We start from the raw sequence: 230,686 nt of genomic DNA on the forward strand, positions 1-230,686 counted from the left end.
GCCTGCTGCAGCCTTGAGCAAATAGAAATGAGATTAAAAAAATCCTTTTTATGGCAATCAAGAGCGACTTTATGAACAGATTAAGCCTTATACAGATAGGCTGGGTATTATGATAACACCTCCTGAGTGAACCTATATAAACCGAACTAAAGAATTATATGATAAAGAGGGAGAGTAACGAAGGAGAGGTTTGGAACTGTAGGAGCGATAGCGACCGCCTTTGTCTCCGGATTTCAGCCGCGAAGAGCGGTACAATTGAAGAAATTCTTACGACAACAGCGGCCGAAAGTCCAAACATTCTCCGTAGTTACGAACGACCCCTAAGTAAAATCTTTAGTTCATCTTATATAGTATAAAGTTCCGAACCTAAAACACTGGAAGTGGTTGAGAGACCCTTTTCAGTGTTTTTTGGCATTCTATAATTGAAAGTTTTTACAATTGTCACGAATCCACTTTTAATTTCTAAATATAGTTTGAAATAATTGACCGATGGAATAATTCACCATATTATTATGAAAAAGACAACCGATTTGGAATAAAGCGGCGAAAGGTGGGTTTGACAAATGAAGCAGACGACCATTCGTGCAGAGCTGGAAGACTTTCTTAAAAGGAAAGTTACAACAATTAACCAGTTTGCAGAAGCGTCCGGAGTGAATTCGGGAACGATCAGTAATATTATTAACGGGAACCGTCCAATTGCCATGCAGCAGCTGGATCGTATCACAGAAGGCATGGGACTTGTCCCGGGCTTCTTTTATGAATTATATGCGGATGAGTGCTTCATAGGATCTACACCTAACTGGCGGCGTCTTCGCCCGTTTTTATATCGCTGCGCGGAGCTGGACAAGCTGGACAATATCCGTTGGGTGGTATCGATGATGATGGATAACCTATCCTATGCCTCCGTATTATTTGAGACGGCGGAGACCTTTTTTAAAGAAGGAAAGCATAAGGCTGCAGTGCTGCTGTATGAAAACGTGGCTGAAGGTGAGAAGTATCAACATTCGGAACGGTTGGCTCTTTGCCGGTACCGTTTGTTTACCGCCGCTCTGGGCAACGATCAGGACGTGAATTTGCGGGCAGCTGTGCACTTTGAAAGCTTTGTCGACCGCTTGGATGAAGTGGATCAGCTCGATGCGCTGAAGGATTTGGCGAATACATATAGTTCCTTGCACCGATGGGATAAGGTAGAGGAGCTGGCAAAGAGAATGGGGTGCAAAGCTTCAATTCAATACGCAAACAGACATGTGGAAGCAAGAAGAGATGGATTTCAAAAAGAACCTGCCATGCCTTTATTCTCATATATTTTGTATTCTTATGTTTTATGTTCAGTGGTTTATGGAGAGCTTGGAGATTATGATAGGGCATTACATTACGTTTCACTTTACTCGGATATGAGCTGGATCCAAGAGAATAATGAGGAAGTACTGCAGCTCATGAATCAATGCATGGGTTGGGCTAAAGCCAATACCTCTCTTTTTAAACTCTTGAAGGGGGAGAGCAGGGTGCTTCCGGAATACGTTAGTTATATCGAGCAGCGGAAAGATGAAATTCTACCGGCTCTATTTAAAATACTCCAAGCTGCCAATCAGCATCATTTCAACGTGGATGATATACTGCTGCGGTTTGAACAAGAAATTTCTTCGTATAGAAATCAACAGGGAACCATAGGAACTTACAATGAACAAGTTATTGCGGATGGCTATTGTCACTTTATGGCCGAACTGGCCTCCTACTATTTCAATCAAGGAAAATATGGAAATGGTGTTAAATGTATCATAGATAGTTTGGGAGTTTCTGTTAAAATTAACAATGAAGCTTGTATTATCAGGTGTGTCGGTCTATTTGAGCAATTCCGGTATGCCGCAACCCCTGAGGCTCAAAAGCAATATCAAAATTTAATAAGTGAGGTGCAGAGAAGAAATGAAAAGAAAACTGGCTTTGTTGTTGGCGTTATTTAGTGTTTTATTAGTAGTGGCCCTTCCCGCGTATGCTTCTGAATTAGTTTCAGTTGAGGATGTGGTAGTCACACCTCAGATCCATGGAAACGGCGGATGGTAATTTAAAATCACAGTAAGCAGAAGGGCGTTCCTGGGGTGACTCGGGAGCGCCCTTCTCCTGCTATGGGTACTGCATTAATGATAGAAACCTATATTTTGACATATACCTCTAAAATATTACATAAGGAGGTATTGTCCATGAAAAAGACGGAAGTGATCCAGAAGAAAATAGAATGCGCGAGGGTAGAACTTTATCGGATGGAGAGGAACCACGGCGGGTTGCTGCATCCGAATGTCATAAAACAGTCTATGAAATTAGATGAACTAATAAATAAATATTATTGCGCTGTCTATAGAATTGAAAAGTAATTATAGGAAGCAGGAAATTTTAGAATTCTTGTTCAAGCTCCCGCTTGTCATGCCCGTCTGCATATTGCGGTGGGGTCCCTCATAGACATGTACTAATCAAGGCATTCAAAACAGGTTAAGGGGATGATGTCATGCGCCGGATAACATGGGTACTCGCAATCATTATGAGCGTTGCCCTGGTGTTGACGGGTTGCGGGAAGAAGGATTCCGCTTCCGTGGTCAAGGATTTAAATGCTGTGGCCGACAAGTTGGAGAGCAAGCAGGGAGCCTATCAAGGTTCGGGCACGATGACTCTGTATACCGGCGAGCAGCCAAAGGAGTATAAGGTGGAGGTATGGTATAAGAACCCTTCTTATTACCGGATCAGCTTGTCGGATGTTCAGAGGAGCATTACCCAAATTGTACTTCGCAATGATGACGGAGTGTTCGTGCTCACGCCAAGCCTGAACAAAAGCTTCCGCTTCCAAAGTGACTGGCCGGACAAACAAGGTCAGGTCTATCTGTACCAGACGCTGGTTGGGGGCATTGTTTCCGATAACAACCGCCAGTTTGTAGACGATAAGGACAGCTACATATTTGAGGTGGCCGCTAATTATCAGAGCCCTGCTCTTGTGCGCCAGAAGATTTGGCTGAACAAAAAGACCTATGAACCAAAGCAGGTACAGGTGTCCGATTCCGAAGCTAAAGTAGTCGTGGATGTGAAGTTTGACAGCTTTACCTTTGATGCGAAGTTTCCTGAGGGTTCTTTTGATATGCAAAAGAATATGACCTCACAGACTCCTTCGCAAAGCACCGTAGCAGAGGTCGACGAGAACGGCAATCCGGTAGCACCATCCGGGGAAGAGGCTTCGCAGTTGCCGGTCACTGCTGATCTGGGTAATTTCGGAATTATCGAGCCGGATTATACTCCTGTCGGAGTAGAATTCAAAGACTCCCATAAAATGGAGGGCAGCGAAGATCACGCCGTGCTTATTCGTTATGACGGGATATATCAATATACGATTATGGAAGCCCGCCCTCTGGACCGTGCGGTATCGCTGGCACCGGGGTCGGTAGTTGATTTAGGCTTTACTGTCGGCTTGCTGAGCGGGGACGAACAGCAGACATTAACGTGGACAACCGAAGGTATAGAGTACCGGATTATCAGCTCCAATCTGCCGGTTCCGGAAATGATGCAAATTGCCGCTTCTATGCAGGAACAATCGGGTAAATAAAAAATAGTAGGCGGATACTGCGCTTTGTGGGAGTTATTCCTCTACAACGTAGTATTCGCTTTTTTTCTTTTTTTCCGCCGGTATGGGGGAATATTCCTGTAAGGAAGATAGTGCTGCTTTCATTGACAGCCCCCTTCTTTTAGCATTACCATTACCATTAAGGGCAGTGGTCAATGCGATTGCTGCAGATGACGTATTCTACTAAGAAGGTGACTTTGAAGTGCAAGCAAGCTATCGACCGACAGTAGCCGAGATTAATCTGGATGATTTGCGTGCGAATTACGAAGCCTTTCGCCGGTATTTGCCGGCTGAGACGAAGTTCATGGCATGTGTCAAAGGAAATGCGTACGGCCATGGAGCAGTGGAAGTGACGCGGGAGTTGGAAGCCTTAGGTGCAGACTATGTTAGTGTGGCTTTTTTGGATGAAGCATTAGAGCTGCGTCAGGCGGGAATACTACTTCCTATCCTGGTGCTGGGCTACACTTCTCCGGAAGGAATCGCCGTCGCCTGGGAGAATAACGTAACCGTAACACTGTTCACTCCGGAGGTATTGGAAGCGATCAGACGTCTTCCCGTAGACCCGGACCACAGGCTGAAGGTGCACATCAAGATCGACAGCGGGATGGGGCGGCTGGGACTTTTGCCAGCAGACGCGCCGGCTTTCATCGCTGAAGTGCACAAGATCGCACAGGCGGAGCTGGAGGGAATGTTTACCCATTTTGCCAAGGCGGATGAAGAAGACAAAAGTTATACACTGGAGCAGCACCGACGATTCACGGGCGTGGCGGAAGCGCTTCGGGAGAAGGAATTGAATATCCCGATTATACATACGGGCAACAGCGCTACAGCTATTGATACACCTCATCTATCCATCAACATGGTTCGTGTAGGTATCAGTATATACGGATTTTACCCGTCAGCCGAGGTAAACCGTCATTTGGTATCTCTACGCCCGGTATTGACGCTGAAGACGCAGGCAGTATATGTGAAAAGCCTGCCGCCCAATTGGGGCATCAGCTATGGTACCCGTTACGTTACGGAGAGCGAAGAAGTGATTGCCACGCTTCCCGTGGGGTACGCAGATGGATATTCCCGCATGTTAAGCGGTAAAGCTGAGGTGCTAATACGCGGACGCCGCGTTCCGGTCGTCGGAACCATCTGCATGGACCAGTGTATGGTATCGCTCAAATCTTTCGCTGAAGAAGCGGAACAAATCAAAGCCGGCGAAGAGGTTGTACTCATCGGCCGCCAATCTGACGTGTCCATCACGGCAGACGAGTTGGCTCTCCATCTTGGAACGATTCACTACGAGGTAATTTGCATGCTGGCTCACCGTGTCCCACGTGTGTATGTACGCAAAGGTGCACTTCCGAAATTGGTAAATCCCCTGCTTCAGATCGTAAAGTCCTAAAGGGTTCTTTATACAGTGGTGATTTGGGAGGATATAAATCGTAGACAACTATGTGATGTCTAGTCTATACGAACCGCCGTTTCTAGTTTATAATGGGATGCAGCATACTTGATATACTAACGGCATATATTCTTTGTATAAAATTCCTTGTATATTGCTACACTGAAAGACAAGGGCAGAAGGTTTGTGGGGGTGGAAGAGAAGGTGGCCAATTTGCAAAACACCAAAAGAATCATGATCAGCTTGCCCGATCATCTCTTACAGGAAGTGGATGGGATCGTTCAAATGGAGAATTCCAACCGGAGTGAATTGATCAGGCAGGCCATGAAGCTGTACTTGAGCGAACGGAGGAAACGTTTCATCCGGGAGTCCATGCAGCGCGGATACATGGAAATGGCTAAGATCAACTTAACCATGGCATGCGAGGCATTCCTCGCTGAGGAAGATGCAGACAGCACTCTTGGCCGCTTAGTAAGCGGGGTGTAGACATTGATCGTTAAACGCGGCGACGTTTTTTTTGCCGACCTTTCCCCGGTAGTGGGGTCAGAACAGGGCGGAGTAAGACCCGTTCTGGTTATCCAGAACGATATTGGCAATCGTTTCAGTCCGACGGTGATTGTGGCCGCTATAACGGCGCAGATCCAGAAGGCCAAACTACCCACGCATGTGGAAATTGATGCGGATGCGCACGGCTTTGACAGGGATTCCGTCATTTTGCTGGAGCAGGTCCGGACGATTGACAAGCAGCGCTTGACTGACAAGATCACCCACCTCGACGATGATACCATGAAAAAGGTGGATGATTCGCTGCAAATCAGTCTTGGCTTGATTGACTTTTAATTCAGGTAAAGACATAGATCCGTTAATAATGAGCGCTATAAGGTGCACCGGCGAATGAGCCTGGTGCGCCTTTTTAATTTTGGCACAGCGTTAATTTGTGATACTATTTCAGATATGGGCAAAAACGTAAGGTAGATTGGGGTAAGGAAAGAGGGATATTATTGGCTACAGAAACAACTAACACAGCAGTAGTAACCGATGAGGCAGCAGCAAAACGGGAGCAGGAGACCATTACTCTTGCCATCGCCAAGGAACTGGGAATTAGCGTAAAGCAGGTGCGCACAACCGTTGGATTGCTGGACGAAGGCAATACTATTCCATTCATCGCGAGATACCGCAAGGAAATGACAGGGGAATTGGACGAAAATGCGCTGCGGGATATTGAAGAACGACTGGCTTACCTGCGCAATTTGGGCGAGCGCAAGAAGGACGTTATCCGCAATATTGAAGAGCAGGGGAAGCTGACCAAAGAGCTGCATGAGCAAATTTCCAGTGCGGTTAAGCTTCAGGAGGTTGAGGATTTGTACCGTCCGTTTCGCCAGAAACGGAAGACACGAGCGAGTGTTGCCAAGGAGAAGGGACTCGAACCGCTGGCGGACTGGATAATGGAGCAGCAAAGACAGGGGAATCCCGACCAGGAAGCGGCTAAATATGTGGATCTGGAAAAAGGTGTGGAAAACGCGGAGCAAGCACTGCAGGGCGCAATGGACATCATTGCCGAGAATATTGCCGATGACCCCGCTATCCGCTCATGGGTACGTGAGTATACAGCCAGCCAAGGGGTGCTTGTGTCTGAGGCCAAGGATGCAGAGCAGGAATCCGTGTATGAGAATTACTATAGTTACCGTGAACCTGTACATAAAATGCCTCCGCACCGTATACTCGCCATTAACCGCGGAGAGCGGGAGAACATCCTGAAGGTTGGACTAGAGGTTGTGGCGGATAAAATCCATGCCTTTATCCAACGAAAGGTGATTAAAGGGCCAACTCCGGTAAAGGACTTGCTGGAAGCTGTAATTGAGGATTCCTATAAACGATTGATTGCGCCCTCTGTTGAGCGTGAGGTGCGCGGGGAGATGACAGGCAAAGGAGAGAATCAGGCGATATCGATTTTTTCCGGTAATTTGCGCAGCCTGCTGCTGCAGCCGCCGGTCAAAGGCCGCTGCGTGCTGGGCGTCGATCCCGCATACCGCACAGGCTGCAAGCTGGCGGTTGTGGATGATACCGGCAAGCTGCTGGAGGTTGCGGTGACTTACCCGACACCGCCGAACAACAAGAAGCGCGAGGCTGCCGCGAAGTTCAAGGAGCTGATTGCGAAATACGGCATCCAGCTTATCGTAATCGGCAACGGCACCGGCTCACGGGAGACCGAGCAGTTCACGGCTGAGGTTATTGCCGAAATCGGCAATCCGGAGCTGGCCTACCTGATCGTCAATGAAGCGGGAGCCAGCGTCTATTCCGCCTCCAAGCTGGCTCAGGAGGAGTTCCCGGATCTGGATGTAGCGGAGCGCAGTGCCGCTTCCATCGCCCGCCGTGTGCAGGACCCGCTTGCTGAGCTGGTAAAGATTGATCCGAAAGCGATCGGTGTCGGGCAGTATCAGCATGATGTTTCCCAGAAGCATCTGGAAGAAAGTCTTAAGGCTGTCGTAGAATCAGCTGTTAACCATGTGGGTGTCGATGTAAATACGGCATCTCCATCCCTGCTGTCCTACGTAGCCGGGGTTAATTCTACAATCGCCAAGAATATTGTTAAATTCCGGGAAGAGAACGGTAAATTCACGACCCGGAAACAGTTGCAAAAGGTCCCGCGTCTCGGCGCAAAGTCCTATGAGCAGTGCATAGGCTTCTTGCGGATTCCCGGCGGGGACAATACACTGGATCGGACTCCGATTCACCCGGAATCTTACCCGGTAGTAGACCGCTTGTTCCGAGAGCTTGGGCTTGATGTTGCCCGGCTGGGAAGCAAGGAAGTCGCTTCAGAGCTGGAGGCGCAAAACGCCGAAGAGCTGGCTGTGAAGCTGGATGTCGGCGTGCCGACATTGCGCGACATTCTGGAGAGCCTGCAGCGTCCCGGCCGTGATCCGCGCGAGGAGCTGCCCCTGCCGATCTTCCGCACCGATGTGCTGAAGATCGAGGATCTGGTTCCCGGCATGGAGATGCAGGGAACCGTCCGCAACGTGATCGATTTCGGCGCATTTGTCGATATCGGAATCAAGAACGACGGGCTGGTACATATCTCCCAGCTCAGCGGCAGCTTTGTGAAGCATCCGATGGACGTTGTCTCCGTAGGCGATAATGTCACCGTATGGGTCATGGGCGTCGATCTCAAGAAAGGCCGGGTCAGCCTGACCATGCGCCCGCCGCGCGGATAAGGCGGCTTGTTATAGATAGGAGAAAGCCATCTACTTAGGAATAAAAGTAGATGGCTTTTTGTTTGGCACGCTCTGGGGCTCTCATATCTGCAACTTTTTGGGAATAATGTACGTTAAAAAGGGGGGAAGTCAAATCCACAAGACCGTTTTGGCGGACCCAGGAGGCGCTACCCGACTTGAAATACCCCCGATTTCGTATTTGGCGGACAGAGAAGCCCTTATTTAGCTGAAAGCGGGCTAAAGAAGGCGTTGAATCCACAATTAGCGTCACCTCAGTCCGTTCTGTTCTCTTTTAGTAATCAGCACGATAATAGTTATCATGAACGAAACCGACATCGCAATTTGTTTATCTCGTAGGTTGAAATGGAAATCCTAAGAGTGAATGGCTCAAAGATTCCAATTCAGAGCTAACAAACAAAAAGGAGTCGGTTTACTAATGAGTATCGCCAAAAAGTATATTGGATTAGACGTATCCAAAGCCAAAATTGCTGTAGCCATCGCGGACGAGGGCCGAAGCGAACCCCGCTTCTGGGGGATTATCGAACATACCAGGGAACGTGTTCTAAGGCTTTTGCAGCAGTTGCAAGGTTCCGGAGAATCCAGAGCGGAACTGGAAGTCTGCTACGAAGCCGGGCCCACCGGGTACATGCTTCACCGCTGGCTGCTGGAATCCGGCATTTCCTGTACGGTTGTCGCTCCCTCCCTCATCCCTCAGCGGGCCGGCGACCGAATCAAGACCGACAAGCGGGATGCGCTGCGTTTGGCTCAGCTGTTTCGTGCCGGCGAGCTGACCGGTGTTTACATCCCATCCCCTGAGGAGGAAGCTCTCCGGGATCTCGTTCGAGCCCGGGAGGACGCAAAAGAAGATATGAACCGCCACAAGCAGCGCATGGGCAAGTTTCTGCTACGCTTGCAGCTCGCTCCCCCAAGCAAGGTCAAGGCATGGACCTTCGCCTACGAAGAGTGGCTGGACACCCTCCGCTTCGAGAGTCCCTGCCACCGTATGGTGTTTCAGGAATACCGGGAGAGCATTCGAGAAACGGCAGAACGACTCCGGCGTTACGAAAAAGAGATCGAGCTTCTCTCCCACACCCATGCGCAGGCGCCGCTTATTGAAGCGCTTCAGGCGCTGCGAGGGGTGGCTACACTCACCGCCACGACGCTGGTGTCGGAGATGGTCAGCGTGACGCGGTTTGCCAGCGCCCCCTCATTCATGAGTTACTGTGGTCTGGTGCCCAGCGAGCACTCCAGCGGCGTGAGCCGCAGTCAGGGGAAGCTGACCAAGGCCGGTAATGCGCATTTGCGACGGGTGCTGGTCGAAGCTGCCCACCATTACCGGCACTCGCCGGGAGTGCGCCGCAAACTGCGCGAGCGGATCACCGGACTGCCGCCGGAGGTGCAGCGGATGGCCTGGGAGGCACAGAACCGGTTGCACCGCAAATATATGAACATGCTGGGAAAAGGGAAGCACAAATCGAAGATCGTAGCCGCCATTGCCCGGGAGCTTGCCGGATTTGTATGGGCGATTGCCCGAGCTTTGGAGATGGACGACCGAAACCCCGTCCCGGAGTCCAAGCTTGCCGGGTAACCCTCTCCGTCCGTCTACTGCAATGTGACGCTGTATACCACTGAAAAATCACTCCCTAAAGGAAAGGAGATGAATGCCAGGAAGCCGGAGCATGACTTACCTTGGAGGCAAAATCGAGCAAGGTGAAGAGAAACGCCGCGGAAGCCCTTTGTGCCCGTTTGCTTGCGAACGATGGACGAAAATAGTTAGCGGCAGGCTCTTCAGATGGATTAATACCATGTGTAAACCCACGAATATCAGGATGCCGACCAGCGAATGATTTTTGCCTCCAAGCTAAGGACATGCTCCCTCCCTAATGTGTAAGGAAAGAAGTCACACTCAGAGTCAACCCCTTTGGAAAAAGGGGGCTCTCTTTAAAAGACGTCTATTGATAGGTTTGTTTAAGTGCGCCAAAAACGGAGTTGCTACAGCGGCGCTTGACAGTTTCGTTCATATCAAGGGCTATACAGTCCGCCCAACGGCTCAAATCCGCGTATACCCGCATGCAACATTTTGTAGAAGCTCTGATTCTGGTGTTGATCCAAAAAAGGAGAACATTAGTGAAAGGGGGGAACATATGTACAGAGTCAGGAATATGGGATGGATCGTTTTGGGGGCCGTAATGCTGCTGCTTGCTGCGTGCACTGGAGCGCCTGATGCGGCTCCGGTACCGCAGGAGCAGGTACAGGAACAACCCCAAGAGGAGCAGCCGCAGGAAACGAAAGTGCCGATGGAGGGACTTCCGCCGACGGCGCTGGAAGCGGCGGCATCGGTTATCACGGCTCTTAAGGATGGCGATATGAGCACGCTTGCGGCATGGGTTCATCCGAAGAAAGGGGTTCGGTTCTCACCTTACGCTTACGTTGATACCCAGACTGATCTCGTGTTTACTAAGGATGAGCTGAAGGTTTTGATGGAGGATTCCAAGAAACGCGTGTGGCGGACGTTCGCTGGATCAGGCGAGCTGATCGAGATGACATACGCGGAGTACCATCAGCAGTTCGTCTACGATGCGGATTTTATCAAGGATGCCAAGATTGCGGAGAACAAGAGCCTCGGGCAAGGCACGACAGTCAACAATTTGAATGAAGTCTATCCACAGGACAGCCACGACTTCGTCGAATATCATATCGAAGGTATTGATCCTGCTGTAGAAGGGATGGACTGGCGCAGCCTGCGTCTCGTCTTTGAGAAAATCGGGGACGATCATGCACTGGTAGGTATCATACACGATCAATGGACACCATGAAAGAAGACGGCCGCCGCCCCTTCCGGTCTTCAAAAAACCTCCAAGCTCGACCCTGCTGACCGAAACGGTTATGCCGGGCGTAGCTTGAAGGTTTTTTAGTTTACTGTATAGGTTATTATTACTCAAGTTTATGCCGTTACTTTGCAGGGACAGCAGGTACGTATTGGGCTACTGGCTTGTAATCGTCGGACAGGTAAGTTACTACTGTAGCCTTGGAGATCACTTGAGGATATATTTTATCCGGATCGGGCAGGGTTACGCTGTAATAAATAACGGCTGTCTTGTCTTTGCGGAACTCAATCCTCTCCACCAGCAAGCCGTAACCCGGGTGTGGCAAATTGTTTACGGTCAGGGACACTTTGTTTACGCCATCCGCTGCCTTTACCACAGATACCTCTGCTTTGTCATAAACGGGAGCCGGGGTTTGATTGGCAGGTACAATTACCTTTTGGGCAAACTCTGCTGCATCATAGACCCAAACTGCCGCTTCAACACGGGTGATGACATCATTGGGCCGGAACTTGCTGCCGGCTTCCAAGGAAATGATATGCGTATTGAGTAGGATTTGCAGGCTGTTGGCAATTTCGGCAGGCAGCTTGTCGCCATCCGCAATACTAAAATACATCTCGGTTACAGGGAAATCTCTTTTGCTAATCAGGGCTTGAGTCAGCAAATGTGCGAACTGAGCGCGGGTAATCATGCCGTTCGGGTTGACGCTGCGGTCCAGAGATAGGCCATTTTGCTTTGCGGTCAGAAAGGCTGGAGCGAACCAGGCTTTATCACTTACTTTGTCAAAATAGTCGCTGGCTTTTGAAAAACTGCTTCCATTCGAAGGCTGCGATTTCAACTCCAAACCGCTGACGATGAATTGTACAGCCTGACCGAACGTCAATTTAAATTTAGGAGCAAACTTGCCGTGGGTTACACCGTTGATAAGGCCTTTAGTCTGCAGAGCATTTATTTTGGCTTCAGCGGGGCTGCCCTTCAAATCCGAAAATGCAAACGCCGATGCCCCGAAAGACACGGATGCCGCCAGAATAGCGCACGCTATAGTCATTTTTTTAGCGTGGTTTATCATAGAAAGTCTCTTCATTGTGCATCACCTCCTATACTCTAGATGTCGGATTGTTGACAAATGTTGCAGGGTAAATAAAGAATATTAGGATTATGAACATTGCTGAATGAAGCGGATCGAAGGTCGCCTCCCCTTGGCAACGTCAATGGATTATTTCGCCGGATGTAATCAGCTGTTTGTTTCAGGCATGAAAACAACAGGTTAATGACTGTATATAAATGTTTTTCAGTTCAATGTATATAACTCAAATTTGAGAGGAGAGATTGATGATGGATCCAAACTACAAAGACAAAAGTATTGAAGTGGAGCGCACGGAGGTGCACAAGAAATCGGATTCCAGCGCTGTCGCATCCACCTTTATTAAATACGCTGCTTATTTGATTATATTTTTTGGACTGTTGTTCTTCCTGGTTAAATACGTATTCCCGATGTTCTAAATTTTTGAAAAGAGACTTGAATAAAAAATCCACCCTCTCTCTAGTAGCGGGGGTGGATTTTTGGCATGTGTACATAAATTGGCATATGGGGAAGAGGAAGAAGGGGGCGGCAACATCACGTGCGTGAACTGGTTTCAGTTCACGTTTCTTTGCGTGCTCAAATTTGTAAAATAATGTCCTTAATTGGAGGGGGATTATTACATTTTTCTACAGGGTATCTGTTATTCTTATAGAATAAGTAAGTGTTCCTGATTTGCAAAAAAATTGCATCTATGGTTGTTTTATTAACCTCTTTTCAAAGGAGGAAAGTATGGAAGAGTACATTGCCCATATTCGAGAAAGTGACAAGAAGATTCAGACCGTCGCTGAGCATTTACTGGGGGTAAAGGCATTAGCTGAAAGATTCGGCGATAAATTGCAGGTTAAACATGTTGCAGGGTTGGCCGGTATGCTTCATGATCTGGGAAAATACACGGAAGAATTCCGGAATTACATACTTGAGGCTGTAGAGAACCCTGATGCTCCACCAAAAAGAGGAAGCGTAGATCATTCGACGGCAGGGGGGAAATTATTGTTCGAGCAGCTTCATAGTCTCCCCAAAGATAACGCCAAAAAGGCCGAACACATACATAAAATGATATTGGCAGAGGTTGTTGGTAACGCTATCATTTCTCACCATTCTTACCTTCACGATTTTTTAAACCCGGATTCGGACTCGGATTATTTACGCCGTGTTCGCGACAAACGGTTTGAGGAGTTTGAATGGACAAAGAGGAATTTCTTCATGCATGTCATGCCTGAGACTGAATACCGGCAATATGTGGACCAAGCTACTAAGGAATTGGCTGCATATCTCCAGAAGGATTCTTCAACATCCCCGGAGCTCAAATTAATGTTTCTGACGAAATATATTTTCAGTGCTCTGATCGACGCCGACCGGACGAATACGCGCTGTTTTGAAGAAGACAGAATGGAGGAGGCTTTTAGCCAGAAAGGTTTATTTAGCGAATATTACGAAAGGCTAATGGCCCATATCCACTCCTTCCAAAAGCACAAGAACGCCAATACCCCAATTAATCTATTGAGAAAAAAGATGTCCGAACAATGCGACGAATTTGCAGCCCATCCATCGGGAATATACACTCTTTCGATACCCACCGGTGGCGGGAAGACACTGGCAAGTTTGAGATATGCGTTAAAACATGCTGATCTATGTGGGAAAGATCGGATTATTTATGTAGTTCCTTACACAACCATCATTGAGCAAAGTGCAAATGAAGTACGCAATATTCTGAGAGATGAAGCCAATATTTTGGAACATCACTCCAACGTAGTAGAGGAAGATGGTGAGAGTGACGAGCATGAATACGGCTTAATTAATATGCGGCAGAAATTAAATCTGGCCAAGGATAATTGGGACTCACCTATCATTTTTACAACAATGGTGCAGTTTTTGAATGTGTTCTATGCCGACGGAAGCCGTAACATTCGCAGATTGCATAATTTAAGCAAGTCGGTCATCATCTTCGATGAGGTGCAGAAGGTTCCGGTGAGATGCATTTCTTTATTCAATCAGGCTCTGAACTTTCTAAAGACATATGCTCAGTCTAGCATTGTACTCTGTACAGCTACACAACCCGAACTGAACTTTGTGAGGCATAAGCTGGAGATCGAGCCTGAAGCTGAGATGATACGGGATTTGGACGAAGTTATTGGAGCATTCAAACGAGTCGAAATCGTAGATAGGGCAACGGGGGATTCATTTGAAAACGACCGGCTCACAGATTTCATTCTGGAAAGGATGCAAGAGGTTCCAAGCGTGCTGGTCATTTTAAATACGAAGACAGTGGTCAAAGATTTATATCGCAAGTTAAAGGAGAGAGCGGCGGATAACCCGGTATATCACTTGAGCACATCTATGTGCGCGGCGCACCGCAAGCAAATTTTGGAGGAAGTGAAGCAGCTTCTTGAGGATAAGAAGCCTGTTATCTGCATAAGTACACAGTTAATTGAAGCGGGGGTGGATGTCAGTTTCAAGTGCGTGATTCGCTCACTTGCCGGGCTGGATTCCATAGCTCAAGCAGCGGGCAGATGCAACCGGCACGGGGAAGACCCGCTGCGGCAAGTCTATATAATTGACCATGGGGAAGAAAACTTGAAATATCTAAAGGAAATCAAAAAGGGCAAAGAGATTTCAAAAAAGATCCTGGTCGATTTAAGCCGTGATTCTTCTTATCATGGAGGGCATATTCTATCTGTAGAAGCGATGGAGAAATACTTTAAAGAGTTTTATACGGAATTTGCTGCGGATCTCAATTACTCTGTGCGTAAGCTGCGCATCGAAATGATGGCATTGCTGTCCTCATCCAAAAAAGATAACCCGTATTATCAAGGTTACCGAGGGAAGCATGAGGCAGCTTTGCCTTTGTTCCTAGCCAACAGTTATAAGACAGCTGCTGAACACTTTGAAGTCATTGATAATCTAACGACCTCGGTTATTGTGCCTTTTGGAGACGGGGCAGAGGAAGGTAAGGATATCATCGCAGAATTGAACGGGCAACGGAGCATTCCCGATCTGACCCGCTTGTTGCGCAAGGCACAGCAGTACTCTATCAATATTTTCAGTTATGAAAAAGAGCTATTAAGCAAGAGTGGAGGATTGGTTTCTTACCTGGATGGGCAGGTTCTAGCCCTGAAAGAGGGGACTTATCATAAGGAGTATGGGCTTAATTTGGAGAATGACAGTCCGCTCGATATGTATATGTTCTAAAAGCAATAAGAAACTTATTATATCTTTTTAATCACTAAATTCAATATTCCGTATGTTTGCAAACTTTAGCGAGAGGAGGGAAAAAGTGAGGAATTCAATTCAATTCAAAGTATATGGCAAATACGCACTATTCACGGATCCATTAACTAAGCTGGGCGGAGAGAAATTGACGTATAGCGTTCCTTCGTATGAGGCATTAAAGGGGATTGCTGAATCAATATATTGGAAACCCACTTTGCTGCTGGTAGTGGATAGAGTGCGCATCATGAACCCTATCCGTATGGAATCCAAGGGGATTCGCCCCATGGATTACGGGGGAGGGAATACCCTTGCCAACTACACATATCTGAAGGACGTTTGTTATGAGGTAGAAATTCATTTTGAATTCAACATGAACCGGCCCGATTTGGCACATGACCGCAACGAACATAAGCACCACAATGTAATGAAGAGAGCGTTGCAAGCCGGGGGAAGAAGAGATATTTTCCTCGGGGCCAGAGAATGTCAGGCCTATGTAGAGCCTTGTGTATTCGGACAAGAACCAGGGTTCTATGATCACTACGGCGATATTCATCTTGGGAATATGGTGCATGGCATCAATTATCCCGATGAAACGGGGCGTGACCAGATGGAAGTCCGGCTATGGAACCCAGTCATGAAGGATGGAATTATAACGTTTATTCGGCCGGAAGAGTGTACCCAGGTTCGAAAGATTGCCGATATGCAATCCAAGCATTTTGACAATACTAATCTTGAATCGGCGGACGAGCTGCTCTTACAAATAGAAGCGGAGGAGAACTCATGAGCTGGCTGTTAAATTTGTACGAAACTTATGAAGCTAATCTGGACCGCGTGGGTGAAATTGAGAAGAGATACAATGACCGCGAATATACCCTGCTGCCTGTCTCGCACACCACACAAAATGCGCACATTGTCGTTGACATCACGGAAGACGGAGAGTTTCACTCAGCAGCGGTGGTTGATAAAACGGACGCAAGCACGCTGATTCCCTGCACCGAAGACTCAGCCAGTCGGGCAGGCTCGAAGGTTGCACCTTATCCGCTACATGACAAATTAAGTTATGTAGCCGGAGATTTTGTGGCCTACGGGGGGAAGGTAAAAAAAGAAGTGCCGTTCGAAGTTTTTATCAAACAATTGGAGCAGTGGGCAAACTCACCTTATGCAACTGCAAAAGTGAAGAGTATTTATAGCTACCTCAGCAAACGGCAATTGATACAGGATTTGGTCAAGGAACGTATTGTGTTTCTTGATGCGGCTGGCCAACTCATCGACAAATGGGACAAGAAGTATGAAGCTTTGCATGGAGACAAACCTCCTATCTTCTCCGTGGTCGCCGGTGAGCAAGAAAGTGCTTTTATTCGTTTTAATATCTACTCCCCCCATAAAGTGTTAGACAAAGTGTGGAAAGACCCGGAGATGTACAACTCCTTTGTCCAGCATTACGCTCATTTGTTAGGCGAAGAAGATTACTGTTATGTCACCGGCAGGATGCTTCCCAGCACGGATAAACATGCCAACAAAATCAGAAACGCGGCAGATAAGGCGAAGCTGATTTCAGCGAATGATACCAGCGGGTTTACTTTCAGGGGACGTTTTATACAAAGTGGCGATGCTGCCAGCATCAGTTATGAAGTCTCCCAAAAAGCACATAATGCCTTGAAATGGTTGATTAACCGGCAAGGTAAGGTGATCGACCAGCGAGTATTTCTGTTCTGGGGCAATACGGATCTGAAGCTTCCTGATCCTATGGAAGATTTTTATTCGCTGGATTTGGAACCTGCTGCCACAGAGCAGAAGAGTTATACACATCAGGATTTTGCCGCTCAAGTAGCTAAAGCGATAGAGGGTTACAGGAACACATTGTCTAGTGAGTATAAGTCGGCTGTCAATATTCTTGTCCTTGATTCAGCAACAACCGGGCGCATGGCTGTGCTCTACTACCGGAATATGGATAAGAAGATGTATTTGGACAAGCTGGTTGATTGGCATTCCACTTGTGTATGGCTGCACCGTTACCGCAAAGATGAGCAAGAGGAGCGGGTTGAATTTTATGGAGCGCCTGCTACCAAAGATATAGCTTTTGCAGCATATGGTCCCAAAGCCAATGATAAAATTGTCAAAGGGTTAATGGAGCGGATGCTCCCTTGCATCATGGATGGTAAGCCGATTCCGCAGGACATTGTGAGGAGTGCTATCCATAGGGCCTCCAATCCTGTATCCATGGAAAAATGGGAATGGGAGAAAACACTCAGCATTACCTGCGCTTTGATTAATAAGAAGGAGGGATACAATGTGGCACTAGATACGGAAATAAATGACCGCAGCTACCTGTTCGGAAGATTACTGGCAATTGCCGACGTATTGGAAAGAAGGGCGCTGGAAGATGAGAAGCGCTCTACGAATGCCATTCGTTATATGAACTCTTTTTCCAGGCATCCAGAGAGAACCTGGGGTACAATCCAAGCTTGTTTGCAGCCGCACCAGGCCAGACTTGGGACAAGATCAACCTATTATTCCAGTTTGATTGATGAGGTTGCTTCCCGGATTCCGATAGACCAATTTAACAATAAACCCCTGACCGGAAAGTATTTATTGGGATTCTATAGCCAACGGCATGAGCTCTATCAGAAGAAGGATAAGACTACCGATACTTCCCAAACTTCCAACTAAAAGGAGAGATAGATCATGACTACATTAGATCATAAAATTGATTTTGCCGTTGTTTTATCCGTTACCAAAGCAAATCCCAACGGTGATCCATTGAATGGCAACCGTCCTCGTCAGAACTATGATGGGTATGGTGAAATTTCAGATGTGGCCTTGAAGCGGAAAATCAGAAATCGTCTGCAAGACATGGGAGAGTCTATTTTTGTGCAGTCTAACGACCGGAAATCGGATTCCTATAACAGTTTAAGAGAGCGGGCAGATGCAAATGCCGAGCTGGATAAAATTCTGAAATCCAAAGTAAGCGCAAATGATGATTTTGCCCGAATTGCTTGCCAGGAATGGCTTGATGTACGCAGTTTCGGTCAGGTGTTTGCGTTCAAAGCAGATAAAGGAGCCGGAGTATCGGTAGGAGTCAGGGGACCTGTATCCATCCATACGGCAACAAGTGTGAGTCCCATCGATATTACAAGCATGCAAATTACCAAAAGCGTCAATTCCGAATCTGGTAAAGATAGAGGTTCAGATACCATGGGGATGAAGCATCGTGTGGATTTTGGCGTGTATGTCTTTTATGGCAGCATCAATACACAGTTGGCCGAGAAGACAGGTTTTACCAACGAAGACGCAGAGAGAATTAAGCAGAGCTTAGTCACACTGTTTGAGAATGATACGTCCGCGGCAAGACCTGATGGTAGCATGGAAGTACAGAAAGTTTATTGGTGGGAGCATAGCTCAAAGTTAGGCCAATATTCATCTGCGAAGGTGCATCGTTCCTTAGAGGTTGAGCCCAATGTGGAAGAACCCAAACATATGGGGGATTACGATTTGAATTTAAGTGAACTGGATGGTTTGAAGGTTGAAGTCATAGATGGACTATAAGGAAACCGAAAATGAATTAATGCTCTCCGGGATTCAGCATTTCCACTTCTGTAAACGCCAGTGGGCATTAATTCATATTGAACAGCAATGGGAGGAGAATGTCAGAACCGTAGAGGGTCAGCATTTGCACAGGAATGCGGATCAACCGTTCACACGAGAAAAGCGTGGTGATAAGCTAATTGTCCGGGCGATGCCCATAAAATCTAATGAACTGAATATTACTGGTGTTTGTGATGTGGTAGAGTTTGTACGAGATGATGGAGGCGTTGAGATTAGCGGCGCCGAGGGCAAGTATATCGCATATCCGGTCGAATACAAAAGAGGCAAGCCCAAAATGGACGATGTGGATGTCCTCCAACTGGCAGCACAAGCTATGTGCCTCGAAGAAATGCTGCTTTGTGAAGTGGAGACAGGATTTATTTTTTATAACGAGATTAAGCACCGGATTGAAGTTCCGCTGACGATTGACCTTAAAGCCAAGGTCAAGGCGATTGTGGCAGAAATGCAGAGTTACTATGACCGCAGGCATACGCCAAAAGTGAAGACGGGACCATTTTGTACAAGCTGTTCACTTCAGCACATTTGCTTACCCAAACTGATGAATAAGCAGACTGTAAGAAGTTATGTGGAAGGGAGAATCAGAGAATGAGGAAACTTCTAAATACTTTATATATCACGCAGCCTGCGGTGTACTTGTCACTGGACGGAGATAATATTGTCTTGTTAAAAGAAGAGGAGAAGCTCGGCAGATTCCCGCTTCATAACCTGGAGTCTATAGTGGCTTTTGGCTATACCGGGGCAAGTCCTGCATTAATGGGCTATTGTGCAGACAACAGTATCTCCTTGTTGTTTTTAACGATGAATGGAAGATTCCTAGCCAGAGTAACGGGTCAAAGCAGAGGGAATGTGGTGCTTCGCAAGAAACAATATCGTATGTCTGAAGATGAATGGTTGTCAGCGAAGATTGCACGTAACTTTATTATCGGGAAAATTTATAATCAAAAGTGGATACTGGAGAGAATGACAAGAGATTATCCTTTACGGGTGAACGTGGAACAATTTAAAGAAACTTCTCAGTACCTGTCTGCTATTATTTTTGATGTACGAGCATGTGAGCGATTAGACCGACTCAGGGGGCTGGAAGGTCAAGCTGCAATTACCTACAACAGTTTATTTGACCAGATGATTTTGCAGCAAAAAGAAGACTTTTACTTTCATCTCCGTTCCCGGAGGCCGCCGCTTGATAATGTTAATGCTATGTTATCTTTTGCCTATACCTTACTGGCTCATGATAGTGCATCCGCACTAGAGACTGTTGGGCTGGATGCCTATGTTGGATTTCTTCATCGCGATCGGCCTGGACGAGTTTCTTTGGCGCTGGACCTCATGGAAGAATTGCGCGGTATTTTTGCAGACAAGTTTGTGCTGTCTTTAATCAACAAGAAGATTATGAATAAAGATGACTTCCTGAAGAAAGAAAACGGTGCGGTGATTATGACCGACGAAGCGAGGAGAAAATTCCTGGCCGCCTGGCAGAATCGAAAGCAAGAGCAGATAACCCATCCGTACCTGGGTGAAAAAATCCCGTGGGGGCTGGTGCCTCATGCTCAAGCTTTACTATTGGCCCGCCATTTGCGCAATGATTTGGATGAATACCCTCCGTTTTTGTGGAAGTAGGTGTATATGATGCTGGTGTTAATAACGTATGATGTGAGTACTATGAGCAGTGCAGGGCAGACCCGGCTCAGAAAGGTCTCCAAAACATGTCAAAATTATGGGCAGCGGGTACAAAATTCTGTTTTTGAATGTATCGTAGACGCTACGCAATTTGCCGAATTGAAAATAAAACTGCTGGATATTATTGATCAGAATGAGGATAGCCTGAGGTTTTATCAGCTTGGGAACAATTACAAAACAAAAGTGGAACATGTGGGTATGAAAGAATCCGTTGACTTAGAGGGACCTTTAATATTGTAGTGCGAATGTATAGCTCACATGAATTCCCTGGGAGATTCGCACCTGTTTTGTTACATTATTTGTATATTTTTGAGTGGGTATCGCGCAGTTAAGTTGTTAATTCAGAGAAAAAAAGCGGATTTTTAATCTTAAATAAGGTTTTACACCTTTTTATGGTTGAAAATCGCTGTCGCTCCCCGTGCGGGAGCGTGGATTGAAATGTTTTCATAGCTCCCGCACCGTCTGTCAAATCTCGTCGCTCCCCGTGCGGGAGCGTGGATTGAAATTGTTAACAAATACCTCACTAATCTCTCCTGGATCGTCGCTCCCCGTGCGGGAGCGTGGATTGAAATTTCGACATCGCTCGGATCATACCAAGCGCCACAAGTCGCTCCCCGTGCGGGAGCGTGGATTGAAATTGCATCATAGGTTACGGACGCACCTAACGCTTCCGCGTCGCTCCCCGTGCGGGAGCGTGGATTGAAATTCCAACAGACATAATAGACCTCCAAATAATAAAAGTCGCTCCCCGTGCGGGAGCGTGGATTGAAATACCGATATCGAACCCCCTTACTTAAATGAAATAGTCGCTCCCCGTGCGGGAGCGTGGATTGAAATTTGATTAACAGTGTATGCAAGGCGGTTACAGATGGTCGCTCCCCGTGCGGGAGCGTGGATTGAAATTCATCCAATACCAAGGCACGAAGCTGAAAGGATTGTCGCTCCCCGTGCGGGAGCGTGGATTGAAATAATTCCGTCTGTACGGTCACGCATAGCCCCACGGGTCGCTCCCCGTGCGGGAGCGTGGATTGAAATTGCTGCATCAGCGCCGTCACCGTTTAAAAGAGCGTCGCTCCCCGTGCGGGAGCGTGGATTGAAATTTTGATGGTGACGCAGGGAACGACATTACACCTGTCGCTCCCCGTGCGGGAGCGTGGATTGAAATAAAAGTGCTACTTCATCCACAGAAAAAACGATGTAAGTCGCTCCCCGTGCGGGAGCGTGGATTGAAATCTCCAGGGGTGCAGCCGATGTACCCCAACCCTATGTCGCTCCCCGTGCGGGAGCGTGGATTGAAATATGCGAATAGTTACGTTACAACCTCAACAGGCACAGTCGCTCCCCGTGCGGGAGCGTGGATTGAAATCTATTCCAGGAAGTGTTAAGTATAAATCATTCATTGTCGCTCCCCGTGCGGGAGCGTGGATTGAAATATTGTGATTCATCCCCATCCTGTTTATTTATCTCGTCGCTCCCCGTGCGGGAGCGTGGATTGAAATCAGAAGGTGAGTTTATAACGTGATGAAACGCTGTCGTCGCTCCCCGTGCGGGAGCGTGGATTGAAATTGGACTAGCGCTCATGGTGGAACAAGAGAATGAAAGTCGCTCCCCGTGCGGGAGCGTGGATTGAAATATCACACCAGCGTCAGTGATTTCTTTGATCTCTGTCGCTCCCCGTGCGGGAGCGTGGATTGAAATAGATAGCGTTGACCATTTGCAATTGTCGGGAGTGTGTCGCTCCCCGTGCGGGAGCGTGGATTGAAATTTTCATATTAATGCTCCTCTCTTAGCGGCGGCCGTCGCTCCCCGTGCGGGAGCGTGGATTGAAATTCTCCCTAAAGCGCTATATAACGAAATATTTGTTGTCGCTCCCCGTGCGGGAGCGTGGATTGAAATAGTCAGTCGCTGTTTGATCTCTTCTATCCGTTCGGGTCGCTCCCCGTGCGGGAGCGTGGATTGAAATATTTTACCAAGATGATCTTGGAATCATATTCAAGTCGCTCCCCGTGCGGGAGCGTGGATTGAAATCGCAATACATGACCGCAGGAGCCGCAGGGTTTGACGTCGCTCCCCGTGCGGGAGCGTGGATTGAAATATATGAAGGCGCTGCGAACTCCATCAAAGATTTAGTCGCTCCCCGTGCGGGAGCGTGGATTGAAATCCAGATGCCGGCGCTATGGGGCTTTGCTACACCGTCGCTCCCCGTGCGGGAGCGTGGATTGAAATTGAATATTGGTGCCATTGCCATACTCGGTACATACGTCGCTCCCCGTGCGGGAGCGTGGATTGAAATCGCTTGCTGCTGTGCGATGATAGGTGCTTGTAATGGTCGCTCCCCGTGCGGGAGCGTGGATTGAAATTCCGATCATGGTTCCAGTTCCCTTGCTGAGTAAGGTCGCTCCCCGTGCGGGAGCGTGGATTGAAATCACCATGAGTAAGTTGCTACGTCCAGTCCTTGCGTCGCTCCCCGTGCGGGAGCGTGGATTGAAATCTAAATATCCAGCGTTTGATCCTTGTGTCCATGAGTCGCTCCCCGTGCGGGAGCGTGGATTGAAATCCATCCTGCTTTTGCACCGGTCTTCAGTGCTTTGTCGCTCCCCGTGCGGGAGCGTGGATTGAAATAGATTTAGGTGTGAATATCTCTTCGAGAGTTGCCGGTCGCTCCCCGTGCGGGAGCGTGGATTGAAATCGTTTGGATAATGTGAACACCGAACTGGATTTCGTCGCTCCCCGTGCGGGAGCGTGGATTGAAATGATCCTTGAATGACCGGATATCGCACGATCTAAGGTCGCTCCCCGTGCGGGAGCGTGGATTGAAATTTATCGGGATATCCTGCTTTAAAGTTACCGTTAGCGTCGCTCCCCGTGCGGGAGCGTGGATTGAAATAAATGGAAGTCCCATGTTTCTCGCCCTTCACGTTGTCGCTCCCCGTGCGGGAGCGTGGATTGAAATTTTATACAAAGGATAATAGAAACTTTGGATTTACCGTCGCTCCCCGTGCGGGAGCGTGGATTGAAATACCTGCTGCACCGACACATACAGCGTAGGATTTTTGTCGCTCCCCGTGCGGGAGCGTGGATTGAAATGTTTTCATTTGTGAATTGGACAAGACAGATGATATGTCGCTCCCCGTGCGGGAGCGTGGATTGAAATACGAATACGGGTCAGTGAAGATGAATGTTCCGGCGTCGCTCCCCGTGCGGGAGCGTGGATTGAAATACCGCCCCTGTTACCTCTGTGTAACGGGATGCGCTGTCGCTCCCCGTGCGGGAGCGTGGATTGAAATAAAAATTCCCTATGATAATCGGGGAATTGCGCAGATGTCGCTCCCCGTGCGGGAGCGTGGATTGAAATTCGACTGGCTGCTCTGTGGCCACAACCGGAAAGTCGTCGCTCCCCGTGCGGGAGCGTGGATTGAAATCGGTTACTAATGTTGATGGTGAGGGCCGGGAGTTGTCGCTCCCCGTGCGGGAGCGTGGATTGAAATTGTGAGCGCGAGCCGTTCCCTCGCCGGGTACTTGGTCGCTCCCCGTGCGGGAGCGTGGATTGAAATATTTCCAGACCAAAAGACCGGTGAAATCATTGAAGGTCGCTCCCCGTGCGGGAGCGTGGATTGAAATATATGAAACACCTCACGGATATAATTATCCTCCAGGTCGCTCCCCGTGCGGGAGCGTGGATTGAAATTATTCAACGTTGATACTCTATGGTATACCTACGAGTCGCTCCCCGTGCGGGAGCGTGGATTGAAATAACCTCTTTGCTGAATACCATCCAGACCAAAAACGAGACGTCGCTCCCCGTGCGGGAGCGTGGATTGAAATCTCCAACTCCGCGCCGGTACCAAATCCTGTTACTAGTCGCTCCCCGTGCGGGAGCGTGGATTGAAATAGTAAATACCATTGGAAATAATAATACGTTTATTGTCGCTCCCCGTGCGGGAGCGTGGATTGAAATAAATCATCCGTGATAAGCCTGAGGATCTGGCTAAGTCGCTCCCCGTGCGGGAGCGTGGATTGAAATTTGCTTGAATACGACACAACATATTTGGCCGCGGTCGCTCCCCGTGCGGGAGCGTGGATTGAAATTTTTTATCTATCTTGGGTGATGAATTGCCCCCCTCGTCGCTCCCCGTGCGGGAGCGTGGATTGAAATATTTTGGGGTACACCGAACGCAGCGGATGCGGTGGTCGCTCCCCGTGCGGGAGCGTGGATTGAAATAATTGTTGAGAACACCATATAACCTAATGGTTCGTCGCTCCCCGTGCGGGAGCGTGGATTGAAATAATGATAATTTTGGAACATATACGCCGGACAATCTGGTCGCTCCCCGTGCGGGAGCGTGGATTGAAATACCGTATTTATTAAGACGAATGGGCCAACATCAGGTCGCTCCCCGTGCGGGAGCGTGGATTGAAATAATCAGGCCGTCACCAGTAGGTGCGATATAATCGTCGCTCCCCGTGCGGGAGCGTGGATTGAAATAGTGGGGATTGGGGCAAGGCGTGGCAGGGTATTAAGGTCGCTCCCCGTGCGGGAGCGTGGATTGAAATTATAGTAGTAATGCCAATAAATTGGTTGGAATTGGTCGCTCCCCGTGCGGGAGCGTGGATTGAAATGATAAATGGGAAGACCAGGAACATTACGTAGAGGGTCGCTCCCCGTGCGGGAGCGTGGATTGAAATACTTGATCCAGTGTATTACTAATGCCGTGTAAATCGTCGCTCCCCGTGCGGGAGCGTGGATTGAAATATAACAGGTTGAAGAGCATCATCATATACTTTTGTCGCTCCCCGTGCGGGAGCGTGGATTGAAATATACGGGAGCCGGAGGGCATCGGCGGCATTGGAGTCGCTCCCCGTGCGGGAGCGTGGATTGAAATCTTGAGTGGATATAGCTCTGATGGTATAAACCCCGTCGCTCCCCGTGAGGGAGCGTGGATTGAAATTCCGACGAGTTACGGGGATTTAGGATCGGGAACCCGTCGCTCCCCGTGCGGGAGCGTGGATTGAAATGCATACTTTTATACCGAACTTATATTCTAAACTGTCGCTCCCCGTGTGGGAGCGTGGATTGAAATCGTATACGTTACTGCCACTTGCGCCCTTTTACTGGTCGCTCCCCGTGCGGGAGCGTGGATTGAAATTTAGGAATCTTGAATTTACCTACGTAGCGAAATGCGTCGCTCCCCGTGCGGGAGCGTGGATTGAAATTACATCGGCGTTGGTTGTCGTGCCGCTGGTGCGGGTCGCTCCCCGTGCGGGAGCGTGATTGAAATCGCAGTAAACGGGCCCCTTCCGGATCGCCTTTTGGCGTCGCTCCCCGTGCGGGAGCGTGGATTGAAATACTTGTGTTAACAAATTTCGAAAGACTATTTGAGTCGCTCCCCGTGCGGGAGCGTGGATTGAAATCTACTGTCGAGGACTTCGAAGATCACAAAAAATGGTCGCTCCCCGTGCGGGAGCGTGGATTGAAATCTCGTAATCACCCATGTTGATGTATGCTTGGCCTGTCGCTCCCCGTGCGGGAGCGTGGATTGAAATTATAGATAGAAAATAATATTCCGAAAGTGGAATGGTCGCTCCCCGTGCGGGAGCGTGGATTGAAATTCACATGGTGGATGCAAGGAGATAGCCCTCATGGTCGCTCCCCGTGCGGGAGCGTGGATTGAAATCCGAATATCACCAAATATTATTTAAAATGATATCGTCGCTCCCCGTGCGGGAGCGTGGATTGAAATATCAACAATGGACAAGCATTTACGGATAGTTTGAGTCGCTCCCCGTGCGGGAGCGTGGATTGAAATTATTGGACCCAGTACGCATGCAGGCATTCGCTTCGGTCGCTCCCCGTGCGGGAGCGTGGATTGAAATGTTCGCTGGAGTGGCTGAGAGCCTCCCTGTACCGTCGCTCCCCGTGCGGGAGCGTGGATTGAAATTCTAGACAAAGCTGACCGGGTAACGGTAGGATTGGGTCGCTCCCCGTGCGGGAGCGTGGATTGAAATCCTTCGGTATGGCCAAAGAAATACCGTGGCGCGCGCGTCGCTCCCCGTGCGGGAGCGTGGATTGAAATCGTATCGAAGTCGGCCAGACGACATACGTCTTTGTCGCTCCCCGTGCGGGAGCGTGGATTGAAATACATTGACCGTTACTTTGTTTACGGTGTCCTTTTTGTCGCTCCCCGTGCGGGAGCGTGGATTGAAATGCATACTTTTATACCGAACTTATATTCTAAACTGTCGCTCCCCGTGCGGGAGCGTGGATTGAAATTCCATTCATCATATCGAACGTTAGTCCTGGGTTGTCGCTCCCCGTGCGGGAGCGTGGATTGAAATCTGTGTTGGTTATCCAATAATCCCATTTGATCCGTCGCTCCCCGTGCTGGAGCGTGGATTGAAATATTTCCCTGCAGCTGAGCGCGAACATCATTACGGGTCGCTCCCCGTGCGGGAGCGTGGATTGAAATTTCTGAGAGTGGAGCCGCATAGTCCGTCATAAACTGTCGCTCCCCGTGCGGGAGCGTGGATTGAAATCGGATCTCGCCTGCAGCAGCTCGTTTTTGTATACGTCGCTCCCCGTGCGGGAGCGTGGATTGAAATTCTGGCGTCAATGGCTTCCGGATTATCGTGCAGGTCGCTCCCCGTGCGGGAGCGTGGATTGAAATCCCACCTCTAACCACTGCTTAAAGTATTTATTGAAAGTCGCTCCCCGTGCGGGAGCGTGGATTGAAATAAGTTTATGTACCTCATAATCCAGACCATGAACAGTCGCTCCCCGTGCGGGAGCGTGGATTGAAATCCACTAACGCTATTCGTAAGATAAAACAGATTGAGTCGCTCCCCGTGCGGGAGCGTGGATTGAAATATTGTTCCCGGATTTGCTGCAGACCAAACGGCCAGCGTCGCTCCCCGTGCGGGAGCGTGGATTGAAATCTCTCATGGATGATGTCCGGGGATGCTTTTGTAGTCGCTCCCGTGTGGGAGCGCGAATTAAACCCTTCCAGAGCAAAGCAGACAGTGACATAGTAAATATTATTTAAAGGAAATTATACTTTTTTGAAAAGTGATCTATATTACTGATAACTTTCTTTCGTAATAGTATATTATTATAAGGTCATCCTTTATTATCAAGGATGTGGATTGAAAAGTAATAGTATATTATTGTTTGAAGGTTCAGGGCGCTCCTCGCTACTGGGGTGCGTCCGAAAAATTTTGAAGATGAGATAAGAACAACTAAGACGAACATCATTTGTTATCATTCATATAACAAAGAAGGGGTCGTTGAAGTGAGCAAACCTAAAGTATTCATAGGATCTTCTCTTGAAGCCAAATATTACGTAGATGCTATAAATGAAAGCCTGAGTTATACTGCGATGGTTACGCCATGGACATCTGGTGTTTTTGGGGTGAATCGCTATACTATGGAAGATTTAGAACAGCAATTAGCCAGTAATGATTTTGCTGTTTTTGTATTCGCGCCTGATGATGTTGTTTCGATACGCGGGAAAGTATTTCTGACAGCAAGGGATAATACGATCTTTGAATTAGGTCTTTTCTGGGGGAAATTAAAAAGAGAAAGAGTGTTTTTTATTCTTCCCCGTACCGTGCCAAAAGAAGCGGACGGACAGCAGGTCGAAGGATTTCGACTGCCTTCGGATTTGATAGGTCTTACTTTGCTCTATTATGAAGAGCGCGACGATCATAATTATGCTGCGGCCGTTAGTGTCGCATGCGGAAAAATTATTAGATGCATAGAGGAAAAGCAGCATTTTGCCGATCCTTATATACAGCTTAAGAGTCTGGAACGGGATCTGCGCAAGAAGCATATGCTTTTGACCTTTTTTATTGATTTTGTAGGAACTGTAAGATCGGAAGATGCCGATGGATATGAAAAGCTTTACGAGGCATTAAGAAATAGTTTTGATATTTCGGCTTTGGAGAATTTTCGAATCAGAGGCGCAGCCATTTGGAAGACAGAGGGCAATGATGGAATAAGGCAAGTGGCGGGGAACGTGGGAAAGAATCGTTTTTATACGTTTTCTGATAACGATGATCGAAATGGCGGAAGCCGTATTCTCGTATTGGATGCTTTTTTGCAGGGGAGCGTACAGTTTTTTCTTTATCGGGTGCATGTTGATGCTGAATATATAGTATGTTATCCTCTAGGTAAGGAACTGGTAATTACGATTCATTTAATTGGACCTGCGGAATTGTCTGTTGAACACTTTGAGGTAATCTCAGAGGACAACAGGGAACTGATGAATGTCCTGAATTATTTATTTGGAGGGGATATGAGATGAGCAAAGCGCGTAGCAATGTGAGGAACTTCGGAAGAAGGGGGCAGAACTACAAGGTCTCGTCCTCGTCCCGCATGCTTTCTGATTTGAGATCGGTTACTTCGGGCAGTAGTGCAGTCACCATAGCGACAGGCCCTTCTGTAACAAGTGATGCTGACGTGAAATATGTATTGGTCTATCAAAAGGATGCAAAGTATGAGAAGCCCTCATTCGCGAAATAGAGCCTTTTTTCAAAATAACACACAAAAGCAAGTTGGTTTCTGTCACCCGGAAATCAGCTTGCTTTTTGATATGCCATCCCATACTTCATCACTCTAACTTCTCCCCGCCATCCGCTTCGGCCTTCTTCCGCGCACGGAAACGGCGAACCTTCAGCAAATTCCCGCAGGCCTTATCATCGCAGTATCGTTTGGAGCGGTTGCGGGTATCGTCATAATAGACCCACAGGCAAGCTGGAAACCGCAGGGAGATGCCGCCAACTCGATCTGGGAGACGGTCAACCATATAACCTACTATAAAGAACGCCTGCTCCGGAAGCTGAAAGGGCTGGAGAAGATGCCTGATTTGGAAAGTAACGATGACACCTTTACCGTGACGGAGAGCGGGGAAGAAGCGTGGCAGCAGGCGGTTACTCGGCTCAAAAAGATACATGCCGATCTTCGTGAGATTATTGAAGCTTTGGAAGAAGGAGCCTATGATTGGGGTGGTTCAGGGCATGCGCCGGGAGAAGAAGTGATGAGTCTGATCCTGCACGATGCTTATCACACGGGACAAATTGTATTGGTCCGCAAGCTGCAGGGCTCTTGGCCAGCCCGGCGGAGCTTCTCTTAACTAACAGAGGAACGCAAAAAGGGCTCTCCGATAGGGAGAAGCCCTTTTCCATGATAATTTTAACATTGGCTATGATTGCGCCTCACTACGCATTTCGGTGGAGTTACGGTAAAAGTACCAGCATTCATTCAGAAGCTTAATCTGACGGCGGTCTTTTTTGTAATAGGCCTTCATCATCTGATGGCAGAGCCATTGCGGCAAGGGAATCCCTCCTCTGGCTGCTTATATACAGATAGCATATGGGAGAGGGGGCTTAAAGGTTCGGCTTACTGGATAGTCTCTTCTTCCTCTTCATACCACTGTTCCAATTGAGCCTGCAGGGCTCTAATCTCCGTCAGCAGCGAGATCAGCGGATAATTCTGTTCTTGAATCCCTGCAAAAGCCTGCTCCAGCACATTAATATATTCCAGACCGGACTGAAGGACATATTGTTCACGCAGCAGCTCCAGAGAATCGCATTCGGCCACGGCTAACGGCAGGTCAGGCACGTTCTCGGCAGTCAGCTTGTCGATTTCCTTGTTGAGGCGCAGATTGAGCGCACTAAGCTGGTAAGCATATTCTTCTGGCATCTCTACGAATAAAAGCTCCTGATGTTGCTGCAAAATCACATACCGCATTTTCGGCATAATTCATTCTCCCTCCGTACTAGTCTTCCTTCTTGACAGTTTAGCGTATGCGCAAGTTACAATTCAAGTAAAGATCTTATTTCCCGCGGAAAGGACATGTGAGAGTAAACCATGGAAAGTATGAGCAACGAAGAACTGCAGCTGTGGATTGAGCAGGTGTCCCGGGAGAGCTTCGGGGTGCCGTTTCGCCATAAGGCCTCGTTCAACAGCCGGTTGAAGACTACAGGCGGGCGATATTTTATGAAAAGCCATAATATAGAGATCAATCCTGAGCAGCTGAACACCTTCGGACGCGAGGAGACCGAACGGATCATAAAGCATGAGCTGTGTCATTATCATCTGCATTTGGCGCGAAGGGGCTACAAGCACCGCGATTCCGATTTCAAAAACCTGCTGGCGCAGGTAGGCGGCAGCCGTTATTGCCAGACCCTGCCGGGTGCGAAAGCCCGGAAGCCGCTGCCTTACCGGTACAAGCTGGTATGCACAGCCTGTGCCGAAGAATACCTGCGCAAGCGCAAGGTTGACCCGAAGCGTTACCGCTGCGGGAAATGCGCGGGCAAGCTGCAGTTGCGGACCTTGGAGTAAATTCTAATACTTATTTTACCCGTCCGGTGGAGAGCATCAGCTTGTAATTGCCATATTGCAGCAGGTCGTCGAGAAAGGTGTTTAGCTCTTCCTGGTTCTTTACAAGGATCCGCATCCAGTAGCAGCCTTCACCGCTTATCCGGTGTAATTCATGTACCTGAGTGTTTATCTTTGCAAAGTCCTGGAAGGTTTGATGGGCGGCGCTTGAACTTAAAAATACAGTCACAAAAGCATGAATCCCCAGTCCGAGCTTTTCCGGATTCCAGCGGACTGAAAAGCTCTCGATTACTTGCATCTCCTGCATTCTACGTATACGGGCGCCAACAGCTTGACCTGTCATATGGACATGCTCTCCAATTTCTTTATGACTAAGTGTCGCATCGTCTATAAGTAATTGAAGGATACGAAAATCGGTATCGTCGATAAGATAATGATTCATTATAATTTTCATTCCTTTCCATATGAAAGCAGAAGGCCGCAATCTCTTTCAGGGCAAAATGTACGCTGCTATTACGCCATATTATAATGGTAGCAGAAGATACAGAAAAGAAGAGGTGGTTGCCTGATGAAACTTCAGCTAATCCGACATGCTTCATTGTGGCTGGAATACGGCGGTATTACTTTTTTGGTTGATCCCATGTTTAGTGGGCAGGGGGAGAATCCGCCGATCATGAATAGTGCCAATAATCGAAGAAATCCGCTTGTACCCCTGCCCGGGCCTGTAGACCAATGGCTGAGCCCTGATGTTGTACTGGTTACACACCTTCATCAGGATCATTGGGATCACGCTGCAGTGTCATTACTCCCACACGATGTTAAACTCATGTGCCAACCAGGTGACCATAAGACAATAGCCGGACAAGGCTTTAACGATATTACTGCGGTTCATGATGTTGTGTCTGTGGGCAGAGTAAGCCTTACCCGAACAAGCGGAAAGCATGGCACCGGCGCAATCGGCCGGCGGATGGGAGCTGTATCCGGCTTTATATTTGAAGCGGAGGGTGAGCCAACGCTATATTTAGCTGGAGATACGATTTGGTGTAATGAGGTGCAGCAGGCTTTGGATTTGCACGATCCTGAAGTAACGGTTGTCAATGCGGGCGGAGCGAGGTTTCGATGCGGAAGCCATATTACGATGAATGAGCAAGACATTGTTGACTTGTGTTCGTATGCACCGAATACATCTGTGATTGCTGTTCATATGGATAGTATTAATCACTGTCTGGTTACCCGTGAGCTGCTGGATCGCAGGCTTAGACAGGAACTGTTATTAGACAGAGTGGCTCTTCCTTTGGACGGGGAGTGGTACCAGACATCTCACGTGCCAGCACATTAATGCATCTCCTTTTACTGCCAGCTGAAAACGATAACAAAATCGCCTCTCCGCTTGACTAGACCCGGGAATCATGATAAATTATTTCTTGTTCACACTAAGAATTATTCCCTGATAGCTCAGTTGGTAGAGCACTCGACTGTTAATCGAGTTGTCACAGGTTCGAGTCCTGTTCGGGGAGCCATTTTCTTGGAGAGATACCCAAGTGGCTATAAGGGGACCCTCTGCTAAGGGGTTAGACTGCGTAAGCGGTGCGAGGGTTCGAATCCCTCTCTCTCCGCCACATTTTTTATTAAAATAGTGGCTCCAAGAATGATTATTCAATACTCAGTTACATACGTGTCACAGACAAGAGCTCCTAACGGGCTCTTTTTTTTGTTCTTATACCCTATTATTTGACGAATTAATCCTTTAATTAATTGAAGGGTTGCTGCTGTAAAGAGACAAATGTTATATTATTTGCAGCAAAATAAAGTATTGTATAAGAAAAGGGTGAAAATCCCCTTTTATTAAAACTCCGTTTATCGACGATATACTCCGTTTTACTCCGTATTATGACAAAAAACTCAAATACCTACCCAATTGGCTACATTCAATGTTATATAATCTGACCTTAAATTTCGAATTTTATAGTAAAAAGCAAGAAATGCTAGTGACGAAAAAAAGTGTGTATGTTAATATAAATAACATCATACAGAAAGAAAGATGAATGTAAGACAGAGAAAGGGGATTTTTGATTATTATGGGGAAAAGGGGATGGCGATGGAGTACTTCATTCAGCAGTTAATTAACGGAATTTCCGTAGGCAGTATTTACGCTCTGATCGCCCTTGGTTACACAATGGTTTATGGAATTATCAAGCTGATTAATTTTGCTCACGGCGATGTGTTTATGGTCGGTTCGTTTATCGGACTGTTCAGTGCCAGATATTTGGCATCGGTGGGACTTCCCCCGGTAATCGTCCTGATTATATCACTTGTAATTTCTATGACGGTCAGTGCACTGCTTGGCATCTCGATTGAACGATTGGCTTACAAGCCGCTGCGCAAGGCATCACGTATCGCCGTACTTATTACAGCTATTGGGGTTTCCTTTTTTCTGGAATACAGCGGAGTATTCGTACTTGGGCCGCAGGCCAAAGGTTTTCCGGAAATTCTTAATAAGAAGCAGTATCAGTTGTTCGGAACTTCCATTCAGGTGGATTCCAATCAGATCATGATTCTGGCAACGACTGTCATCCTTATGATTATCCTGCAGTATATCGTACACCGCACGAAGATCGGCAAAGCCATGCGGGCGGTTTCTTATGATATGGAAGCGGCACGGCTGATGGGGATTAATGTGGACCGGACGATTTCAGCTACCTTTGCTATCGGTTCGGCACTCGCAGCTGCGGCTGGTGTTATTTTCGGTATGACATACAATTCCGTAGACCCTATGATGGGTGTTCTTCCGGGGCTGAAGGCTTTCGTTGCTGCTGTACTTGGAGGTATAGGAAGCGTTCCTGGAGCACTTGTCGGGGGATTGCTGTTAGGTACGGTAGAAACAGAAATTTCTTCTTTGGGTTATTCCTCCTGGCGTGACGGCGTAGCTTTTGCCGTTCTGATCCTCATCCTTATCTTTAAACCGTCCGGGCTGTTTGGTAAAAATGTCCGGGAGAAAGTGTAGGTGGGGAAACAACATGAAGAAACTTAACAAATCATTCTGGATTGGAATCGTCCTTTCCCTAGTTCTCTACGGAATTATTCATGTTCTTTTGAACACAGGTTTCCTTGATGATGTTGCGGAATCCACGCTGATTCTGGTCTGTATTAACGTCATGCTGGCGGTATCGCTTAATCTGATTAACGGGATTACCGGTCAGTTTTCCATCGGGCATGCAGGATTTATGTCCATCGGTGCTTACGTGTCGTCTATTCTTACCTTGAACTTTGATATTCCTTTCGTTCTGGCTCTTCTGATTGCGGGCGTTGTGGCAGCATTTTTCGGTGTTCTTATTGGTATTCCGACGCTGCGGCTAAATGGGGACTACCTGGCGATTGCAACACTGGGCTTTGGCGAGATTATCCGGATCGTGCTGCTCAATACGGAATATGTAGGCGGTGCTTCGGGACTAAGCGGTATTCCGTCGGAGACTACATGGACGATCATGTTCTTTTTTACTCTTATTACGGTAATAGTAATCAACAATTTTATCCGCTCTTCTCATGGTCGGGCCTGCATCGCTATTCGGGAGAATGAGATTGCTGCCGAGGCGATGGGTATTAATACAACGTTGTACAAAGTTATCGCCTTTTCACTTGGTGCGCTTTTTGCCGGGATGGCTGGCGGACTATCGGCACATAAATTTTATGTTATTAATCCGGGCAGCTTTAATTTCCTGAAGTCGTTTGAAATTCTGGTTATGGTCGTACTGGGAGGTCTGGGAAGTACTGCAGGCTCGATTATCGGTGCCATTGTGCTGACCCTGCTGTTCACCCTGCTGCAGGATACTCCAGAGCTGCGTATGATCATCTACTCGGCGATTCTTATACTGATGATGATTTTCCGTCCGAAGGGACTTCTTGGCAGCACAGGTCTTTCATTTAAGAAATTTTCCAAAAAGGAGGCGAAGCCGGATGACGTCATCAGCGAAAGCAGTTCTTCTTGATGTCAAAGAGGCCAGTCGTTCCTTTGGAGGACTAAAGGCGCTCAGCGAAGTTTCCCTTCATATCGATAAAGGGGAATTAATCGGATTGATCGGACCGAACGGAGCCGGCAAAACAACGCTCTTCAACCTGTTGACCGGTGTCTATCCGCCATCCAGCGGTACCATTATTCTGAATAATCAGTCCGTAGGCGGCATGAAGCCTTTCCGGATTAACCGGAAGGGGGCGGCGCGGACATTCCAGAATATCCGGCTGTTCACGGCAATGACGGTTCTCGACAATGTCAAAATTGCCTTCCACCAGCATGCGAAGCATTCGATCTTTACATCGATGCTGCGCCTGCCAAAGCATTTCAAGGAAGAATCGGAAATTACGCAAAAAGCGTTAGATATTCTTAAAATATTCAATCTGGCCGATCAGAGCGAGGAAACAGCAGGTAACCTCAGCTACGGTAACCAGCGCCGTCTGGAAATCGCCCGTGCTCTCGCGGCAGGTCCGAAGTTGCTGCTGCTGGATGAACCGGCGGCGGGCATGAATCCGAATGAGACTCGTGATCTAATGAATCTGATTGCCTGGATTCGTAAAGAATTTGATCTGACCATTCTGCTGATTGAGCATGATATGTCATTGGTCATGGGGGTTTGCGACCGGATCTATGTGCTTGACCGCGGCATGCTGATCGCCGATGGAACACCTGTAGAAATACGGAATAACCCCAAGGTTATCGAAGCCTATTTGGGACAGGAGGCGTAGACAGCAATGCTTACAGTACAAGGAATCAATGTTTACTATGGAGCCATACATGCCCTTAAGGATCTAAGTATTACCGTTAATGAAGGGGAGATTGTAACGTTGATCGGAGCCAATGGCGCCGGCAAATCTACACTTCTCAAGACACTTTCCGGATTGCTTAAGCCAAAGACAGGCAGTATAGATTTCTTAGATAAATCCATCACGAACCAAAGCATACAGTCTATTGTTAAGCAGGGCCTTATCCATTGTCCGGAAGGCAGACGCGTATTTGCAAACATGTCTGTTGAGGAGAACCTGGAGCTGGGCGGCTATTTGCAGGATTCAAGCAGCCTGCCAGCTGATCTTGAGAAGGTGTACGCTACATTCCCCCGTCTTTTGGAGAGGAAAAAACAGCTGGCCGGTACATTATCCGGCGGGGAGCAGCAAATGCTCGCCATGGGCCGTGCAATGATGGGCCATCCGAAGCTGCTGCTTCTTGATGAGCCGTCCATGGGTCTGGCACCGCTGTTGGTTCAGGACATCTTCCGGATTATTCAGGAAGTTAATGCTTCCGGAACGACCGTATTGCTTGTAGAACAAAATGCACACCAAGCGCTGAAGATTGCCCACCGTGCTTATGTACTTGAAACAGGCAGAGTGGTCCTTGAGGGGGATGCCAAGGAATTGGCGGATTCAGAAGAGATCAAGATGGCCTATCTCGGTCATTAATTATTCATTAGTTTGTTAGCAGCATCACAGAACCAACATATAAATATAATACTTTAGGAGGCTGGAAGAGGATGAAGAAAATCGGGGCCATTATTTTGACGACAGTATTGACTGCAGCTTTGGCAACTGGCTGCGGCAACAACAAAGAGACTGAGAGCAATGCCGCTGGAAACGGTGGAAATGCTGCTGCAGGAGCAATCAAGATTGGAGCGAACTTCGAGCTTACAGGCGGTCAGGCTTCCTTCGGTGACTCCGCACTCAAAGGTGCACAACTGGCAGTGAAGGAAATCAATGATGCAGGTGGAGTGCTCGGCCAACAGCTGGAACTGGTTGAAGCCGACAATGCTTCCAAGTCTGAAGAAGCAACCCGCGCAGCCCAAAAGCTGATCACAACCGAAAAGGTTGTAGCGATTATTGGGGCAACGACTTCCACGAACACTCTGGGTATTGTACCTGTAGCCCAAGAAAAGGAAATTCCACTTGTGAGTTCTTCGGCAACAAACCCTAAGGTAACTGTTGACGAGCGTACAGGAGAATTGAATCAATGGGTGTTCCGCGCTTCCTTTATCGATCCTTTCCAAGGTCAGGTTATGGCAAACTTTGCTACAGAAACTCTTAAAGCAAAAACCGCAGTTATCTATACTGATACTTCCAGTGACTACTCCAAGGGATTACAAACCTTCTTTAAAGAAACCTTTACCAAGAATGGCGGCACGATCGTAAGTGAAGAGTCCTATCAACAAAAAGACTCCGACTTCAAAGCCGTGCTGACTCGCATTAAAGAATCGAATCCGGATGTTATTTACCTGCCTGGTTACTATGAAGAGGTTGGTAAAATTCTGAAGCAGGCACGTGAAATGGGTATCACTGTACCATTCATGGGTGGCGATGGCTGGGATTCCCCGCAGTTGGCTGAAATTGCCGGCGCAGCAGCACTCGATAACACGTTCATGTCCAATCACTATTCGCCGGAAGACAGCTCTCCTGAAGTTAAATCGTTCGTAGATGCGTTCAAGGCAGCTAATGGCGATCTCGTACCGGACGGAATGGCTGCACTGGGTTATGATGCTGTGAAGCTGGTAGCTGATGCCATCACTCGCGCAGGCTCTACTGATGCTACGAAGCTGAAGGATGCACTGGCTGCTACGAAGGACCTGCAGCTGGCAACGGGTAAAATTACAATGAACGAAACTCATGACCCTGTTAAAGCAGCAGTTGTCCTGAAATTTGTTGATGGTAAGCAAACATTTGAAACAAAAGTTAATCCATAAGTGTATACGATACGCTGATCTTTGATCCGCTGGATAGTGTATTCTTCTGAGCCAATTAGGCTTGTCAGCTCCGGGAGCCTCGTGCTTCCGGAGTATTTTGGCTACGCAGAAATCGAATTATCCTGCAAGTCTAATAAATAATACTTGCAAGTTTCCCCGAGGTTTGATATACTCATTTTTGTTGTGAAAAGAACATATTAGATATAGTGTACGGCCCGTTGGTCAAGGGGTTAAGACACCTCCCTTTCACGGAGGTAACATGGGTTCGAATCCCATACGGGTCACCATATGCGGTAGTGGTGGAATGGCAGACACGCTATCTTGAGGGGGTAGTGAGCGTATGCTCGTGGAGGTTCGAGTCCTCTCTACCGCATTACACAAAAAAGGTAAGAAATCCTTTGCTTAGCAGAGGATTTCTTACCTTTTTTAATTGCCGGCTGACCCTTCCAGTGCACGGGCATACTGGGGATAAAGCTGCCGTATACAGCTTGGACAGATATCGTGTGTGAACTGCACAGAGAGCTGTTGTTGTAAGAAGCTCTCAATGGTTGCCCATCGATCCTTGTCATCACGAATAGATTTACAAGAGGCGCAGATAGGCTGGAAATGCTGTTGCGGCGGCTTGCACACAGGGATAGCTTTCTTGGGCAGCCGGACCCTTTGTTCTGAGGGCCCTGGAACAGCTTGATGGGAAATGACAACAGAATATCCTTCCCGGTTATCGTCTTCTATAAGCGGAAAGGCCTCAAGCCGGAAATACTTGCTGCTGTCCTTGAGAGCGGGTGGCTTGGGGAATTCACCCCTGTATACAAGATGTTCTCCGCCGAAAATGGAGCGCAATGACTTACGCAGCACCATCATGTGCTCGGGCTTCAGGATCAGCTCCTCCATGACTTCGAAATAGTTGATCCCGACCCACTCCAGGCGAGATGAAATCCCGCGTCGGAAGCTGTAGGCCTTCCAGGAACGATTTGCGAATTGGATTATGCCGTGTCTGTCAATGACCAGTGAAAGCTGTGGTAGAGAATCGAGAGTTTGATGAATAGAGGGTAACAGTCGTTCTGGCAATGGCTATCGCTCCTTGCAGTACTTCAAATTGAAATACTAAGATGGGGGCAGACCCAGCAGTTCATCTACCTGACGCCGGTAACGCTGGGCTCTACGTGTTCCGTGAATCAGATTCGAAAGACGATAAGGCGGGATTCCATACATTTCACAAAATACCTTCTGATCCAGATGCATCTCCGCCAGACGTTGCTTGATCGCCCATCCATAAGGAGTTATAGGCTGTTTGCTTTTCAACTGACTCACCTCTTATTTACATTCGGGCCGTATGATATAATGGGATTAGACATAATAGTTAATTATATACTTTTTTACGTCATTTTACAATATGAAATAACTTAAATAAGTGCATTCATTATATTGGAAGGCGGTTTGCAGATGCAGTCGATCTACGGGCGTATTGAGTATTTAATAGAACAAAAGGGAATAACCAAAAAGTCATTTTGCGAGCAGCTTGGAATCAGCACAGGGAACCTGGGAGATTGGAAACGCGGGAAATCTACTCCGGGCACGCATAAACTGATTGAGATCGGTGCCTTTTTTGGGGTCAGTCTGGACTGGCTAATTTTGGGCAAAAATGCCCCGGTGATCATGCGGGAGAGTAACGAAGATTATTTTTTTGAGCAAATAGGGCAACTGGATTGCCAAAGTGACAGCCTGCTTCCCAAAGAGAAGGAATTCATCAAAGAATACATAGCTTTTACCCGGTATCGGAAGCGTACATCGGAGGAAGAAAATTCTCAATGAGCCATCTTTACTTTTAAGGATAGTGGCTATATAATAATGAATGTTGACCTCGAACAAAGCTTTTGTGTTTTACTCATCACGCGGTAGTGGTGGAATGGCAGACACGCTATCTTGAGGGGGTAGTGGGTGTATACCCGTGGAGGTTCGAGTCCTCTCTACCGCATAATGTTATATACAGCAAGGGTTTATAAGGTTTCATGAATATTTGATTAGTTAGTGCTTCTTAGCACCCGATACTTATCCAATAGACCACTTACTTATCAGGACACTAAAATTCTGAAAAGGGAGTGGTCTTTTTGTTGTAGAAATTTTCGATTCAAGGTTTTATTGATGATCGGGAGTACAAAAATTTATCACCTAAAACGATTGCAGCATACCTATTAACGTTGAAGGAATTTCAAACCTTTTGTGGTGAACATGAAATTGTGAACGTGGAGGACATAACTCAAACCTTCATCAAATCCTATCTAATGTATTGTCAAAAGGAACGTGGCAACAATCCGACAACTAGAAATTCAAAACTCCATACCATTAAGATATTCATGAATCACCTTGAAGAAATCGAAGTGATTGACTCCAAACAGAATCCCATTAAACGACTTCCATATGTTAAAGAAGATATTCAGATTGAAGCATTCAGTGATTATCATATAACTCAAATGTTAAATTACTATCGTAGAATCAATAATCGTAACCGTACATTCCCTGCTTATCGGGATTACACAATTATCATTACATTGTTGGGTACAGGTGTCCGTTTAGGTGAGTTGATTAACATGAAATGGAATGATATAGATTTTAAATCAGGAACAATTACAGTGTATGGTAAGAAACGTGAACAGTCCTCTATTCCGTTGACAGATAAATTAGTAAAGGAATTGGCTGAGTTTCAAGTGTTCTGCCGACAACATTTTAATAGTTTATCGGAGTATGTATTCACCAGTGATAGGAAAAATGGGAAGTTATCGACCGATGCTGTTAAATCCATCTTTAAACGCTTAAAGGAAGCAATGAATTTTAAGGATGAAATTAGATTATCTGCTCACACTTTTCGTCATACTTTTGCTATGAAAATGTTGATGAATGGCTGCGATATTTTTACGCTCCAAAAGATGCTTCGTCATTCACAGTTAAATATTACTCAACGTTATCTCAGTATTTGGGGAACGGCTCTACGATCACAAAATGCTCTATACAATCCATTGAACAATATGGACATATAGCCATGACAAAAATGACGAATGATTTACTTGATACCCATATTTATCTAAGTCGGTTAATATGGATTTTGGACGATGTAACGTTTGATAGTCTCTTAGTGCTTACACAAGCCCATTCAGGGTTGGTAAGGGAAGCACTTGATACATCATGTGATGAAGACAGGAAAAAGGCGATACAGGGTGATATACAAGTCCTGAGAACATTGAGAGATAGTATTGTTTACCAGTTCCAAGAAAACTATTTACAACCACAAACTGAGGAGTGATTAGGTTGGTTAACATGCAATGGGTTCAAGCAAACCTCTCTGAAATTCGTTATGTTTCATGTACTGGAAAGCACAATAATTTAATAAAGACGTTGCATTTAAAAGATGAAAAATTGAATTATGAAGGTTCTTTTGATGAACTGCGAATATTTCTTACTTCTCAAAACTTCCTACAGATTGATCGGGGTCTTGTTGTGAACCTTGAAAAAGTTGATTACGTTAATTTAAAAAAGAATGAAGTTCACTTAAAGGATATGGATGATATTTTAAAGGCAACATCAATTAAGAGTAAAATATTATCTGAAAAATTAGCAATTTAAAACTTTTAAGGCAGGGAAACTCTCCCTGTCTTTTTTGTTTTATCGACTCTTAGAAATGACTTTAAATCCTATATATCCATTGATATGAGGGAGAAAGATTAGAACTTTCCAAGTTTAGGATGGTATTTATCAGTATGAGTATAGAGTCCAATATCTCATTTTCAATCAAAAACGACACATTTTAATATTTTTATCATTAAAAAACCCTTATAAACACTAGGTTTTTTGAGGGTCTCGAAGGTCTCCATATGATAGGGATATAATAAAAATTAATTTTAGGAAAATGAAAACATTCAAAATAACCATATAGAATATAGGTTTTTTAGCACTCTGATATTTTTTATATATGAAGGAGTCTGCAAGACGGACATAATGTCCACCAGCAAAAATGTTAGCATTTAGAAATCAATACTAACGGTTTAGAAATCCCTTGTTCTGCCTATGTTTTATAAGGGTTAATCCACTCTACAGATTTTTTTATATAGTGATAGAGAATGAATAATTTTAGAGGGTCATAATGTCGCTTCAAAAAAATGTGAACCACCAGCCAATTGAAAATGTGAAGTAGCCAAATAATGTTATTTAACAAGCGATATTAAGAATATTTTTGATGTGCAGAATTTTTTATATAGTGAAGGAAGAATCAAAATAATTCTGTTACTTTATAGAAATCCGGCCGTATTGGCGCCGATTTGTAATACTTAACAGATACTCTATAATACGAGAAAGGCTGACGAGACTTTCTCGACAGCCTTGAGGGCACCCCATGCGCTGCCCTTTTTTTCTCATGTTGGCCGGTCTATACTTGCTTAACCGATCTTTTCTAAGACTTCGTATACTTAATATACGATTCCCGCATCATGGGCCATATTCTTTTTAAGTTCATGAAAGCTAAAGCTTGTGTAGCTGCACATTAAATGAGTTTTATTGACACTCATCAAAAACAAATATATAATGATAAATGTAAAGCTTTTCATTGTTGTTTTGAAATCCCTTACAAAACAGCTGCCGTTCTACCTTATAGGAGGTAAGATGAAGAAGGATATCAACATAATCGAAGTAGCCAAGAAAGCGGGGGTTTCAATAGCAACTGTTTCCAGGGTTTTTAATAACTCGGGAGTCGTTAAGGAGAGTACACGAAAAAAAATTCAACAGATTATTGAAGAAACAGGTTATCATCCTAATATGCTAGCAAGGGAACTTGCTGATAAAAAAACTTCACTGATTGGCATGATCGTACATGACATGACTGGTGAGGGGATGCCAAGGGCAATTAATGGTGTAAATAATGTGCTCGAGGAATTGGGATATAATCTGTTAATCGCATGTACAAACGGGAACTTCGAGAATGAAAGAAAGCAATTTGACATTTTTCGTTCAAAACGTGTTGAAGGGATTATTTTTGCAACGGCAACATTCACACAACAGCATGCAGAACTCATCAAGAACCTCACGATACCAGTCATTTCTCTATTACAAGATACTGAGAAAGACCAAATTCCTTTCGTTTCATTTGATAATTATCATTTTGGAAAGGAAGCTGCCATTAAGCTAATCGATCTTGGGCACACAAACATTGGATTTATTAGCGGGCCGGAAGGTTCAGCGAACGCAGAACAACGTTTGAAGGGTTATAAGGACGGTTTAACAGAAGCTGGAATTCAGTTGAATCCTGACAGCATTATCAACGGTAATTTTCACATTGAAGATGGTTATAACAAAATGAAGATTTTGTTAGATAGGAATATAAATCTTACATCTGTTATAACAGTAAATGATGGTATGGGTATAGGAGCCATTAATTGTCTTCTGGATATGGGTATAAAAGTGCCCGAACAGTTTTCTGTGCTGGCGCTGGACGATACAGTTTTAGCAAAAGCCTCTAGATTAAAACTTTCTGGCGTTCAATACTCCTATACGGAGCTCGGCCAGGAAGGAGCGAAAATCTTATTGCATATGGTTGAAAACAACCAGGTTAAATTCGAAAAGTATATGGTGCCGTATACAATCCATATTAGAGAAAGCGTAGCGATTGCAAAAAGTTGAGAGCCCTAACTGAACAATCGCTTTTTTATTAATCGAATTGTAAAGCTTTACATTTTCTACCCAGCAGCCTCATATTATTTGATTATTATTTTGGCTAAATTGTAAAGCTTTACATTTGAATATAACATTGAAGGGAAGTATAGAAAAGTGGAGAGAACATGGTGGAAAGAGAGCATTGTTTATCAAATTTATCCTAGAAGTTTTAATGACAGCAATGGAGATGGAATTGGTGATATTAAAGGGATTACTGAAAAATTAGACTATCTGCAGGATCTGGGGATTGATGTGATATGGTTGTCGCCTGTATTTAAGTCGCCAAATGATGATAACGGTTACGATATCAGTGATTACCAGGACATTATGGATGATTTCGGCAACATGGCGGATTTTGATGAAATGTTGAAAGAAGCTCACAAGAGAGATATCAAAATCATGATGGACCTCGTAGTCAATCATACTTCGGATGAGCATGCGTGGTTCATGGAATCGCGCTCTTCAAAAAACAGCCAGTATCGTGATTATTATATTTGGAAGCGGGGAAAAGAGGGGCAGCCTCCCACTAACTGGGGCGCGGCTTTTGGCGGCAACGCTTGGGAGTACGATGAAGCTTCGGATGAATATTATTTACATCTCTTTAGTAAGAAGCAGCCGGATCTCAATTGGGAAAATCCTGGCTTGCGTCGAGAAGTTTATGACATGATGAAATTTTGGCTGGATAAGGGTGTAAACGGGTTCCGCATGGACGTCATTAACTTTATTTCAAAGGACCAGTCTTACCTGGATGGCAAGGTTGCTGGAACCGGTTATGGTGACGGCGCTCAATATTACATTAACGGTCCACGTATTCATGAATTTCTTCAAGAGATGAACAAGGAAGTGCTGGCGAAATATGACACCATTACCGTGGGCGAAATGCCGTTCGTTAACATTGAAGAGGCTAAATTATATACAGGTACAAACCGTGATGAATTAAATATGATTTTCAATTTTGATCATGTAGATATCGGTAACGGGAAATTTGGGAAGTGGACGCCAGAGTCATGGAAGCTCACTGATCTAAAAAGGATTTTTACTAAATGGCAAAATGGGCTTGAGGAAGACGGTTGGAATAGCTTGTACTGGAGTAACCATGACCAGCCGAGAGCCATCTCCCGGTTTGGGAATGACAGCGATGAATATCGTGTGATTTCAGGAAAGATGCTGGCCACCTGCCTGCACATGTTGAAGGGAACACCCTATATTTATCAAGGCGAAGAGCTGGGTATGACCAATATGAAGTTTGAGTCCATTGATGTTTGTCGGGATATTGAATCCTTAAATGCTTATAAAGACTACACCGAAGGAAACCATCTTACACATGAAGAGATGATGGAAGCCTTCTGTGCACGAAGCAGGGATAATGCGCGTACTCCGGTTCAATGGTCAAATGAAGTTCATGCAGGATTCACTGCAGGAGACCCATGGATTACCGTTAACCCCAACTATAAAGGCATCAATGCAGCAGAGGCTCTCGAGGATAAGGATTCTATATTCCATTACTATAAAAAGTTAATCCAGCTGCGGAAAAAGAATCCGATCATCGTCTATGGGAAATATCAGCTGATTTTAGAAAACGATGAACAAATTTATGCTTATGTCAGACATCTGGGTGAACAAAAGCTGCTAGTTATATGTAATTTTTCAGCGAATACGCCTGTATTCTCTCTTCCGGAGGATATCCATTATAAATCAGCGGAATTACTAATTGGCAACTATGAAACCGATGCATCAGAAGCTCTTGGCACCGTGATACTTAAGCCCCATGAGGCTAGAGTATATAAATTAAATTAAGGGGGAAGTTTGAATGAACAAGTCAGTAAAAAGAGTGGCCAGTGGTTTGCTAATCACATTGTTAGGTGCATCATTACTTTCCGGATGCGGTTCTAAGTCTGATGAAGGGGGAAGTTCCGACGGGAATAAAAAAGTGGAAATCGAATTCTTCTCCAACAAAACTGAAAATATAAACACATATAAATCCCTGATTGCGGAATTCGAGAAAGAAAACCCGGACATTAAAATTAATTTCCAATCTCCTCCAGAGGCGGATACGGTTCTGAAAGTCAGAATTTCCAAGAATCAAATTCCTGATGTAATGTCCATGGGGGGGAGCGCGCAATACCGTGAATTTGTCGGTACAGCAATTCTAAAAGATTTTTCTGACGATCCATTGTTAGATAATGTTCATCCCGCTTATATTGATATGATCGGCAAGATTTTGGGGGATAAAAATACCGGAACTTATGGTATCCCTTACGCGGCCAACGCAAACGGTATTATTTACAACAAAGAGAAGCTCGATAAACTGGGTATCCAGCCGCCCAAAACGTGGGATGAATTGATCCAGGCATTAGACAAAGCAAAAGCAGCCAGCGAAACGCCAATCTTCTTTACATTAAAAGACCCTTGGACTGGCATGGTTATCCTGAATTCGATGGCCGCCAACTTGCAGGGAGAAAACTTTGCCCCTGATAAAAATGCAGGCAAAACAACCTTCAAACAAAGTTACGGCGAGATAGCAGATAAGATGATCCAATTAATTGACTACGGGCACAAAGATAACTTTGGCGTTGGATATGCTGATGGCAATGCAGCATTTGCCAAAGGAAATGGTGTCTTTTACATGCAAGGTGTGTGGGCGATTCCGGATATTTTAAAGGCAAATCCAGATGCTAAAATTGGTGTAAGCGCATTCCCGGCTACGAATGATCCAGCCAACAATAAACTCGTTTCCGGTGTGGATATTTTGTTGACCTCATATAAAGACACCAAGCATCCTGAAGAAGCACAGAAATTTATTGAGTTTTTGCTGAAAAAGGAAAATGCGCAAAAATATATCGATGAGCAAACTGCTTTCTCAACATTAAAAGATGTCTTTCAAAACAACCCCATTATGGACGGGTTCAAAACGAACTTTGAAAATGGAGCTATTACCAGCTTCCCGGATCACTATTATCAAAATGGCATGAAAGCCGAAAACATTGTACAGGAATTTTTCATGAAAAAGGATAAAGATAAATTTTTGGACACCATGGATAAAGAGTGGGACAAAGTCTTAAACAGACAATAACAAGAAGATGTTTATTGGAATTGAGCATTGTTGCAATGCTCAATTCCTCTTTATAAAGGAGGCTCTTAAAGATGAAAGGGAAGACCTATGGGGATAACAGCATTTCATTATCACGTTTTAAAAAAACGGGCAGAGTAAAAATCGCATTTTTCTTAATGACGTTTCCTGCGGTATTATTATTCTTTATGTTTCACACCTTTCCTGTAATAAAAGGTGTTTTTTACAGCTTCACTAACTGGAGAGGCTATGGTGAATGGGATTTTGTCGGCTTTAAAAACTATTTAAATTTATTTAAAGATGATCGTGTTTTTCATGCATATGGCTTCACCATCCAATTTGCTATTATTGCAACATTGCTTGTCAATGTAATAAGTTTGCTGCTTGCATTAGGTTTGAATGCAAAAATTAAATTCAGAAACACTTTAAGAGGGATATACTTCTTGCCTAATATTTTAAGTGTTGTAATTGTAGGATACATTTTCAACTATTTGTTTGCACATTTCATTCCGCAGATTTCTGAGAAAATGGGAATTATTTCGTTATCGAAAAATATTCTCGGGGATCCCTCTCTTGCCTGGATAGGCGTTCTTCTGGTAGCTGTATGGCAAGCGGTAGCTTTTAATACCATCCTTTATTTATCCGGTTTGCAAACGATTCCGACTGATTTATATGAAGCTGCAAGTATTGACGGGGCTGGGGTGTGGAAGAAGTTTTGGAGCGTGACATTCCCGATGATTGCCGCCTTCTTTACGATTAATATGGTACTTGCGATGAAAAGCTTCTTAATGGTATTCGATCATATTATGGCTTTAACGGGGGGCGGACCTGGTACATCGACCGAATCCATTGCTTTATTAATTTACCGCGGGGGATTTGAAGGTGGGGAATTTGCATTTCAATCCGCCAATGCCGTAGTCTATTTTGTCTTTATTGTGGTTATTTCAATTATTCAAATTCGGTTCTTACAACGAAGAGAGGTTGATATGTAATGGAAAAACGCACAAATTGGCTCATGACCATTTTGTTAATCATTGGTTCTCTATTTGTTCTCTTTCCTGGTTATTTAGTCATTACCATTGCAATGAAAACTCCGGAAGAAACGGCAAACTCTCTTCTGGCATTGCCTGGATCTTTGAATTTTGAGAATTTCAAGACAGCCATCCAGATGACAAATTTCTTCCAGGCTTTTAAGAACAGTGCTGTGATTACTGTATCTGTTGTAGTGCTTACCTTATTGACGAATTCGATGGTGGCGTATGCCATTGCAAGAAATATGTATAAGAAAACGTACAAGTTTCTGTACTACTATTTCGTAAGTGCTATGTTTGTACCGTTTCCTATTATTATGCTGCCCATTGTAAAGCAAACCAGCAGTATGGGACTGGATAATCCGACGGGGCTGGTCTTTCTTTATATCGTATACGGATTATCTTTTAATATTTTTGTTTATGTAGGCTACCTTCGCTCCATTCCAAAGGATTTGGAAGAAGCGGCGATTATAGATGGTGCAAGTACATGGGGAGTGTTTTGGAAAGTGATTTTTCCGCTGTTAGCTCCTATTAATGCCACAGTCGGTATTTTAACATGCTTATGGGCATGGAACGATTTTATGCTGCCGCTAATCATGCTCAGCGATCCCAATCAAATGACCCTTCCACTTGTGCAGTATGTATTTCAAGGACAATTCAGCACCGATTACAATTTGGCTTTCTCCTCCTATCTTATGGCATTGCTGCCGATGGTAATTGTTTATTTGTTAGCACAAAAATGGATCATTAACGGTATCACACAGGGAGCTGTCAAGTAAGGGGACTAGGAGGAAGCAGAGTGTTTAATTTTGATAAAATTGAATTCCAGGATAGAAACAATGATATCTTAACAAGTTTTTAATGAATCATTTGCAGAAAGCGGATATTGATATACGGGGTGTTCAGCAGGTGGACTCCGCGACAAGCATGGTGGTCGTAACCAAGAACAAATCAACGCCGATTCCTGTTTTTTATAGAGGAGCGGACTATCATTTAACCTTTACTCGAGAGATGGAAGAAGCTTTGCTAAATTCGAAGATTGTTCACTTCTCCTGTTGCCGATCTCGATGCTGCCGATTCGCCGGACGATTGAAACGGCGGGAAAGAGTAACATTCTGGTTTGCTTTGATCCCAACTATCACCCGATGATCTGGCGGGAGGGAGAAGATGGCGTGGAATATGTAAAGTCTATTATGGGCCAGGTCGATCTCGTGAAACCATCCGAGGATGACGCGGAACGATTGTTTGGCAAGGACACTCCCGAGAATCAATTCACTACCTGAAGACGCGTCCGACATACAAGTCCCCTCAAAAATCTTAATTTTTGTTGGGGACTTTTTATCACTGATTCAGTCTCTCTCTATAATATTTACGATAAAGAGCGGGCGTTATTTCTTCGAATTTTTTGAAGGTTTTAATAAAATACCCCGGTTCATTGAAGCCAAACTCATCACTGATTTGAGAAACAGGCATATCGGTTACTTCCAATAGCTGCTTCGCCCATTTCACCTTAAGCTTTGCCAAATAAGTCGTGAAGTTTTCGCCCGTTTCTTTAGCAAAAAGTCTGCTAAAATAGCTGGGACTGATATGACACAGCTCAGCCATATGCGTTAATGTTATATTTTCACTTTTGTTACTGTAAATATAATCACAGGCGGGTTTCAGAACCGAGTTAGTACAAATCGTTGTATCATTTGATGTGTTTTTTAGATAGGCATCAGCAATAGCATTGGTCATTTCTTTTTTTATGGACTCAATATTTTTAATGGTGTATCCAGGCAGAATGGTGGAAATATTTAAGGCTTCGTCGTTTCCAGAGACTTTTTCGAACATTTCGACAAGCAGATTTTTATTGAGTGCCTCTTCGATAATATAGTTGCACAAGAGAAATAACATGTTGGAGATTTTAACGACTTCTTCATAAGTCATGGTTGGAATATTATCATAGTGTTCCTTCAAATGGTCCTCTTTGATAAGATGTAACGATTTGTTCTTCGAAGTCACAATTTGCTCCAGGTCATTGCCATTTTCAGGATCTGAAAGCTTGACCTGTCCTGCCATAACAGCACCAATGTATTTATCATCAACAGTGATAGGAATGGCAATATCCACGATATTGAAATGGCATAGGTAAACGTAAGGAGCATTTAATCGAACCGCTTCAAGGCCGCCGCGGGAATCACATTTTTGGCAATAAGGCAGCAGATCAGGGTCCTTTCGCACATTTTGGCAGAACGCCTGACAGCAGCTGTGGCTGGTGACAGGGATGCCTTTATAATCAACGGTTAGAATGGCCAGTTTGGTAACTGTAGCCAGAGAATCTTGAAGACGCTTCCACTTCTTTAGATCCAAAATTTTGTTTATACGTAAGGATTCTTGTATCAAAAGAATTCCACCTCCAATAGCTATAACAATAAGATACCATTGTTTGAACCAAGTGCAAATAATTACGATTGAGAATTATAATTATTAGTTATAATATTCCACTATCAAGAATAAAAACGTCCTATATACTCAAATTAATTGAATAATTAAATTTTTTATAAAACAGGAGGAGATTAGAATTATGAGAAAAGCATTCATTAGTCCAACTAAATATGTTCAAGGGGAAAACGAATTATTGAACCTTGGGTATTTTGTAAATTCTTTTGGTTCGTCTGCCTTATTAATTGCCCATCCGGAAGATGTGAAACGAGTAAAGGATAAGCTCGATGCTACGGCTGCTAAGTTCAATATCACCTTTGTTGAAAGCGGTTTTATGGGAGAATGCTCGCGGGAGGAAGTAGCCAGATTGCAGGCAATTGCCCAAAAAAAAGGCTGTACCTGCACGGTCGGCCTAGGCGGAGGCAAAGCAATTGATGCGGCTAAATGTGTGGCCAGGGGAGAAGCTCTGATCATTTGCCCAACGATTGCAGCCACAGATGCACCAACGAGTCATTCAGCTGTACTGTATACACCGGAGGGTGCGTTTGATGATTATGCCTATTTCAAGCAAAGCCCAAGTGTTGTTTTGGTAGATACGACGGTTATAGCCAATGCACCTACGCGTTTTCTCGTGGCAGGCATGGGTGACGCTTTGTCTACATATTTTGAAGCAAGAGCGACATCTAAATCGTATTCCAGAGTTAATGCCAGTCTTCCAATGGGCTCAAGAGAAGGTTACTGTGCTCCGGCAGTAGGAACCAACGCAGCGCTTGCACTTGCAACTTTATGTTATGAAATGCTATTGAAGGACGGTGCCAAAGCGAAGATAGCAAGTGATTGTAATATGGTTACTCAGGCACTAGAGAATATAGTGGAGACCAATATTTTATTATCTGGCCTTGGTTTTGAAAGCGCAGGCTTGGGCGGGGCTCACGCGATCCACGACGGATTAACGATCCTTGAAGGAACACATTCCTTCTTTCATGGTGAAAAGGTTGCCTTTGGTACACTTGCCCAATTAGTGCTTGAAAATGCCCCAACTGAGGAATTGCACCAGGTTTTGGATTTTTGTCTAGAGGTAGGCTTGCCTGTGTGTCTGGCTGATATTGGCGTAGATCATATTACTGCAGAGGAGCTGCTTCAAGTAGCTGAAAAAGCCTGCATTCCTGAAGAATCAATTCATTCTATGCCATTCCCTATCACAGTAAAGGAAGTTGCAGCTGCGATTGCTACGGCAGACAGAATTGGCAAAGACTACAAAGCGCGCCGGGAGGCCAAGTAAATGAAGAAGATCATCAATCAAACGGAGAACATTGTCATTGAAATGTGTAACGGAATGGCAATGGCTCATCCGGAGCTTGAGTTCGTGAAGAAGTATAAAATTATCAAGAAAAAAGAAATCAATGAAAACAAGGTCAGCTTGATCAGTGGGGGCGGCAGTGGCCATGAGCCTGCGCATGCAGGATATGTGGGTAAAGGCATGCTCGACGCAGCTGTATGTGGAGATATTTTCGCTTCCCCTTCCCAGATTCAGGTGTATCAGGCGATTAAAGCAACCGCTGGCAAGAAAGGTACCTTGATGATCATTAAGAACTATAGCGGGGATATAATGAACTTCAAAAATGCTGCTTATTTGGCAGGAGAAGACGGTATTGAAGTGGATTATGTTCGAGTGGATGATGATATTTCGGTACAAGACAGTTTATATACGGTAGGGCGTCGGGGAGTAGCCGGAACCGTGCTGGTGCATAAAATTGCCGGAGCGGCGGCAGAAGAGGGCCGGAGTTTAGCGCAGGTGAAATCCGCTGCTGAGAAAGCGGCTGCAAATGTTCGCAGCATCGGTTTCGGTCTAACCTCATGTACGGTTCCCGCCAAGGGAACACCGACCTTCGAGATTGCTGAAGACGAGATGGAATATGGCGTCGGTATTCATGGGGAGCCGGGGATTCGCCGCGAAAAAATTGGAACAGCTGATGATATGGCAAACCGTATGGTGGAAGTACTCTTAAAGGATTTAAAGATTGACAACAGTAATCCTTCAGAGATTACATTGTTGATTAACGGTTTTGGTGGAACCCCATTACTAGAGCTGTATCTTTTAAATAACGCGGTTACGCGGGAATTAGCAAAGAAGAAAAATATTAAGATTTGTAAAATCTTCGTCGGAAACTATATGACAAGTATTGATATGGCCGGAGCCTCTATAACCATTATGAAATTGGACGAAGAACTCAAAACGCTTCTTTTCACGGAAAGCGATACACCTGCCTTCAAGGTATCAGGTCCTACGGAAAGCGTCCAGTATGTTGATATCGCAGAGGAGAATACCACAGATTCATCCGTTTCGTTCGAGACAGAGACACTTGAAGAGTACTCCACTATCAAAGGCAATTCGTTTACATTGGATAATTTCGTTTATCTGGTAGACAAGATGAGCGAAATCATTATTAAAAATGAAGTTCCTTTCTGTGAACTGGATTCTCATGCCGGTGATGGTGATTTCGGGATGAGTGTTGCCAAAGGATTCCGGCAGTTAAAGCGAGAATGGAATCACATTTTGACACACAGTAAGACGGACATCGGAACCTTTTTGAGTGCTTGTTCACTGGTTATCATGGAATATTGCGGCGGTGCTTCTGGGCCGATCTGGGGTTCTGCGTTCCGTTCAGCGGGTAAGGCTGTTGGTGCTAAAAAAGAAATAAGTATATCCGAATTTGCCGACATGATGCAGGCCGCTGTACTAGGCATACAATCTATCGGTGAACGTTCCTTTGGGCGGGGAGCTGTCGTGGGGGATAAAACCTTGATTGACGCTCTTGTACCTTGTGCAGTTTCCTGGTCGAAGAGCGCTGTGGAGGGGGATAGTTATAAAGCCGCCTTTGCGAAAGGTGCCGAAGCAGCCATTGAAGGCGCCAAAAAGACGGAGGATATCGTGGCCCGTATGGGACGCGCAGGCACCGTTGGGGACAGAAGCCTTGGTTATCCGGATGCGGGAGCCTATGCACTGGGTGTTATTTTCAAGGAGCTTTCGGATCATTTGAAATAAAATGATAAGTTCAAGACAAAGGAGCTATCTATTATAAGTAAAATGGTTTCGCTATTAAAAAAACCATACCTTAATAGTTAAACTCATTGATGAAGTAACTATTAATCAAAGCGATGTGAACAATGCCTAACATAAATATGCAATCATTCCAGCATGCTATTATCAATATCTTGATGCCTGGCAAAGACGGCTGGGGCTGTGCCGGGAAATCCGAGAGCGTTATGAATTACCCATATCGATGGTAACGGCCAAAGGTGAAAGCGAGGATAGGGTGAAGGCTTTCAATTGGGTACGGACGAATATGTCTGAAGACTGTTTTTTATAGCTAAGTGAGTTGTGTTTTCACTGACCTGAACAGCATCATCACTTGCGAGAATTGCGTTTCGATCTAAGAGAGCTATCTTGAGGGGGTAGTGGGTGTATACCCGTGGAGGTTCGAGTCCTCTCTACCGCATTATACAATCAAAGAGATTATCCATTAAGCAGAACGATTGCTTGCTGGATAATCTTTTTTTGTTGTCTTGGGAAATCAAATTATTTTTATATTGACGGAGCGTGTGAGTAAAGTTTATACTAAAGCCAAGAAAAGCACAAAAGATAAAAGTTTAGCACATATGTGCAATGGTAATAATTTAGCGGGGGGCCAGCGATGAATATTGATGAAGAAAAAAGATTATTAATTAAAATTGCCCGCATGTATTACCTCAATGATATGACACAAAGTGAAATTTCCAAAAGCCTGGGAATCTACAGGACTTCCATAAGCCGTTTGCTGAAGAAGGCAAGGGACGAAGGTGTGGTCCAAATTAAGATTATTGATGAGGGCGGGGGCAATATTGAACTGGAAAGCCGGCTGGAGAAGCTGTTCGGTTTGAAAAAAGTCATTATCGCCGCATCCGAACCGGAGTTGCCGACTGATGCCAAAAAGAAGGCCGTGGCCAGAGCCGGAGCCGTTTTGATGAAAGATATCATCATCGACGGAGATATTGTGGGTTTTGCCTGGGGCAGTACGATGGGTAGCCTGATCGGAGAATTTTCTGACTGTCCGCAGAGATCCGCGCATTTTGTTCCACTTGTCGGCGGTCCTGGCACGATGGAAACCAAGTATCATGTAAACGCCATCGTATACAGTATTGCCAATGATTTTGGAGGAGAAGCGTATTTAATTGATGCAGCGGCTGTGGTAGAGCGTAAGGAGACCAGGGACGATATCGTGCAGTCTAATTATTTCCGCAAGATTTCTGAACTGTGGGATCAGATTACGGTTGCAGTGGTTGGCATCGGAGCTGAAATCAGCAACTCCAATATGATCTGGACGGGCTTTTACGATGATAAAGTAATCGACGACTTGAATCGGCATGGTGCGATTGGCGATATCTGCTCCCGTTTTTACGATTCCGAGGGTGAAATTATTAATTCGGAGTTGACCGATCGAACCATAGCAATACCGCTGGAACGCCTGAGAAATACGCGCTACTCCATTGCACTTGCCGAATCGGTGGAGAAGGCTGCTCCAATCCTTGCCGCGATCAAAGGCCAGTACATCAATACACTGGTAACCACCGAGGAAACAGCCGTTGAAATCATTCGTCTTGCCGTGAGCTGAGGGGAAAAGCGCGATAGAAAGGAGTAAGCAGATGACTGTTTATTTAATGGTTCTCGTAGGGTTGTCCTGGCTTCTGCAGAGCGTGCTGGGGCTCAGTCAGGTCAGAAATTTCAACAGGCGGTATGCGGAGCTGAGACAGATGGGCCGCGTCGCCATAGGGAAGAAAACGGGCAAATTCAGAGCAGGCACTCTCGTCATGTTTGTCATTAATCGTGACGACGTTGTTTTGAAAGCGGTTAAAATGCAGGGTGTGACGGTTTTCTCCAGAGTCAGAGATATGAAGGGGTTTGAAGGCAAGATCCTGCCGCAGCTATCTGAAAATGATCTGGCCCGGGTCAATAAGTTAACGAGAGCCGCAATCCAGGACGCTTTGAATAACTTTGACATTATTGCTAAAGGGGGTGAGCTCAAAATCAGGAAAACCTGGCTGGAAAAACTGATACCCGCCAAAAAATAATAAGTTGAGGTGAAAAGTATGGATATCTTTGTTAACTTGGCATCAGGCTTTATGAATTTATTCCGGCAAGGCGGAGAAACCTTCATGAGCCTGGTGACCGGAATCATTCCGCTGCTCATCATGCTGCTTGTAGCCATGAATGCACTGATTCATCTGGTCGGAGAAAAGCGCGTGGAGAAAATAGCGAAAAAATCAGGAAAGAACCCCGTAACAAGATATTTTGTTCTTCCGGTGGTCGGAACCTTTATTTTGGCTAACCCGATGACTCTATCTCTGGGGCGTTTTCTTCCCGAAAAGTATAAACCGAGCTACTATTCAGCGGCTTCCTTTTCATGCCATACGCATAACGGATTATTCCCGCATGTCAATCCCGGAGAGTTGTTCGTATTTCTCGGAATAGCAGCGGGCATAACAACACTTGGACTAGACACCACAGAATTGGCACTCCGTTACTTTCTCGTAGGGATCGTAACCAACTTTTTTAGAGGCTGGGTCACTGACTTTACAACCGCGTATGTGTCGAAGCAGCAGGGAGTAAAGCTTAAGGATACAGTAAACTTTTAGGGAGGTGTTAAAGAATGGCAACTTATAATGCGATCATTATTAAAGCCGGAGCAGGCGGGTTTGGCGGTCCTTTAATCATTGCGCCTACAGCGCAGAAGAATAAAGTGGTTTACATTACCGGAGGAACGAGACCGGATATTGCGGATTATATTGCGGAGCTTACGGGAGCCGAGCTGGTGGATGGGTTCAAGACGAGCGTACCTGAGAATGAAATCGCCTGTGTCATCATTGATTGTGGAGGCACTCTGCGCTGCGGAATATATCCTCAGAAGGGTATATTGACCATTAACATTCTGCCAACAGGAAAAAGCGGTCCGTTAGCCAAACATATTACAGAAGATATCTATGTTTCCGGAGTCAAAATCTCGGACATTGAGCCATATGAAGGTGCTCCAACACCACATACAGCCCATGTCCAGGAAAGCAATGTAGAACAAAAAACACAACCTAAGTATAGCTCAAATAAAAAAATAAGTGAACAGCAAAAACCGCAGGGACTACTCGCTAGAGTTGGTATGTTTATGGGATCGATTGTTAGCGTATTTTATCAGGCGGGCCGGGATTCGATCGAGACGGTCATCAAAACGATACTGCCATTCATGGCCTTTGTAGCCATGCTAATCGGTGTTATTAATGCTTCTGGTATCGGTGATGTAATCGCGAAATTTTTATCCCCGTTTGCAGGTTCGCTGCCGGGCCTGCTCTTAATATCACTTATATGTTCCTTTCCGTTGCTCTCTCCATTTTTGGGACCGGGCGCAGTCATTTCACAGGTCATCGGAACCTTAATCGGGGTCGAGATCGGCAAGGGAAATATTCCGCCGCATCTGGCGTTGCCAGCACTTTTTGCGATCAATTCCCAAGCTGCCGCGGACTTTGTTCCGGTGGGTCTGGGTCTGGCGGAAGCGGAAGTGGAAACAGTTGAAGTGGGGGTACCCTCCGTACTGTATTCCCGCTTTCTGACGGGAGCCCCAACGGTGTTTATTGCCTGGCTGGCGAGTTTCGGGTTATATCAATAACTTAACAGAGAGCAGAGTGGAGGAGACTATGCTATGCAAACCATATATGAAACCAAGATTACAAAGATCGGGAAGTCTGTATACGATTTTGTTGAAGATAAAATCTTTGTGCTGTTTGGTGATAACGCCCCAGCAGATGTTGCGGATTACTGTCTGCTAATTACGATCAATGAAATAAAAGGTGAGATTAATAAGGGTGACCTCTTGTGGCTTGGAGATAAGCCATACAAAATAACGTCTGTCGGAAGCAAGGTGGCAAGAAATCTGGAGATGCTTGGACATATCACTCTTCAGTTTGACGGCCGAGAAAGTGAAGGCTTGCCTGGAACGTTATATTTGGAGAATACAGATTTTCATAAGCCTGAAGAAGGCAGCGAAATCAAAATAATTAAACAATAGACCTGAAAAGGAGACTTGGATATGATTGGGAACAAAGTGGTAATCGTAGCTGGCGGAGGACAAAGTTTGGGGGAAGCGCTCAGTCACAGTTTGGCCGAAGAGGGATATGACGTTGTTGTAGCCGATTTGATGAGTGAAAATGCGGAGCGCGTAGCCTCGGATGTGCGCGGGCAGCATAATGTAAAAGCACTGGCGGTAGCCGTTAATTTGACCCAGGAGAATGAAGTGGCGGATATGGTGCGGAAGACGGTGGAAGCTTTTGGGAGGATCGACCTGCTGGTCTATGTGGCGGGTTTTGCCAAAAGTTTGAAAATTACCGATTTCGGTCTTAATGATTGGAACACGTCTATCGATGTGAATCTGACCGGCTATTTCCTCTGCTCCCGCGAAGTATCAAAAATAATGATCGCACAAGGCGGCGGCAATATTATTCAAATCAACTCCAAGTCGGGGAAGGTCGGAAGCAAACACAACTCGGGCTATTCCGCTTCCAAATTCGGCGGTGTCGGGCTTACACAAAGTCTTGCCCTGGACCTTGCCGAACATAATATCCGCGTCAATGCGATTATGCCAGGAAACCTGCTGAACTCTCCAATGTTCCAGAGCCTCCTCCCTCAATACGCCAAAAAACTGGGTATTGCGCCGGAAGAGGTAGAACAATACTATACAGACAAAGTGCCTTTGAAGCGTGGCTGCACTTATGATGACATCGCCAATGCCGTTATCTTTTACGCCTCGGATAAAGCTGCGTATATGACCGGTCAGGCCATTAATGTAACAGGCGGTCAAGTGATGCACTAGTTGTTTATGTTGATTTTTGAGGGGCTGTCCCAAAAGGTCTGAAAACGATCTGGGGACAGTCCCTTTTTTGATAAGGTTGTACGGATAGAGTATTCTTTTGTGCACATGGTTAATCCAGCAGCCTGGCTATGTCGGCTTCGATCTGATCCGGAGTTGTTTTTGGGGCAAAACGCTTCAGAACGCGTCCTTCCTGATCAACAAGGAATTTGGTGAAGTTCCACTTGATGCTCTTGGATCCCAGGATACCGGGTGCTTCCTTGGACAAATATTTGAACAAAGGATGTGCCCCGTTTCCTTTTACATCAATCTTTTCGAACATAGGGAAGGTTACGCCGTAATTGAGCTCGCAGAACTCCGCAATATCTCCGCTTTCGCCCGGCTCTTGTCCGGCAAACTGATTGCTCGGGAAGCCTAACACTTCAAAACCGCGATCCTTGAACTTTTCGTACACTTCCTGAAGACCTTTATATTGTGGAGAAAAACCGCACTTGCTGGCAGTGTTCACAACAAGCAGTACATTTCCTTTGTACTTGGACAGCGATTCTTCTTCACCACGAAGGGTGTTGGCCGCAAAATCATAAATATTCATGGAAGATGCCTCCTTTATAAATTCCAAATATATATTTTTTACAATTTAATTGTACACTATTCACAAGAAGAGTCAAACATCAAGGGAAGCGGGTATAGAAGGACATTCATGGCAATAATGGCTAAAATAAGACAGCACAAGCAAGTATGAGTAATTAACAGACCTTATGGGAGAGTACTTTGGTTGACATCCCCTTTAAAATTCTTTAATATGTCTAAGTATCTGAATATGTCGCGTGTGCAATTTAACAACCAAAAATTTAAATAATGGGTGATGAAGATGTCTTACAGACCGAATATTACGAATGTTACCAAAGCCAGCAGCAATGATAAGGAAGGGTTGTATGAGTTCATTATCAAGCTTGCTGATGGAACGGAGTGCCGCGCGTTTTATAATCGGTTTCCGGACTGGAAAATGACGAACATCAGCCGCCTGCTTAGAACACCCTGTCCGATTTGCCGCAAAGATTTCATCTGCAAATGCATGGAAGCCTTCACTCCTGATTTCGAAGGGCAAATGATCGGAGACCAATGGATTGAGAAAGCTATAGCCGAATAATTAAATGGACGGAGCATGATGGCGCGGGGGATTTTCCCGCGTTTTTGTTTTGCCTATTTTTTTGGATATACTGGTACAAAGACAGGAAGGGCGTGTGGACAATGAGCGAGAAGGAGACCCTGGAATCGATTGTGCTGATAGACGGCGTATGTCATCTATGCCAAGGCTTGGTCCGGTTCATTATTCCGCGCGATCCCCAAGCCAGGTTCATGTTCGCACCATTGCAGAGCGAGGCTGCTCAAAAGCTGCTTCAGGAGGTGGGCATTATTATGAAGCCGGGCCATCTGAGCACGGTTGTGCTGCTGGAGAACGGGATATATTATACCGAGTCCGCTGCGGTGCTTCGGATAGCCCGTAAACTGCGCTCTCCGTGGCCAGCCGCTTATATATTCATTCTTGTCCCGCCCGTGCTGCGCAACGCTGTATATCGGCTTGTAGCGCGGAATCGGTATCGCTGGTTTGGCCTTGACGAGCAATGTCTGCTGCCCACAGCGGATATCCGGCGTAGATTTCTGTAGTCTAAATGCGGATTAGATCATAGCGTGAATGCGGCTCAAATGTTCTAATTATATTACTTGTGAAAAATAATCATTGATGGGTTCTTAGATATATGCTACTATAGCTGTAAATTAAAGGATAGTAACGGAAGCACCGTTCTATAACCGTTTCATGCGGTTATTGACGGTGCTTTTTTGCTGTCTTTTTTCAGGGAGAGGAGTGGTTCCATGGCGGTAAGGATCGTGCTCGCTGTGCGCGAAAGTCAATATATTGAGCCTTTGCTGCATTATGTCCACCACAGCGAGTATAGGGACATGCTGCGTATTACGGCTTTTAGCCGGATGGAGGCTTTTATGGAATATATGAAGGGGGAGGAGCTGCCGGACGCAGTTGTAGGGGACCCGATTTTTATTGAAGCCTGGCTGGTGGAGGGGAGATTTGTTGTTCCTTGGGCTGTGCTTAGGGAGGAAGGAGGGATTAGCGGGAGGAATAGCAAAAGCCTATCCGGAGGACAAGTCATTGCAAAGTACCAGGCTCTGCCATCGCTGCTAACTTCTATTTTGCAGTTATGTGAAGTTGAACGTTTAAGGTCTTCCCCTGTGAAAAAGGGTGAGACTCTCCTGCTTGGAGTGGTGTCATGCAGCGGGAGCAGCGGCAAAACAGTTATAGCCCTTAATATGGCGAAGCAGCTCGGCGGTCTTGGTTTGTCGGTTTTTTATCTCAATCTGGAAAGTGTGGACAGTAGTAGCCTGTATATTCGTTCACCCGGGGGAAGCGTTCCGGGCTTGGAGAGACTGCTCTATGAAATTCAGGCTGGCAGAGACCAAGAGGCAGGTATGAAGGGGGAAGTACAGAGCTATGCCATACGGCATAATGATCTGTGTTGTGATGCTTTCAGGCCGGTAAGCAATGTGAAGGAAATGCTGCAAATGAACCGGAGAGATACGGTGGATTTGCTGGAGCTCCTGGCATCCGGTGGAGGATATGACATCGTTATTATCGATACTGGAAGCATCGGGGAAGAGCGTACTGAAGCCGTTATGCAAAAGTGCGGGGCTCTGCTGTGGGTGCTGAAGGATGATGATGTAAGCATGCATAAAACCGGGAGGTGGCTGTCCCATTATCATTCGCCGCATTCCGGTATGCCGCCGGGTTTTGTGGAAAGGAGCAGGTTTGTATTAAACCGCTGTGGGGATTCATTGGATGAAAGGCAACCTCCGGAAGGAATAGCGATCGATGCTGCCCTGCCCTATATCTCATCCTGGACTCTGCCGTATCATGGAGAGCTGTGTTTGAACTCCCCCCAATTCCAAAAGGAGATTCTTCAGCTGTGCAAAGGGATGCTGGAACCCCTATTGCCGCAGGCATTCGGCAAGGAGAACAGCTATGAATGAAGAGATGTTCAGGAAGCTGCGGAGCGACATTCGTGAGGGACTGGATGTCACCTCGGCCGTCGGAAACCGTGAACTTACCGCACACATCGAACGGACGACCTTTGAACGGGAGAGTCTCCGGCACTTAACGGCACAGGAGAAGCACGAGCTTGTCAGAAGGCTGTTCGATTCCTTCCGGGGACTGGATATTTTGCAGCCGCTGGTCGATAATCCCGCGATAACCGAGATTATGATTAACAGCCACAGCGAGATATTTATTGAGGAGGAAGGACAGATCCGCCGTCTGCCACTTGCTTTTGAGTCGGCAAGCAGATTGGAGGATATCATCCAGAGTGTAGTGTCGGGTGTCAACAGAGTGGTAAATGACTCCTCGCCTATAGTGGATGCAAGGCTGAAGGACGGTTCCCGTGTCAACATCGTTCTGCCTCCGGTTGCCTTAAAGGGTCCAGCAATGACCATCCGCAAATTCCCGGAGTCGCCGATGACGATGGATAATCTAGTCCAACGCGACGCACTGAGCCGGGAAGCGGCAGAGCTGCTGCAAATTTTGGTTGCTGCGAAATACAATATTTTTATCAGCGGAGGTACGGGCTCGGGCAAAACCACATTCCTGAATGCATTGTCCCAGTTCATTCCCCCGGAGGAGCGGGTCATTACGATTGAGGATTCAGCTGAGCTGCAGATTGTGACCGTGCCTAATCTGGTCTCATTGGAGACAAGAAATGTTAACACCGAAGGAAAAGGGGAGATCACGATTCGTGACCTGATCCGCTCATCGCTGCGTATGAGACCAAACCGGATCGTGGTTGGCGAGGTGCGGGGTGCGGAATGCCTGGATATGCTACAGGCTATGAATACCGGCCACGATGGTTCCTTATCAACAGGACACTCCAACAGCGCAAGGGACATGGTCAGCCGCTTGGAGACAATGGTCCTGAGCGGGGCGGATTTGCCGGTCGCTGTGGTCCGGCAACAGATCGGGTCGGCAATCGACATCTTCGTGCATTTGTCCAGACTGAGAGACCGCTCGCGTCGGGTGCTAGAGATCAGTGAGGTCACTGGATTGAAGGATGGGGAGGTACAGTTGAATCCTTTGTATGAGTTTCAAGAGACGGGGGAGCAGGGAGGCCGGGTACAGGGTGGACTGCTGCTTTGCGGAAATCCGTTACTGCATACGGTTAAGCTGAGGATGGCCGGGATTACTTCGCATCCGTTATCGCGCTTCAATGTCGAGCCCGGGAAAGGGGGAAGTGGGTGAACAAACAGGATGAACGACCAGCCTTGCCCGACTACACGGTTTATGATCTCTCCGTACTGCAAAAAAGCATGGCCATGATCACCGGCGGTCTGCTGCTGTTCGGAGTGGGATATCTATTTTACCATCATTGGCTCCTGCCTCTTGTGCTCGTACCGGGCGGGGCATACGCTCCTCGGCTGTTAAGGGATTACTTGAGAAAGAGACGCCGTACGGCGCTGAATCTGCATTTCAAGCAGACCTTGTTCTCTTTATCCTCCTCCCTTTCAGCAGGAAGATCTGTGGAGAATGCGTTTCGGGAGGCTGTGCAGGACCTGCGCATGCTGAACCCGGAAGGGGGAAGCGACATGATCGCTGAGCTGAACATTATTTGTGCCAGGCTGGAGTACGCGCAGCCCGTGGAGGAAGCGCTGCATGATTTCAGCAGGCGGGCTGGAATGGAGGATATTGAACGCTTTGCGGATGTGTTCACAGTCTGCAAACGGACCGGAGGCGATCTCGTTGAAGTGGTCCGCCGCACCTCCTCGGTTATAAGTGAGAAACTGGATATTCAGCAGGAAATAGCCGTCACTGTGGCCCAGAAAAAATTCGAGTCCAAAGCGCTGCTGGTCTCTCCGCTTGCTATGGTGATGTTCATGAGTCTAACCGCCGGTGATTACATGCAGCCAATGTATACGGGAGCAGGGATTGCAATTTCAACGCTGGCTCTGATTGCGCTTTTTCTATGCTATCTCTGGATATCCAAAATAATGGACATTCCACTGTAGAGGGACGGTGAGGCAATGCGGTGGGTTTCGGGTGCTATCCTTCTGTTACTGGCAGCTGTATGGATCATCCTGCGAATGAAATGCGGCAGCCGATACGTCGATTTGCGTAGACTGCCCATGGATGGACTCCGGCTGCGCAAGCTGGGAGAGCCTTTGCTGCTGCTGGTTGAGAAGAGCCGAATCACAAGCTGTTGTCCGTCATTCGTCTTCAAAATTCAGCGTTCGCTGCAAAAAAATCAAGGTACACGATATGCCGCGGAACGAACACTGCTGTTCTTGGGGGAGATGCTGAGCTACAGCTGGCTGCTGCTGGCGGGCGGTTGTGCTCTGACATTGCTTAGCGGGGAACGCACAGGAATAGTAATGGGCACGATCCTGGGAGCGGCTTTGCCGGCTGCACTAGTTCAGGATTTGCATAAAAAAGTACGGCTGCGGGAGCAGAGTATTCTACTGGAGCTGCCGGAGCTTCTGAACAGCATTATTTTGCTTGTTGGAGCAGGCGAAACGGTACAGCGGGCCCTGGTCAGGTGTACAACCAGCCGTAAAAAAGATACAAGTCATCCGTTATACCGCGAGCTGCTGATAATGATTGGCGAATGGGAGAGCGGGTATTCTTTTCAGCAGGCGTTTGAAAATTTAAGCAAACGCTGTGCGGTGCAAGAAGTGTCTCTGTTCACAACAACGGTATTGCTTAACTATCGCAGAGGTGGAGGAGATTTTGCATTATCGCTACGGGACTTGTCCCGGATGTTATGGGAAAGACGGAAGGCAATAAGCCGGACGAGTGGGGAGCAGGCTTCCGCGAAGCTGGTCTTTCCGATGGTCGTTATATTTCTGATTGTCATTGTGCTGGTGGGAACACCGGCGTTCATGATGCTAAATATGTAGGAGGATGAGGTCAATGATGTCAACGTTTTGGATGAATGCAAAGAGATTTTGGAGTGATGAAGAAGGGCTGGGCACGCTGGAGATGATCCTGATTATCGCGGTATTGATAGCAGTAGTACTGGTGTTTCGGAAAGAGATTGTTAAGGTGGTCGAAGGTCTGATCGCTACGGCGGGGGACAAGAGTCAGGAAGTGTTTGAGTAGGCTAGGGAAAGACGAGGGCAGTTTCACGATTGAAGCCTCGTTATTGCTGCCTATTATTATGTTCATAACGATGCTGCTGCTATTTTTCTGTCTGTACTCGTATCAGAAGTCGATGCTTCTTCAGATTGCATCTGCTTCTGCAGAACGGACGGCCTACAATTGGGACAACAGTCACAAAGAGGTTACAGGCTCCTTTGCTGTTGATCAATATGATTCACTGTACTGGCGGATAGGGGAGGACAACCTGTTGGGTTCTCTGTTCGGAGCAGGGTTAGAAAATGGGAGCGTAACGGTTATACTTCCGGGGAGTGGGGGCAGCACTGGCAGCTCTGGTATATTGCCTGAAGTAAAGCTCCAACAATCTGCCGCGAGGGTTCCTGATAATATGCCGGGAGAAATGAGATATATCTATGGCCTGACAGGCCGGAAAGTAACCGCAAAGCTGCGGCACATTCTGGACCTTCCCGCACTTGATGAAATACTTGCCGATGGTGGCGTCCCGGTGGTCGAAGCTCATTCTCTTGTGGTTGAGCCTGTTGAGTTCATCCGCACGGTTGATTTAATGCGCTACTACGGGGCTAAGTTCAAAGGTGAATCGGGGAGCGGAGAAACAGGAACAGCAATGAAGCAAAAGGATGCGTCTGAACTGGTTGGCAAGCTTAAGGGGCAATGATATCACGGTTTGGGGAGATGCATGAAAGTGAAGGAGGTTGGCATGAAGATTCACATTGCCGGGTCGTATAACTGCCGGAAGCGTCCCGGGCGGCGGTGGATTAAACCAACAGAGGGGTCAGTTTCCGTGTTCCTGATCATGATTCTCGCGTTTGTATTCCTGTTTGCTGCTGTGCTGATTGATTATGCACGGATCGCTGCGGTAAATGCCCAAGGAGAGCGTCTGGCCCGTGCAGGCATCCGATCCGTTATGTCGTCGTACGATATTGAGCTACGGGAGAAATACGGTTTGTTTGCCTTTGGAAACAGCGATGGAAACAGGCTGCTCGCCAAGGTGCTTAACGATAATCTACACAAAAGCGGACGCGGCGATGAATTCAACCTCCTGCCGTTAGTATTGGAAGCATCGTCTCTGAATTGGGATCGTCCTTTCGGGGAGTATGACATCTTCCGCCGCCAGATTAATGAAGAGATGAAATATAGGGCTCCGGTTGATTTTGCCCTGGAATTGGCAGGAAAGTTCAAACCGTTATCGACTGCAATGGAAGAAGCCTCCCGCACGACAGATATGTTCAGTAAGCTGCAGCCGCTGTACGACAAACGGGAGAAGGCGCTTGATCTTATGCTCGAACAGCGGCGGCAGGCGGCTGAAAGCGGAAGAGATCTGCTGAAGTTGATTATGAATCCAGCCGGAGCTTCGATTTCCTTTCAGTCCCTTGGCAGTATCTCCAGTGCAGCAGATATTACTGCACAATATGGTGATTTTGTGAGTAAATCGTACGCTGACATGTACCTGGAAGAGGACGAATATCCCCGGTACAGTTATTCAATCTCTATGTATCTACAGCAATCTTCAGAGATTACTTCCCGGATTCAGGCTTCTCTAACCGGATTCCGTGAGAGTCATAGCGGATTAATGGGAGAATCCCGAAATGCGCTTAAAGAGGCGTTGAGCCTGAATGGACAAATGAAGTCAATCATAGATCAATCAAGAATTACTGATGCTAAGCCGGGTTATGAATCCGCTGGAACCTGGGATATTCCCGGAACTTCAGAAGGAACGGATATAGCGGGAATGCCGGGCTTGCGTGAACAGGGGGAAAGTCTGCTGCTCACTCCGTCCGATATTGATCAGTTGGAAGAAGGCATTTCAGCACAGGACAACTCTTATCTACTAGTGCAAAGAGAGGTATCAGGACTCCCTGCAAGGCTTTCCGCCGCCACCGGGCTTAACGCTGAACATTCGTTGTTAACAAATTCTGTACTAGCTGCTTCGCAGGCGACGAACGCTTATTTGCAGGATTACGGGATTAGGGGTGTCATTATTGCCCGGGAGGAGGCTGCTATTGAAAGTCACCGCACTTCTGATAAGGAGCGCAAGGAGATCGAGAAGCAGAGCAAGACTACGTTGGGTGCTGCCCTGGATTTAATAGCTAAGATTCGTGATTTGGGTCAGCAGGCTGGAGTATCGATGGAACGCTATGATACGCTTCGGCAATTTTACGAGGATAATATCAGCTTAAATGCCGCAAGGAATCAAGACCCGCGTGGCGTGGAAGAGACTTCTTCCGATCCTTATGCAGCTGGAAGTGCCGCAATGGATGATATGGATGGAATTTATAGTGCGATGAGCAGCATCATGAGCGGGGCAAGGGACAGACTTTTTCAAAATGAATACGCCGCACTTTACTTTCAGCATTTTGATGGTTCAGGACTGGTGTCTCTAACGGGAGGTGGGGAAGGAGATGGCATTCAGAAGCTTGCAGATCAGATGGACCCGCAAAATCAGGAACTAGAATACATCCTTTATGGGCTTCATAATCCTGCCGGAAACGTCGCCGCTGCCTATAGTGAAATATTTGCAATGCGTTTGGCGATCCGGACTATGGAAGGATTTATTGAGAAGGCGAGTCTTGGCAACCCTTTGGCCGTTACGGCCGCTGCTCTGTTGTATGGACTTGAAAAAGCTGTGGAGGACATGTTTCTTCTCTGCCGGAAAGGCTCACTGCCTCTATCCAAATATACGCCCGTACAGTTAACTTATCGTGATCATCTGCGTCTGTTCATGCTGCTGCATGGTGGTGGGGAAGTTCAGCTGTCCCGTATGCTCGCTCTAATTCGGTTGAACACTGGGATTAATCCCGCTGAGAAATATACTTATGCTTCCTCAGACATCAGGCTTGGAATGCGGTTATGGTTTTTACCAGGAGTAATAAAGGTTCTGGATTACAGCGGCGGACTTGCCGGGGATGTGCAGGGCAATACATATTACAGGGCCATACAAAGTGATTTTGCTTATTAGTGGAAGGGTAGTGGGATTGATGAGATTCGGGCACCGGAAAGGGATGGCAGAGAAAAATGAGGGCAGCATGGTAGTTGAAGCGGCAATGGTTCTGCCCATGTTTCTGCTGTTTGTGCTATTTCTGATTTTTATAGTGCAAATGACCTTGTATTCGACCGCTCTGCAAAGCACCGTTTCTGATACCGTAAAGGTCATCTCTACCCATATGTATCCCTTAGCTTTGGCTGCCCAGAAATCAGCGGAATCGTCGGAATCACCCAAGGCAGCCATGCAAAATTCAGACTCCAACTGGAGTATTCCCCGCCTGTCTGTTACGGATTGGAGTGAAAAATATGCTTCTTCGTTGCCCACGCCGCTCGATCTATGGGCCAGAGAGGCTGTACAGAAGGGAGAAGGTCCACTGCAGGAGCTGCAGGCAGAGGCTTCACAAAGTGTTTTGGATATTGGGGTGAAGCCTCTGCTTAAGCCTTATGTTGCTTCGGACATGCTCGAGTATGACAGGATTCATGTCTCCAACGTGATTGTTCCGGAGATCAAAGAGGGAACCCGTCCCTATTTCGGGCTGGAGGTCAGCTATGAGCTGCCCATGAAGGTGCCCTTCCTGAACCAGAGTATCGTGCTTGAGGCCAGTGCCGTTGAAAGGCTTTGGATTGGGGATACCGGGGAGGACGTAAGCGGGGGAGAGGCAGATAGCACAAGTGAAAAGGCTACAATCGTTGTCCTGGAGAAGCCGAATCCCGGGGTGGCCAATAAACAAGGCAGAATTCGTGCCAAGATTCCACCGAATGCTTCTGCGAACTTGACGATTTTTTATAAAAGCGGCAAAAGCAGCGCTAAATATTTGGGTTGGAAGCAGGCGGACGAGAATGGTTATATCGAGTGGGAGTGGAAGATCGGCGTAAATACTACACCCGGGTCATGGCCTTTTACGATTCAGACGGAGGACGGAAAATCTATTGAGGTCACCTTTGATGTTGTGAAACAGGATAGGGCCAGAAAAGGAGGGTAATCGATGACGGAGTGGGCATTTTGGGGCTGTGCGCCATTTCTGGGGGCAGCGTTTATTACAGATATAAGGTCAATGAGAATACCAAACTGGATTACGATGTCGGCGCTGCTTACGGGGCTGCTGGTACATGCTGTTGTGAATGGCTGGGAAGGGCTGCTGTTTGCAGGCAGTGGGGCTGCTGCCGGTTTTATACTCGTGATGATTATGTATTTCATGGGCGCAGTCGGGGCAGGGGACGTCAAGCTTTTTGCCGGTATTGGGGCTTGGACAGGGATGTTGTTTACTGCACAGGTTATTGTATACTCCATTCTGTTCGCAGCGTTAATCGGTTGGCTCATTGTGCTGAGGAGACGCGAAACGGGCAGCCGCTTACGCAGAACGGCAAGCTGTCTTGCCGGTTTTATCGTATTGCGCAACCTAAGCTTTTTAAAAGCACGAGACCATGAGCTGCTGCGCTTTCCCTTTATGCTGGCTGTTATTCCAGGTTCAATATGCGCGTACCTATACTTTTAATGTGGGGGTGATATTTGTTGTTCGGATTGACCTGTGATTTTATACAGCGGGATGGTATATGTATGGTGCTTGATGAACCGGATGGATTGCCTGCAGGCAAACTTAACAGAGTGCAGCTTCGTATGATGTTAGGCGCAAGCATTCCTAATCATCTGCGGCTGTATCTCAAGGAAATCGATTTGAAGGTTAGGCTGGAATATGCTGTCTCCGGCAAAAGAATGCTTTCCCATCTTCTCAAAAGCGAAAAGCTCCAAATGAAAACATTCTTCGGACTTCTTCTGCAAGTTGCACAGGGCATGGAGGAAGGCAGGCTGTATATGCTGGAGCCGGAACGCTATGCTCTACATGAGGACTATATTTTTATAGAAGGAACGCTGCAGAACGGCAAGGTGCATCTGACCTATGTCCCATTGGATGGTCCCGCTCCAGAGGTTAAACCCGGAGAAAGCCTTCGGTCCCTGATCATGGTGCTGATGACTTCGGTCACTGAGCTCAGGGGGGATGGTGTGCAAAGACTATTGCATTACTGCGGGGAGGAAGGCTTCACTTCTGCAGGGTTAAAGAAACTGCTCGCGGAGCTGTTGACGGAGGGTAACGGCTTCTTGAAACGTCCGTCAGAAAATAAGCCAGGGCTCCCTGAACTTGTTGAACCGGTCAAGGAACAGGCAGCTGCAGTCCGCATAGTCCAGGAAAAAGACCGACAGCGGCCAGGAAGTGGTTTTGTTCAAGCGGAGCTTCCGCCATCGGAGGACAAAAGGAAAATATCAGCGTGGATGAGCGGATTCCCGGGTATCCAAAGCAGGGAGAATGCTGGAGAGATCAGCAGTTCCGGCAGGGAGCCGGCCGATGGGAGAACTCCGACTTCAAGCTCAAGAACCTATGTAGCATTGGGATGTCTTTTAGGGGATGCGCTGTTGTGGAAGTTTCTATATTTTAATCATCCCAAGCTGTTATGGCTCATTGTTTGCGGATTAGCAACTGTGGTATTGGCTGCAGTGTGTGTCATGTCTTGGCGAGGGCTAATGGGGCCAGGAAGCAGTGAAGAAGATGAGGATGAGGATGAAAATGAGGATACTCAAAAGGGTGGGGGAATTCCGGGGATAAAGCTAGATGTCCTTGAGCGGAGCCTTGGGAGACGACCTCCGCTTAATACTGCCCGTCCACTAGCCATGCCTGAGGTTGATTTTAATCAAAGAGAATTCCAGCACGGCAGTAGGCCTCTTATTGTTGCCAGAGGAGAAGCAGAAGCGAAAGATAATAAGGAGCTAACTGGCGCTACGGCATCAACTGCATCAACTGCCTCAACTCCAACTGCTCTACTAACCCGGGAGAAAGCTCCGGGTAATGGACAAGAGACGGGGAAACGTCAGACGGAAGCTCCTTATCTGGTGAGGTCTGAAGAAGCCGGGGAGGCTCTTGCAGAAAGAATCGAGCTGAACCGTCCCAGCTTCATTATCGGCCGATCTGCAGAGGTGGCACAATATATTGAGCGGTCAGATGGAGCTTCCAGAGTGCATGCTGAAATATCCAGAAGCAATGTAGGATATGTGCTAAAGGATCTCGATTCTCGGAACGGCACACTTTTTCAGGGAGAGGCTATGATTCCATACAAGGAATATCGGCTGGCAGACGGGGACGTTTTTACAATAGTGAAAGGAAGTTATACTTTCCGTACCGCTTGATGCCCTTTTCAGCTTCATACTTGATAGCATAGGGTGGTCGGTTGTTGCTTCCGGCAGTTTCCTTCCGATGATCATAACCTCGTGCCCAGCTTGCAGCCAGTATTTAGCAAAGGCACTGCCGATAAAGCCGGTACCACCGCAGATGGCATATTTCAATCAGGAGTCCTCCTTCCGGACTTACTTCATTAAATGGCGGTATGGGGAATAATCAATGCCGTTCTTTTCGAGGAAGCTCACCAGGAAGCGGTTATCACGTCTAGGGGTTGCAACAATATAGCCTTTGATACAGTGATCGCGTGTAACCTCCGGCGCATGGCTTTCCACTGCAATCTTCCCGATTTCGGCGGCAATCGAATGCTTGGCGATGTCACGGAACGGTCCGGGCACAGGCTGGACTAGCTGGTCCAGAAAAGCTTTGGACTCATTACCCCAAAGGGGCCGACTGCGTTCCACCCAATAATTTTGCCAGTCAAGCTTAGATTTCCCGTCAGCTTTGGGCAGCACCTTGAGAAATTTACGGAACATAAAGTAGCCGCCGATGCACATGGAGCCCAGCAGTAAAAACGTCCAAAAGGCGATTGAGTTCATAAACCAATTGCTCGGTGACACGGATAATAAGCCAAGCCCTATTTTAATAGACATGTTCAGTTCACCTCGACAATGATTATTGTCACACGATTCTCTTTGACTTAAATTATAACGTAATTCCAAAGTTTTGCGAAGCGTCAAAAGGGTCGGCCCCGGGCTTGCCTAGATTTATTTTCTCAATCACGATAGAATAAGGTTTAATTCGTGAAAGAAAGAGGGAAGTCGCATGCTGAAAATAGGTTCCCATGTGTCCTGCTCACCGAAAGGGTTGCTGAGCGCGGTCAATGAAGCGAACGAGTACGGCTCCAGTTCATTTATGTTTTATACCGGAGCACCGCAAAATACACGCCGTAAGCCAATTGAAGACTTGTATCCTATAGAAGGAAAACTGGCTATGGAGAGCAGCGGCATTGAAGAGACCATCATTCATGCCCCATACATTATTAATCTAGGCTCTTACAAGGAAAGCACTTATAAACTGGCCGTTGATTTTCTTAAGGAGGAAATCCGCCGTACGCATGCGTTTGGGGTTAAGCATATTGTGCTGCATCCCGGAGCGTTTACAGATAAGGATGCGGAATACGGAATACAGCGGATTGCTGACGGACTGAATGAGGTGCTCGGCGGTACGAACGAGACTGAAGTGCATATTGCACTGGAGACGATGGCTGGCAAAGGTACGGAGATGGGCCGCAGCTTCGAGGAAATTGCCTCGATGATTGACAAAGTCGTACATAAAGAGCGGATATCGATTTGCCTCGACACCTGCCATATCCATGATGCCGGTTATGACATCGTTAACGATCTGGATGGGGTGCTGGAGCATTTCGACCGGACGATAGGACTACACCGTATTGGTGTCGTGCATGTAAACGACAGCAAAAATCCGCTCGGCTCTGGTAAAGACCGCCATACACCGGTGGGGTCCGGCTGGATTGGCTTTGAGGCTCTCAATAAGTTGGTTCATCATCCGGCATTGGCCGGACGTCCCTTCATTCTGGAGACGCCATGGATCGGCAAAGATCCGAAGACCCAGCGTCCTATGTACGAGGTAGAAATCGCCCTGCTGCGCGGCAATGTGGCTGAGCGCTTCGGCCCGGAATTTCTGGAGGATGTCCAGAAGCTTCAGAGCTTTTTTGGCGAACTGGAACTGGATCATCGTCAGTATGTGCTGGATATCTGGACCGTGCTGAAAAATGATGCCAAGGCCAAAAAGGCAGATCCCCGCGAACCGCTGGAACGGCTCTATGATTATGTGGCAGCCGCAGAGCTGTTCCCGAACCTGAGTGAGGAAGCTATCAATCACCGGATCATTGCCTGGCTGGCAGGGAAATAAGGTAGATCCGCATTTGGCAAAACTATAGATTGCGTAAGTAGATGAGAGGATGGAACTAGGATCATGGAATTACACGTTAAAAGAGAGCATTCATCAGGCAGCGACCTGCATCCGAACCGGGCACGCATGCTCATTTCCTGTCCGGACGGCCCTGGGATTGTTGCAGCGGTATCGGACTTCCTGTATCAGCACGGTGCCAACATTGTACAGTCCGACCAGTATACTATGGATCCCGATGGCGGAATGTTTTTTATGAGAGTTGAGTTTGACCTGCCGGAGCTGGAACAGCGTTTGGAAGAGATCCGTTCATTGTTCGGCGGTATAGCGGAACGTTTTCAGATGGATTGGCAAATTTTCAATGTGAGCCACAAGAAGAGGCTGGCCATCTTTGTTTCCAAAGAGGATCATTGTCTGGTTGAACTGCTGTGGCAGTGGCAGGCCGGCGATCTGGATGCTGAAATTGCCCTGGTGGTCAGCAATCACACCGATATGAAGGCTTACGTCGAGTCTTTTGGCATTCCTTTTTACCATATTCCGGTTACGGCGGATACCAAGAAAGAAGCAGAACAGCGGCAGCTTGAAGTTATCGGCAATGAGATCGACGTCATCATTTTGGCACGTTATATGCAGATTATTTCCCCGTCGTTTATCGAGCACTACCGTCACCGGATCATCAATATTCACCATTCCTTCCTTCCGGCTTTTGTTGGAGGCAAACCCTATGCCCAGGCGTATCAGCGCGGGGTGAAAATTATCGGCGCGACAGCACACTATGTGACTGAGGAGCTGGATGGCGGTCCGATTATTGAGCAGGACGTACAGCGTGTCAGCCACAGTGACGATGTAACCGAGCTGAAGCGTATCGGGCGGACCATTGAGCGCGTTGTACTGGCGCGGGCCGTAAAATGGCATATCGAGGATCGCATACTCGTTCATCACAACAAAACGGTCGTCTTTAATTAATCTTTACAGATAAAGCCCCGGAGAAAAGAAGTATTCAAGAAGAGCAGTCCCCTTCTTTTCTCCACCATTAGAACCGCACACCACTAATCAAATATCCCTTCGCATAACAGGTAAAAAAGCATTTTACCAGCATTTTGGATATCTACGCCAAAGTGCATTTTGTTGTGCGCTAAATATACAAAAATCATTTCGAAGGAGGCGGCGGGTTTGTCTTTTCAGCGGAATCACCTGGTCAAACGTAACTATTTGTTCGCGTTTCTTATTTTAATTACCGGCTTCGGCGGTCTTCTGGGCTATGATCTCTACTTCAAGCCGTATGTGCTTTCACAGATAGTGGTGAAAATTAAAGTGGAGGAGGGTACCTTTTTGCCCAAAAATTATGAACTAAAGCCGTCGGACCTGTATTTGGATTCGGTTCAAAGCAAGGATATCCCATTTGCTGCAATCCGAGAGATTTCACAAGTTGAGTATAAAATTACGAATGTAAATCTGACCAACGGTAGTATTTTAACGGAATCATTGGTGGACGTAAGCGATTTGGAGCCGACTGAGAATGAGGGGATTTTCCCTATCCCGAAGGATGCCATCTATGGGATCAACGGTTCTCTGCGCAGCAGGGACAGGGTAGATATTTATCTGGTGGAAGGTGAAAAGCCTCAGAGTAACGTTGATAGTTCAGCCGATTCTCCAGCACAAAGTGATTCTACTGGCTTGGATCTGCCTGGGCAGAAGGCTTTCCTGTCAGGTGTGACCGTCAACTATGTGCGCACGGAGGACAACAATGATGTTCAGGACTCGGAGAATGGCAATAACAATAACCGCTTCACATCCACAGGAAAGGTGGCTTCGCCTGAGCTGAAATTGAAGAAAAGTGACGGACAAATCCTCAAGCAATACTTGGAACAAGGGTTCAGGCTGTGGATTGTACGGGTGGAATAGAAGGAATGCAGGGAGGAATATAGCCGTGAAAATATTCAGTCTGGGCATGGATCAACTGACCATTAACGATATCAAAAATGCCGGATACACCGTGATTACACAAAGTGTGCTGCCTGAACCGTTGCAAACGGACGCCCAAATGCTTGTAGTTACGAGCGATCAAGTACCGGTTCCCGCATTAGGGGATTTGCGCTCCAAGTACAAGAACACCACGATACTTTATGTTTATTTGCAAAAAGGAGTACGAGGTTATCACGCCGTACATATGCTCTGCGAAAGCCTGGGCATCTATTTCCTCCCGCCACGCTCTACAACTTCAGCGATTATTGGGAAGCTCCAATATATTTTGGAGGAGGATGGCGAGGAACATGGGAATCTGATCGGATTTTTCGGCTCGGGTCCGGGCATAGGCTGTACAAGTGCGGCCAAGTTGTACGCGAGGCGAATGGCAGCAGCAGGGCAGCGCGTGATTTTACTGGGACTGAACTTGTATGATCCCGGGTATGATCGCAAGACTCTTATCAGTCTCGACCGGCTGCGACCAAGATTAACAGGGAAAATGCTCCAGAGTGAGGACTTTGAAGGATTTATAAAACAGGACGGGTACTTGTACCTGCCGGGCAATTATGACTATTTAAGCGCTCAGGATTATCAGGAGGATGAAATACAGTACTTTTTGAACAAAGCTGGAGAGAACGCCGACGTGGTTATTGCTGATTTTGGCTCCATTCCGGAAAGCGCCGCTTGGTACGTGGGTATGCAGAAGTCAGCGATGCGAATGATGGTTACCCATCCGAAGCATGAGTACAGATTGGAGCCGCTTTTTGAGCTGGCAGGTCAGCTTGACCTGCATCCGCATGATTTTAACTTTATCATTAACCGCAGCAATGTGGAGGAAATGCTCTCTCCCAAAAATCTGGCGCTCCGGTTCGGCAGCGAAATTTTAATGGAAATCCCGTATTATCCGCCCTTTCAGGAGAACCTGCCGCTAGGCAAAAAAGAGCTGCAACACGCAGACAACAAGGTTCATTCTCTACTTGTAGCATTAGGACTGGCTCCGGAAGCCAGAAAAAAGGGGGTGTTTCTATGATCGGACTTGAGCGGTCGGGGACACTGACGGAAACAATGTCTCTGCACCGCCCGTTCTCTCTTAAGCGCAGTATGCAGCGGAACAGTAAACCCGGTAAGGAAGATTTTCATATTTTCCTACAGCAAATGAAAACGGATATGAGTGCCGGTCTTGAGCGGGAGGATGAGCACTATTTCGAGCTTAATGCCAAGGCGTTGATTGGCGACCCGCAGGCGGTTAGCTTTTTTATGAATGAAATTGAGAAGTATTTGCGAAAAACGCCGTATACCGGCAAGGTTCCGGAAGCATACCCTACGGCGGCAGAGGCGCTTTTTCATGAGTGGAAGGGCTTTGGACCGGCTTACCGCTGGTTTACAGATCGTGCGTATAGTGAGTCTACAGGGCTGCAGATGATCGGCCGACAAATCTTTTATAACCATAGGGGCAAATTTATTGCCTATCCTTACGAAATGCCCTCGCTGGATCGGGTCGAGCAGCTGAAGCGTTCCTTGCTTAAAAGCGATCACAACAAAAAATTAAACAAGGATAACCCTTCAGTCGAGTTCAAAATGGATGATCCGCTCTGGCCCGGCCGGTTCATCCGGCTTGCCATCTGGGTATCTCCCCGGGTATGGGAAGGATTTACGACGATTTCGCTGCGGCGGCAGGTTGTAGAGTTTCTTGATCTGGATGATCAGGCAGGCACCGAATGTATTCCGGCAGAGGCGGTTGAACTGATTCGGGCGTTATCCAGTACGTTTCGCAATACGATTATCGCAGGTGCTGTAGGTTCGGGGAAAACAACCTTTGCCAATACCATTGTTGGCGAGCAGCTGCTCGGCTCCACTTCCTGCATGGGTGTTGTGATGATTGAGAAGCATCCGGAATCCACTCTACCGTACCAAATTAAAGGCCACCGGATCATTCCGATTCAGGCCTCTAATGAAGAGCTGATGGAGGTTGGTGTAGAGTCGCTGCGGCATGATCCGAATATTCTTTATATGACGGAAATGCGGTATAACGAATGGGAATTTTATTTATGGAGCGGCGAAAAGGGCTATGACGGCATTACCGGCACGTTCCACACCGTCGATTCGGAGGACATTCCCTACCAGGGAGCTTTTGCGGTCTCTACGCGGATTGGCGGCAGTCTAAAGGGGCATCTCATCTCTGCGCTGAAAGCCTGTGAGCTGGTTTTTATTCTGGAAAGTGCCCGGGAGGGAAAGAAGCGGTTAACGCGGATCTCTGAGGTGTTTTATGATGAGGAACGGAATTCGGTGTTTGCGAATGATCTGATGCGCTGGGATGAAGAAAGGTCTGAGTGGACTTATAATGACAAGCTCACGGAAGGCCTGATGCTCAAAATGAAAAAGAAGAATGCTGCCGCCGCAGGGCGGTTGCAGACGGAGCTTGGGAGGCTCGCCATGCTGAAACCGATGGGGCATCCCATGAAGGAAAGCCTGAAATCCAGAATTGTCCTTAACGAATGAGGTGGCGAACCCTATGGAACTGTTATTTTTTATGTTGCGTTTTGCTCTTCATTTATTGATTGTGCGCGGATTATGGCTGTTGGTAAAGCCGTTGCTGGAACGTAATTTACGTGATTTGGGACAAAAAATAGAGTACAGGATTAATCTCGGCATGCGTGTTTTTGGCAAAAAGGTCAGCAGGATGAACAGAGGTCTATGGATATACCGGCATCTCGATAACCTGTTGTATTTTGCCCACCGGAAATATGAACCGGGAATCAGCGTCCTGCGGTTTCTTATGCGAACCGGATTATTGTTTATAGCGGTTTTCCTGTCAGGGCTGCTGACTCTGAGTGAGCTTCCGGGACATTTGAATTTCCATAATCCTTTTTTGGAGGGAATGACTTTTAATAAAGGCCTGCCGCCAGATGGGGCTTGGCGTTTTCCGCTATTTGTGGCTGTCATTTCAGCGATGATTCCTTATTTTCGCATGAGATATATCTTTGCGCAGAGAAAGGTGAGGGGAAGCTATGATCTTCTGGATGCCGTTAAAATCTCCAGCAAATTCACTCATTTGTCGGTCGATGCGCTTCTGATGAAAACGGCTGATTTTTTAACGGAAGAAAATGTCCTGAAGACGCCGCTGAAATTATTGGGGGCTGCATTTGCCAATTACAGTAATGAAAAAGAGCTTTATGAGGAGGCCGGAAGATTCTCCCGGGCAGTCGGGACAACGTTCGCCGTGGAGTTCATATCAGATTTGCTCTACTCGGAGAAAGAAGGAACTCTGTATTTGAAAAACTCGCTAATGCTGTTGAACCGATCCATGGAGCAGCAAAGAGAGACGATTTTAACGGTAAAAGCAGGGAGCAGAGATGCGATCAGCCTGGGATTGTATGGTAATTTTGTGGTACTCGTATCTTCGGTTGGAACCTTCATCTATATGCTAAAACCTGACGTGTACTTCCGCTTGCAGTTCCAAACCTCTGTGGGTCTAGCGTTTCTTGTGGTTATTTTAACAGGACTCTTTATTTCGTTTGTGATCAGCACTATTCTTGCCAAGCCCAAATTGGACTACCATTAAGGTGATGAACTATGGACAGATTGTTACTATTAATAGCCGTATTCGGTGTCGTGTATCTGGCTTTACTCGTTTTTGTGAGCAGCAGCAGTAAGCAGGAGCGGTACCTTTTACGGCTGGGGTTAAAATGGAACACTCTCGGAACCCGCATGGGGAGTGACCGGCTTCAGCTTTTATTGAATAACTCCGGGCTATCGATTTCAGCACGAAAAGTTACGATGTTCCGTTATTGCGCCGGGCTGCTCTACTTTACTTTGCAGGCTGCCGGAGATTATATCCGCGAGAGTCCGTTTTCAGGATACGATTTGCTCATAACTTTTCTAATTCTCGTGATCACCAGTCCTTCGCGGTTTCTTCCCTTCGGTTGGCTGCTGGCCTGGCTTCATCAAAAAACACTTATCCAAAAGGACGGCGAGCTGATTTCCTTTATCCGTCTCTATGAGAATAATCGTCTGCGGAAGCACGGATATATGCAGTTTGGAGCTTTTTGTGCAGGCATTGCAAGGCATTTTCAGCATATTCGCCAGGATTTGTACGAGCTGTCGGAGCGGGCGGTTGATGAAGGGACGGACCGGGCAATCGAATGGTTTTGCTGTAAATTCCCGGACAATCACGCTTTTATTAATGATATAAGGTCTATTCTGCTCGCCACCGAGGGGATGGACGATGATACAGAGGCAGCGCGTTATTTGCGCGAACAAGGCAAGATTATTTCCAAAATATCAAGTGATCAATACTTGAAGAAATGGTCTTTTATCGGGGATATTTCCTCCATCATTAATGTGATTCCGTCGATTGCCACTTTTCTGATGATCGTCTCGCTGGCGATGCAGTACATTCTGCTGATTAAGGGGAATTTTAATGGAATTGCTCTATTTCAATAAATTTTTGTCATATTCGAACATTCTATAAAAATATAAAATGAAAAGGGAGATTTTAACATGAAAAAAGACGCTATTTCAACAGGCTTGTTTATCGCTATAGGTTTTCTCTGTGTCGCCATAGTCATTGCTATATTAGTACCGGTTGTCCGGCAAGTGGTGGGTGATGCGGATGACAATAAACCGTTGATTCCGGCAGCAAGTATTTTTCAATATGCTGATCCCGGACAAGCCGCAGTTCTGACATTGTCTGACTACCGGGGGTAATGCAGCTATGAAAAAAGACTCCATCTCTGTCGCCATGTTTCTGGCCATAGGCTTCGTCATTGCCGGTATTTTTATCTCCGCAGCTACCAGCATGATCGGCAGCAGTCAGGATGATATCGTCACCCATACCAAGCAAATTGAGCAGTATTAGGAAAGGGGCACTGTTTATTGAAGGCAACCGTACTCCGGGCATTGTTCATGTGGCTTGTCCTGTTTATCATCCTGCAGCCGATCTTTACCTACATTGATTATTTGCTGGATCTTCAGGTCAAGGCCAACACGTCCTATATTACGCAAAAAGCAGCAACGGAAGGGATGGTCACGGCTGCCATGAGGAATGAAGTCACCTCTAACCTTAAGGCCATAGGGTTCTCCGAAGCCTCCATTGAAATCACCAGCAGCACCGAGATGGTGCAGGAGCGAAAAAATCGGATTGATGTATATGTCAAAGCGCCGCGTGTTCATCTTTTTCCGTATAACTTTTCTACAGTTTCGCAGCCGTTACATTACTATGGACATGGTTTCATTATGAGTGAATATCTCGAATGATTAATGAACCTAAGGATTACATTAAGGGATGAAGATGAATGGACTATATAGTAAAACTTGCCTTTGTACTTTTGATCTTTATTTATACGTGGTTCTTCCAAGTGCAAAATCAAGAATGGGATTTACAACGGGCCTTGCTCAAGGATGCTAATAACATGGCCGTACACGATGCTGTTCAACAAATGAATGATATCGAACGATCTCAAGGTCGATTGATTATCGATCCTACAGCGGCCTATGAGACCTTTCAAGATACGCTCCAACTTAATCTGGGATTGGATGATGAGTTATCACCTAAAGCCGGTAGCCGGCTTCAGGACAGCGTTAAAATTGTGGAATTTGTTATTCTGGATGAATCTTCTGGCATAACATTTCCCTATCTCTACGAAGATCCGCAGTATGGAATTACAAAATATATACAAGGGCCGTCTGTCATAGCCGTTATTGAATCTAAGCATCCCGTATTAATCTCCAGGGCTAAAACACAAGAACCCATTCGTGTGCCAGCAATCCAGGAATATAAGTACAATAAGTAGCTCATGAAGCAGATGCGTCTTTTGATGGCTCCGTTCGCATCTAAAATTAAATTAACTAAAAGGAGAAATTCAAATGAAGAAAACAATTGTAAAAACAGTGATGGCCGTAACCATGTTGTTAAGTATGGTCTTAGGGCAAGGAGCGGGAACTGCAGCAGCAGCTTCAGTAAGTACTAAAGTACCGGTAATAACGGATAACTTGTCCAAGTACGGACTGAAAAAGGATGTGGAGCTTCCGATAACCGTTACAGCCGGAGGATTGAGTTACACGCTGCATAAGATTATGATTCTTGATTTCAATTCTAAAACGGCGCTTACGTTACGCAAACAATACAAGTATACCGATTATTCCGGACTTATCGGTGATCCTCAATACTTTATCTGGACTAAAATTACCATTACCAATAAGTCTAAAAAGACTGTGGAACGCAGCTATAAAGATGTTATGTACAAGTGGAGTTTTTATTTTGAAGATGGTGGGTTTGCAGATCCGGTGGATGCCACGTCAGAAAGACAGAATAAGAACAGTAAAGTAGCTCTACACGATTTTAAACTAAAACCTGGCGAGTCGCTTACTACGTACCAAGCGTTGTATTACAAGGGCGATTTCAAATATTTACGGGTTGCTATTGATTTTGACGGACAGTATGCAAAAAAATATGTCGTGAACGATCCGGACCTGGCGCAATGATGAGAAAATGCATCGTTTTACTATTGGTGGTAGTGCTACTTGCGCCGATGGGAGTACGTACTGCGCAAGCGGCAGATACAAAATCGACATCCATAGGAATTCCTACTACAACTGGACTCATGGGTAGCAATAACAGCACGAAGAGTTTTATTTTGGATTTGCCCAGCGGGGTGAGTGCTTCGGCGATAACCACAAACAGCCTGAAATACAATGGTAATAATGAAGTGGTGGGCCTGGTCGTTCAAAACGGTAAAGTGAAGGTTACATTAAATGGGAACAAAAGTTCAAAAACATTTGAAGTCAAGGGATATAAAAAAGAATTTGAGAATCCTTTTATAACCAATGTAGGTAATAGCATTTGGCGCTATTCCGATGGCCGAAGATGGCAGATCAATGAGTATAATGAACAAAGAGACACCTTGGTGTCTTACGATCTCAATGCTGCAGACTCGTCCACGCCTTCCGCAGATCCACCTAAAAGAATGGTTTCGGCATCATCTAATCAAAGTACAACAGGACGAATTTGGTACGCGTCAAAAATGGAAACCGTAGATAGTCAGTATGTTATCGATTCTACGATATCCATTCAACCGGCAGGGGGTTCCTCTTACCTCATAGGTGGACCCAGGTTTAAAAACGGAAAAATTATAACGACTTATACTATTGGACCGGCAGGGGCCGGAGTGACCTCGAAATGGATAGACCAAACCGATGAGGCCACCATTCCGGTCACAGGATGGGTAGAAGGCCGATTCTACTACGCGTTTGCGAATTACTACTACACGGCCACGGCTAAAGTCACGACTTACAGCTACGGCGGTATGGTGACCTTTGACTATGCGCCGCCCTCCGAACCAGCCTTAACCGGCAACGTATTCGTGTTGAAGCCAAATCCAAATCCGACGAAGTTTGCTAATGCAGATGTACCCGTTCAACTCTCCCTAAAGGGTGATCTTGCGGCCTACACGGATACCTCAAATATCAGCGAATGGGTGTTTTACGCCAAGGAAAAAGGCTTAAATAGTACGCTGCAGACGAAGAAAGATTATTCTAAAGTGCTCACTAGCAGCAGGCAATTTGATTTTACCATTCCCAAATCAAGGATCACGAGCAATAACTACCGGCAGGAATATGATTTGACGGTTAGTGTTCGCTTTAGCAAGCCTGTAGTCACTAAAAGTGGAACTATTACATCATTGAGTGAATCATTGGGCGCCACAATTGAAGTATATAAAAACCAGTCATCCATTACGTTTCCAGAGCCTACAGCCCAGCCAACTCCTGTAGGTAAACCACCTGTAGCCGTAATAATGGCACCGGGCACCGCAAAAGCTGGGGAAGAGTTTATGATGAGCGGTGGGGGTTCCTATGATCCGGACGGCACTATTAAAAGTTATCTTTGGGATACGCCGGGTATAGGTGATGTTGTTATGGGTCGTAACAGTACAACTTGGTATCCCGAAAGCAGTATGGGGGAAAACACTATTGGACTTACGGTCGTTGATAATGACGGCATGACAGGCAGCACAGGGAAGTTCATTACAGTGGTCAAACCTGTACCTGAAGCAAAGCTGGAGATTCAGGGAACGAAGAAGCAAAATCGGAAAGTTACGATCCACAGTTCCTCCACTAGCCCTATTCATTATCCGCTAAATGACGATCTCACCAAAATAACGATTATTGCTATATCAGGGGGTACAAGCAGCGACATCAAATACAGTGGGTCATTAAATGGTGTGAAGGATAAAGATGTACTTTTTAAACAACCGGGAACCTATAAAGCCACAATTTATGTCGAGAATACACTAGGATACTCAGATACCAGTTCTATTACATTCGATATCCAGCCCGATAAGCCACCGGTTGTCTATTTCTCCATGCAAGGTAGGGTGTACCGTGATCCGGATAATGGAAACAAGGCGGTCATCACGATTGAAGATATGTCCTATTCACCCGATGCCGATCTGATTAGCCGCCGATTATGGGAGTATCGATACGATTCTGACAATGACGGAAATTTTGAGGATGAAACCTGGAAAGTTATTAGTGACGGGAATATAAATCGTCTCAATTTGGAAGTTGTTGAAGTCGGTAAGTATGAGGTGAAAGTTACGGAGTTTGAACAATTTGGGCAACCGACCATTGATGAATTTGTTACTGACTCGGATCGGAAATGGGCAGATTCCAGTGGCCAGAATATCATTAAAAAAATTGTTGATGTGAAAAATAGAGCGCCACAGGGAGATTGGAAATGGTAGAAGGAGATGCACAGCCAAAAATGATTCCAACACCAAAACGGACACGGTGACCGTTACGATTTCAGAAGACTGGTCGGAGTTCTTCCGGATCCATCGGACAATGTAGAAAAGATGTCCTTACGAATTGCCCGTAAAATTTGATCTTGGTAGGAGAAAGGGGAAAGAATGAAGAGGAAAGTAACAGCCTTCATAAAGCTTACGATCTGTTTTACATTACTCTTACCGATTTTCGTGAACGCTGACTTGCAGATAGTAGAGGCCGCCACAGATCCTAATATTATAGAATATGCAGATATTGAACTCCCAGCCTATGATGGATACGCTGCGTACGTCGTCGATCCATTACAACCTCAATTGTCGGACTCTAGCTATTGGGCGAAAACTTGGACTCATCGTGACGCGATATCCATAACTAATATTAAGTACAACAAGCTAACTAAATACATTAGTTATGATGTCAGTCAAATTCAAACAAAGGCAGATACATATAGAGGGAGCGATTCGTACAATGGTAATCCGGCATGGGTTGAAAAAAATTGGGATTATAATTCATCTTTAACAGTCGGAGGAATTGTTCATGGTCTCAGAGCGGATGGAGGAATGCAAACAAGGGATTTTACTACAGGTTATTACGACATTGATAACTACTCCTTAAGCAGTTTCCCACACTCTTACGCAACAAAGACAATTGTTTCCGCAAGTTTTAACTACTCAGTATTGAATGGGTGGATAGCGGAATATGATATTATCGATCCCAAATTTCTGGAATTCGTTGTTGATTGGGGATCCGCGGTAGTAGATAGTGATGTCGTCGCGTCTCATAATGTTAAAGAGTCGTATAAGTTTCCACTAATCGTTAATAAGCCGCCGCAGGTGTCTTTGATCTCTCAGGACAACATGATACTGATTAACGAGCCGGGTCTTAGCACTATGAATGTAGAGGGATTTGCACAAGATCCGGATAATGATGATTTAGAAGTTATTATTGAAGTGCCGAATGTGTTTTATCGCAAGATTAAAGTAACTGGCACGATATCACCTAAGTATTTTTCGGTTCCTATAGATGTAATTAGTGATTCGATCCCTCCGGGGAGTTACCAAGTAAAAGTGAAGGTGGTTGACCCCTATAAATATAAGGCAGAGGCACCTCCATTAAACTTTACCGTCCAAAACCGGTTAAAGAGAAATGCCTTTGTACTTATTAATACTCCGATCACTAGCCCGACTGTTTATACTGATCCAGAAAGCGATCCTAAATATGCTGAGCGGTACAAATATGAACATGATCCAGCATTTTTTGATAATAGTATGGGTCTCATACCGGACTCTGGGCAATGGAGAAGTGATCCATATACTTCTTTCCCTTACGCTGGTCAGTATGTAGCCACGGTCCAATTTCGAGATAACCCCAAAGCATTTGACGCCTTTGATAATTACCGCATGTGGAGCCGGGATAACCTTTCTGCCTTGGCTTTCCAGGTTCATCGTAAGCCGATAGCGGTATTCGCTACGAAAATCGTTAACGGCACCTTACAGATTACGGATAGTTCTTACGATTTGGATCACATAAGCAGAGATGATAAGGGGCTTATCCTTTGGCAATGGCAGTATAAGGTACAATCTGATGAGGTTTGGACTGATGGCCAGCCGCCAACACAGCTACCTAATAGCGAAAATTATAATATTCGGCTGCGGGTAAGGGATATCGACGGGGAAAATGGTGTTGGCGTTTGGAGTGACTGGTGCGCACGTACCGTTGGAAACTCGGCTAACAACTTGCAACCGGTCGCGCTGTTTACGGTCGAGCCAAGCAATGTCTCTTACCGAAAAACAACAACGACTACAGACAAATCGTTTGACCCGAACAATGACCCTCTGGACCTTTATGAGTGGAATGTTAAACGTGATGGACAAACCGTCTGGTATAACTATGGAGGGCCTGCGATTCCGCCTAACCTTGCCGGCTTTGGTGTAGGTGATTATGAGCTAACCTTAAAAGTCCGTGATAATCGGGGATGGTGGTCGGAGCCATATACGCAAAGTGCAAAAGTCTTGAATCATCCTCCGGTCGCGGCGTTTGAGATGCCTACGGAAGTATATCGGGATACTGTAATTACATTACAGAATAAAACTACGAATCCCGATGAAGACGGGGACGGCTTGGCTTTTGCATGGAACACTTTTAATCCACGGCTCGACGGAGGGATATATCGTTATGTTGGGACCGACCAAAATCAAGTAGTAACTATGAGTGATATTCTTGGCAGTTACGGAATTTCGCAGCAGCAAGCTATATCGGATTTTTGGGAAATGCGCCTGGAAACTACTGATGGATCGTTAAATTCATTTGCCACTAAATCCTTCTCTGTCATTAACCATATTCCTACAGCTGAGATTACCGGACCAACAAACGTATACCAGTACGACAGCAAAACATATAGCTCTGCCGACGTCGATGACGACTCTGCAGATAAGAGCAGCCTGCGTTATTACTGGAACGTGACCGACAGCAAGGGGGTGATCAAGACTTATTACACCCCCGACATCACGGTGAATTTTGATGAACCAGGAAAGTATACGCTTATGCACTGGGTGGTGGACCAGATTGGAGATAAATCCAACATCGCGGTACTGGATATAACGGCAGAGGAGAACGTGAAACCATCCATGACGATCACCTCTCCTGCAGGAACCATTGACAGTCCGTCTGTCTTGCTCTCCGATCCACTCATGATATGGACGTATTCCGATCCGGAGAACGATGCTCAGGAGAAGTACCGGTTCGAGTTTTTCACGAAGGATGGCCTATTGGCCAACACGATCGAGAACATCGATGCAGATGGAACAAGCCGTCAATATCAGATTCCGGATCAAACATTTGAGCGGTTTATGTATTACTTAGTAAATGGCCGGGCGGCATCGCGGGGCCAGTGGTCTGAGGTATCTAACGAAAAGGCTTTTATAATCGATAACCCTCCCGTTCCTGGCTTTACAATAAATCAGAGCTCGGGGCACCGAAATGAGGACTTTATCATTACCGGCACGGCCACAGACGCGGATATCCCTAAAGGGGACAGTATCACGTACCAATATTACCTCAAGCCTTCCGGGGGGACGGAGGCGCTTATCAGCGCATCGAGCAGTTTTACTAAGCAGTTTACAACGAATGGATCCTTTACCATCCGGCAGGTGGTGACCGATTCGCTGGGGATCTTCCGGGAAACCTCACGGAATATTACCGTAAGCAACCAGATTCCAACGGTAAGTATCACCTATCCGGGCAGCAGCAGTTCCGCAAGTCCAACTGTAGCCAATATGCTGACGCCAATCATCCAATGGACCTACCAGGATGCAGACAGCGATCTGCAGCAGCGGTACAAGGTGAAGATCATTGATTTGACGACAAACAGCATTGTGGCGCAGTCGGGGGATACCGTATCTTCAGCAAACCAATGGACGGTTACGGCCGGAGCCCTTGTAGAGAATAAAAAATATGCGGTGGAAGTCGAAGTGTTTGATGGATACGAATGGAGCAGCACATCGCCGCGGAAATACTTTATGGTGAATCTGTTAACTGTACAGGGTGGAGTGAAGCACACAACCGAATGGAACAACAACCGAATCAGTTATAACCTGAAAAAGAGTGGGTATCCGGATAGCCCGAGGGGCTACAACGTATTCTGGGCTGGTGAGAGGTTTGTCCTGCAGGCAGACACAACCGGATTACCAGACACGGTGGAAGTAACCATGACCGGTGGTTACAATACGCAGCTGAGTCCCGCCAGCAGCGATAAGAAATTATGGACTGGTGAACTGTATGATGCATCTTTCGAGAATCTGCCGAATGGCCCGATCACTTTTACCTTCACAGCCAATAATGAGTTCAACACCAAAATAGACTCGGTGACTGTGACGATTTCGGAAGACTGGTCGGAATATTTCAGAAGTCACAGAACGAAATAAACTAAAAGATTACTAAATTCAAATGGAGCCGTTGGGTTGTGGATTTCACTCCACAACCCATTTTGTCGTTACACAATTCCCTCTATCCGTTCCTCTGCGGCTCTTGTACTCCTTGTAGCTGCGCTCGCTCCCGGTACCAAGTGAGAGTTATGTATAGCGGTTGAACGGGCTGAATGACTATCGGCTCCGCGCAAATAATAAGACAGCTTACCGCTGTAAATTTTATGAGGGCAGAGCGAAAGGGCAAAATCCTCAGGTGTCACGAAGCAGGAGGGTTTATCCACCGGTTGAAGCTCCGTTTCCTCGAACAGGGACGCCACAAAATAGGAGCAAAAAAAAGCGTCTTCCCTATCGATCTTGATATTGAGCAGAACACCAACCAAGCCTAACAGGTGATACTTGTAACGTTCCTGATTCTGCATCATGCCGGTAACATGACTGTGCATCATATCGAACTCCTGATTGCTGACCCTAAGATGATAAATCGCGCAGTCCGTACCGCTATAAAAAGGATCAACAAAGTTCTCCTGTATCAGTCCGGCAACGAAAGGGTTGTTCATTTTCTTGCGGCCGAAGCTGTACACTTCGCGAAGCTCGCTGTCAAAGGCAATCGACGCATGATTCAGATCAGCTTTTGTGAACCATCTGATCATACCGCTGAAGGCGGTACCCGTTCCGGTGAGCACGATATAAATATCCTTTTTTGGAGTCATGAATATTTCCTTTCTGCTAACAATCTTGGATAATCCCGTAATAAAAAAACTAGTAATTCCATCTTACTGTATATTCCAGTTTTATAATACAAACTTTAGTCGTAATTAGGAACTAGACTTAAGGCTAAGTCCAAACCCGCCTTATGCCAATGAATTTAAACGAATATAATCATATCTATGTTGCAAAAGATAGGGTGTTGGTACTGGAGTTTTTCAAAAACAATTGGAAATGCTTCCACACTAGTGATACAATAAGAGTCAAAATGACATTCTTGAGATTTTAGAGGAGGATATTTGAATGAGTGAACAAGATCAGGCTATCCATAAGGAAGAGAATTCTACAATTGACAACCTGGCGATTACGACGATCCGTACTTTGGCGATAGACGCCATTGAAAAAGCGAATTCCGGACATCCAGGCATGCCGATGGGTTCTGCGCCTATGGGGTATCAACTATTTGCCAAAACAATGAAACATAACCCGGATCATCCGACATGGGTAAACCGTGACCGTTTTGTGCTGTCTGCAGGACACGGATCCATGTTACTATACAGCTTGCTGCACCTTAGCGGCTATGATTTGCCTATGGAAGAATTGAAGCAGTTCCGTCAATGGGGCTCTCTTACACCGGGTCACCCTGAGTTTGGCCACACGGCAGGTGTTGATGCAACTACGGGACCGCTTGGACAAGGGATTGGTATGGCTGTGGGTATGGCTATGGCTGAAGCACAGCTTGCCGCTACTTATAACAAGGAACAGCATCATGTTATTGACCATTATACTTATGCAATTTGCGGCGACGGAGACCTGATGGAAGGAATCTCATCCGAATCCGCCTCGCTGGCCGGACATTTAAAGCTGGGCAAGCTGGTAGTTCTGTACGATTCCAATGATATTTCACTGGATGGCAAATTGAACCTGTCTTTCTCCGAGAACGTTGCAAAACGTTTTGAAGCATACGGCTGGCAAGTTTTGCGTGTAGAAGACGGTAATGATCTTCCGGCATTGGAGAAGGCGATTGTTGAAGCGCAGGCGGACAGCAGCAAGCCGACATTGATCGAGGTCAAGACTGTGATCGGTTACGGAAGCCCGAACAAGCAAGGTAAAGGCGGGCATGGCGGTACGCATGGTTCCCCACTGGGTTCTGATGAAGCCAAGCTGACAAAGGATTTCTACAAATGGGTATACGAAGAAGATTTCTATGTACCGGATGAAGTTCGTGCTCGTTTTGCCGAAGTGAAGGAAAGCGGTAATGCAGCGAACAAGGAATGGGACGAGCAGTTTGCCGCATATAAAAAAGCTTATCCGGAGCTTGCTGCCCAGTTCGAAACCGTAATCAATGGCGATCTTCCTGAGGGCTGGGATGCTCAGCTTCCAACTTATACGACTGAAGATAAGGCTGTGTCCACACGTATTGCTTCCGGTAATGCCCTGAACGGTTTGGCTTCCGGCGTACCGCAGCTAGTGGGTGGTTCGGCTGACCTTGAAAGCTCCACAATGACTCACCTGAAGGGTTTGCCTATATTTACTCCGGAAACTTATGAGGGCCGTAACATTTACTTTGGCGTACGTGAATTCGGTATGGCGGCAGCAATGAACGGAATTGCCCTGCATAGCGGTTTGAAGGTATTCGGCGGTACGTTCTTCGTATTTACGGATTACCTCCGTCCAGCAGTTCGTCTGGCTTCTATTATGAAGCTGCCGGTAACTTATGTGCTGACACACGACAGTATTGCTGTCGGTGAAGACGGACCTACACATGAACCGATTGAACAATTGGCTTCCCTGCGTATCATCCCGGGTCTGACGGTCATTCGTCCGGCTGATGCCAACGAGACGTCTGCGGCTTGGGCATATGCTTTGGAGAATAAGGATAACCCGGTAGCGCTTGTATTGACTCGTCAAAACCTGCCGATTCTGGCGGGAACCGTAGATGGCGTGCGCGATAACATCAAACGCGGCGGTTATGTGGTCTCCGATGCAAAGAATGGCAAACCGCAAGCGCAAATCATTGCTACAGGCTCCGAAGTACAGCTTGCAGTAAAAGCTCAAGCCGCTTTGGCTGAAGAAGGTATCGAAGTGCGCGTAATCAGCTTGCCGAGCTGGGATTTGTTCGAAAAGCAGGATAAGGAATACCGTGATTCCGTTATCCTTCCTGAAGTTAAAGCCCGTCTTGCTGTGGAAATGGCACAAACCTTCGGCTGGGAACGTTATACCGGGGATCAAGGCGATATTCTTGGCATCACAACCTTCGGCGCTTCTGCACCTGGCGATACTGTAATTAAAGAATATGGTTTTACAGTAGAAAATGTTGTTAGCCGTGTGAAAGCACTGCTATAATCAACTGAATAATTACAAGGGGGAGAACAAGTAAATGAGTGAGTTTAAGAACGCGACGATTCAAAAAGCAGCAAATGTATATTACGGCGGAAAAGTAACCAGCCGTACGGTCATTTTGGAGGATGGAACCAAGGTGACACTCGGAATTATGCTTCCGGGCGTGTACGAGTTCGGAACGGACGGCCCTGAAATTATGGAAATTCTGTCCGGTGATCTTAAGGTGCTGCTTCCCGGCGCCGAGGTGTGGCAGGAGATCAAAGGAGCGGAGACATTCAACGTTCCAGGCAACTCCAAATTCGCGCTGGAAGTTTTCGAAGTCACTGATTATTGCTGTTCTTACCCTGTTTTGTAACTTTTATAGTTATCCGAGAGAGCCCCGCGTAAACCGTTGGGCTTTCTTTTTTTTGCATCTAATTTGTTGCCCCGGAAGCGTCCTTCTCATAAACTGGTAGCCGTCCGGATTGGCGTATGTCCAAAACAAAGACCGCCCCTTTATATCGCTCGACATGAGCTTAAGGGCGGTCTTTGTTGCAGGTTTTATTTTATTTTCCTTCTTTTGTCTCGCCCATCTTCTGCCCGATCCATTCCTCATAGCATTTGACGACAGCAGAGAGATCTTCTTCGCCGTAGCCCTGTGTAAAGCCGGCCTGGAACATGCTCTTTGCCAGCCCCAGCATTGGCGCAGGCACCCCTGTGGAGTCGCTGAGCGAGGAAGCCAGCTTCAGGTCCTTCAGCATCAGCGCCAGTGAGAACTGGTTGCTGAAGTCATTCTCGATGATTTTGCGGCCTTTAAGTTCAGCCTGCTTGCTGCCTGCGGAGCCATTCTGTACCAGCTCCAGGAACTTGTCCGCCGGTACGCCGGATTTTACGGCGATGGCGAAGCCTTCCGCAAGCGCAACATTATGAATGCCGACCATGGCGTTGTGGGCCAGCTTGGCGGCCGCACCGCTGCCGTTATCGCCCATATGCAGCAATTTTTTGCCCATGGTATCAAAGATGTCACGGTTAGCTTCAATAACGTCCGCACTTCCGCCGACCATGAATACCAGTGTGCCTTCAACAGCGGCAGGCTTGCTGCCGGTTACAGGCGCGTCAAGGAATTGTCCGCCGCGCTCTTCTACTGCTGCTGCAATTTCCCGGACCAGCCCGGTGGAAATCGTGCTTGAATCAATAATGACTTGTCCGGGCTTAAGAGTATCCAGAATCCCGTCCTGACCGTAGAACACCTCGCGGATAGAATCATCGTTGCTGATCATGGTAATAATAATGTCCTTGCCTTCCGCTGCCGCACGCGGTGTAGGAGCAGTTTGTGCTCCTTCTTTCACGAGAGGCTCGCACTTCGAGGCCGTGCGGTTGTACACGGTGACCTGAAATCCTCCACGCAGAAGGTTGGAGGCCATAGGCGCTCCCATCGTTCCGAGTCCGATAAAACCGATTTGCTTCATTACATTTCCACCTTCGCCTTAGGGTTGTTTCCTTTCATTTTAACACGGGCTTTCCGAATGTTCCACAGGTCAGAAACTTTACGCCTTAGGGAACGCTTCCACAAAACCTTCAAAAACATAAGGTTAAAGCCCGGGATGTGCCCTAAGACCTTGCCAGTCCCGTGAAATTAAAGTATCCTATTATAAAGTTGTTACAAACCGTGTCAAATCTAAAGAGATAAACAGGAGGTTACCATTACCGATGTCCAAAAAGATTAATTTTGACTACAGTAAAGCCCTTTCTTTCATCAGCCAGCAGGAAATTGACTTTCTAGCAGCGCCGGTTAAACTGGCCCACGAGCAACTTCATAACGCTACCGGAGCGGGTTCTGACTACCTTGGCTGGATTGATCTGCCGCATGCCTATGACAAGGAAGAGTTCGCCCGTATTCAGGCAGCTGCCAAGAAAATTCAGAACGATTCAGATGTGCTAATCGTTATCGGAATCGGCGGTTCCTACTTGGGAGCACGCGCAGCTATCGAGGCGCTTTCGCACTCCTTCTACAATAACCTGTCCAAGGACAAGCGCAAGACACCTGAAATTTATTTCGCAGGCAACAATATCAGCTCGACTTACATTACACATTTGCTTGATCTCGTAGAAGGCAAAGACTTCTCCGTGAACGTAATCTCCAAATCGGGTACAACAACCGAGCCGGCCATTGCTTTCCGCATTTTCCGTGCAGAGCTAGAGAAGAAATATGGTAAAGAAGAGGCCCGTAAACGCATTTATGCTACCACTGACAAGGAAAGAGGCGCACTCAAGAAGCTGGCTACCGAAGAAGGCTACGAGTCGTTTATTATTCCGGATGATGTGGGCGGACGTTATTCCGTGCTGACACCGGTTGGTTTGCTGCCGATTGCTACAGCAGGCATCAACATTGAAGAGATGCTGCAAGGAGCGGCTGCTGCTGCAGACGAATTTAACAATCCAGATGTGGCGACTAACCAGGCTTATCAGTATGCTGCTGTTCGTAATGCTCTTTACCGCAAAGGCAAGACAACAGAAATTCTGGTGAACTACGAGCCATCCCTGCACTTTGTATCCGAGTGGTGGAAACAGCTGTTCGGCGAGAGCGAAGGCAAGGATTTCAAAGGGATTTATCCTTCTTCCGTTGATTTCTCCACAGATCTGCATTCCATGGGTCAATTTATCCAGGAAGGTAACCGCAACATTTTCGAAACGGTTATCCAAGTGCAGGAAGTTGAGCATCACGTAACTATCGATAGCGATCCTGATGATCTTGACGGTCTGAACTTCCTGACAGGCAAGACCATGGACTTTGTGAACAAGAAGGCGTTCCAAGGTACGATGCTGGCGCATACAGACGGACAAGTGCCGAATCTGATCGTAACGATCCCGGATCAAACTCCGTACACTTTTGGATACATGGTTTATTTCTTTGAAAAAGCTTGCGGAATCAGCGGTTACCTCCTTGGTGTGAATCCGTTCGATCAGCCGGGCGTAGAAGCGTATAAGAAGAACATGTTCGCGTTGCTGGGTAAACCCGGCTATGAGAAGGAAAAAGCGGAACTGGAAGCCAGACTTACCGAATAGGCATTTCCAGACCCATCAATCTAGTGTAATTTAAAAGAGGAGCAGTCCATAGGTAATCCGATACCATGGGCTGCTCCTAATATATATCAAGCCATCATGCACATATAAGGAATTGAATAAATATGCTGGAACAATACCGGACGGTGCGTTCTTCCGGCTCCCTGGAAGTCGTAATCCGTAAATCCCGCTTCATCGGTCATGTTATGCCGGTGGAGAATGAAGACGAAGCAGTGCAATTTATTGAGGACATCAAGAAGAAACATTGGAACGCCACACATAACTGCTCTGCTTATTCGATCGGTGAAAGAGACGAAATCCAGAGACAGTCGGATGACGGGGAACCGAGTGGAACGGCCGGTAAACCGATTTTGGAGGTAATCCGCAACCAGGGAGTTAAAAATGTCGCAATTGTTGTCACCCGTTATTTCGGAGGCATCATGCTGGGAGCAGGAGGGCTGATCCGGGCTTATACGGATGGCGCTGTGTTAGCGCTCGAAGCTGGGGAAGTAATCACCCGTGTGCTGCACAGAGAGGTGTTTGTCGAAATCGACTACACTTGGCTGGGCAAGGTGGAGAACGAGCTTCGAGGACGGGGGATAAAGACCGGCGAGACTTTATTCACTGACAAAGTGAAACTGAACTGTCTACCCCGCAATGATGAGGGTGATGCGTTTATGGCATGGATAACAGATTTGACCCAGGGGCAGGCTCAGGTGACGGAGGGCCAGCGGCTTTACTACAGCGAAGGGGAATAATATTATGGCTAGAAGAGCAGTGGAACAGGAGTTGTCAAGGGAAAGGATATTGGAGTCGGCGAGGCATCTGTTCATTACCAAAGGATACCGGGCCATTTCAATGCGCAGTATCGGACAGCATTTGGGCTACAGCCACGGCTCCTTATATTATCATTTCAAGGAAAAAGCGGAATTATTCTATGCCATTGTTGTCGAGGATTTTAATCATGTTGCAACTCTTTTGTCCCAGGCGATGACCAAACCTTCTGAAGAAGGCATGACCCGGGTGGAGCAGCTACTTATGGAGTTTATCAGATTCGGGCTGGATCATCCGTATCAGTATGAGATCATGTTCATGATTCGCGATGAGGAACTTCTGGCTTACTGCCGAGCTGAACAGGGACGATGTTTCGAGCTGTTCTCAAGTATTGTACGGAGTCATATGAAAGAAGAAGGATATGTTTCGGAGGATTGGCAAAGTGTGCCGCTGACGCTGTTTTTATCTGCTCACGGATTTATTTCATATTATATTCAGGACAAAATTTCTTTTGAGGATGTTAGGGCTGCCGCAGAAGCTCATATTAAGGTGCTTTGCCGCAGTTTATAGCTTGTTGTTTTTTTTAACATTTTTCGCTTTAGGGCGGTGCATTGGTATAACAGTGCATAGCGAAAGCGAAAGCGAAAGCGAAAGCTGCAATAAAGCAAATAGAGGGCTGCTCCTGGGGAAATTGCCGGGGCGGCCCTTACTGTTTCTCAGCCCTCCAGAATTTTCAGATAATATTGACGATGTCTGGGACCATCGAACTCACAAAAGTAAATGCCTTGCCAGCGGCCAAGCAGCAGTTCTCCGTTATGGATAATGATGCTTTGAGAAGGACCGGAGGTAATGGATTTGAGATGTGAGGCCGTATTGCCTTCGGAATGACGATATTTGGGATGCTTCCAGGGGTACACTTCATCCAGCCTCATGAGCACATCATGCTTCACATCGGGATCGGCGTTTTCGTTAATGGCAATTCCAGCTGTAGTGTGTGGACAGTAAACAACGGCAATTCCGTTTTGGACTCCGCTTTTTTTTACGTTTGCAATAATCTCTCGGGTGATATCACGCATTTCATCTCTTTTACTAGTGGAAATCTCAATCGTTTGCAGCATATTCTTCTCCCCTTTTCTGATAATGGATGTTTGACTATGGTTGAGTTAAGCGCATAGATTACTACTAATAATACATTTTACCCAAAAACAACTCGAAAGTAATTGACGGTGACAAGCTGCTTTTGGTAAAGTAGTGATTATATTAATCCAAGTATATTAATAGGAATAATTTATGGATGTGGCAAGATTACCGACCGGTTCGCCGGAGGTGGGGGGACATAATCGTTGAATTCACTACTCAGACACAAAGGATGGACCTGGGGATTCCGGACTACAATCCTGCTTTATTTTGTAATATTGATTGTATTGCCGATTCTCGGCGTCTACTACAGCTCATTCTCACTCGGATTCGGCAGCTTCGCTGAGAGTGTAAGCGACCCGATTGCCTGGAAATCGGTATTATTAACCCTAAAGCTGGCTGTAATAGCTACCGTCATTAATATTGTTTTGGGTACTATAATCGCCTGGGTCCTTATCCGCTACAAATTTCCCGGCAGGGCCATTCTTAACAGCCTGGTGGATTTGCCGTTTGCATTGCCGACCGCCGTCGGCGGTCTAATGATCCTGCTGCTGCTCGGACCCGGAAGCCTTATAGGGGGAGCGGCGGAAGCGCTGGGCTTTGAAATTGTTTTTCACCATGCGGCTATCGTAATTGCCATGGTTTTCGTAACTTTTCCCTTTGTGATTCGAGCGGTGCAGCCGCTGCTGGAGGAACTTGACCCCTCTGAAGAAGAAGCGGCTTATACGATGGGGGCTACAGGGAGCCGGGTATTCCGGAAAGTGATATTGCCCTCCATGGTTCCTGGTATGATTAGCGGGGGCATGCTGGCCTTCTCCCGGGCACTCGCTGAATTTGGTGCTGTTGTGCTCGTAGCAGGCAACATTCCGGGCCGGACACTTGTATCCTCCGTTTTTATTTTTGGTGAAGTGGAGAGCGATAATCCGGTAGGAGCCGCAGCTGTTTCTGTAATTCTCTTGACCTTGTCCTTTCTCATCCTTTGGCTGATCAACATGGTGCAGATGCGGGGGAGAAGATCATGAGGAAATTGTGGATTGTTCTTACGTATCTTGTCTTTTTTCTGCTCATTGTTGCGCCGCTTGGGAAGATGACCACGGGTGCTTTCAGTCAAGGCTTAGGCGGATTTTGGACGGCTTTGACCCGGCCGGAGGCCTTGCACGCGCTGATGATGACCGGACTTGTCGTGATGGTTGTTACACTGATGAATACAATATTCGGAATTATGATGGCTCTTTATCTAGTTCGGGCCTCTTGGATCGGACGGCGCCTGAAAGGTCTGCTCAACAGCATTGTTGATCTACCCTATGCGGTATCTCCGGTTATCGGCGGTTTAATGATTGTCCTGCTGCTTGGACCGGATAGTGCGATCGGAGCGCTTTTTGAAGGAATCGGATTGAAGATTGTCTATGCTTTTCCCGGTATGGTTATTGCCACCCTCTTCGTTACCTTTCCGCTGATGGTGCGCGAGGTGATGCCTGTACTTCAGGAGATTGGCTCCCAGCAGGAAGAGGCAGCTTCGACACTCGGCGCTTATGGCTGGACTACTTTTTGGAAGGTCACCTGGCCCTCAATCCGCTGGGCGGTCATGTATGGCGTTATTCTGACGGTGGCCCGTTCACTGGGTGAGTTCGGGGCGGTGCTCGTTGTTTCAGGCAATATTATGAACAAAACTCAAACGGCAACTACGCTGGTATATCAGGATGTAGAGAACTTTAATGTAACCGCGGCGGGCGGTGTAGCGCTTGTACTGGCGGCGTTCTCAGTAGGTCTGCTGTTGTTAATGGAATGGACGAAGAGAAGAAAGGGAGTGCACTGATATGCATGTGGAAGTCCGGGGATTGAACAAGAACTTTGGAGATTTTCATGCGGTAAAGGACGTCAATTTCAAAATTACCAAAGGTCACCTGATTGGACTGCTCGGCCCGAGCGGCGGCGGCAAAACCTCAATCCTGCGCATGCTTGCGGGACTGGAGACACCGGATACCGGTGAAATTATTTTTCATGGCCAAACGGTTAATAACCTTCCTCCCCAGGAGCGCGGCATCGGCTTCGTATTCCAGAATTATGCGCTTTTCAAGCATATGACCGTCTATGAGAATATCTCGTTCGGACTGAAGGTCAAAAAGGTGACCAAGGCGGCCATTCGTGACCGGGTCACGGAGCTGGTGGAGCTTACGGGGTTAAAAGGTTTCGAAAACCGCTACCCGCATCAGCTCTCGGGTGGACAGCGCCAGCGGGTGGCCTTCGCCCGGGCACTTGCGCCTGAACCGCAGCTGCTGCTGCTCGACGAGCCGTTCGCTGCCATCGACGCCAAGATCCGTCAGGAGCTGCGCTCATGGCTTCGTGATCTGATTGAGCGCGTTGGGATTACCTCCATTTTTGTTACACATGACCAGGATGAAGCCATTGAAGTAGCTGACGAAATTATGATCATCAATCAAGGACGTCTGGAGCAAAAGGGTACGCCTTGGGATATTTATAAAGAGCCTAAGACGCCGTTTGTAGCGACCTTTATTGGGGAATCCACCTTGATTGAGAGTGCTTCCGAGCTAAAAGGCTTTAACGGGGCGGGGGGCGGCAAGCCTACCAAAGCGCTGATTCGCCCGGAGTATATAGAGGTGGGCAGTCTGCATGAATTCAAAATGGCATCGGCTACGGAAAAGGGCATTGTGAAGCACTTGCATTTCCGCGGCAGCGAATGGCTGGTCGAGGTGGAGGTAAACGGACACAAGCTCGTTACCTACCGCTCATTGGAAAAAGAAACGCTGCAGGTAGGCCAGGACATTTCGGTGCTCGTGCACCGGGCATATCTGTTCAACGACGACCGAAGCTGGATTCAGGAAAACGGCCTCAAAGAAGACCCAATGCCAGTCTTTATTTAATAAAATAAAAGATTTTAAAAGTCTGTTAAAAAATTGCCCAAAGGGCCGGGTTTGTGGTGGAGAAGCGGTAGCGTTCGCCTTTGTTCCCGGATTTCTACCGCTAGATATTGGTTAAAAATTAAGAAATCTGGGAACAACAGCGATCGGAAGCACAAATCGGACCAAAGGGGCCGAATTTTTAAGGAGACTTATAAAATCATCAACCTCGAAGGATGTGGCCGGAATGAAGCTTTTCAAAAGGAGCAGTCAACTGCACGGATGGCTTGCAGGCCTTATGCTGGCGATCTTTGTACTGACAGCGACCGGTTGCGGGAGCGAGAACGATAATACGGTGGCAGGAGCCCCCAAGCAAAGTGAGCTTACACTTGTAGTCGGCGCATACAGCGTGGCAAAGGATGCCATGGAGGAAATTTTGCCGCAGTTTGCGGTGAAATGGAAAGCAGACACCGGACAGACTATAGCATTTCAGCAATCCTATGAAGCTTCGGGAACTCAAGCCCGCGCCATTGCCGGCGGCTTTGAGGCAGATGTTACGCTGCTGGCGATGGAAGGCGATGTAGAGAAGCTGGTCAAGGCCGGGCTGGTGCAGCCGAACTGGAAGGAGCGCGGCGAGGCCGGGATGGTGACTCGTTCGGTAGTGGCATTGGGAACCCGCGAGGGCAATCCGAAGGGAATTCACGATTTTGCCGATTTGACGAAGCCCGGGGTTAAGGTGTTATATCCGAATCCTAAAACATCCGGTGGCGCACAGTGGGACATCAATGCCATCTATGGAGCAGGCCTGAAGCAGTCTGAGAAGCAAGGTGGAACTAAAGATCCGGCTGCAGCAAAAGCCTTCCTGGAGAGCGTACACGCCAATGTGGAGTCTCTGGACAAAAGCGGCCGCGCGTCCATGGCAGCCTTCGAATATGGAGTGGGTGATGTTATCGTCACTTATGAGAATGAGCTGCTTGCACGGATTGCTCAAGGCGTCAAATATGAGGTTATCATACCGGAGAACACCATTCTTATCGAAAATCCTGCCGCTGTTGTGGACAAATATGTCGATGAGCGCGGAACGCGTGTGGCTGCGGAAGCGCTGGTCAATTATCTGCTGACGCCTGAGGCGCAGGAAATCTTCGCCAAGCATGGCTTCCGGCCGGTTGACAAGAACGTATACGCAAAGCATGAGAGCCGTTATCCGGTTCCTGCGGGACTGTTCGATATCAAGTACCTCGGAGGATGGGATGAGGTAAGAAGCACACTGTATTCCAAACGGGGGATATGGTACCAGGTTCTTGCGGGCATATAAAAAGCTAATGAGCAGGCGTTCCTATGGGGCAGCCTGCTTTTTGTATATACTTGGGGACGTGCAATCGTACATTCCCCTATTTTATAATGAGGTATGGACATCCGAGAGTGGAATGGAGGAGGAGAGAAAAGAGTATGGATACACTGGTTTTTTTAGGTACAGGCGATGCCATGGGCGTGCCCCGGGTCTATTGCAGCTGTGAAACCTGTACAGAAGCGAGAGTGGACGGAGACAATATACGGCTGCGCTCTTCCGTGCTAATAGATAACGGCAGTGATTTTCTCGTTATAGATTGCGGTCCGGATTGGCGGCGGCAAATGGAAGCGCAGGGGGTTCGCAATATGCGGAGACTGCTGGTCACGCATGCCCATTTTGACCATATTGGCGGGCTGCCGGAGTGGGCTGATGCTTGCCGCTGGATGGGGTATAAAGGAGAGATGTACGCCCCGGCAGAGGTCATTCCGATTATCGAGCGGCAATATCCGTGGCTTCGCAGCCACATTGCGATGATTCCCTGCGATGACGGCATTACACTCGATGGCTGGCAAATCAACACATGGAAAGTATGCCACGGCAAAAATGGATACTCCTACGCCTATCGGCTGGAAAAGGACGGCTATACGTGGGTCTACTGTCCGGACTCCATTTCGCTGAGTGAAGAGGAGACCAGACTGATGCAGGGAGCCGATTTGCTTGTGCTCGGGACAAGCTTTTATTATGAAGCGGCCGAGCTTTCCACACGCTCCGTGTACGATATGACGGAAGCCGCTGAGCTGCTGAAGGTGGTTAAGCCCCACCGGGCAGTGTACACTCATATGTCACATGATGTTGATGTGCGGAAGAGTTATATTTTACCGGAAAATGTAACGCTGGCCCGAACAGGAATGCGGCTAGTTTTAAAATAAAAATGGAGGGTTATATTGTGACGAATTCTATGGATCCGATTATGATCTCTTTTCCCGAAAGCTTTGAAACGGAGCGCCTGCTCATTCGTGCCCCGCAGTGGGGTGACGGTGCAATTATAAACGAAGCGATAGGCGAGAGTCAGAATGAGTTGAAGCCGTGGTTGCCTTTTGCCAAGGAGATGCCTACAATGGAGCAATCTGAAATCTTCACGCGCAAGGCCCTGGTGGAATTTCTGAAACGGTCTGATTTGCATCTGCAAATTTTCAACAAAAACACCGGGGCATTCATTGGCTGCAGCGGCCTGCACCGGATGGATTGGGACATTCGCAAATTTGAGATTGGATACTGGATCAGAAGCTCTTGTGCAGGCTATGGTTATATGACGGAAGCCGTTAACGGGATTACCGATTTTGCTATACATACGCTTGCGGCAAACCGCATCGAAATCCGCTGCAGCAGCAGGAATACCAAAAGTGCGGCGGTTGCCGAACGTGCGGGCTATACGCTGGAGGGGATTTTGCGGAGCAACAGCCGGGGAGAAGACGGGGAGCTGCACGACAGCAAGGTGTATGCCAAGGTGCGCGGGGTGGAATTTTAACAGAAGTTTACAAAAGGATACAGCACTATTATCTTCGAAACTGCTGATTAAAACGATCTTAGTGAACTAATTATGTGGGTTGGTTCACCTATTTCTATTCCTAATATGAAAATGGTGAAATTATGAAGTGGCTTGAAAATGGAAGCAATAGAAGAGGATCAATTTATTACTTCAGTCATTCGCCCAAGTTAGTAATCTCTATTTAATGGTGTATGACTATGAGGATCGTAAAGGAAAGCCTCTCTTTCGTGAAAACTATGATGGTATATTTGATATGATCTATATTCGTCGTTTGATCAAAGGAAATTCTCATCATCTGAGTGGCTTCCCACTTTTCATTGATTAGCTTTGTATTCGCCTGTAAATAAAAAGTTCAGTCCACAAAAGTTGAACTTAAGAATACCGGCTTAAAACCAAAATCAGCGTTTGACCGATCGTGGGTCTTCCGATACTGTTATAGGCGAAAACTATCGTATCTCCAGAATCCCGTAGGGCCCTCCGCTGTTTTGGGGCGTTATTGAATTAACGGGAATTTCTCCCACTAATGGTGACGTAACGCTTCCCCGAAGTGAATTAACGGGAATTTCTCCCACTAATGGTGCCGTAACGCTCCCTCGAAGTGAATTAACGGGAATTTCTCCCACTAATGGTGCCGTAATGCTCCTCCGAAGTGAATTAAAGGGAATTTTTCCCTCTAGTGTGAGTGTTCGCCATCCATTATGGGGGGCAATAATAAATTTAGTGGTATGATTTCCCTTTAAATCTCTTAAAAACAGTTTATTTCCTGAAGGGAGTTTTTCCTGCTAATGCTCATACGCCAAGATAAGGCCAGTAAACCAAAGAGCAAAGCTTGAGATGGAGCTGAAGGGTTACGCTGAACGGGGCAGAGGGACGGAACGATTGCCGAAAAGCGGCAGCAGTCGCATGGGTCTCCGGATATACACCGCTTCAGGTAAAAAGGCAGAAGTAACGAGGGGAATTTTGAAACTGAAGGAGCGATCGCGATCGCCCGAAAGCTTTCCGCAGGAAAGCTCGCTACGAAAGTATAGGGTGTCTCCGGATTTCAAACCCGGACAGCGGTACACTTCAAGAAATCTGGAGATTGGCAGCGGCCGGAAGTCCAACATTCACTGAGTTACAAGTAAAACCATTTTAGAAAATTCATAAGTTCAACTATAAAGAAACTATATTTGGAATTCCCCCGTCTAGGTAAGAAGGAGGAATGTTAAATGAATAGAGACGGGTTTTATCTGCGTTTTATAATGGCAGCTGTTATGGCGCTGTTGCTTTTGTCTGGATGCACTCTAGCGATTGATAAGGAGCAACCACTTAAAGACTCCGAATTGAATATCCCTAATAATAAACTTGGAGAACAAAAGTGCAGCAATATGGCAGAGATTGATTATGCTCCTGTAATGAAGTTTAAGGGTGTCACGTATAGTCAAAATTACAGGAGTGAGGTCGGTAATTTAGTAAAAGGAAAAAATATCGGCGAAATCCGTTACCGTATGTCTGGTAATGCTTGTTATGGTTACGTCATGCAGGATGGAGATGCTACGCTTCTGGAAGAAGGTACACAACTGTATGAGGTAAAAGGGTATGCTTCGTCCGCAAGGTTATGGGCCGGTGATCTCCTTTATGATGCGAAAGAAAATCCTTCAGCCCAATCGATTAATGATCTGCTTGATATTGCCGGTAAAATAACAGCGGTTCGTTTTGTTAGCGGAATGGACGGCACAACTCCTCTGAAGGACTTTACTCCGGAGGCAACTGCAGTGTTTGCCGAAGAATATCCTAAGCTGAACTATGTCCCGTTTAATAAGCTGTTCAAGGAGACAAAAGGCTGGGCAGGTGGAGACTACTGGATTCAAATTGAATTGAGTGATGGGTCCGCTAAGAAAATCATTTATAATATGAAGTTTGCTGCGTTCAACCCCGCGGGATATGCCACACCTGAACTGGCATCGCTTGTTGAAAAACAACGTAAACTCATGTATCCCAAGTAAATGAACTGCAGCTCGCTGTATAAACAAAACCAGTCCAACACTCTATCTAGTGTTTGGACTGGTTTTCGTTTTCTTAGAATGGAATTGCCTTAAACAACCTTAAGCTTGCTGCTCGGCATTCTCCAAAATAAACTTCTCAATGACATGTTTCACGCCATCTTCATTGTTACTCAGGGTGATGAAATCCGCAATCTCCTTCAGTGCAGGAATCGCATTCTCCATCGCTACGCCAAGACCGGCGGCTTCCAGCATCTCGTGGTCGTTCCAGGAGTCGCCGACAGCGATCGTCTCGGATAGGTCACAGCCGAAATGGGCGGACAGAAACTCCAGGGCAAGACCTTTGGTACCTTCATGATGCATGATCTCCAGGAAGTAGGGCTTGGATTTGGTGATGTGAACAGAGTCTCCCAGCAGCTCGCGGAGAATGGGCGCCAGTTCATCCAGGAATTCAGGCTCGTCGATGATAAGCATCTTGGGAGTCTTTTGCGGTACGAGCTTCTCCCAGTCCGGCTCGATATAATATTGGGTTTTGTTTAACTTCCCGTAGTCGACCAGCTTTTGGTTCTCTTCACGGGCGTACAGCTTGTCGTCAATGTACGTTTGCAGGTGAAGGTCGTGCTCTACACAATAGTTAAAAAGCTTGCGTACAGCATCCTGTGGCACATAACGCTCATAGAGTACTTTTTCATCCAGCAGGTTCTTAACGAGTGCGCCTTGGTACGTAATGATGGGTACGTTGAGTCCGGTCTGGCGGGCAATGGCCTGAGCAGAAGCATAAGCGCGGCCCGTAGCCAGTGTAACAACAACGCCTGCGGCAACGGCCTGTTCCAGAGCAGTTTGGGTGGCGGGGGTTACTTCCTTGTCATCATTAATCAATGTGTCGTCAATATCGATAGCAATCAGTTTGTACATGCAGGTTTCTCTCCTTATTTCTTTCTAAATGGACGATAGCTGAACAAATAATTCCTCTTAAAATGGCCCGGTTCAGGGGTAAGCTCCGCCATCAGCATCCCGGCCAGAATGCAAAGACAGCCCCAAAGTGCGGATACACCAAGTGTTTCCCCGCCAAAGGCTAAACCGGTCTGTGCGGCGAATACCGGCTCCATGGCATAAATGATGGCTACACGTGAAGGCGTAGTGTACTTCTGGCAGGCCGTCTGAATCCAGAAGGCAAATGCGCTGGTTGGACCAATGGAGATCAGCAGTGCCCACAATACATCCGGCTTCCCGATAAGTTCACCTGCCTGCGCCAGCGTTCCCGCGCCTTCGAAGATCAGAGACCCGGCGATACTGAGCAGGCCGACAACGGCAAGCTGCAAAGCTGCCAGCGGCAGCGCGGGATAACGGGGGGCATACACACCGGTATACGCAACCTGCAGCGCAAAAGCGACGGCACACAGCAGGATTAGTCCGTCCCCTTTATTCAGGGACATCGCAGTTCCGGTGAACGTGAGCAGATAAAGGCCGGCGGCTGCCAGCACCGCACTGAACCAGGTATAACGCGAGATAGAATGCTTCAATAGCGCCAGGGACAGGAATGGAACCAGCACCACTGACAGACCGGTAATAAATCCGGTATTGGAAGTCGTCGTATACAGCAGCCCGACTGTCTGGAAGCCATAGCCCATGAACAGGAACACACCCAGCAGCAGGGAGTGCCGTACCATGCTCCAGCTTAATTTCATCCATTCCCTGCGGTAGAAAGTAGCGGTTATCAAAGCCAGCAGCAGGGCAGCCCCCGTAAAACGGGTACTGTTAAAAGCGAGCGGCGGCAGCACCCGGACCGCACTCTGCACAATCAGAAACGTACATCCCCACATCATCGCTACCAGCAGCAGACTTAAATCGGCCATACGGGAGCGATTCACATCAGTCATCCTTTCTCTGGCATACACCTTCCTTCAAATTCAAGGCTGGCAAGGTCAAGTTGTCCAAATTGTATCTTAAAATCAGGTGGAGGACAAGCCAAAGCTGGGTGAAAATCCCGAATCCAAAAGGATTTCTATGATCAGGCTGGACAAAAAAGGAAGGTCTTGGTATACTTCGATAACCGCACATTTGTTCCTGTTTTTTCACATCCTAGAAAGGGGCGGTTCACCATGATGGGCAAATCCCATTTAATCATAAGCACCGGGGTTACCCTGTCAGTGATGAGTCTGCTGGGTCATGATATCACTATCCCTGTCATTGCCGTGGCGGGCTTAAGCTCACTGCTGCCTGACATTGACGAGCCAAATTCGCTGCTGGTACGCAAGGCGATTCCCGAATTTCTGCTCAGGGGACTCCAGATTGCCTTGATTGGGGCCGCAATTTATTTTTATTTTGCCGGTGTTGCTCCTTCTCCCTGGAATATCGTATTGTCGCTGCTTGTTGGCAGTGTCTCTTTTCTGCCGGGCAGAAGGCTGCGGCATCTGGTCATGCTGCTGATTGCCTTAGGGCTGTTTGCGTTCGGGGACGCTTACGATCCGTGGAACTATATTGCAGCGTGCGTGCTTGCCATATCTGCGCTTGTCCCGCATCGCGGACTGACGCACACGCTCTACGGCGTTGTCGGCTGGAGTGCGCTTTTGTATTTTTCCTCCTTAGGCATGGTGGACGGTGACAGCTTATGGATTGCCGGTGGCATGTCCTATGCCCTCCATCTGTTGGCGGATTCCCTGACCCGGCACGGCATTACTCCCCTCCCGCCGCTTCCCTTCAAGCTACGCCTGAAGCTGATGAGTACAGGCACGAAGAAGGGGGGCGCCGTAGAGAGCCTATGCATTATGCTCACGCTGGCGCTGGTTGTCTATGTATTTGTGCTTTCATCATAATTTTTATCGAATAAAAAGGCTTCCTGCTGTTTGTCTCTACAGCGGAAAGCCTTTTTATGCGTAAATCTATTGTTACATCCTTAGGACGCTATTCCTCCAAAAAAATCAAACCAATGAAGTCCTCCGGCTCGATGCGGCCGAAGTAATGCTTCAAGTCCAATCCGCCCAGAGCTTGTCTGACCTCGGCCTGCTCATAGCGTTTGCCGCGCAGCGCATTTTCCACATCGGTTACGTCACCCACCCCGAAAAAGTCACCATAGATTTTGATATCCTGAATGCGTGCATCCTCAATATCCATGCGGATATCGATAATGCCTGCCGGGAATTTGCGCGCATGCTTAACATTGCTTTTCGGCGACTGGCCATAGTTCCAATCCCAATTCTTGTAATGCTCGTTGGAGATTTCGTTGATTTTATCCCAGTCTTTCTGTTCGAGCTTGTACTGCGGCACCTCGGAAGGCTCCAGGCCAAAGATCGAACGCAGCAGGCCGTCGCGGAATTCCTCAATTGTGAGATCGGTTCCGAGCAGCTCTTTAATGTTGGCTACGCGGCTGCGTACAGATTTGGTGCTCTTCGATTTGAACTTCTCCGGGTTGGCGTTGAGCGAAGCTTGTACATCATTCAGATTCAAATCGAACATGAGTGTGCCGTGGCTGAACATGCGTCCGCGTGTGGAGAACTGGGCGTTTCCGGAGATTTTCTGCTCACCGACCTGAAGATCATTGCGGCCGCTAAGCTCGGCGTTTACGCCCATACTCTGCAGGTAGTCGATTACCGGCTGCGTGAATTTCAGAAAGTTATGGAACGATTGTCCGTCGTCTTTAGTGATGAAGCTGAAGTTGAGATTTCCGAGATCATGATATACGGCACCGCCGCCGGACAAACGCCGCACGACCTGGATATTGTTAGTTTTGACATACTCCTGATTAATCTCTTCAATTGTATTCTGATGCTTGCCGATAATGATGGACGGACTGTTGATATAAAAGAGCAGATAGCTTTCGTCCATAGGCAAGTGCTTAAGCGCATACTCTTCAATCGCCAGATTGACAGATGCGTCCGTAATCCCTGTGTTATCAATGAAAATCATAGTAAGTTCCTCCGTTGCAGCATGATTGAATACAGCATTTATTGTAAACCAAAAGGCTTGAATTAACAAAAGCAGGAAAGAGTTCACGCCGGATGCTCGTGAGCGCCGGGATATACCGGGAAGGCAGCAAAAAGGGCTATTTCCAGGTTCCGTTTCAGATCCTGGGAATAGCCCCCGTTTGTTATATTTTAAACTGCTGTACGGCTTCCTGCAGCTTCACCGCCTGCTCATGCAGATGATCTACGGTTAATGCATGGCCTTCCAGTTCTGCTTGCTGCCGGGCATAGTTCTCACCTAATGACTCCGCACTGGCTTGAGACCTGGCGGTAATTTGTGCGGTTTCTTCAACAGAGGCGCTAACCTCTTCGGTGCCAGCCGAGATCTCTTCGGTGGCCGCAGATACGGATTGAACACTATTGCTAATGCTCTGTATTAGAACCAGCAGATGATTAAAAGCCTCACCGGCTTCCCGCACCTTGCCGACCCCTGAAGCAACCTCGGAATTCACGTGGTTCATTTCTGCAACGGAACGGTTCATGTCCTGCTGCAGACTCAGCAGAAAGTCACGGATTTGCTCGGTAGCGTTACGGGATTGCTCGGACAGCTTGCGGACCTCTCCTGCCACAACGGCAAAGCCGCGACCGTGTTCTCCGGCGCGTGCCGCTTCGATTGAGGCGTTCAGCGACAGCATTTGAATCTGTTTCGTTATTTCAGTTATCCCCTGAACGACCTCACCGATCCTAAGTGAGCGCTCATTCATAATCTGGAATTGCTGCAGGGATTGTTCGGAAGCCTGCTCGACCTGGCGCATTTGCTGCACGGCGTTTTGGGCGATATCATTTCCGCCTTCGGCTTTTTCGGAAGCTTCATGAATTTGCTCGGTGACTTCACCCGCAGCGGACGCAATATGCTGAATGCCTATATTGATCTCTTCCATAGCCCGGGAATTATCCAGCACGCTGTCAGCGATGGTACGGCTGCCTTTGCCGATTTCCTCAACGGACAAGGAAGAACGGCCCGCCATTTCATTCAGGGTATCCACCCGCACTTTTAAATCGTTCGAATCGGATACTACGGTATCGGAGGTGCTCAGAACCTGTCCTATCATATCCTTGAGGCGGAGAGTCATGGTCTGGAAGCTTTCCGAGAGCTGCCCAACCTCATCTTTACCTTTAATTGTTAATTTCTGTGTGAAATCACCCTCTGCCAACCGGTTACTGTATGTAGCGAGCTGTGTAAGGGGTTTTGTAATCCGGCGGCTCATAAACCAGGCCGAGCTTAACCCAATAATCATCGATAAAAGAGTAATTCCAGCGCTTGTCCAAAGAATGCTGTTCATTTTGTCCTGAATAAAGCCCACATCGGCACTTACACCAACTACGAGTGTGCTGCCAGGTATTCCGACATATGATGTTTTATGTACGCCATGACTGTCACTATAAATTTCGCTCAGCCCGCTCTTTCCCTTGGAGGCTTGCTCCATAGCCGGCTGCACTTCAATCACTTTCTTAGCCTTAAGCTTGGAACCGTGATCTGCGGTAATAACAGTAGCCTTGCCCTCTTTCAGATCAGCGAGAAAGATCGTTTCTACATCGAACTGCTTTCTCTTCTCCTGAAAGTAAAACTCAACATTCATCGCTGCCTGCTCGCTATTGTTGCTTGCTTGCTGGGCATGGGTAGTATTGAGATTCTTACTTATGTCCTGGCCGGAAGATGTCAACAGCTTATTGATTTGCGGCATCACATAGCTGTCAAATGTACTGACGGATATAAAGTAAAAGCTGATACTTAACAAAAGCGACGTGAGCAAAAGTACAACAAACAACAAACGCGTAAATCTTTGGCTAATGGAATGCCTGATCCGAAACATAATGTTCTCTCCTTTTCTGTACTATTCTATAGAATTAACCCCCGGTTGAATAGTGAAAATGTGGAATTTCGATGTAAAATTTCAGTAAGGTATGATTTATTGTCATTTATTTTCGCAATTTTCGAAACGTTTACAAATAAAGGAAAAGAAAAGACAAGCCAGGATAATCCCCTTGGCCTGCCGTTTGTTGTAATCCGTTGCTATTCTCCTACAGTTGAAGTACGCTTAGTGCTTTCGGAAAGCTCGTGAGTGTCTGCGGACCGTGTTCGGTTACCCATACATCGTCTTCAATACGGACACCGCCAAGTCCCGGCACATAAATACCCGGCTCGACTGTAAAAACATTCCCGATCTCGATCATGTCCTCGTTCAGGCCGTGAAGGGAGGGGTACTCATGGGTGTCCATGCCAAGTCCGTGGCCAACACGGTGCATGAAATAAGGTCCGAACCCTGCAGCCTCGATCACTTCCCGTGCTGCCCGGTCGACTGCGCCGAATGTGGCACCCGGCTTGGAGGCAGCGATCCCGGCTTCGTTGGCCGCCAGCACGGTATTATAGACGGTTACCAGCTCGCTGTCCGCTTGTTCAACGGCAAAGGTGCGCGTAATGTCAGAAGCATAACCTCCGGCATACACCCCAAGATCGAACATGAGGAAGTCGCCCGGCTGTATAACCCGGTTGCCCGGCACACCGTGAGGCAGAGCAGTGTTAGGTCCTGAGAGCACCATCGTGTCGAAGGAAGGTCCGGAAGCGCCAACCTTTTTCATCAAATATTCAAGCTCAGCCACCAGCTCGATTTCGCTGACACCATTCTTTACATGCTCCAAACCACGCCGAAGCACTTCCTCTACAAGCTCCGCGGCATGCTTTATCCGGTCCACTTCTTCAGGTGTTTTCTTGGCCCGCATGCTGCGCAGCAGAGGACCGATGTCGCTGATTTTCTCCACAGGTACCGAATGAGACAGGAGTTCAAAACGGGCTACGGAGAAATGCTCCTTCTCAATCCCGAGGGTACCCAGCTTAACGCTGTTAAGCTGTTCCTTAAGGAGGTCGTAGGGATTATCCGTATCACTGTGTGTCAGGATAGACGGAACAGAAGAAGCCGCCTGGGCCGCCTCTCCATCCAGGGCCGGAACGATTAGCAAGGGCTCTTCTCCACGAACAAGCAGCAGTCCCAGAAACCGTTCATGCGGATTACTGGCGAACCCGGTCAGATAATATACATGCTTGGGATCTGTCACGAGCAGAGCGTCAAGCCCCTCGCCAGTCATCCCTTGCTCCAGACTTTTAAGCGCATGCTTCATTTTGGTTATTCCCCTTTTCCCGTCGCGTTAAAAACATGCAATATTCCCATTATAGAACATAATATGGCGGGGTGCACAGGGGAGGTGGGGCACTAAAAGCAGGCCACTTTTCGCTCAAGGGTGAAATCAGAGGCACTTTTACCAATTGACTGAATGGCAACAATGATTTACTTTGGACAAGTATAATAATTCTCTCACGGAGCTTATGATCATCCGCGGGAGCCTGATGGAGGAATGAAGAAGATGGAGTGGCAACAATACGTTATTGAAGATGCAGTATTAGGAGATTTGGCAGCGATTGTGGAAATTTACAACTCTACGATTGCAGGACGGGTCGTAACTGCTGATCTGGAACCTGTTAGCGTACAAGATAGAGAAGAATGGTTCCATGATCATAATAGCCATCACCGCCCGCTTTGGGTACTAAAAAATGATGGGGAAATTGCGGCCTGGCTCAGTTTTCAGTCGTTCTATGGCCGGCCGGCATATAATGGAACAGCAGAGATCAGTATTTACGTAAATGAGAAAGTTCGTGGCAGTGGAGCAGGCAGTATCCTGTTAACCAAAGCGCTGGAAGAATGTTCGCGGCTCGGCATCAAGAATCTGGTGGGCTTTGTATTCGGACATAACGAACCCAGCTTGGGGCTGCTGCAAAAATTCGGCTTTACCCGGTGGGGATTGCTGCCAGGGGTAGCCGTAATGGATGGTATAGAACGTGATCTGGTCATTATCGGCCTTAAATTATAGGGAGGTTAATCGTGGCAAAAAAGAAGAAAATGCCTAGCGCTCCGCGTACCCCTGCTGCGGACGCTCCGGCTACCCTGAAAGATATGCTGAGCCGTGAGGTTCTGGACAAGCTTAAGGCACAGATGGATGAAGTGAAAGCGGAGGAGAATAACCGCAAAGAGACTGCACGCAAGGCCGTGGAGGATCAGCGTAAGGCAGAGCAGAAGCGGCTGGAGAATGATTTTGCACATCTGCTCGAGAACAGCAACCAGGACTGGAACAAGTATAAGTAAGCTTTAATATGGTTCTGCTATAATGCTTGTATATCACGCAAGGAGCTGACGTCCATGAAAATTGGAGTTGTATCGGATACGCATATGACCAGAATGTCCAAAGCACTGCCGCAGGCGCTTACAGAGGAATTCCGAAAGGTTGACCTTATTCTTCATCTTGGTGACTGGGTCAGCATGGAAGTTTATAAGCAGCTGGCCGCGTTAGCCCCGGTAGAAGGGATTGCCGGGAATAATGACGGTGAGGAAATCATTCAGAGGTTCGGGGAACGCAAAATCATTGAGCTGGATGGAGTCCGCATAGGTATGGTTCACGGACATACACCCTATTCAGGCAAGGGAACGGACGGAAATGCATTGAAGGCTTTTTCCGATGTCCAGCTGAACTGCATTCTGTTCGGGCATTCGCATCAGCCTCTGATGAGGAACGAGAACGGTATTCTTTTATTTAATCCGGGCTCTCCGACCGATAAGCGGCGTGAACGATTGTATTCCTTCGGACTGATGGATATAGAGAACGGGATAATCAATGCCCGTCATGTATTTTACGATTCCAAAAAATAAAAGTGAGGCTCAAACGATGCAAAATTACGTGATCGAGCGGGGCAGTCTGGAGAATATGGAGCTGCTGGTTCCATTGTTTGACCAATATCGGGTATTCTATGGGCAAAGCTCCAACCCCGAGTCTGCGCGAAGCTTTTTGAGAGAGCGGCTAAGCAGGGACGAAAGTGTTGTTTATTTAGCTGTTGAAGGAGAAGGGGAAGCGAAACGCGCTGCCGGCTTTACTCAGCTGTATCCATCCTTTTCATCAGTTAGCATGCAGCGGTTGTGGATCCTGAACGATTTATTTGTAGCCTCTCCGTTCCGGGGTAAGGGTATAGGCTCTATGCTGCTGGAGACTGCCCGAGATTATGCCGTAACGACGGGGACTAAAGGCTTGTCACTGACAACCATGAAAGACAACACAACGGCACAGCGTTTGTATGAAGCGAGCGGATACGTCAAGGATGAGGAATTTTACAGCTATAATCTTTATTTCAAAAATTAAGGAGCAATTACGTGAAGAAGAGCCATAAGCTAGCTATTTTTTTTGATTTGGATGATACCCTTTACAATCATTTGGTTCCTTTCCGGGATGCCGTGCGGGTAGTGCTGAACCTGGATGAGAGCGTTCTGAACGTAGCTGATCTATTCCACAGGGTGAGACATCACAGCGATGTGCTCTGGCCCAAATATTTGCAGGGTGAGCTTGCGCTTGAGGAAACCCGGCTGATGCGGATGGAGCTGGCTTTTGCAGAGTATGATATGCACTTGGACCGGGATACGGCTGCACGGGTACAAGCGGCGTACATAAGCCGTCAGTATGCAATTGAGATGATTGAGGGTGTACTTCCCCAGCTTCAAAGGTTCATTTCCGGCGGTCATACGGTCGGGATTATTACAAACGGTCCTGAAGATCATCAAATGAAGAAAATACGCGCACTGGGTGTAGACAAGCTCATTCCAAGTGACCGGATTTTCATCTCTGATGCCGTCGGGATTGCCAAGCCGGATCCGGAAATCTTTGCCTATGTGAACCGGAGAACGGAGACAACGGCTGAGCAATGTTTATACGTAGGAGATACCTGGGCTAACGATGTGGTTGGGGCGCTGGAGGCAGGCTGGAAAGTATGCTGGTATAACCCCAGAGGGAGACAGCCGCTTACCGCCCATGAGCCGAGTTATACCTTTACCAATTATGAGGAGTTCAAAGAGCTTCCTATCCTGTGACGAAATCATTGCTCCAAAAGCAAGCGGGTGTCCCGTCAGCCATTTTCGGCTTATTGGACACCCGCTTTTTATATACTGCCTATTGAGATTAAAGATTAATTTCCAAAGCTATACGTAGGATCGGTCAGCTGCAATCTCTCTCTAATTCCTGATGTGGCATAAATCTTGTTGTCCTCGGTAATGAAGAAGGCCTCAATATTTTCGGGAAGCGATTCGAGATATTTCATACCGTCCTCCAGACCCATCAGGAATACGCCTGTAGATAAGGCATCCGCATCCGTAGCATTCGGACTCATGATTGTTATGCTCTTGAGCCCGTTCTGGGACGGGAATCCCGTGCGCGGATCAAGGATGTGATGGTAACGTACTCCATCCTGGATAAAGAAACGTTCATATACACCCGAAGCATCGATAACCTCATCACTGATTTTAATGGTACCCAGCTGGGTGCCCCGGCTTTTGTCGGGTCCTGCAGTCCAATATTCCACTGGGTGCCGCCCGGTTTAGTGCCCAGGGCAATAATACTGCTGCCGCCCAGGTTAATCATTGCGCTGTCCAGACCTTGCTCCTTCAGGTAGTCCAGCTATACGGTCGGCGGCATACCCTTTGCCGATTCCGCCAAATCAAGCACCATGCCTTCGTTGGCCAGTTTGATAGTCTTGGCTGCTTCATCAATAATAACATCCTTGTAATTGGTAAGTGCTTTGGCCTTATCGATATCGGCTTGTGGAGGAATATGGTCACCCCCGCTGCCGATATTCCAGAGATCTACGAGCGGACCGATGGTTGGATCGAACAAACCGTCCATTTCCTGTGCATACTTCAAGGATTGCTTCACAGCGTCCAGAGTATCGTCTGAAACAACAACAGCTTCTTTGCCTGCGGCCTGATTCACCGCATATACTTCGCCGCCTTCTTTGGTCCGGCTAAGCTCTATGTCCATTTTCTCCAGCATATGCTGGATATCATCCATATTTTTCTGGGCTACGGTATCTCCAAAAATCTTAATCGTGACGACCGTATCGTAAATGTAGAACGTCTGGGACATCGATTTGGTCCCGCCATCGGTGGATACTTGCGCACCGTTTGAAGCCTGCGAATCGTTGTTTCCCTTGTTGTTAAGAAACAGCCAAGCGCCGACAGCTACAGCAATGACGACGATCGCAGCGAGAATAAGCGTCGTTTTTTTTGTTCTTAAACATGTTTCAACATCCATAAAGTTAGTTTCTTTAATCACATCGTTACTATCATACCTCAGAAAAGGACAAGCGGATACTATATTCATGACAAATAAGACAACAAAAAACCGCCCCGTAATTAGAGCGGAGCAGCAAGGTTAATAGCGCTGGAGAACAGTTAATCCAGCATATACTCGTTGTATTTATTTTTACGGGGATTGAGCACGAACAGGATGCCCGAGGCATATCCGGATACGGCGTTGAAATTCCGTTTTAGTGTCTCTTTTCCAGTCAGATACGTTAGCGTCCATAGCAGGGCGGCGTAGTTTTTCACCGGAGCCTTGCGTAAATTAAGTAAATAATAATGATTAACCGCTGTAGCCCGGGCGACACGTCCAGCCTTGTCCCGGGAGCTTGGAGATTCGTGATGGGTGATGGTCATCTCCGGATTGATTACGAGCTTGCCATAACGGCTGGCTAAATGGCACATATAAATATCGTCGGCGACGGCATAGCTGGTCATCCAAGGATAAGGTTTCATATCTTTCAGCGCCTCCGTGCGGAACGACATGTTGCAGCCGTGGAAGAAATCCGTCTCGAAGATGTTCTTCGTCTCTCCCCATAGCAGCAGGGAGCCCGCAAGTGTGCTGGGCGAGAGCTTTCCCGGGGAGCTGGACATTTGGCAGGTAAGCCTGCCGAGCAGCTTGCCCGAAGGACTGCTGTTAAGGCCTTTGGCGATACCGCCAACCCCGACAATGCTTTTATCCATAGCATAGGTATCCAGCATTCGCCGGATATATAGAGGATCATCCAATTCGGCATCGTCGTCGAAGGAAAGCAGAATCTCCCCATCGATCAGACCGAGTGCTTCGTACCGGGATAACCAGACGCCGGGTTTTGTTTTCCTGTAATAACGCAGCTCAGCCTGTGGCAGTCTGGCCAGTATTATGCGGTATTGCTCCAGAACATCCTCCGGAATATCACCATCGTCCACGATGAGCAGCTCCATGGATATATCCTCCAGAGAGGTTTGATTACCTATGGATTGTATGCACAGCGTGAGGTCGTCAATCCGGTTCCGTGTTGGAATTACTATGGATAGATCATGCATGTCCCTGCCTCCTGCCGTTAATTAATACTCCGTTATTCCTGTTAGCCTAATTTTACTCCCCCCAAAGTAGTGCGTATATACCACTTTCGTTTACTTTTAATTACTTCTGCAGGGATTATAATGAAGCTAAAGCATCCGCTTTCAATCCATCTGGTACAAAGGAGGGTATGTCATGCACATCGGTATCTTTATGCATACCAATTACTTTGAAGATTTCTTTGTCAAGGGATTGGGTCTAAGTGAAGAGGAATATGTTAAATCCTATCACAATGATTTTTCTTTCGATTATGCGCGGCTTTTGCGCAAGGATGGAATTCGCACGACGATTTATAATTTTACGCAAAAGGGTGACGAAGTCCGGACCTATCAGCATGGTGTTGTGGATTGTACGGTGAAATTTATTCCGGTCAGCCGACTGTACAAGGCTTACTGCCGTATTCCCTTTTCGCACCGGACACCGGTAGGCAAGTTTATCTCACAGTATGTATCCACGATGCAGAACAGTCTCGGTGATATTTTGCAGGAGGACGGAATAGATCTGATATACAGCCAGGAATATGCTTCGGGACGTTTCGAACGGCTGGCCACTACAGCCAAACAGCTGAATATACCGATCATTGCCGCCTATCACGGGGGCAGTATTCATAAATGGATTATGCCAATCAAGAAACGCACGCTCCATAAGGCGGCTTTCCTTACCACCTTGAATGAGGACGAGCATCGCAGCATGGTTGCCCAGTTCCCGGAGATGGCCAATCGTATAATGCTAGTACCTAATTTTGTGAACTCGGCTATCTTTTACAGGCGGAATAAGGAGGAGGCGCGTGCGGCGCTTGGGCTGGACCCGGGAACCCGGTATATCATTACCGTAGGCCGTTTGTTTGAGCATCAGAAGGGTCATTCGCTTTTGGTAGAGGCGGTTGAATATTTAAAGGACCTGCCCCGGTTCAAAGTACTGATTGCCGGCAGCGGACCGGATGAGCAAAGCTTAAGGGAGCTGATCGCACAAAAAGGGCTGGAGGACCGAATAGTATTGCTCGGCTCCATCCGGGATAAGGATATGCTCGCCAACTACTATAATGCCTCTGAGCTATTCGTACTCCCGTCACGCTATGAAGGATTGCCGCTGGTTATACTGGAAGCCAGCGCCTGCGGCCTTCCGACAGTGGCTTTCAATGTTATGGGAGTAAGAGGACTGGTGCAGGATGGTGTGAATGGACTTCTGGCCGGGAATCCGGACCCGCGCGGGCTTGCTGCCGCGCTGCATAAGATGCTGAGCGCTCCGGAGATGTGCGCAGAAATGGGAGAGGCCGCCCATGAAATCGTCAGCTTGAACTATACGGAAGAGAGCACCAGCACGAAGCTGAATGGAATGTTTCGGGAAAGTATCGGACTGAAGTCCGCATTGGACTTGTTCCCTGATGAGGAAAGGGAGAGCGCAAAAGTTATAGAGATACCACTATTAAAAAAACGGCAGACTCACGGTTAACCCCGTGAATCTGCCGTTTTTTTTACTGCGCAGCCGATGCCGCCGCCCACTTTCGGATGGGCAGTACAGCAAGGGTGCTGAGGATCAGGCAGGCAGCTACAATATAGAAGGAATAATATACGCCAACACCGTCATTAGCGATGCCGATCAACAGATTTACCGCCATGGCAATCAGCGTTCCGCACATCAGAATAAGTCCGGTAACATAGGAGGCCCCTTCTTTAAACGTCCCGCGAATGGTGCTCATGAGTGTCGGGTAGATGATCGAGAAGAACAAGCCGGAAGCCGCGAATAGAATAAGGCCGTTCTCTCCCAAAGAAATGCCGGTCACACACAGGATCGATGCAATGGTTCCATAGATCAGGATGCTGCGGAAATACCCCAATCTGTCGGCAACAAACCCACCGAACAGCCTGCCGAAAGTCATCAGCCCAAAGAATAAAGTCATATACAGTGCCCTGCGCTCCGCATCCAAAGAAAACTCTTCACTCATATAATTGACGAACCAGTTGCCGATGCCATACTCGGCTGCCACGTAAAAGCCGATTGCTGCGATATAGAAATACAGCTGCTTGTTGCGGAGCAGCTCGCTTTTTTTATAGGACCCGCTCCCGGTTTGCGGTTTATAGGGAATTCGCAGGAACAGCAAGTAAATCAACAAGACCGCACAGCAGAGGAGCATAATAAGATAGAAGGTTTGCCAGCGTACGCCTTGTTTCAAAAGAGTTCCCGTTACCTGCTGCATCGTCGTATTTGCGGTTCCGTAGGAGAAGTTGACGAAGTTCATAAGTACAGCCGTTGAAGCCACGGTCAAGACAGGGCCAAGCGTATTCACCCCGACATTGAACATTGCGATCCCCATGTTTAGTATGGACAAGCCGATAATAAGAACCAGAAAGGATTTACAGGTCACTAGCAGAACCAGAGAGCCCATGGCGATGATGATGCCGAGCAGGATTATTTTTTTGTATCCGAACCTCTCGATGAGAATCCCGCCGATATATTGAAAAAGCGCATACATAAACAGGCAAGCCGTCAGCACATAACCGATCTGCGTATTGCTCACCCCGAAATCCTCTTTGAACAGGGGAACGAAGATGCCCTTGAAGTTGTCGCTCATCGCCACAATAACGTACATCAGCAGGAACAGCAGTACGATTGGCCAGTTTTTGTGCTGCTCTTGTGATTGGTCTTTCATGAATATCTCTCCCTATAAACTGCAATAGTAACGTTACTCGACTAAAATTACAGCATAATCGGAGAAAGATCAACGATTAAAAGCTGAAACATTTTCTGAGATTAAGTTTGTAAAATCATATGTTAAACTATATAATAGTAAGAAACACATTTTTAGTTATTGATAAATGGGAGGGTATTCTTTTATGAAAATAGATGTTTGGTCCGATTACGCCTGTCCGTTCTGTTATATTGGCAAAAGACGTCTGGAAAACGCGTTAAGCCAGTTCCCGCATCGTGACAAGGTTGAAGTTGTATTCCGCAGCTTTCAGTTGGATCCATCTGCCAAGGTGAATGGAAACAAGGATATTCATGATGTTCTGGCTGGAAAATACGGGATGTCCCGTGACAAGGCCAAGGAGATGAATGAGCAGGTAGGAGAGCAGGCTAGAGGAGTCGGACTGGATTTCCATTTCGACACCATGGTGCATACGAACACCTTTGACAGCCACCGTCTGAGCCACTATGCAAGCGGGCAGGGCAAAGGTGCGGAAATGTCGGAGCGGCTGCTGCGCGCATATTTCACGGACTCGCTGAATCTTGGAGAGCGCAGTGTACTGGTTTCGCTGGCTGCCGAGATGGGTTTGGATCAGGCTGAAACAGCGGCGATGCTGGAGTCTGATGCTTATATCCATGAGGTGAACGGAGATATTGAAGAGGGACAGCGGCTGGGAATTACCGGCGTACCTTTCTTTGTTATTAATAATAAATACGCGGTTTCAGGCGCACAGCCGGGTCCAGTATTTACCGAGGTGCTCGATACCGTATGGGCGGAGGAGCAGGAGGCTCCCGCTTTGCAGGTAGTGGGCAAGGGCCAATCACAGGGTTCTACCGATGATGGGTGCAGCGACGGCTCGTGCAGCATTTAACGTAAACACGGCGGACAAATGAACAAAGGCGAAGGGCAGAGGATTCCTCCGGCCTTTCGCCTTTTTGCCGTGATTTTATCTGAAGGAAGTGACAAAGCTGGTGAACAACGTGCGCACATCGAACTGATGCTGGTTAATCGGCTCAATCGGGCGGTTTATTCCAAGCAGCGTATATACCGCAATTCTTGCCGCTCTCACGGAGTATTCTTCGGTAAAAACAACATCGTCCGGAATTTCGCAGTACTGTCCGATGAAAGCCAGGTTGGTAGAGCCTTCCGGAACAACCTTCGGTCTGTCACTGTTCAGTCGGGGCATGAATTGGGAGGTAATATAAGGCATCATGCACGGGATACAATTGGCGGTCGCCATGATCTCGTCTTTATGTTCTTCAAAATGAAGATGCCCGATCAGCTCCTCCATGATCTCTTCCCCGGTACAATCGCACATTCTCTTCTTCACGTAATCACCAACCTTGTCCGGATACAATCCATAGCCCCAGAACACCTTGACGTGCTCAGGCTGGTTGCGGAAATGGGGCTGAAAGGCCAATACGATGGACATGAACCAGCTCGAATCCTTAAAAGTTACCAAGGCGCCTGTACCGGCCCGGTTGCGCGAGAACTTTTCCATTAGATCGAAGAATTTGGAATCCTGGAACGTGACCGTAAAAGACTCCCATTTCGAGCCGTCCACATGGTCGTCGAAGGAGGAAGGATTGCCGAGGCCCGGTTTCTTGACGGCGATGTTGTCCCATAGCTTCCATGAGCTGCCCTTGCCGTTCAAACATGGAGCAGATGTCATCGAACCTAGGCTTGATCCCTCAGTCATCGAACCGTTTGTCACGATCACGATATCTTCCTCGTGCACCTCAATTACATCTTCTGCGCCTTCCCGCAGAACGTTCATCTTCGTAACCGTTATCCCGTCACCGTCTTTGAATTCCAGGTCGGTTACCGTACATTTTAAGGTGAAGTCAACGCCGTAGGGTTCCAAATACTTCTGCAGCGGCAGAATGATTGAGTCATATTGGTTATATGGCGTTCGGGTCACCCCTTCCAGGGTTTGAATTCTCGGGAATTCATGAATGAAGCGGATCATATATCTTTTGAACTCCACCGCGCTGTGCCAAGGCTGGAAGGCGAAGGTGGTCGCCCACATATACCAGAAATTCGTCTCAAAAAAGTGCGGGCCGAACCAGTCGCTAATCCGCGCCTTGCCCATTTTGTCTTCCGGAGTAATGATCAGCTTGCCCATTGCGAGCCGGTCAGCCATATCAAAGCCCATGGACAGGACATCCACCACCTCGCCCTTGCTGTTTACGAGTCTGGCATTGGAGTGGGTTGGATTCGCATTATCGAAGGCAATAATTTCTTCCCGAACGGATTGCCCTGGATGATCGATTGAAGGAATCGAGGTTAACAACTCCCATAGATTCTCATAGGTCTCATCATTCAGCATCCGGCCGCCGCGGATAACATAACCGTTCTCGCCGTCACCCGCCCCGTCGTTGCTGCCGCCGAGTATTTTCATTTCTTCAATAATGTGAATGTTCTGTCCCGGAAAGTCACAGTCTCTGACGAGGTAAGCCGCACCCGCCAGTGACGCAATTCCGCCGCCGACAAAATAAACCTGCTTGCTGCCGTACTCTTTTATCACAATTGTCCGCCTCCAAAAGGTTACTGTAATTACACTCCTAATGTAATCCAAGGCCGCAATGGAAGGTATAATCAAAACGCCGGAAGTGTATGGTTTTTAGTCACTTGGAGCAAAGTGTCTGGTTTATAGACAAAAAAACCGCAGCACCCGAAGGTTACGACGGCTTGTTCTCGTATTTATGCAGGGCCTTTAGAAAGTTCCCCTCAATCAGACCGCTGAGCTTGGCGATGATATGCTTGGGCTTATCCTTCATGCCGTCTCTCATCCATTGGATCACGAGGCCGGTGAAGGCCAGCGTATAGAAGTTGGCAATAAACCGTTTATCCTCGCTGCTGATATTCATCCCCTGGGCCAGTTCGTTAATGACGCCCATAATCAGGTCATTCGTCACCTCGTACAGATATGCGTCCAGATGATTTCTGCCGAGTGAATTCAGTGTGTTGGTGCAGAAGGTCTTGTTGCTTTCGATATAACAGAAGATTCGGTAAAAGCCATCCGTCCACGTGCTGTAGCTCCGATACTGGGCGATGCTTTCCACGGCTTCCGTTCTGTAAATCCAGCCAAGCAATTCAAAAATATCCTGAAAGTGATAATAGAAGGTCTGTCTGTTCAGCCCGCAGTCGTCCACCAGACGTTTGACGGATATTTTATTAAGAGGGGTATGCTCCATCAGGGTTTTTAGCGAATGGGCGAGCGCATTTTTGGTCAGGAAGGAATTGGACATGTCTACAACACCTTTTAGAGAAAATAGTCAGAGGTTTGCCTAGGCAGGGAACTATTGCTTTCTGCGCTGCCGCCTGATCACTAGATAGATTCCTTCAACGACTAGCCCTGCAGTGAATCCCCCCAGCATAAACACAGTAAAGGTCAGGAAACCGGCAAGATCCTCCCAGCCCGACATATCTCTATACGTGTACATAAACATAAGTCCCAGCCCGATGATAATGCCAATGGTGGTAATGAGCCATATGAATCGTGCCCCAAGCCAGCCGAATCCGTTAAGGATAGCGGAGACCACAAAGGCAAAAAGAGCAAAACGCAGAAGTATGATGAGATCTATTGGTTGCTCCAACAAGGCGATCCGGTGCAAACCCAGCAGCATCCACAAAATCAGTCCGTAGGCGATCATCCAGAAGAACCAGCGTTTACTTTTCGCAGGAGGCATAAAGTTCATTTTTTCCACCTCATTCTTAATGTATGGTTCCGTTTTACCAATGGCTAGATCGTTTCCAGCTCTTCCGCACTTTGCATCATATGCTTCAGCAGCTCGGGAATATCCTCCATCTGGTCCTCATTAATTTGCCGTTTGAAGGCAAGCTCTATCCTATTATTGTAAACTTCCCGTTCTTGATCGTAGATAAAGCTCAAGGTCTGTATCTGCTGAATATCCGGTCCCCAAATGGCATGCAGGGTATTGTGAATATCTTCGCATTGATCCTCTTCATTCTCTATTTCCATGTAAAAACGCAGCAGCAGCGTGCAGCCGGGAGCGGCTCCGGGTATCCCCAGAATTTCGTCTCCTAGATCTTGTATAGAGGAACGCAATACCACCTCCGCTGTGACTTTGTCGCTCTCCTTCACCCGGAAGGCGAGTCTGAATTCCCGTGACATTAACGCTAAATCCAGCATATCCGCGCGGTTTGTAACAACGATAGCTTCGTCCAGGTTGTCTAAATCGTAAATCTGGTTCTCAAAAGCAATTTTTATATTCTCGAAGACAGTGGGGTGGAACACCAGGGCACCTTCTTTGTTTCTGTATATTGTATCATGACGCTAAAAGCATTGATAATGTTTCAAAGGTAAAAAAAAGAGGATGCCCTAAAGCCATGAGCTTCGGGACATCCTTTTTAATTGTGTGTACTTAGACTGGCCGCTGCCAGCCCTGGTCTGGCAAACAGCATACCTCGTCCTAAGAGCAGCACACCTCGTCCTAAGTGCCAGCACACCACGAACATGCATTTAGTTTAAGTGTACTTCGTACAACTAAAATCGCTTATTTTGCTGGAAGCGGCCTTCTAATTGTATTCTGTGCAGTTATATCCTCGTTATATGGCGCTACACCGTGTTCAGCTACTTTTTAATTGTACCAAATACAACTAAAGTCCAGCTTAAGCCGGTATTACTTCAAGCAGTTGTATAAAGTGCAACTATCTTGTGTGGCGTACTTTTTCATAGAATCTCCCTGTTTTCATTCTGGACGCATTTCTTCATAAAAAGTCTAGTTTATTAGGGAGTAGTTACTCTATGACCTTGAACATGCCAGTCATACCGGGTGCATGATTCTGAAAGCCGTATCGTTCGTAAAAGGAATCATTGCCATGAGAGGCGAACAGTCCGACGAAGGCGCCGGGATAACTATGAGTACGGATATAGTCGAGGAGCTGATCCATAATGATATTACCGATCCCCCGGCCCTGAAATTCCGGCAGTACGGCTACATCCTGGATGTAGAAATACATGACTCCGTCCCCCACGATCCGTCCCATACCGATAACCTTGCCTTCATGCCTGACAATAAGGCCATATACTGAATGAGCCAGTGACGGCTCCGTCATGCTCTTATTTATGTTACCCCAGCCCACGGCTCCCCATAGTGCGGAGTGTTCCTCCACCGTGGGAAGACGTTCGATCATCTCATAGGGTTGTATTGTTGTCATAGTTAACCACCCATCCTTTGTGAAAGTGCAGTGGTTCATCCGGGCAAGATAACCACGGTTTACTTCGGCGATTGCTGTGTATTAAGCTCCACTGTAATCTGCCCCTTTCATGAGTATGGGTGGAACGGAGGTATAGACTAGTTCGTTGGCGCAGGTGCCGTATATTTCAGAAATGTCTTGGGGATGGCACTCTCAAAGGTCATTAACTCCCCGGTAGTCGGGTGTATAAAAGAGAGCACGCGGGCATGCAGCCCGAGCCGGCCCACGGTTTTGGTCTCTGCTCCGTATTTCTTATCCCCGGCAATCGGATGTCCGATATCCGCCATATGAACACGGATCTGATTCTTGCGTCCGGTCTCCAGCTGAACCTCCAGCAGGGAGAAGTGGCGGTTGGACTGGATCAGCTTATAATGGGTTACGGCATGCAGTCCGTCCCCTTCATGAGGGCTGGAGTACATTTTGAGAGTAGCTGTTTCCTTCAGCCAGGAGCTTACGGTTCCCTCCGCCTTTTTAACCGAGCCTTCCACCAGAGCTACGTAAGAGCGTTCCTTCACCGTATCCTTCCACGTAGTTTGCAGAGACTGCTGAATACGTTCGCTTTTGGCAAACATCATAACGCCTGAGGTGTCCCGGTCCAGCCGGTGCACGACAAATATCCGGTTCTTGGGATTGCTTAGGCGGACATGCTCCATAAGCTGGCGGTAGGCCGTCAGTTCATTCTCCTCGGATGTAGCGATGGACAACAGTCCCGCTTCCTTCTGAATGACGATCAGATCCTCATCCTCATGTACAATCGTGAGGCCGATCATTTCTTTCGCCTGTACCGTCTTTTCCGTATCAAGGGTTACCGTTTGACCCGGGTGCAGCTGGAAATTATGCTGTGTCATTACCTTGCCGTTCACAGAGACCTGTCCCCGGGAGAGCATCGACTTGATGGAATTCCGTCCGCGATTTGAGATTTGCTCCAGCAAAAAGGGCAGCAGCTCTGCGGGCCCAGTTACTGGATAGGTTTTGACAGGGGCTGGTGTTTTGGCTTTATCGTTAGATGTGATATTTGGTTTATTAGGATTTCTTGTACCTTGTTTAGGTTGGGATTTGGAAGTGAAGCCGGGCTTCGAGCCTCTCTTGGATGTTTCCTTGGGATTACGTCTTGTGTTCATGCCTATCATTCTCCGTCCTCTGATATTGTACTCCTCAATATACCACGGGCTGTGAAGAAAAACCATGGAGAGCCACACTGGTGTGCCATTTCATCTTTCTATTACCTCATCCGCAAGGCATGTTCTTTTACCCCCAGACAATTATACCAGTTTCCAGTTTGGTTGCTGTCAGTATACGATCTCTCGTCGTACAGATAACAAAAATTAGAAATAATCATATAAAACATAGTTGACAAGTTGGAATAATATGAATAAAATTGGTATCGCAACATGGGAGGTATTACATAAAATTTGTTGGGTTAAAAACATACTATTCACATGTGAAAAGATATATTAAGTTAATAGGGGCAAAGACATCAAAGACATCGAAGAAAGCAGGTAGGACACTATGAGCTACAGCTATTTATCACATTTGGATTGTCCGCAATGCGGGCTTACGTATGAGCCGGATTCTGTGCAGCAGCTTTGTTCCTGCGGCTCGCCGCTTTTGGTCCGATATAAGCTTAACGAAGCACGCGAACAGTGGAGCCGGGAGTCTCTAAACAGAAGAAAGCCGGATTTATGGCGGTACCACGAGCTGCTTCCCGTGCGGAATCCGGCTTATACCGTAACGCTGGGAGAAGGGATGACACCGCTGGTTAAACTGCCCCGGCTGGGCAAGGACTATGGAATAGCGGAACTATATATGAAAGATGAGAGTCTAGTACCGAGCGGCAGCTTTAAAGCTCGAGGCGCTGCCGTAGGTATATCTAGGGCGAAAGAGCTGGGTGTGCAGAAGCTGGCTATGCCGACTAATGGCAATGCCGGAGCAGCATGGGCGCTGTATGCTGCGCGTGCTGGTATAGAAGCGACGATTGTGATGCCAAAGGACGCGCCTATAATTACGAGAAGCGAAGTGGCGCTTGCCGGAGCGAACCTCTACCTTGTCAACGGCCTGATCAGCGATGCGGGCAAAATCGTAGGACAAGCGGTTGCGGACATGGGATTATATGATGCTTCTACACTCAAAGAGCCGTACCGGATCGAGGGCAAGAAGACAATGGGGATTGAAATTGCCGAGCAGCTTGACTGGGAAATGCCGGACGTTATTTTATATCCGACCGGCGGCGGGGTAGGGCTGATTGGAATTTATAAAGCACTGCAGGAGCTTGCTGAAATTGGCTGGGTTCAGGGGAAGCTGCCGCGCCTGGTTGCAGTCCAGGCTGAAGGCTGTGCGCCAATCGTTAGAGCATGGGAAGAAAAGAAAGAGTACTCCGATTTTTGGGAGGACTCTGTCACCTCTGCCTTCGGCATTAACGTGCCGAAAGCAATCGGCGATTTTCTGGTTTTGAAGGCTGTATATGAAACGGAAGGCAAGGCGGTTGCCGTGTCAGAGGCCGAGATTGTCGCCGAGCAGGAGAAAGTTGCCCGGCTTGAGGGCTCCTTTATCTGTCCCGAAGGCGCCGCCGCTTTCGCCGCTGCCCGTAAGCTTTCACTGGAAGGCTGGATCAAGCAGGGAGAGAAAGTGATTGTCCTTAATACGGGAGCGGGTATTAAATATCCCGATACCGTCCAAGTGAATCCTCCTTTGCTGGAAATTGGAGAGCGGATTCCATCCGATACCACCAGCAGGTCCACTCATTGAAAAGGAGGGAGGAAAATAAAGCATGCAGTTTGATAAGGAGTTTATGATCAAGCACATTCCTGACTTTGTGCGGGCAGCAGGACTCACGCTGTGGATCGGTGTAATTGCCATTCTTTTATCCCTGATCGTGGCTGTTCTTTATGCCATTATTCTGTACTTCCGCGTTCCGGTGCTGGGAAAGATTGTCCGCGTGCATGTTGAAGTGGCGCGCAATACGCCATTGCTTATCCAACTGTTCTTCCTTTATTACGGATTACCTTCCGTTGGAGTCAAGCTTTCTGAAATGACGGTCGTATTTATTGCAATGATGTTTCTGGGCGGGGGTTACTTCACCGAAGTTCTTCGCTCGGGTCTGGAAGCCGTGGCGAAAAGTCAGGAAGAATCGGGACTGGCCATCGGCCTCTCGAAATGGCAGCTGTTCCGTTATATTGTAATGCCCCAGGCCATAAGGGTGTCGATTCCTTCACTGTTCACCAACGTTATCTTCCTGCTGAAAGAGACGACTGTCGTATCGGCAGTGGCAGTTCCGGAACTGCTGTATACGACGACAGGCTACATAGCGCTTTATTACAAAACTTATGAAATGCTGTTTATGATGACGGCTTGTTATCTGATTATTTTTGTACCGTTATCCTTTCTGCTCAGCTCTATCGAGAGGAGGTACCAGAATGGGACGTACCGGATTTGATCTGCTGATTCACAGCCTGCCGGAGCTTGGCAAAGGCGTCTGGAAGACGGTATTGATCTCGCTGTATACGATCATCATCAGCACGGTTGGGGGGATCGGGCTCGGCGCACTGCGCACCTCCCGTAAATGGTGGCTGCGTTTCCTTACCCGTATATATGTGGAGCTCTTTCGCAGCGTGCCGATTCTCGTATGGTTTTTCGTTTTCTTTTTCGGCCTGCCGATCTTTCTCGGCCTTAATCTTTCCCCGTTCATGTCATCAGTTATCGTACTGTCGTTGTGGGCGACTACCGAAATCGGCGAGGTCGTGCGTGGTGCGCTACAATCGCTACCCAAGGGACAGTCCGAGGCGGGTAGGTCAATCGGATTGAGCAACGGCCAGTTGTTCCTGTATGTGCTCATTCCGCAGGCGTTGAAACGGATGATTCCGCCGACAATTAATGTGTTTACGCGCATTGTTATGACGAGCTCCCTTACGGTATTGGTCGGCGTAACCGAGATGATCAAATCAGGCCAGCAGGTAATTGAACGAAACTATAAATACGGTATGGCAGCTATCATCATTTACGGATCATTGTTCGTATTCTACTTCCTGATCTGTTATCCGCTCTCGGTTTATTCCCGGAGGCTAGAGCGCAGGTGGGTGGAATAACACTACCCGGGCGGCACACGCATAGAGAAAGGAGGCGAAGTGGGTGAGCGATATTCTGTTGAGTCTTAAGAACGTAGTAAAGTCTTTTGATAAGCAAGTGATCCTGAACGGAATCGATCTGGAAGTAAGCAAAGGTGAAGTCGTTGTCATTGTCGGGCCGAGCGGCTGTGGCAAGAGCACTCTTCTGCGATGTTTAAACGGACTTGAGCCGGTGCAGGGAGGACGCATTACATTTCAAGACAAGGATCTGACAGACGGCAAAGTATCCTGGCAGCTGCTAAGGCAGAGAATCGGCATGGTCTTTCAAAGCTATCACCTGTTTCCGCACATGACGGTACTGGAGAATGTACTGCTAGGACCGATCAAAGCGCAAAAGCGCGACCGGAGTGAAGCGACTGCTGAGGCGCTGACACTGCTGGAGCGTGTAGGACTGCTGGATAAAAAGGAGGCTTATCCGCGCCAGCTCTCTGGCGGCCAGCAGCAGCGGATAGCAATTGTACGTGCTTTGTGTATGCATCCCGAATTGATGCTGTTTGACGAAGTAACGGCTGCGCTTGATCCTGAAATGGTCAAGGAAGTACTGGAGGTGATGCTGGACTTGGCGCAGCAGGGCATGACAATGCTTATCGTAACCCATGAAATGGGTTTTGCGCGTGCGGTGGCCGATCGGATCGTGTTCATGGATCAAGGGGAGATCAGAGAGATCGCCAAACCGGATGAATTCTTCCATTCGCCCAAGAGCGAGCGGGCACGACAGTTTTTGAGCAAGTTTTTTGTAGTAGAAACCGGAAAAGGGAGAGAAGAGAGATGAAAAAAACAGGGGTATGGTTGTTAACATTAATGATGGCGTTTGTGGTGCTGTCCGGATGCGGAAATAATGGGGCTAACGGTAATAGCGGTGGGAAGGATGGCAATGCTTCGCAGGGCAACAGCGCCGAGAAGGCAACGGCAGGAGGCCTTCAAGCCATCAAGGACCGTGGCAAGCTTATTGTCGGGGTATTCTCGGACAAGCCTCCGTTCGGTTTTACGAATGAAAAAGGCGATTATATCGGTTTTGATAACGATTTGGCAAAGCGTTTCGCCAAGGATCTTCTTGGAGACGAGAGCAAAATTGAATATGTGGTAGTGGAGCCAGCCAGCCGTATCCCTTACCTGCAGAGCGATAAGGTCGACTTGATCCTCGCGAACATGACGGTAACCGACGAACGGGCAAAGCAGGTCGATTTCACGAATCCAACGATGAAGGTTGCGACTCAAGTGCTCGTGTCCGACAGCAGCGGAATCCAGAGTCTTGACGGTCTGAAGGGCAAGAAAATTATTGTGACGAAGGGGACAACCGCTGATATTTTTCTGACAGAGAACCGTCCGGATGTCGAACTGGTGCGCTATGAGAAAAATACCGAGTCCCTGCAGGCGCTTAAGGATGGACGCGGCGACGGTTACGCACAGGATAATTTTATCCTGATCGGCTGGGCCAAAGACAACCCGGGCTTCCATCTAGTGGAGGAAAATCTGGAGGACGTTGCTCCGATCGCTCCGGCGGTCAAGAAAGGCAATATCGAACTACGCGATTGGGTTAACACCGAGCTGGAAACACTAGGCAAAGAGAAGTTCCTGCACCAGTTGTATGACACATACGTAAAAGACGAGTTGGGTCCAGATGCGAATCCGGACGAGATTGTTACGGAAGGCGGCAAGCTGTAACCCACGGCTTAACAGCTTAAGTAAAGAACCTCCAGTTCACCTAAGTCAAGGTGGCCAGGAGGTTTTTGTTGTTCAAAGGGGGAACGCATTTTCCCTTCGGCGGTTGCTCATTGCTCCGTTGCCCGGTAAACTAAAGATAGAAACAAGTGTATGCTTCCGAAGTATATGCTCCACAAACCTTTTAGGAGTTATGACCGTTATGAATATTCAAGCGCCTACCATAGAACAAGCGAAAGCTGAGCTGCAAAAATATTATGGCTATCCCGACTTCCGGGAAGGCCAGAAAAAGATTGTCGAGAATCTGCTGGAGGGCCGCGATACACTGGGCATTATGCCCACAGGTGGAGGAAAATCGATCTGCTATCAGGTTCCGGCGCTGTTGCTTCCGGGTCTGACGCTGGTGATTTCACCGCTGATCTCGCTGATGAAGGATCAGGTGGACGCGCTCACAACCGCGGGGATTCCTGCAGCTTTCATTAATAGCACCCTTAGCGGCAAGGAAGTGAACGAGCGGATTCGCGCCGCCCGGCGGGGCGAGCTGAAGCTGCTCTATGTCGCGCCGGAGCGGCTGGAGCTGGACTGGTTCCGCCTGGAGATGGCGGGATTGTCCATTTCCTGCGTCGCCGTGGATGAAGCGCACTGTGTGTCCCAGTGGGGACATGATTTCCGGACCAGCTATCTCTCTGTATCTCCGTTTGTGGAGCAGCTGCCGGAGCGGCCGATTTTGGCTGCTTTTACCGCAACTGCTACCCCGGAGGTTATGGAGGATATGGTCCGGCTGCTGCGTTTACGTGATCCGGGAGTATTCATGACCGGTCTCGGCCGCGACAATTTGGCGATGTCGGTGCTGCGGGGCGAGAACAAACGTGAGTTCGTTCTGGATTACACGGCAGCACATTCCCACCAGCCCGGGATTGTATATGCTGCTACCCGTAAAGAAGTGGATGATTTGTATCAGAGACTGAACGCCACCGGGATAGCAGCGGGACGTTACCATGCGGGCATGAATGACCAGGAGCGAGCGGAAAGCCAGGAGGGCTTTTTGTATGATGATATCCGCGTCATGGTAGCGACTAATGCATTTGGGATGGGGATCGACAAATCGAACGTACGTTACGTCATTCATTATAATATGCCGAAGAATATGGAGGCTTATGTTCAGGAAGCGGGACGTGCCGGAAGGGACGGAGAGCCGAGCCAATGTATGCTGCTGTTCAGCGCCCAGGATATTATGACCCAGAAATTCCTGATCGAGCAGAATCCGCAGGACCCGGAACGCAAGCATAATGAATACCGCAAGCTCCAGCAGATGATCGATTACTGCTACACCACCCGCTGTCTGCGCAGTGCGCAGCTCGATTACTTTGGGGAAGAGCATATGGACAAGCCCTGCGGCATCTGCAGCTCCTGTACAGACGAGCGTGAACTGATTGATATGACTTTAGATGCGCAAAAAATATTCTCCTGCATCCACCGCATGCGGGAGCGGTTCGGCGTAGCCCTGGTATCCTCGGTACTCAAAGGCTCGCGCAACCAGAAGGTGCTGCAGTACGGCTTCGAGACACTGCCGACTCATGGCGCTATGTCCGGACGCACCGAAAAGGAGATCACGGAGAGCATCAATGTCCTGATTTCGGAAGGATATTTAGCGCTGTCGGAGGGTCAGTATCCGGTGGTCCGGCTCCAGCTTCCGGCTGCGGAGGTGCTGCGCGGTCAGCGGCAGGTGCTGCAGCGGGTGGCCCGACCTTCACGCACCGTTGGCGGTGCCGGTACACGGGATCGCAGCCGCGGATCGCGTGATCTGTCGCCGTCAGCCGTTAATGAGACGGTGTTCGAGCAGCTGCGCCTTATCCGGCGGGAGCTGGCGGGAGCCGAGCATGTGCCTTCATATATTATCTTTAATGATGCTACTCTTCGTGAGATGAGTGTGGTTTGCCCGCAGACCGAGGCGGAAATGCTGAAGGTAAAGGGCGTTGGGGAAGTGAAATACCGCAAGTACGGCCAGGCATTCCTGGATTTTTTTCAAAATGAAATGTAAAGAAGGTCGTGAAGCATGAAAGTCATCCTGGCAACATTGAACGCCAAGTATATCCACACCTCGCTGGCGATCCGCCTCCTCAAGGCATACAGTGAGCGTGAATTCGGCGATATCCATTTGGCGGAGTACACCATCAAAGATCCCGTGATGAACATTGTTTCGGACTTGTACCAGAAACAGCCGGATGTGATCGGCTTTTCCTGTTATATATGGAATATCGAGGAGACCGTCAAGCTTATCGGTATTCTCAAAAAAGTGATGCCTGAAGTCACTATCGTTCTGGGCGGGCCGGAGGTATCCTATGAGCCCCTGTATTGGATGGAACGGGAAGCGGGTATTGATTTTGTCGTGAACGGAGACGGGGAAGAGACTTTTCACCATCTGCTGCAGGAGCTGTGGGATGACCGCAAGTTCCACTTTGTGTATGGAGCCGCCTATCGCAAGGGGGAGGAATTGATCGTCAATCCGCCCCGGCCCAAAACGGACCTTAACACGCTGCCTACACCGCATCGTTTTGCCGATGATCTGCCTGATCTCAGCAAAAGGATTGTTTATTTTGAGACCAGCCGGGGTTGTCCGTTCAACTGCCAGTTCTGCTTGTCCAGCATTGAAGTGGGCGTGCGTTATTACGATATTGAGCGAGTGAAATCCGACCTGTTGTATTTGATTGAAAATGGTGCGAAGGTGATTAAATTTCTGGACCGCACATTTAATATTAACCGCAGCTATGCGATGGAAATGTTTCAGTTTCTGATCGATAACCATCAAGGCTGCGTATTCCAGTTCGAGATAACGGCGGATATTATGCGTCCTGAGGTTCTGGACTTTCTGTCGCAAAACGCGCCTCCGGGCATCTTCAGATTCGAGATTGGCGTGCAGTCAACGAATGATGAGACGAATGAGCTGGTCAAACGCCGCCAGAACTTCACGAAGCTGTCCCGGACGGTGATGAAGATTAAGGAGAGCGGCAATATTGATCAGCATCTGGATTTGATCGCCGGACTGCCGTTGGAGGACTACAGCACCTTCCGTAAAACATTCAACGATGTATTTGCCATGGAGCCGGAGGAGCTGCAGCTCGGATTCCTCAAAATGCTCCGCGGCACCGGCCTCCGCGCCCAGGCGGCGAAGTACGATTATACGTATATGGAGCATGCGCCGTATGAAATCCTGAGCAGCCACGTGATGCCATTTTCAGATATTATCCGCTTGAAGCGGCTGGAGGATGTGCTGGAGAAATACTGGAACAGCCATCGTCTGGATCACACGGTTAAATATTTGATCCGCCATGTGTTCGGGTCGCCGTTCGATTTCTTTCAGGAGTTCGGTGATTACTGGGAGGAGCGCGGATGGCAGAAGATCGGACACCAGCTGGAGGATCTTTTTACCCGCTTGCAGTCCTTTCTGGCGGATCGCAGTACGAATTCAATGGATGTGATAACAGGGCTGATGAAGCTGGATTATTTCCTTGGACACAAGTACAAACCGCGTAAAATCTGGTGGGATTTCACCCTGGAGAAGTCCGAGTGGGCTGCTTACATGAAGGAAATCGCCAGTGATCCGGCACGTGTATCCCACAGTCTGGCGGAAGCGGGACTCAGTGAACGTGAGCTGCAGAAGCACACGGTTCTGGAAGTGCTGCCCTTCCAGCTATCCAAGGTGCTCGAATCGATCAGCGGCCTCAGGGCAGATACCGCTATTGGAACAGATATTAACCTTTCGGGTGTAGACAATGTACCGGATAGTGATGCGAATTCCGCGTTTACGGCCGCGATGGGGGATAGTGCTCCCACAGCAGTGGCCGAGATGCCATCCGCCGGGGATGGACGCACGCTGCTCATCGTGCTGTACCAGCAGGATGAGAGCCAACGCGCCCATTATTACACGCTGCCGTTGTAGTATTTTTTAAAAGTGGTGGTTGCCGTTCCTGAGATACTGCGAAAGTTCATATGGAAGGGGCTTCCGATGTGGAATACAAGGAAAGGCTGATTGATATTATTTCTAGAAGCCGCTTGCTGATGCCTGTTTTTGAAACGGCCAGACTCCTCACGCCACATCCTTATTACATTGGAGCAGGCTGTCTGGTACAAACCGTGTGGAATGAACTTACTGGACGAGAAGCGGATTATGGGATTGCGGATATAGATATCATTTATTACGATGGTGCCAATCTAAGTTATGCTGGCGAGGACGCCGTGATTACCAAAGCGAAGGCGCTATTTGACGGGATTCCTGTTCCGATTGATCTCAAGAACCAGGCCAGGGTTCATCTATGGTATCGTGACAAATTCGGGATTGATCTTCAGCCCTATGACTCCCTGGAGCATGCAATTGACACTTGGCCGACTACGGCTACTTGCCTGGGAGCAAGATTGAATACGGATGACAGCTGGCATATTTACGCGCCATTCGGACTGGGAGATTTGTTTGAGCTGGTGATTCAGGCTGATTTTCCATTTTTGGAGTATAGCATCCGAAAACGGAGAGCCCCCATAAGGTAGAACTGAATCTGGAAATAGCCGCAGCCAGCATGATTCCGCCAGGCTTAAGCACTCTTAAAGCTTCGCGCAGTGCAGCGAGCCGTTCCTTCTTTTCGGGCAGATGATAGAGGGGCCCATGAGCAGTACAAGGTCTGCGCTCTCATCGGCCCTGTCAATGTTGCGCGCGTCCGCGATGTCGATGCTATGTATGGGTGGAATATCGCTTGAGGCTTGCAGAGTTCGTGCACATTGTACGGCTGCGGGTGCAAGCTCGAACATATGAACCTCATGACCCAATTTGCAGCGAAAAAAAAAGACAGGCTTTCCGGAAATGAAAACGGAAATGGCCTGTCTTATTTTCTGTAATAAATTATTTAACTGCCGATTTCAGCAGCATAGCCTCCGAGGGGAGATGACGGACCAGCCAATCGAGCACATCGGAAGCCACTTGATCCCGATTGACCTCATGCAGCAATTCGTGGCGCCCTCCAGGATACAGATGATACTCTAGATTCTGCACACCCTGCTTACGGTAAAGCTCCACCAGATGACGCACACCTTGGCCGTCCATGCCGACAGGGTCTTTTTCTCCTGAAAGCAGATAAATGGGCTTATCCTTGCAAAGCTTGCACAGTGAATCCGGAGTATGGATATCACGAAGCAGCCGGAAGAAGTCGCGGAAAAAACGTGTGGTGCAAATGGCCCCGCAAAAGGGATCGGCAATATACTGGTCTACTTCATCCGGGTCACTGCTCAGCCAATCAAAGGCGGTTCTGACCGGTGAGAAGGAACGGTTGTAAGTGCCGAATACAACACTGTTAAGCAGCACGCTGCGATGACGCTCTCCCTGGAGCTTGTACTGGATTTCGGCCAGAGATTCACCGAGCCGCAGCATGCTGCGGGGTCCATTGGTCCCACTGAGGATATAGCCCGCATACACATCATTATCTTCCTCACACATCAGCTTTTGTGCCAGAAAGGAGCCCATGCTGTGAGAGAATAGAAAGATTGGTAAACCCTTATGCTTGGCAAGGGCGATTTCGGCCAACTGGATCAGATTTCTCCTCATCCAGTAGAAACCATCCTCTCCTGCGTCACCCAGCAAATCGACTCTTCCCGCAGTTTTTCCATGCCCCCGGTGGTCGTTGGCATAAACCGCATAACCCGCACTCGTTAATAATTCTGCAAACCGGAAATATCGGGCGGCCGTCTCACACATACCATGGGAGATTTGCAGAATGCCCCTGATCGGAGAGTCCGGCTCCGGCAGCCACTCATACACATGAATATTCACACCAATAGGGTCAGTCATGGTAAAGCAATTTTCCAGCATAGCCTCTCCTCCTCCAGATCAGGGTAGGGTTAAGACGGATAAGGATAGCGGTAATTCGATCCCAGGCAGGCTTACGGCAAGTAGGAGCGCAGTACGGTGGACTGGCCTTCGATGGCGTAAGAGCCCAGATTTGCCGGCAGCAAATAACATTCACCCGCGGCATAAGGCTGAATTCCACCTTCCCAGTTCAGATGTCCGCTGCCTTCACAAACCACGAGAATAGTGAAGCTGTCAGGAGTGGTAGAAAGGCTCCATTCCCCGGCCACAAGTCCTTTTTCCACAATAAAATAAGGAGAAGCCGCCAGCTGCAGCCATCCCCCAGGCACAGCATGATCTGTCTTCATGGAAGTGGCACCGGCGCCTTCATAAGCTGTAACGTTGAGGGAATCCTCCACATGCAGTTCGCGCGGCTTGCCGTCAAGTCCAGGGCGGTCATAATCGTATATGCGATATGTAGTGTCAGAGTTTTGTTGAATCTCTGCTACAACCACCCCGGCGCACAGGGCATGAACCGTACCGGCCGGAATATAAAAGGAATCGCCTGCAGAGACGGATACCTCTTGCAGGGTGTCCATAACCGTACCGTTTTCCAGCGACTGCCGCAGAGTCTCGCGGTCTACGCCTTCCTTCAGGCCATAAATAATTTTGGCATCCGGCTTGGCATCAAGCACGTACCACATTTCAGTTTTACCCAATTCACCCTCAGGCAATCCTTCATAATCGTCTGTTGGATGCACTTGTACGGACAGGTTGTCATTACAATCGAGCAGCTTGATCAGCAGCGGGAATCTTCCCCCAGCCTCCGAGATGTCTTTGCTTCCAAACCATACATCTCCGTACTGCTCGCGGATTTCATCCAGTCCGAGGCCGGCCAGATCCCCGTTTACAACCGTGGATATGCCATTCGGATGATCTGCGATCGTCCAGCCCTCGCCGATATGACCTTCCGGCAGATCGAGACCGAACTTTTCCAATGCGCGGCCTCCCCAGACCCGCTCTTTAAACTCCGGCTGAAACTTCAATGGATACGGTTGTGTCATGATACATCTTCCTCTCCGTGTTTAAGATCGCGTGGATTCAAAGAACTCAAGTCTTTCCCCATCCAATCCGTTAAAAAAGAAAAATCGGCTGCCGTTCGCTAATTGGCGGATAGGGGTTAGTCCGTCAAGGCTTAGTTCGGCAATTCGCCGGTATTCATCCTCAATGCCGGAAACGGTAAAAGCGAGGTGACTGACCTTGCCTTCTTCAGGCAGTTCTCCCCAGAGGCTTTCTATCAGCTCAACCTCAACAGAAGCTTGTCCCTGAAAGGCGAGAAAAGCCAGACGCAGCTGATCCCCGGGTTCTCCGATAATGTGAAGAAGGGTCAATCCGATGACTTTTGTGTAAAATTCAATGGAGGCATCCAGGGAAGAAACCTTGATGCCTATGTGTTCGATTTTTTGCACAGTCATGAGTAATCAGCTCCTTTTCTTTTCCAACGCGATGACATAGGGGGCTGCCGAACGCTGCAACTGGCGGTAAATAATACTTTGCGCCACTTGCGTTGAAACCTTCGACGCCCATGCTTCGACGGCAGCAGCCTCCTGATCCCCGCCTTCATGGCCGGGATAGAGTACCGCTGTAACAACGCCGCCGGGACGAAGCAGTTGAAGTGAGGCCTCCAGCGCAGCGATGGAGCTGTCCGTCCGGGTGATAATGCTCTTGTCGGCATCGCCGGAAGGAAGATACCCCAGGTTGAACATGATCGCTCCTACGGTTCCATGCCAGGATAGAGGTACACTCTGAGCCATAGCGGCGTGACTCTCCAGCAGCAATGTAACAGGGGGAAGAGTTTCCCCTGAAGTCACTGCCGCATCGAGTCGTTCCTCTGCGAGCGTTATTGCCGCAGCCTGGATATCGAAGCCGTACACCTCACCGCGCGGACCAATCGTCCTGGCGAGAAAAAGTGTGTCTGCTCCGGTTCCAACGGTAGCGTCGATAGCCCGGTCTCCCGGTGCCAGGCGCTCCGTGATTAATTTATGGGCAAAGCTGAGAACGGACATAAAGCCCATCAGCCTTTCCTCCAATACTTACCCTGCCAAGTGCCGCGTGCCTTCAATTCGTCGTCAATTGCATTAAGCACTTCCCATTTTTTGAGGCTCCACATAGGTCCGATAAGCAGATCGCGCGGGGCGTCACCGGTGAGGCGGTGCACAATCATCTCCGGCGGCAGCATTTCAAGTGAATCTGCGATCAGTTTTACATACGCGTCCATTTCCAGAAAACGCAGGAGCCCGGCTTCGTATTGCTTCACCATCGGCGTTTTGCGCATCAGGTGCAGGAGGTGGATTTTGATACCTTGCACATCCATTCGGGCTACCGCAGATACAGTCTCCAGCATCATTTCGTGCGTTTCCTGGGGCAAACCATGAATGATGTGAGTGCATACGCGGATGCCGTGACGGCGCAGCTTCTGTACGGCTTCCTCATAGCAGGCTGTGTCATGTGCCCGGTTGATCAGCTCTGAAGTGGAATTATGAATCGTCTGCAGGCCCATCTCCACCCACAAATAGGTACGCTGATTCAATTCCGCCAAGTATTCTACTACATCATCCGGCAGGCAGTCGGGGCGCGTAGCAATGGATAATCCGACTACACCTGGCTGCTGCAAAATAACCTCATAATATTCTCTAAGCTCTTCCACAGGAGCGTACGTGTTGGTATACGCCTGAAAATAGCCGATGTATTGGGCGTTCGGCCATTTGAGATGCTGTCTGTCACGCACATTGTTGAATTGGGTGACGAGATCATCGCGGCGGCTTCCGGCAAAATCACCGGACCCCCGTGCGCTGCAAAAGGTGCATCCGCCTTTGGCGACGGAACCGTCACGGTTGGGACAGGTAAAGCCGGCGTCGAGCATAACTTTAAATACCTTGTTGCTGAATTGTTCATGCATTTCGTAATTCCAGGTATGAAATCGTTTATCTCCCCACAGCGGTGTGGTGGAGGTCTGTTGAAGGATAGACATGGGTTGCTCCTTTATTTATAGGTAATCCAATTCATTGTATCAAAAATCAGCGCTTAACGTAATATTGTGCACCTGGCAGGCACTAAAAATGGGCTGCGAAAAGATATTTATTCCTTGTAAATACTTACACTTCATGTTATCTTTATAGAGTAATAAAGCTGCTGCTTTATCAGGAAATTCAGTCACGAATTCATATTTACGTGTCGTCCGGTCCATAATAATAACCGCGAGGTGATAACGATGAATTCTCAAATGGCGTATGCCGAGGGCAAAGGTTCAATTGATGTGCAGTTAACTCCGGATGAAGCCCTTGCGCTTACAGGCGTGGAATTTAACGGCAATCCCAAGATCAAGTCAGAAGCACAGCGCAAGATCCGCAACGCGTTCGAAAAGACATTTGATTTCAACTCTGATGCAAGGTAGAATATGAATTGCTTGGAAAAAATGGACCCCAATTCCATATACAAGCCGTAAGGAATTCTCTGATCAGCCGCTTTAGGGCTGGATGAGTGAATTCCTTTTTCATTTTTGACATTATATCTTTACTTTTCGGGGTAAGTTCGGCACAATATTGCAAGTAATAGTTATAGCCTAAGAGATAAGCGGAGGAGTAAGCATGCGTTTACGCGGAAGAAAAGGAATACGCGAAAGTCTGGAAGGACAGACCGATCTGGTCATTCTGGACCCTCGCAGTCATAAGGGACAATGGTCGGCCTTATTTGGCAACGATCATCCCATTCATGTAGAGTTCGGGATGGGCAAAGGGCAATTTATCAGTCAGATGAGCTTCAAATATCCCGGGATCAATTTTATCGGAGTGGATATGTATGACGAACTGGTACGTCGTGCCGGTGAGAAGGCCCGGGCCGTATGGGAGCCGGAAGGACATAACACACCGCCGAATCTTAAGCTGGCTTTAGCCAACATTAATTATGCGGAAGAAGTATTTGCGCCGGGAGAACTGGAACGTATCTATCTGAACTTTAGCGATCCGTGGCCGAAGAGCAAGCATGCCCGGCGCCGGTTGACACATCCGCGTTTTCTCGACAAATACCGCGGCCTGCTGGGAACGCTTGGTGAGATTCATCTAAAGACAGATTCACGCAGTCTTTTTGAGTTCTCTTTGAACTCTTTTGCCGATTTCGGTCTTCAAATGAAGAATATTTCACTGGATCTGCATGCTGATGGAATTAATGAAGAGCATGTGATGACTGAATATGAGACCAAATTCACGGGACGCGGGGTTAATATCCACCGTTGTGAGGCCATTGTAGGGGCCGGAGCATTGGAGCAGTATCAGGCGACCCGCCTGGATAAATACCGGCTATAAAGCAAATAACGCCAAAAAAGCAAAGGACCCCATATTCATTATGGGGTCTTTGCTTTTTGATGCAGGGCAAGCGTGATAAGATGACTGAATAATTTCTCCTAGACCCACAGTGCGACTGTCCAGGCAGCCACATTGGCTCCGATTACAGCTCCTGCAAGGACATCGGACGGGTAATGGAGCCCCAGATAAATTCGTGAAAAACCGACAAGGCAGGAAAGTGGGAATAGAATAAATGCCAGACCCGGGTATGCCGCCATATAAGGAACTGTGAAGGCGAAAATGGCCGTCGTATGTCCTGAAGGAAAAGAATGGTCCTTGAGCGGATTGTGAAAAGTATTTGTACCGGGAAGCGCCAGATAAGGCCGCCTGCGCGGATACAGCTTCTTCGCAATCGCTACAGGCAGATGGCTGATAACCAGGGCTATTAGTCCCTGCAGAGCTGCCGTTTTCCAAGGCTGGGGGGCAAATGCCCATACCAAAGCGTTAATTCCGATGGTACTGGTAGCCCCGCCTAAATGAGTCAGATAAAAAAGCCAGAAGTTAAGGAACCGGTTGTGCAACCGTCCATTAATCCATTGGAAAAGATGCCGCTCCCAGGTGAACAATTTCATGAATAGATGTCTCATAGCTTATCCCTCCGCTAGTCCGGCCGCCCTTTAGGCGTTAATGTGGCTCTCCGTTCTTTGCATGAAGCTTTCTTTATCATACTTTTTTCGGAGAACCGATTTCAAGAAAAAGCTCAGCTTTGCACGAAAAATGACAGTTTTGACTTGGGACACCCTTTCGCCTTACAATGATTCAAGCGGCCCAAAACGCGTTTATAAGGTAACTGAGAAATCTGGACCTTCCGGAATGAGGAAATCCGGGTAGAACAGGGCGCGGCATATATAAATCAGGTAAACCGCTAAGAATAAGAACACGTTCATGGATCTATCTTCAGAGTGCAACAAAAGGGTCAGAAATAACGTTCAATCCATCAGAGAGAGAAAAAAAGATCACCATGAGTGATAAAAAGGGGGCATCAAAAGGTCATGGCAGACGCACTATTTGTAACGCTCCAAGTGATCTTGGCGGCAATTGCGGTTTATCAATTCGGATTTTCGTTATTCGGATTGCACAAGAAAAAGAATAAGGTTCAGTTCCCGCCGGAAAAATCATTTGCGGTGCTCGTAGCCGCCCACAATGAAGAAGAAGTGGTTGGCGCGTTGATGGAAAACTTGAAGCAGCTTAATTATCCCACCGAATTGTTTGATGTATTTGTGATTTGTGATAACTGTACAGATAATACAGCCCGAATTGTAAAAGAGCACGGCATGAACGCTTGTGTTCGTACCAATTCGAACCAGAGAGGCAAAGGCTATGCAATTGAGTGGATGCTTAAGGAGCTATGGAGCATGCCCCGTCAATACGACGCGATTGTGATGTTTGACGCCGATAATCTTGCGCATACCGAATTCCTTATGGAGATGAATAATGATCTCTGTTCAGGCGCAAGAGTAGTTCAAGGCTATATTGATACGAAAAACCCTGAGGATTCTTGGATTACGGCAGCTTATGGCGTATCGTATTGGTATATTAACCGTTTATGGCAGCTTTCACGTCATAATCTGAATATGGCGAACTTCCTGGGTGGAACCGGAATGTGCTTTGAGACGAATCTTCTGAAAGAAATGGGCTGGGGAGCAACCAGTCTGGTTGAGGATTTGGAGTTTACAATGCGGAGTGCATCCAAGGGTGTATATCCACGATTTAATTATGATGCCAAGGTATTCGACGAGAAGCCGCTAACGTTCAAGGCTTCCTCCAGACAGCGTCTGCGCTGGATGCAGGGACATTTTACTGTAGCCCGCCGCTACTTCTTCCCTCTGTTATGGCAGAGTATTAAAGAGCGCAGCCTTACGAAGTTCGATTTGGCTCTTTATGGTGCGAATGTTTACATTGTTTTGTTAACCTTCCTGATGACTGCGGTAATGTGGGTCGATATGTCGCTCTTTGACGGTCCTAACATTGCCAATATTTACGGCCATCTGCCGCTTTGGTTGAGCTATTTAGCCATCGGCGCGAACCTGCTAACCTTCTTTGTCGCCATGATCCTTGAGAAGGTCAAGTTCAAGAAGGTATATGCTTATATGCTGCTCTTTCCAATCTACTTGATCTCCTGGTATCCCATTACGTTCTATGCTTTCTTTACTCAGAACAACAAGCAATGGAGCCATACCAAGCACACCCGGGTTGTACGACTTGAAGAAGTACAGAGCAAGCAGGTATAAGACACAGCAATTACGATACGAAAATATTAAAATTAATGTTGACATCCCCTTGGGGAATGTTGTATATTATTCAAGTGTGAAAAACATAGAGATTGCAAGAAGAAGCACCGGCTTCTCACCTGACTGGCATATTTGCCGGCTGGTTTGATCTCAATGATTTATGGATGTTATAATTCATGAACGTTGATCAAACGGGGTGTCGGGAGTTAGCCGGCATCCCTTTTTTGCGGGATTTCCGCAAAGTATTTGGAATAAGCTTCGAAGGCAAGGCTCCACTTTGTGGGGATATTTTGTGGGATTTCCGCAAAGTAGCATTAATTGTGATTGTAAATAACTGGTCAAGAAGATCCGGAGGTGGAGAGTTATCAGTAAGGAACATATGATCAATGATGAAATTCGGGCCAAAGAGGTTCGGTTGGTTGGTGCAGAAGGGGAACAAATCGGAATTACACCGATCCGCGAGGCGTTGCAGATGGCGATTGATCTTAATCTGGATTTAGTCAACGTAGCACCACAGGCGAAACCGCCGGTATGCCGCATCATGGATTACGGCAAGTTCCGTTATGAAACGCAGAAGAAAGAGAAGGAAGCCCGTAAGAACCAGAAGATTGTAGATATCAAGGAAGTCTGGTTCCGCGCGAACATCGAAGAACATGATTATCAAACCAAGTTCCGTAATGTTCTCAAGTTTCTGGGTGAAGGCGATAAAGTGAAGTGCTCCGTACGTTTCCGCGGACGTGAGATTACACATGCGAGTATCGGCCAGAAGATTTTGGAACGTGTTAAGAATGAAGTTGCCGATATAACTGTTGTTGAGCGCCAGCCTAAGCTGGAAGGCCGCAGCATGATTATGATTTTGGCTCCTAAAGCCCAATAATTGGAGTCACTTGCGATGCAAAATGACGCCGCATAATATTCAAGGAGGAAACAAACACCATGCCTAAAATGAAAACACATAGCAGCCTGAAAGGCCGCTTCAAGATTACTGGAACCGGCAAAGTATTGCGTTACAAAGCTCACAAGAACCACTTGCTGTCCCACAAATCCAAACGCGCGAAGCGTGTTCTGAATGGCAATCCAGTAATGGCCCCTGGGGATGTAAGACGTTTGAAACAACAATTGGCTAATTTGAAATAGTTTATCACACATTTTTGGGAGGTTTATTAATATGGCAAGAGTTAAAGGCGGATTTGTAGTTCGTCGTAGACATAAAAAGGTATTGAAGCTGGCAAAAGGTTATTTCGGTTCCAAACACCGCATTTTCAAAACAGCTAAAGAGCAAGTAATGAAATCGATGGTATACGCATACCGTGACCGTCGTCAAACCAAACGTAACTTCCGCAGACTGTGGATCGTTCGTATTAACGCAGCAGCACGTTTGAGCGGCTTGTCTTACAGCAAGCTTGTATACGGCCTGAAACTGGCTGGTGTAGAAGTTAACCGTAAAATGCTGGCTGATCTGGCTGTAAATGATCTTAACGCATTCAACTCGTTAGCTGTTGTAGCTAAAGAGAAAATCAACGCGTAAGTGACCCTGAACTAACCGAAAAGCACCGCTACACGGGTAATCCGCAAGCGGTGCTTTTTTGTGGCCGAATAATTGAAAACGGGTTTAAATTACAAGTGACTGTTTTCTTCCCAATATTTTGAGGTATTCAACTGTGAGGCTAACTGCTTGCTCTTTGCCCGTCTTACTTTCCGCAGATCTGCACGTTCTTCGGCGGATTCATTCATCAGCTTCTCTTCATCAGTCTCAGGAATGATTTTTGGTACAGGCACTGGGACTCCATCTTCACTAACTGCAACAAAGGTCAGGAAGGAGGTGGCTGCTACAGCCCGCTCTCCGGTATATAAATGTTCTGATATGATCTTCACGAACACCTCTATGCTGGTACGTCCTGTCCAGGATACAAAGGATTCAAAGCATACGGAATCTGTAGGCCGTATCGGGAGCAGGAAATCAACGGAGTCCGCAGATGCAGTAACCACGTTGGCCCGGCAATGACGCATGGCGGAGATGGAGGCTACTTCATCAATGCCGCTCATCAGCTTGCCGCCAAACAGAGTTTTATGGTTGTTGACATCATTCGGAAATACACGGCCTGTTTTGAACACCCGTGATTCGCGGCAATATTTAAATGCGGGAGCTTCCGGCAGTTCTTTTTCTTCGTTCATTTCAGCTAACTTCCTTTCGGATACGATTGTAAGCACTCATAATAATAGAAAACACCTTCCTGTGCAATAATATTTATAATGGTGGGAAGAGTCAGAATAGGTTTTTTGAGGTTTTATAACATAACTCAGACATTAATATAACACAGAGTGTAAAGGTAAGCGTTTTCTTGGTGAAATTTGCAAATTATTATTGACCGGAGGTCATTAATTGACTGGATTTTAGGTTTTTTAGCAGTTATAATCTGTACAATGGAATGTCCATGCAAAGACAGGAGACATCCAATTTTTTAAGGGGGAACACATTCGATGAAAAAGTTTTTCAAATTGTCGTTCGTTATGTTGCTTGCAATGACAGTTATTTTGGCTGGTTGCGGAAAAAACAATGCTAACTCCGGCAATGGCGCAAATGGAACAGGAAACGCTGCAGCAACTAATGCACCAACAGAAGCACCAACAGATGCTCCTAAGTCCGAGGTTAAACTCGGCATGGTTACTGACGTTGGCGGAGTAAACGACAAATCGTTTAACCAATCTGCTTGGGAAGCATTGCAAGCACTTGAGAAAGAATCGGGTGTTGAAATTAAATATCTGCAAAGTGAATCCAATGCTGACTATCAGCCAAACCTTAACCAATTCGTTAAAGGCGGCTACAATCTTACTTGGGGTATTGGTTTTGACCTTGGGGACGCTCTTGGTAAAGTGGCTGCCGAAAATCCGGATAGCAACCTGGCTATCATCGACAGTGTAGTGGACGCTCCTAACGTTCAGTCCGTTACGTTCTCCGAGAACGAAGGATCTTTCCTGGTAGGCGTTGTTGCAGGTCTGACTACTAAAACAAACAAAGTAGGCTTTATCGGCGGTATGGAAAGCCCGGTAATCAAACGTTTTGAAGTTGGCTTCAAAGCGGGTGTAGCAGCCGTTAACCCTGACGCTGAAGTGAAAATCACTTATGCTGGTGCTTATGACAAACCGGATACAGGTAAATCCCTGGCCGCTACATTGTACGATGCTGGCAATGACATCATTTTCCCGGCAGCTGGCGCAACAGGCAACGGCGTGTTTAATGAAGCCAAATCCCGCAACAAAGCAGGCGGAACTAAAGTATGGGTTATCGGTGTAGACAAAGACCAATCGCTTGAATTTGGCGATGACGTAACTTTGACTTCCATGGTTAAGCGTGTTGATGAGGCCGTTAAAATGGTTTCCCAGCAAGTTATCGATGGCACATTCAAAGGCGGCACTACCACTGTCCTCGGTTTGAAGGATAACGGTGTAGGCCTTCCTGAAACTTCCAAGGCTAACGTGAGTGCGGAAATTCTGGCTAAAGTTGAAGACTTCAAAAAACAAATCATCGACGGAACAATAACTGTTCCTGCCGAGTAATATTGCCGTATCTGACTTGTAGTTGAATAATGAACAAGGAACAAGGCCGGTTATGATGCCGGCCTTGTTCCTTGTTAAAGTATTTTATTCTGTGATGAGGGTGATTCCATGAGTGCTGCGGCTCCTGTCGTAGAGTTGAAGCAAATCACAAAGCGCTTTCCCGGTATTATTGCCAACGACTCCATAAGTCTGACGCTGGAGAAGGGGGAGATTCACGCCCTGCTTGGTGAAAACGGAGCAGGCAAGTCCACTCTGATGAATATCGTATTTGGTCTTTACCAACCCGATGAAGGCAGCATTGAAATCGACGGGAAACCGGTTATCATTGATAATCCAAATAAAGCTATTGAGCTTGGCATTGGTATGGTTCATCAGCATTTCAAGCTTGTGGAGCCTTTCACGGTGACAGAGAATATTGTGCTTGGGATGGAACCGAAGAAGGGTCTTAAAATCGACTATAAATCCGCTGCAGAACAGGTTCGCAAGCTATCAGAGCAGTATGGCCTCCAAGTGGATCCGAATGCCAAAATTCATGACATCTCGGTAGGCATGCAGCAAAGGGTAGAAATTATGAAAACACTGTATCGTGGAGCGGATATTCTCATATTCGACGAGCCGACAGCCGTTCTTACGCCGCAGGAGATCATTGAACTGATGGCAATCATGAAGCGTCTCGTCGCCGAGGGCAAATCCATTATTTTGATAACACATAAACTGAAGGAAATTATGCAAATATCGGATCGGGTCACGATTATCCGCCGTGGCAAAGTGATTGATACCGTTATAACTGCCACGACAAATCCAAATGAGCTGGCGGAGAAAATGGTCGGTCGTGGTGTAACCTTTAAAGTGGATAAGCAGGTTCCGCATGTGGGACAAGCTGTACTTAAGCTGGATGGAGTCAACAGCAAGAATAAAGATGGCATCCCAATATTGAATGGTCTCAGCTTTGAAGTTAAGGCAGGAGAAATTTTGGGCATTGCCGGTGTGGACGGAAATGGACAAAGTGAATTGATTCAGGCTATTACAGGGCTGCGAAAAATTGACTCCGGTTCCATTACAATGACCGGTAAGGAAATCGCTAATCTGTCCCCCCGTAAAATTGTGGAAATGAATGTGTCCCATATTCCTGAAGACCGTCATAAACACGGCCTTGTACTTGACTTCACTGTAAGTGAGAATATGGTGCTGGAAACCTATTATAAAAGCCCATATAACAAGAATGGATTCCTGAATAACGAAATTATTAATCAGCATGCCGAGGATCTGGTTAAAGAGTTTGATGTTCGAACACCATCCATAGAGAATAAAGCACGATCTTTGTCTGGCGGTAATCAGCAAAAAGCGATTATTGCTCGGGAAATAGACAAAAATCCGACATTGCTGATTGCAGCACAGCCTACTCGCGGTCTTGATGTGGGAGCTATTGAATTTGTTCAGAAGCAGTTGATTGCTCAGCGGGATCAAGGTAAGGCAGTGCTGCTCATTTCGTTCGAGCTGGATGAAATCATGAATGTGTCCGATAGAATCGCTGTTATCTACGAAGGACAAATTGTTGGTGAAGTATTCCCTCAGGATACGAACGATCAGGAGCTTGGACTTATGATGGCGGGCAGCTTGAAGCGGGGAGGTAACGCAAATGTATAAGCTCAAAAAAATATTTGCGACAGACAGCTATATCGTACCGCTTGTCGCCATTTTGCTTGGCTTCCTGGTGGGTGCCATAGTGATGCTAGTCGGCGGCTACAACCCGATTGACGCCTATTCCGCATTGTTCAAGCGTGTATTCGGCAGTCCGTACGATTTCGGTGAAGCGATTCGTGAGATGACACCGCTGATGCTTACGGGCCTTGCAGTTGCCTTTGCCTTCCGCTCGGGTCTGTTCAATATCGGAGCTGACGGTCAGGTAATGATCGGTATGACAGCGGCTACTGTGGTGGGCATCAAGCTGGCCGGTTTACCGATGTTCATCCTTGTTCCGCTTTCGGTCATTGCAGCTGGTCTCTTCGGAGGGCTGTATGCTGGAATCGCCGGATATTTGAAGGCCAAACGAGGCATAAATGAAGTAATAACAACGATTATGTTGAACTGGATCGCCTTATTCCTTTCCAATTACATTGTTAGAACGTTTTTACTGCTCCCAGGTCAGAATCGGTCCGAGGATATTCCGGCTTCTCTGTCCATGACCTTTCTGAACTCTCTGTTTGATAATGCCCGTTTGCATTGGGGGACGCTCATTGCCCTTGCAGCCGCAACCTTCTTCTTTATTTTCTTGTGGAAAACCAAACAGGGCTATGAAATGCGTGCTGTAGGCTTAAATCCGCATGCAGCTGAGTATGCCGGAATGAACGTTGGACGCAACATTATGAAAGCTATGTTTATCAGCGGTGTGTTTGCCGGTCTGGCAGGTGCAGGAGAGGTGCTCGGCGTATTCCATTACCAGTCGGTCTTCGCCGCTTCTCCTGGATATGGCTTTGACGGTATTGCGGTAGCGCTGCTTGGACTGACACATCCACTTGGAGTTATTCTGGCGGCTATTCTGTATGGCACATTAACTTATGGCTCAGCGGGTATGAGCTTCGGCGCGGATGTTCCTCCCGAGCTTATCCGTATCGTTATTGGTTCGATTATTTTCTTTATCGCCGCACAGGGTATTGTACGATGGGTTCTTAAGCCCTTTTACTTCAAGCGCAAGAAAGAGAAGGTGTTATAGATGGATGTGCTGACGCTGCTAGGTCAATTGCTAAATACGACACTTGTATTTTCCACAGCGCTCATTTTTGCCGCACTGGGCGGCATCTTCTCGGAACGCTCCGGTGTTGTGAACATCGGACTTGAGGGCTTGATGATGTTCGGCGCTTTTGCCGCTGCGGTAGGCGGATATTACGCAGAAGATGCGGGGTTTGGAGGTTTGGCGCCTTGGGTCGGTGTTATTTGTGCCATTATCGTAGGTGCTTTGGGATCACTCATTCATGCTGTTGCGTCCATTACGTTTAAGGCGGATCAGACGATTAGTGGTACAGTTATTAACTTTTTGGCTGCGGGAAGTACGCTTTACATGGTCAAGCTGCTGTTTGAAGGAGCTGGCGAAACGCCGCTTCTGGAGGGCTTCAGCAAGTTTAAAGTCCCGTTACTTTCCAAAATTCCGATTATCGGAGAAGGGATATTCAGCTCCTACCCCACTACATACCTGGCTATTGTGCTGGTAATCGTTATTTATTTCGTTCTGTTCAAGACACCTTTCGGTCTGCGTCTGCGTGCTGTCGGTGAGCATCCGAGTGCAGCGGATACACTGGGCGTCAATGTGAATAAAATGAGATATATCGGGGTTATTTTAAGCGGTATGCTGGCAGGCATAGGTGGAGCAACGATTACGCTGACCACGACAAGTACCTTTGCTCATAATACCATTTCCGGTCAAGGCTTTATCGCCATTGCCGCGATGATCTTTGGTAAATGGAATCCGGTGGGTGCTTTTGGTGCTGCTGTTTTCTTTGGATTCTCGCAAGCCATCCGCAACTATGTGCAATTATTCGAATGGTCGAAGAGTATCCCTCAGGAATTCATTTTCATGATTCCGTACGTACTGACGATTATTGTACTTGTAAGTGCTGTGGGACGCTCTTCTGCACCGAGTGCGCTAGGTCAGCCTTATGATCCTGGTAAACGTTAAGACTTAACGCTGATACACCGCAGGTTGGCTCCTGCCTTGAAACGTATTTCCGGTTATTCCGGGGATACGTTTTTTTGTCATAGAGAACGGGCAGGCGTACAGGCGAACAAAACATCCGCGGAATACACTGTTTCGAAGACGGAAAAAAGCGAAGTGCAATTATTTAGAGGAGGGATATTATGACTCAACCGGTGACGAAGAAGCAGGTGATCAGGCTGATAGGTAAAAATATAGTGGCGATGAAAAAAGATGGCACCAAAATTTCGGGCAAGCTGCTCCGAATTTCCGGAAACCGTCTCATAGTGCAGCGTGCAAGCAGCAAGAAAGTGCAAACCAAGGCGCTTATTCCTCTAGTATTGTTTGATCTGCTGGCTATCGGTACTGCTCCTTATTCTTATGGAGGTTATGGATATGGTGGTGCGCCGTATGGTGGCGGGTATGGATATAGTGGAGGCGGCTATGGCTACGGATACGGTTACAACCAGGGTTATGGCGGAAAACCCTACCCGTATGGTGGATTTTTTTAAAAATTAAGCTGTCTTTTCCTTTCACGAAAACCGTTTTTCTAATTCATGGCAGTAACTTTGAGCCAAATAGCGAGCTATGCTGTAATCCAATTTTTGATAAAATGCAAGACCTGCTGTATTTCCGGCGTCAACGGCTACCTTAGCTCTCTTGCAACCGCGTGATAGTGCAAATCGTTCTGCGTGGTCCATGAGCATATTTCCCCAACGTTTACGCCGGGCGGCGGGTGCTATGGCCAGCATATCGATATAGAGTAAGTCACCGTGGAGCATAAAATGGACGAACCCCAGCGGGTCGCTTTCATAATCGGGACAAGCCACAAGTGTAACTCCATGTCCCAGCCGCTGTGGCAACTCTTTTTTAACCTGACTCAGCACGGTCTGCGGCAAATGAGATAACGGCACAAGCTGGGTTTCTATTAAACCGAGAATAACGGCATCATCCTGTTTGGGTCTGCGGTAACGGATCATAAAGCGCCCCCCTCTCACACGTTGTCGTACATCATATGACGGCAGGGGGTATCAGCGTTCCAGAGATGAAATAAGAAGAACCGGAAATTGTTACGAAAATAAGGGTATTGACTAACCGTGTGAGGAATCATATAATGTGTCTAAACATTTTATCGATTATACATGTATCGGCAATGATGAGGACGAAGTTTTAAGGGCTCTTTTGCTCAGAGAGTGAGAGGAATTGCTGCAACCTCCACCAAAACCCCTTATATACGAGCTCACCTCGGAGCTGTTTCCCTGAAAGGTTCACTGGCTATAGTGGTGAAATTATTAGGGGGAATCGTTTAGTCCGCGTTACGGACTTCAGGTTATGAAGATTTGGGCCCAGCCTACATCGATGGATTTTTATATACCTGATAAGGCATTGCATCGTGAGATGTAATGCAAATATGGGTGGTACCACGGAAGATCAACCTTTCGTCCCTCACGCGCTAATACTGTGCGTGGGAGGCGGAAGGTTTTTTTGTTGTCGAGAAGGGAAGATTGAGCTGTTTCTTAACTTATTGCTGGATAGAAGACGGTCCGTCATTTGCATACTGAATGTTAAATATCGGAGGAGGAATACTGATGAGCGCGCAAATACCGGAATTACGAACTACAGAGCAGCTACGGGAGAAATGGATGGAGCCGGAGGTCATTTCCGGTTCGGAAATTCTGCTCCGCAGTCTGGTGCTGGAAGGTGTAGACACTGTATTCGGATATCCAGGCGGAGCTGTATTATATATTTATGATGCCTTGTACGGCTTCGAGGATTTCAAGCATGTGTTAACCCGTCATGAGCAGGGGGCCATACATGCGGCTGATGGCTACGCGAGAGCTAGCGGCAAGACAGGTGTTTGTATAGCGACCTCGGGTCCCGGAGCAACAAATCTTGTAACAGGCATCGCTACTGCTTATATGGATTCGGTTCCGCTGGTTGTTATCACGGGTAATGTGTTTTCCAGCCTGATCGGAACGGATGCGTTTCAGGAAGCAGACATTACCGGAATAACGATGCCAATTACCAAGCACAGCTACTTGGTACGTGATGTGGAGGATCTGCCGCGTGTTATCCATGAGGCTTTTCATATCGCTTCTACCGGACGCAAAGGACCGGTACTTATCGATATCCCTAAGGATGTATCGGCAGCGAAGACTTTGTTCACTCCGGTGAAAGAAGTCAATCTTCGCGGTTACAATCCGCGTACGGTTCCCAATAAGCTGCAGCTGGATAAGCTGGTTCGTGCGATTGCAGTGGCCGAGCGTCCGATCATCATTGCCGGCGGAGGCGTCATTTACTCCGGTGCGCATGAAGCGATGCTGGAGTTCGTGAAACGGACGGAGATTCCGATCACAACTACTTTGCTGGGACTTGGAGCTTTCCCGAGTGCCGAAGACCTGTGGATGGGCATGCCGGGTATGCACGGAACCTATACAGCGAATAATGCCATTCAGCAGTGCGATCTGCTCATTAATATTGGTGCCCGCTTTGACGACCGTGTGACGGGCAAGCTGGACGGCTTCGCGCCGAAAGCCAAGATTGTTCATATCGATATTGACCCGGCAGAGATCGGTAAAAATGTATCGCCTGATATCCCGATCGTTGGTGATGTTAAGACGGTTCTGGAAATGCTCATTCCTGAGGTTGGGCGTGCAAGCAAAGCTGATGCCTGGAGAACATTGATTGCCCAGTGGAAGCTGGATCAGCCTCTGCGCTATAATGATTCGGAGACGGAGCTTAAGCCGCAATGGGTTATCGAAATGATCAATGATACGACCAAAGGCGAAGCGATTGTTACAACGGATGTAGGACAGCATCAGATGTGGGCTGCGCAATACTACAAGTTCAACAACCCGCGCTCATGGATTACATCCGGTGGTCTAGGTACAATGGGCTTCGGATTTCCTTCAGCGATAGGTGCTCAGATGGCTCATCCGCAGCGGCTTGTAGTGTCGATCAACGGTGACGGCGGCATGCAGATGTGTTCGCAGGAGCTTGCAATTTGTGCGATTCACAACATACCGGTTAAGATCGTTGTCATTAACAACCAGGTGCTCGGAATGGTACGGCAATGGCAGAATCTCATTTACGGGAAACGCTACAGCTACACGGACTTGGCCGGCAGCCCGGATTTCGTAAAACTGGCTGAGGCTTATGGTGTTAAAGGGTTGCGGGCGACCAATAAAGAAGAGGCAGGCGCAGCTTGGCAGGAAGCCCTTGAAACGCCAGGTCCAGTATTGGTAGAATTCGTTGTTCCTAAAGACGAGAACGTCTACCCGATGGTAACTCAGGGTTCGACCATCGATCAAATGCTGATGGGAGATGAAGAATAGTGATGAAGCACACGATTGCCGTTCTCGTAAATGACCAGCCGGGGGTGCTGCAGCGGGTTTCGGGTTTGTTCGGACGCCGTGGGTATAATATTGAGAGCATTACCGTTGGCCAATCCGAAGAAGTTGGTTTGTCCCGTATGGTTATCGTAACTAATGGGGATGAGAATACCCTGGAGCAGATCGAGAAACAGCTCTATAAGCTTTTAGACGTTATAAAGGTAGTCGATCTAAGTTCCAAGCCCATGGTTGCCCGTGAGCTGGCGCTGATTAAAGTAAAGTCCGACCCTGCCGAGCGTCCGGAGATTATGGGCGTAGTGGAAACGTTCCGCGCCGCTGTTGTTGATATCGGAAGCACCAGCCTGCTGGTGCAGGTGGTAGGCGATACCCAGAAGATCGATGCCATGATTGAGCTGCTGAAGCCATATGGCATAAAGGAGCTTTCGCGTACCGGTGTTACAGCGATGATCCGAGGAAACGCCTAAAGAGTATATTTTACGGCTTTAACGAATTGCTGCTTTTTTGCATTACCAGGTGATTGAACGACATTCCTGCTAAAGAGCGGGAGCTTGAGGAGCAGCTTTGCATAACAATAGGAGCTCTCTTGAAGTACCCGCTCTTTAGATGGGTCCCAAATTAAAGGAGGATTTTGACAATGGCAGTAACAACGTATTATGAACAGGATGCAGAACTTAGCGTATTGAAAGGCAAGACAATTGCAGTAATCGGTTACGGTAGCCAAGGCCATGCCCAAGCTCAAAATCTACGTGACAGCGGTCTGCAGGTTGTCATCGGTTTGCGTGAAGGAAAGTCTTTTGAAACCGCACAAAATGACGGCTTTGAAGTCCTTCCGGTTGCTGAAGCTGTATCCCGTGCAGATGTAGTGCAAATTCTCTTGCCGGATGAAACACAGGCATCTGTATATAAAAATGATATTGAACCGAATCTTAAAAAAGGCGCGGCTCTGATGTTCTCTCACGGCTTTAACGTGCATTTCGGACAAATTGTTGCTCCTAAAGATGCAGACGTACTGCTTGTAGCGCCTAAATCTCCGGGTCACATGGTTCGCCGTACTTACGTTGAAGGCTTTGGAGTTCCTGGACTTATCGCAATTGAGCAGGATGCTACCGGCAAAGCCAAAGAAGTGGGCCTGGCCTACGCAAAAGGAATCGGTTGTACTCGTGCCGGAGTTATCGAAACTTCCTTCCGTGAAGAAACAGAAACCGATCTGTTCGGTGAGCAAGCTGTACTGTGTGGCGGTGTGTCCGAATTGATCAAAGCAGGTTTTGAAACATTGACAGAAGCTGGATATGCTCCTGAAATGGCCTACTTTGAATGTCTGCATGAGTTGAAGCTGATTGTTGACATGATCTATGAAGGCGGCTTGTCATCCATGCGCGATTCCATCAGTAACACAGCTGAATACGGCGACTATGTAACAGGACCGCGTATCGTAACAGCAGATACGAAAAAAGCAATGAAAGCTGTACTTACAGATATTCAACAAGGTAAATTCGCCCGCGACTTTATTCTTGAGAACCAATCGGGCCGTGCTTTCCTGACAGCTACCCGTCGTAACGAAGCTGCTCACCCGGTAGAGGTTGTTGGATCTCAATTGCGTGAAATGATGCACTGGATTAAAAAGTAATCTCATATACTTAAGATTGTTCAATGACATATAATGTATTACTTCGATGCGGCCGTACATTTGCGAGCCGCATTTGAAGGTTTTTTGCACAATTTCTATTTAGGGGGTGCCTAGCATGCGGAAAATATATGTGTTCGACACGACGCTGCGTGACGGAGAGCAGTCGCCGGGTGTGAACTTGAACACGCGTGAGAAAGTAGAGATCGCCTACCAGTTGGAAAAACTGGGGATTGACCGCATGGAAGCAGGATTTCCCGCGGCCTCGCCTGGTGATCTGGCTGCCGTCAATGCTGTAGCCAGAGCCGTTAAGAACGTCACGGTTATTGGTCTGTCCCGTTCCCGGGAGAGTGACATCGATGCTGTGAAAGAAGCTCTGCAGGGAGCACAGGACCCTTGCATTCATATTTTTCTGGCCACCTCTCCCATTCACCGGCTGCACAAGCTGCGGATGAATAAGGCTGAGGTGCTGGAAACCGCACAATCGGCCATCCGTTATGCCAAGAAGTATTTCTCGAAGCTGGAGTTTTCCTTGGAAGACGCCGGCCGTACAGAGCTTGACTTTATGGCAGAAGTGGTTGGCATGGCAATCCGTGAAGGGGCTAATGTGGTCAACATCCCGGATACGGTGGGTTACCTGAATCCGTCGGAATATGGAGCCATCTTTAAATATCTGAAGGAAAATGTGCCGGATATTGAACGGGTGCAGCTTAGCGCCCACTGTCACAATGATCTCGGAATGGCAACAGCCAATACGCTCGCGGCCATTCAGAACGGTGCGGATCAGATCGAAGGAACCATCAACGGGATTGGTGAACGCGCCGGTAACACAGCTATTGAAGAGGTGGCGCTGGCCCTGGAGACGCGCAGTGAATTTTTCGGAGCGAAGACCTCCTTGGTGCTCTCTGAAATATCCCGTACCAGCCGCCTTGTCAGTAAGCTGACGGGTATGGTGGTTCCGGGCAACAAGGCCATCGTAGGCGCAAATGCCTTTGCTCATGAATCGGGTATTCATCAGGATGGCATGCTGAAGGAGAAAACAACCTACGAAATTATGACGCCGGAAACCATCGGTCTTAAAGAGAGCAAGCTGGTGCTCGGCAAGCATTCGGGCCGCCACGCTTTTCGCGATAAGCTGACCGATCTCGGTTATGAGCTTCCGGATGAAGAGCTGAATGCCGCTTTTGCCAAGTTCAAGGATTTGGCGGACAAGAAGAAAGAGGTATCTGACGAGGATATCCTGGCCTTGATTGAGGAGAAATTAACCGATACACCGGAAATTTTTAGTCTGCAGACGATTTATGTCACCTATGGCAATGAAGCCATTCCAACGGCAAAGGTTATTATTAAAGGACCGAAGGAACAGCCGATTATAGCTGTCGCTGAAGGTAACGGATCGGTTGATGCGATATATAATGCAATCGACAAGGCAACAGGAGAAGATGTCACCCTTGGTGACTATTCGATTAAATCCGTAAGCCGGGGCAAGGACGCACAGGGAGAGGTTCATGTGGTACTCTCACAGGGCGAGGTAGCAGCGCAGGGACGCGGTCTAAGCACTGATATACTGGAAGCCAGCGCAAGGGCCTACCTCGACGCACTTAATACTCTTTTGGAGAAGCGCAGGACGTTTACGAAGCGTGACCATGCCAGTCTGTAATAAATTTTAAAATGAACTAAGGCTGTTCTACGGAACTTTTTTCCGGCAGAGCAGTCTTTTTGCGTTATCCTTATCTTATGTCGGGAACTTTATCCTGTTTTTATGAAGTAAGTTGCAGGGAATAAGGGATAGGCATCGTCTAACCTAAAGAAGCTGGAGGAGGGGAGAATACTGGAAGAGGCGGAGTGGATTTCTGCCGTGCTCAGCGGTCAACATGAGGCCTTCGGGCATTTGGTGACACGTTATCAGGGCCTGGTATACAGTGTATGCGTCAAGATTACAGGAGAAGCCGAGTCGGCCAAGGACATGGCCCAGGAGGTTTTTATAAAAGCGTATAAAGCGCTCCCCTCCTTCCGGGGACAATCCTCATTCTCGACCTGGCTCTACAGGATAGCTTATCGAACCTGTCTGGACTGGAAACGGGCTAACGACAGGGAATGGCGGCACCGCAGTACTGCGGCCTATACAGAGAATGACTGGGTAACGTCGCAAACGCCGGAGCAAGCGGCACTTCGTAAAGAAGCGTCTGCTGAACTGGATGAGAATCTGAACAGCCTTGCGGAACCGTACCGGTCGGTCGTACAGCTGTACTATTTTCAGCGGCATTCCTATCAGGAAATTGCTCAGCAAAAAGGAGTTTCTGTCAAAACGGTGGAGTCACAGTTATATCGTGCCAGACAAATGATGCGCAGACAAGGGGAGGAATGGCGATGAATTGTGAACGGGTAAAAGAGTGGCTGCCGCATTATATCGAAGGTTTGCTGTCTCCCGAGAGAGAGCTGATCATTAGGCTTCACATAGAATCCTGTCCCGGTTGTGTTCAAAGTCTGGAGGAAGCCCGTGAGATGGCTGAGTTTTGGAGAGAAATGGAAAGGAATATAGATGTGCAGGATGTGGGGCATATTCCGGATCTTACGGCGGCGGTTATGGCGGAAATTGAGCTGATCGAGGCCGGTCGGAGCAAACGGGTTAACGAATCAGCGCCGTCAAGACGCCGTTATACTCCCCGAACGTCATGGGTGCATTACAGCCTGGCCGCAAGCCTGACTTTTTTATTATTTCAATTCGGTGTTTTTGAGGGACTGGCTTATCAAATATCTGAAATTAACGGTCAGATGTCAAACTCGGTAAACGTATGGTTCGGTTCTCAGTCTACTCAACTTTTTAACAAATAAAAATATTCAGGAGGAAATTTCATGATCAAAAAGAAGCGCTGGCTTACGTTCATGCTGGCTATGGTGCCGGGTGTGGGCCATATGTATTTGGGATTCAAAAAATTGGGCCTGCAATTTATGGTCGGAGCGTTTATATGCATTATTTTTATCCCGTCGATGCCTATGGTCTTTCCTTTCGCACTGGCCGCATTATGGTTCTATCAATTGTTTGATGCGCTGCAAAAGGCGACCTGGATGAAAATATCCGCAGCGGAGCATGAGCGGCTGATGTTTCATCCGGACAGCTTTGGCGCTCCATGGTCATACGATATGCATGCGCCTCCGGGCTACCCCCAGGATGATTTCAATCCGGTATGGGTCGGCGGTGCTTGTGTGGTTGCCGGAGTTTTGCTGCTGCTGATTACGGCATTTCCTGCACTGTGGAGAATACTGACCCAAATTAACATTGGTACCATCCTGCTGTCAGTGGGTCTGATAGGCTACGGGCTGCGGATGCTGAAAAATAATACCAGAGCATAGAGGATCGGGAGGAAAGGCAATGGGGAGATGGAAGGTCGGCAGTTTAACTGCGGCGATTGGCTGTATTGCTTTGGGAGTTATTATTGCACTTGCGCAGTATGATAAGGTGACTTATGCGGCGCTCGGCTATTTATGGCCGGCATTACTTATTGTGTTTGGCGTGGAAATGCTGGGCCGCCTTGTGTTTCGTTCGGATGTCAAAAGCCGTGTAAGCGGCTGGGCAATCGTTCTAATCCTGTTGATAACCGCTGCCAGCGCAGGCCAATCGCTGCTGTCTGGGGGCTCGTTAAGCAGCCTGCTTGGCAATATGAAGCTTGCGCCGCTTAGCGGAACGCAGGAAGTGAAATCGGATATCAAGGCAGTGAAGATATCCATACCCAATGGAAAAGTGAAAATCAATGGTGTTAGCGGCAGTTCTCTTGACTATGAAGGCAGTCTGCTTGTTCCCGGCAGCACACAGAGTGAAGCTGAAAGTGCGCTGGAGAAGAAGTGGAAAGTAACGACAGAGGGAGATACTCTTGTTATGACGCTGGATGTAGAGACGAATTGGCTGTCGAGCCTTCAGTTCGGGTTTTACAGTGAAAGTCCTCATCTGAATGTGAGCGTTCCTCAGGATCTGGCCGTGGAAATTGACACGAGCGACGGCTCGATCGAAGCTTTGGAGCTTCAATCCGGGTTAACTGCCGAAACATCCAACGGAACTATGGATCTTCATGATATAGCTGGTGGTGTAAAGGCCCATTCCAGTAATGGCACATTAACTGCGAAGAATATACAGGGTGGAGTAGAATTGGTCAGCTCGAACGGAGCGATCACACTGGATAATATCGACGGATCATTGTCTGCCAAGAGCAGCAATGGCAAGATAACGATTAATTCAGCGATAACAGGCAACTGGAAATGCACCTCAAGTAATGGAAAGGTCATACTGGGGCTGCCGGCAGGGACAGATGCCAGGGTTACAGCGGATACAAGCAACGGTTCTTTAAACGGCAATGTGCCCTGGGAACGTGACGGGGATAACCATGGAACTGCTGTGCTGGGAGAAGGCACTCATACTGTTGATGTGTCAACAAGCAACGGAAGTGTGACGGTGAATGTGGCGGAGTAAATAAACAAACGGGAGTTCTATATAAGTTGAACTAAAGATACCGGCTCAAAACCAAAAACAGCGGTTGACCAATCGTGAATCAAGCGACTAGGGGTTTGGAGGGGTCTTGCGATCGCTGTTATAGGCGAAAACTATCGTATCTCCAGAATCCCGCAGGGCCCTCCGCGCTGTGGAAATGAATTAACGGGAATTTCTCCTCTTAATGGTGACGTAACACTCCCGCGAGATGAATTAACGGGAATTTCTCCCTCTAATGGTGGCGTAACACTCCCACGAGAAGAAATAACGGGAATTTCTCCCTCTAATGTGAGTGTTCGCCTCTTTTATGGCCGGATATCTATATAATAAATTTAGTGGAATAATTTCCCTATAATTCTCTTAAAAACGGTTTATTTTCTGAATTAAAGGGAGTTTTTCCTGCTAATGCTCATACGCCAAGGAAAGCCCAGTAAACCAAAGAGCAAAGCTTGAGATGGACCTGAAGGGTTACTGAAGGGTTACGCTGAACCGGGCAGAGAGGACGGAACGATTGCCGAAAAGCTGCAGCGGTCGCATGGGTCTCCGGATTTACACCGCTTCAAAAAGGTAGAAGTCACGAAGGGGAATTATGGAACTGGAGGAGCGACAGCGACCGCCCGAAAGCTTTCAGCAGGAAAGCTCGCTACGAAAGCAGAGGCTGTCTCTGGATTTAAACGCAGACAGCGGTACACATCAGGAAATCTGGAGGAGGACTCCTTTCTTGTATTCAAAAAGGGCCATCCGTCAGCACAATGGCTTACGAATACCCCTTCAGGATGGCGGTTATATTACCAGGCGTACGCTTTAGGCGCTTCTCCGCCTGGACCCGGAAAAATCTCATCCAGACGGGCGAGCACAGACTCGTCCAGGACGACTTCAAGACTGCGCAGAGCGCTCTCGAACTGCTCCAGTGTCCGCGGTCCGATGATGGGTGCCGTTACGGCTGGATTTGTAAGGAGCCATGCCAGAGCAATATTGTCCTGGGGCTCGCCAAGCTCCTGGCTTAAGCTTGCAAAGGCTTCCAGCTGGCTTTGATGCTGTTCTACGCGTTCTGCATTGCCTCCACTGCGGCTGCCTTCGATTTTTTTGAGTGCATTGCGGCCAAGCAGGCCCCCGTCCAAAGGACTCCAAGGAATAATGCCAAGCCCGAGGCTTCGGGACGCAGGCAGCACTTCCAGCTCAGGCAGACGGCAGGTGAGGCTGTATTTATGCTGCTCTGATACCAGGCCGAGGAACCCGCGTGCTTTAGCCTCCTGCTGTGCTACGGCAATATCCCAACCGGCAAAGTTGCTGGAGCCGACGTAACCGATTTTACCTTGACTGACAGCCAGCTCAAAGGCCCCCCACAGCTCGTCCCAGCACACACTGCGGTCAACATGGTGCATCTGGTACAACTCGATATGATCCGTCTGCAGGCGCTGCAGCGAAGCCTCCAGGTGACGCCGTATGATATAAGAAGAAAGGCCTGCTTCATCGTTGGGGCCGTCCAGCTGTTCATTCATCTTGCCGTATACTTTTGTAGCAAGTACAACTTTTTCCCGCCGTCCGCCGCCCTGTTTGAACCAGCGGCCGATAATGCTCTCCGTAAGGCCGGAATGCTCACCCCACCCGTAGACGTTGGCGGTATCAAAAAAATTAACTCCGGCATCCAAAGCAGTGTCCATAATACGGAAGGCTTCCTTCTCATCCGTTTGCGGACCAAAATTCATCGTTCCCAGACAGAGGCGGCTAACCTTCATACCGGATTTACCAAGCTTTGCGTACTGCACTTCGCAATCACTCCTTCAATGAATTTAAAATTGCCTGCATTTAACAACTGCATACTAATTGTAGACAACTTAAGAAACAAGAGCAAATGCACATCTTCTTATAGGTTATTCCTATTAAGGCCATAGAATGTATATCTTTGTCCTTTTGACCGCAGTATGTTAAAACAATATACAGAAGAACTATGTCTGCGGACAGCAGAACACTAGAGGAGTGACCTTGATGAGCATCGTAAAAAAAATCGCGGTAATCGCCGGAGACGGCATCGGACCTGAGGTAGTAGCTGAAGCGGAAAAAGTATTAAAAGTGACCGAAGAGGTATTCGGCTATGCATTTGAAACAGAGCATGCTCTGTTTGGCGGAATAGCCATTGATGAGAGGGGAACACCGCTGCCGGAAGATACGCTGGAAATCTGCCGCAGTGCGGATGCAGTCCTGCTGGGGGCTGTAGGCGGACCGAAATGGGACAATAACCCGAAAGAGCTTCGTCCGGAGACAGGATTGCTTGGTATCCGTAAAGCGCTGGGGTTGTTTTCTAACCTGCGTCCTGCCGTTGTATTTGATTGCTTAAAGGATGCCTCTACGTTGAAGCCTGAAGTACTGGAAGGCACTGACCTTATGGTTGTGCGCGAGCTGACAGGCGGCATTTATTTCGGCGAGAAGCTTCGCCGCCAAGGTGAACATGGAGAAGAAGCCGTCGACACTTGCGTATACAATGTTACGGAAGTTGAGCGGATTGTGCGCCAGGCGTTCGAAATTGCCCAAAAACGCCGGAAAAAGCTGGCATCTGTTGACAAGGCAAACGTACTGGAGACCTCACGCTTATGGCGTGAGGTTGTCAACAAGCTTGCACCGGAATATCCGGATGTAGAGCTGGAGCACGTACTGGTTGATAACTGCGCTATGCAGCTTCTGCGCCGTCCATCCAGCTTTGACGTTATCGTCACCGAGAACATGTTCGGCGACATTCTCAGCGATGAAGCGGCTATGCTGACCGGCTCCATTGGTATGCTTGCTTCGGCTTCGATGGGTGAAGGCAGCTATGGATTGTACGAGCCCGTACACGGCTCTGCGCCTGACATTGCCGGACAAGGACTGGCTAACCCGATTGCGACCATTCTTTCGCTGGCGTTAATGTTCCGCTTAACCTTCGGTTATGAGGATGCAGCCGCAGCGATTGAAGCTGCCGTAGCGGAGGTTCTTGATGCAGGTCACCGTACCAGCGATATCGCGGTGGATAAGAGTAAGGCGATCAGCACCACGGAGATGGGCGATCTGATAGCTGCGGCTATCCGCAAAGCGTAAATCGTCACAAAATATTGCTTATTTATAATAATTATAAAAAAGTAATCAATATAATCTTGACTTTGATTTTGTACGATGATACCATTTGGTATGTAGCAGCAAGGGTATTCACTAACTCTCATATCAAGAAAAGCATAGACTGAGCAGATCGCCCCCGGGATGATTGCCCCAGCTGTTTTTCTTACATAATCAAAGGAGGATTTAAGCAATGGCAGAACGTTTGGTAGGTAGACCAGCTCCGGATTTTACAATGGAAACCGTATCCGGTGACGGTGCAGATTTTGGTAAGGTAAGCTTGTCCGACTATCGTGGCAAATGGCTTGTATTCTTCTTCTATCCGCTCGATTTCACATTTGTATGCCCGACTGAGATCACAGCTCTGAGCGATGCGGCTGGCCAATTTGCTGCACTCGATACAGAAATTCTTGGTGTCAGCGTCGATTCAATCCACAGCCACAAAGCATGGATCAGCACACCCAAGGACTCTAATGGCCTTGGCCAACTGAACTTCCCGCTTGCTGCGGATATCACGAAGAAAGTTGCTAAGGATTACGGTGTATTGATCGAAGAAGAAGGCATTGCACTTCGCGGTTTGTTCATTATCGATCCGGAAGGCGAACTGAAATATCAGGTCGTTAACCATAACGATGTAGGCCGCAGCGTAGAGGAAACGCTTCGTGTGCTTCAAGCACTTCAATCGGGCGGTCTGTGCGCGATGAACTGGAAACCGGGCGACAAGAATCTGTAAGGTTTCTTATCCGGCGATCTTTGAAATACTTAGAGAAGCCTCCTTTTACCGGGTTATATTTCCGGTATAAGGGGGCTTTTTGCAACAAAACAGGCGTGAAGATTGCGGATCTCTTGAAAAGTAAGGAATCACCATCGGCATTATGTAATACAATAATACGAAACCATTGAAATTAACCTGGGAGGGTGAGCAATCATGAGCTTTTGCTGTGGAGCGAGTATGGTAGGTACTAAGGGAACGCTTAAACATTATCGCACGCAAGTCCATAATGTTCCCCTGCTTTTTTGTCCGGTATGTCACCGGGTGGAGGTTCATTACAAGGTAGAAAATGAATATGAGATCCTGGCGGAATATGCGCATGGCGACGGCGTAACCGATGTGGATTTTCAGGATTACGTCATGGAAGACGAAGAATCTATTTTTGAAAATGTTATAAATATGGAAACCGAGGATCCGCTGGCCATTGTACGGAACCAGATTGATATGGCGCTTGATCTGCTCGCTGTAGCCAAACAAATCGGGGATGCCAAATGGGAACGGGAACTGAAGAAACGGCTGGCTGTAATGAGCCAACGGCGCCATCGCTTGCAGCAAAAAGCCTAATCATTCACTAAGATGAATTTTTTTTATATTTTTAGGAAGCCTCCCCCAAAAGCGGAGGCTTTTTGTCGTGTGTCCCAAAAAATCATTAATAATATATTTATTTTTCGACAGTTTCTCCGATTGCGTTGTCTGCTTCTCTTGGATATGATTGGAATATAGTTAATACGGTTGGATTTTATGAAGCAAAACCCGAATGTTCTGGTGGCTTCGTCATATACTCATATACATAGTAATTTGATGTCGTGTTGTAGAGCGGCTTCGTCAATTGCAGTAGAAGGGGGACTTCGAATCGTGTTACGAGAATATCAAGAAGGGTTGCTGTTATCAGCAAGATCGTTTCAATCCGGTATTTTGGATACTACATACGAGAATGTTCTGGAGCATATTGACAGCGGAATTATGCTTTTTGATGAAGAAGGGGTTCTTAGCTTTATTAACAATCAGATGTATGGAATACTTGAGCTTAAGCGCCACGCTCTTGTGGGATGCACGTTTCTTAATCTGTTAACCCACATCCAATTAAGCCGTTTTAGAAAAAGAAGATTGCTGTCCATTTATCGGGAGACCGTATACAAGGGAAAACAGAGCCATGAATTTGCAGATGAATTTGGCCGATATTGGCGGGTTACCGTGTCTTCAGGGGAGAAGATGAATGGGCACTACTTATTCGTTATTAAAGAGATTTCTGATTATAAGCTCATTGAACAAACGGCCTATCAGAATGATAACTTGGCTATGCTTGGTAAATTGTCTGCTTCCATAGCCCACGAAATTCGTAATCCGTTGACGGCAATCCGTGGATTTATCCAATTGCTCCGTCCGCATCTGCATCAGCTCGGAAAGGACGAGTATGCCAAAATTATTTTGGCGGAGATTGATCGGGCGAATGATATTATTCATGAATTTCTGACATCATCCAAGCCCTCGGTTCCTCAGGTTGGCGTTATACCTGTCTCTGTACTACTGAAGGAAGTCGTTCTGTTGACAGAGAGTGAAGCCTTGATGAAAGGCTGCGAGATCCACCTGCATCCTTTTTCCGATGAATTGAATATTTCTGTCGATGTAAAGCAAATGAAGCAAGTGATCCTCAACATTATTAGAAATGCTATGGAAGCGATTCCAGAAAGAGATGACGAGTATATAGGGAAAGTGGAAATTGGAGCACGCCGCAACGGGGCAGAGGTCCGCATCTTTATTTCTGACAATGGAAAAGGGATGGACATTTGCACCCTGGACCGGCTATTTGATCCTTTTTTTACAACGAAAGAGAATGGGACGGGGCTGGGCTTGTCGGTCAGCGATCGAATCATTAAAAATCACGGGGGTTGCATAACTGTCAACAGCAGAGTAAATGAGGGCACCAGCTTCATAATCTCTCTACCTCTGATACAGTAAGGCACATAACCAAGGTTATTATAGGCTGATTCTAACGGTGCATCACTGACCGATGGGAATCAGCCTTCTTATGTTACAATGCATATCATTAGAAAATAAATCCGGGTGGAGGAGCAAACAATGAATATTGGCTGGAGCAGCGGCATTCCGCTTTCGGAGTTAAAGAGCGATGTTCTGATTCTGATCCTGTCGGAATCGGAAGTAAAGGGAGAAGGTTTCTCGCCAGATTGGGACGGCACCCTGAGACGTTTGGGAGAGCTGGGCTTATTCGAAGGGAAATTACATCAAACTTATATTCTGCCTTCGGTGAACCCTTCAGCCTTCCCGGTTACGATCCTAGCCGGCAGAGGAGGCCAGGAGCTCCGTACAGATGATTTGCGCCTAATGTCAGCCAGCATAGCAAGGGCGGCAGTTAAGCTCAAGGCGGAGAGTCTAGTGGTTCAGCTGCCTTCTGAAATGAACATAATAACTGTAGAGAAGGATACAGTAACAACCGCCCATGTACTTACTGAAGGACTGCTGCTGGGTTCTTATGTAAGGAAGCATTATAAAAGGGAGCAGCCTCCGTACGCAGTAATTTCATCGGCTGTATTCTATATGAAGGAGCAGCTTGAAGCAGCAGAGGGTGAACGTTGGACTAAGGGAATAGAAAAGGGGCAGGCTTTTGGGGAAGCCACTCTTTTAGCGCGTAATTTGACTAATATTCCGGGCAATTTGCTGGTTCCGGCTGATCTGGCCGTGGCTGCAGTAGAGATTGCAGATAAATATGGCTTCCCGGTAGAGGTGCTGGATGAACGCGAGATCGGACAGAAGGGTATGGGTGGACTGCTGGCTGTCGGCAAGGGCAGTGTAAATCCGCCGCGTATGATCGTCATCCGCTATCAGGGAACCGGACATTGGGCGAATGTCATTGGACTGATCGGTAAAGGCATTACTTTCGATACAGGCGGTGTCTCCCTGAAGCGTGCCCCCGGAATGGAAGATATGATCAGCGATATGGGCGGCGCTGCGGCCGTATTGGGGGTTATGGAGGCTTTGGGCAGATTGCATCCACGGATCAACGTGGTTATGGTCATTCCTTCCGCTGAGAACATGCTGTCAGCCAATGCTTTCAAGCCCGGTGATGTCATAACTTCACTCAGCGGACGTACCATAGAAATTCTCAATACGGATGCTGAAGGACGGGTTGTGCTGGCAGATGCGCTAACCTACGCCAGGGAGTGGGGGGCAGAACGCATTATAGATATAGCCACGCTGACAGGGGCTGTACGTTCAGCCTTGGGGGATGTGGCTACTGGAGCTGTAACCAACGATGAAGCATTCTTACAGGAGCTTACCGCAGCCTCCAGAAAGACAGGGGAGAACCTATGGCCGCTTCCGGCTTATCCGGAATTTAAAAACATGCTGAAGAGTGAAGTCGCTGATATCCGCAATGCTGCAGGGGGATCTGGGGCTGCCATTACAGCAGGCCTGTTCATTGGCACCTTCGCCGAAGAAATGCCGTGGATCCATCTGGACATCGCCGGAACAGCTTTCCTGTCCAAGGAGCGTGGAGTGAATCCAAAGGGAGCTACGGGGGTTATGGTTCGCACCCTACTGGAATGGCTGCTGAGCCAAGCCGTATAAACGAATGGAAACGTTCGGACCTAATAACCTCGTAAGCTTTCACGAAAAAACAAGGGGTTTCCCGGCTGCCATTGGAGTGGCTTACGGGAAACCCCTTGTTTTAGAAAAATATTAGGACGAGATCATGATCAGGAAAATGAATCTAGACTGTGCCGCCTGATTTTTTACCTTTGGCTTGTGAAGTAAAGGATTGAATGCCATTCATCACTTTATTACGGGTTTCCTTGTTCTTCAGTAAATACACGGCACCGAGTGCGATTGTAGTAAACAGGGTTTTCTTAGTGTTCATTGGTATCCCTCCTTGGTTAGTCTGGTTGCTGTTGCTTATAACAAACATACCCGTATGCCAAGAATTTAAACCATTTTGTCTTCAATTTCTGCTTCAAAAGCGCTCTTATCGCTTGCTGTCGACGGCTCCGCCGCCGCAGGAGAATAGGGTAGATGCAGCCTCACAGGTTTTTCCCTTATCGCAGCCAGAGCAGGCTCCTTTTTTACCCTTCTGAACATGACGGTACAGGATCCAGCCTGCATATCCGAATATAAGCCCTATAATAAGCACATTTATCATGATCGTGCCCCGCTTTCCTCAAGAAAAATTTTCGGATTTACAACTATGCCCAGCCTAATAACCGACCGCCCTGAAAAATAATCAGTGACACTACATACGCAAGGACAAGGGAATAACCGATGGAGAAAAAGGTCCACTTCCAGGAAGCTGTTTCCTTTTTAATAACACCTACGGTTGCCAGACAAGGAGTGTAGAGCAGAATAAAGGCCATGAAGCTGATCGAGCTTAGCGGTGTGAACACTTGAGTAATCTGGCCTTCCAGTCCGGTTATATCCGAAGTGTGGTAAATAATATTCATGGTGGATACAACCACTTCTTTAGCCAGGAAGCCTGGCACTAGTGTAGAGCCTGCCTGCCATGTTCCGAAACCGAGCGGTTCGAGCAAAGGAGCTATCAAACCGCCGAATTTCGCCAGAAAACTGGAGTCCATCTCCACTCCCAAACCTCCTGGGCCAGCATAAGACATCAGCCAGATGATTACTGAACCGGCAAGGATAATCGTTCCAGCTTTGCGCAGAAATCCTTTACCTTTCTCCCATGTGCTGCGTGACAGCGTCTTAATCTGCGGAAGCCGGTAAGGAGGCAGCTCGATAATAAAGATGGAGGATTCATTCTTAAATAAGTATCTGGAGAACAGCTTGCACAGAAGCAAAGCGAATACAATCCCCATCACGTACATTGATAAAATAGCCGTTGCTTGCTGCGTCGGAAAGAATACAGCTGCAAACAAGGCGTATACCGGAAGTCTCGCGGAGCAGGACATCAGCGGCATCAGCAGGGTGGTCAGCATCCGGTCTTTAGGCTGTTCAATACTTCGCGCCGCCATAATAGCCGGAACATTGCAGCCAAAACCGATAATAAAAGGGATGAATGATTTGCCGTTGAGTCCCATTCTCTCCATGGTGCTGTCCATAAGCAGACATACCCGGGCCATGTAACCGGAATCCTCCAGGAAGGAGATAATCAGAAACAGGATGAAAATTTGCGGAACGAAGACCAGCACGCCGCCAACACCGCCGATAATACCATCTACAATTAGGTCATGAGTGAAGCTGGAGGCTCCAACATACTGGAGAAGCTTTGCCGCTCCTTCGCTAATTGGACCGGAGATCAGGCCATCTACGATGTCCGAAGAAGGTCCACCGACCCAGTCGAACGTAGTTTTGAATAGAGCATACATAAAGAAAATAAATAAGGGCAGTCCCAGAAAACGGTGTGTCAACAGGGAATCAAGACGTTCTGTCAGGTTATGAGGCTTTTGGCCCGATGTATCGAGGGCAGCCTGGCATAAGGAGCGGATGTAATTCATTCGGATTGATCGGATCCATTGCGGCAGAGTCAAGGCCAGCTTCTTCACCTGTAGCTCGCTTTGACAAGCTTCACAGATTGACAGTAACTTCACCGTATCCGCGCGTGATTTCAAAAATTCCAGGATAACCGGATTTTGTTCCAGCAGCTGCAGGGCGATCCAGCGACTGTTAGGCAGATCTGTTATGTTCTGCAATTCTCTTTCAATGGAAGATATAGCATGCTCAGCAATATCCCCGTAAGAAAGTTTGAAATGGACGTTAGGGATCGAGAAGGACTTCTCCAAAATATTGAGAACCTGTTCGCTGCCTTTACCGGTTCTGGCGATTAGCGGCAGAACGGTGATGCCTAGTCGGGCTTGTAATACTTCCGGATTGACATGAATGCCGCGCGCTTTGGCGACATCTATCATATTTAATCCCAGTACAGTTGGTTTTCCGTATTCAAGCAGTTGAAGTGTAAGCAGCAGATTCCGCTCCAGCTGTGATGCATCGACAATGTTAATGAGTGCTTCGGGAGATTCCTCAAGCAGGTATTGGGCGGCGACGCCCTCGTCACGGGAAAGGGGGTGCAGAGAGTAAATACCAGGCAGATCGATGAGCTTACCGGCGCCGTTTTTCAGACTGCCTACTTTTTTCTCTACGGTTACGCCAGCCCAGTTGCCTACATATTCATAGGATGAGGTTAGTGTATTAAAAAGAGAGGTTTTACCTGTGTTAGGATTACCTACGAGTGCGATAGAGCTCATGATACATTCACCTCGATTTTTGAAGCTTCCTTCCGGCGAATGGCGAACAGCTGGCCGTTGCATTCGAGAGTAACAGGTCCGAGAAACGGCCCTTTTCCTTTGAGACTAATAACAACACCTTCTGAAACGCCAAGGTCGGCAAGACGGCGGCGTAGAACGGGATTCATTCCCTGAATGCTATGAATCGAACCGATAGAGCCCGGTTGTAAGTGAAGCAGGGAGCAGGATGATGAAACCAAATTGAACACCCCCGAGAGAGACTGATAATCAATCTCAATTATTTCTTGTACTGTAGCATTATTTTCATTGGTTTTCAGTGATTTATGTCAATGCGTCATGTGTGTATCAACATATAAGGCGGAGGGTTGGAATATTCTTTACATTCTAATCACCCTTAAAGTATTATTGGATAATGATTACTTGCATAGGTTTAATGGGATAATAAGGATGTATAGTTGAGAGGAGAATTTATTGTGAAGACTAATCAAAGCAAAATCGTCGATTGTACCATTCGCGACGGAGGACTTGTGAACAACTGGGACTTTAGTGTGGAATTTGTACAAAACCTGTACGCCGGACTTAACGAAGCCGGTGTTGATTATATGGAGATCGGTTATAAAAATTCTCCCAAATTGCTCAAAGGGGCTGAAGATGCAGGCCCATGGCGTTTCCTTAATGACGATTTCCTCCGGAAAGTTATTCCGCAGAAGGGTCATACCAAGCTCTCGGCCCTGGTGGATATCGGACGTGTGGATGAGAATGATATTTTGCCCCGCAGTGAAAGTATGCTGGATCTGATACGGGTGGCTTGCTACAGCAAGGATGTGGACAAGGCTCTTCAGCTGGTACAGACCTTTCATGATCTGGGCTATGAAACGACAATCAACATTATGGCGTTGTCGAATGTGATGGAGAATGAACTGCTTGAAGCTTTTGAACAAATCCGTGAAAGTGTGGTAGATGTTGTCTACATAGTGGATTCCTATGGCAGTCTGGATCATAACGATATGAATTACCTGATTGAGAAATTCAAAACGCATCTGCCTAATAAACGTCTCGGTGTACACACCCATAATAACCTGCAGCTTGCGTTCTCCAACACTCTTATTGCCGCAGAAAAAGGTGTAGAGCTGCTTGACGCTTCCTGCTACGGAATGGGACGTGCGGCAGGCAATTGCCCAACCGAGCTGCTGGTTACGCATTTGAAAAATACACGCTATACTCTTCGCCCGGTTCTTGATATTGTAGAACGCCTTATGATTCCTTTGCGGGAAAAAGAAGAGTGGGGATATATTATTCCTTACATGATTACGGGTACTCTTGATGAGCATCCGCGTTCCGCTATGGCTTTGCGTTCTTCCTTTGATAAGGACAAGGCTGTTGATTTCTATGACAAGCTCACAACCCCGGAAGTAACGTTTGGAGAAAAGTAGAACTTGCAGAAGCACTGACCCTGAATCAAGGGAAGGTGCTTTTTTTCTTGAAATATAAGAAAGTTTCACTCCATGTTTTAACTTTTTAATTTAAGAGAAGGGGTGTCCCGAAGCCATGTAAATAGCTGCTGGGAAAACCCTTTGCTTTGGAGTAGGAGGGAGGCAGGTGTTCTGGGCGGACGCTCCGCGAACGGACCGTTGCTACAATCGCTGTTGTCTCCAGATTTTCTGAATTACCCTTAGCGGGTAAATCCGGAGACAAAGGCGAACGCTATCGCTTCTCCGCAATCGTTCCGTCCTCTCCGCTGCTTTCAGCGGGAATCTTTTCTACAATACTTTTAGAACAACTCAAAGAAATCGCCTTTTTGTAACGTTTTTTTTAGCTAATTTCCCGGATTTTCATTTTCATGTATTACAAAGCTATTGAAATTAAGGAACTCGGCTGCTTTTCTTTTATTTTGTCGAAAGAACAGTGTAACTTTACAGGGCTATCCAGCCGATATTTATACATAGGAGATAATTAATTAATTTAATTAAGACATTTCAAGACGCGAGGGATATATGAAACAAGAAGAGAAAAAGACCATTCATGCGGCTATTGGGGGAGCAGTGCTCTTCCTTCTGGTTCAAATATTTCACACTTCTCTTGACCGTTTTGATAATTGGGACATGCTGTCTGCATTCTATCTCATTGCTGGCAGCATCAATGTTGCCTTTGCTTTTGCTATTTTCGCACAGGGTTGGCTGTTTTTTTCTAACCGTTTATCAAGGGAGAGATTATACTCTTCAGCGCTCTTTTTAGGAGTATGCATTTTTGATTTTTTGCACACGCTGGGCTTTATAGGTATCCCAATGATATCTTCCTATATCAGCTCTGAAGATTCGCTATGGATACTAACCTTGTCACGTCTTGCGAGTTCAATCGGTATATTATTTATTTTTAGCAAAGAGGATTTACCGGTTTCCGTTAACGTCAAAAGCCGGGTATTCCGCAGGGCGCTTGTCCTGATCTTGTCCTCGCTGCTATTAATTGCCTTCGGCCATATACTGATTCCGCAGGTAATGAGCCAATCGGGACTGGATTCACTGAAGCAAGTGATCGATATGGTGGTGCTCTTTATCTATCTGCTGGCTGTTGCTGTCATTGTGCATCCGCGATCGGGGGAGAGGTCGGCTTCGCTGCTTATTATTATTCGGGCGCTGATCTTTTTTGTTCTGGGACAGGCCTTCTTTATGAAGCCGGTTAGTATAAATGATTTACATTATCTATTCGGCATGATCTGCAGCGGCGCTGCCTATTACCTGATGCTGACGGGCGTTTACCGGTTAACGATTGAGGAACCTTTTCAAGAGAAGCAGGAGATCGAAGCGCAAATAAATTACCTGGCATATCATGATGATTTGACCGGACTTCCCAACAGACGCCGTTTAATGCAGAGGGTAGAAGAGGTCATTGTAGGCGGAGAGAAAGACAGGGTTAAATACTTCTTGGCGATTGTAATTATGAATATCAATCATTTCAAGAATATCAACGACTCCCTTGGACATTTTGCCGGTGACCGTCTACTGCAGACGGTATCCGAACGAATAGCTGGTGAAGCCAGACCTAATGAGGAATTGTTCAGTATGGGAGCTGACGAGTTTGCTTTTCTGATGACGGATAGAGCCAGTCTTGAGGGGAGTGTAATTCGGGCCAGAGAGCTGCTGCGGTTATTCGAATCGCCCATTGAGCTGGAATCCGGAGAATATCATATATCGCTTAGTTTGGGAATAAGCTTTTTTCCGGGGGACGGGGATACTGCGGAGCAGCTGGTTCAGAATGCGGATACGGCAGTACATAACGCCAAAGATCAAGGGGTTGAGATCCGCCGCTTTGTACCTGCTATGCAGATGAAGGCGAAGGAACGCCTGAAGCTGGAAAATGATTTGCGGAGAGCGCTGGAGCGTGATGAATTCCATCTTGTATATCAGCCGCAGGTTGAATTGGAAACCGAGGAAGTTGTGGGCATGGAAGCCCTGCTGCGCTGGGATCATCCGAAACGGGGGCTGGTCTCTCCGGCAGAATTCATTCCCATTGCCGAGGAGAGCGGACTGATCGTATCTATTGGCGAATGGGTGCTCAAAACAGCCTCTCTTCAGAACAAGAAGTGGCAGGATGCCGGTTACCGGCCCATTTGCGTCTCCGTGAATCTGTCGATGCGCCAATTCCTGCAGCCGAATCTGGCAGGTAAAATCGGTTCGATCCTGAGTGATATCGGATTAGATCCGTGTTATGTCGATCTGGAAATTACAGAGAGCATGACGCTGGATAAGGAGACGACCTTTGAGCAACTGAAAAGGCTGAAAGAGCTGGGCGTATATATCAGCATTGACGATTTCGGGACAGGCTACAGCTCCCTGCATTACTTGAAGAATATGCCGATCGACCGTTTGAAAATCGACCGTTCCTTTGTCCAGGAGGTCATGGAAGACAGCAATAATGCAGCGATTGTCTCGACCATTACTTCTATGGCCCATCACCTGAAGCTTAAGGTGACTGCGGAGGGTGTGGAGAATAAGGATCAGCTGCAGTTTTTGCGCCAGCAGCATTGCCATGAGGCGCAGGGTTATTTATTCGGTAAACCGGTTGAAGCGTTGGAGTTCGAGAGAACTTTTCTGAAAGAGATTAAGCTGGAGATGAAGTCAAATCTATAATTGTTGTTTTTTATCCGGAAAAGTGCTATACTATTTCTTGTCTTACTTTAAGTCGCGGGTGTAGTTCAATGGTAGAACTTTAGCCTTCCAAGCTAATAGCGTGGGTTCGATTCCCATCACCCGCTCCATAAATAATTAACAACAACCCTTAGGATATAAGGGTTTTTTTCTTTACGCAAAATTCGACGAACGCTTGTCTATTTTATCCCAAGGGGGCGGGCAAGAGGCCAAAGTTGGAGTGTTTTGGATTAAGTGGGATACACTCCTCTTGTCTCTATCAAGATTGCCGGTGCGCATTTTGTCCGGGAGCGGTTAGAATTTAGAGCATAAATAGAATAACCCGTCAGTGTGACTAATGCGACGAACTTTAACCTGCCAACAGAAGGGGCAAAAGTTATATTTACTACAAATTAAGAGCTGGACAGTCAAAAGTTCTTGTCGAAAAATCGTAACATAGAAAAATAACCCAATCAGACGATGGTATGGTATCCTTTTAGTTCTCACACAGAAAGGAGATCCAATCGCTAAATGGGTTACGACAAAAAGTGTACCTCATTTCCGAGCGATTGACCATACCTATGCTCAAATACGTGAATGAACTTTTACTTCCCTTCCGTTCGTGCTTCTCCAGACAAGCCACTTTCGAGTGGTTCGTTGTTTTGGTCATCGGCTTTATGCTGCGCTCCGACCATCTGGGCGTGACTTCTGTGATTCGGGACCTCTCCCTGAATGGCGGCTGCTATGAGACGCTCATTCACTTCTTCCGTTCTTCGGCTTGGTCTCCGTCATCCTTACGGCGGATGTGGCTTCAGGTCGTTCGCCAGTCTGCGCCCCTGCTGGTGATTCAGGATCGCGTGGTACTCGTCGGCGATGGCATGAAGCAAGCCAAGGAAGGTCGCCGGATGCCGGGCGTCAAGAAGCTCCATCAGGAATCCGAAAACGTCTCCAAGGGCAATTATATTTTCGGTCACCTGTTTGGGGCCATCGGCATTCTGGTCGGCGATTCCCGGAAATGGTTCTGCTTGCCCTTGTTCATGAATCTGCAAGACGGCGTCCAGACCATCCTGGGCTGGAAGAAAGCGGACAACGAGCCGGAGCCGCCTTCCCACGTCGTTCAGATGATTGAACAAGGGTTCGAGGCTGCGAAAGGCTTCGGTCAAGCGCTGTTGCTCTTGGATCGTTACTTCTTGTCGGTTCCGGCCTTGAAGCGGTTGCAGGCGTGCCATCTCGCCTCCGAAGCCCGGATGCATCTGGTGACGAAAGCCAAATCCAACGTGGTGGCCTATGAACGCCCTGCGGCCAAGAAGCCAGGACGTGGCCGACCGGCGAAAAAAGGCAAGGCGGTCAAACTGAAGGAGTGGTTCACGACTCGCGCTGCCGATTTTCAAACCGCCACCGTTCCCCTGTATGGCAAAGAAGAGAAGGTGCAATTTCTATGCCTGGATCTGCTTTGGGGACAGGGCTTGTATCAGGAATTGCGCTTTGTGCTGGTGGTGCATCAGGGCCGCCCCTCCATTTTGGTCAGTACCGATCTGACCTTAGCTGCCACAGACATCATCCGCTTGTATGGCTATCGCTTCAAGATCGAGTGTACGTTTCGGGAAATGAAGCAGGTCATCGGCGCCTTCGGCTACCGCTTCTGGAGCAAGTCCATGCCGAAGCTGAACCGGTTTCTGAAAAAAGAGGAAGCTCACCCACTCAAAGCGGTAAAGGACGAACAAGACCGGCAGCGAATTCAGCGGACGCTTCAGGCGATCGAGGGATTCGTGATGTGCCAGTGCATCGCGATGGGATTGCTGCAGCTGGTTAGCCTGCATTTTTCAGGCCGGACGCCGGGGCTGTTTTTCCGCTATCTGCGTACGCCGTCCCATGCCGTGGTGTCTGAGGCTACCGTTGCCGCTTATTTACGCAAGTCTATTTTTCGCTTGTTTGTGCAAAATCCGCACTTATCCATAACGAAAATAATTAAATCCAAGCAGGAGAACACTCATGTTGAGCACGATTCTCTGGCTTCTTAAAGTTGTAGAACTTTTCACTGTCCAGTTAAGAGAAAGGGCGCAAAAAATGCGTCCTTTCTTTATTATCAACATCAGGAGTGGGAAATTCTATGAACTTATACAATCGTGTGATAGACATCCGATTAAACCAGTTGAATAAAATGTATAATGAAGCAACTAAAGAAAAACCGGAAATTATTAGAATAAATGTAGAAACGAGTTCAAACAGTGAGTTCTCTCCATTAACACAGTACTTTCTATTTCCTTTTATAAACAGCAGCGCTGATGGTGTACTCCACATTCCTATATTTGATGATCTAACTGAAAAACAGGTTCTAGATGAAGTGGCATCACATTTTCAAAAGTGTAAGGTAGTTAAATATAAAGAAAAGCTACAATACATGCTTAGTGAGGTGAATATTAGTTCAAAGAATCAAATGTTAGAATTGATATCAAAAGGTACTTTTAATCCCATTGCTTATGAACTGCACCAAAGGATATATATGATATGTGGAATTTTTTTCAACGTTCATACATAAGTGAGAACGGAGAAATGACATTCATTCCTAAAGATTGGGTGATGAATAATGAATTGAAAGAGAATATAGCAGTAAGATGTTTGGCAAGTGTGTGTAGTTCATTAGAGATTACTGTGAACGAATCTTCAAAAGAAATTTTAACAGTTAACTGCAATTAATTCTTTATGGAATCTAAAGTCGATCTTAATAGGTTGACTTTTTTTGCGTTTTGTAAGGCGATTTCTTTTTGCTATTTCTAGAGAAGATTGAAGAAATAATTTCGCTCAAAGCAGCGGAGAGGACGGAACGATTGCGGAAAAGCGGTAGCGTTCGCCTTGGTCTCCGGATTTTTACCGCTAAGGAAAATAAATAAAATCTGGAGACCACAGCGATGGAGCAACGGTCCGTTCGCGGAGCGTCCATCCAAAACACTCACTTCAATCTTTCTCTAAAAGTAAAAAGATGTCCCACAGCCATTTTCATGGCTTTTGGGACACCCCCTTTTTTGGCAACCCAAAGATGACCCCTCATAAACTGAGAAGCCATCTATTTTCAGCTATATTGTAACGAATGGTTTATCTTATAGTGTCTTCAAAAACTCAACCACCGTAAGCAATCCCTTGTCGAAATTCTCCAGATTAAAATGCTCATCCGGAGCATGCAGGTTTTCGTCGTCCAGACCAAAGCCCATCAGAACTACAGGCGCTTTCAGAACACGGGAGAAGCTCTCCATAATCGGAATGGAACCCCCGTCTTTCGTAAAGAGAGCACGTGTTCCGTATACTGTGCCGTAAGCATCGGCCGCAGTCTGCAAAATCGGATGGGACGGGTCAATGTTGAAGGCGCGCGCTTTCTCTATTTGTTTCACCTGCAGTTTCGCTCCGGCTTGAAGGTTTGCTTGGAGATGAGCCTCGATGGCATCAAGGATATGCTGCGGGTCCTGATCGCCGACAAGCCGACAGGTAATTTTGGCATGAGCCTCTTTCGGGATGACGGTCTTGCTGCCTTCGCCCTGGAAGCCGCCATAGACACCGTTAAGCTCAAGCGTTGGACGAGCGCCGACCCGCTCTACAAAGGTATAGCCTTCTTCACCGTATAATGCCTCGAGTCCGAGGTTTTCTCTGACTTTCTCCTCATCCACACCTTGCTTGGCGAACTCCTCGCGCATCAGCGGCGACAACTCCGGAACTCCCTGATAGAAGCCTTCGACGACTACGCGTCCCTTATCGTCATGCAGAGATGACAGCAAAGAGACGAGAGCGTGAAGCGCATTAGGCACACCGCCGCCGAAAGAACCGGAGTGTAAATCTGTTGAAGCGGTATTCACTACTACCTCCATAGAGCACAATCCGCGTAATCCGGTGCAGATGGCGGGACGCCCGCGTTCAAGGAGAGATGTATCCGATACGAGCACGGCATCCGCTGCCAGTTTATCCTTATTGGCTTCCAGGAATGGCGGCAGATTTGCGCTTCCGATCTCTTCTTCACCTTCAATACAAAGCTTGATATTCACCGGAAGGGTACCTTCCTGCTTCAAAATGGCCTCAAGCGCTTTAATGTGCACGAACACTTGGCCTTTGTCATCGGTTGCACCGCGGGCGTACAGCTTGCCGTCACGGATTTGCGGCTCGAACGGCGGGGTAGTCCACAAATTCAGCGGATCAACCGGCTGCACATCGTAGTGACCGTACACCAGGATTGTCGGCTTACCCGGCGCATGCAGATAATCGGCATATATAACAGGATGACCGGCTGTAGGATGCAACTCAATGTTCTCGAGTCCGGCGTTCTTTAGGGTGTTCAGCAGCCAATGAGCAGCTGTCCGGATATCCTCCTTGTGCGCGGATAATGCGGAAATGCTGGGGATGGTGAGCCATTGCTTCAGCTCATCGAGATGCTCCTCCCGGTGTTCCATGAAATATGATTCGTACGACATAGTGATTATGTACCTCCTTGAAATGCATTTCTACAGGGTTCATTATACTGGAGATAACCTAATGGATCAAAAAGCCGCTTGAATGACAGGGCTAGCCTGGTATGATAGACTGATTAAGCGTCAGCATAGAACATTAGAACATTTTACAAGAGGATGAGATCGATTTGCATAATGATGGTGGAAAGCCCGCATTTATATATACATATGCCTGCTCGGAAGATGAGCTATCCCTTTGCCGGATGGAGCTGCGCTGTCTATTTGGCCGGGAGATGCCGCCTTCGATTTTTGAAAGTGACATTGAAGTCGATGTGAGCCGCAGTCCTTTTATCAAGGAGCGGATTGATGTGATGTACGGGGGAGACAGTCTGCCCGAGATTTACACACAAACGGAACAGGTGGAAGTCAAAGGAAAGACCTTTAAGGTTATATTTGTAAAAACCAACGATCTGTCTCCTGAGAACAAAATAGAGTACGATGAACGCAGAGTTATCGAGCGGGAAATCGGCATGCGTATTGAGGGAGAAGCTGATGTAAACCATCCGCAGCTCGTGTATGGAATAGTTACACTGGGTGGTCGCTGGTACTTCGGGAATTATCAGAAGAATAAGGCAACCTGGTTCCGTCAAATGAAAAAACCGCGCAGCTATTCGATCGCCCTCAGTACCCGCGTAGCCCGGGCAGCCGTTAATATCGCCGTCCCAAATCCGGCAGGCATCAGAGCCATTGATCCCTGCTGCGGAATCGGAACGGTGATGGTAGAAGCGCTCTCTATGGGGATTAATATAGTGGGACGGGATATCAATCCTTTTATTGCCGCTGGAGCGCGGACGAATATCGCCCATTTCGGGTTCACAAGTGAGGTCACGCTTGGTGATATTGCGGATATCACAGAACATTACGATGTGGCGATTGTGGATATGCCCTACAATTTATATTCACGGATTACACCCGGGGAGCAGTTCTCCATTCTTGTGAATGCCCGGCGGATCGCGGATAAGGTCGTTATCGTGGCGATTGAACCTATGGATGAAATGATCATTGAAGCGGGCTTCACGATTACAGACCGGTGTATAGCAAAAAAAGGATTATTTTCCCGTCATTTAATGCTTTGTCAGTAACATTGGTTTGATATTTGGGAGAAGGGGTGCAGCTGTGGAGCACAAATGGTTATCGTGGGCAAAAGAAATACAGGCCATTGCGCAAACCGGCCTGGCTTATGCCAAGGATGTGTATGATATCGAGCGTTATCAGGCTTTGCGGGAGCTTAGTGTGGATATTCTGGCCAATTACTCGTTTGAAAGCAAGGAGAAAATCAGGCTTTCCTTTGCCAATGATGAGGGCTACTGCACTCCGAAGACAGATATCCGCGGCGTTGTATTTCATGACAATCGTATTTTGCTGGTTCGTGAGAAGCTGGACGGCAAATGGGCGCTCCCCGGGGGCTGGGCCGATATCGGACTTTCCCCGAGTGAAGTGGCAGTGAAGGAGATACGGGAGGAGTCGGGATTTGAGACCCAGGCCGTTCGGCTTCTGGCCGTGCTGGACAAGAAATTTCATAATCACCCGCCCGAAGCTTATCATATTTATAAGCTGTTCATTCTCTGCCATATTGTCGGAGGTGAGGCTGAGGTAGGGGTAGAGACTAGCGGTGTTTCCTTTTTTGCGGAGGATGAGCTGCCGGAATTGTCACTGGAGCGGAATACGGCGGAGCAGCTGCATACCATGTTCCAATATTTACAAAATCCTAATAAACCTGTAATATTGGACTAGAGTTAACGAATATACTGAATGACTTGGTACTAATGCCCAAGGTTGTGCGCATACCATTTTGGGTAATTATCGTTATGTAAGCACTTACAAATAGAAACCGCTGAGCCCTTGCTATCTAAAAAAGACTAAATATTTAACTTTATGGGTCAAGCGGTCTACATTTTTTCCTCTACTGTGACGATATGATATTTTAGGAGGGGATCGCATGGAACAAGAAGAGTTGAGACTTCAACTGAATCCGGAAAAGATAGTGCGTCCTGCAGAAGGCAACATTGCCACTGGGCTGCTGTGGGGTATTTTAATCAGTATTCCGTTGTGGATCTCTGTCTTTGGATGGATTATGGGTATTTGGCGGTAAGTATAACCCTGAGTTTTATTCATTTGATAACGATATACAATATAAAAGAAGGCTGCTTCTTCGTGATGAAGAGGCAGCCTGTTTGATTTCCTGTGGGGTTAAGCCAAGAAAAAATGGGATGAGATTATTATTACCGAATAATTATTTGAATTTGTAATAGTATGGGGTATGGCAGCGGACAGACTGCCAATTCTATTATTTGAAAAAGGGGATGGAATCATGGCGCTTTTTAACGGATTTCTGGGAAATGCTTCGCAGGTGGATATCACTGAGGTACAAAGGGACTACGCACAAATTCTTGCGCCGCAGGAAAAGATCGAAAGAGCCTACAGGCTGATCCGGGACATGTTCATTTTTACAGACAAACGCCTTATTCTGGTGGATAAACAGGGTGTAACCGGCAAGAAAACGGAGTACCATTCCATTCCTTATAAAAGCATCTCTCATTATTCCGTGGAGACAGCGGGACATTTCGATCTGGACGCCGAGCTGTGCCTCTACATTTCCAGCAGCGCGGTCCCGCTGAAGAAGACGTTCAACAAAAGCGTGAATATTTACGAAGTCCAGGCCGTCCTGTCGCAGTATATTTTGAAATAGTTAGACGGTGTAACGGAGCACAAGCGCCCCGTAGGCAAAAGCGGCAATGATCACCAAAGCCGGATGCAGCTTCAGACGCTGAATGGCCAAGAAGGCAATGACGGCAATGACCAGCGTCTGGCCGAATCCAATGGAATCTGCAGGTCCTTTAGCCATTTTCCAGGTGAGTACTGCCATCATAACTGCAATGACCGGTTGTACAAGCAGGGTCATGCCTTTTACGATCGGGGATTGCCGATATTTCTGCATCACCTGAAGCAATATAATGAGCGCTGCGGCTGATGGAAGGATTGTAGCCAGCAAAGCGGCGGTCAGTCCAAGCCAGCCATACACGTCATAGCCGACATAAGCAGCGATTTTGGTGGCAATAGGACCCGGGAGAGCGTTACCCAGCGCCAGCATATTAGAGAATTGCTCGTCGGTGAGCCAGCCGTAATGAGGAACAATTTCCGTATACATGAGCGGTATAGAGGAAGGTCCGCCCCCGTAGCCGAGCAGATTGGCCATAAAAAAGCCGAAAATCAGTTCGAGCAAATCCATCAGGGCGTTCCTCCTTTTTTGTTCTGCTGGCGATTAAACTTTGCAATAGTACGGAAATGAATGGTTCCATAACCTAGAAAGAGTACGATAACAATGGCCGGGTGCAGCCGAAGAACTTCGAGCAGAAGCAGGGCCAGCAGGAAAAAAGCCAAACTAAGCCACTTCCCCAGTCCTTTGTAGGCTTTTTGCGCAAATTCGTAAGCCATCAGCCCCAGCATGACCGCAATAACAGGGGATACCCCTGCAATCATGCCTGCTACAACCTTGGAGCCGCTTAAATAGTTAATCGCAGACAACAGGGCAATCATAGCTATAGTGCTGGGAAGGATATGAGCGAGAATGGAGACGATGGCTCCTTTTGTGCCTTTTAGCCTGTAGCCGAGGTAGGCTGCCATTTTGGTTGCAATCGGGCCCGGCAGGGCATTGGCGATAGCGAGTGTTTCCCCGAACTCATCATCGTTCAGCCAGTTATAACGCGTTACAGCATCATGCCGGATAAGCGGGATTACGGATGGCCCCCCGCCGTAGCCGAGAATTCCGGTTCTGAACATGGAAGCCGCCAACTGTACATAATCTTTATTTTTATTATTGTTAAATTTCACATCATACCCCCTTGGCCAATCTTATCCCCATACCAGAAATACTATACAATTCGTATGTAATCAACCATATTATATATCTTCACGTCTACCTGATGAACTAAAGTTTGTGCATCACCCACAAATAACGCAAGAAGAATCCTACGTTCCCTTATAATCCGTTGACAATAAAATTGGTGTAATGTTAAATGACATTAATCTTGCGGTTATTCAGAGGGGGAAGGAAGATGGCAGGGAAACCGGTAATCGGCACCAAAACAATGGTTGTAAGTCCCCATTATCTCGCCTCCGCTGCCGGTGCCCGAATTCTGCAAAGCGGCGGGAACGCTTTTGATGCTGCAGTGGCCGTCAGCGCTTGTCTGGCGGTGGTATACCCTCATATGACAGGGCTTGGCGGGGATGCCTTTTGGCTGACCTATAAGTCAGATGAAGGGCGCGTTCGTGCCTATAACGGCAGCGGGCGGTCATCCTACGGTGTCAGCCGGGAGAGCTATGCCGGTGAATCCGCGATTCCAAGGCGCGGAATCCGCAGTGCCATTACCGTTCCGGGTATGGTGGACAGCTGGGATGCTGTTCTGCGGCGGTACGGGCGCCTAACCTTGGCGGAGGTACTGGAGCCGGCTGTGGAATATGCATCCGAAGGGTTTCCGATGTCGCCGGATCAACACAATAATACGCTGCTTGCCGAAGCAGCTCTAACTGCACAGCCTCCGGCAGCTGCGATATATATTCCTGGCGGAAAGGTTCCTGAGGCCGGATCGAAATTTGTTCAGCAGCAATTGGCCGCCACCTTGCGCATACTTGGAAGCGGAGGGCGGGATGCTTTTTATAATGGGGAGATTGCCAGCGCGATTTCCGATTATATGCTTAAGAATGGCGGCTTTCTTGCCCGGGAGGATTTCAGGGATCATAAGGGGGACTGGGTCGAGCCGATTTCTACAGATTATCACGGACATACCATCTATCAGGCACCTCCCAATTCGCAGGGCTTTGCCGCACTTATGAGTCTTAATATACTGGAGCGTTTTAATTTTGGAGATATCGGGCATGGCTCCTACGAGTACTATCATCTGCTTGTTGAGGCGCTGAAACTGAGCTTCCGGGACCGCGACCAGGTGCTTACCGATCCTTTGTTCAGTAATATCCCCATTAAAGCTCTTCTTGACAAAAGCTATGCCGCCAAGCTTGCGGATTCTATCTCGCTTCATGAGGCGGCAGGGCTGGCGAGCGAGCCGCTCGGTCGTGATACGGCCTATGCGGCGGTGGTGGATGAAGAGGGCAACGCGGTTTCTTTTATACAAAGTCTGTACTTCGAATTCGGCTCGGGAGTGGTTGCCGGGGATACCGGAATTTTACTGCAGAACAGAGGCTCTTTTTTCTCGCTGGACACGGGGGCTGTCAATACGCTTGAGCCGCATAAACGTACCTTCCACACGCTGATGCCAGCGATGGCCTGCAAGGATGGGAAACCAGCCATTTTATATGGTACTCAGGGCGGTGAGGGACAGCCGCAGACCCAGACGATGCTGCTTACACGTATGCTCCATTATGGGATGAATCCGCAGCAGGCAGTGGATGAACCGCGTTTTGTATGGGGGAGAACTTGGGGTGAGCCTACACAGGAGCTGAAGCTGGAGAACCGAGTCTCTGAAACGGTGCAGAAAGAGCTGGCAAACGCCGGTCACATAGTGCGAACAGTGGGGGCCTACGACGGTATTGTCGGGCATGCTCACGTAATATCGATAGACGATAACGGATTCCGCAGCGGCGGAACAGATCCGCGCTGTGATGGAGCTGCAATCGGGTGGTAAAGGCGGACGGGAGAAAGCACTTGTTTTGTGGCTTCCGATTGACGAAAGAGCAAGGAGCAAGGGAGGTGTAAGGATGGTTCTGGATAATCGCTATGGCGCTTTTATGGCTCCCGAGCTGCAGGTCTCGCCGCTTGGGGCTGGGCCTCTGGATGGATTGGATTTTGCAGTCAAGGATGTATTCGCTGTTGCCGGTCACAGTTCATCTGCCGGCAACCCGGATTGGCTGCGAACGCATACGGCTTCAACCGATCATGCTGCTGCCGTTCGGAGACTGCTGCTGTCCGGCGCGTCCTTGAGAGGCGCAACGCATACGGATGAACTAATGTACAGCCTTGGAGGGGAAAATTTTCATTATGGTACCCCTGCCAATCCAAAGGCATCCGGCCGCATACCCGGCGGCTCTTCCAGCGGCTCTGCAGTGGCTGTGGCCTCCGGCAGCGTTGATTTTGCAATGGGGACAGATACAGGCGGATCTATTCGCGTTCCATCGTCTTATTGCGGGATTTACGGCTTTCGCCCGACACATGGAGCTGTAGAGATGGAGGGTGTCATACCGCTTTCGCCGAGCTTTGATACCGTGGGGTGGATGGCGGATCAAGCAGAACTGCTGTACCGGGTGGGAAAGGTTCTTTTACAGGGTGGCAGCGAGGCGGTCAACAAGCCTATGGAACAGATTTATATCGCCACAGACGGCTGGGCTCTGGCAGGGAAAGACAATGCCGCCTGCTTATCGGATGCGCTTAGAGGTCTTCAACAGGGAGCAAGCCGTTCCGCTCAGATCGAAATCGCACCGGAGGGGCTGAAGTCCTGGATGAATATCTTCCGGGAGCTTCAGGGTGAAGAGATATGGAGCACGCATGGGGAGTGGATAGAGCGGGAACAGCCTTGCTTCGGTCCTGATATCGCCGCGCGCCTCGCCTGGGCATCCAGTCTGCAGGGAAAGAATCATTCCCGGGCACAGATGTTCCGGGAGGAAATTCGTTCCCGTCTCCGTCTGCTGCTGGGAGAGGCCGGATGCATGGTGATACCCACAGTCCCGGGTCCTGCGCCTTTGCGCGGAGGGGATTTACGGCAGCTTGAAATTAATCGGAGCGGTGCCATGATGCTGTGCTGTATTGCCGGTCTGGCAGGCCTGCCGCAGATTACGCTTCCTGTTGCCGGTGATAATGGACTGCCCATTGGCTTATCCGTTATCGGGGGATATGGGCAGGATTTGCGACTGTTATCCTGGATCAATGAGGTATGGGAATAAGGAGAGCTGCATGAATTTTGAGCTTCCGGCTCCGCTTAGATGCGGGAACCGGGAGCTTGCAAGAGGCCGCTGTTGTCGTAAGAATTTTTTGATGTGTACCGCTGTCCGCGGATGAAATCCGGAGACAGCCTATTCTTTCGTAGCGAGCTTTCCTGCGGAAAGCTTTCGGGCGATCGCTATCGCTCCTCCAGTTTCAAAATCCCCCTCGTTACTCTTCTGCCTTTTTACCTGAAGCGGTGTAAATCCGGAGACCCATGCGACCGCTGCCGCTTTTCGGCAATCGTTCCGCCTCTCTGCCCGGTTCAGCGTAACCCTTCAGGTCCATCTCAAACTTTGCTCTTTGGTTTACTGGCCTTGCCATGACGTATGAGCATTAGCAGGAAAAATCCCGTTAATTCAGCCAATAAACCGTTTTCAAGAGAATTAAAGGGGAATTATACCACTAAACTCATTATCTCCGGTCAATAAAGAGGCGAGCGAGCACTCATATTAAAGGAGAAATTCCCGTTAATTCACTTCGGGGGAGCATTACGTCACCATTAAAGGGAGAAATTCCCGTTAATTCACTTCGGGGGAGCGTTACATCACCCTTAGAGGGAGAAATTCCCTTTAATTCACTTGGTGGGAGCGATACGTCACCAATAGAGGGAGAAATTCCTGTTATTTAATAACGCGCCATACCACAGCAGAGGGCCCTGCGGAATTCTGGAGATACGATTAGTTGTCGCCTATCACAGCGATCGGAAGATCGCGACAACAGCGGCCGGAAGTCCAATCATTCCCCGTAGTTACAGGTAACACCCTATAGCATAGATCAAATATTTAGTTCAACTTTTATAATATTTTAAAGTTTTGTGTCTTGCGTCATATTATCTAACGTAATAGTATGATATTTTTTGCTTTTCTCTATTCAAAGGAGTTCATTTTGTCTATAATGTTACATAAAGTAACACATGAGACAAAAGTCACATCGAGTTCACTAAGGAGGGGTGGCATGCATCTCACGGTTGAAGAGGCGTTATCCATTTATCCTTTATCTGAAGCAAAGCTTATTGCCGGCTCCAAGGGAAAGCACCGGATCGTCAAGTCGATCAATGTGATGGATGCCCCGGACATTTCCGATTGGATTAAGGAAGGCGAAATGCTGCTCACAACAGCTTATTTAATTAAAGACAGTCTGGAAGAAGCGTCCGCTTTGCTGCAGACGTTGAACCGGAGGGGATCAGCGGGGCTGGGCATCAAGCTGGGGCGTTTTTGGGATACCGTGCCGGAGGCGCTAATCAGCGAGGCGGAGCAGTTAAACTTTCCGCTCATTGAGCTGCCCTATCAGTTTACCTTCTCTGACCAAATGAACGGATTGTTCCGGGCGGAGCTTACACGCAGCACAAGTGCCTTGCAGACTGTGCTTGAGAAACAGAGAAAGCTGATGCGATTTGCTCTGCGTTCAAGCCGGAGCCGGCCGCTTTTTGATTCCGTCTCGGAAGTGATGGGTCATCGGCTTGCTGTGATTAACTCCCGTGGAGGCGTGATCTATAATAATTCACAAGTTCCTGAACCGCAGCTGCTTGCAGGTTGGCCATGGCTAAACCGGAACCAGCGGATTCGTATGGGGGAAGGAGCGGGCTTCCGAATACCGCTGTTGCAAGGGGAGGAATGTACCGGCTATCTTGTCTACCTGGATATTGATCCGCTGCTGCTGCCCGTCGAAGAAAGCTTATTTGTTCAGGGTGCCGAGCTCATATCATTCCATGTTCAGTCCGGTTATGAGGATTGCTTCGAGCCTGATCTGCAGCGGGAATTCAGCGCTCTGCTCCGTCGCTGCCTGAACGGCAGCCTCTCCTGCTCTGAGCTTGCACAAGCAGCCGTCAAGCTGGACATTGAGCTTTTGCAACTGCCGTTTCAGCTTATGTTGACCGATGCGTCTGAAGCCGGGGCATCACGGCAGGCGGAACTGCTCCGTTTGAAAGAAGAATACATGGAGCATCCGCTTCTGCAGGAAATGAAAGGGATCCATGTCCTTCTGGATGAAGGATTACTGTCTATATACCCGATGGATAAACATAGCCCCGAGAAATTCGGCACGATCATCAACGATTGCTTTAATAAGCTGAAGATTGAACAGGGGTATTATCCGCGGGCGGCGATCAGCAGCCGTAAAACCAAGCCCGAAGGTTTAAAGGAAGCCTTTTGGGAGGTTAAGGAGTGTCTTGGCAAGCCGCAGCATTGGGGATTAAGTGAGCAGGTTGTCTATTATCGGCAGCTTGAAATCACTCTGATGCTGGAGCAAATTCCGGCTGAAATGATGCATAAGTACTGTAACGGAACTTTTGGAGGCCTGCTCAGCCGGGAACCTGAATATGTCCGGGAGATGCTGCACACGCTGGAGGTTTATCTCGAAAATGACGGTCATATCAACGAGACGGCCAAAAAGCTGTTCATCCACCGCAATACAGCGACCTACCGGATTGAGAAGCTAAGCGAGCTGCTGGATGTTGATTTTAAAGCAATAAATGATTTGCTGCGGCTGAAGCTCGTGTTCATGTTCCGTAAAATGCTGGAAAGAGAGTAAAGGGAGGGGCAGCCCGTGGATACGCATGATATCGTAACGCACATCAAGAACAATGACTCCCCTGCCGTACTGGCGTCTCTGATCGGTGTAGAGGGACATTCCTATCGTAAAGCCGGTGCGGTCATGCTGTTTTTTGAAGGCGGGGTTATCGGCAGTCTCAGTCCCGGCTGTCTGGAAAGTGATTTGCAGCTGCGGACGAATGAGATTTGGGCTTCAGGGCAACCGGAAGTTGTGGAATATGACATGCTGTCTCCGGATGATTTTTCCTGGGGGGAAGCTGTTGGCTGCGGCGGCAAAATCAAAGTGGTGCTGGAGCCAGTTCAGGGGGAGCTGAGGGAGACACTTATTGAGGCTAATGAACGTATGGCTGCGGGAGAAAACCTGGTCCTGATACGTGAATTAACCCCTGAAGGGTACTCTTACCGTCTGGAGGCGGGAGCATTTATTACTAAAAACACCGATTCTCCAGTTTTCAGCACACTGCTGGTGCCGAAGCCGCGGCTTGTGATTTTTGGCGGCGGTCATGATGCGGAACCTATAGCGGCACTCGCAGCCAGAGTAGGCTTCCGGCTTGCTGTTGCCGATTGGCGGGAAGGCAGCCTTCAGAATGATTTTCCTGGTGCGGGAAGAGTGGTCTGTCCCCCTGCTGAGGCTGCTGTCAGGCTGGGAATCGGTCAAGGCGATTATGTGCTGATATGCAGTCACCAATTTCAAAGAGACCGCCAGTTCTTGGAGAGTGTGATACCAGTAGAGCCGCATTATATCGGAATAATCGGGTCTTCCGCGCGAATAAATCTGCTGCTGGAAGGGCTTGAGGCTCCTTCATCGCTGCATGCGCCCGTAGGAATTTCGATTGGCGGGGAAGGCCCCGAGGAGATTGCAGTCAGTATCGTTGCTGAAATGATCCAAATTAGAAGGGCAGGCGCCCGTAAACTGCCAAAAGGAGTGGATCGCGTTGAAAGTAGCCGGCATATATCTGGCAGCAGGACAAAGCAGAAGGATGGGAGTATCCAAGGTTTCTCTGAAGCTGTCGCAGGAGATTTCCCTCGGGAGCGTCGCGCTCAGTGAGCTTGACCGCTGTGAGCTGTCTCCGCTGGTCGTGGTTGTACGCGCAGACGACACACTGGAATGGTTGCCCGCCGCCGCTGCGGGTCAGGGGCGAAGACGCACGGAGACATGCTTGACCGCCCATCTCGGGTTGTCCTTCTCCTTGCGCTGCGGACTTAATGCTGTACTGCCGACACAGCCTGATGCCGTTGTAGTTGCACTCGCCGATCAGCCCTTTATAACTGCCGGGCTTGTCAATCATCTGATAGAGACCTTCGAGAAATCTCCGGGACTGGATTATGTGGCCAGTACGAATGAGGGCTCGGCGATGCCGCCTGCTCTGTTCTCCAAAGCGCTTTTTCCCGCGCTGCAGGGATTGGACGGGGATCGGGGGGCAGCAGGAATTTTACGTTCACCGGAGTATAAGGGAGTCATACTGAAGACGGATTCTGCGCATTATTTCTTGGATGCTGATACGCGTGAAGACTTCGGAGAAATTGTCAGTCAATGGAGTCGGATTAACAGGGAATAAGTCGGAATATAACGAACAGTCCGTTTAAATGTCACATAATATCACATTTTTTAAGTAATTTCGATCTCCGATAGGGCATGACGCACAAAAAGAACGCTCTTTTTTATCAAATAAAACAAACGTATGTTATATAAATTTACGTAATGCTCAGGCCTAAGTATAGTAGAGATACATTAATGGCTAAAGCCAAAATGGAGGAAGCCACCGTTCATCCGGTAAAGGTTTCAAGAGGATCATGCTGGTTTCAAGCAATCTTAAATTAGAAAAATTTGGAGGAGGAGAATTATGAAAAAAAGGGGTCAGGCATTCTCGATCAGCTTGCTGCTAATGCTGGTATTGGCAGTAGTTCTGGCAGGCTGTGGCAGTAATAATGCCGCATCAACAAATGCAACAGAAGCACCGGCAACAAATGCAGGTACAACGGGGGACACGGCTGCTGCCACAACGGAGCCGGCTGCGGAGAAGCCTAAGGTGGCTTTCGTCTATATCGGGCCTCCCGGTGACGGAGGATACACGTACCAGCATGACCAGGGCCGTCTTTATATGGAGAAGGAGCTTGGAATTAAAGCGGACTTCGTAGAGAACGTTCCGGAAAGCGCCGATGCCGAACGCATCATTACGGAGCTGGCGCAATCCCATGACATCGTGTTTACTACAAGTTTCGGATATATGGATCAAACATTAAATGTTGCCGGTAAATTTCCTAACGTGAAGTTCCTTCATGCCTCCGGTTACAAGACAGCTGAGAACATGGGAACTTATTTCGGTAAAAACTATCAGGCCAGTTACCTTTCCGGTATTGCGGCCGGCAAAATGACGAAGAACAACCAGCTTGGATACGTCGGGGCATTCCCGATCAGTGAAGTTATTTATAACCTTAACGCCTTTACGCTCGGTGCGCAAAGCGTTAACCCTGATATTAAGGTCAATGTGGTCTGGACCAATACATGGTATGACCCTGCAACTGAACGTCAGGCCGCTATCAGTCTGCTGGATAAAGGCGCGGACGTATTGATGGCTTATCAGGATTCACCGGCTACCCTGCAGGCTGCTGCGGAACGCGGCGCTTTTGCAGGAGGGAATGATTCCGATATGAGCAAATTCGCACCGGATAATTATTTGACAAACCCGGTCTGGAATTGGGGTCCTTATTACGTGAAGGCCGTGAAATCGGTTATGGACGGCACCTGGACGAACGAGCAATACTCCGGCGATATGGCTGACGGCATGGTGGAGCTTGCACCGTTCGGCAGCAAGGTTCCGGAAGATGTGAAGGCGCTCGTGGAAGCGGCGAAAGCCAAAATCATCAGCGGTGAATTGGAAGTATTTACAGGGCCGATTTCGGATAACCAGGGTACTGTAAAAGTACAGGACGGCCAAAAGCTGACGCTTGAAGAAGTGCTGGGTATGGACTGGCTCGTAAAAGGCGTAGAAGGCACTATTCCTCAATAATCGAACTTCATAGTTTTAATGCACAACCTAATGGGTGGGGCGGGTTCTTCAAGGGAACCTTCCCCACCTGTACTATAACTATAAGGAAAGGAGGCGCTCTAAGATGCTGGACCATTCAGTAGAGATGCGGGGTATTGTGAAAAAATTCGGTCCGGTGACCGCTAGCGATCAAGTCGATTTTTCAGCAAATGCGGGTGAGATTCATGCGCTGCTTGGTGAGAATGGGGCAGGAAAAAGCACGGTCATGAGCATGCTGTCGGGTGTGTACAGAGCGGATGAAGGGGAGATTCTCATTCACGGCAAGACTGCAAAAATCCGTTCCCCGAAAGACGCGGCATTACTTGGCGTTGGCATGGTATTTCAGAACTTCAGACTGGTGCAAAGCCTTACGGCAGCAGAAAACATCGTACTTGGCGAAAAGTCGTCTTTCTGGCGCGGTAGCAATTGGATGAAGAAAAAACATAAGGAGATTGAGGCGCTCGCGGAGCACTTTGGTCTGATGTTTCCGGTGGACCGTCCGATATGGCAGCTGTCCGTCGGTGAACAACAGCGTGTGGAGATCGTCAAGACGCTTTACCGGGGTGCCGACATTATTATCCTGGATGAACCGACCTCGGTGCTGACGCCCGGAGAGGCGGAGCAGCTGTTCAACACGCTGCGGGTCATGAAGCAGGAGGGAAAAACAGTCATCATGACTACACATAAGATGAAAGAAGTAATGGCCTCCTCGGATCGGATTTCCGTAATGCGCAAAGGGAAAATGATTGCCACACTGGTAACAGCGGATACGGATGAACGGGAGCTTGCACGCTTGATGGTTGGCAGAGAGGTAACGATCAGCCGCCAGGAGCGCGAAGCTTCAGAAGGCAACCCGCTGCTCGTGGTTAAGGATCTTGATGTGTATGCCGATCATGGCCGCAAGGCGCTCGATGGTTTATCCCTCAGTGTGCTCGAAGGAGAAATTGTGGGGGTTGCCGGTGTAGCCGGCAATGGTCAAAAGGAGCTGGCCGAAGTGTTGACGGGACTGAGGACTTGGAAGAACGGCGAGATTACCTTTGACGGCAGTACGGTGAAGTCAGCTTCTGTACGGGGTGCTATCGATTCAGGTATTTCCCACGTGCCGGAGAATCGTATGAAAAGCGGATTGGCCGGACGTCTCGGCTCCGTCGATAATCTGTTATTCAAATCCTACCGCAGCGAGGATCACTCCAAATTCGGCTTCCTGAAAGCCGGAAAGAACCGCTCGTGGTCTCAAGAGTTGGTTAGAAAATTTAATGTGAAGACGCCTGAGCTGGATACACCGGTGCAGCAGCTGTCGGGCGGCAATCAGCAGAAGCTGCTTTTTGCCCGGGAAGTTAGTCATGATCCCAAGCTGATGGTTGCCGTTCACCCTACTCAAGGGCTTGATGTAGGCGCTACTGCGGGCGTTCATGACCTGCTGATGGAATTGCGGGGATCTGGCAGCGGTGTGCTGCTCATTTCTGAGGATTTGGATGAGCTCTTGCAGTTATCCGATCGCATTCTTGTTATTTATAACGGTTCAATTATTGGCGAGGAAACTCATGATAACGCAGATAGAGAGACCATCGGCCTGCTTATGGCAGGTATTCAGGACAGAGAGGGGAGTGTCGTATGAGCCCGGTAAATGGAAGCAATACTGCAGTGCTGGAGCCTGCTTCGTCAAAGCCCGGCAAACGGCCTTCGCTCCGTCTGGAATACGACTCCAGCCGTACACGTACACCTTGGTGGACACCTTTCCTCTCTGTATTACTGGCCCTGGTGTTTTGTGCTATATTCATCGCTGCCAACGGCATGAATCCGATTACTGTTTATGAAAAAATGTTCCGTGGTGCATTTGGCACCTCTTATGGTTTTACAGAGACCCTTGTTAAAGCAATACCTCTGCTGCTGTGCGGCCTCGGTATTGCTGTGGCCTACCGGATATCGGTATGGAATATCGGAGCAGAGGGGCAACTGACCGTCGGAGCCATGGCGGCAACCGCGGTCACGATTTATTTTCCGGATCTCTCGTCTTTCTGGTCGATTCTGCTGATGCTTTTATTCGGCATTGCCGCCGGAGCCGTTTGGGGGCTGATGACGGCCGTTCCCAGAACGCATTTTGGAGTGAATGAGCTTATTACTTCATTAATGCTGAACTATGTGGCCTTGCTCGCCCTTGATTATGTGGTATTCGGCCCGTGGAAAGATCCGAAGGGCTTTAATTTTCCGGGTTCACCCATGTTCACCGCCGCTCAGTCGCTGCCTGTACTGGGAAGCACACGGCTGCACATCGGTCTGATATTCGGCCTTGTCGCTGTAATTATTTATTACTTGATGATTCGCTTTACCCGTTGGGGCTATGAGCTGAAGCTGATTGGAGCCAACCCCATTGCTGCCCGCTATGCAGGCATTCATATCAAGCGGCACATTATTATTGTGATGTTGATCAGCGGCGGCTTGGCTGGATTGGCAGGGATGGCAGAAGTGTCCGGTGTAACGCATAAGCTGATGCAAGGCATATCGCCGGGATATGGCTATACGGCTATTATTGTAGCCTGGCTTGCCAAGCTGAATCCGCTGGGTCTGATTATAACTTCCATTCTGTTTGGCGGTTTGATCGTCGGCGGATTCAGTGTACAGACGATTGGACTGCCTTCGTCCATTTCGGAGATGCTGCAGGGCTCCATCCTGTTTTTCCTGATTGCCGGGGATATGATTCACCGGTTCCGCATACGCCGGAGCGCATAAAAGAGAGACGCTGTCCTAAGGGGATAGCTTGGAGGAGGGGGTTAACAAATGGACTTTACTACTCAGTTATTTATAGCGGCGATTTCAGCAGGGACGCCGCTTCTTCTGGCTACGCTGGGCGGCATACTGAATGAACGGGCCGGAATTATCCAGCTTGGTGCCGAGGGCCTCATGCTTATGGGAGCCGTAACAACCTGCCTTGTATATATCCGCACCGGCAATCTGGCAGTAGCGCTGCTTGCAACCGTAGCGGTAACGGCCGTTCTGGGTCTGCTTCATTCCTTTCTGTGTGTTACGCTTCGGGCCAATCAGACGATGTCGGGGCTTGCGATGACCTTGTTCGGAAGCGGGCTCAGCGCTTATCTCGGCAAGCCGGTCAGCGGTATTCCGCTGCCGGGAACGTCACCCAAGCTGCACTTGGGCTGGCTGGAGCAGGTTCCGGTTATCGGCAAAATTTTCGGCAACATGGATTATCTGACCTGGTTCAGTCTATTGCTGGTACTGGTGCTGCATCTGCTGATTCACCGCACTTCCTGGGGCCTGCACTTAAGGGCGGTAGGTGATAGTCCTGCCACTGCTGATGTTATGGGCATCCGTGTACAATTGATTCGCTACAGCTATGTTATCGCCGGAGCGATGCTGATCGGTCTTGCAGGTGCGGATATGGTGCTGACCTACGCGCCGACCTGGAATGAAGGTTTAACCTCCGGACGGGGCTGGATTGCGGTGGGTCTTGTTATATTTGCCAGATGGAATCCGCTGCGGGCGTTGTTCTGTGCTTACTTCTTCGGTGCGCTCGATTCGCTCGGCTTCCGTATTCAGCTGCTCGGCAGTGTTGTCCCGTCGTACTTCCTGAAAATGATTCCGTACATCGTGACCATATTGGTTCTGATGTATCTGGGATACCGCAACCGCAACAAACCTTCCGGTACGCCGGAGGCGCTGGGTGTTCCTTATGTACGGGAACAACGGTTTTGACAGGGTTGATATAGGTCTTTTGACAGTTGGATTTTGAACAGCAATGCCTACTGGGGAGGAGATGGAGTGTATGGGAGCTATACAGGAAGAGGCGTTGCCGCCGCCCGGTTTACACCAGCCCCACAGCCTCCACGAGGCCTGGAAGTTGAAGTCGGCGCTGGGGGGCAGCGCCTTGTATGTATCCGGCGGAACGCTGCTGCGTACTCAATGGGAAGCTGGTACGGTACTTATGCCGAAGCAGTTGGTCGATCTGCGGGGTGTTGAGGGTATCGGGGACATTAGTCTGTCGGAGTTCCATCTGACGTTGGGTGCTCTGGCATCTTTGTCCCAGTGCCGAAAGAATGAGCTTATGCGGACAGCTGCTCCGGCAGTACAAGAGGCAGCTCGCTGCATAGCCGCTCCGGCAGTGCGTAATCTCGCTACGCTTGGCGGCAATATCGCTTCAGGCTTCGGAGATATACTTCCTGCATTGCTTGTGTATGATGCCGAGCTGGTCTCCTATGACGGGAAATTCTTGGCGGTGCAGCCTTTAACGGATTGGTTGAACAGCCGGTGGGGGGGTACAAAGCCAGCAGAGGATATTATTGCTGAAGTTCGTATCGCTCCTTCTGTACAAGAAAGTCCGGGGGCACGCAGGCTGGAGGTTTTCCGTAAGATAGGCCGCAGGGAAGCTTTTACTCCTTCGCTCGTAACGGTTGCTATAACCGCCACGATTGATGCCGGACACCAAATAAGCGGCGTGCGTATCGCGGCAGGAGGAGGCTCGGGACGGCCGCAGCGGCTTGGCGCAGCTGAAGCCATACTCGAAGGCGCTGTTTACGAGGAGAGCCTGCTTGCCATTTTGTATGAGGCTGTGGTGAATAGCTTTGAAACCTATAGTGATCCATTTGCTTCAGAAGCCTACAAGAAAAAAACCGCCGGAAACCTGATCGTATCTGAGCTATGGAAGTCTTTTAATGTGAAGATGTAAGTGGTGGAGAACTTTAAGAAACTTAGAGGAGCATTACAGGTCTTTACAGGTCTTGCCTCATAAGGTAGCTGCACTTCCTACAATTATTTCGGGCGTGGATCGGTCTAAACTTCCTATAATTGCATTCCGTACAGCTAAAAACAGGCGAATGAGCATTTTAGGCGGCAAATCGTAAAAATAAATGTACTGAGTACATTTAAATGGGTTTTGCAGTCCTTATTAAGGAATATAATTGCACTTTTTACAACTAAGCGATCCGAAGCGCCGGCTATATTCAATAGTTGCAACCTTTACACTGGTATAGCGTCACGCCATTACCGGTTTTGTTTTCCACCATGAGAGGAGAGAGGGAAAATGCTGCTGAACAAGGAATCCAGCGGAAAGCGCTGGCGTACACGGCCCGACGGACAGGGTAAAGTATCCGGCAAGCTGCAGTATTTGACCGACATGAGCGCCGATGGAATGTTGATCGGACGCGTGCTCCGCAGTCATCAGGCACATGCCCGTATTTTATCTTTGAATACCGAAAAGGCGGTCAGCTTGCCTGGAGTGTATGCGGTTATCACACATGAGGATGTTCCCGGACTGAACGGTTTTGGCATTGCGCTGCCGCACCAGCCGGTGTTCTGCAGCGACCGCGTTCGTTACACGGGCGACGCCATTGCAGCCGTGGCGGCAGACAGTGATGAGATCGCTGAATATGCGTTGTCCCTGATTGAAGTGGAATATGAGCCGCTTCCGCTGCTGGATGATCCGGAAGAGGCGATGAAGAAGGACGCGATTCTGCTGCATGCCGAGGGAAATGTGCTCCACCATACGGAATATCGAAAAGGAGAACCGGAGACTGCGTTTCAGAATTGCTGCCATGTGGTGGAAGAGACCTACTGGACGCCGCGCCAGATGCACACTTATATGGAGACGGAGGGCGGATTGTTTATCCCTGAAGATAACGGGCGTCTCACGGTGTATTCGGCCACACAGCACGGACTCATGGACCGTAAGCAGCTGTCCCGGATTCTGGATATACCGGAGGAGGATATAAGGGTAATCTCAAGTCCCATCGGCGGTTCCTTCGGGGGGAAAGACGAGCTTAACGTACAGCCGTATGGAGCACTGCTGGCGCTGCGGACACGGCGTCCGGTGAGACTGCATAATTCCCGTACTGAATCGATACGTGCCGGACTGAAGCGCCACCCCATGAAAATCACGATGAAGACGGGCTGCGACAGCGAGGGGGAAATTACAGCACATCAGGTGCGGATTATTTCGGATACCGGAGCCTATGCCACGCTCGGGGCGGAAGTGCTTAACTTTGCCACAGAGCATGTAGTTGGACCTTATATGATTGATCACGTGGATGTGGAAGGCTTCGCGGTTTACACCAACAACGGGGTATCCGGTGAGTTTCGCGGCTTTGGCGGGAATCAGGCGATTTTTGCTTTGGAGGGACAGTTGGATAGGCTGGCCGAACAATTAAAAATAGATCCGTGGGAGATGCGCCGCCGGAATTTGCGGAAGTACGGCGATCCAGGACCGCTGGGCCAGGAAATTGCCCAGACTAACGGAGCTATGCAGGTGTGGGAGGCACTAGCCTCCTCGCCCCTTATGGAAGGAATTACTCCCCAAAAGGAGAGTGCCGGAGATAGTGCCGGAGATAGTGCCGGAGATGGTGCTGGAGATAGTGCCGGAGATGGTGGTGAAGATTCTTTCGCTATCAGCAGCGCGAATGGAGGCCCTGCCGAGCCGTGGATTGTGACAGGCACCGGAGCTGCAATCGCCATGCATGGCGCGGGTCTCGGTTATGGCATTCCCGATCCTGCGGGCGGGCGGCTGGTGCTGGCCCTTGACGGCAAGATCGAAGCGGTATTCGGCTACGAGGAATTTGGTCAAGGGCTGATCGCTACGATGGAGCAGATGCTCATCGAGCAGTATGGCTTCGGTGCTGAGGATTTAAGAATCGTCATCGGTGATACGGATGTGGTGCCCGACAGCGGCTCAAGCACGGCTTCGCGGGCGACAAGCATGATGTGGATGGCGCTGAAGCGGCTGCATCCGGACTTTACGGCCCGGCTGCTGGAAGCGACGGCCGCTGAAACAGGTAAAGAACTCGAAGCTATTAAGCTCGGACCCGGTGGTATCCGGGGACAAAACGGAGAAATGCTGCTGTCCTACATTGAGCTGGCACGCAGGATTGCACAGCCCATTGTTTGTGAAACGAAGTTTAATTACCCGACTACGCCTCATGAAAGAGTAGGCGCCCACTTTTTGTACACCTATTCCGCCATCGCCGTCAAAGTCGAAGTCAACCTGTTGACCGGACGTGTGCGGGTAACCGATCAGTATCACGCAGTGGCCGCAGGCCCTGTCGCTAATCCGCAGGGCTATCTCGGGCAAATAGAAGGCGGCAGCAGCATGGCGGTTGGCTTCACTTTATCGGAGGATGCAGTCATGTCAGGCGGGAACTATTTAACGAAGAACCTGGATACCTATTTGGTGCCCACGATCTCCGATATGAATGGCAGCATACAGGTGCAGGCCATTGAAGATTTGCCGGAGCACGATACTTACGGACCCCGCGGCGTTGGGGAGGTCGGTTCGGTCAATTTGGCACCCGCTGTAGCCTCCGCAGTATATCAGGCGGTGCGCAAACGGGTGACACGGCTGCCGATTGAGCCCGAATGGCTGCAGGCTACGCCGTTTATTCCGCAGAAGGCGGTGAATACACATGCCGGATAACACTGACACAAACATTAATGAAGCAGGAAGCCTGAACACAGATTTTGCATCTGCATGTAAAAGTGTAAGCGCGGCAATGAACCAGCAGGGAGCATATGAAGGTTCGACAGCACCTGAAGAAATTTCAGCCGAAGCTGGGTTTACACTGAACTGCAGCGTCAATGGCCGTCCCGTATCCGCGGAAGTACCCCCCTCACGCCGGCTTCTTACCGTGCTGCGCGAGGATTTGGAGCTGACAGGGACCAAACGCGCCTGTGAAATGGGCCGCTGCGGCGCATGTATGGTGCTGATTGACGGCCGCCCGGTCAATGCCTGCCTGACCATGGCTTATCAATGCGCGGGCTCTGAGATTACCACGATTGAAGGCTTGAGTGAGGCGGGGCTGCATCCGGTTCAACGCGCTTTTCTGGAGGAGGGCGGTTTCCAGTGCGGCTACTGCACACCAGGTATGGTCATCTCGGTAGTGGCTCTGCTGGAGGAGAACCCGCAGCCTTCACAGGATGAAGTGGAAGAGGCATTGTCCGGCAACATTTGCCGCTGCACAGGGTACGGAGGCATTATGCGTGCTGTGAATAAGGCTATTGAAAGAGGAGTGGGCTGACATGACGGTTCCTGCAGCTTCATTGACGCTGGATAAGATTAACAACATGAGCAGGGCAGAGTTTGTCCAAAGTCTCGGCGGGATTTTTGAGCATTCGCCCTGGGTCGCAGAAGGTGCTTATTCCCATATCCCGTTCAGTTCTGTAGAACACCTGCACAGTATAATGATGGAAACGGCCTATGTTGCCGAGCGGAAACAAATAGAAGCACTGCTGAGAGCCCACCCGGATCTGGCAACAAGGCTTCAGGTTAGTCCGCTGTCTGCGGCGGAACAGCAGGGTGCCGGATTGGATCGGCTGACCCCGGAAGAATTTATTTTATTGCAGGATTTAAACAAAGAGTATACCGGAAAATTCAATTTCCCCTTTATTCTTGCCGTACGCGGCAAAAACAAGGATGAGATTATCAGAGCCATAGAAGAACGGGTGAATCGATCACCGCAAGAGGAATGGGAACAGGCTTTGTCTGAAATCGGGGCAATTACCAGGTTCCGTCTGCAGGATTTGTTAAAGAAAGAGAACACGTAAATTAATAGGAGGGTGTCGCCATGCTGGATCAGATGAACGGAAGTAACCCTAATGTTTTATTTGCCGAGAATGGAGATACATTTCTGCCCGGCACCGGAGCAATCCCCAAATGAGCGGGCGGTTGACCACCCATGTGCTGGATCTGTCGCGGGGGATTCCTGCGTGTGGTATGGCGCTTCAGTTGTGGAGGTTTGATGGGGAAGCCGGCCATTTGCTCAGTGAAGCTGTAACGAACGGCGACGGCAGACTGGATGCTCCGCTGCTGGAAGGTCCGGAAATGGAACCGGGGAGCTATGAGTTGCTGTTCATGGCTGGCGATTACTTCCGCACGACCCCATCGGAGGCGCAAGCGGGGGCTTCGGACACCTTTTTTCTCGAACAAATACCCATTCGTTTTAATATAGGCAGAACTGAAGAACATTACCACGTTCCACTGCTTGTAGCTCCGGGAGGATACAGTACTTATCGGGGCAGTTAGTGCCAGTGAAGATCTGATGACCGGAGGTGACTCGCTTCATGAAGGATACTTTTGAGCTTGTAATCAAGAATGGTAATGTAGTGCTGCCTGGTGAAGTGCTGAAGCTGGATATCGGAGTGACTAATGGAAAAATCGCTGCCTTGAGCGGGGAGCTTCCAGTTGCGCCGGATACAAAAGTCATCGAGGCTGAAGAGCACTATGTACTGCCGGGTATGATTGATATGCATGTCCACTTTAACGAGCCGGCGCTGGGACACTGGGAAGGCTTCCGCAGCGGTTCGGCGGCTCTTGCGGCCGGTGGCTGCACCACTTACGCGGATATGCCGCTTAACGGTAATCCGCCAACGGTGAACATGGCCGCGCTCAAGCTCAAGGCAGAAGCCGCGGCTGGAAACTCCGCCGTTGATTACGTGCTGTGGGGTGGCCTGGTTCCCGGGAATCTGAATGATTTGGAAGAACTGGCTTCGGCCGGAGTTACCGGATTCAAGGCCTTTTTGTCCAATCCCGGTGGCGAGGGTGAAGGGCGATTCCGTGAGGTCGATGACGATACCCTTTATCAGGGCATGAAAAAAATTGCGGCACTTGGCGGAATCCTTGCGCTGCATGCGGAAAGTGAAGAGATTACAGCAGCGCTTTCCGCAGATGCCATCCGTGCTGGCCGGAAGAGCGCGCGCGACTTCGCTGCATCCCGTCCGGCCGGTGCTGAGCTGGAGGCAGTTTCCAGAGCGCTGCTGTATAGTGAGCTGACCAGCTGCCGTCTGCATTTTGTCCATATCAGCACGGCCGCCGCCATCGAAATGATTCATGACGCCAAGCGTCGCGGACTGGATGTTTCGGCAGAAACCTGCCCTCATTATCTGATTTTGAATGAAAGTCATATGGAAGACCTGGGGCCGGTGGCCAAATGTGCACCGCCGCTGCGAAGTGCGGTGGAGAAGGAGAAGCTGTGGAAGGTGCTGGCCGATGGGAAAATAGACCTTGTCGCCTCAGATCACTCCCCTTGTCCGACAGAGCTGAAGCTGAAGCCCGGACTTTCATTTTTTGAAGCCTGGGGCGGCATTTCAGGGGCGCAAAGCAGTCTGGAGCTGATGTTCCACGAAGGAGTGAACAGGCGGGGGCTGCCTGTTACGTTGATCTCGCAGCTCCTGTCGGAGTTCCCGGCGAGACGCTTCGGATTGCAGCATCGCAAGGGCTCCATAGCCCTCGGCCTCGATGCCGATCTGGTTCTGCTTCATCCGAATCATCCCTATACACTCGCTGCAGAGGATTTGCTGTACCGCCATAAGCACAGCCCTTATATCGGAATGACCTTATCCTGCAAAGTGACTTCTACGATAAGCCGGGGAAATGTTATCTACACCGCTGAAGACGGAATAATTTCAGGGGATAGCGGACAATGGCTGCGGATTACGGAAAGGCAGTCTGTCCGATGAACGCGCCCATGATTCAGGCACCAGCTCAGGAGATGCTGAAGCTGCTGGAGGAACTGGCGGTATTCAGCGCTCCGGGGGCGGGCGTCACCAGGCTGCTGTATACCCCCGAATGGAGCCGGGCGCAGTTTTTTTTGCAGGAGAGAATGGCTGGGCTCGGTCTGGAGGTTGTGAGTGACAACGTCGGCAACGTGTATGGAAAGCTGACTGGACGTAATCCGGAAGATAAAGTGATCTTAACCGGCTCGCATATTGATACCGTAATTAACGGCGGTAAATATGACGGGGCGTACGGAATAGCAGCTGCTGTTACAGCGCTTCATTATTTGCAGCAAACCTTCGGGCAGCCTCTGCGGACGCTGAAGGCAGTGTCGTTTTGCGAAGAGGAGGGCAGCAGATTTCCGCTTACTTTTTGGGGTTCAGGCCATGTTACAGGTCTGTATGACGGAAGTGAAGCGGAAGCCTGCGCTGATTCCGAGGGTGTAACGCTTGAGGCTGCAATGGTTGAATGCGGCATTGGGATGGGGATCAGATCTGACAAAGCAGAGAGCGGAGATAAAAGCGGGAGCGGTACAGTCGGCATGGGAAGCACAGCAAGGAGAAATGATATCGGAGCTTTTGTGGAGCTGCACATTGAGCAGGGAATTATCCTTGAAAAGACGGCTAAACAAATTGGTGTAGTGCAGGCGATTGCGGGACAGAGACGTTTTATGGTCGAGGTCTGCGGCACCGCCAATCACGCGGGCACGACCCCGATGCACATGAGGCAGGATGCGCTCGCTGGCGCGGCTGAAATGCTGCTTGCGCTGGAAGGTTTGGCTGCGGAGGCGGGTGAGCCTCTTGTGGCTACATCGGGTCGGCTGGAGGTGCTGCCCAATACGCCGAATGTGATCCCTGGCGAGGTTCTTTTTACGCTGGATATTCGTCACAGCGAGGAAGAGGAACTGGAGGCTTTTTGCGACTGTATCCTTGCAGCCTTTAAGGGGATTGCAGCAAGACGCGGACTGACGCTTAAGATTATGCCAAGGCTCAGTGCCTCCCCTGCACCTATGGACGGCGGGCTGACCGGAATGCTGGAAAGCATCTGCCGGAATCAGGGCAGGACTTACCGTAACATGGTAAGCGGGGCGGGACATGATGCCCAGCTCTTTGCGCCGCAATGTCCTACTGCGATGATTTTCGTGCCGAGCCGGGCAGGGATCAGCCATTCTCCAGAGGAATATTCTTCGCCGGAGGAACTGGCTGCCGGGCTAGATGTACTGACGGCACTGCTATATGAGCTGGCTTATAAATAAAGAAAATCGAGCAATTAGGCTTAATTACCGCCAATGTTGAATTCACCGAACTTTAAAGGGAGAGATTATCATGAAGCGGTACGAAGATTTGTCGCCGTCACTGCGGTGCATAATGACCCCGGGACCGGTGGAGGTTGACCCGCGTGTGCTGCGGGCGATGTCTTTTCCGGTGCTGGGACAGTTCGATCCGGAGTTTACCGGTATTATGAATGAAACGATGGAAATGCTGCGGGAGCTGTTCGCTACCGGCAACCAGTGGGCTTATCCCGTTGACGGCACCTCCCGCTCCGGTATTGAAGCGGTGATGGTTAGCCTCATATCACCGGGTGACCGTGTGCTTGTCCCGATCTTCGGGCGGTTCGGACATCTCCTGCATGAGATTGCCGAGCGCTGCGGTGCCGAAGTTTTTGTCATAGAGAAAGCCTGGGGAAGTGTGTTTGATCCCGGTGAGATTATCGCGGCTATGGAAAGCTTTAAACCCCAGATCGTAGCAATGGTTCATGGCGAGACCTCCACTGGACGTATACAGCCGCTGGCGGAAATAGGGAAGGCCTGCCGCGAGATGGATGCTTTACTTATTGTAGATGCGGTGGCAACGCTTGGTGGTGTGCCTGTTGAGACAGACGCCTGGAAGCTGGATGCTGTTATCGGCGGTACGCAGAAATGCCTGTCCGTCCCCTCGGGCATGGCACCGGTTACGTATAATGAACGCGCTGAGGCTAAGCTTCTGACCCGCAAGCGGGTGGAACGCGGATTGAGAACAGACGAAGCACAGCCGGGTGACCTGTCTTTTATCCGGAGCAATTATTTCGATTTAAGCATGCTTCAGGATTACTGGAGTCCACAAAGGTTGAATCACCATACGGAAATGACCTCCATGCTGTATGCGCTGCGGGAAGGGCTGCGACTAACGCTTGAGGAAGGGCTTGAGGCGCGGTTTGCCAGACATGCACTGCACGAGAAGGCGCTCGTTGCCGGGTTGACGGCGATGGGGCTTAAGCTGTATGGAGATCCTGCCAGCAAGCTGACGGTTGTCACCTGTGTGCTGATTCCGGACGGGGTTGACGGGGAGTCGGTGCGATCCATGCTCCTGGACCGGTTCGGAATAGAAATCGCCAGTTCCTTCGGTCCGCTTAAAGGAATGATCTGGCGGATAGGGACGATGGGCTTCAGCTGCCGCGAAAATAATGTACTGCGTGTGCTGGGTGCGCTCGAAGCGGCACTCCTGCGCCATAGCTATCCGGTACCTGCGGGCCTCAGCTTACAGGCGGCGCTTGACGTATATGATGCAAACATAAGATAATCGGTAAAATAACATGCAGTGAGTTCAATAATTTGGAGAGTTACCGGAGGCTAATTAGTCGATGATTTTCTTTAACCCAAACGGCTACCGTTCTAATAGAACGGCAGGGCCGTTTTTTCTTAGACAGCTTAATCCTAATTAAGATCATAGAAGGGAGCGATGGCCATGACTTTTACTAGAAAACCTTTGGCGGACTGTGTGCCCGAGCTTGTAGCTACAGCCCGTGGTGATCAGCCGGCAACGCTTGTTATTACCGGAGGCAAGCTGGTCAATGTATGCTCAGGTGAAATTCTGGATGGAATGTCTGTCGGCGTTCAGGGCGGACGCATAGCCTATGTCGGAAAAGATGTATCTCATATGATTGGAGAAGGAACACAGGTTATTGATGCGGGCGGCAAGTACATGGCCCCGGGATTACTGGATGGACACTGCCATATTGAGAGCACCCAGCTGACCGTTACTGAATTTGCCCGTGCCGTTCTGCCGCTTGGCACTACCGGCGGGTTCTTTGATGCACACGAGATCGCCAATGTATTCGGACTGAAGGGAATCCGGCTGATGCTTGAGGAGATGCGCGGCACGCCGCTGGCTGCTTATATGCAAGTAGCCTCCTGTGTGCCATCGACCGGTCCGGAGTTTGAGACTACGGGTGCGGCAATCGGCCCGGAGGAAGTGGCGGAAGCATACACTTGGGGCGGAGATGTTATTGCGCTGGGAGAAGTTATGAACTTTCCTGGCGTTGTATACGGGGACGATAAAATGCTCGGGGAGATTCAAGCGACGCTCCGGGCAGGGCGATTTGTTGACGGCCATTTTACATGGCCGTCGAACGATTGGAGGCTGCCTGTCTATGCCGCGGCCGGAGTCACTGGCGACCATGAATGTGTCACAGCGGAAGATGTAATTGAGCGCGTGCGGCTCGGCATGTATGCCAAAATGCGCCGCGGCTCCGCCTGGCATGATGTGGCGAAGACGATAACTGCGCACACGGAGCACGGTCTGGACCCGCGGCGGATGATGCTGGTTACCGACGATCGCAGTTCGGAATCGCTTCGCGACGAGGGACATATGGATTTCGTTCTGCGGCATGCGATTGCCCAAGGCGTCAAGCCGGTTACCGCTTTTCAGATGGCAACGATTAACACCGCTGAGCGCTTCGGTTTAGCCCGGGATATTGGTTCCATTACTCCGGGTTCCTATGCGGACATTATTTTACTGGACGGGAATCTTGCGGATGTCAATGTTGTGCTGACGATAGCAGCCGGTGCAGTGGTTGCGGAGAACGGCGTAATGACAGCTTCCCTGCCTTCCTACACGTATCCGCAGGAGGTTCGGTCATCCGTACATTTGCTAAAAAGGCCTGCAGCGGAGGATTTCTTGATTCCCGCTCCGGTTTCATCCGGCTCCCTATCTACAAGAGTTATTAAGGTCCGGGAAAATCATGTGGAAACGACCGAGCTGATTATGTCTTTACCTGTGGTTGACGGCCACCTGGAGGTGGGTAACGGATTGTGTAAAATTGCCGTGCTGGAGCGGCATAAGGGAACCGGCAACAAGTCCGTGGGCGTTGTAGACGGAATAGGTTTTCACGAGCCGGCGGCGATCGCGATGACTGTTGCCCATGACAGCCACAACGTGCTGGTAATCGGCAACGATGATGAGTTGATGGCCCAGGCGGCCAATGCCGTTGCCGACGCCCGGGGCGGAGTCGCAGTCCTGACAAGGAACGGAACGACGCTTTTCCCGCTGGCCATAGCAGGTCTGATGTCGGCGGAGCCCTTCGAAACCGCAGCAGAGCAGTCGGCTGCCATCAGTAAAGCTTTGTACAATGCGGGCTGCACTTTAAATTATGGATTTATGACGTTGTCGCTGCTTGCGCTGGCAGTTATTCCTACACTGCGCATTTCCGATAAAGGTTTGGTGCGGATTTCGCCGGAAGAGGGAATACAACTAGTATCGCTGTTTGTATAAACGGATTGAAAAAAAAGAGCTGTTTTGAGGTCGATTTTTGACCCTCAAAATAGCTTTTTTGGTATAATAAATCTATAAATTAAACAGATATTTTACAATTGAATCATATTTTTAATGAAAATGAATAAAAAATATAAACAAAGCATATCAAGCTGACGATAATAACTTTAAATTAATTAAAAATTAGTAGTATTATCCTATTACGGGACATTACTAAGTCAAAATAAGAGGGACGGGGTGCTGGAGAGATGATCAGATTAGAAACGCAAGACATTGTGAATATTGCCAAGAAGCAAATTGCCGGAATATTTAAAATGGAGCCGCTGGAGCTGAATTTCGTTAACGATTTTCAGGGAGAGAAATATCTTTTAACAAATGATAAACTTCACCTCACGAACCAGCATTATTGGGCAAAGGTAATGGATTGTGTTTTTGACAATCAAGTCCGCCCGGTGCTGATGTGCGAGATCCTGTATTTCCTCCGCAACGAATTCATGGAGAGTGATATTAAATTACACTTTTCTTATGATTTCACGGAAGGCTCAGAGGGTGCTGCGGCAGCAAGTGCCGAGATCAGCTTTAATGATTCTCCCGAACTGCAAAAAAGCGAGATTACTGAGTTGATCGATTTCGCATTGGCCTTACAGGACAAACAGTGGTTTAAGGAATTAACCGATAAATACAAACAACTGAGTGCATGAGTGGGACTTGTAAATATCATACAGAAAGGAATTTAAAAAGTTTGATGGTACTACCATCGGCAGCATGCATAAGTATGGATACCGCCCAGCTGCATTTGGCAACAATGATGCTGAGAAAGCAGTATCTGCCAAAGCAGTAGAAGCTATCAAATCTGCACTTGAATCTGCAGGTAAATAAATCGTTATAAAGTCATAAGAATATGAGGGGTTGTCCTAAAGTCATGAAAATGGCCGGGGATAACCCCTTTTTCTTCTTAAAGGTTAGGGACTCAACATAGAAATATAGATGATTTAAAGGGATTATTGAGGTGTATGTCAAAACATTAATGTACACGGGCAGGTATGGAACCTGTTATCAATGGGAGGCTCCAACATGACACAAATCAAACAGCTAGCTCCACAAGATGATTTTACCGGCTTTTACCTGCTGCGCGAACTTGCAGTTAAACAAACGAACGGTACTCCTCCAAAGGACTACTTCGATATTATTCTGGCGGATTCCAGCGGGCAGCTGTCGGCCAAGTTCTGGGACGTTTCCACAACGGATAAAGAAACATTTTTCCCGATGGCGCTTGTAAAGGTACAGGGAACGGCTCACACCTATCGTGAGAAGCTGCAGGTCAAGATTTCAAAAATGAGACTGGCCAAAGAGTCTGATGGGGTGGCATTAACAGACTTTATCCGCTCCGCGCCTATTCGCCCTGTGGATCTCATTCATACGATTAAAGTGGTTATGGCGAGTATTACAGACCCGGAGATTGCCACGATCGTCTCGTTCTGCGTAGGCAAGGTAGAAGAGAAACTGATGCATTATCCGGCCGCAAAAACCCACCATCATGCTTATTTTGCCGGACTTGCTTATCATATGGTACGTATGCTGGAGATTGGCGAGTTTCTGTGCAAGCAGCGTCCGTTTCTCAATCCGGATCTTATTAAAGCCGGAATTATTCTGCACGATATCGCCAAGCCTGAAGAAATGGTTTCCCAGCTGGGTATTGTGTCTGAATACAGTGTTCAAGGCAAGCTGATCGGGCATATTGCCATGGCATCCAACTGGATTACAGAGGCAGCGATTCGTTCAGGCATCGATTTAACCTCGGAAAAAGTTCTGGGATTGCAGCATTTGGTTCTATCACACCACAATTTGGGGGAATGGGGCAGCCCTGTCCAGCCGCAAACGGCTGAGGCGGTAGCTCTGCATCACATAGATGCAATGGATGCAAAGCTGCAGATGGTTGAGGATGCGCTGGATACAACTCCGGAGACAGAGGAATGGACGCCTTTCATTAGAGGCTTGGAGAATAAGGCGGTTTACCGATTGAAGATATAACAATGCCCACAGCACAAGCGCTTGAGCGGCTGGAGTTAGCTGTTTCAAAGTCAATTGCTGTAAAATCCATACGTAAAGCCCCTATCTATCAGTTCTATACGTTCATATCAAAGTAGTAAGAGGGGAAAGACAAATAAGGAGATGAGAGATTGCGGCAGAAAAGCCATGACTTCTACGTAAGTAGAGCAGTCATGGCTTTTATCAATTTCAGTATTACTTAGGAAGCTTAATTGCGGCTGTCGAGTTTGCGGCTGCGAATGCGTTCCAGCTCTGTATCAACCGCCTTACTCAGGCTAGGATCGGCTGAGGGGTAAGAGGCTCTGAGGAAATTCTGTTCGAGATTATCAGCCAGCACCTCCCATTCGGCAATTTTCTCTTCCATACGTTCGAAGCCGCGTGAGGCTGTACCGGGATTTATGGCCTTGCCGTAGCTTCCGGCAATCGGACCTTGACTATGGCTGCGTGGAGCCGAGCTGAGCGTTTCTGCTGCCTGGTGGGCCCGGGCCGTTAGTTCAGCTCTTTTTGCCTTGAGCCGGGCATACTCTTCCTTTGAACTTCGGATACTTGCTTCCAGTGCGGCTAGAGTATTCCGGGTTTCTTCCAACCCAGTGGTGCATTCCTGTGCATTCTCCTGGTACCGAAGTTTGGCAAATACCGCTCGCCTAGCCTCATCCACATTCCCTAGCTCCAACGACTTTACCGCTTCATCCTCGCTCCGATCAGCCAGCAGCAGATATTCGTTCAGACGCCGTTCCAGTATACTTGCTGCCACTTTCAGCTCGCGCTCCTTTTGCTCCGCCGCAGAGATTTCTTCCTTCAAATCACGCAGATATTGTCCGGTTAGCAGCACCGGGTCCTCCAGCTTGTTCAACCCTTCGTGCAGGGCCGCTTTCGTCAGTGTTGCGATTCTATTCAATATACTCATAATGATTCGCTCTCCTTTTTATGTGACTCTAGTTAATTGTAGCTGTCCGTGAAACTGCCGAAGGGTTCTTTGGGAACAACGATACTGGCGATGAGGTAAAAAATAACCACTGAACCAAAACTGAAAAGGGCAACAGCCAAGGCCAGCAGACGCAGGACAGTCGCATCAATACCGAGCCATAACGCAAGGCCTCCGCATAAGCCGCTGATCTTTTTATCTCTCTGGGAACGGTATAATTTTTTCATATTCAAATCGCTTCCTCTCTTAGGGTAGGGTACCAGCATTAATCTTGTAAGCATCCAGTGTCTATGTATTCATTGTAAGACCTTTACGCATGCCGCAAAACGGCCTGAGGACTGTTTTGTTAACCCGACCTGAGGCGGGGAATACTCTAGCAAAAAGGCGGGGAACCTAACCTAAATGACATCAAGTAACTTGTTTGTGGGAAAGTTAATCCTCATTTAACACTCCAAATCTATACTGGGCTCATGTCCAGTTCTTAAAATATATGTAGTAAAGGATGGCGGACCAAATGGGAATTCACACTTATTTTCGATCTCTGAACGAATTGGAAAGAATTTTTCGCTGTCCTGGTAAGTTCAAATTCGAAGTGCACACTGTGGCGGCTCATTCCTGGAAGGTGGTACAATACGCCAAAACACTGGCAGATATCGAAGAAAAAAATGGTGCGATCATAGATTGGAAGAAGCTTTATGAAATCACAAGCAGTCATGATTACGGGGAGATTTTCATTGGAGATATCAAGACACCGGTAAAGCATTCTTCGATGGAGCTTCGTTCTTTGATCCAGCAGGTTGAGGAGGGCATGATTAATAACTTCATTAAAGAGCATATCCCCGAGGAATTCAAAAACATCTTCTACAATCAATTGAGGGAAGGCAAGGACGATTCACTGGAAGGCTTGATTTTGGAAGTCGCAGATAAAATGGACCAGGTGTATGAGGCCTTCTCTGAGCTTCAAAGAGGAAACACCGAGAAAGAATTTGTTGTCATGTACCGCAATGCCTTAGTTAAAATCAAAAATATCAATTTAAAGTGTGTTGAATATTTTTTGGAGACGATTCTGCCGGATATGGTCAATGAAGAAACCATTTATTCCATTGACATTAAACGTATCACAGAAGAAGCTTTGGCACTTTAAATTGACTGTATAATGAACTGACCATGAACCCTAAACTCTGACGGATCAGTTTCATTGTACATGTGCGGGAGGTGTCGCTAAGTTGCCCGGAATAATAAGCACCATAGCACTGCTGATTAAGGAATTGACACTGCTGGTGTCATATGTTCGAAACAATGCGTTTCCACAGCCGCTCTCGGAGGAAGAAGAAAGCCGCTGCTTAGGTCGGATGGCGGAGGGAGATGCCCGTGCTATACTAATTGAGCATAATCCGCGCTTAGTCGCGCATATCGTCCAGACGTTATAAAAAAACTCCAACAAAAATTGTTATCTTTTAGGAAAAGATTTTGCATAAAAAGGTGGGTAAACAGAATCAGCTTGTGAACTTTAAGGAACGGTAATTAGTGCTATATGCTATAAGTATACAAAAAGCTCAAGTGGACAAGCTTGGGCTTTTTATTTTGAGGTTGTGAAATTGCATATACTTATCATGGAACATTTAGTAATATATTGTCGAACAATTTTTTTAATAGAGTATTAATAAAATTAAGGGGGAAAAAGAGTGAAATTACATAGTTTTAAAATAGAGGGTTTTAGAAGACATTTGGACACTGAAGTATTTTTCTCTGATGCAACTTTCTTGTTAGGAGAAAATAATATTGGGAAAAGTTCTATATTAAATGCGCTGCATTTTTTGCTGAATGATGTAAAAAAACTTTCAGAGGAGGATTTTTTCTGTTTAAAGGAAGAAGGACTAACCTTCAATACTCGAGGAGTAGAAGAAATAATAATGACAGCAGAATTTCGTGATATACCCGAGGAAGCTAAGGGGTGGATCGGATTTAAAGGCCGTGTGCTTAACTATACTCAAGAAGACGGTAATAGCGGTTATAGAATTATTTACAAAAAAACTTTTACACCTGGTAGTGATTACATTGTTGAAATGCGTCAGCAAATTAGAAATATTAAAGCTGAATATGAGCAATGTTCAAGTATTCAAGAATATACTGATGCAAGTTTAGATATGTCATTAATTAAAGATAAGATTGGAAGTATAGCACCAACAAAAAAGTTAACTGCAAAGGAACTAAATTATATTAAGGAGCTAGAAGATTTATATGATTATGACGAGCAAAATGAGGAATGGTTTCGGAACCCAGGAGGAATACCATCTAATGTACTAAGTAAATTACCAAAATTCTTATTAATTCCTGCCCAAGACAAAATAGATGAGCTTTCGGGGACTTCTGGTACGTTGATTTCTACATTGACGCAGTTATTCAATGATGTTCGTGAGACTTCTGATAATTATAAGCAAGCACAGCAGTATTTGGACTTGTTGGCCGCAGAATTAAATCCAGAAGATTCAGGAAGTGAATTTGGGCAAATGATGTTGGAGTTAAATAAAACAGTTAGTGATGTGTTCCCTAATACAGGACTTAAAGCAGTTACAAATTTGGCTGAGGCAGATAAAGTTATAAAACCTCAGTTTAAAATTTCAATGTTTAGCAATATTACAACTTCAGTTAACATGCAAGGAACGGGGATAATACGTTCTGCAGTATTTGCCTTATTAAGATATAGGAATTTAAGAGAGAATAGAAGAGGGGCAGAACAAAGTAGGCCCTTATTAGTTGGTTTTGAAGAACCAGAGATATATTTGCATCCAAATGCTGCAAAACAAATGAGGGACACCATCTATGAATTAGCAAGTGCACATAATAACCAAATTGTCTGCACAACTCATTCACCTTATATGATTGATTTAAGTAAGAAGCCTCAGCAGATATTAAATTGTCTATCGCGAAAAAAAGCAGTACATAGATTAGGTAATCGAGAATTAAGTGTAGAAAAACTAAGCTGCTGTTCCTTCAATACAAGTGAAGAGTTCAAGAAACTTCAAAATGATGATAAATCCTATGTGAAAATGCTCTTGAAAATGGATGATTATATTTCTAGAGTCTTTTTTTCTAAATATGTATTAATTGTTGAAGGGGATACCGAAGATATTGTTTTAAGAGAGACTCTTAATCGTATGCCAGCTATTGTTAAAAAGGATATTGAATGTAACTGGCAGATTATAAAAGCAAGAGGAAAAGCTGCAATAATCTCTCTGGTGAAATATCTCAGGGCGATGGGTATTAACCCTGTGGTTATTCATGATAAAGATGAGGGAGTAATACGAGCAGAGATATTTAATGAACCTATACTCACAGCTATTGGTGAAGAAGATAATCGAATAATGTTAACAAATTGTATTGAGGATATTCTTGGTTACGAAGCCCCGTCAAATGAAAAGCCGTACAATGCATACAGGTATATAGCCGAAAACTGGAATGAAAGTTGGGAATCAGTTTCAAGTCAGTGGAGATTAATCGTTGAAAGTGTCTTTAAAGATTCTTTTAGTCTCGTAGTATCAGAGGATGCCCAAGCTATTGCTCAAAGGGTTGCTGCCACAGTAGAAGAACCCAACTGAAAACTAATAGTATAAAGGGGTTTTAAAGTTAAATGTTATTTAATTGGTATTGAGGAGGTTTGAAATATGGAATATTTAAAATTATTGCCTATACCTAGCGCAATTGGCTGGTTTGGAAGCTTCATGCTGCTTATTTATTTTATTGATTTCTTTAGAACTACTCCTGCTGCACGTCTTCTTGAGAGCAGTAAAACAGGACTCTTAAGAAAGATAAGCAAAGATATCATAATTTATTTAATTGTTACGGTACTGATTCTTTTTTTCGCATCCCCCAGCAATAATTCTGCGTTAATGATTCCTTTATTCATAGGCATTATTATCACAACCGTTTTAGGTTTGATTTATACAGAAGCAAAAAATAGTCGAATTCAACTGTTGATTAATAAAGTGATTATTAAGGTTGTTAAAACAAAGGCTTTCCGATATTACCGATTAACATTAAGCCTGATACATACGCTTATGATAATCAACGCTTATTGGTTGTTTGTTACTATGACTCTCAGTGGCTTCAAGGATACACTTAACGTAGATGTGACTAATAACTTTGATATTCTTTTATATTCCTATGAGAAAAATAAATATATTATCTATGCTTTTATCGTTCTTTCAGGAATAATGTTCTTTGTATTTCAAAAGATGTATATGTACCCAATCAATAAAATTTTTAGTGAGATTTTCAACTCAGTTTCAAAAGGTAGGATAAAGCTTACATCTGGAGAAGTGCTTCATGACCTTTATATATTCCAGACCTCAGATACAAAGTTTCTATTAGCAAGTAATGATCTTAATATTTCAGGAGCTTCAAAAACATATCATATCCATAGAGATAAAATTGATTATATTGAGACCAGTAGCAGTTCTAAAATTATTGATTTTAAACAACAGGATATTAAAAGAATTACATAAACCTGTACCTATTTTCCCGTACATGCACTTCTGGGCATCTACCCACATACAATAAAAAGACCATGAACCCTAAACTCTGACGGATCGGTTTCATTGTACATGTGCGGGAGGTGTAGCTAAGTTGCCCGGAATAATAAGCACCATAGCACTGCTGATTAAGGAATTGACACTGCTGGTGTCATATGTCCGAAACAATGCGTTTCCACAGCCGCTCTCGGAGGAAGAAGAAAGCCGCTGCTTAGGTCGGATGGCGGAGGGAGATGCCCGTGCCCGCAATATGCTGATTGAGCATAATCTGCGCTTGGTCGCGCATATTGTCAAAAAGTTCGACAATACGGGAGAGGATATGGAGGATTTGATCTCCATAGGAACGATCGGGCTCATTAAGGCGATTGAAAGCTACCGCCCGAACAAAGGGACAAAGCTGGCCACTTTTGCTGCCCGTTGTATCGAGAATGAAATCCTGATGCACCTCCGTTCTCTTAAAAAGACACGAAAGGACGTGTCGCTGCACGATCCCATTGGAACGGATAAAGAAGGAAATGAAATAACCTTAATAGATATCTTGGGTTCTGGAGCCGATGATCTGCTGCTCACAGTAGATCTTAATATTGAGAAAAGCAAAATATACCGCAATCTAGATATTCTGGATGATCGGGAGAAGGAAGTGGTGGTTGGACGGTTTGGGTTAGATACAGGTGGGGAAGAGAGGACGCAGCGGGAAATTGCTAAGGAGTTGGGGATCTCGCGGAGTTATGTTTCAAGAATAGAGAAAAGAGCGCTCATGAAGCTTTATCATGAGTTTTATAAGGTGAAGCGGTGAGAGTGCTTATATGAGACTTCACGGATAGAGTGAAAGTGGGACTGTCATCAAGCCTTTACAGACTTGGGGGCAGTCCCACATCTTGTTATGATCACTAGCATCCGATTCCTTGATAATAAAAGCCAATTGACTTCATTAAAGTGGCTTCAAGCATGTTTCGTCCATCGAACATGTTCGGCTGATTCATGATGTTCTTCATCTGTACCCAATCGATTTGCTGATATATAGCCCATTCCGTACATAGAATCACGGCATCAGCATGTTGAAGTGCATCTTCCGGTGTAGCACTCCATGTAATGGGTTGTTGAAGCAGATAAGGTTCCAATGGGGCTACCGGATCAAATACGCTAACATAGGCTTGTTCACTAAGCAGGCTCTGGATGACACGGCTGGCAGGCGCTTCCCGAATGTCGTCGGTTTCCGGTTTAAAGGCAAGACCCAGAACAGCTATTTTTTTGTGAGCTAGAGTTTCCAGTCTTTCCCGGACTTTATCAAGAAGGTATAAATGTTGTGTCTGATTGACAGATACGACTTTCTCCAGGAGGCTCAGTTCAGTGTCATTTGCTTTGGCTGTTAGAAGCAGCGCGGAAACATCCTTAGGAAAGCAGGATCCTCCATACCCTATTCCGGCCTGAAGGAAGCTTTGTCCGATTCTCGGGTCGAGACCGATTCCTTCTGCAACATCTTTCACATGTACTCCCAATTTATCGCAAAGTCTGGCCATTTCATTGATATATGAAATCTTGGTTGCCAAAAAAGCGTTGGAGGCATATTTGATTAGCTCAGCAGTCCTCGGTGTAGTCACAACGACAGGACAATTGACGGACTGATACAGCGTCAGGATCAGATGGGTTGCTCTCTCATGGTTAGATCCGATAATGATACGATCCGGATTCAGAGCGTCGATCAAAGCTTTTCCTTCCCGTAAAAATTCTGGATTGGATGCCACGTCGAACGGATGTGATTCGATCTGTGCCGACTTGATCCAGGAAGTTACCCGTTCCTGTGTCCCTACGGGAACCGTGCTTTTGTTAATAATCAACTTATATCTGTTCGACGCGTGGCCTATGTCTTCGGCTACCTGCTGTACATAGCTTAAATCGGCGTTGCCGTCAGGGCCGGAAGGTGTCCCTACACAGATAAAAATGATGTCGTTATTGTTAATCGCCTGGTCTTTATCGGTAGTAAATTGTAAGTGCCCCGATTGCATATGTTTCCTTAATAACTCCTCCAATCCAGGCTCGTAGAAATGAAGATTTCCTTGCTTCAACTGATTAATTTTGAGGGAATCTGTGTCCAGCCCTGTTACATTCCAGCCCATTTCGGCAAAGACAAGTGCTGTTGTGGTTCCCACATATCCCGTTCCTATCACCAAAATATTCATTGATCTCCCTCCCTTCCTAACGAATGTAAGCCTGCCATAATGGAACGAAAGCCGATCACTGTGTCTTCTAAATAGTAATTGACGTCTTTCAAATGTACGTCGTTTAGAATAATACAGTTCTTGATTTGGCAGCCTTCAATAGTTGAACCGGCGCTGATGGACACATAGGGGCCGATGACACAGTCTTTAAGAACGCAGTTCTTATCTATAGCTACGGGTGCAATAATCTGACAGTTGTCCAATTTCACAGATTCGTGAATCAACCGGCTTTCCTCCATCTGGCTAAGTGATCGGCGATTGGCTTCAAGCCACCTCTTGATGGTCCCGACATCCATGTTTTGTTTCACTGTCAGGCGATATGTTACTGGATAGCCCTGATCAATAAGCCATTGAATGGCATCCGTGATTTCGTATTCTCCTCTGACGGAAGGTCCTATGGCGGATACCGCCTGAAAAATCGACGATGTGAACGCGTAAGCGCCCATCACAGCAAGATTGGATGTAGGGATACACGGTTTCTCTACCAGTTTGATGATCTGTTGATTGAACACTTCTGCAATCCCATAATCCTGGGGAGTGTCAACTTCGGCCAGCAGCAAGCCGGCATGGCTTCCCTGCTCCAAGAGTTCTTTCAGCTCTGTCAAAGAGTCAATAATCAGATTATCTCCCAGCAATAGCAAAAAAGATTCCTCACCGACAAAGTGTCTCGTCTCCTTGACTGCATCCGAAATCCCTCTCGGCTTGTTTTGATAAATATAAGTAATGGTTGTCCCCCATTGTTCGCCGGTACCGATGTGTTCCCTTATGGCTGATTCCTGTGATGGGTGTATGACAATCCCGATGTCCACAATGTTCTGTTCTATTAATTTCTCAATGCAGGATTGTAACAGCGGAATATTGGCTACAGGGATAAGAGTTTTGGGATACAATCGGGTGATAGGATACAGTCGCGTACCAGCTCCGGCGCAAAGAATAATTCCTTTCATATGGCTCCTCCCCTAACTGAATCAAATTTTCTCTACAAATCATCGTATGAGGGAGAGATAACGTTTGGTTGGACAAATCTTCCTGGTCTTTACTATATTTTCTTTATGTAAATCATAGAGTGACAACAAAAAACAGGCGCGAATCTGAAGATCACGCCTGTTCTTATTTATTGTTCGCTGATCCAATTACGAACGTTAGCGTCTTTTACAGGGTGCACGAACATGATTTTAGGCTGGCTTTTTGCTTGCATGGCATCATATAAGCTGATATGAGGTGCGAACCGCAGGTATTTAACTCTGCCAAGAGGATAAGGGCGGCTTTTGCCTCCGTATTTCATGGCCAGGGTTAGATACAGCATTTCACCCAGAGCGTATACATTTGAATTTTTAAATAGCCTTTCCAGTTGTCTTTTATTAATTCCTTTCAGCATCCGTTTAATAATTCTATGCCGGTACACTTGCATGGGGTTGAACGTTCCATAGAATCCTTTTCGCTTAAAAAATGGCTGCCATTTGCCCCATTCCTGCCACATGGTTACCCCGGGCTTCCAAACCGTCTTTCTGGGGTCCGTCTCATGTCTGATATATTTACCAATGCAATCGTAGCCCGCCATGTTTTTCTCTAAAAATGCTTCGAATCCTGGATTGACGAACATAACATCAAATTCCATGAATACCAGGTACTCATAGTGAACGCTTGATTCTTCCAGCCAGCTCATGACATCGTAGAAAAAACGGCCGGTATTTCTAGGTGGTTGTAAAGGTCTACTGTACGGACAGTACATGACCTTTTCATTTCTGCATACACGTTTACCAAAGTTAGGATCTGTACCACCGTTATATAGAACAATAAGGGCATCTTGCCGCGTATATTTGCGAATATTTCTTATTTGTTGAAAAAGCGCATACTCGTCTTGATGTGCCAAGATAGCAAAACAAATCATAATGGCTCACCTCCTATAAGATTGCTTATCTTGAACGGGGAATCAATGCATCCACTCTACGAACTTGCAGATTCCAGTCTCCAAATCGGTGGAAGGGTTATAACCCAAGAAGTCATGTGCTTTTTGAACATTTGCCCATGTCTGCGGGACATCTCCCGTCTGCAATGGCTGCCATTCTATAATGGCCTGCTTATTCAACGCTGTCTCCAGTAGCTGTACAAGTCTTAACAGGGTGGTAGGGTGATCATTGCCTAAATTAAACGCTTCGTATCCCTTGTGATTCCAATCGATTGCCTTGCGAATTCCTGAGATGATATCGTCGATATAAGTATAATCCCGGCTGGTAGAACCGTCTCCGAACAGAGGAATGGGCTCATCATTCCTGATTTTTGCAGCAAACTTATGAATGGCCAGATCCGGCCTTTGTCTTGGACCATAGACGGTAAAAAAACGCAACGCAGTAACCGGTAATTGGAAGCAATGGCTATAGCTTCTGCATAAGGCTTCTCCCGCTGCTTTTGTGGCCCCGTAGGGAGAAGCGACCTGCAGGAGGGCGTCGTTTTCGGAGAAAGGGACTTTGTCATTTAACCCGTAAACGGAGCTGGAAGAGGCGAAAATAAATCGCGAAACCGCATATTTGACGGAAGCATCAAGGACGTTTATGGTACCCAGCAAATTTACTTCGACGTACATAAGAGGGTCCTCGATAGAAGGGCGCACGCCTGCTTTGGCTGCCAGATGGATGACCACGTCCGGCCTCCAGGTGTTGAATATCCGGTCGATGCTCACCCTGTCCCGTATATCGGCTTCAATCAATTGATAGCCTGGCGATCCAACATGCTCCTTAATGTTATTCTGTTTAATTGTACGGTCATAATAAGAGTCAAAATTATCTATAACCAGGACAGAATGACCGTCCTTCAACAACGAGTCGACCAGATGACTGCCGATAAAACCGGCCCCTCCGGTTACAAGTATTTTGTCCTTCAATGATCCGCTCCCCTTATAAAGTCTTATTGTGCGGCGTGGTGACCTTTACTGTTTAAAAACCCATTTGCGAAGAGAAGCGGCTTTTACCGGATGCACGAATATAATGTTCGGTTTTCTTTTGGCTGCCCGGAGCTCCTTTAATGTGAGAGCAGGTCTAAAGCGCAAATATTCTCTGGTCGATTTCTTGTATGTTGTACACTTTCCGCCAAATCTCTTGCAGAGCGTGATATAGACCATCTCACCGATGCACCGGATGGAAGATGTTTGGAACAGGTACTCAAGCTGTTTGGTATTGATTCCCGCAAGGATTCGCTTAATGATGCCATGACGAAATACAGACATGGGGCTGGACGTTCTATAGAAATGATCTACTCCGAAAAATGGTTTCCAACGCTTCCAGTCCCGCCACATCTCCTGGCCTGGTTCCCATGTGGTCAGCATCGGATTGGACTCTTTTTTCAGTATTTTGACCAAACAATCATAGCCCTTCATTTGATTGCTCAGCAGCCTTCCGAATCCGTAATTCACAAATGCAATGTCATATTCCATGTAAACCAAATATTCGTATTTCACTTTCGTTATCTCAAGCCATTTCATAACGTCATAGAGGAAGCGTCCGCTTGTTCTCTGTTCGAGCGGCTTGCTGTACGGGCAATAGAGCACGTTTTCTTTTTTGCAAATGGCCTTCCCGAAATCAGGATTATTCCCGCCGTTATATAATACAATCAAGGCTTTTTTTGGATTATATTTGCGTATGTTTCGGATTTGTTGAAGAAGCAGATGCTCATTCTCATGGGCTAACAGTGCAAAACAAATCATGGTACTCCTCGCCTCTCCTGATTGATCTAACTCTTCAGCCCGATCTCCGATTTGAACAACGTCAGGGCCCGCGCGACTGCTTGATCCATATTGTAATATCTGTAATCGGCAAGTCGTCCGGCAAAAAGCACTTTATCTTTGATCTTGTCAGCTTCCGCCTGATAGAGTTTATAGAGCTCTCTATTCTCATTGCGGGGAATCGGGTAATAGGGTTCATTAACGCCAGGCTCATACTTCTGAGGATATACATAAGAGATGGTGGTTTTTGAAGAGATCTGACCGGTGAGATGTTTCTGTTCCAGAACACGGGTATAGTCGTATTCAAACGGATAGTTGACGGTGCCCACTTCCTGATGGTATTCCTGATCGAGCGTCTCGAATTCAAATTGCAGGGTCCGGTAAGGAAGCGTGCCGTGTACATAATTAAAATACTCGTCTATCGGTCCTGTGTAGATCATGCGTTTGTATTTAATCTGATTCATCACTTCGCGGTAATCGGTGTTGAGCATAAGCTTGATGTTCGGATGTCCCAGCATCCGGTTGAACATCCGCGTATACCCGTGTTTGGGAAGCCCCTGATATTTATCCTGGAAGTAGCGGTTATCCCTGCTGATTATCACAGGAACCCTGCCGGTCACCGAACGGTCGAGTTGCTCCGGATCCAATTCCCAATGCTTTAGCGTATATTTGTAGAATACGTTCTGATAAATGTAATCGGCCAGAAAACTGAGTTCGCCGCTTGCTGCTTCCCTGAGCTTTAATATGGGAACCTTGACTCCGAAGCCGAAATGCTGGATTAGCAATTCTTCAAGCTTCTCTGCGAAATTTTTGGGGAACAGGACATGAAGTGAATTTAAATTAAAAGGGACCGGAACCATCTTGCCGTCAATGACGGTGCGGACTTCATGGAAGTAAGGACGCCACTGTGTAAACTGTGACAAATAATTCCATACCATATCAGAATTCGTATGAAACGTATGTGAGCCGTATTTGTGGATGAGAATACCATGTTCATCAAAACAATCATAAGAGTTGCCGCCGATATGATCCCGTTTATCTACCACCAATACCTTTTGTCCGAGCTGAGTTGCAATTCGCTCTGCCAGTGTGGCGCCCGTAAACCCCGAACCGATAATTAACCAGTCGACCTTCATTTACTTCACCTTCCTTTGTTCAATAACCACACGGTTTTTCTGCGATATCTCATATACTCATATTTATAGCGGGGATTGCTGTTCCAAGGTTTTTTGCCAGTGGTAAAATGGATGATTGCCGGATTCTTCACCGGCAGCAGATGGGAGCGATGAACCTGGTAGTTCCATCTATGTTTCAGCCGCAGCCATTTATCATGGAGAATAGCATTTAGCGCGTCCTGATCCATCAGCTTGAGCTTTTCCGGGTTATATTTCATGTAATTCAACACTTGACCGGTTATATTCGCTTCTCTCCATTTTTGTACATTGATTACCAGCATTCCCGCATTGAAATATCCGTCTTGCCTTGGAATGGAAAGCTCCATAAACCTGTCGATGTTGCCGGGAATATTAACAGCCGCGACGAAATAATCATCCAGATTCAAATTCCATAATGTAGTGATATCGTCTTTGACAATCATGTCACAGTCCAGGTAAATGGCTTTTTGAATGTCATTGCTCAAAATACGGGGGATTGCGATTCGGTAATAGGTTTCCTTGCTAAGATGAAATCTGAGCTGAACATCTTGAAACATCGACGCGTCAACCTTCACAAATTCAACTTCTGCTTTAGGGTACTTTTTGAGGCAATTGGATAATCTGATTTTATTGTTTTTGGAGATATTTCCATCAATGATATGAACGGTTACTGGATTTAAGGAAGACTTGTTTGTAAATAACGAGGTAAGCATTACGGCCAAAGGCTTCGCATACAGGTTGTTCGTAGCCGTAACGATATGAATTCTGTCCACGTTTCATCCTCCTGCCTTTGTGAGGTTAATTGGCACTTGAATAGTATAATGCACAGGGTACAAATGTGATTGTACGTTTACCCTATAACGGGCGAAAATTTAGAGTACTGTAGGTACCCATTGAATTTTGCGCTGCTCCGGATAATTGTCCGAGTTTCTCTTGGTACAGGGAGCATACAATTTAGGAGGTACTGGCGGTTGGCATGAACCAACAAGGTTAGGGAGGGAAGATCAAGAACACAAAAAGGAGGATGCAACCCATGAGTCTTCTCGGGACAGAGCACGGCTTATGCATTGATCAAATTGAACGAGGATGTTTACGAGGTGAAAGATGGAGAGATATCGGCTGTAATGCGAGAAAAGGCTGGCATGGGAAAGCTGTACCCCTTGATCTTGTGCGAATCACAATAGGCGGTATAACAGGCTTCGGATGGTCAACTCTCTCGAGAACACAGGCACAATCCATGATCGGAACGAAGGTTCAGGACATATTTACATCCGGGATGAGAGTACGACCAAAGTATCACGGGATTGAATACCCGCTGTTAGATTGGTTGGGACATTGGACCGGGAAGCCAGTCTACTCATTGTTCAACCCCACGATGCCAAACATTGCAGAAGACCCGCTCACTGTCCCCTGTTATGATGCCACCATTTATTTTGATGATTTGCATTTGGACGATGATCATGAAGCAGTAACACTCATGCAGGCTAAAGCTTTGGAAGGATGGAAGGCGGGACACCGGGCTTTCAAAATAAAAGTTGGGCGCGGGGCAAGGCACATGCCCTTGCAACAAGGAATAAAGCGGGACATTGTCATTATTAAGGGAATTCGGGAGGCAGTTGGTGTCCAGTCTCAAATTATGATAGATGCGAATAACAGCTACAATCTCAATATCACCAAAGAGGTGCTGGAAGCGACTGCGGAGGTGAATATTACTTTTATCGAAGAACCGTTCTATGAGGATCCCGTCTTATATGAAGATTTAAAGAATTGGATGAGTAAACAAAATCTAAAGGTTATGATTGCAGATGGAGAAGGACTTACCGTTGCCCCGTCCATCGTAGATTGGGCCAAGCAGGGATTGATCGATGTGCTGCAATTCGATATTCGGTTCTATGGATTTAACAAATTGCTCGAAATGGGAGACCAGTTGCTCGGTTCAACTGTAAAGCAAGCGCCCCACAATTATGGCGGACCATACGGGAACTACGCATCTTGCCATGTTGCTCCTGTGTTGGAACGTTTCCTAACGATTGAGTGGGATGAAGTCAGGGTGCCGGGTTTGGAAGCCCATGATTACTTCATTACTGATGGAAGGGTTAAGGTTCCTGCAACCCCCGGATTTGGTCTGCAACTCGACGATAAGTATTTCATGAAGTCCGTGCAAGCAGAAGGATGGTTATTAAAGATTTGATTGATGGAGGTCTGGAAAGCATGACAGGCATTGACCTCATCACAGCAGAGGAACTGGTAGCAGAGATATCTATGATAGGCAATACACTAGATCTGTCCAAAATTCATGTTCTGCCGTTTATGATTGGCCAATTCACTAAGCGCTGCATGCCGAATATCCGTTAGCTGAGACAGTTCGCGCAGGCTTATCGATTGCAAAGTAAATGGGATGAGGAAAGGGGCATCTCATTCCTCCTCGTTCTTTTGGTAGTGAAACACCCAATGGTGGGAGAGTTTATCCCTGGTAGAGATGACGTCGGCATTGACTTTAATGAAGATTTACATCACATCGTGTCCACAACCTCAAAAAATTCGACAACACCGGCGAAGACATGGAGGATTTGATCTCCATAGGAACGATCGGGCTCATTAAGGCGATTGAAAGCTACCGCCCGAACAAAGGGACCAAGCTGGCCACTTTTTGCCGCCCGTTGTATCGAGAATGAGATCCTGATGCATCTCCGTTCACTGAAAAAGACCCGCAAGGACGTGTCGCTACACGATCCCATTGGAACGGACAAAGAGGGTAATGAGATTACTTTAATAGATATTTTAGGCTCGGGGGCCGACGATCTGCTGGTGACAGTGGATCTGAATATTGAGAAGAGCAAAATATACCGCAATCTAGATATTCTGGATGACAGGGAGAAGGAAGTTGTGGTCGGGCGCTTCGGGCTGGATACCGGAGGCGAGGAGCGCACGCAGCGGGAAATCGCTAAGGAGCTGGGCATTAGTCGCAGCTATGTATCACGGATTGAGAAGCGGGCGCTGATGAAGCTGTATCATGAGTTTTATAAGGTGAAGCGATAGATTGGCAAGCGCGGATCCTGTTTAAAACAACAAGGGGATGATCCAAGTAGCCATTTCATGGCTTTGGGTCATCCCCTTTTTTCTTCAACTTTTTTAAGGGGAATACAAAGTTCGACAAAGTATATACTGGTCATGTGGTACTATTCGGTCGAAGGGAGAAGTTCTATGAATAAAAAAGTTTTTATTTTTATGTTGGCCTGCATGCTGTTTTTGGTGATCCCCAAACCAAGCTTCGCCGCAACAGAAAATCCCGACATTTATATTAAGGTCAATGGTGTTACGCTGATCAGTTTAGATTCTATGTACATGGAAAATGGAACGGCTCTGGTCTACTATCGATTTTTCTTCGAGTCTCTCGGAATGACTGTAGACCTGGATCACAGCACAGGAAGAATTCAGGTGTTTGATGGCGGAGAATCAGAGCCGCTCCTTACCCTATGGCTTGACAGCAAGAAGGTATCTTATAAAGGCAAGAATTGGACGCTTCCGGTGCCAGTCCGGCGAATCGGGAATCTGACATATATTCCTGTTCGCTCAATTGGTGAGCTATTAGGGTACCAGGTACAGTTCAATAAAGCCGAGCAAATCATTTGCTTAACGAAAAAAATACCTGGAGAATCGGACAAAATCTCACCTGTACTCGATGCTTTTTTTAAGGAAGGCCAAGTCAATCCGTCACGTGAAATCTTCAGCGACTCGGGCTGGGAGGATTACAGAGGATTTGAACCGGAGATTGGTGTGCCGTTTAATTTCCTCCCCTTGCTGACATCAAGCTTTAAGGTTAACGATATTATTTATCTCAGTGAAAATCATGCCTTTGTAAAGGTATCTTATGCATCTTCATCAGCCGTTTTTAAACGGGAAATCGACTTCACATTCTCTGTCACGAAAAAAAAGCAGGACTGGAAGCTATCCGGGTTCTATATGGGGAATACCCGGCACGAGATGGCCGAAGGTGCTAGAGAAGAAGGCGCTGCGGTCGCTCTGCAGGCTAAAGAGGCTGCTTCGGTTATGGCGGATCTGGAAAAATATAGTCAGGCTTGGAAGGATGATAACGCTGCGGCCATTCTTCAATCGACCTCACCGGTCTATATCAATGAATATGAAGCAGCTACCGGTGTGCGATATGAGAATGCACTGTCCTATCAATCGTCTCTTTATAATAAGAAGAGGGCATCAGAAACCTTTATTCCTTATTTGTCTGATGATCATGCTGTTGTTTATGTGTCTGAACTGCAAACAGATGTGGATGATGACGGTAAGCTGGTGAAGGTTCAAGTTGATACACTGATCCGTATGGACAAAACCGAAGATGGGCGCTGGACCGTACATAGCAAACTTGAACTCGTTGATTTCTGGCTTGCTTTTTCTTTGTAAAAACTCGGCAGGGCGCTGAGGAAGTGCTGTTATACGGCTTTAATAAGCGACTTGTCTGCGGATGAGTTGCTTTTTTGTTTTTGATAAGTTTCTTCTGAGAAATGAGGATTTGAGGAATCACAGACATTGCTATTAAAGGGGCGTTATGAATTCATACAAAAAAGTACATGTTTTGGCATTTGGATAAAGTGTGTTGGTTCATAATGGAGATTGTCGATCTCCCAAAACAAGGAAGCTACCGCCCCTAAATTTGAGCGACAGATATGGCTGTGTTCAAAGAATTTCACGAATCCGTATTACAAGGACATACTAGAAGAGCTCAATTCCAGAGCGCCCTTACTATACTAATCCTTTCGAAACGATAGAGTTCTAGATGTAATTCAGGTCGTGGATACGAATAGGGTCATCGTGAACTCGTATGCGTCTGACTAGTGGGGAGATATCACTCATCAAACGAAGGGCATACAAAATTCCTTCGAATACATCGGAGAGGTATATCATGAGGAAACGGGGCTTTACTATCTATGGGCACGTTATTACGATCCAAGTGAAGAACGTTTTTTGAATGAGGATACGTACGAAGGGCAGATTGATAATCCGCTGATTATTATTAAGGATTTAAGCGTAACGGAAGCAAAATATAAGCAAAGGTTTTCCAATCTCTTAAATCATTACAAATCCCGAAGAATAAAATTTAGTACGTTTCATGTTGCCTTGTTAAATGACGAAAAAGATAAGTGGCAGCTCGGCAGCTCGTTCCTCCAAAGAAGTATATGATGAAGTGGCGGTACCCTACCCTATTTGCCGATTTATCATATGCGTATGAGTGTAAATGAAATCACAGAATTGCCTAATTATTTAACATCGTATCGTGTCCATAACCTCAAGAAGTTTGACAATACCGGCGAGGATATGGAGGATCTGATTTCCATCGGAACCATCGGGCTGATCAAGGCCATTGAGAGCTACCGCCCCAACAAAGGGACGAAGCTGGCCACTTTTGCCGCCCGTTGTATCGAGAATGAAATATTAATGCATCTCCGTTCACTCAAAAAGACCCGGAAGGACGTATCGCTGCACGATCCTATTGGAACGGATAAAGAAGGAAATGAAATCACACTGATAGATATTTTGGGTTCGGGAGCCGACGATCTGCTGATTACCGTGGACCTTAACATTGAGAAGAGTAAAATCTACCGGAACCTTGATATTCTGGATGACCGGGAGAAGGAAGTAGTGGTCGGGCGCTTCGGGTTGGATACAGGAGGCGAGGAGCGAACGCAGAGGGAGATTGCCAAAGAGCTGGGCATCAGCCGAAGCGGTAAAGGTTTGCCCATAGCTTTTTCTGTGAAAAATTGCTGGTTAAGCAGGTTAGGAGCAATCGGCAAATTGTGCTTGGAATCGGTCGTGTTCACGCGGGATTTCTTCGCTACACAAGAGCGAAAACCCAGCTCTCTCATGTATTTTCCAATGGTGCGCTCGCTGACTTGATGGCCCTCACGCTGGAGGAGAATGGTGATTTAGGGCTGCCATAACGACCCTGCACATCTTCTCCACACGAAACTGGGATGATCTTCGACAAACTGAAATCTCAGTTCTTTGGATTGCTGAAGATGTGCCCTGCTTTTTTTACGATAGCCATTTCCTCCGCCATATCGGCCAGTTGTTGTTCCTTCTCCCTCAATTGCCTCTCGAGTTCCCGGACTCTTTCCACACTGGCCACTGGCTCGTCCGGGAACTGCCGGTATTTGCCTAACCACTGATGCAGGGTCTTAGCGGGGATATCCAATTCCTGGGCCAGTTCCGCCACCGTCTTGGTCTGCTCCTGAATTTACTTTACGGTCTGCTTTTTAAATTCGTCCATTGTAGCTTTTTCGCGTTCCACTCATGTGGACACCTCCTCGTTAATCTCATTATCCCTGGGCTTCTAACGGGTGTCCACTATTAAGACTAACAGCATACCAGCTCTAACCAAACGTTCCGTTCAAGACAACGTTACTAACCTCGAATTACAAGCCGCGAAACCAGGAGAAGCACAATGTTCTCTCGCACATTGTGTTCTTATATAAAAACTAGCAGATTCATTATTGCATCGATTTTTATACTCCTAGAAACCATGGATAGCTGTACCTATGCAGGATTGTTTAAAATTACATTCTTATTTTTTTGACAGAGATCCTAAATTATGGTATAGCTACTACATACCTAGTAGAGAGCAATGATAGATCGGTTTGTAGTCGCTTCTCGTAAGGAAGATTGAATGTACTGGAAGAGTAGACTAGCTGGTAAAGATTTAAGGATTAAGAATAGAGCTTGGTGTATCAGAGAGTAATTCTTTTGCGAGGTTATATGATACCCAAACGTATCGGACAATAGAGAAGATCCTCCTAGCAAATAATAGGGGAAATGATAGACAATCGGTATTTAATTTTCCAACGATAAGCTCATTAATCACCTTATTTCTTATGATGGAATTCCGGAGGAACTCATTCATGAGAAAAGCTTGCTAGAATATTTTCTTCCGGTTATTCGTGCCGATTTCAGAGTATTGGAGACATCTTCGAACCTTGATTTTAAACCGTTACATATCCCTGTCTCCTTTTTCTGGGGTGAAAATGACAAAGTAGTCCCCATGGATTCGGTAATCTTGTGGATGAAGTATTTTAGTAATGAAATCAAGTTAATCCCTATTGAAGGCGGGTCCCATATGTTTATTTCCGCTAAAGCAAAGGTTGTTGCAGAACATCTTGGTGATATTTTACTTCGACAGACTGTATAAATTCGAACGATTGAAAGGAGTAATGGTAACCGGATGTTATTAAACATGCTGAAAAAAGATTTCTCCAGAAAAAAGAGTATAACGATTGCATTGTTTATTTTTATTTTGTTATCAGCTTTACTTGTCTCGGCGGGTTCAAGCATGATCATGGAGTTATCCAATTCTTTGAATAACCTATTTACTGCATCGAAAGCTCCGCATTTCGTCCAGATGCATTCCGGAGAACTGAATCAGTCGGAAATTGATAACTGGACTTCTAAAAATGACCTTGTGAAAACTCAGCAGACTGTAGAAATGATCAATATAGACGGATCCAATCTATATTTGGGTAACGATGCGGAGTCAGAGAAGAACAGTATTATGGATCTTGATTTTGTCCGGCAGAACTCTACATTTGATTTGCTGCTTAACCTGGAAAGCCAAGTCATCCAAGTCTCAAAAGGTGAAATTGCTGTACCAATTTACTATAAGCAGCAGAAAAATATGAATATTGGAGACAAAGTCAAAATTACCGCGCAATCCTTTGACATGGAATTCACAGTAGTGGACTTTGTCCGGGACGTCCAGATGAATCCCTCTATTATTCATTCCAAGCGTTTTGTAGTACATAAAAGCGATTTCGAGAGGCTTAAGAGTAATCTCGGTGAAATTGAATACCTGATTGAATTTCAATTAAATGATTTCAGCAAGCTTAGCGAGTTTAGCAATGCGTACCAATCCTCTAACTTACCCAAGAAGGGGCCGGCCGTTGACTACAGTTTGTTCAAGACTTTAAATTCAATTACTGATGGTGTTGTAGCGGCGGTTATTATCTTTGTGAGTATTCTTCTTAATATCATAGCCATCCTCTGTATCAGGTTTACGATTTTGGCAACGATCGAAGAAGATTACAGAGAAATTGGAGTCATGAAGGCGATTGGAATAAGTCAAAGTTATATTAAAAAAATGTACCTGACAAAATACGTTGTTATGGCAGCTTTAGCATCTATAATCGGATTCCTGGCCTCCATATTTCTAAACCGTTTGTTCACCGCTAATATTATGCTTTACATAGGCACAGCGCCGAAGAGTGTTTTACAACACCTGATTTCCTTTATTGCTGTAGTCTTGATTTTTTTAATGGTGGTCTTATTTTGCAGCTTAGTACTCAGAAGGTTCAAAAAGATATCTACAATAGAAGCTTTGCGATCCGGAAATATCGGAGATACACAGGTCAAGACAGGTTCTCTGCCTCTACACAAAAGCAAGTTCTTTAATATTCCTATATTCCTTGGGGTAAAGGATCTCTTTCAACGCTTTAAGATGTTTAGATTATTATTGATCGTTTTCTTAGTCAGTTCATTTATCATCATCATTCCGGTGAATTTCCTGAACACGATTCAGTCCCCGAGTTTCATCTCCTATATGGGGATAGGGCAAAGTGACATACGGATAGATTTGCGTCTGACAGACAATATCGTTGAAAGATATGAGAAAATGAATTCTTATATTAAGAACGATAAAGATGTTGAGAAATTTTCTCCACTGGTAACCAGTCAGTTTAAGATGATAAATAATGATGGTGCTTTAGAGAACATTAGTATCGAAACCGGAGATTTTTCTATTTTCCCCTTAGATTATGTAAATGGGAAAGCTCCGACAAGCGACAATGAAATTGCTCTCTCTTATGCCAACAGCAAAGACATGGAGAAGAATGTGGGCGATCAGCTCCGACTAGTAGTCAACGGAACAGAAAAAAATATGGTTGTTAGCGGTATTTACCAAGACGTGACCAACGGGGGCCGAACAGCCAAAGCACTTATGCCCTTCAATGCCGATGCTGTACTTTGGTACGTAGTAAGTCTAGATGTATCCGATCAAATCGATATCAAGGGGAAAATAGCTGAATATGAAGAAGCATTTTATCCGGCAAAAGTCACCCATCTTCAGGGATATTTAGACCAAACCCTAGGGAATACCATTGATCAGCTCAAATTAATCACAATTCTGGCCATTTTGATTGCTATCTTTGTATCCATCCTAATAACATCCTTGTTCTTAAAAATGTTGGTTGCCAAAGATTACGCTCAAATTGCTATTCTGAAAAGTATTGGTTTTACTCTAAAGGATATCCGGATAAAATATGTAACCATGGCTCTATTGGTACTCAATATCGGGATCATCCTGGGCACTATTGTTTCAAACACGATCGGGCAAAAAATTGTGAGTGTTATCCTTTCCTTCTTTGGCGCTTCACAAATTAAATTCGTTATTGATCCAGTTCAGGCCTACATTCTTTGCCCGCTTGTCTTAATGCTTGTTGTGACGATTACAACATTAATCAGCATCATATCGATAAAAAAATCCAGCATTTCTGAGATGATTGTAGAATAGGGAGGAAATCGATGAATAATATATTAGAGTCAAAGGAACTGAATAAAACATATGTTGTGAATAACAAAACTCAGCATAACATTCTTAAAAATGTGAGCCTGCAAATCAAAAAGGGTGAATTCGTTTCTGTGATGGGTCCCTCAGGTTCAGGAAAGTCAACATTGCTCTACAATATTAGCGGAATGGATAATGTGACTTCAGGAAGTGTTTTCTTTAATGGACATGAAATCTCTGCTCTTTCTGAGAATGAATTGGCTAAATTACGTCTGAATAAAATGGGATTTATTTTTCAGCACATTCATCTGTTAAAGAATCTAAGCATCTTTGACAATATCATCCTGTCGGCATATATAGCGAAGGTCAGCAGTCGGGAAAAAATCAATCAAAGAGCTCTAAGATTAATGAAGCAGACTGGAATTTCCGAGCTTGCCAATAATGATATTACCCAAGCTTCAGGCGGACAGCTTCAGCGGGTAGCTATTTGCAGAGCGCTTATTAATAATCCAGATATTGTGTTTGGTGATGAACCCACAGGTGCCTTAAATTCCAAGTCGGCTACTGAAATCATGGAAATTTTGGCAGATATCAACCACTCGGGAACAACGATTATGATTGTGACTCATGATGTTAAAGTTGCTGCAAAAACAGAACGTATTCTATTCATGCTGGACGGTAATATAATTGCCGAGCAACAGCTGGGGAAATACTCAAAAGAGAAAAATGATATTAAAGCGAGAGAAAACAAACTTTCGAGATGGCTAATGGAAATGGGCTTCTAAAATAATCGAAGGAACAATAATAATCGAAGGAAACTATTTTGACCGTTGTAGACCGGGGGTCGGTCTACAAACGGTGGAGGTATGCTGATGAGGGTTCTAAAAAGGCCGGAAGAACGTAGAAATGAAATCCTGGATGCTGCTGAGCTTCTCTTTGGTACTATGGGCTATTCAAAAACTACAGTAAATGACATTCTGCGAAGGATTGGAATCGCCAAGGGTACCTTTTACTACTATTTTCAATCCAAAGAAGAAGTCATGAACGCAATAGTAATGCGTTTTATGAACATTGGGTTGGCAGCTGCAAAAGCTATCGCTGCCAATCCAAAACTTAATTCCCATGAAAAAATTTATCAAATCATTATGGCGCAAAATCAGGACAGCAATCGAAAGGACCAAATTATTGAACAGCTCCACCGGGTAGATAATGCCGAGATGCATCAGAAAAGCTTAGTTCAAACCATCTTGTTGCTGACTCCAATTCTGGCTGCTGTTGTTGAACAAGGGATAAAGGAGGGGACGTTCAATACACCTGCCCCGAAGGAAGTGGTTGAGTTTTTATTAGTATCTTCTCAATTTTTGCTGGATACAGGTCTATTCCAATGGGAGCCAGTGGAAATCATCAAAAAGGCAAAGGCTTTTGCTTATATTATCGAAACTACGTTAGGGGCAGAGAAGGGGAGCTTCAGCTATATACCCAGAATGTATGAGCAGATGCTGAGAGATCAAATTTCAGCAAGCGAAAGGAAGTGAGAAACAAATGGATGTTGTCAATAATAAATCATTTAAAAAGTTTCTTATTGTGTGGATAGGCCAGATGATATCATCTATCGGGGTTGGCTTGACAGCTTTTTCTCTGGGGGTTTATGCCTTTGAGAAGACACATACTGCCACTAGTGCTGCTCTAATTACTCTATTTTCATTCCTGCCCTCCATTTTATTAAGACCTGTTGGCGGGGTGTTAGCAGATCGATATGATCGGCGAGTTATGATGATTCTTGGAGATCTGGGTTCTGCTTTAGGGCTTGTATTCATTTTGTTTGTAATGTTGACCGGGGATGTTCAGCTCTGGCAAATATATATTGGGGTTACGATCAGCTCTATTTTTGCCGCCTTACAAAGTCCGGCTTACAAAGCTTCGGCTACTGACTTATTAACGGAGGAACAATTTTCAAAGGGAAGCGGTTTGGTACAATTGGCCGAATCAGCCAAATTTCTATTCTCTCCAATCATAGCCGGATTTTTACTCAGTATTACGAAGATTGAGAACATACTAATTATTGATATCTCTACATTTGCGGTTGCTATACTTGCAGTTTTGTTTGTTAAAAAGAATTTGCAGACCGTATCTAAAGAATCTGAAAATCAAAATTTCCTGACGGATTTAAAAGAGGGTTGGAATGCGATTTCGTCTAGTAAGGGGATCTTGCTTCTTGTAACTATTATCTCAATTGTTACTTTTTATCTCGGCTTTTTGCAGACTCTGATCGGACCCATGATACTGTCGTTTTCGGATGCGAGAACACTTGGAACCTTTCAGTCCGTCAGTGCTGTAGGGATGATAATAAGCAGTCTAGTTATCGGCATATTTAGCGTTAGCAAGAAGTATTCCCGCATGCTGGTACTGGGTATGGTTTTCGCCGGATTATCCTTTTCGTTATTGGGACTAACAACCAACCTTTACTTTATAATAGGGGCTGGATTCTTATTCCTATCTGCACTGCCATTCATCAATACCAGTGCTGATGTGTTGGTTCGGCAGAATATTTCTAATGAAAAACAAGGCAGGGTATGGGGCATTATCGGGATACTCTCCCAGCTGGGTTTTGTTGTCGCATACAGTGTAGCGGGTTTCCTGGCAGACCATGTATTTAATCCGCTACTAAACGAAGGGGGACTTCTCGCCCCCACCATTGGAGAAATTATCGGCACAGGTCCCGGTAGAGGGATTGGATTATTATTTATAATTGCCGGGGTTTTGGTGATGATATTGGCTGGTATTACCTCTAGAATTAAATCAATTAAAAATTTGGAGAATAGTTGGCTTACTCAATCTGAGTAATCTGACTTCCAGTGGAGACATTTACGAGTTGAAGGTTGCGAACGCGA

At 47.4% G+C, this 230,686-nt stretch carries 218 protein-coding genes, 6 tRNA genes, 7 pseudogenes and 1 CRISPR repeat array (1 of these 232 only partly in view); of the genes and pseudogenes, 173 read left to right on the plus strand and 58 right to left on the minus strand.

The features are described 5' to 3' along the window. From PaeBR_RS05210 to PaeBR_RS05255, 10 genes are all read left to right on the plus strand, one after another. A protein-coding gene (locus tag PaeBR_RS05210) for an MFS transporter (protein ID WP_410513824.1) crosses the window boundary here: on the plus strand, positions 1–25 show its end. Its footprint begins 1,265 nt before the window's first position; the window shows 25 of its 1,290 coding nt (coding positions 1,266–1,290); the start codon falls outside the window, past its left edge; its stop codon occupies positions 23–25. 538 nt (positions 26–563) lie between these two features. Beyond that, positions 564–1,961, plus strand: a complete 1,398-nt coding sequence (locus PaeBR_RS05215) for a transcriptional regulator (RefSeq protein WP_410513825.1) — start codon at positions 564–566, stop codon at positions 1,959–1,961. A gap of 237 nt (positions 1,962–2,198) precedes the next feature. Then, the gene (locus PaeBR_RS05220) at positions 2,199–2,369 is read left to right on the plus strand and encodes a Spo0E family sporulation regulatory protein-aspartic acid phosphatase (protein WP_410513826.1); all 171 of its coding nucleotides are present in this window, start codon (positions 2,199–2,201) and stop codon (positions 2,367–2,369) included. A gap of 131 nt (positions 2,370–2,500) precedes the next feature. Next, positions 2,501–3,583 (plus strand): LolA family protein, encoded by a 1,083-nt coding sequence (locus PaeBR_RS05225; protein WP_410513827.1) that lies wholly within the window; start codon positions 2,501–2,503, stop codon positions 3,581–3,583. A 220-nt stretch (positions 3,584–3,803) separates the two neighbouring features. Continuing rightward, positions 3,804–4,994 (plus strand): alanine racemase, encoded by a 1,191-nt coding sequence (gene alr / locus PaeBR_RS05230; protein ID WP_410513828.1) that lies wholly within the window; start codon positions 3,804–3,806, stop codon positions 4,992–4,994. A gap of 204 nt (positions 4,995–5,198) precedes the next feature. After that, entirely contained in the window at positions 5,199–5,480 is a 282-nt protein-coding gene (locus PaeBR_RS05235; RefSeq protein WP_410515080.1) for a CopG family ribbon-helix-helix protein, read from the plus strand. Between the two features lie 3 nt (positions 5,481–5,483). After that, complete coding sequence (locus tag PaeBR_RS05240) at positions 5,484–5,834, plus strand: type II toxin-antitoxin system PemK/MazF family toxin (RefSeq protein ID WP_036649661.1); 351 nt, start codon at positions 5,484–5,486, stop codon at positions 5,832–5,834. Between the two features lie 161 nt (positions 5,835–5,995). Next, complete coding sequence (locus PaeBR_RS05245; RefSeq protein ID WP_410513829.1) at positions 5,996–8,206, plus strand: Tex family protein; 2,211 nt, start codon at positions 5,996–5,998, stop codon at positions 8,204–8,206. Positions 8,207–8,642: 436 nt separating this feature from the next. Beyond that, positions 8,643–9,794 (plus strand): IS110 family transposase, encoded by a 1,152-nt coding sequence (locus tag PaeBR_RS05250; protein WP_410512566.1) that lies wholly within the window; start codon positions 8,643–8,645, stop codon positions 9,792–9,794. A 556-nt stretch (positions 9,795–10,350) separates the two neighbouring features. Beyond that, positions 10,351–11,022: a hypothetical protein gene (locus PaeBR_RS05255; RefSeq protein WP_410513830.1), complete on the plus strand. Its 672-nt coding sequence runs from the start codon at positions 10,351–10,353 to the stop codon at positions 11,020–11,022. A 136-nt stretch (positions 11,023–11,158) separates the two neighbouring features. Here PaeBR_RS05255 and PaeBR_RS05260 read toward each other — a convergent pair whose 3' ends face one another. Continuing rightward, positions 11,159–12,115 carry an S-layer homology domain-containing protein gene (locus PaeBR_RS05260; protein ID WP_410513831.1) on the minus strand — a complete coding sequence of 319 codons (957 nt, stop codon included), beginning with the start codon at positions 12,113–12,115 and terminating at the stop codon, positions 11,159–11,161. A 251-nt stretch (positions 12,116–12,366) separates the two neighbouring features. On the opposite strand from PaeBR_RS05260, the gene PaeBR_RS05265 reads away from it, so the two are divergent. From PaeBR_RS05265 to PaeBR_RS05310, 10 genes are all read left to right on the plus strand, one after another. Beyond that, positions 12,367–12,534: a hypothetical protein gene (locus tag PaeBR_RS05265; RefSeq protein WP_410513832.1), complete on the plus strand. Its 168-nt coding sequence runs from the start codon at positions 12,367–12,369 to the stop codon at positions 12,532–12,534. 310 nt (positions 12,535–12,844) lie between these two features. Then, positions 12,845–15,304, plus strand: coding sequence for a CRISPR-associated helicase Cas3' (cas3, locus tag PaeBR_RS05270; RefSeq protein ID WP_410513833.1), 2,460 nt, complete (start codon positions 12,845–12,847; stop codon positions 15,302–15,304). An 85-nt stretch (positions 15,305–15,389) separates the two neighbouring features. Then, positions 15,390–16,109, plus strand: a complete 720-nt coding sequence (gene cas5c, locus PaeBR_RS05275) for a type I-C CRISPR-associated protein Cas5c (protein ID WP_410513834.1) — start codon at positions 15,390–15,392, stop codon at positions 16,107–16,109. Then, positions 16,106–17,995 (plus strand): type I-C CRISPR-associated protein Cas8c/Csd1, encoded by a 1,890-nt coding sequence (gene cas8c / locus PaeBR_RS05280; RefSeq protein WP_410513835.1) that lies wholly within the window; start codon positions 16,106–16,108, stop codon positions 17,993–17,995. Before cas5c ends, cas8c begins: the two co-directional genes overlap by 4 nt. Before the next feature lie 15 nt (positions 17,996–18,010). Then, positions 18,011–18,871, plus strand: a complete 861-nt coding sequence (cas7c, locus tag PaeBR_RS05285; protein ID WP_410513836.1) for a type I-C CRISPR-associated protein Cas7/Csd2 — start codon at positions 18,011–18,013, stop codon at positions 18,869–18,871. After that, positions 18,861–19,520 (plus strand): CRISPR-associated protein Cas4, encoded by a 660-nt coding sequence (gene cas4 / locus PaeBR_RS05290; RefSeq protein ID WP_410513837.1) that lies wholly within the window; start codon positions 18,861–18,863, stop codon positions 19,518–19,520. The genes cas7c and cas4 overlap by 11 nt, the downstream gene beginning before the upstream one ends. After that, positions 19,517–20,548, plus strand: coding sequence for a type I-C CRISPR-associated endonuclease Cas1c (gene cas1c, locus PaeBR_RS05295; RefSeq protein WP_410513838.1), 1,032 nt, complete (start codon positions 19,517–19,519; stop codon positions 20,546–20,548). The genes cas4 and cas1c overlap by 4 nt, the downstream gene beginning before the upstream one ends. Before the next feature lie 9 nt (positions 20,549–20,557). Beyond that, positions 20,558–20,848 carry a CRISPR-associated endonuclease Cas2 gene (gene cas2 / locus PaeBR_RS05300; RefSeq protein ID WP_410515081.1) on the plus strand — a complete coding sequence of 97 codons (291 nt, stop codon included), beginning with the start codon at positions 20,558–20,560 and terminating at the stop codon, positions 20,846–20,848. A gap of 168 nt (positions 20,849–21,016) precedes the next feature. After that, positions 21,017–27,541: direct repeats of the CRISPR family, unit length 32 nt; unit sequence GTCGCTCCCCGTGCGGGAGCGTGGATTGAAAT. Between the two features lie 353 nt (positions 27,542–27,894). Continuing rightward, positions 27,895–28,908: a TIR domain-containing protein gene (locus PaeBR_RS05305; protein WP_410513839.1), complete on the plus strand. Its 1,014-nt coding sequence runs from the start codon at positions 27,895–27,897 to the stop codon at positions 28,906–28,908. Further along, on the plus strand, positions 28,905–29,126 hold the full coding sequence (locus tag PaeBR_RS05310) for a hypothetical protein (protein ID WP_410513840.1): 222 nt from the start codon (positions 28,905–28,907) through the stop codon (positions 29,124–29,126). The genes PaeBR_RS05305 and PaeBR_RS05310 overlap by 4 nt, the downstream gene beginning before the upstream one ends. An 88-nt stretch (positions 29,127–29,214) precedes the next feature. Here the strand turns inward: PaeBR_RS05310 and PaeBR_RS05315 are convergent. Further along, positions 29,215–29,361, minus strand: a pseudogene (locus tag PaeBR_RS05315) (CGNR zinc finger domain-containing protein); the annotation flags it as partial. A 27-nt stretch (positions 29,362–29,388) separates the two neighbouring features. Here PaeBR_RS05315 and PaeBR_RS05320 point away from each other — a divergent pair. After that, positions 29,389–29,736: a DinB family protein gene (locus PaeBR_RS05320; protein ID WP_410515082.1), complete on the plus strand. Its 348-nt coding sequence runs from the start codon at positions 29,389–29,391 to the stop codon at positions 29,734–29,736. A gap of 69 nt (positions 29,737–29,805) precedes the next feature. Here PaeBR_RS05320 and cmpA read toward each other — a convergent pair whose 3' ends face one another. Both cmpA and PaeBR_RS05330 read right to left on the minus strand, forming a co-directional pair. Beyond that, complete coding sequence (gene cmpA, locus PaeBR_RS05325; protein WP_410513841.1) at positions 29,806–29,937, minus strand: cortex morphogenetic protein CmpA; 132 nt, start codon at positions 29,935–29,937, stop codon at positions 29,806–29,808. A 65-nt stretch (positions 29,938–30,002) separates the two neighbouring features. Further along, positions 30,003–30,362: a hydrolase/acyltransferase gene (locus PaeBR_RS05330; RefSeq protein WP_410513842.1), complete on the minus strand. Its 360-nt coding sequence runs from the start codon at positions 30,360–30,362 to the stop codon at positions 30,003–30,005. A 120-nt stretch (positions 30,363–30,482) separates the two neighbouring features. On the opposite strand from PaeBR_RS05330, the gene PaeBR_RS05335 reads away from it, so the two are divergent. Next, positions 30,483–30,947: a SprT family protein gene (locus PaeBR_RS05335; protein WP_410513843.1), complete on the plus strand. Its 465-nt coding sequence runs from the start codon at positions 30,483–30,485 to the stop codon at positions 30,945–30,947. A 10-nt stretch (positions 30,948–30,957) separates the two neighbouring features. Here the strand turns inward: PaeBR_RS05335 and PaeBR_RS05340 are convergent, their stop codons facing one another. Then, positions 30,958–31,398: an Lrp/AsnC family transcriptional regulator gene (locus PaeBR_RS05340; RefSeq protein WP_410513844.1), complete on the minus strand. Its 441-nt coding sequence runs from the start codon at positions 31,396–31,398 to the stop codon at positions 30,958–30,960. 114 nt (positions 31,399–31,512) lie between these two features. Between PaeBR_RS05340 and PaeBR_RS05345 the strand changes: the two genes are divergently transcribed. From PaeBR_RS05345 to PaeBR_RS05390, 10 genes are all read left to right on the plus strand, one after another. After that, entirely contained in the window at positions 31,513–32,283 is a 771-nt protein-coding gene (locus PaeBR_RS05345) for an MBL fold metallo-hydrolase (protein WP_410513845.1), read from the plus strand. Positions 32,284–32,388: 105 nt separating this feature from the next. Next, positions 32,389–32,464: transfer RNA gene (locus PaeBR_RS05350), tRNA-Asn, on the plus strand. Positions 32,465–32,471: 7 nt separating this feature from the next. Continuing rightward, positions 32,472–32,563: transfer RNA gene (locus tag PaeBR_RS05355), tRNA-Ser, on the plus strand. A gap of 479 nt (positions 32,564–33,042) precedes the next feature. Further along, complete coding sequence (locus PaeBR_RS05360) at positions 33,043–33,948, plus strand: branched-chain amino acid ABC transporter permease (RefSeq protein WP_410515084.1); 906 nt, start codon at positions 33,043–33,045, stop codon at positions 33,946–33,948. A gap of 13 nt (positions 33,949–33,961) precedes the next feature. Next, complete coding sequence (locus tag PaeBR_RS05365; protein ID WP_410513846.1) at positions 33,962–34,930, plus strand: branched-chain amino acid ABC transporter permease; 969 nt, start codon at positions 33,962–33,964, stop codon at positions 34,928–34,930. Continuing rightward, positions 34,899–35,681 carry an ABC transporter ATP-binding protein gene (locus PaeBR_RS05370; RefSeq protein WP_410513847.1) on the plus strand — a complete coding sequence of 261 codons (783 nt, stop codon included), beginning with the start codon at positions 34,899–34,901 and terminating at the stop codon, positions 35,679–35,681. The genes PaeBR_RS05365 and PaeBR_RS05370 overlap by 32 nt, the downstream gene beginning before the upstream one ends. Before the next feature lie 6 nt (positions 35,682–35,687). Further along, on the plus strand, positions 35,688–36,389 hold the full coding sequence (locus tag PaeBR_RS05375; protein ID WP_410513848.1) for an ABC transporter ATP-binding protein: 702 nt from the start codon (positions 35,688–35,690) through the stop codon (positions 36,387–36,389). Positions 36,390–36,460: 71 nt separating this feature from the next. Beyond that, complete coding sequence (locus tag PaeBR_RS05380; RefSeq protein ID WP_410513849.1) at positions 36,461–37,660, plus strand: ABC transporter substrate-binding protein; 1,200 nt, start codon at positions 36,461–36,463, stop codon at positions 37,658–37,660. A 212-nt stretch (positions 37,661–37,872) separates the two neighbouring features. Further along, positions 37,873–37,947: transfer RNA gene (locus PaeBR_RS05385), tRNA-Glu, on the plus strand. A 3-nt stretch (positions 37,948–37,950) separates the two neighbouring features. Then, positions 37,951–38,033, plus strand: a tRNA-Leu gene (locus tag PaeBR_RS05390). Positions 38,034–38,086: 53 nt separating this feature from the next. On the opposite strand, the gene PaeBR_RS05395 is transcribed toward PaeBR_RS05390, so the two are convergent. Both PaeBR_RS05395 and PaeBR_RS05400 read right to left on the minus strand, forming a co-directional pair. Further along, positions 38,087–38,728, minus strand: coding sequence for a hypothetical protein (locus PaeBR_RS05395; RefSeq protein WP_410513850.1), 642 nt, complete (start codon positions 38,726–38,728; stop codon positions 38,087–38,089). A 36-nt stretch (positions 38,729–38,764) separates the two neighbouring features. Then, positions 38,765–38,962: an XRE family transcriptional regulator gene (locus tag PaeBR_RS05400; protein ID WP_410513851.1), complete on the minus strand. Its 198-nt coding sequence runs from the start codon at positions 38,960–38,962 to the stop codon at positions 38,765–38,767. A 141-nt stretch (positions 38,963–39,103) separates the two neighbouring features. Between PaeBR_RS05400 and PaeBR_RS05405 the strand changes: the two genes are divergently transcribed. The 10 genes from PaeBR_RS05405 to PaeBR_RS05450 all read left to right on the plus strand — a co-directional run bounded on the left by PaeBR_RS05405 (position 39,104) and on the right by PaeBR_RS05450 (position 48,741). Further along, positions 39,104–39,472, plus strand: a complete 369-nt coding sequence (locus PaeBR_RS05405) for a helix-turn-helix domain-containing protein (protein WP_410513852.1) — start codon at positions 39,104–39,106, stop codon at positions 39,470–39,472. 80 nt (positions 39,473–39,552) lie between these two features. After that, positions 39,553–39,635 (plus strand) — tRNA-Leu (locus PaeBR_RS05410). Positions 39,636–39,786: 151 nt separating this feature from the next. Continuing rightward, complete coding sequence (locus PaeBR_RS05415; RefSeq protein ID WP_410515085.1) at positions 39,787–40,695, plus strand: tyrosine-type recombinase/integrase; 909 nt, start codon at positions 39,787–39,789, stop codon at positions 40,693–40,695. A 277-nt stretch (positions 40,696–40,972) separates the two neighbouring features. Next, on the plus strand, positions 40,973–41,278 hold the full coding sequence (locus tag PaeBR_RS05420) for a LytTR family transcriptional regulator DNA-binding domain-containing protein (RefSeq protein ID WP_410513853.1): 306 nt from the start codon (positions 40,973–40,975) through the stop codon (positions 41,276–41,278). Between the two features lie 1,032 nt (positions 41,279–42,310). After that, positions 42,311–43,324, plus strand: a complete 1,014-nt coding sequence (locus tag PaeBR_RS05425; RefSeq protein WP_410513854.1) for a LacI family DNA-binding transcriptional regulator — start codon at positions 42,311–42,313, stop codon at positions 43,322–43,324. 147 nt (positions 43,325–43,471) lie between these two features. Beyond that, complete coding sequence (locus PaeBR_RS05430) at positions 43,472–45,154, plus strand: glycoside hydrolase family 13 protein (protein WP_410513855.1); 1,683 nt, start codon at positions 43,472–43,474, stop codon at positions 45,152–45,154. A 13-nt stretch (positions 45,155–45,167) separates the two neighbouring features. Next, on the plus strand, positions 45,168–46,430 hold the full coding sequence (locus tag PaeBR_RS05435; RefSeq protein WP_410513856.1) for an ABC transporter substrate-binding protein: 1,263 nt from the start codon (positions 45,168–45,170) through the stop codon (positions 46,428–46,430). Positions 46,431–46,585: 155 nt separating this feature from the next. Next, the gene (locus PaeBR_RS05440; protein ID WP_410515086.1) at positions 46,586–47,419 is read left to right on the plus strand and encodes a carbohydrate ABC transporter permease; all 834 of its coding nucleotides are present in this window, start codon (positions 46,586–46,588) and stop codon (positions 47,417–47,419) included. Beyond that, positions 47,419–48,237, plus strand: coding sequence for a carbohydrate ABC transporter permease (locus PaeBR_RS05445; protein ID WP_410513857.1), 819 nt, complete (start codon positions 47,419–47,421; stop codon positions 48,235–48,237). The genes PaeBR_RS05440 and PaeBR_RS05445 overlap by 1 nt, the downstream gene beginning before the upstream one ends. Before the next feature lie 276 nt (positions 48,238–48,513). Beyond that, positions 48,514–48,741, plus strand: a complete 228-nt coding sequence (locus tag PaeBR_RS05450) for a hypothetical protein (protein WP_410513858.1) — start codon at positions 48,514–48,516, stop codon at positions 48,739–48,741. A 58-nt stretch (positions 48,742–48,799) separates the two neighbouring features. Here the strand turns inward: PaeBR_RS05450 and PaeBR_RS05455 are convergent, their stop codons facing one another. Continuing rightward, positions 48,800–49,843, minus strand: a complete 1,044-nt coding sequence (locus PaeBR_RS05455; RefSeq protein ID WP_410513859.1) for a PocR ligand-binding domain-containing protein — start codon at positions 49,841–49,843, stop codon at positions 48,800–48,802. Positions 49,844–50,024: 181 nt separating this feature from the next. Here PaeBR_RS05455 and PaeBR_RS05460 point away from each other — a divergent pair, with 181 nt between their 5' ends. From PaeBR_RS05460 to srlD, 8 genes are all read left to right on the plus strand, one after another. Continuing rightward, complete coding sequence (locus tag PaeBR_RS05460; RefSeq protein WP_410513860.1) at positions 50,025–51,164, plus strand: glycerol dehydrogenase; 1,140 nt, start codon at positions 50,025–50,027, stop codon at positions 51,162–51,164. Further along, the gene (gene dhaK, locus PaeBR_RS05465) at positions 51,165–52,928 is read left to right on the plus strand and encodes a dihydroxyacetone kinase subunit DhaK (protein ID WP_410513861.1); all 1,764 of its coding nucleotides are present in this window, start codon (positions 51,165–51,167) and stop codon (positions 52,926–52,928) included. Between the two features lie 649 nt (positions 52,929–53,577). Continuing rightward, positions 53,578–54,534, plus strand: a complete 957-nt coding sequence (locus tag PaeBR_RS05470; protein WP_410513862.1) for a sugar-binding transcriptional regulator — start codon at positions 53,578–53,580, stop codon at positions 54,532–54,534. A 31-nt stretch (positions 54,535–54,565) separates the two neighbouring features. Beyond that, on the plus strand, positions 54,566–54,991 hold the full coding sequence (locus PaeBR_RS05475; protein WP_410513863.1) for a transcriptional regulator GutM: 426 nt from the start codon (positions 54,566–54,568) through the stop codon (positions 54,989–54,991). Positions 54,992–55,009: 18 nt separating this feature from the next. After that, positions 55,010–55,555: a PTS glucitol/sorbitol transporter subunit IIC gene (locus PaeBR_RS05480; RefSeq protein WP_410513864.1), complete on the plus strand. Its 546-nt coding sequence runs from the start codon at positions 55,010–55,012 to the stop codon at positions 55,553–55,555. 14 nt (positions 55,556–55,569) lie between these two features. After that, on the plus strand, positions 55,570–56,574 hold the full coding sequence (locus PaeBR_RS05485; protein WP_410513865.1) for a PTS glucitol/sorbitol transporter subunit IIB: 1,005 nt from the start codon (positions 55,570–55,572) through the stop codon (positions 56,572–56,574). A gap of 33 nt (positions 56,575–56,607) precedes the next feature. Next, positions 56,608–56,973, plus strand: a complete 366-nt coding sequence (locus PaeBR_RS05490; RefSeq protein WP_410513866.1) for a PTS glucitol/sorbitol transporter subunit IIA — start codon at positions 56,608–56,610, stop codon at positions 56,971–56,973. Positions 56,974–56,994: 21 nt separating this feature from the next. Next, positions 56,995–57,774 (plus strand): sorbitol-6-phosphate dehydrogenase, encoded by a 780-nt coding sequence (gene srlD / locus PaeBR_RS05495; protein ID WP_410513867.1) that lies wholly within the window; start codon positions 56,995–56,997, stop codon positions 57,772–57,774. Positions 57,775–57,883: 109 nt separating this feature from the next. Here the strand turns inward: srlD and PaeBR_RS05500 are convergent, their stop codons facing one another. Continuing rightward, positions 57,884–58,363: a glutathione peroxidase gene (locus PaeBR_RS05500; protein WP_410513868.1), complete on the minus strand. Its 480-nt coding sequence runs from the start codon at positions 58,361–58,363 to the stop codon at positions 57,884–57,886. Positions 58,364–58,642: 279 nt separating this feature from the next. Here PaeBR_RS05500 and PaeBR_RS05505 point away from each other — a divergent pair, with 279 nt between their 5' ends. From PaeBR_RS05505 to PaeBR_RS05560, 12 genes are all read left to right on the plus strand, one after another. Then, positions 58,643–58,921, plus strand: a complete 279-nt coding sequence (locus PaeBR_RS05505) for a hypothetical protein (protein ID WP_410513869.1) — start codon at positions 58,643–58,645, stop codon at positions 58,919–58,921. A gap of 101 nt (positions 58,922–59,022) precedes the next feature. Continuing rightward, the gene (locus PaeBR_RS05510; protein WP_410513870.1) at positions 59,023–59,439 is read left to right on the plus strand and encodes a thiol-disulfide oxidoreductase DCC family protein; all 417 of its coding nucleotides are present in this window, start codon (positions 59,023–59,025) and stop codon (positions 59,437–59,439) included. A gap of 207 nt (positions 59,440–59,646) precedes the next feature. Continuing rightward, complete coding sequence (locus tag PaeBR_RS05515) at positions 59,647–60,813, plus strand: hypothetical protein (RefSeq protein WP_410513871.1); 1,167 nt, start codon at positions 59,647–59,649, stop codon at positions 60,811–60,813. Continuing rightward, positions 60,806–62,071 (plus strand): CpaF family protein, encoded by a 1,266-nt coding sequence (locus PaeBR_RS05520; protein ID WP_410513872.1) that lies wholly within the window; start codon positions 60,806–60,808, stop codon positions 62,069–62,071. The genes PaeBR_RS05515 and PaeBR_RS05520 overlap by 8 nt, the downstream gene beginning before the upstream one ends. Beyond that, positions 62,068–62,835 carry a type II secretion system F family protein gene (locus tag PaeBR_RS05525; RefSeq protein ID WP_410513873.1) on the plus strand — a complete coding sequence of 256 codons (768 nt, stop codon included), beginning with the start codon at positions 62,068–62,070 and terminating at the stop codon, positions 62,833–62,835. Before PaeBR_RS05520 ends, PaeBR_RS05525 begins: the two co-directional genes overlap by 4 nt. Before the next feature lie 15 nt (positions 62,836–62,850). After that, entirely contained in the window at positions 62,851–63,723 is an 873-nt protein-coding gene (locus PaeBR_RS05530) for a type II secretion system F family protein (protein WP_410513874.1), read from the plus strand. A gap of 13 nt (positions 63,724–63,736) precedes the next feature. Continuing rightward, positions 63,737–63,925 carry a Flp1 family type IVb pilin gene (locus tag PaeBR_RS05535; protein WP_410513875.1) on the plus strand — a complete coding sequence of 63 codons (189 nt, stop codon included), beginning with the start codon at positions 63,737–63,739 and terminating at the stop codon, positions 63,923–63,925. Then, positions 63,918–64,598 carry a TadE family protein gene (locus tag PaeBR_RS05540; RefSeq protein WP_410513876.1) on the plus strand — a complete coding sequence of 227 codons (681 nt, stop codon included), beginning with the start codon at positions 63,918–63,920 and terminating at the stop codon, positions 64,596–64,598. Before PaeBR_RS05535 ends, PaeBR_RS05540 begins: the two co-directional genes overlap by 8 nt. Positions 64,599–64,640: 42 nt before the next feature. Then, entirely contained in the window at positions 64,641–66,899 is a 2,259-nt protein-coding gene (locus PaeBR_RS05545; RefSeq protein WP_410513877.1) for a hypothetical protein, read from the plus strand. A gap of 43 nt (positions 66,900–66,942) precedes the next feature. Further along, entirely contained in the window at positions 66,943–67,908 is a 966-nt protein-coding gene (locus PaeBR_RS05550) for a pilus assembly protein (protein WP_410513878.1), read from the plus strand. A 3-nt stretch (positions 67,909–67,911) separates the two neighbouring features. After that, positions 67,912–68,421, plus strand: coding sequence for a prepilin peptidase (locus tag PaeBR_RS05555; RefSeq protein ID WP_410513879.1), 510 nt, complete (start codon positions 67,912–67,914; stop codon positions 68,419–68,421). Positions 68,422–68,483: 62 nt separating this feature from the next. Further along, positions 68,484–70,103, plus strand: a complete 1,620-nt coding sequence (locus tag PaeBR_RS05560) for a DUF6382 domain-containing protein (protein WP_410513880.1) — start codon at positions 68,484–68,486, stop codon at positions 70,101–70,103. A 54-nt stretch (positions 70,104–70,157) separates the two neighbouring features. Here PaeBR_RS05560 and PaeBR_RS05565 read toward each other — a convergent pair. Then, positions 70,158–70,259, minus strand: a pseudogene (locus PaeBR_RS05565) (NAD-dependent epimerase/dehydratase family protein); the annotation flags it as partial. Positions 70,260–70,280: 21 nt separating this feature from the next. After that, the gene (locus PaeBR_RS05570) at positions 70,281–70,745 is read right to left on the minus strand and encodes a DUF2621 domain-containing protein (RefSeq protein ID WP_410513881.1); all 465 of its coding nucleotides are present in this window, start codon (positions 70,743–70,745) and stop codon (positions 70,281–70,283) included. Positions 70,746–70,917: 172 nt separating this feature from the next. Here PaeBR_RS05570 and PaeBR_RS05575 point away from each other — a divergent pair, with 172 nt between their 5' ends. The 14 genes from PaeBR_RS05575 (at position 70,918) to PaeBR_RS05640 (ending at position 86,693) form a co-directional block, all read left to right on the plus strand. Next, on the plus strand, positions 70,918–72,027 hold the full coding sequence (locus tag PaeBR_RS05575; RefSeq protein WP_410513882.1) for a deoxyribonuclease IV: 1,110 nt from the start codon (positions 70,918–70,920) through the stop codon (positions 72,025–72,027). 63 nt (positions 72,028–72,090) lie between these two features. Continuing rightward, complete coding sequence (gene purU / locus PaeBR_RS05580; protein WP_410513883.1) at positions 72,091–72,990, plus strand: formyltetrahydrofolate deformylase; 900 nt, start codon at positions 72,091–72,093, stop codon at positions 72,988–72,990. A 207-nt stretch (positions 72,991–73,197) separates the two neighbouring features. Beyond that, positions 73,198–73,929: a hypothetical protein gene (locus PaeBR_RS05585; RefSeq protein WP_410513884.1), complete on the plus strand. Its 732-nt coding sequence runs from the start codon at positions 73,198–73,200 to the stop codon at positions 73,927–73,929. Positions 73,930–73,954: 25 nt separating this feature from the next. Next, positions 73,955–75,019 (plus strand): hypothetical protein, encoded by a 1,065-nt coding sequence (locus PaeBR_RS05590; RefSeq protein WP_410513885.1) that lies wholly within the window; start codon positions 73,955–73,957, stop codon positions 75,017–75,019. Further along, entirely contained in the window at positions 75,016–76,488 is a 1,473-nt protein-coding gene (locus PaeBR_RS05595; RefSeq protein ID WP_410513886.1) for an ATPase, T2SS/T4P/T4SS family, read from the plus strand. The genes PaeBR_RS05590 and PaeBR_RS05595 overlap by 4 nt, the downstream gene beginning before the upstream one ends. Before the next feature lie 13 nt (positions 76,489–76,501). Continuing rightward, a complete protein-coding gene (locus tag PaeBR_RS05600; protein ID WP_410513887.1) occupies positions 76,502–77,551 on the plus strand; it encodes a hypothetical protein in 1,050 nt (349 codons plus the stop codon). 11 nt (positions 77,552–77,562) lie between these two features. Continuing rightward, entirely contained in the window at positions 77,563–78,432 is an 870-nt protein-coding gene (locus PaeBR_RS05605) for a hypothetical protein (RefSeq protein WP_410513888.1), read from the plus strand. Positions 78,433–78,489: 57 nt separating this feature from the next. Further along, a complete protein-coding gene (locus PaeBR_RS05610; RefSeq protein ID WP_410513889.1) occupies positions 78,490–78,696 on the plus strand; it encodes a hypothetical protein in 207 nt (68 codons plus the stop codon). A 7-nt stretch (positions 78,697–78,703) separates the two neighbouring features. Beyond that, positions 78,704–78,847: a hypothetical protein gene (locus tag PaeBR_RS05615; protein WP_410513890.1), complete on the plus strand. Its 144-nt coding sequence runs from the start codon at positions 78,704–78,706 to the stop codon at positions 78,845–78,847. Positions 78,848–78,864: 17 nt separating this feature from the next. After that, the gene (locus PaeBR_RS05620) at positions 78,865–79,245 is read left to right on the plus strand and encodes a hypothetical protein (RefSeq protein WP_410513891.1); all 381 of its coding nucleotides are present in this window, start codon (positions 78,865–78,867) and stop codon (positions 79,243–79,245) included. Positions 79,246–79,283: 38 nt separating this feature from the next. After that, positions 79,284–79,781 (plus strand): hypothetical protein, encoded by a 498-nt coding sequence (locus PaeBR_RS05625; RefSeq protein ID WP_410513892.1) that lies wholly within the window; start codon positions 79,284–79,286, stop codon positions 79,779–79,781. A gap of 73 nt (positions 79,782–79,854) precedes the next feature. Beyond that, the gene (locus PaeBR_RS05630) at positions 79,855–80,472 is read left to right on the plus strand and encodes a hypothetical protein (protein ID WP_410513893.1); all 618 of its coding nucleotides are present in this window, start codon (positions 79,855–79,857) and stop codon (positions 80,470–80,472) included. Further along, entirely contained in the window at positions 80,469–82,730 is a 2,262-nt protein-coding gene (locus tag PaeBR_RS05635; protein WP_410513894.1) for a PKD domain-containing protein, read from the plus strand. Before PaeBR_RS05630 ends, PaeBR_RS05635 begins: the two co-directional genes overlap by 4 nt. A 717-nt stretch (positions 82,731–83,447) precedes the next feature. Continuing rightward, a complete protein-coding gene (locus tag PaeBR_RS05640; RefSeq protein WP_410513895.1) occupies positions 83,448–86,693 on the plus strand; it encodes a hypothetical protein in 3,246 nt (1,081 codons plus the stop codon). Positions 86,694–86,761: 68 nt separating this feature from the next. Here PaeBR_RS05640 and PaeBR_RS05645 read toward each other — a convergent pair whose 3' ends face one another. Then, positions 86,762–87,406 carry a hypothetical protein gene (locus PaeBR_RS05645; protein WP_410513896.1) on the minus strand — a complete coding sequence of 215 codons (645 nt, stop codon included), beginning with the start codon at positions 87,404–87,406 and terminating at the stop codon, positions 86,762–86,764. A 298-nt stretch (positions 87,407–87,704) separates the two neighbouring features. On the opposite strand from PaeBR_RS05645, the gene tkt reads away from it, so the two are divergent. Both tkt and PaeBR_RS05655 read left to right on the plus strand, forming a co-directional pair. Next, entirely contained in the window at positions 87,705–89,747 is a 2,043-nt protein-coding gene (gene tkt / locus PaeBR_RS05650; protein WP_410513897.1) for a transketolase, read from the plus strand. A gap of 34 nt (positions 89,748–89,781) precedes the next feature. Then, complete coding sequence (locus PaeBR_RS05655; protein ID WP_410513898.1) at positions 89,782–90,099, plus strand: pyrimidine/purine nucleoside phosphorylase; 318 nt, start codon at positions 89,782–89,784, stop codon at positions 90,097–90,099. Between the two features lie 190 nt (positions 90,100–90,289). On the opposite strand, the gene PaeBR_RS05660 is transcribed toward PaeBR_RS05655, so the two are convergent. Continuing rightward, positions 90,290–91,192, minus strand: a complete 903-nt coding sequence (locus PaeBR_RS05660) for an NAD(P)-dependent oxidoreductase (protein WP_410513899.1) — start codon at positions 91,190–91,192, stop codon at positions 90,290–90,292. 241 nt (positions 91,193–91,433) lie between these two features. Between PaeBR_RS05660 and PaeBR_RS05665 the strand changes: the two genes are divergently transcribed. The 3 genes from PaeBR_RS05665 (at position 91,434) to PaeBR_RS05675 (ending at position 94,130) form a co-directional block, all read left to right on the plus strand. Continuing rightward, positions 91,434–92,789, plus strand: coding sequence for a glucose-6-phosphate isomerase (locus PaeBR_RS05665; RefSeq protein ID WP_410513900.1), 1,356 nt, complete (start codon positions 91,434–91,436; stop codon positions 92,787–92,789). 122 nt (positions 92,790–92,911) lie between these two features. Beyond that, complete coding sequence (locus PaeBR_RS05670; RefSeq protein ID WP_410513901.1) at positions 92,912–93,544, plus strand: YigZ family protein; 633 nt, start codon at positions 92,912–92,914, stop codon at positions 93,542–93,544. A 4-nt stretch (positions 93,545–93,548) separates the two neighbouring features. After that, a complete protein-coding gene (locus PaeBR_RS05675; protein ID WP_410513902.1) occupies positions 93,549–94,130 on the plus strand; it encodes a TetR/AcrR family transcriptional regulator in 582 nt (193 codons plus the stop codon). A 146-nt stretch (positions 94,131–94,276) separates the two neighbouring features. On the opposite strand, the gene PaeBR_RS05680 is transcribed toward PaeBR_RS05675, so the two are convergent. After that, entirely contained in the window at positions 94,277–94,678 is a 402-nt protein-coding gene (locus PaeBR_RS05680) for a secondary thiamine-phosphate synthase enzyme YjbQ (RefSeq protein WP_410513903.1), read from the minus strand. A 225-nt stretch (positions 94,679–94,903) separates the two neighbouring features. Here PaeBR_RS05680 and cysT point away from each other — a divergent pair, with 225 nt between their 5' ends. From cysT to PaeBR_RS05720, 8 genes are all read left to right on the plus strand, one after another. Continuing rightward, complete coding sequence (cysT, locus tag PaeBR_RS05685; RefSeq protein WP_410513904.1) at positions 94,904–95,719, plus strand: sulfate ABC transporter permease subunit CysT; 816 nt, start codon at positions 94,904–94,906, stop codon at positions 95,717–95,719. Continuing rightward, on the plus strand, positions 95,716–96,513 hold the full coding sequence (locus tag PaeBR_RS05690; protein WP_410513905.1) for a sulfate ABC transporter permease: 798 nt from the start codon (positions 95,716–95,718) through the stop codon (positions 96,511–96,513). The genes cysT and PaeBR_RS05690 overlap by 4 nt, the downstream gene beginning before the upstream one ends. 1 nt (position 96,514) lies before the next feature. Beyond that, entirely contained in the window at positions 96,515–97,579 is a 1,065-nt protein-coding gene (locus PaeBR_RS05695; protein ID WP_410513906.1) for a sulfate/molybdate ABC transporter ATP-binding protein, read from the plus strand. 223 nt (positions 97,580–97,802) lie between these two features. Further along, entirely contained in the window at positions 97,803–98,870 is a 1,068-nt protein-coding gene (locus PaeBR_RS05700; RefSeq protein WP_410513907.1) for a sulfate ABC transporter substrate-binding protein, read from the plus strand. Between the two features lie 134 nt (positions 98,871–99,004). Then, a complete protein-coding gene (locus tag PaeBR_RS05705; protein WP_410513908.1) occupies positions 99,005–99,775 on the plus strand; it encodes an MBL fold metallo-hydrolase in 771 nt (256 codons plus the stop codon). Positions 99,776–99,804: 29 nt separating this feature from the next. Further along, entirely contained in the window at positions 99,805–100,374 is a 570-nt protein-coding gene (locus PaeBR_RS05710; protein WP_410515087.1) for a GNAT family N-acetyltransferase, read from the plus strand. A gap of 855 nt (positions 100,375–101,229) precedes the next feature. Beyond that, complete coding sequence (locus tag PaeBR_RS05715) at positions 101,230–101,508, plus strand: hypothetical protein (RefSeq protein ID WP_410513909.1); 279 nt, start codon at positions 101,230–101,232, stop codon at positions 101,506–101,508. A gap of 128 nt (positions 101,509–101,636) precedes the next feature. Continuing rightward, complete coding sequence (locus PaeBR_RS05720) at positions 101,637–102,380, plus strand: hypothetical protein (protein ID WP_410513910.1); 744 nt, start codon at positions 101,637–101,639, stop codon at positions 102,378–102,380. A 99-nt stretch (positions 102,381–102,479) separates the two neighbouring features. On the opposite strand, the gene PaeBR_RS05725 is transcribed toward PaeBR_RS05720, so the two are convergent. Together PaeBR_RS05725 and PaeBR_RS05730 are read right to left on the minus strand one after the other, a co-directional pair. Then, the gene (locus PaeBR_RS05725) at positions 102,480–103,292 is read right to left on the minus strand and encodes a Cof-type HAD-IIB family hydrolase (protein WP_410513911.1); all 813 of its coding nucleotides are present in this window, start codon (positions 103,290–103,292) and stop codon (positions 102,480–102,482) included. Between the two features lie 14 nt (positions 103,293–103,306). After that, entirely contained in the window at positions 103,307–104,248 is a 942-nt protein-coding gene (locus PaeBR_RS05730; protein ID WP_410515088.1) for a DMT family transporter, read from the minus strand. A 231-nt stretch (positions 104,249–104,479) separates the two neighbouring features. Between PaeBR_RS05730 and PaeBR_RS05735 the strand changes: the two genes are divergently transcribed. Next, the gene (locus PaeBR_RS05735; RefSeq protein WP_410513912.1) at positions 104,480–105,193 is read left to right on the plus strand and encodes a metal-dependent hydrolase; all 714 of its coding nucleotides are present in this window, start codon (positions 104,480–104,482) and stop codon (positions 105,191–105,193) included. Positions 105,194–105,281: 88 nt separating this feature from the next. Here the strand turns inward: PaeBR_RS05735 and PaeBR_RS05740 are convergent, their stop codons facing one another. From PaeBR_RS05740 to PaeBR_RS05750, 3 genes are all read right to left on the minus strand, one after another. Continuing rightward, a complete protein-coding gene (locus tag PaeBR_RS05740; RefSeq protein WP_410513913.1) occupies positions 105,282–106,283 on the minus strand; it encodes a lipoate--protein ligase in 1,002 nt (333 codons plus the stop codon). Positions 106,284–106,464: 181 nt separating this feature from the next. After that, positions 106,465–108,153, minus strand: a complete 1,689-nt coding sequence (locus PaeBR_RS05745) for a methyl-accepting chemotaxis protein (RefSeq protein WP_410513914.1) — start codon at positions 108,151–108,153, stop codon at positions 106,465–106,467. A gap of 208 nt (positions 108,154–108,361) precedes the next feature. Continuing rightward, a complete protein-coding gene (locus tag PaeBR_RS05750) occupies positions 108,362–109,456 on the minus strand; it encodes a M24 family metallopeptidase (protein WP_410513915.1) in 1,095 nt (364 codons plus the stop codon). 243 nt (positions 109,457–109,699) lie between these two features. On the opposite strand from PaeBR_RS05750, the gene PaeBR_RS05755 reads away from it, so the two are divergent. From PaeBR_RS05755 to PaeBR_RS05775, 5 genes are read left to right on the plus strand one after another with little or no spacing between them, the layout of a single operon-like run. Next, positions 109,700–110,203 (plus strand): GNAT family N-acetyltransferase, encoded by a 504-nt coding sequence (locus PaeBR_RS05755; RefSeq protein WP_410513916.1) that lies wholly within the window; start codon positions 109,700–109,702, stop codon positions 110,201–110,203. Between the two features lie 11 nt (positions 110,204–110,214). Further along, complete coding sequence (locus tag PaeBR_RS05760; RefSeq protein ID WP_410513917.1) at positions 110,215–110,475, plus strand: YqkE family protein; 261 nt, start codon at positions 110,215–110,217, stop codon at positions 110,473–110,475. A gap of 54 nt (positions 110,476–110,529) precedes the next feature. Beyond that, a complete protein-coding gene (locus tag PaeBR_RS05765) occupies positions 110,530–111,036 on the plus strand; it encodes a metallophosphoesterase family protein (protein ID WP_410513918.1) in 507 nt (168 codons plus the stop codon). Positions 111,037–111,052: 16 nt separating this feature from the next. After that, the gene (locus PaeBR_RS05770; RefSeq protein ID WP_410513919.1) at positions 111,053–111,520 is read left to right on the plus strand and encodes a GNAT family N-acetyltransferase; all 468 of its coding nucleotides are present in this window, start codon (positions 111,053–111,055) and stop codon (positions 111,518–111,520) included. 11 nt (positions 111,521–111,531) lie between these two features. Further along, entirely contained in the window at positions 111,532–112,242 is a 711-nt protein-coding gene (locus PaeBR_RS05775; RefSeq protein ID WP_410513920.1) for an HAD family hydrolase, read from the plus strand. A gap of 95 nt (positions 112,243–112,337) precedes the next feature. On the opposite strand, the gene PaeBR_RS05780 is transcribed toward PaeBR_RS05775, so the two are convergent. The 3 genes and pseudogenes from PaeBR_RS05780 to PaeBR_RS05790 form a co-directional block, all read right to left on the minus strand. Then, positions 112,338–112,730, minus strand: coding sequence for an FAD:protein FMN transferase (locus tag PaeBR_RS05780; RefSeq protein WP_410513921.1), 393 nt, complete (start codon positions 112,728–112,730; stop codon positions 112,338–112,340). Next, positions 112,730–113,527, minus strand: a pseudogene (locus tag PaeBR_RS05785) (FAD:protein FMN transferase); the annotation flags it as partial. The gene PaeBR_RS05780 and the pseudogene PaeBR_RS05785, both read right to left, overlap by 1 nt. Before the next feature lie 71 nt (positions 113,528–113,598). Further along, complete coding sequence (locus PaeBR_RS05790) at positions 113,599–114,531, minus strand: glycosyltransferase family 2 protein (RefSeq protein WP_410513922.1); 933 nt, start codon at positions 114,529–114,531, stop codon at positions 113,599–113,601. Between the two features lie 172 nt (positions 114,532–114,703). Here PaeBR_RS05790 and PaeBR_RS05795 point away from each other — a divergent pair, with 172 nt between their 5' ends. Continuing rightward, positions 114,704–116,020 (plus strand): glycosyltransferase family 4 protein, encoded by a 1,317-nt coding sequence (locus PaeBR_RS05795; RefSeq protein WP_410513923.1) that lies wholly within the window; start codon positions 114,704–114,706, stop codon positions 116,018–116,020. Between the two features lie 22 nt (positions 116,021–116,042). On the opposite strand, the gene PaeBR_RS05800 is transcribed toward PaeBR_RS05795, so the two are convergent. Then, entirely contained in the window at positions 116,043–117,218 is a 1,176-nt protein-coding gene (locus PaeBR_RS05800) for an MFS transporter (protein WP_410513924.1), read from the minus strand. A gap of 184 nt (positions 117,219–117,402) precedes the next feature. Here PaeBR_RS05800 and PaeBR_RS05805 point away from each other — a divergent pair, with 184 nt between their 5' ends. Next, the gene (locus tag PaeBR_RS05805) at positions 117,403–118,125 is read left to right on the plus strand and encodes a DsbA family protein (protein WP_410513925.1); all 723 of its coding nucleotides are present in this window, start codon (positions 117,403–117,405) and stop codon (positions 118,123–118,125) included. Between the two features lie 75 nt (positions 118,126–118,200). Here the strand turns inward: PaeBR_RS05805 and PaeBR_RS05810 are convergent, their stop codons facing one another. From PaeBR_RS05810 to PaeBR_RS05835, 6 genes are all read right to left on the minus strand, one after another. After that, positions 118,201–119,781 carry an oleate hydratase gene (locus tag PaeBR_RS05810; RefSeq protein WP_410513926.1) on the minus strand — a complete coding sequence of 527 codons (1,581 nt, stop codon included), beginning with the start codon at positions 119,779–119,781 and terminating at the stop codon, positions 118,201–118,203. Between the two features lie 154 nt (positions 119,782–119,935). After that, positions 119,936–120,505, minus strand: coding sequence for a dihydroxyacetone kinase transcriptional activator DhaS (gene dhaS / locus PaeBR_RS05815; protein WP_410513927.1), 570 nt, complete (start codon positions 120,503–120,505; stop codon positions 119,936–119,938). Positions 120,506–120,556: 51 nt separating this feature from the next. Beyond that, complete coding sequence (locus PaeBR_RS05820; RefSeq protein WP_410513928.1) at positions 120,557–120,955, minus strand: hypothetical protein; 399 nt, start codon at positions 120,953–120,955, stop codon at positions 120,557–120,559. 44 nt (positions 120,956–120,999) lie between these two features. Next, positions 121,000–121,515, minus strand: coding sequence for a hypothetical protein (locus PaeBR_RS05825; protein WP_410513929.1), 516 nt, complete (start codon positions 121,513–121,515; stop codon positions 121,000–121,002). A gap of 503 nt (positions 121,516–122,018) precedes the next feature. After that, positions 122,019–122,438, minus strand: coding sequence for a GNAT family N-acetyltransferase (locus tag PaeBR_RS05830; protein WP_410513930.1), 420 nt, complete (start codon positions 122,436–122,438; stop codon positions 122,019–122,021). A gap of 137 nt (positions 122,439–122,575) precedes the next feature. Beyond that, on the minus strand, positions 122,576–123,598 hold the full coding sequence (locus PaeBR_RS05835; RefSeq protein WP_410513931.1) for an RluA family pseudouridine synthase: 1,023 nt from the start codon (positions 123,596–123,598) through the stop codon (positions 122,576–122,578). 388 nt (positions 123,599–123,986) lie between these two features. Between PaeBR_RS05835 and PaeBR_RS05840 the strand changes: the two genes are divergently transcribed. The 8 genes from PaeBR_RS05840 to PaeBR_RS05875 all read left to right on the plus strand — a co-directional run bounded on the left by PaeBR_RS05840 (position 123,987) and on the right by PaeBR_RS05875 (position 132,802). Continuing rightward, positions 123,987–125,222: a threonine synthase gene (locus PaeBR_RS05840; RefSeq protein WP_410513932.1), complete on the plus strand. Its 1,236-nt coding sequence runs from the start codon at positions 123,987–123,989 to the stop codon at positions 125,220–125,222. Positions 125,223–125,244: 22 nt separating this feature from the next. Next, entirely contained in the window at positions 125,245–125,910 is a 666-nt protein-coding gene (locus tag PaeBR_RS05845; protein WP_410513933.1) for an amino acid ABC transporter permease, read from the plus strand. Next, positions 125,891–126,559 (plus strand): amino acid ABC transporter permease, encoded by a 669-nt coding sequence (locus PaeBR_RS05850; RefSeq protein WP_410513934.1) that lies wholly within the window; start codon positions 125,891–125,893, stop codon positions 126,557–126,559. The genes PaeBR_RS05845 and PaeBR_RS05850 overlap by 20 nt, the downstream gene beginning before the upstream one ends. Positions 126,560–126,602: 43 nt before the next feature. Beyond that, positions 126,603–127,370, plus strand: coding sequence for an amino acid ABC transporter ATP-binding protein (locus tag PaeBR_RS05855; RefSeq protein WP_410513935.1), 768 nt, complete (start codon positions 126,603–126,605; stop codon positions 127,368–127,370). Next, positions 127,367–128,263 (plus strand): transporter substrate-binding domain-containing protein, encoded by an 897-nt coding sequence (locus PaeBR_RS05860; RefSeq protein WP_410513936.1) that lies wholly within the window; start codon positions 127,367–127,369, stop codon positions 128,261–128,263. Before PaeBR_RS05855 ends, PaeBR_RS05860 begins: the two co-directional genes overlap by 4 nt. 199 nt (positions 128,264–128,462) lie before the next feature. Further along, positions 128,463–130,301, plus strand: a complete 1,839-nt coding sequence (recQ, locus tag PaeBR_RS05865) for a DNA helicase RecQ (RefSeq protein WP_410513937.1) — start codon at positions 128,463–128,465, stop codon at positions 130,299–130,301. Between the two features lie 15 nt (positions 130,302–130,316). Further along, entirely contained in the window at positions 130,317–132,200 is a 1,884-nt protein-coding gene (locus PaeBR_RS05870) for a B12-binding domain-containing radical SAM protein (protein ID WP_410513938.1), read from the plus strand. A gap of 50 nt (positions 132,201–132,250) precedes the next feature. Next, on the plus strand, positions 132,251–132,802 hold the full coding sequence (locus PaeBR_RS05875; RefSeq protein ID WP_410513939.1) for a nucleotidyltransferase family protein: 552 nt from the start codon (positions 132,251–132,253) through the stop codon (positions 132,800–132,802). Positions 132,803–132,856: 54 nt separating this feature from the next. On the opposite strand, the gene PaeBR_RS05880 is transcribed toward PaeBR_RS05875, so the two are convergent. The 6 genes from PaeBR_RS05880 to PaeBR_RS05905 all read right to left on the minus strand — a co-directional run bounded on the left by PaeBR_RS05880 (position 132,857) and on the right by PaeBR_RS05905 (position 137,121). Further along, a complete protein-coding gene (locus PaeBR_RS05880; RefSeq protein ID WP_410513940.1) occupies positions 132,857–133,078 on the minus strand; it encodes a hypothetical protein in 222 nt (73 codons plus the stop codon). Between the two features lie 73 nt (positions 133,079–133,151). Further along, complete coding sequence (locus PaeBR_RS05885) at positions 133,152–134,114, minus strand: alpha/beta fold hydrolase (RefSeq protein WP_410513941.1); 963 nt, start codon at positions 134,112–134,114, stop codon at positions 133,152–133,154. A gap of 71 nt (positions 134,115–134,185) precedes the next feature. Further along, complete coding sequence (locus tag PaeBR_RS05890; RefSeq protein ID WP_410513942.1) at positions 134,186–135,154, minus strand: type I phosphomannose isomerase catalytic subunit; 969 nt, start codon at positions 135,152–135,154, stop codon at positions 134,186–134,188. Between the two features lie 21 nt (positions 135,155–135,175). Beyond that, positions 135,176–135,565 carry a VOC family protein gene (locus tag PaeBR_RS05895; RefSeq protein ID WP_410513943.1) on the minus strand — a complete coding sequence of 130 codons (390 nt, stop codon included), beginning with the start codon at positions 135,563–135,565 and terminating at the stop codon, positions 135,176–135,178. A gap of 6 nt (positions 135,566–135,571) precedes the next feature. Continuing rightward, complete coding sequence (locus PaeBR_RS05900) at positions 135,572–136,165, minus strand: class I SAM-dependent methyltransferase (protein WP_410513944.1); 594 nt, start codon at positions 136,163–136,165, stop codon at positions 135,572–135,574. Continuing rightward, on the minus strand, positions 136,165–137,121 hold the full coding sequence (locus PaeBR_RS05905) for a TIGR01212 family radical SAM protein (RefSeq protein ID WP_410513945.1): 957 nt from the start codon (positions 137,119–137,121) through the stop codon (positions 136,165–136,167). Before PaeBR_RS05905 ends, PaeBR_RS05900 begins: the two co-directional genes overlap by 1 nt. A gap of 240 nt (positions 137,122–137,361) precedes the next feature. On the opposite strand from PaeBR_RS05905, the gene PaeBR_RS05910 reads away from it, so the two are divergent. After that, positions 137,362–137,544: a hypothetical protein gene (locus PaeBR_RS05910; protein ID WP_410513946.1), complete on the plus strand. Its 183-nt coding sequence runs from the start codon at positions 137,362–137,364 to the stop codon at positions 137,542–137,544. Between the two features lie 193 nt (positions 137,545–137,737). Further along, on the plus strand, positions 137,738–138,451 hold the full coding sequence (gene trmB, locus PaeBR_RS05915) for a tRNA (guanosine(46)-N7)-methyltransferase TrmB (RefSeq protein ID WP_410513947.1): 714 nt from the start codon (positions 137,738–137,740) through the stop codon (positions 138,449–138,451). A 98-nt stretch (positions 138,452–138,549) separates the two neighbouring features. Here the strand turns inward: trmB and PaeBR_RS05920 are convergent, their stop codons facing one another. Beyond that, entirely contained in the window at positions 138,550–139,077 is a 528-nt protein-coding gene (locus PaeBR_RS05920) for a phosphatase PAP2 family protein (RefSeq protein WP_410513948.1), read from the minus strand. Between the two features lie 405 nt (positions 139,078–139,482). On the opposite strand from PaeBR_RS05920, the gene PaeBR_RS05925 reads away from it, so the two are divergent. From PaeBR_RS05925 to rplT, 4 genes are all read left to right on the plus strand, one after another. Continuing rightward, positions 139,483–140,721 carry a glycosyltransferase family 2 protein gene (locus PaeBR_RS05925; RefSeq protein ID WP_410513949.1) on the plus strand — a complete coding sequence of 413 codons (1,239 nt, stop codon included), beginning with the start codon at positions 139,483–139,485 and terminating at the stop codon, positions 140,719–140,721. A 379-nt stretch (positions 140,722–141,100) separates the two neighbouring features. Then, complete coding sequence (gene infC / locus PaeBR_RS05930) at positions 141,101–141,598, plus strand: translation initiation factor IF-3 (RefSeq protein ID WP_410513950.1); 498 nt, start codon at positions 141,101–141,103, stop codon at positions 141,596–141,598. A gap of 59 nt (positions 141,599–141,657) precedes the next feature. Further along, a complete protein-coding gene (gene rpmI / locus PaeBR_RS05935; RefSeq protein ID WP_410513951.1) occupies positions 141,658–141,858 on the plus strand; it encodes a 50S ribosomal protein L35 in 201 nt (66 codons plus the stop codon). A 31-nt stretch (positions 141,859–141,889) separates the two neighbouring features. Further along, positions 141,890–142,249 carry a 50S ribosomal protein L20 gene (gene rplT, locus PaeBR_RS05940; RefSeq protein ID WP_410513952.1) on the plus strand — a complete coding sequence of 120 codons (360 nt, stop codon included), beginning with the start codon at positions 141,890–141,892 and terminating at the stop codon, positions 142,247–142,249. Between the two features lie 89 nt (positions 142,250–142,338). Here the strand turns inward: rplT and PaeBR_RS05945 are convergent, their stop codons facing one another. Continuing rightward, positions 142,339–142,896 carry an acyl-CoA thioesterase gene (locus PaeBR_RS05945; RefSeq protein ID WP_410513953.1) on the minus strand — a complete coding sequence of 186 codons (558 nt, stop codon included), beginning with the start codon at positions 142,894–142,896 and terminating at the stop codon, positions 142,339–142,341. A 306-nt stretch (positions 142,897–143,202) separates the two neighbouring features. On the opposite strand from PaeBR_RS05945, the gene PaeBR_RS05950 reads away from it, so the two are divergent. The 5 genes from PaeBR_RS05950 (at position 143,203) to PaeBR_RS05970 (ending at position 148,479) form a co-directional block, all read left to right on the plus strand. Continuing rightward, on the plus strand, positions 143,203–144,279 hold the full coding sequence (locus PaeBR_RS05950; protein WP_410513954.1) for a BMP family lipoprotein: 1,077 nt from the start codon (positions 143,203–143,205) through the stop codon (positions 144,277–144,279). 108 nt (positions 144,280–144,387) lie between these two features. Then, positions 144,388–145,926, plus strand: a complete 1,539-nt coding sequence (locus PaeBR_RS05955; protein WP_410513955.1) for an ABC transporter ATP-binding protein — start codon at positions 144,388–144,390, stop codon at positions 145,924–145,926. Beyond that, the gene (locus PaeBR_RS05960; protein WP_410513956.1) at positions 145,919–146,992 is read left to right on the plus strand and encodes an ABC transporter permease; all 1,074 of its coding nucleotides are present in this window, start codon (positions 145,919–145,921) and stop codon (positions 146,990–146,992) included. The genes PaeBR_RS05955 and PaeBR_RS05960 overlap by 8 nt, the downstream gene beginning before the upstream one ends. Then, complete coding sequence (locus tag PaeBR_RS05965; RefSeq protein ID WP_410513957.1) at positions 146,993–147,952, plus strand: ABC transporter permease; 960 nt, start codon at positions 146,993–146,995, stop codon at positions 147,950–147,952. Positions 147,953–148,131: 179 nt separating this feature from the next. Then, positions 148,132–148,479, plus strand: a complete 348-nt coding sequence (locus tag PaeBR_RS05970; RefSeq protein WP_410513958.1) for a hypothetical protein — start codon at positions 148,132–148,134, stop codon at positions 148,477–148,479. A gap of 21 nt (positions 148,480–148,500) precedes the next feature. On the opposite strand, the gene PaeBR_RS05975 is transcribed toward PaeBR_RS05970, so the two are convergent. Beyond that, entirely contained in the window at positions 148,501–148,947 is a 447-nt protein-coding gene (locus PaeBR_RS05975; RefSeq protein WP_410513959.1) for a GNAT family N-acetyltransferase, read from the minus strand. 609 nt (positions 148,948–149,556) lie between these two features. On the opposite strand from PaeBR_RS05975, the gene ilvB reads away from it, so the two are divergent. The 8 genes from ilvB to PaeBR_RS06015 all read left to right on the plus strand — a co-directional run bounded on the left by ilvB (position 149,557) and on the right by PaeBR_RS06015 (position 157,409). Then, positions 149,557–151,302, plus strand: coding sequence for a biosynthetic-type acetolactate synthase large subunit (gene ilvB, locus PaeBR_RS05980; RefSeq protein ID WP_410513960.1), 1,746 nt, complete (start codon positions 149,557–149,559; stop codon positions 151,300–151,302). Continuing rightward, positions 151,299–151,784 (plus strand): acetolactate synthase small subunit, encoded by a 486-nt coding sequence (gene ilvN, locus PaeBR_RS05985; protein WP_410515089.1) that lies wholly within the window; start codon positions 151,299–151,301, stop codon positions 151,782–151,784. Before ilvB ends, ilvN begins: the two co-directional genes overlap by 4 nt. Positions 151,785–151,954: 170 nt before the next feature. Then, positions 151,955–152,947, plus strand: coding sequence for a ketol-acid reductoisomerase (gene ilvC, locus PaeBR_RS05990; RefSeq protein WP_410513961.1), 993 nt, complete (start codon positions 151,955–151,957; stop codon positions 152,945–152,947). 115 nt (positions 152,948–153,062) lie between these two features. Further along, positions 153,063–154,604, plus strand: coding sequence for a 2-isopropylmalate synthase (locus tag PaeBR_RS05995; protein ID WP_410513962.1), 1,542 nt, complete (start codon positions 153,063–153,065; stop codon positions 154,602–154,604). Positions 154,605–154,793: 189 nt separating this feature from the next. After that, on the plus strand, positions 154,794–155,318 hold the full coding sequence (locus PaeBR_RS06000; RefSeq protein WP_410515090.1) for an RNA polymerase sigma factor: 525 nt from the start codon (positions 154,794–154,796) through the stop codon (positions 155,316–155,318). Beyond that, positions 155,315–155,779 (plus strand): anti-sigma factor family protein, encoded by a 465-nt coding sequence (locus PaeBR_RS06005; RefSeq protein WP_410513963.1) that lies wholly within the window; start codon positions 155,315–155,317, stop codon positions 155,777–155,779. Before PaeBR_RS06000 ends, PaeBR_RS06005 begins: the two co-directional genes overlap by 4 nt. A gap of 21 nt (positions 155,780–155,800) precedes the next feature. After that, positions 155,801–156,298: a hypothetical protein gene (locus PaeBR_RS06010; RefSeq protein WP_410513964.1), complete on the plus strand. Its 498-nt coding sequence runs from the start codon at positions 155,801–155,803 to the stop codon at positions 156,296–156,298. A 19-nt stretch (positions 156,299–156,317) separates the two neighbouring features. Further along, the gene (locus PaeBR_RS06015; RefSeq protein WP_410513965.1) at positions 156,318–157,409 is read left to right on the plus strand and encodes a DUF4097 family beta strand repeat-containing protein; all 1,092 of its coding nucleotides are present in this window, start codon (positions 156,318–156,320) and stop codon (positions 157,407–157,409) included. 806 nt (positions 157,410–158,215) lie between these two features. Here the strand turns inward: PaeBR_RS06015 and PaeBR_RS06020 are convergent. Next, positions 158,216–159,196, minus strand: coding sequence for an aldo/keto reductase (locus PaeBR_RS06020; protein ID WP_410513966.1), 981 nt, complete (start codon positions 159,194–159,196; stop codon positions 158,216–158,218). Between the two features lie 220 nt (positions 159,197–159,416). Here PaeBR_RS06020 and leuB point away from each other — a divergent pair, with 220 nt between their 5' ends. From leuB to PaeBR_RS06045, 5 genes are all read left to right on the plus strand, one after another. Next, positions 159,417–160,499: a 3-isopropylmalate dehydrogenase gene (gene leuB / locus PaeBR_RS06025; protein ID WP_410513967.1), complete on the plus strand. Its 1,083-nt coding sequence runs from the start codon at positions 159,417–159,419 to the stop codon at positions 160,497–160,499. A 208-nt stretch (positions 160,500–160,707) separates the two neighbouring features. After that, positions 160,708–161,247, plus strand: a complete 540-nt coding sequence (locus PaeBR_RS06030) for a peroxiredoxin (RefSeq protein WP_410513968.1) — start codon at positions 160,708–160,710, stop codon at positions 161,245–161,247. A gap of 195 nt (positions 161,248–161,442) precedes the next feature. Then, entirely contained in the window at positions 161,443–161,850 is a 408-nt protein-coding gene (locus PaeBR_RS06035; RefSeq protein WP_410513969.1) for a hypothetical protein, read from the plus strand. Between the two features lie 291 nt (positions 161,851–162,141). Continuing rightward, positions 162,142–163,245 carry a two-component system sensor histidine kinase NtrB gene (locus tag PaeBR_RS06040; protein WP_410513970.1) on the plus strand — a complete coding sequence of 368 codons (1,104 nt, stop codon included), beginning with the start codon at positions 162,142–162,144 and terminating at the stop codon, positions 163,243–163,245. 120 nt (positions 163,246–163,365) lie between these two features. Next, positions 163,366–164,871 (plus strand): leucyl aminopeptidase, encoded by a 1,506-nt coding sequence (locus PaeBR_RS06045; protein ID WP_410513971.1) that lies wholly within the window; start codon positions 163,366–163,368, stop codon positions 164,869–164,871. A 142-nt stretch (positions 164,872–165,013) separates the two neighbouring features. On the opposite strand, the gene PaeBR_RS06050 is transcribed toward PaeBR_RS06045, so the two are convergent. The 4 genes from PaeBR_RS06050 to PaeBR_RS06065 form a co-directional block, all read right to left on the minus strand. After that, the gene (locus PaeBR_RS06050; RefSeq protein ID WP_410513972.1) at positions 165,014–165,160 is read right to left on the minus strand and encodes a hypothetical protein; all 147 of its coding nucleotides are present in this window, start codon (positions 165,158–165,160) and stop codon (positions 165,014–165,016) included. A gap of 105 nt (positions 165,161–165,265) precedes the next feature. Beyond that, entirely contained in the window at positions 165,266–165,439 is a 174-nt protein-coding gene (locus PaeBR_RS06055) for a FeoB-associated Cys-rich membrane protein (RefSeq protein WP_410513973.1), read from the minus strand. Positions 165,440–165,482: 43 nt separating this feature from the next. Beyond that, entirely contained in the window at positions 165,483–167,495 is a 2,013-nt protein-coding gene (gene feoB / locus PaeBR_RS06060) for a ferrous iron transport protein B (protein WP_410513974.1), read from the minus strand. Then, positions 167,492–167,734, minus strand: coding sequence for a ferrous iron transport protein A (locus tag PaeBR_RS06065; protein WP_410513975.1), 243 nt, complete (start codon positions 167,732–167,734; stop codon positions 167,492–167,494). The genes feoB and PaeBR_RS06065 overlap by 4 nt, the downstream gene beginning before the upstream one ends. 234 nt (positions 167,735–167,968) lie before the next feature. Between PaeBR_RS06065 and PaeBR_RS06070 the strand changes: the two genes are divergently transcribed. The 5 genes from PaeBR_RS06070 to PaeBR_RS06090 all read left to right on the plus strand — a co-directional run bounded on the left by PaeBR_RS06070 (position 167,969) and on the right by PaeBR_RS06090 (position 174,158). Next, positions 167,969–168,928 (plus strand): aldolase catalytic domain-containing protein, encoded by a 960-nt coding sequence (locus PaeBR_RS06070; RefSeq protein ID WP_410513976.1) that lies wholly within the window; start codon positions 167,969–167,971, stop codon positions 168,926–168,928. Positions 168,929–169,489: 561 nt separating this feature from the next. After that, on the plus strand, positions 169,490–171,622 hold the full coding sequence (locus PaeBR_RS06075) for a putative bifunctional diguanylate cyclase/phosphodiesterase (protein ID WP_410513977.1): 2,133 nt from the start codon (positions 169,490–169,492) through the stop codon (positions 171,620–171,622). Positions 171,623–171,676: 54 nt separating this feature from the next. Further along, a tRNA-Gly gene (locus PaeBR_RS06080) sits at positions 171,677–171,750 on the plus strand. A 450-nt stretch (positions 171,751–172,200) separates the two neighbouring features. Beyond that, positions 172,201–173,640, plus strand: a complete 1,440-nt coding sequence (locus PaeBR_RS06085; protein WP_410511969.1) for a transposase — start codon at positions 172,201–172,203, stop codon at positions 173,638–173,640. Between the two features lie 89 nt (positions 173,641–173,729). Beyond that, positions 173,730–174,158 carry a hypothetical protein gene (locus PaeBR_RS06090; RefSeq protein WP_410513978.1) on the plus strand — a complete coding sequence of 143 codons (429 nt, stop codon included), beginning with the start codon at positions 173,730–173,732 and terminating at the stop codon, positions 174,156–174,158. A gap of 559 nt (positions 174,159–174,717) precedes the next feature. On the opposite strand, the gene PaeBR_RS06095 is transcribed toward PaeBR_RS06090, so the two are convergent. Further along, complete coding sequence (locus PaeBR_RS06095; RefSeq protein ID WP_410513979.1) at positions 174,718–176,073, minus strand: dipeptidase; 1,356 nt, start codon at positions 176,071–176,073, stop codon at positions 174,718–174,720. 164 nt (positions 176,074–176,237) lie between these two features. Between PaeBR_RS06095 and PaeBR_RS06100 the strand changes: the two genes are divergently transcribed. The 4 genes from PaeBR_RS06100 (at position 176,238) to PaeBR_RS06115 (ending at position 178,798) form a co-directional block, all read left to right on the plus strand. Continuing rightward, positions 176,238–177,191, plus strand: coding sequence for a TRM11 family SAM-dependent methyltransferase (locus PaeBR_RS06100; protein ID WP_410513980.1), 954 nt, complete (start codon positions 176,238–176,240; stop codon positions 177,189–177,191). Positions 177,192–177,225: 34 nt separating this feature from the next. Then, positions 177,226–177,843, plus strand: a complete 618-nt coding sequence (locus tag PaeBR_RS06105) for an NUDIX hydrolase (protein WP_410513981.1) — start codon at positions 177,226–177,228, stop codon at positions 177,841–177,843. Positions 177,844–178,048: 205 nt separating this feature from the next. Then, a complete protein-coding gene (locus PaeBR_RS06110; protein WP_410513982.1) occupies positions 178,049–178,201 on the plus strand; it encodes a hypothetical protein in 153 nt (50 codons plus the stop codon). A 219-nt stretch (positions 178,202–178,420) separates the two neighbouring features. After that, positions 178,421–178,798 (plus strand): PH domain-containing protein, encoded by a 378-nt coding sequence (locus PaeBR_RS06115; protein ID WP_410513983.1) that lies wholly within the window; start codon positions 178,421–178,423, stop codon positions 178,796–178,798. Here PaeBR_RS06115 and PaeBR_RS06120 read toward each other — a convergent pair whose 3' ends face one another. After that, the gene (locus PaeBR_RS06120; RefSeq protein WP_410513984.1) at positions 178,799–179,338 is read right to left on the minus strand and encodes a chromate transporter; all 540 of its coding nucleotides are present in this window, start codon (positions 179,336–179,338) and stop codon (positions 178,799–178,801) included. Continuing rightward, positions 179,338–179,940, minus strand: coding sequence for a chromate transporter (locus PaeBR_RS06125; RefSeq protein ID WP_410513985.1), 603 nt, complete (start codon positions 179,938–179,940; stop codon positions 179,338–179,340). Before PaeBR_RS06125 ends, PaeBR_RS06120 begins: the two co-directional genes overlap by 1 nt. Before the next feature lie 224 nt (positions 179,941–180,164). On the opposite strand from PaeBR_RS06125, the gene ggt reads away from it, so the two are divergent. Then, positions 180,165–181,748 (plus strand): gamma-glutamyltransferase, encoded by a 1,584-nt coding sequence (gene ggt / locus PaeBR_RS06130; protein ID WP_410513986.1) that lies wholly within the window; start codon positions 180,165–180,167, stop codon positions 181,746–181,748. Next, a complete protein-coding gene (locus PaeBR_RS06135) occupies positions 181,726–183,000 on the plus strand; it encodes an amidase (RefSeq protein WP_410513987.1) in 1,275 nt (424 codons plus the stop codon). The genes ggt and PaeBR_RS06135 overlap by 23 nt, the downstream gene beginning before the upstream one ends. A gap of 208 nt (positions 183,001–183,208) precedes the next feature. Here the strand turns inward: PaeBR_RS06135 and PaeBR_RS06140 are convergent, their stop codons facing one another. Beyond that, positions 183,209–183,361 (minus strand): hypothetical protein, encoded by a 153-nt coding sequence (locus tag PaeBR_RS06140; RefSeq protein ID WP_410513988.1) that lies wholly within the window; start codon positions 183,359–183,361, stop codon positions 183,209–183,211. Positions 183,362–183,994: 633 nt separating this feature from the next. Between PaeBR_RS06140 and PaeBR_RS06145 the strand changes: the two genes are divergently transcribed. The 18 genes from PaeBR_RS06145 to PaeBR_RS06230 all read left to right on the plus strand — a co-directional run bounded on the left by PaeBR_RS06145 (position 183,995) and on the right by PaeBR_RS06230 (position 205,667). Next, positions 183,995–185,569: a PucR family transcriptional regulator gene (locus PaeBR_RS06145; RefSeq protein ID WP_410513989.1), complete on the plus strand. Its 1,575-nt coding sequence runs from the start codon at positions 183,995–183,997 to the stop codon at positions 185,567–185,569. 15 nt (positions 185,570–185,584) lie between these two features. After that, the gene (locus tag PaeBR_RS06150; RefSeq protein ID WP_410513990.1) at positions 185,585–186,637 is read left to right on the plus strand and encodes an XdhC family protein; all 1,053 of its coding nucleotides are present in this window, start codon (positions 185,585–185,587) and stop codon (positions 186,635–186,637) included. After that, a complete protein-coding gene (locus tag PaeBR_RS06155) occupies positions 186,570–187,148 on the plus strand; it encodes an NTP transferase domain-containing protein (protein ID WP_410513991.1) in 579 nt (192 codons plus the stop codon). Before PaeBR_RS06150 ends, PaeBR_RS06155 begins: the two co-directional genes overlap by 68 nt. Before the next feature lie 285 nt (positions 187,149–187,433). Continuing rightward, positions 187,434–188,600, plus strand: a complete 1,167-nt coding sequence (locus tag PaeBR_RS06160) for a BMP family ABC transporter substrate-binding protein (RefSeq protein WP_410513992.1) — start codon at positions 187,434–187,436, stop codon at positions 188,598–188,600. Between the two features lie 103 nt (positions 188,601–188,703). Then, complete coding sequence (locus PaeBR_RS06165; RefSeq protein ID WP_410513993.1) at positions 188,704–190,236, plus strand: ABC transporter ATP-binding protein; 1,533 nt, start codon at positions 188,704–188,706, stop codon at positions 190,234–190,236. Beyond that, a complete protein-coding gene (locus PaeBR_RS06170) occupies positions 190,233–191,348 on the plus strand; it encodes an ABC transporter permease (protein WP_410513994.1) in 1,116 nt (371 codons plus the stop codon). Before PaeBR_RS06165 ends, PaeBR_RS06170 begins: the two co-directional genes overlap by 4 nt. 48 nt (positions 191,349–191,396) lie before the next feature. Then, positions 191,397–192,326, plus strand: a complete 930-nt coding sequence (locus tag PaeBR_RS06175) for an ABC transporter permease (protein WP_410513995.1) — start codon at positions 191,397–191,399, stop codon at positions 192,324–192,326. A gap of 70 nt (positions 192,327–192,396) precedes the next feature. Beyond that, entirely contained in the window at positions 192,397–193,296 is a 900-nt protein-coding gene (locus PaeBR_RS06180; RefSeq protein WP_410513996.1) for an FAD binding domain-containing protein, read from the plus strand. Between the two features lie 354 nt (positions 193,297–193,650). Continuing rightward, positions 193,651–196,032, plus strand: a complete 2,382-nt coding sequence (pucD, locus tag PaeBR_RS06185) for a xanthine dehydrogenase subunit D (protein WP_410513997.1) — start codon at positions 193,651–193,653, stop codon at positions 196,030–196,032. A 76-nt stretch (positions 196,033–196,108) separates the two neighbouring features. Beyond that, positions 196,109–196,633 (plus strand): (2Fe-2S)-binding protein, encoded by a 525-nt coding sequence (locus PaeBR_RS06190; protein ID WP_410515091.1) that lies wholly within the window; start codon positions 196,109–196,111, stop codon positions 196,631–196,633. A 1-nt stretch (position 196,634) separates the two neighbouring features. Next, on the plus strand, positions 196,635–197,159 hold the full coding sequence (uraD, locus tag PaeBR_RS06195) for a 2-oxo-4-hydroxy-4-carboxy-5-ureidoimidazoline decarboxylase (protein WP_410513998.1): 525 nt from the start codon (positions 196,635–196,637) through the stop codon (positions 197,157–197,159). A gap of 109 nt (positions 197,160–197,268) precedes the next feature. Further along, positions 197,269–197,637 carry a hydroxyisourate hydrolase gene (gene uraH / locus PaeBR_RS06200; RefSeq protein WP_410513999.1) on the plus strand — a complete coding sequence of 123 codons (369 nt, stop codon included), beginning with the start codon at positions 197,269–197,271 and terminating at the stop codon, positions 197,635–197,637. 38 nt (positions 197,638–197,675) lie between these two features. Then, on the plus strand, positions 197,676–199,070 hold the full coding sequence (gene allB / locus PaeBR_RS06205; RefSeq protein ID WP_410514000.1) for an allantoinase AllB: 1,395 nt from the start codon (positions 197,676–197,678) through the stop codon (positions 199,068–199,070). Then, positions 199,034–200,362 (plus strand): Zn-dependent hydrolase, encoded by a 1,329-nt coding sequence (locus PaeBR_RS06210; RefSeq protein WP_410514001.1) that lies wholly within the window; start codon positions 199,034–199,036, stop codon positions 200,360–200,362. Before allB ends, PaeBR_RS06210 begins: the two co-directional genes overlap by 37 nt. Before the next feature lie 70 nt (positions 200,363–200,432). Continuing rightward, a complete protein-coding gene (locus PaeBR_RS06215; protein ID WP_410514002.1) occupies positions 200,433–201,665 on the plus strand; it encodes a pyridoxal-phosphate-dependent aminotransferase family protein in 1,233 nt (410 codons plus the stop codon). A 165-nt stretch (positions 201,666–201,830) separates the two neighbouring features. Further along, entirely contained in the window at positions 201,831–203,636 is a 1,806-nt protein-coding gene (locus PaeBR_RS06220; protein WP_410514003.1) for an adenine deaminase, read from the plus strand. A 248-nt stretch (positions 203,637–203,884) separates the two neighbouring features. After that, positions 203,885–204,337: an IDEAL domain-containing protein gene (locus PaeBR_RS06225; RefSeq protein WP_410514004.1), complete on the plus strand. Its 453-nt coding sequence runs from the start codon at positions 203,885–203,887 to the stop codon at positions 204,335–204,337. Positions 204,338–204,710: 373 nt separating this feature from the next. After that, on the plus strand, positions 204,711–205,667 hold the full coding sequence (locus tag PaeBR_RS06230) for a 3'-5' exoribonuclease YhaM family protein (RefSeq protein ID WP_410514005.1): 957 nt from the start codon (positions 204,711–204,713) through the stop codon (positions 205,665–205,667). A 226-nt stretch (positions 205,668–205,893) separates the two neighbouring features. Here the strand turns inward: PaeBR_RS06230 and PaeBR_RS06235 are convergent, their stop codons facing one another. Continuing rightward, positions 205,894–206,592 carry a PspA/IM30 family protein gene (locus PaeBR_RS06235; protein WP_410514006.1) on the minus strand — a complete coding sequence of 233 codons (699 nt, stop codon included), beginning with the start codon at positions 206,590–206,592 and terminating at the stop codon, positions 205,894–205,896. 32 nt (positions 206,593–206,624) lie between these two features. Then, complete coding sequence (locus tag PaeBR_RS06240; protein ID WP_410514007.1) at positions 206,625–206,837, minus strand: PspC domain-containing protein; 213 nt, start codon at positions 206,835–206,837, stop codon at positions 206,625–206,627. A 287-nt stretch (positions 206,838–207,124) separates the two neighbouring features. Here PaeBR_RS06240 and PaeBR_RS06245 point away from each other — a divergent pair, with 287 nt between their 5' ends. From PaeBR_RS06245 to sigK (PaeBR_RS06265), 5 genes and pseudogenes are all read left to right on the plus strand, one after another. Next, complete coding sequence (locus PaeBR_RS06245) at positions 207,125–207,754, plus strand: YfbR-like 5'-deoxynucleotidase (protein WP_410514008.1); 630 nt, start codon at positions 207,125–207,127, stop codon at positions 207,752–207,754. An 82-nt stretch (positions 207,755–207,836) separates the two neighbouring features. Then, positions 207,837–208,031: pseudogene (locus tag PaeBR_RS06250) on the plus strand (RNA polymerase subunit sigma-70); the annotation flags it as partial. A gap of 264 nt (positions 208,032–208,295) precedes the next feature. Beyond that, positions 208,296–210,209 carry an ATP-dependent nuclease gene (locus PaeBR_RS06255; RefSeq protein WP_410514009.1) on the plus strand — a complete coding sequence of 638 codons (1,914 nt, stop codon included), beginning with the start codon at positions 208,296–208,298 and terminating at the stop codon, positions 210,207–210,209. A gap of 66 nt (positions 210,210–210,275) precedes the next feature. Further along, on the plus strand, positions 210,276–211,115 hold the full coding sequence (locus PaeBR_RS06260; protein ID WP_410514010.1) for a hypothetical protein: 840 nt from the start codon (positions 210,276–210,278) through the stop codon (positions 211,113–211,115). 121 nt (positions 211,116–211,236) lie between these two features. Beyond that, positions 211,237–211,938 (plus strand): RNA polymerase sporulation sigma factor SigK, encoded by a 702-nt coding sequence (gene sigK / locus PaeBR_RS06265; RefSeq protein ID WP_410514011.1) that lies wholly within the window; start codon positions 211,237–211,239, stop codon positions 211,936–211,938. 94 nt (positions 211,939–212,032) lie between these two features. Here the strand turns inward: sigK (PaeBR_RS06265) and PaeBR_RS06270 are convergent, their stop codons facing one another. The 7 genes from PaeBR_RS06270 to PaeBR_RS06300 form a co-directional block, all read right to left on the minus strand. Then, entirely contained in the window at positions 212,033–213,322 is a 1,290-nt protein-coding gene (locus tag PaeBR_RS06270) for a UDP-glucose dehydrogenase family protein (RefSeq protein ID WP_410514012.1), read from the minus strand. After that, positions 213,319–214,308 carry a sugar phosphate nucleotidyltransferase gene (locus tag PaeBR_RS06275; protein ID WP_410514013.1) on the minus strand — a complete coding sequence of 330 codons (990 nt, stop codon included), beginning with the start codon at positions 214,306–214,308 and terminating at the stop codon, positions 213,319–213,321. Before PaeBR_RS06275 ends, PaeBR_RS06270 begins: the two co-directional genes overlap by 4 nt. 167 nt (positions 214,309–214,475) lie before the next feature. After that, positions 214,476–215,252: a hypothetical protein gene (locus PaeBR_RS06280; RefSeq protein WP_410514014.1), complete on the minus strand. Its 777-nt coding sequence runs from the start codon at positions 215,250–215,252 to the stop codon at positions 214,476–214,478. A 42-nt stretch (positions 215,253–215,294) separates the two neighbouring features. Beyond that, complete coding sequence (locus tag PaeBR_RS06285) at positions 215,295–216,242, minus strand: SDR family NAD(P)-dependent oxidoreductase (RefSeq protein ID WP_410514015.1); 948 nt, start codon at positions 216,240–216,242, stop codon at positions 215,295–215,297. Positions 216,243–216,287: 45 nt separating this feature from the next. Further along, positions 216,288–217,061, minus strand: coding sequence for a hypothetical protein (locus PaeBR_RS06290; RefSeq protein ID WP_410514016.1), 774 nt, complete (start codon positions 217,059–217,061; stop codon positions 216,288–216,290). A 26-nt stretch (positions 217,062–217,087) separates the two neighbouring features. Then, positions 217,088–218,215 carry a UDP-galactopyranose mutase gene (gene glf / locus PaeBR_RS06295; protein ID WP_410514017.1) on the minus strand — a complete coding sequence of 376 codons (1,128 nt, stop codon included), beginning with the start codon at positions 218,213–218,215 and terminating at the stop codon, positions 217,088–217,090. Between the two features lie 5 nt (positions 218,216–218,220). Next, positions 218,221–219,006: a glycosyltransferase family 8 protein gene (locus PaeBR_RS06300; RefSeq protein ID WP_410514018.1), complete on the minus strand. Its 786-nt coding sequence runs from the start codon at positions 219,004–219,006 to the stop codon at positions 218,221–218,223. 260 nt (positions 219,007–219,266) lie between these two features. On the opposite strand from PaeBR_RS06300, the gene PaeBR_RS06305 reads away from it, so the two are divergent. Continuing rightward, the gene (locus tag PaeBR_RS06305) at positions 219,267–220,424 is read left to right on the plus strand and encodes an enolase C-terminal domain-like protein (protein ID WP_410514019.1); all 1,158 of its coding nucleotides are present in this window, start codon (positions 219,267–219,269) and stop codon (positions 220,422–220,424) included. A gap of 89 nt (positions 220,425–220,513) precedes the next feature. Here PaeBR_RS06305 and PaeBR_RS06310 read toward each other — a convergent pair. Then, positions 220,514–220,633 (minus strand): annotated as a pseudogene (locus tag PaeBR_RS06310) (XRE family transcriptional regulator); the annotation flags it as partial. A 125-nt stretch (positions 220,634–220,758) separates the two neighbouring features. Between PaeBR_RS06310 and sigK (PaeBR_RS06315) the strand changes: the two are divergent. The 4 genes and pseudogenes from sigK (PaeBR_RS06315) to PaeBR_RS06330 form a co-directional block, all read left to right on the plus strand. After that, a pseudogene (gene sigK, locus PaeBR_RS06315) lies at positions 220,759–221,272 on the plus strand (RNA polymerase sporulation sigma factor SigK); the annotation flags it as partial. 165 nt (positions 221,273–221,437) lie between these two features. Next, complete coding sequence (locus PaeBR_RS06320) at positions 221,438–222,649, plus strand: copper amine oxidase N-terminal domain-containing protein (protein ID WP_410514020.1); 1,212 nt, start codon at positions 221,438–221,440, stop codon at positions 222,647–222,649. A gap of 441 nt (positions 222,650–223,090) precedes the next feature. Then, a complete protein-coding gene (locus PaeBR_RS06325; protein ID WP_410515092.1) occupies positions 223,091–223,426 on the plus strand; it encodes an RHS repeat-associated core domain-containing protein in 336 nt (111 codons plus the stop codon). Positions 223,427–223,525: 99 nt separating this feature from the next. Then, positions 223,526–223,969: pseudogene (locus tag PaeBR_RS06330) on the plus strand (sigma-70 family RNA polymerase sigma factor); the annotation flags it as partial. 271 nt (positions 223,970–224,240) lie between these two features. Here PaeBR_RS06330 and PaeBR_RS06335 read toward each other — a convergent pair. Then, a complete protein-coding gene (locus PaeBR_RS06335) occupies positions 224,241–224,480 on the minus strand; it encodes a transposase (RefSeq protein WP_410515093.1) in 240 nt (79 codons plus the stop codon). A gap of 615 nt (positions 224,481–225,095) precedes the next feature. On the opposite strand from PaeBR_RS06335, the gene PaeBR_RS06340 reads away from it, so the two are divergent. From PaeBR_RS06340 to PaeBR_RS06360, 5 genes are all read left to right on the plus strand, one after another. Continuing rightward, positions 225,096–225,428 carry a thioesterase II family protein gene (locus PaeBR_RS06340; protein WP_410515094.1) on the plus strand — a complete coding sequence of 111 codons (333 nt, stop codon included), beginning with the start codon at positions 225,096–225,098 and terminating at the stop codon, positions 225,426–225,428. Between the two features lie 33 nt (positions 225,429–225,461). Then, positions 225,462–227,801, plus strand: coding sequence for an FtsX-like permease family protein (locus PaeBR_RS06345; protein WP_410514021.1), 2,340 nt, complete (start codon positions 225,462–225,464; stop codon positions 227,799–227,801). An 11-nt stretch (positions 227,802–227,812) separates the two neighbouring features. After that, on the plus strand, positions 227,813–228,580 hold the full coding sequence (locus tag PaeBR_RS06350) for an ABC transporter ATP-binding protein (RefSeq protein WP_410514022.1): 768 nt from the start codon (positions 227,813–227,815) through the stop codon (positions 228,578–228,580). An 87-nt stretch (positions 228,581–228,667) separates the two neighbouring features. After that, positions 228,668–229,330, plus strand: coding sequence for a TetR/AcrR family transcriptional regulator (locus tag PaeBR_RS06355; RefSeq protein ID WP_410514023.1), 663 nt, complete (start codon positions 228,668–228,670; stop codon positions 229,328–229,330). A gap of 7 nt (positions 229,331–229,337) precedes the next feature. Beyond that, complete coding sequence (locus PaeBR_RS06360; protein WP_410514024.1) at positions 229,338–230,639, plus strand: MFS transporter; 1,302 nt, start codon at positions 229,338–229,340, stop codon at positions 230,637–230,639. Positions 230,640–230,686 lie beyond the last annotated feature (47 nt).

It is taken from the genome of Paenibacillus sp. BR2-3, assembly GCF_046529485.1.
Lineage (GTDB): Bacteria > Bacillota > Bacilli > Paenibacillales > Paenibacillaceae > Paenibacillus_AQ.

Excerpts from the sequence above, each read along its gene's own strand:
- PaeBR_RS05995 (WP_410513962.1), top strand. The coding sequence starts at position 153,063 with ATGCGGAAAATATATGTGTTCGACACGACGCTGCGTGACGGAGAGCAG.
- PaeBR_RS05460 (WP_410513860.1), top strand. The coding sequence starts at position 50,025 with ATGAGAAAAGCATTCATTAGTCCAACTAAATATGTTCAAGGGGAAAAC.
- PaeBR_RS06035 (WP_410513969.1), top strand. The coding sequence starts at position 161,443 with ATGAGCTTTTGCTGTGGAGCGAGTATGGTAGGTACTAAGGGAACGCTT.
- rplT (WP_410513952.1), top strand. The coding sequence starts at position 141,890 with ATGGCAAGAGTTAAAGGCGGATTTGTAGTTCGTCGTAGACATAAAAAG.
- PaeBR_RS05830 (WP_410513930.1), bottom strand. The coding sequence starts at position 122,438 with ATGACAACAATACAACCCTATGAGATGATCGAACGTCTTCCCACGGTG.
- PaeBR_RS06015 (WP_410513965.1), top strand. The coding sequence starts at position 156,318 with ATGGGGAGATGGAAGGTCGGCAGTTTAACTGCGGCGATTGGCTGTATT.
- PaeBR_RS05225 (WP_410513827.1), top strand. The coding sequence starts at position 2,501 with ATGCGCCGGATAACATGGGTACTCGCAATCATTATGAGCGTTGCCCTG.
- PaeBR_RS05870 (WP_410513938.1), top strand. The coding sequence starts at position 130,317 with ATGAAAGTCATCCTGGCAACATTGAACGCCAAGTATATCCACACCTCG.
- PaeBR_RS05445 (WP_410513857.1), top strand. The coding sequence starts at position 47,419 with ATGGAAAAACGCACAAATTGGCTCATGACCATTTTGTTAATCATTGGT.
- PaeBR_RS06055 (WP_410513973.1), bottom strand. The coding sequence starts at position 165,439 with ATGATAAATGTGCTTATTATAGGGCTTATATTCGGATATGCAGGCTGG.
- PaeBR_RS05370 (WP_410513847.1), top strand. The coding sequence starts at position 34,899 with ATGACGTCATCAGCGAAAGCAGTTCTTCTTGATGTCAAAGAGGCCAGT.
- PaeBR_RS05515 (WP_410513871.1), top strand. The coding sequence starts at position 59,647 with ATGGCGGTAAGGATCGTGCTCGCTGTGCGCGAAAGTCAATATATTGAG.
- PaeBR_RS05630 (WP_410513893.1), top strand. The coding sequence starts at position 79,855 with ATGAAGAAAACAATTGTAAAAACAGTGATGGCCGTAACCATGTTGTTA.
- recQ (WP_410513937.1), top strand. The coding sequence starts at position 128,463 with ATGAATATTCAAGCGCCTACCATAGAACAAGCGAAAGCTGAGCTGCAA.
- PaeBR_RS05435 (WP_410513856.1), top strand. The coding sequence starts at position 45,168 with ATGAACAAGTCAGTAAAAAGAGTGGCCAGTGGTTTGCTAATCACATTG.
- PaeBR_RS05545 (WP_410513877.1), top strand. The coding sequence starts at position 64,641 with ATGAAGATTCACATTGCCGGGTCGTATAACTGCCGGAAGCGTCCCGGG.
- PaeBR_RS06275 (WP_410514013.1), bottom strand. The coding sequence starts at position 214,308 with ATGAAAGGAATTATTCTTTGCGCCGGAGCTGGTACGCGACTGTATCCT.
- PaeBR_RS05360 (WP_410515084.1), top strand. The coding sequence starts at position 33,043 with ATGGAGTACTTCATTCAGCAGTTAATTAACGGAATTTCCGTAGGCAGT.
- PaeBR_RS06045 (WP_410513971.1), top strand. The coding sequence starts at position 163,366 with ATGAATATTGGCTGGAGCAGCGGCATTCCGCTTTCGGAGTTAAAGAGC.
- PaeBR_RS05890 (WP_410513942.1), bottom strand. The coding sequence starts at position 135,154 with ATGACACAACCGTATCCATTGAAGTTTCAGCCGGAGTTTAAAGAGCGG.
- PaeBR_RS05665 (WP_410513900.1), top strand. The coding sequence starts at position 91,434 with ATGTCCAAAAAGATTAATTTTGACTACAGTAAAGCCCTTTCTTTCATC.
- PaeBR_RS05615 (WP_410513890.1), top strand. The coding sequence starts at position 78,704 with ATGAAAAAAGACTCCATCTCTGTCGCCATGTTTCTGGCCATAGGCTTC.
- allB (WP_410514000.1), top strand. The coding sequence starts at position 197,676 with ATGAAGGATACTTTTGAGCTTGTAATCAAGAATGGTAATGTAGTGCTG.
- PaeBR_RS05440 (WP_410515086.1), top strand. The coding sequence starts at position 46,586 with ATGACGTTTCCTGCGGTATTATTATTCTTTATGTTTCACACCTTTCCT.
- PaeBR_RS06210 (WP_410514001.1), top strand. The coding sequence starts at position 199,034 with ATGGCTGCGGATTACGGAAAGGCAGTCTGTCCGATGAACGCGCCCATG.
- rpmI (WP_410513951.1), top strand. The coding sequence starts at position 141,658 with ATGCCTAAAATGAAAACACATAGCAGCCTGAAAGGCCGCTTCAAGATT.
- PaeBR_RS05735 (WP_410513912.1), top strand. The coding sequence starts at position 104,480 with ATGATGGGCAAATCCCATTTAATCATAAGCACCGGGGTTACCCTGTCA.
- feoB (WP_410513974.1), bottom strand. The coding sequence starts at position 167,495 with ATGAGCTCTATCGCACTCGTAGGTAATCCTAACACAGGTAAAACCTCT.
- PaeBR_RS05570 (WP_410513881.1), bottom strand. The coding sequence starts at position 70,745 with ATGTCTATTAAAATAGGGCTTGGCTTATTATCCGTGTCACCGAGCAAT.
- PaeBR_RS06260 (WP_410514010.1), top strand. The coding sequence starts at position 210,276 with ATGGAATATTTAAAATTATTGCCTATACCTAGCGCAATTGGCTGGTTT.
- PaeBR_RS06345 (WP_410514021.1), top strand. The coding sequence starts at position 225,462 with ATGTTATTAAACATGCTGAAAAAAGATTTCTCCAGAAAAAAGAGTATA.
- PaeBR_RS05335 (WP_410513843.1), top strand. The coding sequence starts at position 30,483 with ATGAGCAACGAAGAACTGCAGCTGTGGATTGAGCAGGTGTCCCGGGAG.
- PaeBR_RS05895 (WP_410513943.1), bottom strand. The coding sequence starts at position 135,565 with ATGACTGTGCAAAAAATCGAACACATAGGCATCAAGGTTTCTTCCCTG.
- purU (WP_410513883.1), top strand. The coding sequence starts at position 72,091 with ATGGAATTACACGTTAAAAGAGAGCATTCATCAGGCAGCGACCTGCAT.
- PaeBR_RS05535 (WP_410513875.1), top strand. The coding sequence starts at position 63,737 with ATGATGTCAACGTTTTGGATGAATGCAAAGAGATTTTGGAGTGATGAA.
- infC (WP_410513950.1), top strand. The coding sequence starts at position 141,101 with ATGATCAATGATGAAATTCGGGCCAAAGAGGTTCGGTTGGTTGGTGCA.
- PaeBR_RS05725 (WP_410513911.1), bottom strand. The coding sequence starts at position 103,292 with ATGTACAAACTGATTGCTATCGATATTGACGACACATTGATTAATGAT.
- PaeBR_RS06225 (WP_410514004.1), top strand. The coding sequence starts at position 203,885 with ATGATCAGATTAGAAACGCAAGACATTGTGAATATTGCCAAGAAGCAA.
- PaeBR_RS05695 (WP_410513906.1), top strand. The coding sequence starts at position 96,515 with ATGCATGTGGAAGTCCGGGGATTGAACAAGAACTTTGGAGATTTTCAT.
- PaeBR_RS05710 (WP_410515087.1), top strand. The coding sequence starts at position 99,805 with ATGGATCCGATTATGATCTCTTTTCCCGAAAGCTTTGAAACGGAGCGC.
- PaeBR_RS05555 (WP_410513879.1), top strand. The coding sequence starts at position 67,912 with ATGACGGAGTGGGCATTTTGGGGCTGTGCGCCATTTCTGGGGGCAGCG.
- uraD (WP_410513998.1), top strand. The coding sequence starts at position 196,635 with ATGACGGTTCCTGCAGCTTCATTGACGCTGGATAAGATTAACAACATG.
- PaeBR_RS06155 (WP_410513991.1), top strand. The coding sequence starts at position 186,570 with ATGGGAGTATCCAAGGTTTCTCTGAAGCTGTCGCAGGAGATTTCCCTC.
- PaeBR_RS05690 (WP_410513905.1), top strand. The coding sequence starts at position 95,716 with ATGAGGAAATTGTGGATTGTTCTTACGTATCTTGTCTTTTTTCTGCTC.
- PaeBR_RS05420 (WP_410513853.1), top strand. The coding sequence starts at position 40,973 with ATGCAATGGGTTCAAGCAAACCTCTCTGAAATTCGTTATGTTTCATGT.
- PaeBR_RS05510 (WP_410513870.1), top strand. The coding sequence starts at position 59,023 with ATGAGCGAGAAGGAGACCCTGGAATCGATTGTGCTGATAGACGGCGTA.
- PaeBR_RS05260 (WP_410513831.1), bottom strand. The coding sequence starts at position 12,115 with ATGAAGAGACTTTCTATGATAAACCACGCTAAAAAAATGACTATAGCG.
- PaeBR_RS05340 (WP_410513844.1), bottom strand. The coding sequence starts at position 31,398 with ATGAAAATTATAATGAATCATTATCTTATCGACGATACCGATTTTCGT.
- cas7c (WP_410513836.1), top strand. The coding sequence starts at position 18,011 with ATGACTACATTAGATCATAAAATTGATTTTGCCGTTGTTTTATCCGTT.
- PaeBR_RS05505 (WP_410513869.1), top strand. The coding sequence starts at position 58,643 with ATGTCTTACAGACCGAATATTACGAATGTTACCAAAGCCAGCAGCAAT.
- PaeBR_RS06215 (WP_410514002.1), top strand. The coding sequence starts at position 200,433 with ATGAAGCGGTACGAAGATTTGTCGCCGTCACTGCGGTGCATAATGACC.
- PaeBR_RS05740 (WP_410513913.1), bottom strand. The coding sequence starts at position 106,283 with ATGATTTTCATTGATAACACAGGGATTACGGACGCATCTGTCAATCTG.
- PaeBR_RS05265 (WP_410513832.1), top strand. The coding sequence starts at position 12,367 with ATGGATCCAAACTACAAAGACAAAAGTATTGAAGTGGAGCGCACGGAG.
- PaeBR_RS05520 (WP_410513872.1), top strand. The coding sequence starts at position 60,806 with ATGAATGAAGAGATGTTCAGGAAGCTGCGGAGCGACATTCGTGAGGGA.
- PaeBR_RS05755 (WP_410513916.1), top strand. The coding sequence starts at position 109,700 with ATGGAGTGGCAACAATACGTTATTGAAGATGCAGTATTAGGAGATTTG.
- PaeBR_RS05310 (WP_410513840.1), top strand. The coding sequence starts at position 28,905 with ATGAGCAAAGCGCGTAGCAATGTGAGGAACTTCGGAAGAAGGGGGCAG.
- PaeBR_RS05860 (WP_410513936.1), top strand. The coding sequence starts at position 127,367 with ATGAAAAAAACAGGGGTATGGTTGTTAACATTAATGATGGCGTTTGTG.
- PaeBR_RS06005 (WP_410513963.1), top strand. The coding sequence starts at position 155,315 with ATGAATTGTGAACGGGTAAAAGAGTGGCTGCCGCATTATATCGAAGGT.
- trmB (WP_410513947.1), top strand. The coding sequence starts at position 137,738 with ATGCGTTTACGCGGAAGAAAAGGAATACGCGAAAGTCTGGAAGGACAG.
- PaeBR_RS06145 (WP_410513989.1), top strand. The coding sequence starts at position 183,995 with ATGCATCTCACGGTTGAAGAGGCGTTATCCATTTATCCTTTATCTGAA.
- PaeBR_RS05605 (WP_410513888.1), top strand. The coding sequence starts at position 77,563 with ATGGACAGATTGTTACTATTAATAGCCGTATTCGGTGTCGTGTATCTG.
- PaeBR_RS06110 (WP_410513982.1), top strand. The coding sequence starts at position 178,049 with ATGGAACAAGAAGAGTTGAGACTTCAACTGAATCCGGAAAAGATAGTG.
- PaeBR_RS05255 (WP_410513830.1), top strand. The coding sequence starts at position 10,351 with ATGTACAGAGTCAGGAATATGGGATGGATCGTTTTGGGGGCCGTAATG.
- PaeBR_RS05720 (WP_410513910.1), top strand. The coding sequence starts at position 101,637 with ATGGCAGCTGTTATGGCGCTGTTGCTTTTGTCTGGATGCACTCTAGCG.
- PaeBR_RS05975 (WP_410513959.1), bottom strand. The coding sequence starts at position 148,947 with ATGATCCGTTACCGCAGACCCAAACAGGATGATGCCGTTATTCTCGGT.
- PaeBR_RS05375 (WP_410513848.1), top strand. The coding sequence starts at position 35,688 with ATGCTTACAGTACAAGGAATCAATGTTTACTATGGAGCCATACATGCC.
- PaeBR_RS06115 (WP_410513983.1), top strand. The coding sequence starts at position 178,421 with ATGGCGCTTTTTAACGGATTTCTGGGAAATGCTTCGCAGGTGGATATC.
- PaeBR_RS06355 (WP_410514023.1), top strand. The coding sequence starts at position 228,668 with ATGAGGGTTCTAAAAAGGCCGGAAGAACGTAGAAATGAAATCCTGGAT.
- PaeBR_RS06085 (WP_410511969.1), top strand. The coding sequence starts at position 172,201 with ATGCTCAAATACGTGAATGAACTTTTACTTCCCTTCCGTTCGTGCTTC.
- PaeBR_RS06135 (WP_410513987.1), top strand. The coding sequence starts at position 181,726 with ATGGAGCTGCAATCGGGTGGTAAAGGCGGACGGGAGAAAGCACTTGTT.
- PaeBR_RS06220 (WP_410514003.1), top strand. The coding sequence starts at position 201,831 with ATGACTTTTACTAGAAAACCTTTGGCGGACTGTGTGCCCGAGCTTGTA.
- PaeBR_RS05970 (WP_410513958.1), top strand. The coding sequence starts at position 148,132 with ATGACTCAACCGGTGACGAAGAAGCAGGTGATCAGGCTGATAGGTAAA.
- cas2 (WP_410515081.1), top strand. The coding sequence starts at position 20,558 with ATGCTGGTGTTAATAACGTATGATGTGAGTACTATGAGCAGTGCAGGG.
- PaeBR_RS05610 (WP_410513889.1), top strand. The coding sequence starts at position 78,490 with ATGAAAAAAGACGCTATTTCAACAGGCTTGTTTATCGCTATAGGTTTT.
- PaeBR_RS05675 (WP_410513902.1), top strand. The coding sequence starts at position 93,549 with ATGGCTAGAAGAGCAGTGGAACAGGAGTTGTCAAGGGAAAGGATATTG.
- PaeBR_RS05835 (WP_410513931.1), bottom strand. The coding sequence starts at position 123,598 with ATGAACACAAGACGTAATCCCAAGGAAACATCCAAGAGAGGCTCGAAG.
- PaeBR_RS05790 (WP_410513922.1), bottom strand. The coding sequence starts at position 114,531 with ATGCATGATCTATCCATAGTAATTCCAACACGGAACCGGATTGACGAC.
- PaeBR_RS06270 (WP_410514012.1), bottom strand. The coding sequence starts at position 213,322 with ATGAATATTTTGGTGATAGGAACGGGATATGTGGGAACCACAACAGCA.
- PaeBR_RS05925 (WP_410513949.1), top strand. The coding sequence starts at position 139,483 with ATGGCAGACGCACTATTTGTAACGCTCCAAGTGATCTTGGCGGCAATT.
- ilvC (WP_410513961.1), top strand. The coding sequence starts at position 151,955 with ATGGCAGTAACAACGTATTATGAACAGGATGCAGAACTTAGCGTATTG.
- PaeBR_RS05950 (WP_410513954.1), top strand. The coding sequence starts at position 143,203 with ATGAAAAAGTTTTTCAAATTGTCGTTCGTTATGTTGCTTGCAATGACA.
- PaeBR_RS05345 (WP_410513845.1), top strand. The coding sequence starts at position 31,513 with ATGAAACTTCAGCTAATCCGACATGCTTCATTGTGGCTGGAATACGGC.
- PaeBR_RS05670 (WP_410513901.1), top strand. The coding sequence starts at position 92,912 with ATGCTGGAACAATACCGGACGGTGCGTTCTTCCGGCTCCCTGGAAGTC.
- PaeBR_RS06305 (WP_410514019.1), top strand. The coding sequence starts at position 219,267 with ATGAGTCTTCTCGGGACAGAGCACGGCTTATGCATTGATCAAATTGAA.
- ggt (WP_410513986.1), top strand. The coding sequence starts at position 180,165 with ATGGCAGGGAAACCGGTAATCGGCACCAAAACAATGGTTGTAAGTCCC.
- PaeBR_RS05405 (WP_410513852.1), top strand. The coding sequence starts at position 39,104 with ATGCAGTCGATCTACGGGCGTATTGAGTATTTAATAGAACAAAAGGGA.
- PaeBR_RS05475 (WP_410513863.1), top strand. The coding sequence starts at position 54,566 with ATGACTGTTTATTTAATGGTTCTCGTAGGGTTGTCCTGGCTTCTGCAG.
- PaeBR_RS05700 (WP_410513907.1), top strand. The coding sequence starts at position 97,803 with ATGAAGCTTTTCAAAAGGAGCAGTCAACTGCACGGATGGCTTGCAGGC.
- PaeBR_RS05770 (WP_410513919.1), top strand. The coding sequence starts at position 111,053 with ATGCAAAATTACGTGATCGAGCGGGGCAGTCTGGAGAATATGGAGCTG.
- PaeBR_RS05380 (WP_410513849.1), top strand. The coding sequence starts at position 36,461 with ATGAAGAAAATCGGGGCCATTATTTTGACGACAGTATTGACTGCAGCT.
- PaeBR_RS05660 (WP_410513899.1), bottom strand. The coding sequence starts at position 91,192 with ATGAAGCAAATCGGTTTTATCGGACTCGGAACGATGGGAGCGCCTATG.
- PaeBR_RS05425 (WP_410513854.1), top strand. The coding sequence starts at position 42,311 with ATGAAGAAGGATATCAACATAATCGAAGTAGCCAAGAAAGCGGGGGTT.
- dhaK (WP_410513861.1), top strand. The coding sequence starts at position 51,165 with ATGAAGAAGATCATCAATCAAACGGAGAACATTGTCATTGAAATGTGT.
- PaeBR_RS06245 (WP_410514008.1), top strand. The coding sequence starts at position 207,125 with ATGGGAATTCACACTTATTTTCGATCTCTGAACGAATTGGAAAGAATT.
- PaeBR_RS05840 (WP_410513932.1), top strand. The coding sequence starts at position 123,987 with ATGAGCTACAGCTATTTATCACATTTGGATTGTCCGCAATGCGGGCTT.
- PaeBR_RS06010 (WP_410513964.1), top strand. The coding sequence starts at position 155,801 with ATGATCAAAAAGAAGCGCTGGCTTACGTTCATGCTGGCTATGGTGCCG.
- PaeBR_RS05745 (WP_410513914.1), bottom strand. The coding sequence starts at position 108,153 with ATGTTTCGGATCAGGCATTCCATTAGCCAAAGATTTACGCGTTTGTTG.
- PaeBR_RS05645 (WP_410513896.1), bottom strand. The coding sequence starts at position 87,406 with ATGACTCCAAAAAAGGATATTTATATCGTGCTCACCGGAACGGGTACC.
- PaeBR_RS06360 (WP_410514024.1), top strand. The coding sequence starts at position 229,338 with ATGGATGTTGTCAATAATAAATCATTTAAAAAGTTTCTTATTGTGTGG.
- PaeBR_RS05920 (WP_410513948.1), bottom strand. The coding sequence starts at position 139,077 with ATGAGACATCTATTCATGAAATTGTTCACCTGGGAGCGGCATCTTTTC.
- PaeBR_RS05705 (WP_410513908.1), top strand. The coding sequence starts at position 99,005 with ATGGATACACTGGTTTTTTTAGGTACAGGCGATGCCATGGGCGTGCCC.
- PaeBR_RS05215 (WP_410513825.1), top strand. The coding sequence starts at position 564 with ATGAAGCAGACGACCATTCGTGCAGAGCTGGAAGACTTTCTTAAAAGG.
- PaeBR_RS05820 (WP_410513928.1), bottom strand. The coding sequence starts at position 120,955 with ATGAACTTTATGCCTCCTGCGAAAAGTAAACGCTGGTTCTTCTGGATG.
- PaeBR_RS06140 (WP_410513988.1), bottom strand. The coding sequence starts at position 183,361 with ATGGCAAGGCCAGTAAACCAAAGAGCAAAGTTTGAGATGGACCTGAAG.
- PaeBR_RS05250 (WP_410512566.1), top strand. The coding sequence starts at position 8,643 with ATGAGTATCGCCAAAAAGTATATTGGATTAGACGTATCCAAAGCCAAA.
- PaeBR_RS06175 (WP_410513995.1), top strand. The coding sequence starts at position 191,397 with ATGGACTTTACTACTCAGTTATTTATAGCGGCGATTTCAGCAGGGACG.
- uraH (WP_410513999.1), top strand. The coding sequence starts at position 197,269 with ATGAGCGGGCGGTTGACCACCCATGTGCTGGATCTGTCGCGGGGGATT.
- PaeBR_RS06120 (WP_410513984.1), bottom strand. The coding sequence starts at position 179,338 with ATGGATTTGCTCGAACTGATTTTCGGCTTTTTTATGGCCAATCTGCTC.
- PaeBR_RS06190 (WP_410515091.1), top strand. The coding sequence starts at position 196,109 with ATGAACCAGCAGGGAGCATATGAAGGTTCGACAGCACCTGAAGAAATT.
- PaeBR_RS05635 (WP_410513894.1), top strand. The coding sequence starts at position 80,469 with ATGATGAGAAAATGCATCGTTTTACTATTGGTGGTAGTGCTACTTGCG.
- cas8c (WP_410513835.1), top strand. The coding sequence starts at position 16,106 with ATGAGCTGGCTGTTAAATTTGTACGAAACTTATGAAGCTAATCTGGAC.
- PaeBR_RS05960 (WP_410513956.1), top strand. The coding sequence starts at position 145,919 with ATGTATAAGCTCAAAAAAATATTTGCGACAGACAGCTATATCGTACCG.
- PaeBR_RS05965 (WP_410513957.1), top strand. The coding sequence starts at position 146,993 with ATGGATGTGCTGACGCTGCTAGGTCAATTGCTAAATACGACACTTGTA.
- PaeBR_RS05800 (WP_410513924.1), bottom strand. The coding sequence starts at position 117,218 with ATGAAAGACCAATCACAAGAGCAGCACAAAAACTGGCCAATCGTACTG.
- PaeBR_RS06160 (WP_410513992.1), top strand. The coding sequence starts at position 187,434 with ATGAAAAAAAGGGGTCAGGCATTCTCGATCAGCTTGCTGCTAATGCTG.
- PaeBR_RS05885 (WP_410513941.1), bottom strand. The coding sequence starts at position 134,114 with ATGCTGGAAAATTGCTTTACCATGACTGACCCTATTGGTGTGAATATT.
- PaeBR_RS06030 (WP_410513968.1), top strand. The coding sequence starts at position 160,708 with ATGGCAGAACGTTTGGTAGGTAGACCAGCTCCGGATTTTACAATGGAA.
- PaeBR_RS05490 (WP_410513866.1), top strand. The coding sequence starts at position 56,608 with ATGCAAACCATATATGAAACCAAGATTACAAAGATCGGGAAGTCTGTA.
- PaeBR_RS05550 (WP_410513878.1), top strand. The coding sequence starts at position 66,943 with ATGGCAGAGAAAAATGAGGGCAGCATGGTAGTTGAAGCGGCAATGGTT.
- PaeBR_RS06170 (WP_410513994.1), top strand. The coding sequence starts at position 190,233 with ATGAGCCCGGTAAATGGAAGCAATACTGCAGTGCTGGAGCCTGCTTCG.
- PaeBR_RS05750 (WP_410513915.1), bottom strand. The coding sequence starts at position 109,456 with ATGAAGCATGCGCTTAAAAGTCTGGAGCAAGGGATGACTGGCGAGGGG.
- PaeBR_RS06050 (WP_410513972.1), bottom strand. The coding sequence starts at position 165,160 with ATGAACACTAAGAAAACCCTGTTTACTACAATCGCACTCGGTGCCGTG.
- PaeBR_RS05715 (WP_410513909.1), top strand. The coding sequence starts at position 101,230 with ATGGAGCTGAAGGGTTACGCTGAACGGGGCAGAGGGACGGAACGATTG.
- PaeBR_RS06230 (WP_410514005.1), top strand. The coding sequence starts at position 204,711 with ATGACACAAATCAAACAGCTAGCTCCACAAGATGATTTTACCGGCTTT.
- PaeBR_RS06075 (WP_410513977.1), top strand. The coding sequence starts at position 169,490 with ATGAAACAAGAAGAGAAAAAGACCATTCATGCGGCTATTGGGGGAGCA.
- PaeBR_RS05220 (WP_410513826.1), top strand. The coding sequence starts at position 2,199 with ATGAAAAAGACGGAAGTGATCCAGAAGAAAATAGAATGCGCGAGGGTA.
- PaeBR_RS05910 (WP_410513946.1), top strand. The coding sequence starts at position 137,362 with ATGAATTCTCAAATGGCGTATGCCGAGGGCAAAGGTTCAATTGATGTG.
- PaeBR_RS06240 (WP_410514007.1), bottom strand. The coding sequence starts at position 206,837 with ATGAAAAAATTATACCGTTCCCAGAGAGATAAAAAGATCAGCGGCTTA.
- PaeBR_RS06320 (WP_410514020.1), top strand. The coding sequence starts at position 221,438 with ATGAATAAAAAAGTTTTTATTTTTATGTTGGCCTGCATGCTGTTTTTG.
- glf (WP_410514017.1), bottom strand. The coding sequence starts at position 218,215 with ATGAAGGTCGACTGGTTAATTATCGGTTCGGGGTTTACGGGCGCCACA.
- PaeBR_RS05955 (WP_410513955.1), top strand. The coding sequence starts at position 144,388 with ATGAGTGCTGCGGCTCCTGTCGTAGAGTTGAAGCAAATCACAAAGCGC.
- PaeBR_RS06235 (WP_410514006.1), bottom strand. The coding sequence starts at position 206,592 with ATGAGTATATTGAATAGAATCGCAACACTGACGAAAGCGGCCCTGCAC.
- PaeBR_RS05905 (WP_410513945.1), bottom strand. The coding sequence starts at position 137,121 with ATGTCTATCCTTCAACAGACCTCCACCACACCGCTGTGGGGAGATAAA.
- PaeBR_RS05845 (WP_410513933.1), top strand. The coding sequence starts at position 125,245 with ATGCAGTTTGATAAGGAGTTTATGATCAAGCACATTCCTGACTTTGTG.
- PaeBR_RS05625 (WP_410513892.1), top strand. The coding sequence starts at position 79,284 with ATGGACTATATAGTAAAACTTGCCTTTGTACTTTTGATCTTTATTTAT.
- PaeBR_RS06290 (WP_410514016.1), bottom strand. The coding sequence starts at position 217,061 with ATGATTTGTTTTGCACTGTTAGCCCATGAGAATGAGCATCTGCTTCTT.
- PaeBR_RS06165 (WP_410513993.1), top strand. The coding sequence starts at position 188,704 with ATGCTGGACCATTCAGTAGAGATGCGGGGTATTGTGAAAAAATTCGGT.
- pucD (WP_410513997.1), top strand. The coding sequence starts at position 193,651 with ATGCTGCTGAACAAGGAATCCAGCGGAAAGCGCTGGCGTACACGGCCC.
- PaeBR_RS05600 (WP_410513887.1), top strand. The coding sequence starts at position 76,502 with ATGGAACTGTTATTTTTTATGTTGCGTTTTGCTCTTCATTTATTGATT.
- cas3 (WP_410513833.1), top strand. The coding sequence starts at position 12,845 with ATGGAAGAGTACATTGCCCATATTCGAGAAAGTGACAAGAAGATTCAG.
- PaeBR_RS05795 (WP_410513923.1), top strand. The coding sequence starts at position 114,704 with ATGCACATCGGTATCTTTATGCATACCAATTACTTTGAAGATTTCTTT.
- PaeBR_RS05765 (WP_410513918.1), top strand. The coding sequence starts at position 110,530 with ATGAAAATTGGAGTTGTATCGGATACGCATATGACCAGAATGTCCAAA.
- PaeBR_RS05560 (WP_410513880.1), top strand. The coding sequence starts at position 68,484 with ATGGTGCTTGATGAACCGGATGGATTGCCTGCAGGCAAACTTAACAGA.
- PaeBR_RS06350 (WP_410514022.1), top strand. The coding sequence starts at position 227,813 with ATGAATAATATATTAGAGTCAAAGGAACTGAATAAAACATATGTTGTG.
- PaeBR_RS05805 (WP_410513925.1), top strand. The coding sequence starts at position 117,403 with ATGAAAATAGATGTTTGGTCCGATTACGCCTGTCCGTTCTGTTATATT.
- PaeBR_RS06090 (WP_410513978.1), top strand. The coding sequence starts at position 173,730 with ATGAACTTATACAATCGTGTGATAGACATCCGATTAAACCAGTTGAAT.
- PaeBR_RS05900 (WP_410513944.1), bottom strand. The coding sequence starts at position 136,165 with ATGGGCTTTATGTCCGTTCTCAGCTTTGCCCATAAATTAATCACGGAG.
- PaeBR_RS05875 (WP_410513939.1), top strand. The coding sequence starts at position 132,251 with ATGGAAGGGGCTTCCGATGTGGAATACAAGGAAAGGCTGATTGATATT.
- PaeBR_RS06280 (WP_410514014.1), bottom strand. The coding sequence starts at position 215,252 with ATGATTTGTTTTGCTATCTTGGCACATCAAGACGAGTATGCGCTTTTT.
- PaeBR_RS05575 (WP_410513882.1), top strand. The coding sequence starts at position 70,918 with ATGCTGAAAATAGGTTCCCATGTGTCCTGCTCACCGAAAGGGTTGCTG.
- PaeBR_RS05365 (WP_410513846.1), top strand. The coding sequence starts at position 33,962 with ATGAAGAAACTTAACAAATCATTCTGGATTGGAATCGTCCTTTCCCTA.
- PaeBR_RS05680 (WP_410513903.1), bottom strand. The coding sequence starts at position 94,678 with ATGCTGCAAACGATTGAGATTTCCACTAGTAAAAGAGATGAAATGCGT.
- cas1c (WP_410513838.1), top strand. The coding sequence starts at position 19,517 with ATGAGGAAACTTCTAAATACTTTATATATCACGCAGCCTGCGGTGTAC.
- PaeBR_RS05530 (WP_410513874.1), top strand. The coding sequence starts at position 62,851 with ATGCGGTGGGTTTCGGGTGCTATCCTTCTGTTACTGGCAGCTGTATGG.
- PaeBR_RS05470 (WP_410513862.1), top strand. The coding sequence starts at position 53,578 with ATGAATATTGATGAAGAAAAAAGATTATTAATTAAAATTGCCCGCATG.
- cas4 (WP_410513837.1), top strand. The coding sequence starts at position 18,861 with ATGGACTATAAGGAAACCGAAAATGAATTAATGCTCTCCGGGATTCAG.
- leuB (WP_410513967.1), top strand. The coding sequence starts at position 159,417 with ATGAGCATCGTAAAAAAAATCGCGGTAATCGCCGGAGACGGCATCGGA.
- PaeBR_RS06095 (WP_410513979.1), bottom strand. The coding sequence starts at position 176,073 with ATGTCGTACGAATCATATTTCATGGAACACCGGGAGGAGCATCTCGAT.
- PaeBR_RS05330 (WP_410513842.1), bottom strand. The coding sequence starts at position 30,362 with ATGCCGAAAATGCGGTATGTGATTTTGCAGCAACATCAGGAGCTTTTA.
- PaeBR_RS05480 (WP_410513864.1), top strand. The coding sequence starts at position 55,010 with ATGGATATCTTTGTTAACTTGGCATCAGGCTTTATGAATTTATTCCGG.
- PaeBR_RS06180 (WP_410513996.1), top strand. The coding sequence starts at position 192,397 with ATGGGAGCTATACAGGAAGAGGCGTTGCCGCCGCCCGGTTTACACCAG.
- PaeBR_RS05500 (WP_410513868.1), bottom strand. The coding sequence starts at position 58,363 with ATGAATATTTATGATTTTGCGGCCAACACCCTTCGTGGTGAAGAAGAA.
- tkt (WP_410513897.1), top strand. The coding sequence starts at position 87,705 with ATGAGTGAACAAGATCAGGCTATCCATAAGGAAGAGAATTCTACAATT.
- ilvB (WP_410513960.1), top strand. The coding sequence starts at position 149,557 with ATGAGCGCGCAAATACCGGAATTACGAACTACAGAGCAGCTACGGGAG.
- PaeBR_RS05595 (WP_410513886.1), top strand. The coding sequence starts at position 75,016 with ATGATCGGACTTGAGCGGTCGGGGACACTGACGGAAACAATGTCTCTG.
- PaeBR_RS05945 (WP_410513953.1), bottom strand. The coding sequence starts at position 142,896 with ATGAACGAAGAAAAAGAACTGCCGGAAGCTCCCGCATTTAAATATTGC.
- PaeBR_RS05485 (WP_410513865.1), top strand. The coding sequence starts at position 55,570 with ATGGCAACTTATAATGCGATCATTATTAAAGCCGGAGCAGGCGGGTTT.
- PaeBR_RS05850 (WP_410513934.1), top strand. The coding sequence starts at position 125,891 with ATGGGACGTACCGGATTTGATCTGCTGATTCACAGCCTGCCGGAGCTT.
- dhaS (WP_410513927.1), bottom strand. The coding sequence starts at position 120,505 with ATGTCCAATTCCTTCCTGACCAAAAATGCGCTCGCCCATTCGCTAAAA.
- PaeBR_RS05655 (WP_410513898.1), top strand. The coding sequence starts at position 89,782 with ATGAGTGAGTTTAAGAACGCGACGATTCAAAAAGCAGCAAATGTATAT.
- srlD (WP_410513867.1), top strand. The coding sequence starts at position 56,995 with ATGATTGGGAACAAAGTGGTAATCGTAGCTGGCGGAGGACAAAGTTTG.